The sequence below is a fragment of the Marinomonas sp. genome (genome assembly GCF_965225885.1).
GTDB lineage: Bacteria > Pseudomonadota > Gammaproteobacteria > Pseudomonadales > Marinomonadaceae > Marinomonas.
On sequence record NZ_OZ245329.1, the window covers coordinates 3049060 to 3279745 of the forward strand.

General features: G+C 42.3%; 214 protein-coding genes, 1 tRNA gene, 1 other RNA gene, 4 pseudogenes and 1 riboswitch (2 of these 221 running past the window's edge). Of the genes and pseudogenes, 94 read left to right on the plus strand and 126 right to left on the minus strand.

Annotation, left to right across the window (positions count from 1 at the left end):
* Positions 1-601, minus strand: the 5' portion of a protein-coding gene (proV, locus tag ACO05V_RS14525; protein WP_421852857.1) for a glycine betaine/L-proline ABC transporter ATP-binding protein ProV. It extends 596 nt beyond the left edge of the window; only the first 601 of its 1197 coding nucleotides appear in the window; it begins with the start codon at positions 599-601; its stop codon lies beyond the left edge, outside the window.
* 437 nt (positions 602-1038) lie between these two features.
* On the opposite strand from proV, the gene ACO05V_RS14530 reads away from it, so the two are divergent.
* Positions 1039-1863, plus strand: coding sequence for a hypothetical protein (locus ACO05V_RS14530; RefSeq protein ID WP_421852859.1), 825 nt, complete (start codon positions 1039-1041; stop codon positions 1861-1863).
* Positions 1864-1917: 54 nt separating this feature from the next.
* Positions 1918-2307, plus strand: coding sequence for a GFA family protein (locus ACO05V_RS14535; protein ID WP_421856975.1), 390 nt, complete (start codon positions 1918-1920; stop codon positions 2305-2307).
* Between the two features lie 86 nt (positions 2308-2393).
* On the opposite strand, the gene ACO05V_RS14540 is transcribed toward ACO05V_RS14535, so the two are convergent.
* On the minus strand, positions 2394-11201 hold the full coding sequence (locus tag ACO05V_RS14540) for a GH36-type glycosyl hydrolase domain-containing protein (RefSeq protein WP_421852862.1): 8808 nt from the start codon (positions 11199-11201) through the stop codon (positions 2394-2396).
* Positions 11202-11364: 163 nt separating this feature from the next.
* On the opposite strand from ACO05V_RS14540, the gene ACO05V_RS14545 reads away from it, so the two are divergent.
* Both ACO05V_RS14545 and ACO05V_RS14550 read left to right on the plus strand, forming a co-directional pair.
* Positions 11365-12192: a PRC-barrel domain-containing protein gene (locus ACO05V_RS14545; protein WP_421852865.1), complete on the plus strand. Its 828-nt coding sequence runs from the start codon at positions 11365-11367 to the stop codon at positions 12190-12192.
* Between the two features lie 271 nt (positions 12193-12463).
* The gene (locus ACO05V_RS14550) at positions 12464-12874 is read left to right on the plus strand and encodes an MAPEG family protein (RefSeq protein WP_421852868.1); all 411 of its coding nucleotides are present in this window, start codon (positions 12464-12466) and stop codon (positions 12872-12874) included.
* A 71-nt stretch (positions 12875-12945) separates the two neighbouring features.
* Here the strand turns inward: ACO05V_RS14550 and ACO05V_RS14555 are convergent, their stop codons facing one another.
* The 4 genes from ACO05V_RS14555 to ACO05V_RS14570 all read right to left on the minus strand — a co-directional run bounded on the left by ACO05V_RS14555 (position 12946) and on the right by ACO05V_RS14570 (position 17928).
* Positions 12946-13692, minus strand: coding sequence for a VIT1/CCC1 transporter family protein (locus ACO05V_RS14555; protein ID WP_421852871.1), 747 nt, complete (start codon positions 13690-13692; stop codon positions 12946-12948).
* A 52-nt stretch (positions 13693-13744) separates the two neighbouring features.
* Entirely contained in the window at positions 13745-14935 is a 1191-nt protein-coding gene (corA, locus tag ACO05V_RS14560; RefSeq protein ID WP_421852874.1) for a magnesium/cobalt transporter CorA, read from the minus strand.
* 556 nt (positions 14936-15491) lie between these two features.
* Positions 15492-15749 (minus strand): hypothetical protein, encoded by a 258-nt coding sequence (locus ACO05V_RS14565; protein ID WP_421852877.1) that lies wholly within the window; start codon positions 15747-15749, stop codon positions 15492-15494.
* Positions 15750-16455: 706 nt separating this feature from the next.
* A complete protein-coding gene (locus ACO05V_RS14570; RefSeq protein ID WP_421852880.1) occupies positions 16456-17928 on the minus strand; it encodes an aminoacyl-histidine dipeptidase in 1473 nt (490 codons plus the stop codon).
* A gap of 215 nt (positions 17929-18143) precedes the next feature.
* Between ACO05V_RS14570 and ACO05V_RS14575 the strand changes: the two genes are divergently transcribed.
* Positions 18144-19796 (plus strand): pectate lyase, encoded by a 1653-nt coding sequence (locus ACO05V_RS14575; protein WP_421852883.1) that lies wholly within the window; start codon positions 18144-18146, stop codon positions 19794-19796.
* Positions 19797-19871: 75 nt separating this feature from the next.
* On the opposite strand, the gene ACO05V_RS14580 is transcribed toward ACO05V_RS14575, so the two are convergent.
* From ACO05V_RS14580 to ACO05V_RS14590, 3 genes are all read right to left on the minus strand, one after another.
* On the minus strand, positions 19872-20330 hold the full coding sequence (locus tag ACO05V_RS14580; protein WP_421852886.1) for a GAF domain-containing protein: 459 nt from the start codon (positions 20328-20330) through the stop codon (positions 19872-19874).
* A 327-nt stretch (positions 20331-20657) separates the two neighbouring features.
* A complete protein-coding gene (gene gorA, locus ACO05V_RS14585; protein ID WP_421852889.1) occupies positions 20658-22031 on the minus strand; it encodes a glutathione-disulfide reductase in 1374 nt (457 codons plus the stop codon).
* A 204-nt stretch (positions 22032-22235) separates the two neighbouring features.
* Entirely contained in the window at positions 22236-22823 is a 588-nt protein-coding gene (locus ACO05V_RS14590) for a hypothetical protein (RefSeq protein ID WP_421852892.1), read from the minus strand.
* A gap of 238 nt (positions 22824-23061) precedes the next feature.
* On the opposite strand from ACO05V_RS14590, the gene xthA reads away from it, so the two are divergent.
* On the plus strand, positions 23062-23877 hold the full coding sequence (gene xthA / locus ACO05V_RS14595; RefSeq protein WP_421852895.1) for an exodeoxyribonuclease III: 816 nt from the start codon (positions 23062-23064) through the stop codon (positions 23875-23877).
* A gap of 178 nt (positions 23878-24055) precedes the next feature.
* Positions 24056-24370, plus strand: a complete 315-nt coding sequence (locus tag ACO05V_RS14600; RefSeq protein WP_421852898.1) for an ArsR/SmtB family transcription factor — start codon at positions 24056-24058, stop codon at positions 24368-24370.
* 237 nt (positions 24371-24607) lie between these two features.
* Here the strand turns inward: ACO05V_RS14600 and ACO05V_RS14605 are convergent, their stop codons facing one another.
* The 4 genes from ACO05V_RS14605 to ACO05V_RS14620 all read right to left on the minus strand — a co-directional run bounded on the left by ACO05V_RS14605 (position 24608) and on the right by ACO05V_RS14620 (position 29190).
* Positions 24608-25450, minus strand: coding sequence for a DNA ligase (locus tag ACO05V_RS14605; protein WP_421852901.1), 843 nt, complete (start codon positions 25448-25450; stop codon positions 24608-24610).
* A 172-nt stretch (positions 25451-25622) separates the two neighbouring features.
* Positions 25623-27551: a molecular chaperone HtpG gene (htpG, locus tag ACO05V_RS14610; RefSeq protein ID WP_421852904.1), complete on the minus strand. Its 1929-nt coding sequence runs from the start codon at positions 27549-27551 to the stop codon at positions 25623-25625.
* Between the two features lie 213 nt (positions 27552-27764).
* Entirely contained in the window at positions 27765-28469 is a 705-nt protein-coding gene (locus ACO05V_RS14615) for an O-methyltransferase (RefSeq protein WP_421852907.1), read from the minus strand.
* The gene (locus tag ACO05V_RS14620) at positions 28459-29190 is read right to left on the minus strand and encodes a DUF599 domain-containing protein (protein WP_421852910.1); all 732 of its coding nucleotides are present in this window, start codon (positions 29188-29190) and stop codon (positions 28459-28461) included. The genes ACO05V_RS14615 and ACO05V_RS14620 overlap by 11 nt, the downstream gene beginning before the upstream one ends.
* Before the next feature lie 183 nt (positions 29191-29373).
* On the opposite strand from ACO05V_RS14620, the gene ACO05V_RS14625 reads away from it, so the two are divergent.
* Positions 29374-29458, plus strand: a tRNA-Leu gene (locus ACO05V_RS14625).
* A gap of 164 nt (positions 29459-29622) precedes the next feature.
* On the opposite strand, the gene pyrC is transcribed toward ACO05V_RS14625, so the two are convergent.
* The 4 genes from pyrC to sbcB all read right to left on the minus strand — a co-directional run bounded on the left by pyrC (position 29623) and on the right by sbcB (position 35367).
* Positions 29623-30654 (minus strand): dihydroorotase, encoded by a 1032-nt coding sequence (gene pyrC / locus ACO05V_RS14630; protein WP_421852913.1) that lies wholly within the window; start codon positions 30652-30654, stop codon positions 29623-29625.
* Between the two features lie 156 nt (positions 30655-30810).
* Positions 30811-32694 carry a DEAD/DEAH box helicase gene (locus tag ACO05V_RS14635; protein ID WP_421852916.1) on the minus strand — a complete coding sequence of 628 codons (1884 nt, stop codon included), beginning with the start codon at positions 32692-32694 and terminating at the stop codon, positions 30811-30813.
* A 168-nt stretch (positions 32695-32862) separates the two neighbouring features.
* Positions 32863-33903: an AI-2E family transporter gene (locus ACO05V_RS14640; RefSeq protein WP_421852919.1), complete on the minus strand. Its 1041-nt coding sequence runs from the start codon at positions 33901-33903 to the stop codon at positions 32863-32865.
* A gap of 9 nt (positions 33904-33912) precedes the next feature.
* Complete coding sequence (gene sbcB / locus ACO05V_RS14645; RefSeq protein WP_421852922.1) at positions 33913-35367, minus strand: exodeoxyribonuclease I; 1455 nt, start codon at positions 35365-35367, stop codon at positions 33913-33915.
* Between the two features lie 79 nt (positions 35368-35446).
* Between sbcB and ACO05V_RS14650 the strand changes: the two genes are divergently transcribed.
* Positions 35447-35956 (plus strand): YchJ family protein, encoded by a 510-nt coding sequence (locus tag ACO05V_RS14650; protein ID WP_421852925.1) that lies wholly within the window; start codon positions 35447-35449, stop codon positions 35954-35956.
* A 9-nt stretch (positions 35957-35965) separates the two neighbouring features.
* Here the strand turns inward: ACO05V_RS14650 and ACO05V_RS14655 are convergent, their stop codons facing one another.
* Both ACO05V_RS14655 and ACO05V_RS14660 read right to left on the minus strand, forming a co-directional pair.
* On the minus strand, positions 35966-37045 hold the full coding sequence (locus tag ACO05V_RS14655) for an HD domain-containing phosphohydrolase (protein ID WP_421852928.1): 1080 nt from the start codon (positions 37043-37045) through the stop codon (positions 35966-35968).
* Positions 37045-38256 carry a response regulator gene (locus ACO05V_RS14660; RefSeq protein WP_421852931.1) on the minus strand — a complete coding sequence of 404 codons (1212 nt, stop codon included), beginning with the start codon at positions 38254-38256 and terminating at the stop codon, positions 37045-37047. The genes ACO05V_RS14655 and ACO05V_RS14660 overlap by 1 nt, the downstream gene beginning before the upstream one ends.
* A gap of 47 nt (positions 38257-38303) precedes the next feature.
* On the opposite strand from ACO05V_RS14660, the gene ACO05V_RS14665 reads away from it, so the two are divergent.
* Positions 38304-39416 (plus strand): ISAs1 family transposase, encoded by a 1113-nt coding sequence (locus ACO05V_RS14665; protein ID WP_421852934.1) that lies wholly within the window; start codon positions 38304-38306, stop codon positions 39414-39416.
* Positions 39417-39419: 3 nt separating this feature from the next.
* Here ACO05V_RS14665 and ACO05V_RS14670 read toward each other — a convergent pair whose 3' ends face one another.
* The 3 genes from ACO05V_RS14670 to ACO05V_RS14680 all read right to left on the minus strand — a co-directional run bounded on the left by ACO05V_RS14670 (position 39420) and on the right by ACO05V_RS14680 (position 42277).
* Entirely contained in the window at positions 39420-40679 is a 1260-nt protein-coding gene (locus ACO05V_RS14670; protein ID WP_421852937.1) for a histidine kinase dimerization/phospho-acceptor domain-containing protein, read from the minus strand.
* 7 nt (positions 40680-40686) lie between these two features.
* On the minus strand, positions 40687-41196 hold the full coding sequence (locus tag ACO05V_RS14675) for a hypothetical protein (RefSeq protein ID WP_421852940.1): 510 nt from the start codon (positions 41194-41196) through the stop codon (positions 40687-40689).
* 181 nt (positions 41197-41377) lie between these two features.
* Entirely contained in the window at positions 41378-42277 is a 900-nt protein-coding gene (locus ACO05V_RS14680) for an aldo/keto reductase (RefSeq protein ID WP_421852942.1), read from the minus strand.
* A gap of 291 nt (positions 42278-42568) precedes the next feature.
* Between ACO05V_RS14680 and aroA the strand changes: the two genes are divergently transcribed.
* Positions 42569-43846 (plus strand): 3-phosphoshikimate 1-carboxyvinyltransferase, encoded by a 1278-nt coding sequence (aroA, locus tag ACO05V_RS14685; RefSeq protein ID WP_421852945.1) that lies wholly within the window; start codon positions 42569-42571, stop codon positions 43844-43846.
* 160 nt (positions 43847-44006) lie between these two features.
* On the opposite strand, the gene ACO05V_RS14690 is transcribed toward aroA, so the two are convergent.
* The 7 genes from ACO05V_RS14690 to rsmI form a co-directional block, all read right to left on the minus strand.
* The gene (locus ACO05V_RS14690) at positions 44007-44489 is read right to left on the minus strand and encodes a Spy/CpxP family protein refolding chaperone (protein WP_421852948.1); all 483 of its coding nucleotides are present in this window, start codon (positions 44487-44489) and stop codon (positions 44007-44009) included.
* Positions 44490-44699: 210 nt separating this feature from the next.
* Positions 44700-45872, minus strand: a complete 1173-nt coding sequence (gene thiH / locus ACO05V_RS14695) for a 2-iminoacetate synthase ThiH (RefSeq protein WP_421852951.1) — start codon at positions 45870-45872, stop codon at positions 44700-44702.
* Positions 45869-46645 (minus strand): thiazole synthase, encoded by a 777-nt coding sequence (locus tag ACO05V_RS14700; RefSeq protein ID WP_421852953.1) that lies wholly within the window; start codon positions 46643-46645, stop codon positions 45869-45871. Before ACO05V_RS14700 ends, thiH begins: the two co-directional genes overlap by 4 nt.
* Position 46646: 1 nt before the next feature.
* Complete coding sequence (thiS, locus tag ACO05V_RS14705; protein WP_421852956.1) at positions 46647-46844, minus strand: sulfur carrier protein ThiS; 198 nt, start codon at positions 46842-46844, stop codon at positions 46647-46649.
* Positions 46841-48376, minus strand: a complete 1536-nt coding sequence (gene thiE / locus ACO05V_RS14710) for a thiamine phosphate synthase (protein WP_421852959.1) — start codon at positions 48374-48376, stop codon at positions 46841-46843. Before thiE ends, thiS begins: the two co-directional genes overlap by 4 nt.
* A 15-nt stretch (positions 48377-48391) precedes the next feature.
* A complete protein-coding gene (thiC, locus tag ACO05V_RS14715) occupies positions 48392-50455 on the minus strand; it encodes a phosphomethylpyrimidine synthase ThiC (protein WP_421852962.1) in 2064 nt (687 codons plus the stop codon).
* Between the two features lie 180 nt (positions 50456-50635).
* Positions 50636-50740, minus strand: a riboswitch (TPP riboswitch).
* Between the two features lie 77 nt (positions 50741-50817).
* Positions 50818-51678 (minus strand): 16S rRNA (cytidine(1402)-2'-O)-methyltransferase, encoded by an 861-nt coding sequence (gene rsmI, locus ACO05V_RS14720; protein WP_421852965.1) that lies wholly within the window; start codon positions 51676-51678, stop codon positions 50818-50820.
* 113 nt (positions 51679-51791) lie between these two features.
* Here rsmI and ACO05V_RS14725 point away from each other — a divergent pair, with 113 nt between their 5' ends.
* From ACO05V_RS14725 to ACO05V_RS14735, 3 genes are read left to right on the plus strand one after another with little or no spacing between them, the layout of a single operon-like run.
* On the plus strand, positions 51792-53564 hold the full coding sequence (locus ACO05V_RS14725) for a penicillin-binding protein activator (RefSeq protein WP_421852968.1): 1773 nt from the start codon (positions 51792-51794) through the stop codon (positions 53562-53564).
* The gene (locus ACO05V_RS14730; RefSeq protein ID WP_421852971.1) at positions 53515-53898 is read left to right on the plus strand and encodes a YraN family protein; all 384 of its coding nucleotides are present in this window, start codon (positions 53515-53517) and stop codon (positions 53896-53898) included. Before ACO05V_RS14725 ends, ACO05V_RS14730 begins: the two co-directional genes overlap by 50 nt.
* A 5-nt stretch (positions 53899-53903) precedes the next feature.
* Complete coding sequence (locus ACO05V_RS14735) at positions 53904-54497, plus strand: SIS domain-containing protein (RefSeq protein WP_100188409.1); 594 nt, start codon at positions 53904-53906, stop codon at positions 54495-54497.
* Positions 54498-54604: 107 nt separating this feature from the next.
* On the opposite strand, the gene ACO05V_RS14740 is transcribed toward ACO05V_RS14735, so the two are convergent.
* The 5 genes from ACO05V_RS14740 to zapE all read right to left on the minus strand — a co-directional run bounded on the left by ACO05V_RS14740 (position 54605) and on the right by zapE (position 58186).
* Entirely contained in the window at positions 54605-54985 is a 381-nt protein-coding gene (locus ACO05V_RS14740) for a ClpXP protease specificity-enhancing factor (RefSeq protein WP_421852974.1), read from the minus strand.
* An 89-nt stretch (positions 54986-55074) separates the two neighbouring features.
* Positions 55075-55707: a glutathione S-transferase N-terminal domain-containing protein gene (locus ACO05V_RS14745; RefSeq protein WP_072839867.1), complete on the minus strand. Its 633-nt coding sequence runs from the start codon at positions 55705-55707 to the stop codon at positions 55075-55077.
* A 390-nt stretch (positions 55708-56097) separates the two neighbouring features.
* Positions 56098-56490 carry a 30S ribosomal protein S9 gene (rpsI, locus tag ACO05V_RS14750; protein ID WP_072839866.1) on the minus strand — a complete coding sequence of 131 codons (393 nt, stop codon included), beginning with the start codon at positions 56488-56490 and terminating at the stop codon, positions 56098-56100.
* Positions 56491-56504: 14 nt separating this feature from the next.
* Positions 56505-56933 (minus strand): 50S ribosomal protein L13, encoded by a 429-nt coding sequence (gene rplM / locus ACO05V_RS14755; RefSeq protein ID WP_072839865.1) that lies wholly within the window; start codon positions 56931-56933, stop codon positions 56505-56507.
* 152 nt (positions 56934-57085) lie between these two features.
* Entirely contained in the window at positions 57086-58186 is a 1101-nt protein-coding gene (gene zapE, locus ACO05V_RS14760; protein ID WP_421852980.1) for a cell division protein ZapE, read from the minus strand.
* 127 nt (positions 58187-58313) lie between these two features.
* Between zapE and ACO05V_RS14765 the strand changes: the two genes are divergently transcribed.
* On the plus strand, positions 58314-58769 hold the full coding sequence (locus ACO05V_RS14765; protein WP_421852983.1) for a ZapG family protein: 456 nt from the start codon (positions 58314-58316) through the stop codon (positions 58767-58769).
* Between the two features lie 75 nt (positions 58770-58844).
* On the opposite strand, the gene ACO05V_RS14770 is transcribed toward ACO05V_RS14765, so the two are convergent.
* A complete protein-coding gene (locus tag ACO05V_RS14770) occupies positions 58845-59606 on the minus strand; it encodes a Nif3-like dinuclear metal center hexameric protein (RefSeq protein ID WP_421852986.1) in 762 nt (253 codons plus the stop codon).
* A gap of 18 nt (positions 59607-59624) precedes the next feature.
* Between ACO05V_RS14770 and ACO05V_RS14775 the strand changes: the two genes are divergently transcribed.
* Entirely contained in the window at positions 59625-60677 is a 1053-nt protein-coding gene (locus tag ACO05V_RS14775) for a S1C family serine protease (RefSeq protein WP_421852989.1), read from the plus strand.
* Between the two features lie 10 nt (positions 60678-60687).
* Here ACO05V_RS14775 and ACO05V_RS14780 read toward each other — a convergent pair whose 3' ends face one another.
* The 9 genes from ACO05V_RS14780 to ACO05V_RS14820 form a co-directional block, all read right to left on the minus strand.
* Positions 60688-61239 (minus strand): SRPBCC family protein, encoded by a 552-nt coding sequence (locus ACO05V_RS14780; RefSeq protein ID WP_421852992.1) that lies wholly within the window; start codon positions 61237-61239, stop codon positions 60688-60690.
* Entirely contained in the window at positions 61239-62549 is a 1311-nt protein-coding gene (hisD, locus tag ACO05V_RS14785) for a histidinol dehydrogenase (RefSeq protein ID WP_421852996.1), read from the minus strand. Before hisD ends, ACO05V_RS14780 begins: the two co-directional genes overlap by 1 nt.
* Complete coding sequence (gene hisG, locus ACO05V_RS14790) at positions 62550-63194, minus strand: ATP phosphoribosyltransferase (RefSeq protein WP_421852999.1); 645 nt, start codon at positions 63192-63194, stop codon at positions 62550-62552. It abuts the gene before it with no gap.
* Between the two features lies 1 nt (position 63195).
* Positions 63196-64458: a UDP-N-acetylglucosamine 1-carboxyvinyltransferase gene (gene murA, locus ACO05V_RS14795; protein ID WP_421853002.1), complete on the minus strand. Its 1263-nt coding sequence runs from the start codon at positions 64456-64458 to the stop codon at positions 63196-63198.
* A gap of 24 nt (positions 64459-64482) precedes the next feature.
* A complete protein-coding gene (locus ACO05V_RS14800) occupies positions 64483-64719 on the minus strand; it encodes a BolA family protein (protein ID WP_012070110.1) in 237 nt (78 codons plus the stop codon).
* A gap of 212 nt (positions 64720-64931) precedes the next feature.
* On the minus strand, positions 64932-65549 hold the full coding sequence (locus ACO05V_RS14805; protein ID WP_421853005.1) for an MlaC/ttg2D family ABC transporter substrate-binding protein: 618 nt from the start codon (positions 65547-65549) through the stop codon (positions 64932-64934).
* Between the two features lies 1 nt (position 65550).
* Entirely contained in the window at positions 65551-66015 is a 465-nt protein-coding gene (gene mlaD, locus ACO05V_RS14810) for an outer membrane lipid asymmetry maintenance protein MlaD (RefSeq protein ID WP_421853008.1), read from the minus strand.
* 1 nt (position 66016) lies between these two features.
* The gene (mlaE, locus tag ACO05V_RS14815) at positions 66017-66799 is read right to left on the minus strand and encodes a lipid asymmetry maintenance ABC transporter permease subunit MlaE (protein ID WP_421853011.1); all 783 of its coding nucleotides are present in this window, start codon (positions 66797-66799) and stop codon (positions 66017-66019) included.
* Entirely contained in the window at positions 66796-67596 is an 801-nt protein-coding gene (locus ACO05V_RS14820; RefSeq protein ID WP_421853014.1) for an ABC transporter ATP-binding protein, read from the minus strand. Before ACO05V_RS14820 ends, mlaE begins: the two co-directional genes overlap by 4 nt.
* Positions 67597-67741: 145 nt before the next feature.
* Here ACO05V_RS14820 and ACO05V_RS14825 point away from each other — a divergent pair, with 145 nt between their 5' ends.
* The 9 genes from ACO05V_RS14825 to yjgA all read left to right on the plus strand — a co-directional run bounded on the left by ACO05V_RS14825 (position 67742) and on the right by yjgA (position 74736).
* Positions 67742-68722, plus strand: coding sequence for a calcium/sodium antiporter (locus ACO05V_RS14825; protein ID WP_421853017.1), 981 nt, complete (start codon positions 67742-67744; stop codon positions 68720-68722).
* Positions 68722-69300 (plus strand): LPS export ABC transporter periplasmic protein LptC, encoded by a 579-nt coding sequence (lptC, locus tag ACO05V_RS14830; protein WP_421853020.1) that lies wholly within the window; start codon positions 68722-68724, stop codon positions 69298-69300. The genes ACO05V_RS14825 and lptC overlap by 1 nt, the downstream gene beginning before the upstream one ends.
* The gene (gene lptA / locus ACO05V_RS14835) at positions 69284-69811 is read left to right on the plus strand and encodes a lipopolysaccharide transport periplasmic protein LptA (RefSeq protein WP_421853023.1); all 528 of its coding nucleotides are present in this window, start codon (positions 69284-69286) and stop codon (positions 69809-69811) included. Before lptC ends, lptA begins: the two co-directional genes overlap by 17 nt.
* Positions 69812-70537: an LPS export ABC transporter ATP-binding protein gene (gene lptB, locus ACO05V_RS14840; protein ID WP_421853026.1), complete on the plus strand. Its 726-nt coding sequence runs from the start codon at positions 69812-69814 to the stop codon at positions 70535-70537.
* A gap of 78 nt (positions 70538-70615) precedes the next feature.
* Complete coding sequence (locus tag ACO05V_RS14845; protein ID WP_421853029.1) at positions 70616-72088, plus strand: RNA polymerase factor sigma-54; 1473 nt, start codon at positions 70616-70618, stop codon at positions 72086-72088.
* Positions 72089-72104: 16 nt separating this feature from the next.
* The gene (gene ptsN, locus ACO05V_RS14850) at positions 72105-72554 is read left to right on the plus strand and encodes a PTS IIA-like nitrogen regulatory protein PtsN (protein ID WP_421853032.1); all 450 of its coding nucleotides are present in this window, start codon (positions 72105-72107) and stop codon (positions 72552-72554) included.
* Between the two features lie 9 nt (positions 72555-72563).
* Positions 72564-72833: an HPr family phosphocarrier protein gene (locus ACO05V_RS14855; RefSeq protein ID WP_421853035.1), complete on the plus strand. Its 270-nt coding sequence runs from the start codon at positions 72564-72566 to the stop codon at positions 72831-72833.
* A 7-nt stretch (positions 72834-72840) separates the two neighbouring features.
* The gene (mgtE, locus tag ACO05V_RS14860) at positions 72841-74193 is read left to right on the plus strand and encodes a magnesium transporter (RefSeq protein WP_421853038.1); all 1353 of its coding nucleotides are present in this window, start codon (positions 72841-72843) and stop codon (positions 74191-74193) included.
* Positions 74194-74199: 6 nt separating this feature from the next.
* Entirely contained in the window at positions 74200-74736 is a 537-nt protein-coding gene (gene yjgA / locus ACO05V_RS14865) for a ribosome biogenesis factor YjgA (protein WP_421853041.1), read from the plus strand.
* A 61-nt stretch (positions 74737-74797) separates the two neighbouring features.
* On the opposite strand, the gene ACO05V_RS14870 is transcribed toward yjgA, so the two are convergent.
* From ACO05V_RS14870 to ACO05V_RS14900, 7 genes are all read right to left on the minus strand, one after another.
* Positions 74798-75631: a carbon-nitrogen hydrolase family protein gene (locus ACO05V_RS14870; protein WP_421856978.1), complete on the minus strand. Its 834-nt coding sequence runs from the start codon at positions 75629-75631 to the stop codon at positions 74798-74800.
* Positions 75631-79458, minus strand: a complete 3828-nt coding sequence (locus ACO05V_RS14875; RefSeq protein WP_421853044.1) for a YhdP family protein — start codon at positions 79456-79458, stop codon at positions 75631-75633. The genes ACO05V_RS14870 and ACO05V_RS14875 overlap by 1 nt, the downstream gene beginning before the upstream one ends.
* Before the next feature lie 17 nt (positions 79459-79475).
* Positions 79476-80930, minus strand: a complete 1455-nt coding sequence (gene rng, locus ACO05V_RS14880; RefSeq protein ID WP_421853047.1) for a ribonuclease G — start codon at positions 80928-80930, stop codon at positions 79476-79478.
* Complete coding sequence (locus tag ACO05V_RS14885) at positions 80923-81531, minus strand: Maf family protein (protein WP_421853050.1); 609 nt, start codon at positions 81529-81531, stop codon at positions 80923-80925. The genes rng and ACO05V_RS14885 overlap by 8 nt, the downstream gene beginning before the upstream one ends.
* A 20-nt stretch (positions 81532-81551) precedes the next feature.
* Positions 81552-82025 (minus strand): rod shape-determining protein MreD, encoded by a 474-nt coding sequence (mreD, locus tag ACO05V_RS14890; protein ID WP_421853054.1) that lies wholly within the window; start codon positions 82023-82025, stop codon positions 81552-81554.
* Positions 82022-82807: a rod shape-determining protein MreC gene (gene mreC, locus ACO05V_RS14895; protein ID WP_421853057.1), complete on the minus strand. Its 786-nt coding sequence runs from the start codon at positions 82805-82807 to the stop codon at positions 82022-82024. The genes mreD and mreC overlap by 4 nt, the downstream gene beginning before the upstream one ends.
* A 67-nt stretch (positions 82808-82874) precedes the next feature.
* Positions 82875-83918: a rod shape-determining protein gene (locus ACO05V_RS14900; RefSeq protein ID WP_012069640.1), complete on the minus strand. Its 1044-nt coding sequence runs from the start codon at positions 83916-83918 to the stop codon at positions 82875-82877.
* A gap of 236 nt (positions 83919-84154) precedes the next feature.
* On the opposite strand from ACO05V_RS14900, the gene gatC reads away from it, so the two are divergent.
* The 3 genes from gatC to gatB are packed head-to-tail and all read left to right on the plus strand — an operon-like array spanning position 84155 to position 87362.
* Positions 84155-84442, plus strand: a complete 288-nt coding sequence (gene gatC, locus ACO05V_RS14905; RefSeq protein ID WP_072840935.1) for an Asp-tRNA(Asn)/Glu-tRNA(Gln) amidotransferase subunit GatC — start codon at positions 84155-84157, stop codon at positions 84440-84442.
* A gap of 11 nt (positions 84443-84453) precedes the next feature.
* Positions 84454-85914, plus strand: coding sequence for an Asp-tRNA(Asn)/Glu-tRNA(Gln) amidotransferase subunit GatA (gene gatA, locus ACO05V_RS14910; RefSeq protein ID WP_421853061.1), 1461 nt, complete (start codon positions 84454-84456; stop codon positions 85912-85914).
* A gap of 2 nt (positions 85915-85916) precedes the next feature.
* On the plus strand, positions 85917-87362 hold the full coding sequence (gene gatB, locus ACO05V_RS14915; RefSeq protein ID WP_421853064.1) for an Asp-tRNA(Asn)/Glu-tRNA(Gln) amidotransferase subunit GatB: 1446 nt from the start codon (positions 85917-85919) through the stop codon (positions 87360-87362).
* Positions 87363-87499: 137 nt separating this feature from the next.
* On the opposite strand, the gene ACO05V_RS14920 is transcribed toward gatB, so the two are convergent.
* Both ACO05V_RS14920 and ACO05V_RS14925 read right to left on the minus strand, forming a co-directional pair.
* A complete protein-coding gene (locus ACO05V_RS14920) occupies positions 87500-88333 on the minus strand; it encodes a CvfB family protein (protein ID WP_072839270.1) in 834 nt (277 codons plus the stop codon).
* A 77-nt stretch (positions 88334-88410) separates the two neighbouring features.
* A complete protein-coding gene (locus tag ACO05V_RS14925) occupies positions 88411-88971 on the minus strand; it encodes a DUF1415 domain-containing protein (protein WP_421853067.1) in 561 nt (186 codons plus the stop codon).
* 231 nt (positions 88972-89202) lie between these two features.
* On the opposite strand from ACO05V_RS14925, the gene ACO05V_RS14930 reads away from it, so the two are divergent.
* A complete protein-coding gene (locus ACO05V_RS14930; RefSeq protein ID WP_421853070.1) occupies positions 89203-90408 on the plus strand; it encodes a DEAD/DEAH box helicase in 1206 nt (401 codons plus the stop codon).
* A 99-nt stretch (positions 90409-90507) separates the two neighbouring features.
* On the opposite strand, the gene ribA is transcribed toward ACO05V_RS14930, so the two are convergent.
* A complete protein-coding gene (gene ribA / locus ACO05V_RS14935) occupies positions 90508-91116 on the minus strand; it encodes a GTP cyclohydrolase II (RefSeq protein ID WP_421853073.1) in 609 nt (202 codons plus the stop codon).
* A 100-nt stretch (positions 91117-91216) separates the two neighbouring features.
* Positions 91217-91690, minus strand: a complete 474-nt coding sequence (locus tag ACO05V_RS14940; RefSeq protein WP_421853076.1) for an Lrp/AsnC family transcriptional regulator — start codon at positions 91688-91690, stop codon at positions 91217-91219.
* Between the two features lie 211 nt (positions 91691-91901).
* On the opposite strand from ACO05V_RS14940, the gene leuA reads away from it, so the two are divergent.
* On the plus strand, positions 91902-93575 hold the full coding sequence (gene leuA, locus ACO05V_RS14945; RefSeq protein WP_421853079.1) for a 2-isopropylmalate synthase: 1674 nt from the start codon (positions 91902-91904) through the stop codon (positions 93573-93575).
* 265 nt (positions 93576-93840) lie between these two features.
* Positions 93841-94209: a methionine-R-sulfoxide reductase gene (locus ACO05V_RS14950; protein WP_421853082.1), complete on the plus strand. Its 369-nt coding sequence runs from the start codon at positions 93841-93843 to the stop codon at positions 94207-94209.
* Positions 94210-94280: 71 nt separating this feature from the next.
* Here ACO05V_RS14950 and ACO05V_RS14955 read toward each other — a convergent pair whose 3' ends face one another.
* The gene (locus tag ACO05V_RS14955; RefSeq protein WP_421856981.1) at positions 94281-95120 is read right to left on the minus strand and encodes a LysR substrate-binding domain-containing protein; all 840 of its coding nucleotides are present in this window, start codon (positions 95118-95120) and stop codon (positions 94281-94283) included.
* Between the two features lie 181 nt (positions 95121-95301).
* Between ACO05V_RS14955 and ACO05V_RS14960 the strand changes: the two genes are divergently transcribed.
* The gene (locus ACO05V_RS14960) at positions 95302-96069 is read left to right on the plus strand and encodes a sulfite exporter TauE/SafE family protein (RefSeq protein ID WP_421853084.1); all 768 of its coding nucleotides are present in this window, start codon (positions 95302-95304) and stop codon (positions 96067-96069) included.
* A 405-nt stretch (positions 96070-96474) separates the two neighbouring features.
* On the opposite strand, the gene ACO05V_RS14965 is transcribed toward ACO05V_RS14960, so the two are convergent.
* From ACO05V_RS14965 to ffs, 14 genes are all read right to left on the minus strand, one after another.
* Positions 96475-96912: a hypothetical protein gene (locus ACO05V_RS14965; RefSeq protein ID WP_421853087.1), complete on the minus strand. Its 438-nt coding sequence runs from the start codon at positions 96910-96912 to the stop codon at positions 96475-96477.
* 109 nt (positions 96913-97021) lie between these two features.
* A complete protein-coding gene (locus ACO05V_RS14970) occupies positions 97022-97354 on the minus strand; it encodes a DUF6508 domain-containing protein (RefSeq protein ID WP_421853090.1) in 333 nt (110 codons plus the stop codon).
* A 317-nt stretch (positions 97355-97671) separates the two neighbouring features.
* Positions 97672-98805: an IS91 family transposase gene (locus ACO05V_RS14975; RefSeq protein ID WP_421853093.1), complete on the minus strand. Its 1134-nt coding sequence runs from the start codon at positions 98803-98805 to the stop codon at positions 97672-97674.
* Positions 98802-99653, minus strand: coding sequence for a tyrosine-type recombinase/integrase (locus ACO05V_RS14980; protein ID WP_421853096.1), 852 nt, complete (start codon positions 99651-99653; stop codon positions 98802-98804). Before ACO05V_RS14980 ends, ACO05V_RS14975 begins: the two co-directional genes overlap by 4 nt.
* A 211-nt stretch (positions 99654-99864) precedes the next feature.
* The gene (locus ACO05V_RS14985) at positions 99865-100068 is read right to left on the minus strand and encodes a hypothetical protein (protein ID WP_421853099.1); all 204 of its coding nucleotides are present in this window, start codon (positions 100066-100068) and stop codon (positions 99865-99867) included.
* A gap of 170 nt (positions 100069-100238) precedes the next feature.
* On the minus strand, positions 100239-100613 hold the full coding sequence (locus ACO05V_RS14990; protein ID WP_421853102.1) for a hypothetical protein: 375 nt from the start codon (positions 100611-100613) through the stop codon (positions 100239-100241).
* 314 nt (positions 100614-100927) lie between these two features.
* Positions 100928-101470, minus strand: a complete 543-nt coding sequence (locus tag ACO05V_RS14995) for a hypothetical protein (RefSeq protein WP_421853104.1) — start codon at positions 101468-101470, stop codon at positions 100928-100930.
* 225 nt (positions 101471-101695) lie between these two features.
* The gene (locus tag ACO05V_RS15000; RefSeq protein ID WP_421853107.1) at positions 101696-102502 is read right to left on the minus strand and encodes a hypothetical protein; all 807 of its coding nucleotides are present in this window, start codon (positions 102500-102502) and stop codon (positions 101696-101698) included.
* 1305 nt (positions 102503-103807) lie between these two features.
* Entirely contained in the window at positions 103808-104374 is a 567-nt protein-coding gene (locus ACO05V_RS15005; protein WP_421853111.1) for a hypothetical protein, read from the minus strand.
* 264 nt (positions 104375-104638) lie between these two features.
* Complete coding sequence (locus tag ACO05V_RS15010) at positions 104639-104875, minus strand: hypothetical protein (protein ID WP_421853114.1); 237 nt, start codon at positions 104873-104875, stop codon at positions 104639-104641.
* A gap of 316 nt (positions 104876-105191) precedes the next feature.
* Positions 105192-106403, minus strand: coding sequence for an IS256 family transposase (locus ACO05V_RS15015; RefSeq protein ID WP_338269659.1), 1212 nt, complete (start codon positions 106401-106403; stop codon positions 105192-105194).
* A 132-nt stretch (positions 106404-106535) separates the two neighbouring features.
* Positions 106536-107153, minus strand: coding sequence for a hypothetical protein (locus tag ACO05V_RS15020; RefSeq protein WP_421853117.1), 618 nt, complete (start codon positions 107151-107153; stop codon positions 106536-106538).
* A gap of 492 nt (positions 107154-107645) precedes the next feature.
* Positions 107646-107945: a hypothetical protein gene (locus ACO05V_RS15025; RefSeq protein ID WP_421853120.1), complete on the minus strand. Its 300-nt coding sequence runs from the start codon at positions 107943-107945 to the stop codon at positions 107646-107648.
* 92 nt (positions 107946-108037) lie between these two features.
* Positions 108038-108134, minus strand: an RNA gene (gene ffs, locus ACO05V_RS15030) — signal recognition particle sRNA small type.
* Positions 108135-108355: 221 nt separating this feature from the next.
* Between ffs and ACO05V_RS15035 the strand changes: the two genes are divergently transcribed.
* The 5 genes from ACO05V_RS15035 (at position 108356) to ACO05V_RS15055 (ending at position 113429) form a co-directional block, all read left to right on the plus strand.
* Positions 108356-109249 (plus strand): 6-carboxytetrahydropterin synthase, encoded by an 894-nt coding sequence (locus ACO05V_RS15035; protein WP_421853123.1) that lies wholly within the window; start codon positions 108356-108358, stop codon positions 109247-109249.
* The gene (hisI, locus tag ACO05V_RS15040) at positions 109246-109659 is read left to right on the plus strand and encodes a phosphoribosyl-AMP cyclohydrolase (RefSeq protein WP_421853126.1); all 414 of its coding nucleotides are present in this window, start codon (positions 109246-109248) and stop codon (positions 109657-109659) included. Before ACO05V_RS15035 ends, hisI begins: the two co-directional genes overlap by 4 nt.
* A 316-nt stretch (positions 109660-109975) precedes the next feature.
* The gene (locus tag ACO05V_RS15045; RefSeq protein WP_421853129.1) at positions 109976-111643 is read left to right on the plus strand and encodes a methyl-accepting chemotaxis protein; all 1668 of its coding nucleotides are present in this window, start codon (positions 109976-109978) and stop codon (positions 111641-111643) included.
* A 78-nt stretch (positions 111644-111721) separates the two neighbouring features.
* Positions 111722-112507, plus strand: coding sequence for a class II glutamine amidotransferase (locus tag ACO05V_RS15050; protein ID WP_421853132.1), 786 nt, complete (start codon positions 111722-111724; stop codon positions 112505-112507).
* 163 nt (positions 112508-112670) lie between these two features.
* On the plus strand, positions 112671-113429 hold the full coding sequence (locus tag ACO05V_RS15055; RefSeq protein ID WP_421853135.1) for an SDR family NAD(P)-dependent oxidoreductase: 759 nt from the start codon (positions 112671-112673) through the stop codon (positions 113427-113429).
* A gap of 99 nt (positions 113430-113528) precedes the next feature.
* Here ACO05V_RS15055 and ACO05V_RS15060 read toward each other — a convergent pair whose 3' ends face one another.
* The 3 genes from ACO05V_RS15060 to ACO05V_RS15070 all read right to left on the minus strand — a co-directional run bounded on the left by ACO05V_RS15060 (position 113529) and on the right by ACO05V_RS15070 (position 118017).
* Positions 113529-114485 (minus strand): isopenicillin N synthase family dioxygenase, encoded by a 957-nt coding sequence (locus tag ACO05V_RS15060; protein WP_421853138.1) that lies wholly within the window; start codon positions 114483-114485, stop codon positions 113529-113531.
* Positions 114486-114495: 10 nt separating this feature from the next.
* Complete coding sequence (locus tag ACO05V_RS15065; protein ID WP_421853141.1) at positions 114496-116802, minus strand: ATP-dependent helicase; 2307 nt, start codon at positions 116800-116802, stop codon at positions 114496-114498.
* 72 nt (positions 116803-116874) lie between these two features.
* Positions 116875-118017 carry a succinylglutamate desuccinylase/aspartoacylase family protein gene (locus ACO05V_RS15070; RefSeq protein WP_421853144.1) on the minus strand — a complete coding sequence of 381 codons (1143 nt, stop codon included), beginning with the start codon at positions 118015-118017 and terminating at the stop codon, positions 116875-116877.
* 176 nt (positions 118018-118193) lie between these two features.
* Between ACO05V_RS15070 and ACO05V_RS15075 the strand changes: the two genes are divergently transcribed.
* The 3 genes from ACO05V_RS15075 to ACO05V_RS15085 are packed head-to-tail and all read left to right on the plus strand — an operon-like array spanning position 118194 to position 121776.
* Positions 118194-119408 (plus strand): ABC transporter substrate-binding protein, encoded by a 1215-nt coding sequence (locus ACO05V_RS15075; RefSeq protein WP_421853147.1) that lies wholly within the window; start codon positions 118194-118196, stop codon positions 119406-119408.
* A gap of 20 nt (positions 119409-119428) precedes the next feature.
* Positions 119429-121159, plus strand: coding sequence for an ABC transporter permease (locus tag ACO05V_RS15080; protein WP_421853150.1), 1731 nt, complete (start codon positions 119429-119431; stop codon positions 121157-121159).
* Positions 121147-121776 (plus strand): ATP-binding cassette domain-containing protein, encoded by a 630-nt coding sequence (locus tag ACO05V_RS15085; RefSeq protein ID WP_421853153.1) that lies wholly within the window; start codon positions 121147-121149, stop codon positions 121774-121776. Before ACO05V_RS15080 ends, ACO05V_RS15085 begins: the two co-directional genes overlap by 13 nt.
* Positions 121777-121802: 26 nt before the next feature.
* On the opposite strand, the gene ACO05V_RS15090 is transcribed toward ACO05V_RS15085, so the two are convergent.
* The gene (locus ACO05V_RS15090; RefSeq protein ID WP_421853156.1) at positions 121803-122579 is read right to left on the minus strand and encodes an AraC family transcriptional regulator; all 777 of its coding nucleotides are present in this window, start codon (positions 122577-122579) and stop codon (positions 121803-121805) included.
* A 104-nt stretch (positions 122580-122683) separates the two neighbouring features.
* On the opposite strand from ACO05V_RS15090, the gene ACO05V_RS15095 reads away from it, so the two are divergent.
* From ACO05V_RS15095 to ACO05V_RS15145, 11 genes are all read left to right on the plus strand, one after another.
* Positions 122684-123295 (plus strand): LysE family translocator, encoded by a 612-nt coding sequence (locus ACO05V_RS15095; protein ID WP_421853160.1) that lies wholly within the window; start codon positions 122684-122686, stop codon positions 123293-123295.
* Positions 123296-123489: 194 nt separating this feature from the next.
* The gene (locus ACO05V_RS15100) at positions 123490-123960 is read left to right on the plus strand and encodes a DUF2867 domain-containing protein (protein WP_421853163.1); all 471 of its coding nucleotides are present in this window, start codon (positions 123490-123492) and stop codon (positions 123958-123960) included.
* Between the two features lie 46 nt (positions 123961-124006).
* Complete coding sequence (locus ACO05V_RS15105; RefSeq protein WP_421853166.1) at positions 124007-124645, plus strand: glutathione S-transferase family protein; 639 nt, start codon at positions 124007-124009, stop codon at positions 124643-124645.
* A 14-nt stretch (positions 124646-124659) separates the two neighbouring features.
* Entirely contained in the window at positions 124660-124839 is a 180-nt protein-coding gene (locus tag ACO05V_RS15110; protein ID WP_421853169.1) for a hypothetical protein, read from the plus strand.
* A 75-nt stretch (positions 124840-124914) separates the two neighbouring features.
* Entirely contained in the window at positions 124915-125451 is a 537-nt protein-coding gene (locus tag ACO05V_RS15115; RefSeq protein WP_421853172.1) for a nucleotidyltransferase family protein, read from the plus strand.
* A gap of 549 nt (positions 125452-126000) precedes the next feature.
* A complete protein-coding gene (doeB2, locus tag ACO05V_RS15120) occupies positions 126001-127188 on the plus strand; it encodes a N(2)-acetyl-L-2,4-diaminobutanoate deacetylase DoeB2 (protein ID WP_421853175.1) in 1188 nt (395 codons plus the stop codon).
* 54 nt (positions 127189-127242) lie between these two features.
* The gene (locus ACO05V_RS15125) at positions 127243-128502 is read left to right on the plus strand and encodes an aspartate aminotransferase family protein (protein ID WP_421853178.1); all 1260 of its coding nucleotides are present in this window, start codon (positions 127243-127245) and stop codon (positions 128500-128502) included.
* Entirely contained in the window at positions 128499-129800 is a 1302-nt protein-coding gene (gene doeA / locus ACO05V_RS15130; protein WP_421853181.1) for an ectoine hydrolase, read from the plus strand. Before ACO05V_RS15125 ends, doeA begins: the two co-directional genes overlap by 4 nt.
* 12 nt (positions 129801-129812) lie before the next feature.
* On the plus strand, positions 129813-131204 hold the full coding sequence (locus tag ACO05V_RS15135; RefSeq protein ID WP_421853184.1) for an NAD-dependent succinate-semialdehyde dehydrogenase: 1392 nt from the start codon (positions 129813-129815) through the stop codon (positions 131202-131204).
* Between the two features lie 336 nt (positions 131205-131540).
* Positions 131541-133268, plus strand: a complete 1728-nt coding sequence (locus ACO05V_RS15140; RefSeq protein ID WP_421853187.1) for an ArnT family glycosyltransferase — start codon at positions 131541-131543, stop codon at positions 133266-133268.
* Between the two features lie 141 nt (positions 133269-133409).
* A complete protein-coding gene (locus ACO05V_RS15145; protein ID WP_421853190.1) occupies positions 133410-134165 on the plus strand; it encodes an AAA family ATPase in 756 nt (251 codons plus the stop codon).
* A 157-nt stretch (positions 134166-134322) separates the two neighbouring features.
* Here the strand turns inward: ACO05V_RS15145 and ACO05V_RS15150 are convergent, their stop codons facing one another.
* Positions 134323-134880, minus strand: coding sequence for a CBS domain-containing protein (locus ACO05V_RS15150; RefSeq protein WP_421853193.1), 558 nt, complete (start codon positions 134878-134880; stop codon positions 134323-134325).
* 276 nt (positions 134881-135156) lie between these two features.
* Between ACO05V_RS15150 and ACO05V_RS15155 the strand changes: the two genes are divergently transcribed.
* Together ACO05V_RS15155 and ACO05V_RS15160 are read left to right on the plus strand one after the other, a co-directional pair.
* Positions 135157-136506 (plus strand): alpha/beta fold hydrolase, encoded by a 1350-nt coding sequence (locus ACO05V_RS15155; RefSeq protein ID WP_421853196.1) that lies wholly within the window; start codon positions 135157-135159, stop codon positions 136504-136506.
* Positions 136507-136597: 91 nt separating this feature from the next.
* The gene (locus ACO05V_RS15160; protein ID WP_421853199.1) at positions 136598-137131 is read left to right on the plus strand and encodes a glutathione peroxidase; all 534 of its coding nucleotides are present in this window, start codon (positions 136598-136600) and stop codon (positions 137129-137131) included.
* An 84-nt stretch (positions 137132-137215) separates the two neighbouring features.
* Here ACO05V_RS15160 and ACO05V_RS15165 read toward each other — a convergent pair whose 3' ends face one another.
* The 3 genes from ACO05V_RS15165 to ACO05V_RS15175 all read right to left on the minus strand — a co-directional run bounded on the left by ACO05V_RS15165 (position 137216) and on the right by ACO05V_RS15175 (position 140799).
* On the minus strand, positions 137216-137950 hold the full coding sequence (locus ACO05V_RS15165; protein ID WP_421853202.1) for a hypothetical protein: 735 nt from the start codon (positions 137948-137950) through the stop codon (positions 137216-137218).
* 112 nt (positions 137951-138062) lie between these two features.
* Positions 138063-139382: a YjiH family protein gene (locus ACO05V_RS15170; RefSeq protein WP_421853205.1), complete on the minus strand. Its 1320-nt coding sequence runs from the start codon at positions 139380-139382 to the stop codon at positions 138063-138065.
* 289 nt (positions 139383-139671) lie between these two features.
* Entirely contained in the window at positions 139672-140799 is a 1128-nt protein-coding gene (locus ACO05V_RS15175) for a tRNA-queuosine alpha-mannosyltransferase domain-containing protein (RefSeq protein WP_421853208.1), read from the minus strand.
* 141 nt (positions 140800-140940) lie between these two features.
* Between ACO05V_RS15175 and ACO05V_RS15180 the strand changes: the two genes are divergently transcribed.
* Complete coding sequence (locus tag ACO05V_RS15180; protein WP_421853211.1) at positions 140941-141684, plus strand: dienelactone hydrolase family protein; 744 nt, start codon at positions 140941-140943, stop codon at positions 141682-141684.
* 40 nt (positions 141685-141724) lie between these two features.
* Here the strand turns inward: ACO05V_RS15180 and ACO05V_RS15185 are convergent, their stop codons facing one another.
* A complete protein-coding gene (locus ACO05V_RS15185; protein ID WP_421853214.1) occupies positions 141725-142279 on the minus strand; it encodes a YaeQ family protein in 555 nt (184 codons plus the stop codon).
* 463 nt (positions 142280-142742) lie between these two features.
* Between ACO05V_RS15185 and ACO05V_RS15190 the strand changes: the two genes are divergently transcribed.
* On the plus strand, positions 142743-142958 hold the full coding sequence (locus tag ACO05V_RS15190) for a hypothetical protein (protein ID WP_421853217.1): 216 nt from the start codon (positions 142743-142745) through the stop codon (positions 142956-142958).
* A gap of 129 nt (positions 142959-143087) precedes the next feature.
* Here ACO05V_RS15190 and ACO05V_RS15195 read toward each other — a convergent pair whose 3' ends face one another.
* From ACO05V_RS15195 to ACO05V_RS15225, 7 genes are all read right to left on the minus strand, one after another.
* Positions 143088-143540, minus strand: a complete 453-nt coding sequence (locus ACO05V_RS15195; RefSeq protein ID WP_421853220.1) for a S24 family peptidase — start codon at positions 143538-143540, stop codon at positions 143088-143090.
* A gap of 86 nt (positions 143541-143626) precedes the next feature.
* Positions 143627-144451, minus strand: a complete 825-nt coding sequence (locus tag ACO05V_RS15200) for a (2Fe-2S)-binding protein (protein WP_421853223.1) — start codon at positions 144449-144451, stop codon at positions 143627-143629.
* Between the two features lie 25 nt (positions 144452-144476).
* On the minus strand, positions 144477-145466 hold the full coding sequence (locus tag ACO05V_RS15205) for an iron-siderophore ABC transporter substrate-binding protein (protein WP_421853226.1): 990 nt from the start codon (positions 145464-145466) through the stop codon (positions 144477-144479).
* A gap of 27 nt (positions 145467-145493) precedes the next feature.
* Complete coding sequence (locus tag ACO05V_RS15210) at positions 145494-146567, minus strand: FecCD family ABC transporter permease (protein ID WP_421853229.1); 1074 nt, start codon at positions 146565-146567, stop codon at positions 145494-145496.
* Between the two features lies 1 nt (position 146568).
* Positions 146569-147609, minus strand: a complete 1041-nt coding sequence (locus ACO05V_RS15215; RefSeq protein WP_421853232.1) for a FecCD family ABC transporter permease — start codon at positions 147607-147609, stop codon at positions 146569-146571.
* Positions 147606-148454, minus strand: coding sequence for an ABC transporter ATP-binding protein (locus tag ACO05V_RS15220; RefSeq protein WP_421853235.1), 849 nt, complete (start codon positions 148452-148454; stop codon positions 147606-147608). The genes ACO05V_RS15215 and ACO05V_RS15220 overlap by 4 nt, the downstream gene beginning before the upstream one ends.
* A 171-nt stretch (positions 148455-148625) precedes the next feature.
* On the minus strand, positions 148626-150731 hold the full coding sequence (locus ACO05V_RS15225) for a TonB-dependent siderophore receptor (protein ID WP_421853238.1): 2106 nt from the start codon (positions 150729-150731) through the stop codon (positions 148626-148628).
* Positions 150732-150952: 221 nt separating this feature from the next.
* Here ACO05V_RS15225 and ACO05V_RS15230 point away from each other — a divergent pair, with 221 nt between their 5' ends.
* From ACO05V_RS15230 to ACO05V_RS15245, 4 genes are all read left to right on the plus strand, one after another.
* Positions 150953-152395, plus strand: coding sequence for a lysine N(6)-hydroxylase/L-ornithine N(5)-oxygenase family protein (locus ACO05V_RS15230; protein ID WP_421853241.1), 1443 nt, complete (start codon positions 150953-150955; stop codon positions 152393-152395).
* Between the two features lie 23 nt (positions 152396-152418).
* Positions 152419-153657, plus strand: coding sequence for an MFS transporter (locus tag ACO05V_RS15235; RefSeq protein ID WP_421853244.1), 1239 nt, complete (start codon positions 152419-152421; stop codon positions 153655-153657).
* Positions 153647-156163, plus strand: coding sequence for a GNAT family N-acetyltransferase (locus tag ACO05V_RS15240; RefSeq protein WP_421853247.1), 2517 nt, complete (start codon positions 153647-153649; stop codon positions 156161-156163). Before ACO05V_RS15235 ends, ACO05V_RS15240 begins: the two co-directional genes overlap by 11 nt.
* A gap of 85 nt (positions 156164-156248) precedes the next feature.
* Positions 156249-158498 carry an Orn/Lys/Arg decarboxylase N-terminal domain-containing protein gene (locus ACO05V_RS15245; protein ID WP_421853250.1) on the plus strand — a complete coding sequence of 750 codons (2250 nt, stop codon included), beginning with the start codon at positions 156249-156251 and terminating at the stop codon, positions 158496-158498.
* Positions 158499-158606: 108 nt separating this feature from the next.
* On the opposite strand, the gene ACO05V_RS15250 is transcribed toward ACO05V_RS15245, so the two are convergent.
* Entirely contained in the window at positions 158607-158804 is a 198-nt protein-coding gene (locus ACO05V_RS15250; RefSeq protein ID WP_421853253.1) for a helix-turn-helix domain-containing protein, read from the minus strand.
* An 83-nt stretch (positions 158805-158887) separates the two neighbouring features.
* Here ACO05V_RS15250 and ACO05V_RS15255 point away from each other — a divergent pair, with 83 nt between their 5' ends.
* Positions 158888-159538, plus strand: coding sequence for a LexA family protein (locus tag ACO05V_RS15255; protein WP_421853256.1), 651 nt, complete (start codon positions 158888-158890; stop codon positions 159536-159538).
* 135 nt (positions 159539-159673) lie between these two features.
* Positions 159674-159886: a carbon storage regulator CsrA gene (csrA, locus tag ACO05V_RS15260; protein ID WP_421853259.1), complete on the plus strand. Its 213-nt coding sequence runs from the start codon at positions 159674-159676 to the stop codon at positions 159884-159886.
* A 325-nt stretch (positions 159887-160211) separates the two neighbouring features.
* On the opposite strand, the gene ACO05V_RS15265 is transcribed toward csrA, so the two are convergent.
* Positions 160212-161450, minus strand: a complete 1239-nt coding sequence (locus tag ACO05V_RS15265; protein WP_421853262.1) for a response regulator — start codon at positions 161448-161450, stop codon at positions 160212-160214.
* Between the two features lie 186 nt (positions 161451-161636).
* Here ACO05V_RS15265 and ACO05V_RS15270 point away from each other — a divergent pair, with 186 nt between their 5' ends.
* Together ACO05V_RS15270 and ACO05V_RS15275 are read left to right on the plus strand one after the other, a co-directional pair.
* On the plus strand, positions 161637-161924 hold the full coding sequence (locus tag ACO05V_RS15270; protein WP_421853265.1) for a YkgJ family cysteine cluster protein: 288 nt from the start codon (positions 161637-161639) through the stop codon (positions 161922-161924).
* Positions 161921-163591: a L,D-transpeptidase family protein gene (locus ACO05V_RS15275; RefSeq protein ID WP_421853268.1), complete on the plus strand. Its 1671-nt coding sequence runs from the start codon at positions 161921-161923 to the stop codon at positions 163589-163591. Before ACO05V_RS15270 ends, ACO05V_RS15275 begins: the two co-directional genes overlap by 4 nt.
* A 108-nt stretch (positions 163592-163699) precedes the next feature.
* Here the strand turns inward: ACO05V_RS15275 and rlmM are convergent, their stop codons facing one another.
* The 3 genes from rlmM to ACO05V_RS15290 form a co-directional block, all read right to left on the minus strand.
* Positions 163700-164752: a 23S rRNA (cytidine(2498)-2'-O)-methyltransferase RlmM gene (gene rlmM, locus ACO05V_RS15280; RefSeq protein WP_421853271.1), complete on the minus strand. Its 1053-nt coding sequence runs from the start codon at positions 164750-164752 to the stop codon at positions 163700-163702.
* Between the two features lie 46 nt (positions 164753-164798).
* Complete coding sequence (locus ACO05V_RS15285; RefSeq protein ID WP_421853274.1) at positions 164799-165470, minus strand: TIGR01621 family pseudouridine synthase; 672 nt, start codon at positions 165468-165470, stop codon at positions 164799-164801.
* A gap of 102 nt (positions 165471-165572) precedes the next feature.
* A complete protein-coding gene (locus ACO05V_RS15290; protein WP_421853277.1) occupies positions 165573-166670 on the minus strand; it encodes a GGDEF domain-containing protein in 1098 nt (365 codons plus the stop codon).
* Positions 166671-167168: 498 nt separating this feature from the next.
* Between ACO05V_RS15290 and ACO05V_RS15295 the strand changes: the two genes are divergently transcribed.
* From ACO05V_RS15295 to ACO05V_RS15345, 11 genes are all read left to right on the plus strand, one after another.
* The gene (locus ACO05V_RS15295; protein WP_421853280.1) at positions 167169-168728 is read left to right on the plus strand and encodes an ABC transporter ATP-binding protein; all 1560 of its coding nucleotides are present in this window, start codon (positions 167169-167171) and stop codon (positions 168726-168728) included.
* Positions 168725-169792, plus strand: coding sequence for an ABC transporter permease (locus ACO05V_RS15300; RefSeq protein ID WP_421853283.1), 1068 nt, complete (start codon positions 168725-168727; stop codon positions 169790-169792). The genes ACO05V_RS15295 and ACO05V_RS15300 overlap by 4 nt, the downstream gene beginning before the upstream one ends.
* Before the next feature lie 9 nt (positions 169793-169801).
* Complete coding sequence (locus ACO05V_RS15305; protein ID WP_421853286.1) at positions 169802-170734, plus strand: ABC transporter permease; 933 nt, start codon at positions 169802-169804, stop codon at positions 170732-170734.
* A gap of 62 nt (positions 170735-170796) precedes the next feature.
* Positions 170797-171864, plus strand: coding sequence for a BMP family ABC transporter substrate-binding protein (locus ACO05V_RS15310; RefSeq protein WP_421853289.1), 1068 nt, complete (start codon positions 170797-170799; stop codon positions 171862-171864).
* A gap of 168 nt (positions 171865-172032) precedes the next feature.
* Entirely contained in the window at positions 172033-173040 is a 1008-nt protein-coding gene (locus ACO05V_RS15315) for an adenosine deaminase (RefSeq protein WP_421853292.1), read from the plus strand.
* A gap of 109 nt (positions 173041-173149) precedes the next feature.
* Entirely contained in the window at positions 173150-173518 is a 369-nt protein-coding gene (locus ACO05V_RS15320) for a DUF2750 domain-containing protein (protein ID WP_421853296.1), read from the plus strand.
* Positions 173519-173552: 34 nt separating this feature from the next.
* Positions 173553-174050 (plus strand): DUF2946 domain-containing protein, encoded by a 498-nt coding sequence (locus ACO05V_RS15325; protein WP_421853299.1) that lies wholly within the window; start codon positions 173553-173555, stop codon positions 174048-174050.
* Between the two features lie 141 nt (positions 174051-174191).
* Positions 174192-175586, plus strand: coding sequence for a PepSY-associated TM helix domain-containing protein (locus ACO05V_RS15330; protein ID WP_421853302.1), 1395 nt, complete (start codon positions 174192-174194; stop codon positions 175584-175586).
* A gap of 172 nt (positions 175587-175758) precedes the next feature.
* Positions 175759-176700 carry a class I SAM-dependent methyltransferase gene (locus tag ACO05V_RS15335; protein ID WP_421853305.1) on the plus strand — a complete coding sequence of 314 codons (942 nt, stop codon included), beginning with the start codon at positions 175759-175761 and terminating at the stop codon, positions 176698-176700.
* A gap of 30 nt (positions 176701-176730) precedes the next feature.
* The gene (locus tag ACO05V_RS15340; RefSeq protein ID WP_421853308.1) at positions 176731-176901 is read left to right on the plus strand and encodes a hypothetical protein; all 171 of its coding nucleotides are present in this window, start codon (positions 176731-176733) and stop codon (positions 176899-176901) included.
* 307 nt (positions 176902-177208) lie between these two features.
* On the plus strand, positions 177209-179068 hold the full coding sequence (locus ACO05V_RS15345) for an LTA synthase family protein (protein WP_421853311.1): 1860 nt from the start codon (positions 177209-177211) through the stop codon (positions 179066-179068).
* 74 nt (positions 179069-179142) lie between these two features.
* On the opposite strand, the gene ACO05V_RS15350 is transcribed toward ACO05V_RS15345, so the two are convergent.
* On the minus strand, positions 179143-179808 hold the full coding sequence (locus ACO05V_RS15350) for a class I SAM-dependent methyltransferase (protein WP_421853314.1): 666 nt from the start codon (positions 179806-179808) through the stop codon (positions 179143-179145).
* A 282-nt stretch (positions 179809-180090) separates the two neighbouring features.
* Between ACO05V_RS15350 and ACO05V_RS15355 the strand changes: the two genes are divergently transcribed.
* Positions 180091-181605 (plus strand): alanine/glycine:cation symporter family protein, encoded by a 1515-nt coding sequence (locus ACO05V_RS15355; protein ID WP_421853317.1) that lies wholly within the window; start codon positions 180091-180093, stop codon positions 181603-181605.
* Between the two features lie 97 nt (positions 181606-181702).
* Here ACO05V_RS15355 and ACO05V_RS15360 read toward each other — a convergent pair whose 3' ends face one another.
* The 3 genes from ACO05V_RS15360 to ACO05V_RS15370 all read right to left on the minus strand — a co-directional run bounded on the left by ACO05V_RS15360 (position 181703) and on the right by ACO05V_RS15370 (position 184815).
* Positions 181703-182080 carry a DsrE family protein gene (locus ACO05V_RS15360; RefSeq protein WP_421853320.1) on the minus strand — a complete coding sequence of 126 codons (378 nt, stop codon included), beginning with the start codon at positions 182078-182080 and terminating at the stop codon, positions 181703-181705.
* A gap of 103 nt (positions 182081-182183) precedes the next feature.
* A complete protein-coding gene (locus ACO05V_RS15365) occupies positions 182184-183767 on the minus strand; it encodes an L-lactate permease (RefSeq protein WP_421853323.1) in 1584 nt (527 codons plus the stop codon).
* Positions 183768-184014: 247 nt separating this feature from the next.
* The gene (locus tag ACO05V_RS15370; protein WP_421853326.1) at positions 184015-184815 is read right to left on the minus strand and encodes a glycosyltransferase family 32 protein; all 801 of its coding nucleotides are present in this window, start codon (positions 184813-184815) and stop codon (positions 184015-184017) included.
* Between the two features lie 480 nt (positions 184816-185295).
* Here ACO05V_RS15370 and ACO05V_RS15375 point away from each other — a divergent pair, with 480 nt between their 5' ends.
* A complete protein-coding gene (locus ACO05V_RS15375; protein WP_421853329.1) occupies positions 185296-186057 on the plus strand; it encodes an EAL domain-containing protein in 762 nt (253 codons plus the stop codon).
* A 92-nt stretch (positions 186058-186149) separates the two neighbouring features.
* On the opposite strand, the gene ACO05V_RS15380 is transcribed toward ACO05V_RS15375, so the two are convergent.
* From ACO05V_RS15380 to ACO05V_RS15390, 3 genes are all read right to left on the minus strand, one after another.
* Entirely contained in the window at positions 186150-186695 is a 546-nt protein-coding gene (locus ACO05V_RS15380) for a DUF6630 family protein (RefSeq protein ID WP_421853332.1), read from the minus strand.
* A gap of 76 nt (positions 186696-186771) precedes the next feature.
* Complete coding sequence (locus tag ACO05V_RS15385; protein WP_421853335.1) at positions 186772-187260, minus strand: ASCH domain-containing protein; 489 nt, start codon at positions 187258-187260, stop codon at positions 186772-186774.
* Positions 187261-187286: 26 nt separating this feature from the next.
* Entirely contained in the window at positions 187287-187478 is a 192-nt protein-coding gene (locus ACO05V_RS15390; RefSeq protein WP_212918593.1) for a DUF3185 family protein, read from the minus strand.
* Positions 187479-187652: 174 nt separating this feature from the next.
* On the opposite strand from ACO05V_RS15390, the gene ACO05V_RS15395 reads away from it, so the two are divergent.
* Positions 187653-188024 carry a glutathione S-transferase N-terminal domain-containing protein gene (locus ACO05V_RS15395; RefSeq protein WP_421853338.1) on the plus strand — a complete coding sequence of 124 codons (372 nt, stop codon included), beginning with the start codon at positions 187653-187655 and terminating at the stop codon, positions 188022-188024.
* A 106-nt stretch (positions 188025-188130) separates the two neighbouring features.
* Here the strand turns inward: ACO05V_RS15395 and ACO05V_RS15400 are convergent, their stop codons facing one another.
* On the minus strand, positions 188131-188961 hold the full coding sequence (locus tag ACO05V_RS15400; RefSeq protein WP_421853341.1) for a helix-turn-helix transcriptional regulator: 831 nt from the start codon (positions 188959-188961) through the stop codon (positions 188131-188133).
* A gap of 101 nt (positions 188962-189062) precedes the next feature.
* Here ACO05V_RS15400 and ACO05V_RS15405 point away from each other — a divergent pair, with 101 nt between their 5' ends.
* Positions 189063-189917 (plus strand): SDR family oxidoreductase, encoded by an 855-nt coding sequence (locus tag ACO05V_RS15405; protein WP_421853344.1) that lies wholly within the window; start codon positions 189063-189065, stop codon positions 189915-189917.
* A 199-nt stretch (positions 189918-190116) separates the two neighbouring features.
* On the opposite strand, the gene ACO05V_RS15410 is transcribed toward ACO05V_RS15405, so the two are convergent.
* Entirely contained in the window at positions 190117-190869 is a 753-nt protein-coding gene (locus ACO05V_RS15410) for a TSUP family transporter (RefSeq protein ID WP_421853347.1), read from the minus strand.
* 268 nt (positions 190870-191137) lie between these two features.
* Here ACO05V_RS15410 and ACO05V_RS15415 point away from each other — a divergent pair.
* Together ACO05V_RS15415 and ACO05V_RS15420 are read left to right on the plus strand one after the other, a co-directional pair.
* Positions 191138-191332: pseudogene (locus tag ACO05V_RS15415) on the plus strand (GntR family transcriptional regulator); the annotation flags it as partial.
* A 77-nt stretch (positions 191333-191409) separates the two neighbouring features.
* A complete protein-coding gene (locus tag ACO05V_RS15420; RefSeq protein ID WP_421853350.1) occupies positions 191410-192501 on the plus strand; it encodes a PLP-dependent aminotransferase family protein in 1092 nt (363 codons plus the stop codon).
* A 10-nt stretch (positions 192502-192511) separates the two neighbouring features.
* Here the strand turns inward: ACO05V_RS15420 and ACO05V_RS15425 are convergent, their stop codons facing one another.
* Entirely contained in the window at positions 192512-193420 is a 909-nt protein-coding gene (locus ACO05V_RS15425) for an NAD-dependent epimerase/dehydratase family protein (protein ID WP_421853353.1), read from the minus strand.
* A 19-nt stretch (positions 193421-193439) separates the two neighbouring features.
* A complete protein-coding gene (locus tag ACO05V_RS15430; protein ID WP_421853356.1) occupies positions 193440-194144 on the minus strand; it encodes a pseudouridine synthase in 705 nt (234 codons plus the stop codon).
* Positions 194145-194349: 205 nt separating this feature from the next.
* Here ACO05V_RS15430 and ACO05V_RS15435 point away from each other — a divergent pair.
* Both ACO05V_RS15435 and rarD read left to right on the plus strand, forming a co-directional pair.
* Positions 194350-195243, plus strand: a pseudogene (locus ACO05V_RS15435) (LysR substrate-binding domain-containing protein).
* A 59-nt stretch (positions 195244-195302) separates the two neighbouring features.
* On the plus strand, positions 195303-196268 hold the full coding sequence (gene rarD, locus ACO05V_RS15440; RefSeq protein WP_421853359.1) for an EamA family transporter RarD: 966 nt from the start codon (positions 195303-195305) through the stop codon (positions 196266-196268).
* Here the strand turns inward: rarD and ACO05V_RS15445 are convergent.
* From ACO05V_RS15445 to ACO05V_RS15490, 10 genes and pseudogenes are all read right to left on the minus strand, one after another.
* Positions 196265-196906, minus strand: a complete 642-nt coding sequence (locus tag ACO05V_RS15445) for a glutathione S-transferase family protein (protein WP_421853362.1) — start codon at positions 196904-196906, stop codon at positions 196265-196267. The genes rarD and ACO05V_RS15445 overlap by 4 nt on opposite strands.
* An 84-nt stretch (positions 196907-196990) precedes the next feature.
* The gene (locus ACO05V_RS15450) at positions 196991-197473 is read right to left on the minus strand and encodes a tetratricopeptide repeat protein (protein ID WP_421853365.1); all 483 of its coding nucleotides are present in this window, start codon (positions 197471-197473) and stop codon (positions 196991-196993) included.
* 215 nt (positions 197474-197688) lie between these two features.
* On the minus strand, positions 197689-197820 hold the full coding sequence (locus ACO05V_RS15455; protein ID WP_421853368.1) for a hypothetical protein: 132 nt from the start codon (positions 197818-197820) through the stop codon (positions 197689-197691).
* Positions 197821-197914: 94 nt separating this feature from the next.
* Complete coding sequence (locus ACO05V_RS15460) at positions 197915-198328, minus strand: hypothetical protein (RefSeq protein ID WP_421853371.1); 414 nt, start codon at positions 198326-198328, stop codon at positions 197915-197917.
* Between the two features lie 288 nt (positions 198329-198616).
* The gene (locus ACO05V_RS15465; RefSeq protein ID WP_421853374.1) at positions 198617-199804 is read right to left on the minus strand and encodes a restriction endonuclease; all 1188 of its coding nucleotides are present in this window, start codon (positions 199802-199804) and stop codon (positions 198617-198619) included.
* 117 nt (positions 199805-199921) lie between these two features.
* Positions 199922-200563: a hypothetical protein gene (locus tag ACO05V_RS15470; protein WP_421853377.1), complete on the minus strand. Its 642-nt coding sequence runs from the start codon at positions 200561-200563 to the stop codon at positions 199922-199924.
* Positions 200564-200694: 131 nt separating this feature from the next.
* The gene (locus ACO05V_RS15475) at positions 200695-201126 is read right to left on the minus strand and encodes a hypothetical protein (protein WP_421853380.1); all 432 of its coding nucleotides are present in this window, start codon (positions 201124-201126) and stop codon (positions 200695-200697) included.
* A gap of 255 nt (positions 201127-201381) precedes the next feature.
* A pseudogene (locus ACO05V_RS15480) lies at positions 201382-202266 on the minus strand (transposase).
* Positions 202267-202561: 295 nt separating this feature from the next.
* Entirely contained in the window at positions 202562-203443 is an 882-nt protein-coding gene (locus tag ACO05V_RS15485; protein WP_421853383.1) for an SMEK domain-containing protein, read from the minus strand.
* A 332-nt stretch (positions 203444-203775) separates the two neighbouring features.
* Positions 203776-204117 carry an allophanate hydrolase-related protein gene (locus ACO05V_RS15490; protein WP_421853386.1) on the minus strand — a complete coding sequence of 114 codons (342 nt, stop codon included), beginning with the start codon at positions 204115-204117 and terminating at the stop codon, positions 203776-203778.
* A 175-nt stretch (positions 204118-204292) separates the two neighbouring features.
* On the opposite strand from ACO05V_RS15490, the gene ACO05V_RS15495 reads away from it, so the two are divergent.
* The 3 genes from ACO05V_RS15495 (at position 204293) to ACO05V_RS15505 (ending at position 207020) form a co-directional block, all read left to right on the plus strand.
* The gene (locus ACO05V_RS15495) at positions 204293-205489 is read left to right on the plus strand and encodes a DEAD/DEAH box helicase (protein ID WP_421853389.1); all 1197 of its coding nucleotides are present in this window, start codon (positions 204293-204295) and stop codon (positions 205487-205489) included.
* A 212-nt stretch (positions 205490-205701) separates the two neighbouring features.
* Positions 205702-206646 carry a M23 family metallopeptidase gene (locus tag ACO05V_RS15500; RefSeq protein ID WP_421853392.1) on the plus strand — a complete coding sequence of 315 codons (945 nt, stop codon included), beginning with the start codon at positions 205702-205704 and terminating at the stop codon, positions 206644-206646.
* Positions 206556-207020 (plus strand): bactofilin family protein, encoded by a 465-nt coding sequence (locus ACO05V_RS15505; protein WP_421853395.1) that lies wholly within the window; start codon positions 206556-206558, stop codon positions 207018-207020. The genes ACO05V_RS15500 and ACO05V_RS15505 overlap by 91 nt, the downstream gene beginning before the upstream one ends.
* 26 nt (positions 207021-207046) lie before the next feature.
* Here the strand turns inward: ACO05V_RS15505 and rho are convergent, their stop codons facing one another.
* Both rho and ACO05V_RS15515 read right to left on the minus strand, forming a co-directional pair.
* Positions 207047-208003: a transcription termination factor Rho gene (rho, locus tag ACO05V_RS15510; protein WP_421853398.1), complete on the minus strand. Its 957-nt coding sequence runs from the start codon at positions 208001-208003 to the stop codon at positions 207047-207049.
* A gap of 64 nt (positions 208004-208067) precedes the next feature.
* Positions 208068-209513 (minus strand): FAD-dependent oxidoreductase, encoded by a 1446-nt coding sequence (locus ACO05V_RS15515; RefSeq protein ID WP_421853401.1) that lies wholly within the window; start codon positions 209511-209513, stop codon positions 208068-208070.
* A gap of 322 nt (positions 209514-209835) precedes the next feature.
* Between ACO05V_RS15515 and acnA the strand changes: the two genes are divergently transcribed.
* The 4 genes and pseudogenes from acnA (at position 209836) to ACO05V_RS15535 (ending at position 217428) form a co-directional block, all read left to right on the plus strand.
* Positions 209836-212595 carry an aconitate hydratase AcnA gene (gene acnA, locus ACO05V_RS15520; RefSeq protein ID WP_421853404.1) on the plus strand — a complete coding sequence of 920 codons (2760 nt, stop codon included), beginning with the start codon at positions 209836-209838 and terminating at the stop codon, positions 212593-212595.
* Between the two features lie 287 nt (positions 212596-212882).
* Positions 212883-214243, plus strand: a pseudogene (locus ACO05V_RS15525) (IS5 family transposase).
* Positions 214244-214633: 390 nt separating this feature from the next.
* Positions 214634-216385: a hypothetical protein gene (locus tag ACO05V_RS15530; RefSeq protein ID WP_421853407.1), complete on the plus strand. Its 1752-nt coding sequence runs from the start codon at positions 214634-214636 to the stop codon at positions 216383-216385.
* Positions 216385-217428 carry a glycosyltransferase family 2 protein gene (locus ACO05V_RS15535; protein WP_421853410.1) on the plus strand — a complete coding sequence of 348 codons (1044 nt, stop codon included), beginning with the start codon at positions 216385-216387 and terminating at the stop codon, positions 217426-217428. The genes ACO05V_RS15530 and ACO05V_RS15535 overlap by 1 nt, the downstream gene beginning before the upstream one ends.
* A gap of 179 nt (positions 217429-217607) precedes the next feature.
* Here ACO05V_RS15535 and ACO05V_RS15540 read toward each other — a convergent pair whose 3' ends face one another.
* A complete protein-coding gene (locus ACO05V_RS15540) occupies positions 217608-217895 on the minus strand; it encodes a YrhK family protein (protein ID WP_421853413.1) in 288 nt (95 codons plus the stop codon).
* 97 nt (positions 217896-217992) lie between these two features.
* Between ACO05V_RS15540 and ACO05V_RS15545 the strand changes: the two genes are divergently transcribed.
* Positions 217993-219348: an IS5 family transposase gene (locus ACO05V_RS15545; RefSeq protein WP_421851889.1), complete on the plus strand. Its 1356-nt coding sequence runs from the start codon at positions 217993-217995 to the stop codon at positions 219346-219348.
* 266 nt (positions 219349-219614) lie between these two features.
* On the opposite strand, the gene ACO05V_RS15550 is transcribed toward ACO05V_RS15545, so the two are convergent.
* The 6 genes from ACO05V_RS15550 to ACO05V_RS15575 all read right to left on the minus strand — a co-directional run bounded on the left by ACO05V_RS15550 (position 219615) and on the right by ACO05V_RS15575 (position 223669).
* Positions 219615-219776 (minus strand): anthrone oxygenase family protein, encoded by a 162-nt coding sequence (locus tag ACO05V_RS15550; protein ID WP_421856984.1) that lies wholly within the window; start codon positions 219774-219776, stop codon positions 219615-219617.
* Between the two features lie 321 nt (positions 219777-220097).
* Positions 220098-221699, minus strand: coding sequence for an IS66 family transposase (gene tnpC, locus ACO05V_RS15555; protein WP_421856987.1), 1602 nt, complete (start codon positions 221697-221699; stop codon positions 220098-220100).
* Between the two features lie 35 nt (positions 221700-221734).
* On the minus strand, positions 221735-222100 hold the full coding sequence (gene tnpB, locus ACO05V_RS15560; RefSeq protein ID WP_421853416.1) for an IS66 family insertion sequence element accessory protein TnpB: 366 nt from the start codon (positions 222098-222100) through the stop codon (positions 221735-221737).
* A complete protein-coding gene (gene tnpA, locus ACO05V_RS15565; RefSeq protein WP_421850371.1) occupies positions 222097-222420 on the minus strand; it encodes an IS66 family insertion sequence element accessory protein TnpA in 324 nt (107 codons plus the stop codon). Before tnpA ends, tnpB begins: the two co-directional genes overlap by 4 nt.
* A gap of 85 nt (positions 222421-222505) precedes the next feature.
* The gene (locus ACO05V_RS15570; RefSeq protein ID WP_421853419.1) at positions 222506-222814 is read right to left on the minus strand and encodes a hypothetical protein; all 309 of its coding nucleotides are present in this window, start codon (positions 222812-222814) and stop codon (positions 222506-222508) included.
* A gap of 24 nt (positions 222815-222838) precedes the next feature.
* Positions 222839-223669: an NmrA family transcriptional regulator gene (locus tag ACO05V_RS15575; protein WP_421853422.1), complete on the minus strand. Its 831-nt coding sequence runs from the start codon at positions 223667-223669 to the stop codon at positions 222839-222841.
* Positions 223670-223831: 162 nt separating this feature from the next.
* Between ACO05V_RS15575 and ACO05V_RS15580 the strand changes: the two genes are divergently transcribed.
* Positions 223832-224776, plus strand: a complete 945-nt coding sequence (locus ACO05V_RS15580) for an AraC family transcriptional regulator (RefSeq protein WP_421853425.1) — start codon at positions 223832-223834, stop codon at positions 224774-224776.
* Between the two features lie 32 nt (positions 224777-224808).
* Here ACO05V_RS15580 and ACO05V_RS15585 read toward each other — a convergent pair whose 3' ends face one another.
* Positions 224809-225288 (minus strand): GNAT family N-acetyltransferase, encoded by a 480-nt coding sequence (locus ACO05V_RS15585; protein WP_421853428.1) that lies wholly within the window; start codon positions 225286-225288, stop codon positions 224809-224811.
* 141 nt (positions 225289-225429) lie between these two features.
* Positions 225430-225858 (minus strand): Rrf2 family transcriptional regulator, encoded by a 429-nt coding sequence (locus ACO05V_RS15590; protein WP_421853431.1) that lies wholly within the window; start codon positions 225856-225858, stop codon positions 225430-225432.
* A 150-nt stretch (positions 225859-226008) separates the two neighbouring features.
* Here ACO05V_RS15590 and ACO05V_RS15595 point away from each other — a divergent pair, with 150 nt between their 5' ends.
* Positions 226009-226374: a hypothetical protein gene (locus ACO05V_RS15595; protein WP_421853434.1), complete on the plus strand. Its 366-nt coding sequence runs from the start codon at positions 226009-226011 to the stop codon at positions 226372-226374.
* A 70-nt stretch (positions 226375-226444) separates the two neighbouring features.
* Positions 226445-227551, plus strand: coding sequence for an NADH:flavin oxidoreductase (locus ACO05V_RS15600; protein ID WP_421853437.1), 1107 nt, complete (start codon positions 226445-226447; stop codon positions 227549-227551).
* A 314-nt stretch (positions 227552-227865) separates the two neighbouring features.
* Here ACO05V_RS15600 and ACO05V_RS15605 read toward each other — a convergent pair whose 3' ends face one another.
* The 3 genes from ACO05V_RS15605 to ACO05V_RS15615 form a co-directional block, all read right to left on the minus strand.
* Positions 227866-228459 carry a hypothetical protein gene (locus ACO05V_RS15605; protein WP_421853440.1) on the minus strand — a complete coding sequence of 198 codons (594 nt, stop codon included), beginning with the start codon at positions 228457-228459 and terminating at the stop codon, positions 227866-227868.
* A 225-nt stretch (positions 228460-228684) separates the two neighbouring features.
* Positions 228685-228930, minus strand: a complete 246-nt coding sequence (locus tag ACO05V_RS15610) for a DUF2442 domain-containing protein (RefSeq protein ID WP_421853442.1) — start codon at positions 228928-228930, stop codon at positions 228685-228687.
* Between the two features lie 3 nt (positions 228931-228933).
* Complete coding sequence (locus ACO05V_RS15615) at positions 228934-229191, minus strand: DUF4160 domain-containing protein (RefSeq protein WP_421853445.1); 258 nt, start codon at positions 229189-229191, stop codon at positions 228934-228936.
* 197 nt (positions 229192-229388) lie between these two features.
* Between ACO05V_RS15615 and xylA the strand changes: the two genes are divergently transcribed.
* A protein-coding gene (gene xylA, locus ACO05V_RS15620; protein WP_421853448.1) for a xylose isomerase crosses the window boundary here: on the plus strand, positions 229389-230686 show its 5' portion. Its footprint extends 22 nt past the window's final position; the window shows 1298 of its 1320 coding nt (coding positions 1-1298); the start codon lies at positions 229389-229391; the stop codon falls past the right edge of the window.

Here is a 230686-nt window from a genome sequence, read left to right on the forward strand (position 1 = left end):
TGCGGATAAGAGGATCAAGGGCAGAAAACGCCTCATCCATCAGAAGAATATCGGGATTATTGGTTAATGCCCTAGCAAGACCAACACGCTGCTGCATACCACCAGACAATTCGTCGGGATAACTGTTTACGTGTGATTCTAAACCGACTTGAGCCAGCGCATGTCGCGCTTTTTCATGCCGTTCTTTCACATCAACACCAGACAGCTCTAAACCAAACGCCGTATTATCCAGCACATTCATATGTGGCATTAGTGCAAAGGACTGAAAGACCATACTAATTTTAGTACGACGAATCTCGCGTAATTCTTTCTCATCGACTTTGGTAATATCGTGGCCATCAATTAGCACTTGGCCTTGGGTGGGTTCAATAAGGCGATTTAACAAACGAACAAGAGTAGATTTGCCTGACCCAGAGAGCCCCATCACAACAAAAATCTCGCCCTCTTCAATGGACAAACTGGCATTTTTCACACCAACAGTCTGGCCCGTTTTTTTAAAAATCTCGTCTTTGTCTATGCCATTGTCTAGCATCTTCAATGCTTTCTTCGGATGCTCTCCAAAAATTTTGTATAGGTTTTTAACTTCGAGTTTTGTAACCATAGTGGCTCTCTGTTGTTAAACACGATGCGTAAATCGTTGCCTAAGAACGACTTAACGCTTATTTAGCATAGAGAGAAAAAAAATTACTTACAAGTCTAAATGTTTACGTTTTGCTTAATATTCAAAAAAGTGATCAATGCCAGCACCAACGGCACTTGCTATTTTGTTAGACTCTGAGGGCATTTAGAATCGTCCGATTAATGTTTCATATACTTTTACTGCGCCCCCTAAATTTCTTTTTAAACGACCTCATTTCAAAGCTAAAAACGGAAGCAAACGTCACAAAAGCCAAGCTTAGCTATTAACAGCCCATTCTATTCAAGTTTTCGTATTTATAAGACTCTTTATTTATGAATGATTAGTGTATTTTCTGATACACTTTTTAGACTCATTATTCACAATTAAATGCACATATTGATAGGCATTAAGGAAAGTACATGACGAACGTGGCTTTAAGTGATCTCATCGGCAAACAAGTACTCGGCGTAGCCGGCACTTATAGCTCCCAAGATACAGAAATGGACGTTTATGTTTGTGGTGTAAACATTCTGAACGACACATCATTACAGCTCATTTTCCCAAATGGACATCAACTAAAACCTAACCAAAAAGTCACCATACATTTAGACAATCGTACTGGCGTATCTGAATATGACGCTGAGCTCAAAGTATACCGTTCATCGTTTAAAGGCATGGTCGGTTCCACAACTCAAAATCAAGCCATAGTGAACGCTGTAGAATATGAAGTATATTATGGTCTTAGTGTTGTAAAATCGTTCCGAGCTGACGGTTACGAACATCCGATAGACAATCGCCCTGCCACCGATTTACCGCATAGCCCACTGACCATTGCACCACAAATAGACGACAGCGAAAACGACAACAAGATTGGCGTATTAATGACCTATGCCAAGCAACAACCACACTCAACCGTAATGGCATTTTTATCTTCGGTCGATGATGACATTTTCTTTATCACCTTCCCCAGCACCTTTAAAGCAAAGATGTTAAGCCGAAGTAACCAGTGTTACTTTGCCATCGACAGTCGCGCTAGTTTTACGTTTGAAGAAGCCATTGAGTGGAATTACAGCATCATCAAAAGTGATGTCTACGAAATCCCCAAGAGCAGCCCTGTTTTTGTTCAAATACAAGAACTCTTCATTCAGAAAAACCCTTGGGAAATGGGCTTTTTTAGCCACCCAGAAGTCATCATGTACCACCTAAAAGCCACAAAAGTTGTTTGTCCAAAACAAAAGGGTTAACTTGACAAAATCGCCAACTCACAGACGACTTAAAGTAAACATTTGGAGAAGAACATATTATCAGGAAGCTGTTTATGTAACGGAATTCAATACGAAATAAAGGGTGAACTGGGTGACATCATGCAGTGTCATTGTCAAAAATGTCGTAAAGCCAACGGATCTACTTTTGCCGCCAACGCAGCCATCCCGACAACCGCATTTACTCTTTTAACAGGCAAAGAGCTACTGGCTGAATACGATGTTTTCCGAGTATTCTGCAAGCAATGCGCCTCGCCTTTTTATAGACGACGCCCAAACATGCCAGAACTGCTTCGCCTTCGTATCGGCACACTTGATACAAAAATAGAAGGCAAACCGTCTTCACATATCTTTGTTGGTTCAAAAGCCGAATGGTATGAAATTTGCGATGATATCCCGCAATACGAAGAACGCCCTGTTGTTTAAGTACTCAGTGTGACATCAAAAAAAGGCAAGTCGATACAGACTTGCCTTTTTTATTAGTCAGAAAATTTAACTACCGACTCTATTTATTATAAATATGAAATATTCAACCTATGCGTCCCACCATCCAGAGATACTCGCACTATGTTGTTGGTGATTTGAATATCCATGCCATCCACCTCGGCGCTCATGCCTTTATCTAATAATAAAGAGTCTTCAGTTTCCAAGGAATCAGCGCGATCAGCCGATTGCTCGACGGTTATAAAGTACTCGGTTTGGTCAACTTTTACGGTGGCTTCAAATCCAGGCCAATCTGACGGAATACAGGGCTGAATCGTCAGTTCTTTACCTTCTCGATGAATACCAAGTATGCCTTCCATGCCAGCTCGATACATCCAACCTGCAGAGCCTGTGTACCAAGTCCAACCGCCCCGTCCTGTGTGAGGCGCAACCGAATATACATCCGCCGCGACCACATAAGGTTCGACTTTGTAACGCTCAACCTCTTCGGCATTCTGTGCGTGATTGATCGGGTTGAGCAAATTAAACAAGTCGCTGGCTTTATTGCCATCCCCCAATTTGGCATAGGCCAAAATCGCCCACATGGCAGCATGGCTGTATTGACCGCCGTTTTCCCGTAAGCCCGGTGGATAGCCTTTGATATAACCCGGATCATGGCTGGTTTTATCAAATGGCGGCGTAAACAATAACGCCAGTTTTGACTCGGGTTGAATCAGGTATTGCTCGACCGATTCCATGGCTTTCGCGGCGCGTTCTGGTTCGCCCGCTTCAGACAATACCGCCCAAGATTGCACGATAGAATCAATTTGGCATTCGTCGTTATCTTTAGACCCTAACCAACTGCCGTCGTCGAAGTTTGCCCGACGATACCAGTCGCCATCCCAGGCTTTTTCTTCAATGACTTCTCGTACTTTACTGGCATGCGTCACCCAGTTTTGTACTCGCTCGTCTTCATTACGAATTTGCGCCATAGGCGAGAATAAATTAATAGTACGAATCAGCAACCAACCTAACCAAACACTTTCCCCTTGGCCACCTTCCCCGACACGGTTCATGCCATCGTTCCAATCGCCTGTGCCCATTAATGGCAGGCCATTTTCGCCCGTCAGTTCAAGACATTGATCCAAACCGCGAGCACAATGCTCAAACAAGGTTGCAGACTCGTCCGATTCCGTAGGATGAAAATACGCGTCATGCTGATCCGCCGCCAATAATGGTCCTTCGATAAAGGCGATTTTTTCGTCCAAAATAGACACATCACCCGAGGTTTCAATGTAGGTCGCCGTGGCATACGCCAGCCAGACTCTATCGTCGGAAATATGCGTACGCACACCCTGCCCGGTATGAGGCAACCACCAATGCTGTACATCGCCCTCGACAAACTGACGACTCGCCGCACGCAAAATATGCGCTCTGGTCATATCGGGTCGGCGGAATGTCATCGACATACCATCTTGTAATTGATCTCGAAAACCATACGCGCCGCTGGCTTGATAAAACGCTGAGCGCGCCCACATGCGACACGCCACCGTCTGATAAAGCAGCCAACCATTGAGCATGATATCCATCGCTCGATCTGGCGTTTTCACCTGAACTGCGCCTAACAAGGTATCCCAATGCTGTGTCACGTCAGCCAGCACTTGATCCAAATCCGCATGGCGATATTTCTCGATCAAATCGCGGGCTTTGCCGACCGAAGCACATTGCCCCAGCAAGATCACCACTTCCACCGATTCATCCGGTTCAAGCTCAACGATAGATTGTTGTGCAGTACAAGGATCCTGACCCGCGCCAATGCTGCCAGACAAAGACGAATCCCTGAGCAAAGCCGCTGGTGCATTCATGCGACCATTGCGTCCCAGAAACTCGGTGCGATCTGTCGTCCAGGTCGATTGCATCCCGCCCATATCGGCAAAAGCCACACGCCCCGGAAATGCCACATTCCAACGATTACAAACGAATAAGGCGTTTGAGCCAGCCGAATCCAAATCCGTGGTAATAAATGGCGCAGACGTTCCACGAGCCGTGCCTAACACCCATTCAGCGTAAGACGTAACAGAAAATCGACGACGTCGTCCCGTTTGGTTATGCAGGGTTAAGCGTGAAACTTTAATCGGATCTGCCAAAGGCACGTATTGCAATAATGTCAGCGCCAAACCATCCGCTTGATGTTCAAAACAGCTATAACCACGACCATGATGAGCAACAAACGCGCTTGGATTAGCTTTGTTGTTCGCTTGATTCGCAGAACGAAGCGGCTGAGCCGTGGCGCCAAACAATTCCAAAGTGTCTTCATCGCGCACGTAAATTGCTTCACCAGACGGATTAGAAACCGGATCATTACACCAAGGCGTTAACTGGTTCTCGCGGCTGTTTTCAGCCCACGTATAACCACTGCCTTCGGCCGATACATGAAAGCCAAAACTCGCGTTGGCAATGACATTGATCCAAGGCGCAGGCGTCGAGGCGCCGTTTTCAAGAATCACTGTATATTCTCGGCCATCCAAGCCAAAACCGCCCAAGCCATTGAAGAACTCTAGCCCTTGTTTCAGGGCTGCTAACTTATCGCTGGCGGTTGAATTCTTCGCTTTGAATAGAATGACATTGTCACCTGTCGATTCATTCTTAGAGCGAATCTTCGGCGGCCAAGTCGACGCTGACTGCAAACGATGAATATGTTTACTAATAGATCCTCGACGAGCAATAAGCACCACCCGAGCAACCGATTTCAGCAAATCACGAACCGGCTCATCCACCAAGTCTGCACGCAAAACATACACAGCGCCTTGCACATGATCACCGTTAGACTTATCGATCAGTCGAGGCCGTGATTGGCTACTTCGTACTGCGGTTTCAATGGCAATTTGCAAGTCTTGTAAATAAGAACACGCGTGTTCGTTGATGATCACCAGATCCACGGCCAGACGCTTCATGCGCCAGTATTCATGGGCGCGCAATAATTGCTTCACTTGATCAATGTCTTCGACGTCATCAATGCGCAACAGCACAATGGGCAAATCACCACTAATCGAATGCGGCCAAAGCACAGACTGACCCGCCATGCCGCGATGAATGGAGTCGGCTGAAACACGAAAACGCGGATCGGCGTAAATAATCGGCGCAGCAAGTCGTTGGAAATCGTCCGCCTCAGTTGGGCTAATATCCAAATGACGCAATTGCACTTGCGCCTGCGTCCACGCCAAGGTTTTCGCTCGATCATAGGCACTGCGGTCATGATGTCGATCAATAAGATCCATTAATTCTTCACGAGAAGACGCCACGACTGTCCAAAACGCCACTTTCGATACACTGCCTGCTGGCACATGAACGGCATAGCGCAACGAGAAAATAGGATCTAACACGGTACCGACTGAATTGTTCAGATCGACACTTTCAACCGCCGAATCGTCAAAATCAAACGCCGCCGCGGTGGCAATGGAATTACCTCGTCCAATAAACAAGGCGCGGTTGGTTTCATATTGAGGATCGGCCGTCACTTCCCCTTCTACAATGGCAAAATGCGCCGCCCAAATTGAAGGTTCCTGCGCAGCACGTTTACGGCGAGTCGCGATTAGCGCATTGTATTCAGGGACATATTCCGTTTGCACAAACATCTTGGCAAAGGCCGGATGAGCATTGTCTGTGGCTGGCGTCGTTAATACCAATTCAAGATAGGACGTCAGTTCAATGTCATGCGCCGTGCGACCATTGTTACTCAAGGAGATACGACGCACTTCACCATCGTCTTCACCGGATACCAACACATCCATCGTCGTGGTTAAATCGCCAGCATGACGCACAAACTCCGCATGGTCTTCTTCAAACACACCGGCTGGATAATGACCTTCGTCTTGTAAAGGCTGAGCGGAACTCGACCAAAGCTGACCGGTGTTTTTATCACGTAAGAAAATAAAACTACCGTAATGATCGCATGTGGTATCTTCCTGCCAACGGGTCACCGCTATGTCGCGCCAACGACTGTAGCCTGCGCCAGTGGCGGTCAACATCACCACATAGCGTCCGTTTGATAATAAATGCGTAATGGGCGAACCTGCGGCTGTTGGGCTTAGTCGTCGCACTATTGGCGCAATCACCGTCAAAGAAGACGCGTAGGTTTTCACCTCTTCTGCCCGGGGATGACTAATACAAACATCTCTTGGCATACGTTCTTGCAATAAGAGTTCGCAGGCCTGAATCATAGGTTCTTGATGAAAACGTTGTCTAAACACGCCGTCCAGCAAGGTATTGGCAATAGCCACAATGGTCATGCCCTGATGATGCGCCATGAAACTGCGCACAATGGCGACATGGCTTTCAACAGGTAAACGCGTCGGCGTAAAGTCCAGCGCCTCATAAAAGCCATAACGTCCACAAGCGCCCATATTGTTTAAGCGATCATAATTATCAACCGCTGCCTGAGGATCAATCATAGTGGCAAGCCCCGTGGCATAAGGCGCGATGACTCTATTTTCCGCCAAGCCACGTTTTAGACCGAGTCCCGGTACACCAAAGTTGGAATATTGATAAGTAAACTCGATGTCACGGGCATTATAAGAAGATTCCGACACGCCCCAAGGAATGCCAAGCTGTTTGCCGTATTCCTGCTGACACCCAACAATCAGCCGATTGGTCTGTTCAAGTAAACTGCCTGTTGGCGCTCGCATGATCAGCGACGGCATCAAATATTCGAACATAGAACCTGACCAAGAAATCAGCGCCGAGCCATTGCCCATGGGCGTTGCTGCACGACCAAGACGGAACCAGTGTTTCGTCGCCACATCGCCTTTGGCAATAGCAAACAAACTTGCCAATCTGGCTTCCGAAGCCAATAAATCGTAACAACTTGGATCGAGGCTGTTTTCGGCAAGAGAATAACCAATCGACAAAAGTTTGCGCTCAGGATCAATGAGAAATGCAAAGTCCATATCTAGTGCCATATTTCGTGCTGTGCTCGCCAGAGCATTTAATCTAGCCAGCAAAGAATCGGGAGAATTGCGCTGCTCAAGCGTATCGCGCTGCTGTTCAACCATCACTTTATTGGCGGCTTCAATCCAATAAATGAAATCAGCATGGCGCCCTTGTGCAATCTCTTCGCCCGAACCCAATGGTCGCTCACGAGCCAATTTCGCGGCTTTATCGGTCAATCGAATTAAAATCGGCGTTAACGCCTCGATAGTCTGTCGGCTGTTTAATCGACTATCCATATCATCCAAGGTTGCCAACAATGGATGTTCGCTGTCCGTTGCAGTAACACTCAAATCTGGACTAACAGAATGAATTGCTTGTTTTGATTCAGCCACTAAGGATTGTCTAGCCAACGCAATGTTGTCCATAAAACCCGAGCGCACCGTGGAGTTTAGCTTAGCGGTTAAAGTGTCTTGAGATAGCTCTTGAGATTGTCCATGAGAAACTCCAACTGCAGATTCTTCGCGCCATTGCTCGCAACTGTTTGCCAGCGCAATCAAATGCCCCGCAAGATTGCCGCTGTCCACCGAAGAAATGTATTCCGGCAACAAGGTATGCAAGCTTTGCGTGCCGTACCAATTGAAAAAATGGCCGTTGTGCTTTGGCAGTTTTTCCAGCGTAACAAAGGTCGTTTCGAGTCGCTCAATTGTTTCAATTAACCCCGCCCAACCAAAATCTCGCGCCGCCACTGAAGACAACAAATACAAACCAATGTTAGTCGGCGAAGTTCGATGCGCTACCACAGGCTCTGGGTCTTCTTGGAAATTATCCGGTGGTAAAAAGTTATCTTCTTCTGTCACAAAGGTTTCAAAATAACGCCAGGTTTTGCGTGCAGTAAGGCGTAAAGTGACCGCGCCGACATCAAGTGCATCAGGTCGCAAAACTTCCGGTGATCGACTAACAAACACGGCGACCAAAGGCGCAAGACACCAAAGCAAAGCAAACGGCAACACCAGCAGCCACACTGCCGGATTCACCACGATGACAAACAAGCAAACCGCTAAGGCAAGCAAGGTGCCACAGGCCATGTTTTGATAAAAACCCACCACCTTGAGTCGTGGGCTCGCGTTACTCTGCGCCGCGGTTGCCCATTCCAAACAACGTCGATGGGTCACACCCAAACGCAACAAGGTGCGTGTGATCGCATCCAATGAGCGCCAGCTTTGGTCAGGCAGAAAGGCGATAGACAAAAAAGTCTGACTTAAAGCAAGACGTAAATCCCCTAGCCAAAGTCGAAAATGGTTGCTGGTATCCACGCCAGAACGGCGAGGAATCATCGAAAAAACACAGGGCAACAAAGGCGGAATCGCCATGACGGCCAATAATACAGCGGTAAAAAATAACGCCGACGACGGAAACAACAACCAACTTAACGCCAAGGCTAACAAGGTTGTTGGCGCCACCAGCGAACGCCTTAAATTATCGAGTAGCTTCCAACGTCCCAAGCTAGAAATACCTTGTTCCGATGGCTTACTAACAATCCAAGGCAACAGTTGCCAATCGCCCCGCATCCAACGATGCTGACGTTTCGCAGCGGCATCGTATCGAGCAGGAAATTCTTCCACCACTTCCACATCTGATACCAAACCGGCGCGCGCAAAAATGCCTTCGAATAAATCGTGGCTCAGCATGGTGTTATTCGGCACACGATCCGCCAGCGCGGCTTCGAACATATCGACATCGTAAATTCCTTTGCCAGTAAAAGAGCCTTCACCGAAAAGATCTTGATACACATCGGAAATCGCCGCGGCATAAGGGTCCATACCGCCGGGAGCTGAAAATATACGCTGGAACAAAGAGCCTTCCGTGCCCACCGACAAAGACGGCGTGACGCGAGGTTGAAGAATGGCGTAGCCCGCGACAACTCGCTGTTTGACTTTGTCCAAGCGTGGACGATTCAACGGATGCGCCATTTTACCGATTAATCGCAGCGCCGCTTCTCGTGGCAAACGCGTGTCGGCATCAAGCGTAATTACGTAGCGAACATCACTCGGCACACTGGGCGCTTTGCCCTGAATGGCCATAAACGTGGTGTCCGTCGCGCCGCGTAATAATCGGTTCAGCTCATGCAACTTGCCGCGTTTACGCTCCCAACCCATCCACACATTTTCGCTCGGGTTAAACAGTCGACGACGATGCAACAAGATAAAACGCGGACCGGATGGACCTTCTTCGTAACGCTGGTTTAACCGCTCAATTTCCAACGCCGCCCGTTCTAACAATAAGGCGTCGCTTTCTAATTCTTCCAAATCGGCATCTTTGTCGTCAGTTAACAAAGCAAAACTCACATCACCGTCGATACCGCTCAGATAATGCACTTCCAAGCGTTCAATTTGCTCTAGTAAATCCGCTTCTGAGGTGAGCAAAGTCGGCACGGCGATTAAGGTTCGTAACGAGGTCGGCACGCCCGCTTTTAGTTCAAGTCCCGGCAACATCACCGCGCCAAAGCGCCAGGTCACTAAACGATTAACGATGGCAAACGCCACTTCTGTGGCGGGAATAAAAGCCACTACTGCCCATAGCAACCAAGATTGCGCAGGAAACGCCATGAATCCCGCGAAAAAAATACTCATGGCAAGAAAAGCCAAGGCAACAATGGCAATGGTGCCGCTGTAACCCGTGACGCCTAGGCGCACATGAAAACGCCGGACTCTTAATCGCATGGTGGGTTTATAGGCGATGGATTTTTCGAAAGCCAATCGGCCCTGTTCAATCAAATAATAACCTGGGTCACCAAGACGACTTTTTTCTACCTTGGCTTCTTCAGAAAGCGCTTGTGTCGACTCATCATTCTTTGATTCCGCATTCTTAGATTCAAAAGACTTTACGCTGTCTTTCGCCATTTCTACGGCGCGCTGGGCAATATCTATCTCCGAATAATCACAACCTCGCGCCAGTTCTTCAACGGCGCTGCGGTACAAATTGCGTGTTGGGAAATCCATTTGGGCAAACAAGTTGTATCGATAGAACTCTTGATCGACGAGACTGACTTTCTCAAACAATTCCGACCAATCAATGTCGGAAATCAACCGCATGCTAGTGATCACATTTCGAATAGTGACGTTCGATGCGCCTTGGCGTTGCTGGGCATGTTGCACCACTTCTTCAACCGACAGACCTTGCTGTTGTAGGCGCTGTTCTAGCCAGTCCAGCGCGGGTGTGGTTTTCGGATCTTGGTCTCGTAATCGCTTCGCCAATTGCGCAGCAAACACTTCTGATAGCGGTTCCGGTGAACGGGAGGCAATGTCTTCTTGTAACGCCGAATGGGCACAGCCTGCCACCAAAAGCCGTTCGGTAAAATGATCGGCGTCGTGGCGAGCTTCACGTCCGACAGTAATTTGATCGGCTAAACGTCGCAGGTTTTCAATTAATACAATGCGCAGCGTAATCGCCACCGCCCACAATTCGCCAATGGTGAGCGGCTGAACTGTTTGATAAGCATGAATAAAACGTACGAGGATATCAGGATCTATATGGCTATCGGTGTGCGCTACAAACGCCCAGGTTAAGCCAAATACCCGCGGATAACCGGCAAAAGGACCATCAGCTAGCTTAGGTAATTGTCGATAATAACTGTCCGGCAAATCATCTCGAATCTCGCGAATTTGTTCTTCTACTAAATGATAATTATCGAGCAGCCATTCCGCGGCGGGAACCACATTTCTGCCACGTTCTAACTCAGCAGCACTTTCACAATAGGATGCCAAAAGCGCCGTAGCGTTTTCATCCAAACGTGTTTGCAAAGGCAGCACAGAAGGCTCGGAACCAAATACTTGCTGAGCCAAAGCCAAACTTTCTGCGTGTTCTTCAAGCCGTTCTAAACCAAACAATTCCTCTCGAACAGGAATCGTGCTGTCCCAAAGCGAGTGAGAAAATCGTCGTCCAAGTAGAGAAGAAAAAGTGTTTAACATAATCGCCTTAAAATCATCTGATGAATGGCGCAATCAAGCGTCTTTTCATCTTAATAAAACAAGCGATCTAGCGTCTGTACGCCAGCGAACTGACACCATAAGGCAGGAAGGTTAGTTTAATAGGAAGACAAATCCGTCATACAAGACAAAAGGACAATCAATTATGTTACGCAGCATGCACGATTTAGAGAGATACACCATTGCAGCCACCGATGGCAATATAGGCGAAGTGACGGATTTCTTGTTTGATGACGAGGAATGGGTTGTGCGTTATTTCGTCGTTGAAACCGGCTCTTGGCTATCAAGCCGTAAGGTCTTGATCTCTCCTATCGGGATAGAAAAAGCCAACTGGCGAGAAAAGGTTTTCCCCGTATCTATCACTAAAGAACAAGTGAAGAACAGCCCTAAAGTCGATACAGACCAACCGGTTTCCCGCCAACACGAGATCGATCATTTAGGCTACTACGGCTATCCGTATTATTGGGGCGGCACCGGCTTCTGGGGCGGCGGCATGTATCCGTATTCCTTATATCCGGGCTTTGGCCATTACCCAGATACCAAACAAGAATCAGACAGTGCAACGCTTGCTCATGAAAAAGCCAAACGCGAACTACATCAAAACGATGATCCAAACTTACGCAGTTGCAAAGCCATCATCGGCTATCATATTCATGCCATCGACGGTGATATTGGTCATGTTTCTGGGCTATTAATTGAAGACAATACCATGGCGGTTCGCTACTTCATGGTCGACACTACCAATTGGTTTGGTGGTCACAAGGTGCTTATCTCGCCAGAGTGGATAGAAGACATGGATTGGACCGATAATTCAGTCACCATCAACTTAACTCGTCATCAGATAAAAGAAGCGCCCGAGTACCACACCAGCAAAGATCTAAACCGAGAGCACGAGCTAGCGGTTTTCGATCACTATGGATTGACTGGCTACTGGGCGAGAGGCGAAAAAGCCAATTTAGTTAAGAAGGATTAATAGCTAATAACTAAGCTTTTAAGAACAACTAAAAATGGACTGCACCTCGCAGTCCATTTCATCACGACAATTATTCCAAGCAATACTAAAGCAATAGCACATATATAAAGTCTGCGTTTTTATCTCGCTCAACCCTTTAACGAAAACACACAAAATTGTTACATTGAGTAGCCATTATTTGCTCGTAGACAGACTTTAACTATGGTTAATTAGTACGCGCAGAAAAACAAGAAAACACGCACAAATGATAAAAAAGAGAGGTTTCAACGAAATGTCAATGGAATTACTAAGTGTCGTAATCTACGCTCTGCTCATCTTTATAATGGTGCTTTTACAGTCAACTTATATGGCCAAAACAGCTGGTTTAGTGTTTAGCTTTGGCAACAGAGAAAAAGCGCAACCCAGCAAAAAACCTTTGGGAAATCGTATCGATAGAACGCTAGAAAATTTGAAGGAAGGCGGCATCATGTATTTGCCACTGGCAGTTTTAGCTGTCACTACTGATACATCTAACCCGTGGACGTATTATGCAGCGCTGGCCACAATCATCTCACGAGTTCTGTATGTACCAATCTATATTTTCGGTGTGCGGATTGTCCGGTCTCTCGTCTTTGCTCCTAGTTTAATTGCCATCCCAGTTATGGCTTACGGTATTATTTCCGACCTTGCTGGTGCCATCTAACTATCTAAATTGTTAACAATATTGATACTTTAAAAACAATTAAAAATGGACTGCACCTCGCAGTCCATTTTTTAAACCGCAACGTCAAAAGCAATCCCAACCAGTGCTGTCGTCGCCATGGCTAACGCGCCCCAAAAGCCGACCCGCACTATGCCAGTAAGCATTTTTGCACCACTCAAATACGATGAAATCGCCCCTAAAATAGCGAGAAACACCAAAGACAACACAGCGGTAACGACGGATAAATTGGCATCATCATGATAAAAATACGCCGTCATCAAGGGCAATGCCGCACCCAAGGTAAAACTCAATGCTGAAGAAAAAGCTGCCGTTATAGGTTGCGCAGCTGATAGGTCAGAAATCCCGATTTCATCTCGAGAATGCGCCGCAAGTGCATCGTGCGCCATCAGTTGTCGTGCCACAGTGACGGACAGTTCTGGCTCCACACCTCGCTGCTGATAGATATCCGCCAACTCGATCACCTCTTCCTCGTAATTCTGCTCAAGTGACTTTTTTTCATCCTGCAAATCAGACTTTTCCGTATCGGCCTGAGAACTCACCGACACATATTCCCCCGCCGCCATAGAAATAGCGCCAGCGACTAAACCTGCCGTACCGGCGACCATAATCGCCGTGTGTCCAGAATTGGCCGACGCCACACCAATAATCAAACTTGCCGTAGAAACAATACCGTCATTCGCCCCTAAAACAGCGGCTCTTAACCAACCGACTCGATGTTGGCGATGATGTTCCAGATGAGACCCTGTGGCTTGATTAGACCCAGTAACTTGATTAGACCCAGTAACTTGATTAGACATTGAAACGTTATTCCTCTGTGAAGAGATTGAAGTAAAAAACAAAATGAAACGCTTAACGATTACTTCCCAACCACCCCTTACGTTTGAAGAAAAACAACATACTGAGGGTCAACAAGATAAAAAATACCCAAAGCGCTGGATACGCCCAGTGTTTACTCAGCTCAGGCATATACTCAAAGTTCATCCCGTAAATACTAGAAATAAAGGTCAATGGAATAAATACCGAAGACATAATGGTCAGTACCTTCATAATCTCATTCATACGATTGGACACCGCCGACATATAAAGATCTGTCAAACTGCTGACCATCTCGCGATAAGATTCAATAATCTCAACAATCTGAATAGTGTGTTCGTACACATCTCGTAAATAAGGCTTAGTAGCCTCCCCCATGCGACCGTCTTCTTCGCGATAAAGATGATCTATCACTTCACGCATTGGCCATACAATTCTTCGCAATAATGACAATTCACGTTTTACCGCATGGATACGATGTAAAATGGCCGGAGTGGGTTTTTCTAACGTCATTATTTCAAGTTCTTCGAGGATATCGCCATATTCTTCCAACACCGGAAAACAATGATCGACCATGGCATCCAACAAAGCATAAAGCAGATAGCCTGTGCCATTTTTGCGGATACGCGCATTTTCTTTCAGCAATCGCTCACGAATCGGCTGCCATACGTCGCCTGGCTTTTCTTGAAAAGTAATGAGCACCTTGTCATACAGAAACAAACTCACCTGCTCGACGTCCAACACACTACTTGCGTTAGGATTAACCGATGATTCTTGTTTATTAAGTTGCAACATTCGCAAAACAACAAACAAATGATCATCAAAAAACTCAACCCGAGGGCGTTGCGGAATATGCATAACATCTTCCGCCGTTAGCGTATGAAATCCAAAATGCTGGCGAAACTGATTGATTACATAAGGATGCGGGCGACTGACATTTAGCCAACGTGTTGTCACCCAATCTGGAATTGGATTAGCAAAATACTCGGCAAGATCAGTTACATAGCCAGTTTCATACTGAGTCGCCGAATAATCGATGTAACTGATGATAACCGTGCCAGCTTCCGGTGGTTCGGACACATCCGCCAGATGTTCAATTCCGGGCATTTCACCTGGAGTTACTTGCCGATAAGGCATATTTTGCCAAGCATCAGAACACAATGAAGGTGCATTATCATTATTTTCATTAATGGTTTTATCTACTGAGACATCGGTTTCTTGCGTCATTCTTTACCCTTATCATTGAATAAGTAGAATAGGACGAATGACAAAATCCATCGGTGCGCTGACGAACAAAACACAAAGAGAGATTTTCATTCTAGAGAAGGTGCGAATAAGTCTAATAAGCCTCAGTCTTTCAGAGAAATCGCCAAATAAGGCGCGGCTCTGAAGGAATGTAGGTACCTTTCAAAGAGTCGCAACGACATGTGGCCTGTTACTTCTAATAGTAAGCCCTGAAAGACCCGTATGCCTACATGGATGTAGGTAAGCAGGAGCAATTGCCGAGGGCATGGTCTAAAAACATGTATTCTTTGTTGAACACCTCGAAAATAGAACCACTATTCACATTCGGTACTCGCCTCGAATAATAGGCTTTTATCCACATGCTGAGGCAAGAGGACTTGTTCGTAACTTCCCTAGCCACCGCACGCAAGACAAGTGATCGCCCCTTTTGACTAGCCTTACTAAACGAATCAATTCAAGCCAGAACTCAGGAGTAACTAGCAACAACTATTTAGAATCAATTTTATACGCCACAAAACACAATAAATTAATTTTTTTGTTAAGATTTTTTAGATAATTTATAAAATAACTGCCACAGAAAAATAGGCACATATAAAAATAACGTAAACCATAAAAATACAGGAAAAAATAAATTCATTATTAGTAAATCGTAGTCTATAGGACAGTTATCAGGGTCCAGATTAACTAAGCCAATACAATAATCTCCTGCATGATTGTTTATACCAAACACAATCACAACAAAAACAGCAAAAAGCAAAGATACAATTAGAGGTATAAAATAGCGTTTATGGATCATCTCTCACCTTTCCGAAATATAATCATCATGCACTTTGTACGCAAAGCACAGACTTTTTTGAAATATGCAGGAAACTGCGAACAAGCCTGTCAGTTTACCAATAAACTCTTTAGTTTTAGATTAGCGACTTAAAATCACAGATTTTGGGCATATTTGGTGTTCCTTAGTTTTCAACAGCCGATTACGCTAAGCTGATTGCGCCCTACAAAAAACTACTGCTCTAATTAATGTCAGTACGTCACGACGAAGTCGGGGCGAATAAAGGTCGAAAATATAAAGTACTTGAATAAAACTTAAGCTCCGCGTCGGCCTAAAGGCGCGACCCACCATAGAAAATGAAAGCTAAATCCCGCATCAACCTAAACGTTCGACCTACAAAAGTCGATATATACAGGCCTAACGCTATCTATTCATCTTGGTTTGGATTCGCGCTGACGCGTTGAGCCTGCGAAACAGGCGCAAGCGAAGAAAATACCAAGGTGATATATAATATGCTGACAAAAAAACTGTCTGGCAATAGGTTCGGCCTACATGGCGGATTACGGTCGTTCGTTCCTCCCTCATCGCGCCCTACGATTAGCCACGGTGAAGTCAGTTCGACGCGACGAGTCTTATTAACGAGAACAAGAGTGACATTCACCTGACGTAGGCGGTAGTTTCGAAGGGAATGTCACTCGGTTTGAGTTATGTGCGTAAGCCCGCAGAGTTAAGCCTTTGGAACGGATTCCAATAACGCGACAAGTAGTCGCCAAAAATCCCCAACGGAGTCAATCTCCATACGTTCTGTCGGTGAATGGGCGCCGCGGATGTTAGGGCCGAATGACACCATTTCCATGCCTGGGTATTTCGCGCCGATGATGCCGCATTCTAGTCCGGCGTGAATCACTTTCACATTGGCTTCGTGGCCCATGACGTCGGTGTGGACGGTTAGGAAATGTTTGAGCAAACCGGCATTTGGATCTGGGCACCAGCCTGGGTAGCCGTTTTCTAACTTCACGTCCGTTTGGATTAAAGAGAACGCCGATTTTGCCACGTAAGCAAGGTGTTCAACGGCAGAATCGACAAGAGAACGCACTAATAAACAAGCATTAAAGGCTTTCTTGCCATCTGCTGTGTTACGGAGGTTGATCACGCCGAAGTTACAGGAAGTTTCTGTCACGCCTTCCAAGTCCGCACTCATGCGATGAACACCATGAGGCGCGCAGTACATGGCGTTTAACAAGGCGTCTTTGGCGTTTGCTTCTAGTTCTGAATCCAGTTCAGCGGTTTCTAATGTCACTGCCAAATTCGTTTCCGTGGCGCTAAATTCTGCCTTGGTGGCTTTTTCGAATGCTTCAATAAAAGCAAATAGCTTGGCTTGGTCTTTGTCACTTACGTTAATCGTTGCTACCGCGTCTCGAGAAATAGCATTACGCAGTGTTCCACCAGTAAACGAGCTTAAACCAAAGTCACAACGCTCTTTGAGAAGATTTAACAAGCGCACAATAAGCACGTTCGCACTGGCGCGGCCTTTGTGAATATCCAAGCCTGAATGTCCGCCACGTAAACCAGAGACAGTAATTTTGAAGGCCTTTTTATCACTGTCGGCAGCAATAGCGAAATACTGCTTTTCAATGTTGATGTCCATGCCACCAGCACAGCCGATGTAAACATCACCGCGGTCTTCCGAATCCAAATTCAGTAGGATTTTGCCTTTAAGAATGCCCTCTTCAAGCTGCAATGCACCTCGTAAGCTGGTTTCTTCTTCAATAGTAAACAAGGCTTCGATTGGTCCGTGCGCTAAATCAGTCGATTCCAATATCGCCATGGCTGCAGCAACACCAATGCCGTTATCAGCGCCAAGCGTGGTACCTGTTGCATGAACCCAGCCGTCGATTACTTGCGTAATGATAGGATCTTTAGTGAAGTCATGATCAATGTCGGCATTCTTCTGCGCAACCATATCCAAATGACCTTGCAAGACGACGGCTTCTCTGTCTTCCATGCCTTTGCTTGCGGCTTTGCGAATAAGCAGGTTTCCAACTGGATCCACATAGGTTTCATGACCTAACTCGGTCGCCCATTGAATCAATTGTTCTCTTAATGCGGCTTCGTGGTATGACGGGCGCGGTGTATTACATAATGTTTGGAAATGGCGCCAAATTGCGGTTGGTTGTAACGTCGTTAGTACTTCGTTCATCTTGGTCTCGTGTATTTTTTAATGGCATATTGCGAATGCGTGCAACACTAAAGAAGAGCACCAATTGAGGCAATCGAAATTAAGACTACATCGATAGAGAAAACGTATATTCGAATCATAGAAAGGTTTTTATAAAACGCTGTTTTAATTTTTTATGGCAGATATTTAGGATCTCCTTTAAGATGAGAGAAAGAATAAAAACATGGATAAACACGATGCAAAACATGCTGAATTACTTAACTCTCTACGCCGACACGATTCTTAAACACTATCGCGATCCTTATCACGGTACGCCACTTTTTTTTGATGGCTGCAACACTTTTAATCATAAGCCAGTAATATGGAAAAATACCGACGGCACCGAATGGGAACCATCCAATATTGCCAGCCAACAAAATTTGTTCCGCTTTTTTTGTGGCTTAAGTGCGTTAACCAATCAACCAAAATACAAACAAGCCGCGCAAGATGCGATCCAATGGCATTTTGACCATGCCGATTCAAGTGGCCTTATTCGTTGGGGCGGACACTCTTTTCTTGATTTGAAAACACTAAATACCGTTGGGCCAGAAAATAAAAACATGGTGCACGAACTCAAGCACCATTGCCCGTTTTATGAACTCATGTATGAAACTAACCCGATCGCCACCAGCCGAATGATCAAAGCGATTTGGAATTGCCATGTGACAAACTGGGACAATATGGAAATGTCCCGCCACGGCAGCTACGGATTAACATTTGACGAAGCGACTTTTTGGAACAAACCACAAAAAAAACACCTAGAACCGCTTCGCGAAATGAAAGGTTTGTCTTTTGTGAATATTGGCAACGATCTCGTGTTCAGTGCTGGCATGCTCTACAAGTTAAACGGCGATAAAAATGCACTCTCTTGGGCGGAGTTCTTAATGAGCCAATACGTCAACAGTCGTCATCCAGACACTAAGCTTGGCTGCTACCAATACAATCGCCCATTAAAAACAGGCGACGCGCCGAAAGACGAAAACAATCCGCAGTACACTTTCTCCTTTTGGGGTGACAGAGCGCAGCGACAATTTGGCCCAGAATACGGCGATGTGGCGAAAGAAGCTTGGGTATTGTTCAAAATGGATGAAGAAGCCCTCAACGGGCCAGAAGGTATTTATGGAGACTGCGGCCTAGCGCAAACTCTGCTCGCTAGAGAGCTTGGCGAGAATGGCAAACAGTTATTGGATTGGACGACAGAAGGTCTAGAAGCCTGGGCGCATTATGCCTACGATGCTAAGACAAATGAAATCAAACCCATGTTTGCCGATGGCAAAGACTTAACAGGACAGCAGATTCCTCGTTACGGCTACTATGGCAAAAAAGGCGTAGAGATTATTCGCCGCCCTGTTCCTCCTCATGTTTTCCTTGCCTACGTTACTAATTGGACAGAAAATATTTCAGTTGGAAACCAGAGCAATGTCATCTGGACTAGCGTTTGCGCCATGGCAAAGCATTTTGATCTTGGCAACTGGGAAAGCGACGAACCAAACGTCAATTTGGAAACCCAGGCAGACGAGCCTCTTTTCTTGTTCGCCGCCCTAGAAATGTATCAAGCAACTAAAAACGCGGGCTATTTGGCACTTGCTGAAAAGCTGGGGGAAAATATCTTTCGACGCAGTGCCAATCGAGGCATGTTCACCTCAAACAGTGAGCACGTTCATTGCCGCTTCGATGATATCGAGCCGCTCGCCCTACTCAGCCTCATTGCAGCTAAACAAGATCAACGTGAATGGGTGCCGATTTACCGCAGCCGAGGCGGCTATATTCACGGGGATATGATGATGCCTGATGGCAGTATCAAAAATACCATGGATGTAAAATCGATTTATCCAGAACAACGAAAATAGACAAAACCCAGTAAAAAGGTGCCATTCTGGCACCTTTTTTCGTTAACACTCAGATATTCTGTCTTCCAAAACGGATTAAGCCAACATGGCTTCAATATCATGTTTAAGTTGACCAATCAGCTCCTTCACCGAAGGCTGGCCTTCAGTGAAATCAAACGCTTTATCATTCAATGCGCAGACAGTACCAACCGCTTCGCCATGTTCAATAATAGGTACGCCATAATACACGCCAAGGCCAAAACGCACTAAATCTTCGTTATTCATCCACTCCTTGTCGAGTTTAGCATCCGCAACCAACAACGCTTCTTTCGTATCTACAACGCGCTCACAATAAAGCTCATGACAACCTTCTTGATTACTCTTACCGCCTGCATCATCAACCGAATAAATAGGTTGTTCATTGGCCGCGAATACAACCATATGAGTTGGCGTAGATTCCATAACTAATAAAGAATGTAATCCAGAATGTTTAGCGATATCGTCTAAACGTTGGGCGATTTCATTTTGTTTTGTGGCAATTTTTTTTAATGACATTGGGGTTCCTTATTTTTATAAAAAGCAGCTTTAAAGTATTCATTTAAAATTTCTAAACAGCCTTTATCATTTACGGCGGCTTCGTTTTAGCTTCTTTCACGACTTAACAAAAAGGACTTAAACACAATCTACGCTTATCGTTATCTGTTGACATTGATAGTAATCATAAAGTTCGTTTTAAAGCCCATTTATTTCTCAATAAGCGCTTCAAATAAAGAACCTTAAAAAGACTCCTACTTATTCGTAGGAAATAAAAAAGACGCCCCGATAAAACTTAACGAGGCGTCTTTTTTGATTCATTAACCGGGCTAAAACTTATAGCTGAGCTTATTTTTTCTTCAAAGACGCCGCAGAGAAAGTAACAAATTCTTCAGCGCTGGTTGGGTGAACACCCACCGTGTCATCAAAGTCTGCTTTGGTTGCACCGGCTTTAATCGCAATGCCTAAACCTTGGATAATCTGACCAGAGTAATCGCCCACCATGTGTGCACCAATGACTTTGTCGTCGGCATTGTTCACCAATAACTTCATCAAGGAGCGGGATGTGCCGCCGCTTAAGGTGTGTTTCATTGGACGAAAATCCGTTTGATAAACACGGAAATCAAGACCTCGTTTTTCAGCTTCTTGCTCGGTCAAACCGACAGTGCCGATCGCTGGCTGGCTGAAAACGGCGGTTGGAATATTGTCGTAATCAAAATTCACTTCTTTGCCGTCAAACCAATAAGCGATCAGCGCCATGGCTTCTTTAATAGCAACAGGCGTTAGCTGAATACGATCTGTCACATCACCCAGCGCAAAAACACTTTTCGCAGACGTGGTAAAATTCTTATCAATAATCACCGCACCATTTTTGCCTGTTTCAACACGAGCGTTTTCTAATTCTAAAGAAGCAACGTTTGGCACGCGACCCGTTGCATAAAGAATCAAGCCAAATTCTTCTGAATGACCATCTTTAAAATGCACCGTGCGTGCGCCTTTTGGATTCGCAGCATCAGCCAGCTCAATGCTGTCAACATCAGTATTCAAACGTACATCAATGCCAGACTTTTTGTATTCTTCACTGGCGAAATCACGAACATCTTGATCAAAGCCACGAAGTAGTTGATCACCACGATAAGCAAGACTCGTTTCAACACCTAAACCATTTAAAATCCCCGCGAACTCAACGGCAATATAACCGCCGCCAACAACAAGGGCTTTTTTAGGCAGCTCCTCCAAGAAAAACATTTCATTAGAGCTAACAACGAGGTCGCTGCCTTTAAATTCAGGAATAAAAGGCTTCGCACCAACAGCAATCAAAATTCGCTCAGCGGTATAGGTTTTGCCATCCACCATTACGGTGTGCGCATCAACAAAGCTTGCGTAACCCGTGATAAGTTCAACGCCCGCATTACCAAGCATATTCCCATAAATACCATTTAAACGCTGAATCTCATTGGTTTTATTGTCGCGTAAAACAGACCAATTAAATTCAACACCTTGATGAGACCAACCAAAGCCTGCAGCTTCGTCAAAGCCATGACCATATTCAGAGCCATAAACAAATAATTTCTTAGGTACGCAACCAATGTTAACGCAAGTTCCACCTAATGCGCTGCCTTCGGCAACAGCAACTTTATAACCTTTAGATGCCGCAACCCGGCTAGCACGAACGCCACCTGAACCAGCGCCAATAACAAATAAATCGTACTGATAAGACATTCTTAGTCTCCAAATTATGCATGTTTTTATATGACATCAGTTTAACAGCCTGATCTCGATAGCAGAAGTGCCGGAAGCTTAACAGCGCAGCGAAACCTTTATTACTTTAGTAAATGTGAAAATTTCTAAGAAAATAAGAACTTATCGTTAAGTTTTCGGCTCAGTTTTTTCTTCATCACCGGTAAAAGACCAACGAAAACTGGGCTAATAGTAGCTAAAAGCAATCAACAACAGGGTCAGTGGCCATGCACCAAAAAAGACAGCCGAATTGGCATAAGTCGGCATATCTTGCGATAACACCACGACTATCAATCCCTTTATTCCATAAGCGATAATCCATGCCAAAGAGACTTCTTGCCAAACACGGTTATATTTTTTCGTGCCATAAATGGGAGATTGCTTTAAAGAAGGCAGTGCATTTTCAGCTTGTGTGCGAACAACAGGACGGCCGATTAATGAATAAAAACAAAAAACAACGATGACAGTAATTGACCCGCCAACCGACAAAAATACACTTTCCTGGGTAATCCCAAAGAAGGTGTAACCATTGAGATATAAGAAATGAGCGCTTCCTGAGATAAGAATCAACGCAATAATAGACAAGGATTTAGGTTGTTTTGAAAAAATTTCTAAAAGGCCTGAATAGCACGCGGTTGCCAACAAGGCGGGCCCGGCTCCAAAATACCAAAACGCGACATTGTAGAGGAGGATGGGAATAATAATAGTAAGCCTTGCTTCTGGTGACAAAAGGTAACTCATTACTCCGATTGATTTCTTATCCGCTACAGTCATGCCATACCCACTCGTTGTAAGCTAAAAAAATATAATACTTTGCTTCATTGAATGCTTAAAACAAAATTTGCTTCTGACTTGAAAATTGCTTGAAAATGTCACAATTCATGCTTTAGAGACTTTATTAATAACGATTAAGATAAAAGATAAATCTAACTACAGCAATGAATGCGTAAATCCCTTTATGCCGCCAACGCAACTGGGTATCATTAAGAAAATTCGCTATGGAATCCTTCACATGAAATTTGTCTCTTTTAATATCAATGGTTTACGTGCTCGACCACATCAAATCGAAGCATTAGTTGAAAAGCACGCGCCAGATGTCATCGGCTTACAAGAAATTAAGGTTCACGACGACGCTTTCCCGCACGAGATCCCTAAGTCTGTTGGTTATCACGCTTATTATTACGGACAAAAATCACACTACGGCGTTGCTATTTTTAGCAAGCAAGAAGCCACCAAAATTGAATATGGTTTTCCAGGTGATGAAGAAGATTCTCAGCGCCGAATGATTATTGCCACATTTGATACGCCACAAGGCCCAGTAAAAGTGCTGAACGGTTATTTCCCTCAAGGCGAAAGCCGTGACCATGAAACTAAGTTTCCAGCAAAACGAAAGTTTTACGCAGACTTAATGGAATATCTTGCTGCTCATTCTCCTGATGAAAAAATCATTGTAATGGGCGACATTAATATTTCTCCAACCGATTTAGACATCGGCATTGGTGAAATAAATGCAAAACGTTGGTTGAAAACCGGCAAATGCAGCTTCTTGCCTGAAGAGAGAGAATGGTTTGCAACGTTGGCGAATTGGGGATTAACAGACACTTACCGTCAACTAAACCCAACCAAGAATGATCGCTTTAGTTGGTTTGACTATCGCTCGAAAGGTTTTGATGACACGCCAAAGCGCGGCTTAAGAATTGACGTTATTATGGCGTCAAATGGACTAACGCCCTTTCTAGAAGATTCTGATGTGGATTACGATTTACGTGCGCTAGAAAAGCCTTCAGACCATGCTCCAATTTGGACCAGCTTCAATCTAGACAAATAGAAGCGATTAAGGCGGTCATTGTGCAAATATCATACAAAACCATATAATGACCGTCTTACTTGATGAGAACCACTATTCAACACCTCTAGTCCCAGTCTTATCCACAGACAATGTGGATGGTTTTATTTTTAACATAAAGCTCAGCCTGTAATTTGCCGTATAGAAACGAGAAAAGATCATGAGAAACGAAACATTAACAATGGAAGATATGCTGCAACAATCAGCACAAGCGGCTGTATTTTTAAAAGCACTGAGCAACGAAAACCGTTTGATGATTTTATGTCACATATTGGATCAAGAATTGTCTGTGACAGCATTAAACGAAAAGCTTCCGTTAAGCCAATCCGCCCTTTCTCAACATTTAGCTGTGTTACAAAAAGATGGACTGGTTAACACTCGACGTGAATCCCAAACTATTTTTTACAGCATTGGCGACTCTCGTGTAAAAGAATTAATCAAAACGCTTCACGGCCTATTTTGCCCTGCGCTATAAAAACAAAAAATTTACAAATAAAACTCTTTCAGTAAATCCGCTAGTAAGGCTGACTGCTCCAAAGGCAACATATGCCCACACCCATTGACAGTTTGAACATCAAATTGTTCTGAGTTTTCAAAAACGAGCCTAATGCTTGCTGAGTACTTTCCCAAAGACGCTGATCACACATAGTGCCAGGCAAACAATAAAAACCTTTTTGCAAAGCCGTTTTCTCACTAAGTTAATAACAAATAGTTAATAGCCTGGTTCTCGAAGTCTAAGGAAACTAGCAAACCTTGGGACACCACGCTCAGTAAAACCATGATACTTATAAATAACAGACTCACCGATTCTAGGAGGAGAACCACGCTCTTCGTCAGAAAAACCGGTTCCGATTTTAAAACGAATACCGGATGGCATCTCCACGAGAATAGACCCCATCATGCCATCATACTTGCCTGAGCCATTAAGGATGTCGACCACTTTGGCATCCGCTTCCATATGAGGTTTTAGTTTAAGTAAATTGTCTGATCGACCGTTTGCAAAACGTGCGAGCCTACGATGCAGCATCAAGCCTTCAGCGCCGTTTTTCACATAAGAATCCAGCATATCATTAAGTTCTGCATTATTTTTTAAAGAGAACTGTTCAACAGGTCGAACGTGAGGTATATCGAGAATAGTCAGCATGCGAGTATAACGTTTGTATCTTTCTTCAAACGTCATGTTTCTTTCTCTGTCTGGTGCGTCAAAAACCATGTAATAGAGTTTACGCCACTCGCTATCAACAGGCGTTTGTTTGCTAACCGTTGACAGGATAAAAGAGAAGTCATTATGCGTAGACCAGAGCTCACCATCAAGCCAAACACGCGGCAGCTTATCGGTAAACCAAGCTGGTGCATTAATGGGATTTCCCTGACGGGTTAACAGCTCATCTCCGGTCCAAATTGCTCGAATCCCGTCGTATTTTTCACTGACTAGATAATCCTCTACATGAGTAGAGTCAGAAAAGACTGTCGCTTGTTGCACATCTGGTTGGGCAAATAGAAACTGAGGCACAAGCAATAAGGCTAATGCAAAATATACTGATTGAAACATCATTCACTCCTTTGATATAAAAAATGCTATTCCATAGCACACACTAAAGCTAAAGGATTTTATTTAAAGAATCAAATCCCACTTAAGGTTAAGCTTAACCTCTGCTTTAATCCATAAAAAAAAGCCCACATTTGTCACCAAACATGGGCTCAGATTTTATTTCGTTAGAACTGAACTATTTGCTAAGTTGAACGATCAATTTATTCATACGACTAACAAATGTCGCTGGATCTTCAAGTTGACCACCTTCCGACAAGGTCGCTTGTTCAAACAACAACCACGCCATATCTGCAAAGCGCTCTTCATCTGTTTCAGAATCCATCTTAGCAACGATTGGATGATCTGGATTCACTTCCAATGTCGGCTTGGATTCAGGAAGCTTCTGGCCAGCCTGCTCAAGCAAACGGCGCATCTGCAGACCCATATCGTATTCACCAACCACCAAGCACGCAGGAGAGTTGGTCAAACGGTCAGTTGCGTTAACACCCGCAACTTTCTCATTTAACACGGTTTTCATACGATCAAGAAGTGGCTTCATTTGCTCAGCCTTTTCTTCTTTCTCTTTTTTCTCTTCTTCGTTTTCTTGGTCAGCCAAGTCGAGCTTGCCTTTGGTGACGTCTTGGAAAGATTTACCTTCAAACTCTTGTAGAGAAGACATCATCCATTCGTCGATACGATCACTCAACAACAAGACTTCAAAACCTTTCTTACGCAAGATTTCTAAATGCGGGCTGTTTTTCGCTGTATTGTGACTCTCGGCATAGATGTAATAAATCTTATCTTGGCCTTCAGTCATACGCTCAATGTAGTCAGCCAACGAAACGGTTTGTGTCGCCGCATCAGTATGAGTAGAACTAAAGCGCAACAAGCCAGCGATTTTGTCTTTGTTACCCATGTCATCGGCAGGACCTTCTTTGATGACATTACCGAACTCATCCCAGAATTTTTGGTAATCTTCTGGCTCGTTTTTCGCCATCTTGCCTAGCATATCCAACACACGTTTCGTCAATGCTGAACGCATAGAATCAACCGCATGGTCGTTTTGCAAAATTTCACGAGACACGTTCAAAGACAAATCATTAGAATCCACGACACCTTTTACGAAACGCATGTAAGGCGGTAGGAAAGCTTCTGCTTCATCCATAATAAATACGCGTTGAACATATAATTTCAGGCCGCGTTGCATATCACGATTCCAAAGATCGTACGGTGCTTTAGAAGGAATATACAGCAAGCTTGAGTATTCCAGCTTGCCTTCAACCTTGTTGTGAGACCACTTCAAAGGCTCTTGGTAATCATGAGAAATGTGCTTATAGAACTCTTGGTATTCTTCGTCCGTGACTTCATTACGCGGACGAGTCCAAAGTGCTTTTGCGGAGTTAACTGCTTCATATTCTGGCGCTTTGATTTCATCAACAGGTTTAAGGTTACCCTCTTCGTCCATTTCTGGATAAACCGATTTTTCCATTTCCACAGGAATAGAAATATGGTCAGAGTATTTAGTAACCAAGTGACGTAGACGATGATTATCAGCAAAATCTTTTTCGTCTGCTTTAAGATGAAGCGTGATACGCGTACCGCGAGTTTCTTTATCGATGTTCTCGATAGTGAATTCACCAGAACCATCAGATACCCAACGTACCGCTTGATCAGCAGCAACACCTGCACGGCGAGTTTCAACAGTCACTTTATCAGCAACGATGAAAGCCGAATAAAAACCCACACCAAATTGACCAATTAGCTGGCTGTCTTTTTTCTGATCGCCGCTCAGTTGCTCTAGAAAAGAAGAAGTACCGGATTTTGCAATGGTACCAAGGTTGGTAATCGCTTCTTCACGGGACATACCAACGCCGTTATCGTCAATAACAACCGTATTCGTCTCTTTATCAAATTCGATACGGACACGTAGGTTTGGATCTTCTGCGAGAAGGTCTGCGTTAGCGACAGACTCAAAACGAAGCTTATCTACCGCATCGGATGCGTTCGAAATAAGCTCTCGTAGAAAGATCTCTTTGTTGGAGTACAAAGAGTGGATCATCAAATGAAGTAGTTGTTTAACTTCCGTTTGAAACCCTAACGTTTCTTTTTGAGTATCAGTTGCCATGTTATAGCTTTCTCCTATTTGAATGAACCTTCGGACAAAAACCAAAGGCGTATTTCGTTTCACTTGTGCCTCATAGATAAAGCCTCTTGAAGCAATTTCAAGAGGCTGACCAACTAAAAAAAGTAAAAAGTCACAATAAGTTTATGGATATAAACACGTTAGGGGCATTTAGGAAGGGACAAAGAAGATACCTGATCACTTTGCGATCAGGCTTTAGGTGTTTTTTCGAACCAAGGTTAGGCCATCACCAATAGGAATTAATGACAGTTCAACCGCCATATCATCATGAATGGTTTTATTCAACTCACGAACAATCTTAGTGTCTTTATCAGTAAAATCCTCATCTGCAACATTGCCCCACCAAAGCGTGTTATCGATCAACAAACAACCACCAGGACGAAGCAGCTGTTTTGCTAATTGGTAATAAGCCAATAGATTTTGCTTATCCGCATCGATGAAAATAAAGTCAAAGGTTTCTCGCTCAGCCTCTAGAAAAGATTCCATCATTGGCAAGGCTTTATCGCAATAAGTCGTAACACGATCCATCACGCCAGCTTGCTCTAAATAGCGCGTCGCTATATCAAGCCACATCTGTTTTTTCTCGATAGCAACTAATGTTGCTTCTTTTGGCATCGCCATCGCCATCGACAAGGTGCTGTAACCAGTAAACACGCCAATCTCGAGAATTTTTTTCGGCGCCTGTAGCTTAACTAACAAGGCTAACAACTGCCCTACTTCCGGCGACAGCTGCATACGCGCCATATGATACTGAGCAGTTTCACGACGCAAGGCTCTTAATAGATCATCTTCACGAACCGAGACATCAATCAAATACTGATAAAGCCTGTCATCAACATTAACGGTACGATTAACAGGCTTATCATCTTCAGGTAAAGGTTTTGGGAAATTAGGAAGCATGGGATTTCATCACGAGTCCACGGCTCAAAGTTTTGAATGTTTTAGAACGGAATTCACGGCGATAAAGTACCGCCACAACCATCACACTGGCCGCCATACAAAAATATGGACCAAGGAACCAACCACAGAACGCCATCGCAAAATAGAAAGCGCGCAAGCCATAGTTAAATTGGTTCGCCGCTAGACTGCAAATTTGCGCCATATGCATGGCATACAATTCACGTTCACTGTCTTCGATACCACGCTCTGTCGCTAATGGCGCACTGCCAACCAATACAGAGCAAAAATTATATTGCCTAACAGACCAAGTGAAGGTGAAAAATGCATAAGAAAAAATCGCCACTAACACGATAATTTTCAGTTCCCACTCTTGCTGACTCATCGGCGCTAAAAGATAAAAATCCGATAAAATGCCAATCGCTTTTTCTGAGTAATTAAACGCCGTAAAAAGACCCGCAATAATCAACAAACTACTCGAAGCAAAAAATAGACTACTTCTTTCTAGATTTGCCATCACAGAAGCATCCGCGATACGGTTGTCTCGTCTAAGTAATCGTGACATCCATGCCAATCTAAATTGGTGCAATACACTCACCAAACAAGAACGACGTTTAGAATTATACTGAGCATAAAAAGCATATCCCCACCAGCACGCAAAAAAGACTAAAAATGTCGAAATATCAAGGGGGTTTAATAGTAATGACACTGAATGCTTTTCCATAATTTAACTCTGCTGAAGGAACAGTTTAGGGTAACAATATTAGACCACTTTTCACTTTACATGTCCCAACTTCCGCTTAGAAAATCCAGTAAATCATTCTAGAAAAATAAATCTAAATACTTCATCAAAAAACGCTTGCATCAATAGAAAATATCGGTAAGATCACGCCCGTCAACACGACATGCGGATGTGGTGGAATTGGTAGACACGCTGGATTTAGGTTCCAGTGCTTCACGGCGTGAGAGTTCGAGTCTCTCCATCCGCACCATCTTATTTCTTTTCTTTGTATAAAATCCTCAAATCAAATTATAAGCCTGCCTCCTTACCTTTCAAATTATTTATTTAAAAAACACCAAAGCACAACAAAAAGCCAAACCCATTTCTGAATTCGGCTTTGTTGAGTTTCAACTACTTACTATTAAGTAAAATACTTTATTTTAACTTCCAAGATACTTGCTTGCCAGCGAAGAAAGGCACAATTGGCTCTCCGTTCGGCAAAGTAATACTGTTAGGCACTTCCCAAGATTCGCGAACCAAGGTCACTTTTTCTGTGTTGCGCGGCAAACCATAGAAATCGGCACCATAAAAGCTCGCAAAGCCTTCTAGCTTATCAAGCGCGCCTAACTCATCAAACACTTGTGCGTACAGCTCAAGCGCAGACCAAGCACTGTAACAGCCCGCACAACCACAATCTGACTCTTTGCGGTGTTTAGCATGTGGCGCCGAATCCGTTCCCAAGAAAAACTTAGGTGATCCAGATTTAACCACTTCACGCAAAGCTTGCTGATGAGTACTGCGCTTAAGCACTGGCAAACAATAATTATGCGGACGAACACCACCATCTAGCATGTCATTTCTATTCAATAACAAATGTTGAGGAGTAATTGTCGCTGCGACACCACCACGGGCCGCCAAGACAAAATCAACGGCATCTTTCGTGGTGATGTGCTCAAACACAACCTTTAGGTTTGGCACTCGATCAACGATATTTACCATATGCTGATCAATGAATTCTTTTTCTCGATCAAAAATATCAATGTGCTTTTGCGTCACTTCACCATGAATCAGCAACAACATGTCGTTGTCTGCCAAAGCCTCAAATACTGGATACAAAGACTCCAAGGAATTTACACCAGAATCAGAGTTGGTTGTCGCACCAGCAGGATACATTTTGACCGCTAACACACCGGCTTTTTTCGCATCTTGAATATCTTGAACGCTGGTTTTGTCCGTTAGATAAATAGTCATAACAGGCATAAAAGTGCTGCCATCAGGGCGAGCCGCTAAAATTCGCTCTTTATAGCTCAAGGCTAACTCAGCAGTCGTAACGGGTGGCACCAAGTTTGGCATCACCACAGCACGCTCAAAACAACGCGCCGTCGCAGGAACCGTTTCAAGCAACATATCTTGGTCACGAAAGTGTAAGTGCCAATCATCTGGCTTAATAATAGTAATTTCGTTCATTAGCGGCCTTTTTAGATAACGTATGAGATGGTAAGAAGAAATAACACCTAAATTTTAACAGAAGTGGTTAGTCGACAATAGCCAACATTTTGACATAAAAAAAACCGAATCTATAAATAGATTCGGTTTTTTTAAAGCTACAACAAGTAAAACATATTAAGCGTTTTTACGTGGTGCTCTTGGACGACGTTCACCGCTGCGATTTGCATCGCGGTCACGACCGCCACCGCTTGGACGACGACGCTCACCACCATTAGATGGACGACGATCACCGCCACCAGCTGGACGCTTACGAGTAGAAGGTGCTGCTGCACGCTTATTCAACTCATCAGCATTATCTAGCTTAGCAATATCAGTACGCTGTCCACAGATGCGTGTTTTACCTAACTTACCTAGCGCATCAGCACTTAGGTTAGAAGGCAAATCCACTGTAGCGAAATCTTCATAGATTTCGATATGACCAATATAACGGCTTTCAATATCCGCTTCGTTAGCAATTGCGCCAACGATGTTGCCAGGTTTAACGCCATCACTGTAGCCAACTTGGACAACATAACGCGTCATAGACGTATCAGGATCATCCTTTAATGGCATAGCTTCTGCGGTAACTGGACGAACCTTACGTTCACGTGGCGCACGATCTCCGCGATCTCCGCGCTCACCACGAGAGCTGTCACGATCTTCACGACGCTCTCTGCGCTCTTGACGAACTTCCATTTCAGATAACAATAATGGTGTTTTACCTTGAGCCATATGAGCCAAAGCAGCCGCCATTTTCAATGGATCAACTTCGTTTTCTTTCTGGTAGCTTTGAACAAGCTCTAAGAAGAAATCAAGATTTTCATTATCCATCGTATCGGAAATGCTTTGCTTGAAGCGATTAACACGGTGCGCATTAATATCTGAAGCTGTAGGCAATGTCATACTTTCGATTGGCTGACGAGTGGCACGCTCAATCGCTTGCAACATACGACGCTCGCGATGAGCAACAAACAAGATTGCTGTACCAAGACGACCTGCACGGCCAGTACGACCAATACGGTGAACATAAGATTCAGTATCGTATGGAATATCGTAGTTAACAACGTGACTCACGCGCTCTACATCCAAACCACGAGCTACAACGTCAGTCGCAACTAGAATGTCGATTTGACCCTTCTTAATACGATCAACAGTACGCTCACGCAAATTCTGGCTAATGTCACCATTCAAGGCTTCACAAGCGTGGCCACGAGCCGTTAGCTTTTCAGCCAATTCAACAGTTGCCGCTTTTGTACGAACAAAGATAATCATGCCATCATGTTCATTCATTTCAAGAATACGAGTCAAAGCGTCTAGCTTATGCAGACCGCTTACTGGCCAGTATTTTTGAGTAATCGTCATCGCCGTAGACGTTTTGGTAACGATCTTCACTTCTTTAGGATTGTTCAAGTGACGGTTAGCCACCTGACGAATCACAGCAGGCATAGTCGCAGAAAACAAAGCGATTTGACGAGTTGGTGGTGTTTGCTCAAGAATCCACTCGACATCATCGATGAATCCCATGCGTAACATCTCATCCGCTTCATCAAGAACTAAGGCTTTAAGGCCATCTAGTTTCAATGTTTTACGACGAATGTGATCCATAACACGACCAGGTGTACCAACAACAACTTGAACACCACGCTTTAGCTGGCGAAGTTGTGTGTCGTATGACATGCCGCCGTAAATTGGCAAAACATGAAAATCTGGAAGGTTACGAGCGTAACTTTGAAATGCTTCAGAAACCTGAATAGCAAGTTCACGGGTTGGAGCCAAAACAAGTAATTGTGTCGTTTTATCTGTAACATCAATGCGAGACAGTAACGGAAGCGCGAACGCTGCTGTCTTACCAGTACCCGTCTGCGCTTGCCCCAAAAGGTCTCGACCTTCTAATAGATATGGAATACTTTGCGCTTGGATAGCAGATGGTTGCTCGTAACCTAGGTCAGCAACCGCTTTAAGAACAGGGGCGATTAGGCCCAACGAATCAAATGTAGGCTGAGTATCAGCATCAGACATGTAAATTAGTACCTTTTTTTGATGAGGATAAGGCCTGCAATCATTTACATGCCTTAATGAAATTCTCTAGAAATTCTCGGAGGAAAAACTGATGGCGAAGTATATACAATAAAAGAGAAATAAGCTAGGCAATGTTATAAATAAGATTAGCCGTACTACATCACACTTTTATTCGGGCTTCGTATCATCATCTACCTTTGAATCGATCATCACCGCCAGCCAATGCATTCTTGGGTTTGCTTCAAAGGCCAACTTCATGATGATGGTTAATGGAATCGAAAGCAGCATCCCAACTGGACCAAAAACCCATCCCCATAGAAGTAAAGACAGAAAAACCACCAGAGTAGAAAGTCCCAATCCGCGCCCCATGTAACGAGGTTCAATTACATTACCAACGATTAAATTCACCATTAAAAACGCACCAGCAACCAAACCCGCCGATAAACTACCAAGCTGAACAAAAGCGAGCAAAACAGCTGGAACCGCAGCAATAATAGACCCAATATTAGGTACGAAATTTAAAAGAAACGCACACACGCCCCACAAAATTGGAAAATCCACACCTAACACCCACATCAGAAAAGTAATTAGCACGCCAGTTAACATACTCACTAAGGTCTTTATCACTAAGTATCGGTTGACGGATTTGATAAAAGATTCAAATTTATCCATTGATTTAGACGCATCATGAAACGCCAAAGATAGCTTTTTGGGTAATTCAACGGCTTCAAATAGAATAAAAATAACAATCATCACCACCAAGATAAGATTAGTAAGGGCACTGCCAAGCCCTCTCAAAGCATTTGCCACCATCTGCATCAACGCAGAAGGATCTATATAGCCTTTCACTTGATCATAAGACACACGTAAACCGAAGCCATTAATCACCTGAATTAGGCCAGACATTTCTTCCGCAAAACGCTTTTTGTAATTTGGCAGCTGGTTAGAAAAATTATCCAAAGAAGCACCAACAAGTACGGCAATAGAACTAATTCCAACCAATATAACCAGCACAACCAATAAAATAGACAGCCAAGTTGGCACATTACGACGACGCAGGCTAGACATAGCAGGAGCGCAAATAATGGCAATAAAGACTGACAACATAAAAGGCACTATTATTTGAGAAGCCGCCTTTAATGCAGCAATTATGATGACAAAGGCTGCAAAACCGACTAGCCAATAAATGCCTTTATGCTGTTCATTCATATATATTCCTTATAAAGGTATCGGGTAAATACTTTGGGCGTAATCCGCCAAGTCTTGCAACATAACTTGTTTCGCTGCAGGCAAATCGGGTGTTTGAGCTATCTGATTCAATCGCTCAAAATACTGCTCCATATAAATAGAGCCGCCACCGTCTTTTTCAAGCAAGCGAACCTGTCTATATTCTTCCCATTCGAATTGTTGTTGCTCACTCAATTGATCAGGGTAATTTCGACCAATATAACGCATTAACATTTCAGGTAAGCGGCGATCATCAAATGACATCGCCAACTCGGACAACTGATCAGCCGGCGTGGTGCGAATTTTCTCCATCCTTACTTTATCTTCACGAGAGAAAAAACCACCAGAGTAAAGCATGACATCGGGATCTTTATGAATTGGTCGATCCTCTTGCATAAAGACGTCACTAAGCTTGGCAGCCAAACCAGCATGCCCTTTTATGATGGCAAGATTATGACGACACACAGCCCCATCCAGTTCAAGCCGCTTAACCACGTCAGCATCTTTCAAAAAAGTGGCTGGCGCAACAGCCGGAGATTTATTGTAATGAATCACTTTTAGAGGCAATCTATCTAGATCTCCCAGCTCATCTTGGCGAGTAAAAACGCGATGCCGAATTTCGTCCACACTTAAATCAATTAAAAGCTGAGCATCTGCCATCAGATCAAAAACAATTACACCATTTTTGTTCGTTGGATGTGGCGCAATCGGCACGACAAAAGCCGCGTAGTTTTTTGCCTGTCCAAACATGCCAGAGATATGTAAAAAGGGTTTTAGTCGAGCCACATCAATAAACTGCTGCAATTCGTGCTTTTGACGCATTTTGAAATAGTAAGCAAACAATTTTGGTTGCTTACTACGAATTAACTTAGCAATCTCAATGGTTCCATAAACATCAGATAAGGCATCATGCGCTTGCTCATGAGCAATACCATTGGCTTTCGTAAGCGCTTCCAGCTTCATCGACACTTGACCGTCTTCATTCTTCGGCCAGACAATTCCTTCTGGGCGCATTGCATATGTCATACGCACTAAATCAATTATGTCCCAACGAGAACAGTTGTTCTGCCACTCTCTCGCATAAGGGTCAATAAAGTTACGATAAAAGCCGTAACGAACCACTTCGTCATCAAAGCGGATGGTATTGTATCCCAGAGCACAAGTGCCAGGCTGCGAAAGTTCTGCTTCTACTGCTTGCATAAATTCTGCTTCACACAAGCCTTCTCGATTCGCATCTTGAGGACTAATTCCAGTCAGCAGGCAGGCTTCCGGTTGCGGTAGAACGTCTTCCGCTAGACGGCAGTAAAACATGATGGGCTCGCCAATGGGGTTAAAATCAAGATCAGTTCTAATCCCAGCAAACTGCATGGGGCGATCTCGCGCTGGGTCCGTTCCGGTTGTCTCAAAATCAAACCAAAAAAATGATGTAGGGCCCGATGAAGTCACAAATAATTCCTGTAAGCCGTTAAATAAAAAGGTATTATACGCATCTTGGTGTGTATTTGGCGATGAGAGGAGTATATCTATGCCAGTCCCAGTAATTTGTCCATGCGGAACAGGAAGCCCATATGAGATGTGTTGTGGTATGTACCATAACAATCCAGGCACCGCCCCTACAGCTGAAACACTAATGCGTTCACGTTATACCGCTTTTGCTATTGGTGATTTTGAATACATTACCGCCACACAAAAACTAAAAGACGAACCAGATCAAAACACCGCAGATATCCAAGACAGTAACGAACACACTAAGTGGATAAAGCTAGAAATCAACGCCACAGAAGATGGTTTAGAAAAAGATAAAACAGGCGTTGTTGCCTTCTCTGCACACTTCAAAGAAGGTAAACACATAGGCCGCCTAAGCGAACGCTCTATTTTTAAGAAAGTAAAAGGCCAATGGTTTTATATCTCTGGCGAGCACGATGTCCAAAAAAATACACCATTAATTAATTCTGAAGCCATGAATATAGGCAGAAATGATCCATGCCTATGCGGATCAGGAAAAAAATACAAAAAATGCTGCGCTATGGCTTAACTTAATAACTTAGTCAACTGCGTCCCATTTTTCTTTTATGCTTCTTAACTCATCTTCAATAGATAAAAATGTACGCACCAACTCTGGATCGAAGTGCGTATTTGCTGCTTGATGGATATGCTCTAACGACTCTTCGATTGTCCAACTCTTCTTATAAGGACGCACCATAGTGAGTGCATCGAATACGTCAGCCAAGGCGACAATACGAGCCGACTGTGGAATTTCTTCCCCCGCTAATCCTGAAGGATAGCCCGTACCATCCCATCTTTCATGATGACCTAATGCCACTTCGGCCGCTAATTTAAATAATGGCGCTTCGCCTCTTATTAAGATTTCATGCCCAATAACGGTATGCTGGCGCATTATTACCCACTCATCATCCGTTAACTTATTAGGCGATTTCAAAATACTGTGAGGAATACCTACTTTACCGGTATCATGCATAGGCGCAGCAAGCTTTAACAATTCGACCTGTGACTCTTCCCACCCTATCGATCTAGCTAAAGCGGCACAATAATCCGCCATTCGCCACATATGCACGCCAGTATCGGTATCATTAAGCTGACTCACTGCTCCGAGCATACCTATCGCAGACTCCAATGCATCATCGAGCTCTCTCGTTCTATCATCAATGATTCGCTTATTACGCAAATTATCCTCAGCTAATTTTAAATGAGTCGACACTCTAGCCAACGTTGTCAAAGGCGTAATAGGTTTAGTAATAAAATCCACGCAGCCAACATCAAAGCCTTGCTGTTCATGTAGAGGGTCTGTAACTGCAGTTAAAAAAATTACAGGAATATCTGCCGTTTTTGGATTAGATTTCAATCGTTCACACACCTCAAAACCATTCATATCAGGCATCATAATATCCAATAATATGAGATCGGGAAGAGATCGATTTACAATATCTAAGGCTAATTGCCCACACTTCGCAACTTGAACATGGTATTGCTCGGATAAAATATCTTTAAGCAAGTCAATGTTTCTAGGTACATCATCAACGATGAGTACACGCTTGGTTTTTAAAGCCATTTGTTGTGTTATTTTCTTTAATTCTTCCAACTCACTCTCTTTGATCAGGCTCATTAAATAAGACCTCGCTTAAATGCCCTAACTTTCATCATTGCATCCTGATAATCATAAGAAGCAATATCTTCTACTGCTGATTTTAAAATATCTATATCGCAAAAATTATACCTTTTCTCAATTATTTTTTTGATTAATGCTTCGCTATCAGAATCTCCATCCTCCAACAATACCTCTAGCTCCTCAAGCTTAGACTTTAAATAGATGATATTTTTATCACCTAAAGAAGTAGAGCTAACTCTTGTTTTTTTAACTAAAGAGGTGAAACTATATTCAACTATCCAATGCTGAACCTTCTCAATCAAAAGATATGGATCTAATGGTTTAAATAAAACGTCATCAATTCCCAACCTTAAAACACTCTCTTTTTTTAAATTTAAATTATCTGCAGTTAGAAAAATAATTGGTGGTTTATTATAGCGCAAGTCAGCCGTTATTTTCTCACTTGCTTCATAACCATCCATTATGGGCATCCTAATATCCATCAGAATTAAATCATAAGAATGAGATAGTGACATCTCATAGGCCTCTTTGCCATTTTCAACCCAATCAACGGATGCTCCTATTTTTTCAATTATAGCTTTAACGATACTAGCGTTAATTTTATTATCTTCAGCCAACAATATAGATTTACCTTTAAAAAAAGCCTCATTATCTTTAACTTTTTCGTTCGAAACCTTATTGTTAACAACATCACATCTAGAATTTAATATTGCTATTATATTATGTAAACTAGTGGGCGTAACAAGTCCTAACTCTAGGTAATCCGATGCATTTGAGCTTTTTCCATTTAAAATTAGAATCTTATTATCAAAGCCTTTTAGTTGTTTCAAAAAACCACCATTCTCAGTCAAAAAATGATGGCTCGCAATGATCGAACAACTCTTTTTCGGGAGGTCCGCTAGTTTTAGCTTGGAAATATGACTAGCCCCTAGCGCTAAAAATAAAGAAACTATTTCAACATCTTCTTCAAATATCGTTACATTTTCTATATGCGCTGAAGTCAATTTCAAATCTGGGTGATAAGGAAGTTTAATCTTAAAAATACAGCCCTCACCCAACGCACTTTCATAAGAAATATGACCACCAAGTAAATTCACTAGTTTTTGTGTAATACTTAACCCCAAGCCAGTGCCTCCATATAACCTTGTTGTACTACTATCTGCTTCAGGGCAAACGCATGAACGCTTTTTGATCAGTTGATGCAGCATTTGCATTCAATCCGTGTTTGATTAATGATCGTGCCTTTTCGAAGCCGATGACCTTATTAGAACGTATGATGCAGCTAAATGACCCACGCCAACAAGCAAAATGTACCCATGATTTAGGGGAAGTCGTCTTTATGACGACCTGTGCAATACTTTGTGGTGCGGATGATTGGAAGTCTATTCAGCTCTTTGCTGATACTCGAAAGGACTGGTTTAAACAGTATCTTCGATTACCTGGTGGCATTCCATCGCATGATACCTTTAACCGTTTATTTTCTTTGTTGGATCCGGCCTGTTATCGAGAAATGTTTTGTGGCTGGGTTCAAGATATGTTGATGGATACCCCATTATCGGGTGTCGTCGCGATTGATGGAAAGACGGTGCGGGCGTCGCGCTCGAACAAGCACCAAGCAATTCACATGGTGAACGCTTGGGCCTCGCAGGCAGGCGTGTCTCTTGGTCAATACAAAGTTGATAAAAAATCCAATGAAATCACAGCTATTCCTAAGCTACTAGACCAACTAACTATCAAAGGTTGTTTGGTCACAATGGATGCCATGGGGTGCCAGAAAGACATTGTCTCCAAGGTCATTGTAAGAGAGTCCGATTATTTGGTTACCGTAAAAAGTAACCAGAAAACGTTACATAAAGAGTTGGTTACCTACTTCGACCATTACTGGGCAAACCATATACAAGACACGCTAAGTGATCAATTTTTTGAGCAACAAAACGAAACCCATGGTCGCAAGGAGCATCGTCGATGCTGGGTCACGATGGATTTATCTTCCCTGTCTATTGCAGCAGAATGGCAAGCTAAAACCGTCGCCGCGATACAATCAGATCGAGTTTCTAATGAAAAAGGCCGAAGCCATATTCGTTATTTTATTTCCAGTAAAGCGATGACGGCGGAAGAAGTGCTAAAGGCTACTCGTGAGCATTGGGGGGTCGAAAATCAGCTTCATTGGGTGTTGGATGTCTCTTTTGGGGAAGATCAGTGCCGAGCTAGACAGGGTTATGCTGCAGAAAACCTAGCCACCACCCGACAAATCGCTTTAAATTTATTAAAGCAGGAAACAAGTTTGAAACTGGGTATCAAAAACAAGCGCAAAGCCTGCGGCTGGGATGATAAGTATCTGTTTAAAGTGATGGGACTGGTTAAATAATATTCATGCGTTTGCCCTGCTATCTGCTTGTTTAAACACATCAAACACATCTACACCGTCTGGTATACCAACACCTGTGTCCTGTACATCAATTAAAATCTCTTCTGTATTTAATTGATAGACCTTAACTTTGACCGAACCAGAATCCGTAAATTTAATAGCGTTGCCGACAACATTCACTAAAATTTGCTGTAGCCTAGTTCTATCGCCGATCAAACCATCATTTATTGAAAAGTCACGAACAATCATAAATTCTAGATTTTTAGATTTCGCTTGCCCTTCGCTTATCTGATAAACATACTCAAGTGCATCATCTAAGCTAAATAAGCTATTTTCTAAATCGATTTTACCTGATTCAATTTTTGAGTAATCAAGAACGCTATTAATAATTAAAAGCAAACTATCAGAAGATTGCTGAATTTTAACCACTTTTTCACGATGTTCATCATCTAAATCTGCATCTAACAGCAAATAACTAAACCCGACGATGGCATTCATTGGCGTACGAATTTCATGGCTCATGGTTGCTAGAAAATCGGATTTAACTTTTAAAGCTTGCTCTGCGGAAAAGACAGCAACCTCAAGATCGCCAGCTAATTTTTGTGATTTTTCAAAAGATTTTTTAGTAACTTTTAACTGTTTGAACAGCATTATTATAATAAAAAACATGGTGATGGTTAATAAGGCGATTAGTGAACCTAAATAGAGAAACAAGCCTAAAGTATCACTCCTCTGCTTCACCTTGTCTCTAGATCTAGATGCAAGCGTTGCCAATACAACATCTTCTGTTTTTTTCAGCAGGTAATTACTCTTATTTAATAATAGGCTAACATCAATGAATGGTTTATCCGTAAAAAGAAGACGATCAATCTCAACCATTTCATCCTTAAGTACTGTCATCATTTCAGCAGAATTATCCAATCGATCAAACAGAACTCTTAACTGCCCTTTTTCCAAAACATTAACTCGGCTATAAAGAATATCAAACCGTGTTCGCGCCTCATCAAGACGCTCCTTAGTTAAATCATCTTCTAACAATTTTAGAGAGTTTCTAAGCTTTAGCGTTTCTCTATCGAGTTGATAAGCAGCCCACAACGCATCTTCTTCCACTGCTGACATCATCATTTTTTGACGATCAACCAATTCAGCAAAAATCAGCATTGCCGCTCCCATAAAAATAAGAGCAGTTATCACCAATACAATAAAAGGTGATGGCTTCTTCTTAGCAAATAATCTTGCAATGGAAGACAGGCGAAATCGCATAGTAGATTTACTCAACGTCTATCGACTTTATTTGCCATACGGAACGATTGTGAATAACCTCATTATTTAAACTAGGGTCATCACTAAAAGGATAAAGCAGGAAGATGGGACCTTTATCCCTTACACTCATCACCTTACCATTCATCTCCATCGCGAGAATCACATCGTAATCATCACCATCTTTCTTCGGCACTATCGCACTATAATCATTCAACGCCGTCATAGATAAGGTATCTGTTTGAGCACCGACCGCCGACATAATAGAACGCAATAAAGGACCACGATAAAGATCAACCCCTTCACTCCAAGGTGTTACCGTATGTTGATTTATCACCTCTAGGCTCATCAACATATCGCGGTCAAATTCAGCGGTTTTTTCGTGAGTATTGGTATTTGTAATATTTCCAGTAACTGTTAGGATGACAGGCCCTGTTGGTTTAGATAAAGCTTGCGCCTGTAAACCAATACCAGCGAACACGCCAAAAAACATGATTCCCGCGACGAAATACGGCTTCATTCAAAACACCTCAAGATGGATAATATCGCTGCAGTATAGAGAAAAATTCAGCCACATTCGTTAGTCACTTACGAAACGAAACGCTTTCTACACCAAGGAAAACAAAGGCCGAACAATAGATACAAAAAAAGCTGCAAATGCAGCTTTTTTATCTAATAAAAACCTGAAATTTAACAAGTATTTAAGCGACTGGCTGACCTTGCGATGCAATCCAAATACGAAACCAATCATCATCACTAAGCGAAGTAGACATAGCCTCTATCGCAGCAGCTAAACGAGCAATTTTGCCAGACCCCATAACAGGACAAATGCCAGACGGATGACGCAATAGCCATGCAACGACTATTTGATCGGCTGTACAATTTTTTTCCTGTGCTAAATCACTCAATACAGCTTGAACTCGTTTTGCTTTTTCACTCGTTCCGGAAAACAACTCACCACCCGCAAAAGGCGACCAAGCCATTGGTGTAACCGCATGCTGCTGAACATGATCCAATGTACCATCTTCAAAGTGTTGCAACGCCAATGGTGATAATTCCACCTGATTAATAATCAAAGGGGCATCAAGGCGAGACTGTAACAAATCAAATTGGCGAGTGGTAAAATTGGATACGCCAAAATGCTTAACCTTGCCAAGCGTAAACAACAAATCAAACGCCTGAGCGACTTCGTCCGCATCCATCAAAGGACTTGGACGATGTAATAACAAGGTATCGATATATTCACATTGTAGATTCGCCAAAGAGCGATCAACACTCGCCAATATATGCTCAGCACGATAATCGTAACGGTGAACCTGAATCTCTGGACGATTGTCAGACGGCAACACGATGCCACACTTAGTAACAATCTCCATCTTGTCTCGCAACGCTGGCTTAAGTTTTAACGCCTCACCAAACAATGCCTCACACTGATAACCACCATAAATATCCGCATGATCAAACGTCGTCACACCTAAATCTAAACATGACTCAATAAAGCCTAGTGTTTCTGAAGAAGTCATATTCCATTCTTCTAGCCGCCAAAAACCTTGTGCGATACGCGACCCTTCAAAACCAAGGGGATGATACTGATATCTCATGGAGATTTTCCTTACTATCATTATTGTATTACCAATCATTCTAAAGTGAGTTGAAGGCAAAAAACAGCAAACTCAGTGAATCTGCATAACTGACAGGAAACATCATCAAAGGTATACTATGCCGCATTCAAGACTGACCTCTAGCGAAAGAGCGACGCGACCACCTACAACGGACAAACTATAACGAGTAAATTGTGGGCAATATCGAACACTTATAATTTACACGCAGCGATACACGACTAAACACAAGAACCAAACAATAAACACAACACCACTGTGATGGACTTAATAATGAATTCAATTACGCTAGGCCCTCTTTCCAAAGCCAATGGAGAGATCCAAATTCCGGGTTCCAAAAGCCTTTCAAACCGTATTCTACTGTTGGCGACCTTGGCAAAAGGCACCACACGAATTACCAATTTGCTAGACAGTGACGACATTCGTCGCATGCTAGAAAGTCTAACCAAATTAGGTGTGAACTATTCTCTAGAAGATAACGGCACAACCTGCGTACTAGAAGGACTTGCCGGCCCAATCCAGGCAGATTTTGGAGACCTATTCCTTGGCAACGCCGGTACTGCAATGCGTCCTTTGGCTGCAGCACTTTGCCTAGGTAAAGGAGAATTTCATTTACATGGTGAACCGCGCATGCACGAACGCCCCATTGGCGATCTAGTTGATGCTTTGCTGGCATTGGGTGTCGACATCGCGTACGAAGGTGAGAAAAATTACCCACCTTTACGCATTAAGGCGAATGGTTTATCTGGCGGCGAAGTGTCTATTAAAGGCAACATTTCAAGCCAATTCCTAACCGCTATCTTGATGAGCGCCCCATTAGCAAAAGGCGATTTAACCATCAAAGTCGATGGTGAACTGGTTTCCAAGCCATACATCGATATTACCTTGCATGCTATGAAGCAATTTGGTGTCGAAGTGGAAAACCAGAACTATCAAGCATTCGTGGTAAAAGGTCAGCAAACTTACCAAAGCCCCGGTGAAATAATGGTAGAAGGCGACGCCTCTTCTGCGTCTTACTTCCTAGCCGCTGCGGCGATTGCTGGCGGAAAAATCAAAGTCCACGGCGTAGGCACAGACAGCGTACAAGGTGACGTGAAATTCGCTGATGTATTAGCGCAAATGGGTGCGAAAATCACTTATGGCCCGACTTGGATAGAAGCGGAACGCAACGAACTGAATGGCACTGATATGGACATGAATCACATCCCTGATGCAGCCATGACCATAGCAACCACAGCGCTATTCGCGAAAGGCCCAACCACCATTCGCAACATCTACAACTGGCGCGTGAAAGAAACTGATCGTTTATACGCCATGGCAACGGAACTGAAAAAACTCGGTGCCGACGTTATTGAAGGCGAAGACTTTATTACCGTCACACCTGTTGAGAACTTAAAACATGCGGCCATCGATACTTACAATGATCACCGCATTGCCATGTGCTTCTCTCTGGTTGCCTTCTCCGATACACCAGTCACCATCAATGATCCGGGTTGTACATCAAAAACCTTCCCGACGTATTTTGAGCTTTTTAACACCATAGCCAGCTAACAGTCGCTTTAGATAATACGCAAAAGGCCAAATTCCTCTAAAGAATTTGGCCTTTTTTAATTTAGCTATTTTTATAAGTACAAAACGTACATAAAAAAACCCCAGCATGTTACTGCTGGGGCAAGGCTCTCAATATAAAGGGAAATGTATCAATGAAATATTAAGACTTAGGTTGTGCTGGCGTTTCAAGTTTTTCGATCTGTTGCGGAGTTAACAATGCATACAAACCAGCTCGGTTTTTTGCAAAGGCAATCGTTAGGTCTTCCGTTAACTCACCGCTTTCCTCTGCAAGATCATCCACTTTGTTCATATAATCCTTTGAACTAGGTGACAAATTACTTAACTCCACTTGCGTGTTGTGCAATTTGTCTTGAATCTGGCGAATCGCTTTGCCATCTTTTTCAAACAAATCAGAGACTTTTGTTTGTGTTTTTTCATCTAAGCCAAGCTGCTGTGCAATACGGCTTGCAAGTTGCTCATGACTTGGCACTGCATTAATTGGAGCTTCTTGGGTGGCTTGGCCTTTAACAACATCACCTTGAGGTGATTTTGTTTCTGCATAAGCGCTCACCGCTACACCGGTTATAATCGCGGCACTCAAACCGATAACGCCCATCATTCCTGCTTTTTTACGATTAAACATAGTTGGCTCCTTAAGCTCTGTTTCCTGTTTGGATGAAATCTATTATGTCCATTTATTTGTCAAACAGTGTCAAAGAGAGTGAATCGAGATGCACAACTTGTCATGAGAGCGTAAGGGGAAATGCGCATTCACGAGATTTCCCTATTAACCAAGTAAGCCAGAACATATTCTTAGGAGTGGTGTTGAATCCCTTGACGCTTGCTCCTTTTTTTAACTATGTGAAAGCGCAGGATCCCAATCTTTCCAAACCACTTCACGCCCCTGCTCTCGAATCATCGCCATGATGTCAGACACAGGTCGCTCGTCGCTGATCTCAAATTGTTCAAGAGCCTCTTGGGCATCGTTCGCATAGCCTCCCGGTTGGGTTTTGGATTCCGCACTCATCGTAGTAAAGCCCATACGCACAGCATGATGACGAAACTCTGGTGACTCACGAGTAGATAGACTCATCTCTAAGTCCCGATCAAACAAACGCCAAGCAGCAATAAGCTGAACCAACTGTCGATCCGAAATCACCGATTTTGGCACTATGCCTCCTTCACAAGGGCGAATTCGCGGAAATGCCACGCTAAAGCGGCTTCGCCAATAGCGCTTTTGCAAGTGTCGCAGATGATGCGCCATCATCACCGAATCCGTGCGCCAATCTTCTAAACCAAGTAACACGCCCAAACCAACCTTATGAATGCCTGCTTGCCCAATACGGTCCGGTGCGTCGAGGCGATAATTAAAGTTGGATTTGTTGCCTCGTAAATGATGCTCAAGGTAAGTCTTGCGACGATAGGTTTCTTGATAGACCAGAACACCATCCAAGCCGATACCTTGCAGTTTCTCATATTCATCAGCATCTAATGGTTGCACTTCCATAGAAAGCTGACTGAAATGCGGCTTAATCAAGGGAATCATGCGTTCAAAGTACGGCATGGAAACTTTATTGGTTTCACCTGTCACCAAGAGAATATGGTCAAAGCCTTTGCTCTTAATCGCTGCAACTTCTTTTCCCACCTGAGTTTCATTCAAGGTAAGACGCTTAATGGAATTATTCATGGAAAAACCACAATAAGTACATTCGTTCGCGCAAGTGTTAGATAAGTACAAGGGCGCAAATAAACTCAACGTATTGCCAAAACGCTGCAAGGTAAGTCGTTCGCTTTTTGCGACCATTTCCAACAAATAAGGCTCTGCTGCTGGGGAAATCAAAGCGGCGAAATCGTCCACATCAAGTTTGCTTTTATTTAAGGCTCGCTGAACATCTTGCTCGTTTTTCTCTTGATGAATTTGCATAATCTCTTGCCAATCGACATTTTCCACAAAATGGCTAAATTGCCCTTCAATAGCAGGACTTTGTTCTAACAAGCGAATTTTATGACTAGCTCCATCTTTCATGACAAGGCTCCAAGGAAATCCGTCAAAGGACTCGTAGCTTGCGCTTGTACGCGTCTTTCTCCCAAACCGGACTCATACGCCATTCGTCCGGCTTCCACCGCTAGTCGAAAGGCTTTTCCCATGTTTGCAGGCTTTCTCGCCACAGCCATGGCGGTATTCACCAGTACCGCATCTGCGCCGATTTCCATCGCTAATGCAGCATCCGACGGCGCACCAATGCCCGCATCAATAATCACAGGGACAGTGCTTTGCTCAATGATGATTTCTAGAAACGGTCGACTTGCCAACCCCATATTAGAACCAATAGGCGAACCAAGCGGCATCACACACTGACAACCCACTTCTTCTAACCGTTTACAAAGTACAGGATCTGCATGGACATAAGGCATGACCACAAAGCCTTTTTTAATCAGCTCTTCGGCAGCCAATAAAGTTTCCATACCATCTGGCATCAGGTAACGCGGATCGGGGTGGATTTCTAACTTCACCCAATTGGTTTGCAATGCTTCTCTGGCAAGTTCGGCGGCAAAGACCGCTTCTTTCGCGGTACGAGCACCAGAGGTATTGGGCAGCAGTTTTATGGCTTGCTGCTGTAAAGGCTGAAGAATATTGTCCGTCTGGTTTTTTAAATCCATACGACGCAACGATAACGTAACCAGCTCGCTTTCACTGGCCGTTAAAGAATCCATCATGGCGTCGGCACTGGCATACTTTCCCGTACCGGTGAAAAGTCGAGAATGGAATTCGTGTCCTGCGATAAATAAAGACGACATATTAGCCTCCTGCAATAGATTCAAAAATAAACACCTGACTCTGCTCATTCAGCTCGGTACTAGACCACAAACTTTTTGGCACCACCTGCTGATTAATCGCAATAGCAATACCTTGTTCGCTCTTGTCTAATTGAATGAGTAAGTCTTGGAGAGTTTTCCCTGCAAATTCATGAGGCGCATCGTTCAGCATAATTTTCATTGCTCTCCCCCTTTATTTCTTTGAGTGTTCGAGTGCTTTTCAAACAAGCAAATAAGTGATCGTGTCGCGGCTTCTGGATCAGCCGCTTTGGTAATCGCGGTAACCAAAGCAACACTATCAACCCCTGTTTGAGCTACAGCAGGCAAACGCTCGGCATTGATGCCGCCAATCGCTACCGTGGGAAACACGTCTTTTAATAACGTCGCGTAATGGGCAAGTCGAGTTAAGCCTTGCGGCTGGGATGGCATGTCTTTCGTCTGTGTTGGAAAAATATGACCAAAAGCGATATAGCTAGGTTGAATAAATTGAGCCCGAGCAATTTCATAGTAACCATGGGTACTGATGCCGAGTCGCAAACCTGCCGCTTGGATTTTTTCTAAATCCGCCACGTCTAAATCTTCTTGACCGAGATGAACACCATAAGCACCAAAAACGATGGCCTGCTGCCAATAGTCATTGATAAAGACTTGAGCGTCGTATTCTTTTCCTAAGGCAATCGCCTGTTGAATTTTATGTTCTAGATCAGCATCGTCAGGGTCTTTGATGCGCAACTGGGCGATCTTCACTCCTTGTTTGAGCACTAAATCCAGCCAAGCAATAGAATCCACTACGGGATACAAGCCCATTTTATCGAGATTCATCTTGGCAAAAGGTTGGTTAATCGACATGATCGGTTTGTTTGGCGCAACAATCGTCGGCAGGTTTTCAATCTGCAACGGCCAACCGGGGCGACCGAGTGGCCCGGCCCCTTCACCAATTTGTACACCGCTTTTTAATGCGCCAGTTATATAGGCTTTTGCCATGGTCATGGCATCCAAGAGATCGTAACCATGGGCGATAAAGCTAGCCAGCGCTGTCGACAAGGTACAACCCGTGCCGCGGGTATTATGGACAGTGAGTTTTTCGCACGCGAAACCAACAACAGAATTTTGCTCCAGCAACCAATCAATAGATGCCTCTACGTCACTGCAATGACCTCCTTTAAGAAGCCAACAGCTATCAGAAGCCTCAAAGTAAGCTGACATATCCTTTTGCAGACGCTCAATAGCCAGCTCACCAGACAATCCAGTTAGAGCCGTAAATTCCATTAAGTTTGGTGTTATCACATCCACATACGGCAAGATATGATCCAGCAAACTAGCACCCGCATCAGTTTGTTGGAGTTGATTGCCTGACTCACTGCTCGCCGCCATAACAGGATCAAGGACGACCAATACATTCGGAAAATCCGCTTTGATACGCTTTAGCCAAGTCGCGCACGCTTTTACTATCTCGATGGATGGCAACAAGCTAACTTTGATGGCATCTGGCGACACATCATCGAGCAAGGTTTGCCATTGCTGATCAAACATAGCCAAAGAAACAGGTTCAACAGAGCGCACCTCTTTAGAGTTTTGCGCAGTGATGCAAGTAACGATGGTTTGCACGTGACAGTTTAAATCCTGTCCAGTACGCAAATCCGCTTGAAGTCCAGCGTGGGCGGACGAATCCGACCCACCCACGCACCAGACAACAGGAGGTTTTATAGACATAAATCCTCCTTTCACTTACAGCGACTTTTCTTTTGATTTATAGGTGGTTTGCTTGTCTGTGGTCAATTTATCTGTGGTTAACTTATCCGTGGTCAACTTATCTGTAGTTAAGTAGACATCACTGCCTAGCTCACGGAATTGCTCGGACATTTTTTGCATACCCGTTTCCGCTTCACTCACATTCATTGAGTTCGCTTCTAAAGCACTCGTATCGATTTTTTGCGCGTCCTCTAGACCTTTCGCGTAGTCACGGACCTCTTGAGTGATTTTCATTGAACAGAATTTCGGCCCACACATGGAACAGAAATGCGCCACCTTGCCAGAGGCCTGCGGCAATGTTTCATCATGGTAAGAGCGAGCGGTTTCAGGGTCTAACGACAGGTTAAACTGATCCTCCCAACGGAACTCAAAACGCGCTTTAGATAAAGCATTGTCACGAATTTGCGCGCCAGGGTGGCCTTTGGCCAAATCCGCCGCATGGGCTGCAATTTTGTAGGTAATCAAACCTTCTTTAACGTCTTCTTTATTAGGCAAGCCAAGATGCTCTTTTGGTGTCACGTAACACAACATGGCACAGCCATACCAACCTATTTGTGCCGCACCAATGCCAGAAGTAATGTGATCGTAACCTGGCGCGATGTCTTGAGTGAGTGGCCCTAAGGTGTAAAACGGTGCCTCATGACAATGCTTCAGCTGCTCGGTCATGTTCTCTTCAATCAGCTGCATTGGCACGTGTCCAGGGCCTTCAATCATTACCTGTACATCGTATTCCCAAGCAATCTTGGTTAGTTCGCCTAAGGTGCGAAGTTCTGACATTTGCGCTTCGTCATTGGCGTCCATAATGGATCCTGGACGCAAACCATCACCAAGCGACAAAGCCACATCATATTCCGCACATAACTCACAAATATCGCGGAAACGTTCGTACAAGAAGCTTTCTTTGTGATGCGCCAAACACCATTTCGCCATGATAGAACCACCACGAGAAACAATCCCAGTAAGACGTTTCGCCGTCATGGGCACATAACGCAGTAATACGCCCGCATGAATAGTAAAGTAATCCACGCCCTGCTCCGCTTGCTCAATCAAGGTGTCGCGGAACACGTCCCAATTTAGGTTTTCCGCCACACCATCGACTTTTTCTAACGCTTGATAAATCGGTACCGTACCGATTGGCACAGGCGAGTTGCGCAAGATCCATTCGCGTGTTTCGTGAATGTTTTTACCGGTCGATAAATCCATTACCGTGTCTGCACCCCAACGGGTTGACCACACCAATTTTTCTACTTCTTCTTCAATGGAAGATGTGACCGCTGAGTTACCGATATTGGCGTTTACTTTCACTAAGAAGTTACGACCGATGATCATCGGTTCAGATTCAGGGTGATTGATGTTGTTGGGAATGATGGCACGACCTCTTGCCACTTCATCGCGCACGAACTCTGGCGTAATACGTGTTTGTAAGTTAGCGCCAAAGCTTTGCCCTGGATGCTGTTTCAATAACAATTCGCTCTTAATCGCATCAATATTTTGGTTTTCACGCAGTGCGATGTATTCCATTTCTGGTGTGATAATACCTTGGCGAGCGTAATGCATTTGCGTCACACATTTGCCTTGGCGAGCTTTGCGCACTTTAGGTAGCTCTTTAAAGCGCAAGTCATCTAGTGCAGAGTTTTCTAGACGTGACTGAGCAAATTCTGATGACACACTTGGCAATATTTCTGTGTCATCACGCTTTTCAATCCAAGGCGCACGCATTGGCGCTAAACCGCGATACACATCAATGTTTTCTTCTGGGTCTGCATAGGGGCCAGAGCAATCGTAAATATAAATCGCTTCATTGGGTTCGAAAGTCAGGTTGTCAGGATCGGAACCAATAGGCGTATCCGTTAAATTGATTTTACGCATAGGAACGCGAATGGAATCGTCGGTGCCAGTTAAATAAATGCGTTCAGACGCAGGAAAAGGCTTGGCTTGCAATGACTCGATAAAAGACTTCGCTGCTTGGCGAGACTCTTCGCGAGACTGTTTTTTAGATGGGGTTGTTAATTGTGTTGCTAGTTCGTTATTCGTCGACATGAGCACTTCCCTTATTATTAAAATGGAGAATTGCTTGTCTGGGTGCTGTTTTACAGGTAAACACACTACTGGCGTTAATTGCAAAACGTGAACCCTGAATTTTATTAGAAAGGATGCTTTAAAAGAGATGACCGCATCGATTCCATAAAAATCAGGAGTTCATTCGATGCAGAAAAGAAAAATTGAGACTTTCTTGTTTCCTACGCGGGTTTTAACCCGATCAGGTTCTGCGGATCCCGCATTTAATTATGCGATCTCAGCCAAATGGCACTCCGACAAGTAGGGCTGAGTATACTTAGTCTTATCGGAATGTAAACACCCATGTTTTCTATGGGTGTTTACCAAAGACAACAGGCAAAAGTCTATTCGCCTTGCATTTCCAACGCCATTTTATAAAGGTAATTTTTCTTCTCGCCCGTTAACTTAGCTGCCATCGCTGCCGCTTGTTTAACCGGTAAATCTTCTAATAAAATGGTCAAAATACGCTTTGCTTCTAATTCTGCTTCGTTACCGCTTTCTTGCGTAAAACTCAACATAACAACGAATTCACCACGTAACTGGTTGGCATCTGCATCGAACTTGGCAAGGATTTCAGATGCGGTACCCGATAAGAATGTCTCGAATGTTTTCGTTACTTCGCGAGCCAATACAAGCTGAGCATCTTCACCATAAACTTTTTGCACATCCGCAATCGAATCATAAACACGATGCGTGGATTCGTAAAAAACCACAGTACCCGTTTGCTTTTTCCAAGATTCAAATAAGTCACAACGCCCTTTGGATTTAGCAGGTACAAAACCCGCAAAAAAGAACTGATCTGTTGGCAATCCTGATGCGCATAAAGCAGCAATCAAAGCACAAGCACCTGGAATCGGTAGGACTTTATGGCCTTTTTCACGTAATGCATGCACCACATGATAACCTGGATCTGAAATTAACGGCGTGCCCGCATCAGACACTAGAGCGACATTTTTACCTTCGTCTAACAAGCTCGCCACGTAGTCGGCTTTGTCTTTTTCATTGTGGTCATGAATGGAAAATAGCTTCGCTTCAATAGCAAAATGATTAAGTAAACGTCTTGTGTGTCGGGTGTCTTCCGCCGCGATATAGTCTACATCTCGTAAAGTTTGTTCGGCTCTTTTACTGAAATCGTCTAGATTACCAATTGGGGTAGCAACTATGTACAGCGACCCTCTCGCATCATCAGAACTATGTGGTACCATGTTGCCTCTTTTATTTGTCATTTTATAAGCTTATGAGCCTAATTAATTACCGCATCATATCATTAACTCTTTGCACTTTTCTGCTGAGTGCCTGTAATTCCATGAATTTAAATATGGAACAGCCACAAAATAGAGCTCAAGCAATCAATAACGGTTCTCAAGAAAGAACTTTGCCACCAAGCATCTATCATCCAAAGAAAACGACTGATGTTTCCAAAGCGCTGGCCGATTCCTACATATCTGCAAAAAATCTTTATCAACAAGGTGAATACCAACAAACCATTGATATTTTAGAAGATAAGCTTTTAACAACGCCCTCTTCTATTCAGTTCGAAGCCTATTTATTAGCCGCTTTGTCTGCGTCTTACTTAGATAATTCAATTGATTCTATGCATTATCTAGAACAGGCAGATCAACTTATTGCTGCCCGTCATCCAGACAATCAAAACAAACTTAAAGAGACGAAAGCATCTATCCTTGAATACTTTGGCAATTGGCTAGAAGTCGTCGATCTTCGCATGGATTTAACCTACAACCTCCCTCTGAATCAAGGCGAAGAGAATCAAGCAAAACTGTGGATGGCAATCCAAAACCTGACACAGAATGAAGTTGACGAATTATTTCAGCAACAAAAGCCTTTGCTTAACGGCTGGCTGACAATCAGCAGCATCCTAAGAAACCAAACTTTATCCATCGAACAGCAACTTAAAATGTTCAAAAATTGGCAAGCTGAAAACCCAAATCATCCAGCAGCGCTCTCACCACCACAAGATTTTGAGATAATGGCTTCCGTTGAACAGATGGCACCGAAGAAAATCGTTCTGATGTTACCAATGAGCGGAAAACTAGCCCGCGCATCTCAAGCTATTGTTGATGGATTCTTTGCCTCTTTCTATAAACAAAAAGAAGCTAGACCAGAAATTAATGTAGTCAACATAGACGATTACGCGACCATCAATGAAGCCATTGCCGCGGCTAATGAAAAACAACCTGATGTTATTATTGGCCCCTTGCAAAAAAATAACGTTGCCCAAGTAAGCCGCTTAGATTTACCTTATCCGGTTATCGCGCTAAATCAGCTTGATATCAACCAGCACCCTAAAAACCTCTATCATTTTTCCTTAAGCGCTGAAGATGAAATACACGAACTGATCGCTTTTGCTAAACAAGAAGGCGCGACGAAAGCCGCCATTCTTAGCACTCAAGATACATGGGCTTTAAAGCAAAGCGATGAATTCCGTGCCGAAGCGGTCAAAGAAAATGTAACCATCATCTCAAATCAGTCTTACGCGAACACACCGAAAGGCAGACAAGACGCCATTCAGAAATTATTACTGATCAATGAAAGCTATGCTCGCAAAAGATCCATTGAGAAATGGATAGGAACAAGCGTAGACAGCATCGCCAGGTCTCGTGAGGATTTAGATTACGTTTATTACATTGGCAAGCTCAATGATGCTAAACAGATCAGACCGCTTTTAGATTTCTACTTCGCCGACAAGACTCCTATGTTGGCCAGCAGCACTCTAAACGACAGCGCACCAGAAAGATCAACAAAACCAGAAGACATCGAACGCATTCTTTTCACCGAAGTACCTGCTCTTACACCAAACAATAATTCACTTGACGTTTTGCCTAAAAATCAAAATTCAAATATTTTACGCAGACTGCAAGCACTGGGAGCAGATTCGTATTTATTAGCAAATAAATATCAGCTATTCACATTACTTCCTAGCACTAAGATATCTGCAAATACTGGCATTATCACAATGGATGAGAATGGCATATTTCATAAAAGACCTGAGATCATGACTTACCGAAAAGGAAATTTGGTATATGCGACTAACCACCAATTTTTTGAACAGAAGGAAAACGCCGAAAAATAACGGCGAGAAAGCAGAACAAGCTGCCGAAGCTTTTCTACTAAAACAAGGTCTTCGATTTGTAGAAAGAAACTTTTTCTGCCGTATTGGTGAAATCGATTTAATTTTTTTAGATCAAAATACCTATGTCTTTATAGAGGTTCGTTTCCGAGCAAACAGTGCTCATGGCAGTGCCGCTGAAAGCCTCGGGCAATCAAAGCTAAAAAAAGTACGCAACAGCGCGGCTTTATGGCTACAAAAGAATAATAAAGTAAATAATGCAAGTCGCTTCGATGCGATACTATTTGACGAAAAAATAGACTCTCAACATTTAACTTGGCTTAAAGCAGTATTTTAACCACTATGGATTTTCAAGAAGCAATCTACACACAATTTGCCCAGAGTTTTGAAGCACAACAACAAGCTCTGGAAAGTTTACCGCCTTACATTGAACATGCTGCAAAAGTCATTTTTTCAAGCATTGCTTCTGGTGGGAAAGTTATTTGCATAGGCAATAGCACAGGCTCTCATTTGTCCCAGTACTTTAGCACTCTGATGTTGGACAGAATGGACAGAGAGCGTCCCGGCTTACCCGCCATCAATTTGAGCGGTGAAGGCTCTGCGCTACTAGCCATTACCCATAATGATAGTTACCACGACGTCTTTTCCAAGCAAATTACCGCGCTTGGCAATCAAGGCGACATATTGTTTGTCATTGCAAACAGAGGTAACACCTCACCAATAATCCAAGCTATCCAAGCTGCTCATGAGCGCAAAATGAGCATAGTTGCGCTCACCAGCCCAGAAGCTAAGAACGTCTCGTCACTCACCTCACAGGACGATACAGAGATAAAGATCAACCTTCTTGGTACTGCCAGAGTCCATGAATGCCAACTCAGCGTCATTCATATTTTAGTGGATTTACTTGAACGCCAACTGTTTGGCTATGAAGACTAAGCAGATCCAATAAAAACATCGATCATCGAACACAAAAAAGCCGCTTTAGTTTAGAGCGGCTTTTTTTGTTTTTTTCAACAGAGATTTCAAGATTTAATCGCTGCCATTTATTTGACAACTTTTAACTGGAAACCTTTTTTAGGCTCTGGTGTTGTTGGTGGCGTCGGTTCATCTAGAAATTCCTCGGGCGGAAAAACAAAACCATCACCATTTTCTTTCGCGTATAAAGCTAACGTAGCTCGAATCGGCACATAAACCTGCATAGGCTTACCGCTAAAACGCGCCTCAAACGAAACAGCCTCTTTGTCCATGATCAAATGACGTACAGCAGACATACCAATGTTTAGCACTATCTGACCATCTTTAACGAATTCGGTAGGTACCACGACATCTTTCTGCTCAGCATCCACCAATAGATAAGGCGTCATATCATTATCTGCAACCCAAGAATAAGCTGCATTCAATAAATAAGATCTTTTCGGTAACATGTTATCTCCTACCCAATAAATATTTTGTAAAAAAAAGGAGCCATAAGCTCCTCTTTTACTACTTAACCAAACCGAGATAAAGCCTCAGTTTAGTCTAAACGCATTTCTTGCTCTGCTTCAGAAAGGCTTTCTTGGAAAGACTCACGAGCAAAAACCAGATCCATATATTTGTATAATGCTCTTGCCTGATCTTTAGGAATCTCTACACCTAGTATAGGTAAACGCCACAAGATTGGAGCCAAACAACAATCTACGATAGTAAACTCATCACTCATGAAGTAAGGTTTTTCTTCAAAAATCGGAGTAACGTTCAATAACCCTTCACGCAATTCTTTTTGTGCTTTAGCAACAGCTTCTTTGTCTTTACTAGTAAGAATCAAGTCAACCAGCTTCGCCCAATCACGCTGAATACGATACATAAACAAACGACTTTCAGCACGAGCAACAGGATAAACTGGCAGCAACGGTGGATGTGGAAAACGCTCATCCAAATATTCCATCATGACATTTGGCTCATAAAGAACCAAGTCGCGATCGACTAAAGCTGGTAATTCATTGTATGGATTAACATCCGCCAACTCGTCTGGCTTGTTAAACGGGTCTACATCTATGATGTCCACTGTGACGGCTTTCTCAGCCAGTACAATACGAACTCGATGGCTGTAATGATCCTCTCCATCAGAGAAGAACGTCATTGAGGAGCGCTTTGCAATAACACCCATGTCTAACCCCTATATTGAAAACATCTACGTCCCCTTCAAAGGAGGGAACAAACTATATTATGATGACGAAGTAACAAAATTATTACACGATATCGCCAACACAGAAAATCTTTCATGGAATATTTACTTACGTACCTTTTATAAAACAAGGCTTTAACTTAATACTATGCAGAGACACATTTCAAACCTAGACATCAAGCAACACGCAGCAAACTAAAAACAAACTTATGAACCATGAATTTCAAAGCCCAGCTATTCTAACATTATTTTCAAACAATTTTTCTTAGAAAAATCATTTTGTTGCAAGAATACTACAACTGACTTTATTTCAAGCAAAAAAAACGCTTGGCGAAAACACCAAGCGTTTTGATAATAATTCCAAAGCGAAAATTAACGCTTAGAGAACTGAGGACGACGACGTGCTTTGCGTAGACCAACTTTCTTACGTTCAACTTCACGAGAGTCGCGTGTAACGAATCCTGCAGAACGTAGAGTACGACGTAGAGTCTCGTCATATTGCATCAATGCGCGCGTGATACCGTGACGGATCGCACCAGCTTGACCAGAGATACCACCACCTTTAACAGTGATGTAAACGTCAAATTTTTCAGTAGCACCAACAAGTTCAAGAGGTTGACGAACAACCATCTGAGCCGTTTCACGACCGAAGTACTGAGAAAGAGTACGGTTGTTGATAACTAGGTTACCAGAACCCGCTTTAAGGAACACACGAGCGGTAGACGTTTTACGACGACCTGTACCGTAGTATTGAGTAGCTGACATAATGATCTTCCGTATTAAATGTTAAGGGCTTGAGGCTGTTGAGCAGCATGTGGATGCTCAGTACCAGCGTACACTTTCATTTTCTTGTGCATTGCACGGCCCAAAGGACCTTTTGGCAACATACCTTTTACGGCGATTTCAAGAACACGCTCAGGAGCGTGATCAATCAACTTCTCGAAATTCATAGAACGCAAGCCGCCTGGATAACCAGTATGGCGGTAATATTGTTTAGCAGCTGCTTTGTTACCTGTAACGTGAATTTTCTCAGCGTTAACAACAACGATGTAATCGCCAGTATCAACGTGCGGAGTGTATTCAGCTTTATGCTTGCCACGTAGACGACGAGCAATTTCAGTAGCCAAGCGGCCTAGAGTTTTGCCTTCAGCATCAACCACGAACCAGTCGCGGCGAACTTCAGCAGGTTTAGCTGTAAAAGTTTTCATCAAAAAACCCTTTCAATACGCGTGTTCAATGACACGCTATACCTATTATTATTGGTTGGCCAAATACTAGATATTTGATCAACGTACACTTACCTTTAAAAAGGCGAGCGAAGTATACACCAACCCAATGAAATATAAAAGTCGAAATACACTTAAGGACGGTGCTCTAAAGACAAATACTCTTCAGATTGCATTTCTAATAATCGGCTCACTGTACGATCGTATTCAAAGGCCAATCGCGTACCAGTATAAATATCTGGAATAGCCACTTCAGCAGAGAAAATCATCTTAACATGACGATCATAAAACTCATCTACCAAATTAATGAAACGCCTTGCCAAATCATCCCGCGATGCATCCATCTGCGGTAAATTAGAAACAATCACCGTACTATAAAGGCGCGCCAACTCAATGTAGTCAACCTGACTTCTCGGACCATCGCACAACGCCTTAATATCAAACCAAGCAAGATCTTCACAGCTTCGCAACAAAGGAATGTTTCGACCTTCAATTTCTGCAGCACCACCCTCAACGATATGAGAGGCATCAGAAATCAAACTCATGAAACGCTCATTCAAAGCCTCATCGGCTTCCTTACTTAACGGGAAATGATAAAGCTTAGCTTGTTTCAAGGTGCGCAATCGATAATCTATGCCACCATCTACATTCATCACTTTAGTGTGCTTTTTCACTAGATCGATAGCAGGTAAAAAACGCGCACGCTGTAAACCATTTTTATACAATCCGTCTGGCTCTATATTAGAAGTTGCCACCAAGGTTGTTCCATTTTCAAATAGCACCTCAAGTAAACCAGCCAAAATCATAGCATCAGTAATGTCAGTGACAAAAAATTCATCAAAACACAATATCTGCGCTTTTGAGGCAATTTCTTTTCCAACTATCTCCAGTGGATTTTTCACATCATGAAGCTTGCGTAACTCCTGATGAACCATCTGCATAAAGCGATGAAAATGTAGGCGCATTTTCTTTTCTGTAGGTAGGCAATCGAAGAAAGTATCCATTAAATAGGTTTTACCTCGACCAACACCTCCCCAAAAATACACCCCCTGCTCAACAGACAGCGTTTTCTTTTTTAAAAAGCGCCCCAGAAGGCCACCTGAAGGTTTATCGGCTTGATTAGCGACCAATCGGTCAAATAAATCTTGAAGTGCTTCTACCGCTTCCTCTTGAGCTGGATCATAATTAAAGTCTAATCTGGTCAAATCTTGCTTGTAACGTGTAATGGGTGTCATCGCCGCTCTTTCGTTCAATTAGTAAATTATGCGCATTCTAACAAATTGCGACTTAAACAACACCTATCAAGCTGTTATCGTAGAGGTGGTTTCGCTATAATGGATTATCTGTTTTTTGGAGAAAGTCATGAACTTAGAAGAATTCAATATTATTATCTTTATCACCGGCATCATTATTGGCTGTGTCGCTACACTTGCTCTTAAAAGCTACAGCGCGAAAAACAACAGCAAGAAAACTGATTCAAGTTCAAACATCATCACCATGAAGTCTTTACAACAAGAGCTAGACAACAAGCAAGTCATAATCGATAACTTCTTCACCGACAGCAACGAGCACCTAATGTCAGTCGAAAAACGCCTGACCGAACTAAGAAACACTCTTGCCGATAACGCAAGCCAATTAAGTAATGTAAAAATTGAACGAAGTATTACCGAGACAAACAACTCTGACACTGTTGAAGCAGAATCTTTCGAACCGCCAAGAGATTACGCGTTAAAAAAAGACAAAGAGCCAGGTATGCTTAGTGAGAAATTTGGTTTTAATGATAAAAATATCGACATTGAACCCAAGCGCACTATTTAATAAGAAAAACACACCAATAAAAAAACGGGCTTTTAAAAAGCCCGTTTTTTTATCTATTAAGATTAAGCACCTTCACTATGCAGGGTTTTCTATATCAACAAAAACCGCATCCAAACCACACTCATTCGTCAAATACGCGGCCACAGATCTTGCTCCAAAACGCTCAGTCGCATGGTGCCCTGCTGCAACAAAGTGAATCCCCATTTCTCGCGCAATATGAATTGTCTGCTCAGAAACTTCACCCGTGATAAATACATCTGCACCAGCCGCTACAGCTTGCTCTATGTAGCTCTGAGCACCACCAGTACACAGCGCTACACGCTGTATTGTTTGATCATTAACACGCTCAAACAATACATTACGATCAACGGCCGTCTCGATCATTCTTCGAAACACATCAGCCGAAACTGGCTCAATTAACTCACCAACGATACCGATAGACTCTTCAATAGCAACACCAACCTGCAAGCCAGAGCGATTTATAAGTCCTATCGCATTAGCCAACCCGGCATTATTTCCCAGCGCTGGATGCGCATCTAACGGCAAATGGTAGCCATACAAATTGATGTCATTCTTAATCAAAGCAGCTATGCGTCGATATTTCATACCCATAATTCGTGGATCTTCATTTTTCCAAAAATAACCATGATGAACGAAGATTGCGTCTGCTTTATAATCAATAGCAGCATTAATCAGCGCCTGACTTGCAGTTACACCTGTAACCACGCGGTTAATCTCTTTTTTCCCTTCCACCTGCAAACCATTGGGCGCATAATCTTGGAAGCGACTTGGACTGAATGTCTTATTAAGCAATAACTCAAATTCACTGCGTAGCAAAACAACTCCTTAAACTTTATGAATCAAAAAACCTACTGGATACCCATCATTATCGCTATTCTCGCTGGTACTTGTATAGGTCTAGCGGTACTACTTATCCAAGAGAAGCAAAAAATTGCCGACTCCAGCTATTCAACATCTGTAAAAATAGCCACGCCTTCTGTTGTTAACATCTACACGCAAGTCATGCAACAAAAAGGCCTAAACGACTCAAGCACAGCAAAACACAGCATCAACCTAGGCTCTGGTGTCATAGCAACAAAGGATGGTTTCATCCTCACTAACCATCACGTCATTCAAAACGCCCAAAGTATTGTTATCGCCCTTCATGACGATAGACGTGTTGAAGCAAAGCTCATTGGCTCAGACCCATCAACCGACCTAGCCGTTTTAAAAATTGACCTACCCAACCTTCCCAACATAAAAATGGGCAATAGTGACAACATATCCGTGGGCGACAAAATCCTCGCCATAGGCAACCCGTTTGGAATAGGACAAACAGTCACAGCCGGCATTATTAGCGCCAAAGGCCGAAACAGCATTGGACTTAACACCTACGAGAACTTCCTACAAACCGACGCAGCTATAAACCCAGGCAATTCAGGTGGCGCATTAGTCAATCTAAAAGGCGAACTTATCGGCATTAGCTCGGCCATTTATTCAAGCACTGGAGGCTCTCAAGGTATCGGCTTTGCAACTCCAATTGATGACGCTCTTGACGTAATGACTGACATCATAAAACATGGGGAAGTTGTAAGAGGATATCTAGGAATGGACGCTCAAAAGATTACAAAAACTCTGGCCAAAAACCTACTATTACCGTCAGAGCACGGGCTCTTGGTAAGCGACATAACAAAAGAAAGCCCAGCCGATAAAGCCGGTATAGAAGTTGGCGACATAATACTTAAAATTAACAACACGCCGAGCGAAGACCCATTTAAGATAAGACACCTAATAGCCTCACTAAAACCTGGAACTCACATCTCATTGGTAGGTATTCGTGGGCAGCAATCCTATCAGACAAATATCATGCTAGAAAAACAACCCACGATGCAACGTATTACTTATTAACACAAAAAAGCTACTGCTGGAGTTCAACCTGCTCTTTCAGCTTTTGCAAACTACGCTCAAAATTACTACCCGCAATATCATTGGCAAACATAGCAAGATAGGGACTCAACAAGCCAGCACTAAGACTACCTTCTATCGTCCATTTAACCAAAGTTCCATCTTTGCTTTCTTGCAAGACAATTTGATTATGGACTAGATTTACTTTCGGCTTGAGGCGCACATCAAAACGCACAACACCTTCAGTCGATTCAATCACCGATAAAACGCCTTGATCGGCGGTTTTATCGTAAAACAAGGCAACAGAGTTCCCCTCACCCAAAACACCTTCAAATGAAGCCACTTTACCATCTTGGACAAACATCCAATTCGGTAAGCGATCACCCTGAAGCATATCTTGGTAAACCGCATCGCGAGGAGCATGAATAAAAACACTACGCTCCACCCGATAATCTGCTGGCATAAAGAACCCAACAACAACCAGAAGTAGGATAACTAACGCTGAAATGCGCGTTACCTTTCGCAGCTTATAAAGAGCAGCCGGATGCGGTGAATTACTCGCCATTAAGAATCCTTCAGAATACGATATTCCGCCGACATAGCATGCGCTTCTAACGACTCACCACGAGCCAAAGGAGAAGCAATTTTTGCCAATTCACTGGCCCCTTCAGGCGAACAGTAAATCAACGAACTACGCTTTTGGAAGTCATAAACCCCCAAAGGAGATGAAAACCTTGCCGTACCAGACGTTGGCAAAACATGGTTAGGTCCTGCACAATAATCACCCAATGCCTCTGGTGTATGACGCCCCATGAAAATCGCACCAGCATGACGAATTTTTTCCGCCCATTTTTCTGGCTCATCTATCGACAACTCAAGGTGCTCAGCAGCAACGATGTTCGCAATATCCATGGCTTCATCCATATTTTCAACATGGATAAAGGCACCACGACCTTCTAGGGAAGCTTTAATAATATCTTTGCGACTTTGCGTTTCAATCAAACGCTCCATAGAAGCTTTTACATCTTTTATAAAAGCCAAATCAGGAGAGATCAGAATAGATTGAGCATCCTCATCGTGTTCTGCTTGCGAGAATAAATCCATCGCAATCCAATCAGGGTCAGTTTTACCATCACACACAACAAGTATTTCAGAAGGTCCGGCGATCATATCGATACCGACGACACCAAACACCATCTTCTTAGCAGTGGCCACGTAGATGTTACCAGGGCCAACTATCTTATCGACTTTTGGAATAGTTTGAGTGCCATATGCCAACGCAGCAACAGCCTGCGCACCACCAATGGTGAATACACGATCTACACCCGCAATATACGCCGCCGCCAAAACGATATCGTTAACCAAACCATCAGGTGTTGGCACCACCATGATAATTTCGCCAACACCCGCCACTTTTGCAGGCATTACATTCATTAATACCGATGAAGGGTAAGCCGCTTTACCGCCTGGCACATAAACACCAACACGATCTAAAGGCGTCACTTTCTGACCAAGCACGGTACCGTTATCTTCCTGATACTGCCAAGACGGCTGTTTTTGACGCTCGTGGTAATCATGAACACGCTTTGCAGCCGCTTCCAAGCTAGCAACCAGTTCTGCGCTGACTCGACCTTTCGCAAGAGCCAACTCTTCACGCGAAATCTCAAGTTCAGAAGAAGAAGTAACTTGACGGCGATCAAAGCGATTAGTGAACTCAATCACCGCTTCATCACCTTTAACGCGAACTTGCTCAACAATATCGGCAACTGCTTTTTGCACGCCGGCATCAGACACTGAGTCCCACGCAAGTAAAGACTCTAGCTCAGAGCGAAAACCATCAGAGTTAGAAGAGAATTCTCGAATATTAAGGTTCAATTATTTACCCTCGTTATCGTCAACCGCACGTCTTATCATTTCTAAGATAGGCTCAATTTCAGAGTACTTGGTTTTATAAGCCGCTTTATTGACCACCAAACGCGTACTGATCGGCGCAATTAACTCACGAGCCTCAAGACCATTTGCCTTTAGCGTATTGCCAGTGTCCACGATATCTACAATAAGATCTGCTAAGCCCATAATAGGTGCCAATTCCATCGCACCATATAGTTTAATGACATCAGCCTGAATGCCCTGCTCAGCAAAATACGCTTTTGCCGTTTTTATAAACTTAGAAGCAACCTTTAAGCGTCTATTTGGCAAAGGCTGACCCACAACGCCTGCCGTCATCAAACGGCATTTCGCTATTTTAAGGTCTAGCAGCTCGTAAAGGTTTTTTGTCGATGCTTCCATCAACACATCTTTACCAGCCACACCAAAGTCTGCCACACCGTGATCAACATAAGTTGGGACGTCAGTCGCACGCAAAATAACCAACTTAATATGTTCATGATTGGTATCGAATATTAACTTGCGGCTTTTACTAATATCTTCAACTGGAACAATATTCGCTTTTTCTAAAAGCGGTAAAGTTTCACCAAGAATGCGCCCTTTCGACAGCGCAATCGTTAATGTTTTACTCATATTAATTTAAGACCCGTGAAATTTTCGCACCCAATGAACCGAATTTTTCTTCAATACACTCATAACCACGGTCAATATGGTAGATGCGATCAATCTTTGTATCACCGTCTGCGACTAAAGCAGAAAGCACTAAACTAGCAGAAGCACGCAAATCGGTTGCCATTACTGGCGCACCTTTCAAACGCTCACAACCGCGGACGATTGCCGTGTTGCCGTTTACCTCAATATCAGCCCCCATGCGTAACATTTCGTCTACGTGCATGAAGCGATTTTCAAAGATATTTTCGATGACTCGTCCAACGCCGTTTGCAATGGAGTTCAAAGCAACAAACTGAGCCTGCATGTCAGTTGGAAACGCAGGATAAGGCGCAGTACTGATATTGACAGCATTTGGACGGCGACCTTCCATATCCACTTCAATCCAATCATCACCACAAGTCACTTTCGCTCCAGCCTCTTCCAATTTAGAAAGCACAGCCTCAAGTGATTTAACATTAGTATCGATAACACGCACTTTGCCACCTGTAATCGCAGCCGCAACTAAGAAAGTACCTGTTTCAATACGATCTGGCATGACGGGATAGCTTGTGCCATGCAACGCTTCAACGCCATCAATGATAATAGTGTCCGTACCATGACCTGTAATTTTAGCGCCCATTGCAATTAGACACTCAGCTAAATCAACTACTTCGGGTTCACGAGCCGCGTTTTCTAAAATGGTTTGACCATCAGCCAGCGTAGCCGCCATTAGTAAGTTTTCAGTACCAGTAACGGTCACTTTATCAAAGAAGATACGCGCACCCTTGAGGCGACCATCAACACTGGCAACGATATCACCACTTTCTACAGAGATTGTTGCACCCATTGCTTCCAAACCACGCAAATGCAAATCAACAGGCCGGCTACCAATGGCGCAACCACCTGGAAGTGATACAACCGCTTTACCAAAATGACTCACTAAAGGACCAAGTACCAAAATAGAAGCACGCATGGTTTTAACGAGATCATAAGGCGCTTCGCAGTTATTAAGCGTTGAAACATCTAGCTGAACGCTCATTTTTTCGTCAACAACAACACCACAACCCATAGAGCCAAGCAGCTCAAGCATAGTAGTAATATCATGTAAATGAGGAAGGTTTTTAATCGTGATCAATTCTTTTGTTAACAAGGTTGCCGCTAAAATTGGCAACGCGGCATTTTTCGCACCTGAAGCGCGAACAACACCATTAAGCCGAGTACCACCGGTAATCAGAAGCTTATCCATATTTTTAATCTCTTATAATAGCTTTTATAGCTTGCTTATTTGTTCTGGCGTGTAAGTTTTCATTGTAACGGCGTGAATGGCGCCACTGGAAATAGCTTCTTGAAGATGTGAATACACAAGCTGCTGCCTCTTAACTGTCGACAGACCCTCAAATTCGCTTGTCACTACAACTACTTGAAAATTACAACCTTCTCCTTCGGCAACCACTTCACAGTTGCGGATAGAGGATTCTAAAAGTGCTTTAACTTCACCTGCGTTCACAGTCGCTCCAATAGATAAAATATGCTTGATTCCTCCTATTCTACATGAGTACAGCCAACTACTTAACACCTCTAAGCCTAACTCTGAATAAAAAACCACTTGTTTTCTAAGATTTTAATCAAGACTGACAATACTCACAGCCCAAAAAGCAAAAAATCCGAATCCACTTAATGGATTCAGATTCTATGTGGCGCAAACCAGCAGTGCTTAAATTAAGATTTCTTAGCTAAAGACTCTTTCCAAGCCGAGATGGCGAGCTCAATATCATTTCTATTTTGCTCCATCATGACGCCAAACTGCTTACGAAAGGTTAAGCCAAAATTGATATTATTAATCACCACATTACTCAGCATCCAATTACCAGTTTTAGACTCTTCCATGTAAAAGCTGATATTTAACATACCGCCGGACTCCATTTGGAAGTCGACATCGACTTTTGTCTCTTTTCCTCGTCCTTGCGGCCCAAGAGGTAAAACATTAATTCGATCAGCATCAAGCTCAAGCAAAGACGCTCCATACGTTTTTAACAAAGTATCCTTAGTCACACTTGCAAAACGAATACGCTGCTCCGGCGATGCCCTGCGGTAATACTTCCCCATGACCTTCTTAGAAAAATCATCAAAATCAACCACATTCGTTAGAATAGTATTAACACGTTCTTCTAATAAGGCAGGATTTTTAGATAACACCGCTTTATCTGCAACAATATCCGTACGAAAGGCATCTACTACTTTAATAACAGTATCCCTTGCACCATCAACATTTGACCAAGTTAAACTTGAACCAAACAAGGCAAACACAAAAAACACACCAGATAAAATCTTAGACATACTACTTCTCCGTATCACCGGATTTAAACAAAAACTGACTAATCAAAGTTTCCAAAACTAGAGCCGACTGAGTATCAAAAATTTCACTACCATTTTTGAGCATTTCATCATCAGCCCCGATAGAAATACCTAAGTATTTTTCGCCCAGCAACCCACTCGTCAAAATAGCAATAGAGCTATCAGTAGGAATATTATTAACATCCGAATCAATGTTCATCGTCACTAATGCCATATACAATTCTTTATCGAATGTAATGGATTCAACACTACCAACAGTCACGCCAGCGATAGAAACCTTAGCTCGACTTGTCAATCCTGCAATATCGTCAAATCTTGCAACAACTTGATACGTATCTTTCTTAGCAGAAAAGGCAAGACCACTAACCTGAACGGCCAAATAAACCAGAGCAACAACACCCAATACTATAAAACACCCTACCAACAACTCTGAACGTTTACTTCTCATTCTAAAAATCCCCAAACATAGCGGCGGTTAATACAAAATCTAAAGCCAAAATAGCTAACGAACCAAGAACCACTGTACGAGTGGTCGCTTTACCAATTCCCTCAGAGGTAGGAACACATTCATACCCTTGATAAACGGCTATCCAAGTAACAACCACTGAAAAACATAACGCCTTGATAAGACCATTCAAAATATCAGTGTCAAAATACACAGACTGCTGCATTGATGACCAAAACGCACCATCATAAACACCCAACCATTGAACTGAGACAAGATGCCCACCAAGAATACCAGATGCAGAAAAGATCAAACTCAAGATCGGCAAACAAATCACGCCAGCAATAAAGCGAGGCGCAATCACGCGTCTCAAAGGATCAACCCCCATCATTTCAAAACTGGAGAGTTGCTCAGTTGCTTTCATCAAACCAATTTCAGCCGTTAAAGACGAACCTGCACGCCCAGCAAAAAGCAGCGCAGTTACCACAGGAGAAAGCTCCCTCAATAAAGAAAGCGCCAACAACTGACCAACCGCTTCTTCAGAGCCAAACTTCGCCAAAATGCTATAACCTTGAAGTGACAAAACCATGCCAATAAAAGCACCAGAAACAACAATAATAACGAGAGATAAAACCCCAACAGAATAAAGCTGCTTTACCAACAAATTAATAGATTCTTTAAACCGAACCGGCACTCTAAAAATACTTTGCACCAAGAAAATCCCAGCACGACCAACAGCCTCAAGCCAATCCAATAGCGACGCCCCTAATAACCCAATACTTTTCATGAAGTCACCCTATCAGAGATATTTTCTTCTGGATAATGGAAAGGAACTGGACCATCTGGCTCGCCGTTTAAAAACTGCTTCACTTCAGGGTCATCAGAAGCCCGAATTTCATCAGCAGAACCTTCAGCGATAACTCGCCCGCCAGCCAAAATACAGACATGATCGGCAATAGAAAGAGACTCTTCAACATCATGAGAAACAAGAACAGACGTCATATTTGCAGAGTCATTTAGCTGACGTATTAACTTCACCAGAACACCTTTCGAAATAGGATCTTGCCCAGTAAACGGCTCGTCATACATTACAAGCTCAGGATCTAGAGCAATCGCTCGAGCCAATGCAACTCGCCTCGCCATCCCTCCAGATAACTCAGACGGCATCAAATCAGCAGCGCCGCGCAAACCGACGCTATAAAGCTTTTTCGCAACGATATTCGCTATCGTCTTAGCATCTAGTTTAGTGTGCTCTTCCATGGGAAAAGCAATATTCTCAGCAACAGACATATCGCTAAACAAAGCACCACTCTGAAAAAGCATGCCCATTTTCCTACGCACTTTATAAAGCTCAGAACGAGATAACGCGTGAACATTTTGCCCATCAACCAAAATAGTGCCCGAATCAGGAGCGAGTTGCGCAGCGATCAAACGCAGCAACGTTGTTTTACCAGTTCCACTTGGCCCCATTACTGCTGTTATTTTGCCTCGTGGAATAGTGAGAGAAACGTGCTCGTAAATTGCACGGTCTCCCCTAAAAAAACTAACATCTTGGACTGTTATATAAGCATCTACCACTGACACACCTTTTTAATCCCTATAGAATATCGACCGATACTACCATCGCCCCTAGATAAATAAAATCACAGAGCAGCCAAATCTACCTTGTTTATAAGATCAAGCCTTGAATTTCAACGTCAAACCTCATTAAATGGTAGCCCCTGTATCTATGAGTAATATCAATACCATGCTGTTGTTTTCCATCGCCCTGGTCGTAGGGCTTGTTTTACTGGTTATAAGCTCCGACAAATTTATCGAGCACGCCGCTCTTGTAGCAGAAAAACTAAACGTAAACCCAATGATAATAGGGATTACGCTAGTAGCCTTTGGCACATCGGCACCAGAAATGGTCGTTTCTGCAATCGCGGCTCTCGACAATGCGCCCGAAATTGCCGTTGGTAACGTTCTTGGCTCTAATATTGCCAATATCGCTCTTGTTTTTGGTATTACTCTTCTATTCTCCGCTATTCCAATTGCATCTGGACTCTCGACCAAAGAAGTTCCTCTTGTATTAGCCATCACTCTTCTAGCAGGCTTTTTACTAATTGATCAAACACTTAGTGTATGGGATGGAGTCATACTCGTCGCGGCTTTCATTGCTGTCCTGATCATACTATTAAAAGGCAGCAAGGATTTAGAAAGCGACTTAAAAGAAGGCCTTCCTGAAGACGATGGAACCTCTGCCAGTAAATCTTTCATCATTGCAATCATCGGACTTGCTGTATTAATAGGCAGTTCCAAACTTCTTGTGTGGGGTGCAATAGGCATTGCAACGGCACTGGGAGTCAGCGAACTAGTAATAGGCCTTACTATTGTCGCTGTCGGCACCAGCCTACCCGAACTAGCCGCTTCCGTAAGCAGCGTAAGAAAAGGCCATCACGACATCGCAATTGGCAATATTTTAGGATCAAACATCTTCAACTTGGCCACTGTATTGCCCTTACCAGCCCTTATTGCACCGGGATTAGTGGATGAAAGTGTTATAAATCGAGATTTCCCTTGGGTGCTAGGCTTAACGGCCGCACTTGCGCTTGCTATTTTCATCTTCAGAAAAACCAAAGGTAACAGCATACCTAGATGGGTAGGTATCCCTCTCATAGCGTCTTATGGTGTTTATTTGTTTATTATTAGTACAAATGGTTCAGTGTGATGTCTTTATTTGAAAAATTCACAAAACCAAAAAACCTAATAATTACTGGAGTAGCTTTAATATTAGCGGCCTCTCTAGGCTGGTATGGGGTAATGCCAAAACCAAACCTTGTTGAAACAGACTCATTAAGTAGCTCACCAGACTATTTCATCACCAAAGTGAAAGTAAAAGAATTCGACATAGATGGCACCCTTATAGAAACTTTAGATGCCGAAAAGACGCTACATTACATCACAAAATCGAGAACACTATTAGAAAAGCCCTACATTGAACGCCAATCTAAATCAGGACATTGGAGTGCAAAAGCAGATAAAGGGGTTATTGAAGACGGAAGTAATGATATTCTATTAACCGTAGACGCCGAGGCAACTAAAAGATACCTTCAATCAGAAGACATCAAGCTAAGCGCTGACAGCATTCATTATTTAGACAAAGACCAGTCATTAACCAGCTATGGGAATCCAATACTTGTCTCCTCTCAAGGAGAAACTTCCGCTGACAAAATTACAACCTTCATAAATTCAGAAGAAGTCGTGATGACAGGATCTGTACGAGGAAAATATGAAACAATTCATTAACTTCAGTGTATTGGTTACATCAGCTATGTTTGCTCATTATAGCTATGCACTCCCTGATGACATAAATAAGCCACTAGAAGTCCAAGCTGATGAAGCACAGTTCGATCAAAATTCTGGCGAGGCCATCTATAAAGGTAACGTCTTTGTTAAACAAGGATCCATTGAAATCCACGCCGAATATCTAAAAATATCGACTGATGCCAACACTCGAAAATTCAGCAGTTTAGAAGCAACAGGCACACCTGCAAAATTCAGTCAACAAATAGACTGGAGCGGCAACATTGTGATCAGTAAAGGAAACGAAATCCATTACTCAACAAGCGAATCGAAATTGGAAATTTTTGGCAAAGGCTTCTTAAGTCGAATGCAAAATTCCATCACTGCAGATTACATTCTATATATGATCCAAGATGGAACCTTCAGTGCAGAGAAAAAAGATTCAGGGCGGGTAACCATGACATTGCAACCGCAAGCACCAGAATCCAAACCAGCGCCTGAGGCCAAAAAATAAATGGCTATTTTAGAAGCAAAACACTTAGCAAAAAGCTATAAGAAACGCCAAGTCGTAAAAGATGTGTCTATTTCAGTTGAGTCTGGCCAGGCTGTTGGCTTATTAGGCCCAAATGGTGCAGGTAAAACCACTTGTTTTTATATGATAGTGGGAATGGTTGCGAACGATGCTGGCGGTATATTTATTGATGGGCAAGACATCACAAATGATGTCATGCATACCCGAGCCCAAAAAGGCATTGGCTACCTTCCACAAGAAGCCTCTATTTTTCGTAAAATGTCAGTTGAAGATAATATCTTAGCCATTTTAGAAACCCGAAAAAAACTAACAAAAGCAATGCAATTAGAAAGACTTGAAGAACTCTTAGAAGAATTTCATATCACCCATATTCGTACTAACCTTGGCATGGCGTTATCAGGCGGAGAAAGACGTAGAGTAGAAATCGCAAGAGCGGTTGCGATGAACCCTAAATTCATCCTACTTGATGAGCCCTTTGCCGGCGTAGATCCAATTTCGGTCGGAGACATAAAACACATTATTAAACACCTCCAAGAAAGTGGAATAGGTGTTCTAATTACCGATCACAATGTTAGAGAAACATTAGACATCTGTGATAAAGCTTACATTGTTGGCAATGGCTACATCATCGCATCTGGAGATGCAAATACAGTCATCAACAATGAACAAGTAAAAAAGGTCTATTTAGGCGACGACTTCCGCCTGTAACCCCTTATCATTGCAGTAGAAAGGGAGTAGTATGCATAACTCGTTCCAATTCATTCAAATAGAAGAAAGAGTTGCTCCATGAAGCAGTCTTTACAATTAAAGCTCGGCCAACAACTGACCATGACACCACAGCTGCAACAAGCCATTCGCTTGCTTCAGCTTTCTACGTTGGATTTAAAGCAAGAAATACATGAGTTCCTTGAATCTAATCCACTACTTGAGCTTGACGACGACGAACAAACACATAGTGACATCCCCGCTAGCATAGAATCAAAAAGTGCGACAGACACAAACATCGATAATAGCGAAGAAGCACGTGTAGAATCAGAGTGGACAGAAAGCATTCCTGAAGAGCTATCAATAGACAGTAACTGGGATGACACTTACCAAAGCTCAGCGGCCGCAGTTAGTGACCATAATAGTTATGAAGGTGATGGCGACTTTGAAAGCCGCAACGCACCGGCAGAAAGCATCCAAGATCACCTTATCTGGCAGCTAAACTTAACCCACATGTCGGATCGAGATATTGAAATCGCTTACGCTATCATTGAATGCGTTCAACCTGATGGCTACCTAAGCATTTCTCCCGATGACATTTGGGAATCCCTTGGCACTGAACTAGAAGATTTAGACATAGAAGAAGTCATCGCTGTGCAACACAGATTGCAACACTTTGATCCTGTTGGCGTATGCTCAATTGATCTACGCGACTGCCTTCTTGTGCAACTAGAAGCATTCCAGAGCCACCCGCTATACAAGAGCACCTACAATCTCATTGATCATTATCTGCCTCTATTAGGCAATCGAGACTTTACTCAGTTAAGCCGTAAAACAAAATTAAAGGACGAAGCATTAAAAGAAGTCGTCAATTTGATTCAACAGCTCAATCCACGCCCAGGCTCAGTAATTGATGCCGACGATACAGATTACGTTATTCCTGATGTCACCGTGAAAAAGCGTCATGATGTATGGCAAGTTGAATTAAACAATGACGCTTTACCGCCCATTAAAATAAATGAAACCTACTCTGCAATGGCGAGCACCGCGGCAACAGCCGAAGACGCAACTTACATAAAGACCTCTCTCCAAGAAGCTAAATGGTTTATGAAGAGCTTGCAAAGCCGCAACGAAACGCTATTGAAAGTCGCTAGCTGCATTGTAAGTCGACAAATCGATTTCTTCGAACTAGGTGAAGAAGCTATGAAACCCATGGTTCTTCACGATGTTGCCGAAGAAGTCGGCATGCATGAATCAACCATTTCTAGGGTAACAACACAGAAATACATGCACACACCAAAAGGTATTTTTGAGCTGAAATATTTTTTCTCAAGCCATGTAAATACTGCCTCTGGTGGAGAATGTTCTTCTACAGCAATACGAGCTATGATTAAAAAGCTTGTATCTGATGAGCCAGCAAAAAAACCGTTAAGTGATAACAAACTAGCTGCTATTTTAGCAGACCAAGGCATACAGGTTGCTCGACGTACTGTAGCCAAATATCGAGAGGCGATGAACATCCCTCCTTCCAATGAACGAAAACGACTGATCTAACGGAAAACATTTTATCATGTCATTGAAATCATTATTAAAAGCGGAACTCGTTCTCGCAAAACAAGATATCGTCAGTAAAAAACGTGTGCTCGAAAGCATTGCCGAAGTCGCGTCCAACCGACTTCATTGTGACAACGAAGCGGTATATGACGCATTACTCGGTAGAGAGAAGCTAGGCAGTACAGGCATAGGCAATGGCATCGCCATACCACATTGTCGCCTAGAATCCGCAAATCATACCGCTATTGTTATTATGTCACTACAACACCCTATTGGTTTCGATTCTATCGATAAAAGAGCAGTCGACTTAATATTTGCATTAATTGTTCCGCCTCACGAGTGCGACCAACACCTTGCGACACTAGCTCAAATAGCAGAACTAGCTCAATCCCCCGAATCATTGGATAAATTGCGCGCTGCACAAACGAATGAAGAATTATTCAATATATTTGACTCACTAATATAGGAAAAAAGCATGCAGGAAGAGTCCATCACAATCATAAATAAACTTGGCTTGCATGCTCGCGCTGCAGGCAAACTAGTTGAAACCACCTCTCGCTTCTCTTGCGATATTACCATTGAAAAAGATGGGCGTAATGTTGACGGAAAAAGCATTATGGCCATGATGATGCTTGCAGCAGGAAAAGGCACAGAAATTCGCGTTAAAACCAATGGTGAAGACGAGAGCGATGCGATTAAGGCGGTTATAGAATTAATCAATAACCGTTTTGGTGAAGACGAGTAAGGGCCTTATGTCAGAGCAAAACACCCTTAATCATCTACAAACGGTCACCGAATCGCTCGAATCTGGTACCACAATGCAAATCCGTTATCTACTTAACGGCGCTTTGCCTGCTCAAGATGTTGCTCGACTATTAGAATCGTCCCCTCCCAAAGAACGTAAACTTCTTTGGGAATTAATTGAAGCCAAAAATGAAGGTGAAGTACTTCAATACCTAAGCGAAGATATTGGCGTACAATTCATGAAAAACATGGATACAGAGCGACTTATCGCCGTATCCGAACATTTTGAAAGCGATGACCTTGCTGATTTACTTCAACACCTACCAGAAAAGATCGTAAAAGAAGTTCTTGCGTCAATGTCCACGCAAGATAGAGCAAGAGTTGAAGCACTACTAAGCTACTCGGAAGATTCTGCCGGCGGCTTGATGAACACGGACACCATCACCATACGTCCGAATATTACTATTGATCTGGTTTTTCGCTATTTACGCAGACACTCAACACTACCAGATATGACAGACAGCCTACTCGTTGTCAGCCGCTCAGATCGCCTTTTAGGCACACTGCCACTCACCAAATTACTAGTATCCGATATTAGCGCCACCGTACGCGATATTATGGAAACAGAATTCACTGTCATTGATGCAGACACTCCAGCTAACGAAGTAGCCCAACTTTTTGAAAAGATGGATTTGGTGTCTGCTCCTGTTATCGACAGCAAAACAAAAAAACTACTTGGCCGAATCACCATCGATGACGTTGTCGATGTTATCCGTGATGAAGCCGAACACTCCATGCTAAGCATGGCCGGCCTTGATGATGACGAAGATACCTTTTCACCCATCATGAAAACCACCAAACGACGCGCTGTGTGGCTTGGCATAAACCTAATAACGGCCTTTACCGCATCTTATGTCATAGGCTTATTCCAAGATACATTAGACCAAGTTGTCGCGTTAGCCATACTCATGCCAATCGTAGCAAGCATGGGTGGCATCGCTGGCTCACAAGTACTCACACTGGTCATTCGCGGTATTGCACTAAATCAAATAGGCTCGACAAATACTCGCTGGCTGCTAAACAGAGAACTCATTGTTGGGTTAATCAATGGCCTTCTTTGGGCAACCGTTATAGCCATCCTTACCGCACTTTGGTTTGACAACATCAAGATTGCCTATATCATTGCGGGCGCTATTATAATAAACCTGCTATTTGCAGCAGCCACTGGTACACTTCTGCCGATTTTACTGAAAAAAATTGGCATCGACCCTGCCCTAGCAGGCAGTGTAATTTTGACTACCGTGACTGATGTGGTTGGATTTCTATCCTTCCTAGGTCTCGCTACTATTTTTCTAATATAGGTTCCCATGACAGACTTTGATCAATTTGAAAACGACGACGAAATCCCTAAGAGCAAAACCCAGATCAAGCGTGAAATGGAAGCCCTGCAAGATCTTGGAAAAAAACTATTAGGCCTAAGCAAAAATCAGCTTAAAAAAGTGGAAATGTCTGACACACTACGCGAGGCATTCGTTGAAGCTGGCCGCATCAAACAACATGAAGCCATGAGAAGACACTTGCAATACATCGGCAAGGTGATGCGTACAGAGGACCATGAAGCTATAGCACATCGTGTTGCGCTTTTCGATTCAACCTCTGCCGCTTACAACAAGCTATTTCATCAGCTTGAAGTAAAACGCGACATGCTAATTGGTGAAAACAGCAAAGAAGTATTATCTGAATATATAGAGGAAAACCCTCAGGTTGAAGACATTCAGTTACTTAGACAGCTGATTCGTCAATCCCAGAAAGAAGTATCTCAAGAAGGAAACACCACAAACCGCAAAAAGCTTTTCCGCTTCTTACGCGAGGCAGAAGAAAAGCGTCTCGGCTTAAAAGAATAACGTTAAACAAGACGACATTTATCCATCTAAAAAACCTAGCTAAACATGTAAGCTAGGTTTTTTATGTAATTCTACGATGTGAAAAACAAGGCATTTTTTGTCGACAATCATTTAAAGCAGACTTTGTGATAGTAAGAACAAAATACCCGGGATCTTCTTGCAAATTAGCCAAATGCTCTCCAGTGGGAGCATACAAAACACTGTGGCCATAGGTTTGTCTAGTTTCGTTATGCCAACCACACTGACCAATTCCCAGCACATAACATTGATTTTCAATAGCACGCGCAGACAAAAGAACGTCCCAATGAGCTTTTCCTGTAACATAAGTAAACGCTGCCGGCACCAGCAACACTTCAGCACCCAATCTAGTTAGCTCACGGTAGAGCTCTGGAAAACGTAAGTCATAACAAATACTTAAACCAACTTTAAAACCATCCACATCAATAACTTTTAAAGCCAACTCACCCGGCTCAATAACGTCAGACTCTTTATAGGATGCCGCCTTATCATTAACAGTTACATCAAACAGATGAATTTTGTCATAACGTTCAATAAAAGTACCATCCGGCCCAACCGCCCAACATGTTTGCCTAACACGACCATTAGCAACCACATCACCACTTGGTCTCAACAATGACGGATGAGAACCAACAACAAGATAAATAGAGTACTTCATAGCCAAATTAGATATTTCATTTAACAAAAACACTTGATCATTTGATTCAGCCAACCTTCTCATGCCTTTGCCATTAAACAAAAACACATTCTCAGGCAACACCACTAACTTGGCGCCGTCACTTACAGCCAACCCAACAAGCTCTTTAACTTGAGCTAGATTTTCACGCCAATTCTTAGTACTCGTTAACTGAATCGCAGCAACACACAAAGAATTCATCAATCTTTTTTCTCTAATGGCTTATAACGAATCGGGGTCATAACAGGGTCATTAAAAGAACCTTGCACTTTATATTGAACACTGGTGACTTTTGAAAGTTGATCACCAATTAATTTATCGGTGATGTATAGCAAGCCAGCCAATTGAGGAGTCCCCCAAAGCAAACCGGCCAAAGGAAGCGTTCCGGACAACTGAAAAGTAGCCGTTAGCTTTTCATTCAAAGTTTCATTTACAATGTCGGCTTCTCCAGCCACGACAAGCTCTGCAGAAGGGGCATTGATAGTAATTGGCGAAGTGGTAGTTAAAATCCCTTGGCTCAATGAAAGCCGCCCATTAAATTCATCGTATGTCAATCCAGGCTCATACACATCAGAAAAATCTAGTAACAAACGTCGATTCAACGCACCAATATTAAAGATTCCCAATGCTTTTAAGAATGCAGGTAATTCATCTACTTTATTAAAATTGCCATCTTCAGCAGAGAAATCAATATGTCCAGACACTGACTGCCTATCAAAATAAAAGGGATGTCCTTTCCAACCCAATCCAACATCAATATTGTATTTTTTTGAGGAGACGATCGCTTCATTGGAAAATTTATGTGTTAGTTCTGCTAAGTTTTCGCCACTTGCAGCGAGGGATAGATCCACTCTGGAGTTATTGCCTTGATCCAACCAAGATAAACTTCCTTTAAAATTTCCTGTTTTTAGTTTTGTCGATATAGGATCAATTTTAACAAGATTCCCTTGTCGAGAAATAGCTAATCCCCAATCACCATAGGGACTACCATTGAGATAAAGCTGATCAACAGACAATGTCATATTCGGGATCTGCTTGGCTGAAATAGGCGACTCCTTTGCACCCGAATCAGTTTTCGCTGAGTCATCTTCTTTTGATGTATTCCAGCTAAGAAAGCCAAAGTGCAAATCCGGCTTACCGGATGTATTCAGCAATGAAAAATTCATCTCATCGGAGCTGACATAAAGTGATTTATCAGCTGCAACATTGTAAGAAACCTTAAAATTATGCCAAACGTTATCTGGATTAACAGTCACTTCATCTACTATCAAGTCAACGCGACTCAGCCATTCTGGTAACTTAGGCACTTCCAAGGTATAAGAAGTGCCCTCTGAAGAGTCAGACAATTTAGAAAATGCAGATTGCCAGTCCGGAACATTTATACGATCAAAATCACCAGCCAACACCAAACATTTGGGAATTTGACCACTAAATGGCGAGGATTTATTGCCATTCAAAATCAACTCCCCTCCCATAAATTGATTATTTTGAAGCAACAATCTCGCTTGTGAAAAAGAGGCATAATCAGCATCAATGACAATGTCTTTTTCATGCTGCATCATCTTAATGCGTAACAATTTCGTTTCATCGGCAGCTTTACCAACAGGACTCGGTAAATCGATACCGACCCCCTGCAAGTCACTTTCTATAACCACATTCACCTGGCCTTCCTGCGACTTATTAACCGACAAGGTTCCTGTGTAAGCCGTACTGCCAGATAATGTTTTGACCATTACCGCAGGCAATTTATTCCATTGCGCGACTTGCTTAACACCAACATTACCAGAAAGCTCACCCATAACTGCAAGTCCACCATCTGGCGTTGCAGCAGAAGACAGAACTAAGTGAGAAGCCCCCCCTAAAGTCTGAGCATTAAACTCAGAATCAGTAATGCCATTATCTGAACTGTAATTCAAGCGCCCATCTTTAACATCAAGCGCGAGCTCAATATCATTCATAATAAGGTTGTTATCTTTAAACTCTATCCCTAATTTAAGCCTTGGCTCAGCCCCTTTTGCAAAAGGGATAGACACAGCAAAGTCGGATTTTATGTCACCGTCCAGTTGCCAATTCGCAAAGGGTTTAAGTACAGAGTCCGCTAAAGGCGTTGATCTCAGCGTTGCTAAAATGAGTGGAGCACGATTACTAACATCGCCTTTTAGATTTAACCAATCAGCAGAACCATTTGAAATAGGAACCGTTAGTAATAAATTACCGACAGGCAAATCGAGTAAGCTACCCGATTTAACCTGAACAGAAACACCCGCCTCGTCAAACTCAAAAAAACCATTAACCTTAGTTGCTGTCGGCCAGTTTTCATCAAACGTCACATCCGCATCACTTACTGCAAGCTGCACACGAACATGCGGTTCAGCGCCATCAGATAATTCACTTTGCACCAACACATCGACACTGTCTACTTTACCAGTGTCCGCAAAAGCACCCTTTAGCCAAGACATAAGATCAGCACTAAGCGCTTTTGGAGGAAGATAAGTTAAACGATCAGCTACTGATAAATTACGTCCGTGCAGATCCAATGCAATCCAATCTGGCTCGGTACCTCGAACTTCTAACCGAAATCCGCCATTTACGTCAGCACCGTTACGCTGCACAGCGAGATCTCGACCCTCAACTAAAAAAACATCTTGCTGCTGTTGCCAACTAACATACCCTGACAACAACTCTGTACGCCAAGAATCATCATAAATAGTGTCAAAAGCTATCTCGCTGTCTGTTCCACGAAAATCGACATAACCGCTTTCGTTAGACAGACTAAACACAGCATTAATGTTGCTTGCCTGAGGAACACCTTTATAACCGTTGATAGAAGCGGCTTGTAAATTACTTAAAAACTGAAAGGACAACTCATCGTTTTCACGCCATAAACTAACGAAACCGTTCTTAGCCATTCCGTTGGGCTCAAGGCCATTCAAGATTGCTGAGGCATTCGTTTCTGCAGGTAAAAAATGAGAAGCAATTTGATGAGCCAAACCTAGGTCTGCACGATTAAAACGTACGTTAGAGCGACCGGTTACCGACGACCAATCAAATGATAAATCGGTTGTCGGGTAGTTTAAGCCACCTTTATCTTTGATAAGCATATTGTGAACATCCATTCGTACATTTGGATGCTTTTGAGAATATCGAAGCTTGATAGAGGAAGAGACTTCATACTGCTGGCCGTCGTCAAATGAGACATTTAAGCGTGTTGATTCCGTTCTTACCTCTAACTCCTTGCCAACTAATGCATCCAACCAGATATCTCCACCCAGTTCGACAGAAGACAGAGAATACGGATTTTCAGGCAACATTTCGTTTAAAGGAATAGAAAATAGTGGCGCTTTAATTGATGCCTTAACTCGATAATTACCCAGCAAACCGCGAGTTTCATCGATGCGAGCATTTATTTCAAATGGTGATTGATAATCATCCAAATAAAGCTCTGATGTTAATAACGATTCAAATGACTTTTGAAAGATGTAAACGTGAGGGATACGTACAGAATGCTGACCAAATTGAGCGCTATCAATCTTTAATTCAGCACCAAAAATAGAAAAATTTCTTTGTGCTGACAGGTAATCCAAAACACGTTCAACCCCTACTTCATTGCCGACATCGCGCGAAGGTGTCGCGCCTTTTAACCGCCACTGACCATCATTTTCTTGTAACGCAACCGTAGGACGCACAAATCGAATATAGGTAAACTTCGGACTCAAAGTAAGAAGTGACTTAACCGCATCCAAGCGCACTCGCATTTCACTAACAGTGATCGCTGTCTGCCCATTTGCCAACAAATGAAAACCACTAATAGAAACTGTTGGATCAACACCTTCAAGGCGACCACCAATTTCCTCTAATGTAACAGGGTATCCCATGATTTGCTGAAGATTGTGCTCTATTTGAGGACGATAATGATCCAGATAAGGAAGCAGCTGGCCAACACTGACGGCAAAAATAGCAAGCAATGCCGAGAAAGCAATCGCCCCCCAGAAAGAGAAAAGGATCAGTTTACGCAACAACCAACGCATCTTAAGACCTTTTTTTGTTAACGCAAAACAACATCATATTGATCTTGTGTATACACAGAGTCCACTTGAAAACGAATCGTTTTACCGATAAAAGCCTCTAACTCAGCAACAGCGGCACTTTCCTCATCAAGAAATCTTTCCACTACAGTACTTGCAGCCAATACAGTATAAGTTTGTGAGTTATAAGCACGATCTGCTCTTAAAATTTCACGGAACACTTCATAGCAAACTGTTTCAGGTGTTTTGACCAAACCACTGCCACGACAAGATCGACAAGGCTCACACAACGTTTGACCAAGACTTTCGCGAGTTCTTTTCCTCGTCATTTCAACCAAACCAAGCTCTGAAACACCAGTAATTTTAGTCTTTGCATGATCCGCGTCTAATATTTTCTCGAGCATCCGTAACACTTGACGCTTATGCTCTTCATCTTCCATATCGATAAAGTCGATGATAATAATGCCACCAAGGTTTCTTAATCTAAGTTGTCGACCTATAGCCGTCGCAGCTTCAAGATTAGTTTTATAGATAGTCTCTTCAAGATTGCGACTTCCCACAAAAGCACCAGTATTCACATCTATAGTAGTCATCGACTCAGTTTGCTCTACCAACAAGTAACCACCAGACTTTAACTGCACCTTACGATCTAACGCCTTGTGAATTTCATCTTCAACACTATATAAATCAAAGATTGGACGCTCACCTGGATAATACTCAATGCGATCTCTCAATTCAGGTATAAAATCTTCGGCAAATGCACGAAGCTTTGCGTAGTTTTCTTTCGAATCTATGCGGATTTTTTCTGTAGTTAACCCAACTAAGTCGCGCATAGTACGCAAATGCAAAGGAAGATCTTCGTAAATAATAGAAGGCGCTTTAGCATTTTGCATGCGGCGTTTAACAGACTGCCATAATCGTGTCAGAAATTTAATGTCAGCAAGAATCTTTTCTTCACCAGCGCGCTCCGCAGCAGTTCGTAATATATAACCGCTGTTTTCATCAGCGTCTGTTAATGCTTCCGACACCAATGACTTTAGACGTTCACGCTCCGATTCATCTTCTATTCTTTGGCTCACACCGACATGGGCTTGATCTGGCATATAAACCAAATAGCGCGAAGGAATAGAAAGATGGGTTGTTAAACGCGCGCCCTTAGAACTAATAGGATCCTTAGTTACCTGAACGACTAACGATTGCCCTTCACGCAAATAATCACCAATTTGATCACTTGGGTTAACAGCATCACGACTTACAACTTCCGATACATGAATAAATGCCGCTCTTTCAAGACCAATATCAACAAAAGCCGCTTGCATACCAGGAAGAACACGAACCACCTTACCTTGATAAATATTGCCGACAATCCCTTTACGACTTGAGCGCTCAATGTAGACTTCTTGTAATACACCGTTTTCAACTAGAGCAACACGAATCTCCATAGGAGTAACATTAATGAGTACATCTTCACTCATGAGACATTTCCTCTAGCGAATGAATTCCAAACTGGGCCAATAATTGCGCTGTTTCATAAAGCGGCAGCCCAACGACTGCAGAGTAAGATCCTGAAATAGAGCGAACAAACACAGACCCCAGCCCTTGAATAGCATAAGAACCCGCTTTATCCTGGGGCTCATTGGTTTTCCAATATTGATCTATTTCAACATCTGAAATTTCACGAAAAAGCACATCACTGATAACACATTGAGTTGCGACATGCTCATGTTTTAGATTGCAAAGGCATAATGAGGTAATAACTTGATGGGAACGGCCAGAAAGCAGCCTTAACATAGATCTGGAATCTTCAAGAGAAGCGGGTTTACCTAGGATATAGCCATCAACCACGACACTTGTGTCTGAGGACAAAAAAATGGTGGAGGCATTAAAACCAAATTGTTGTTGATATTTCAATGAAGCCGCTTTCGCTTTTTCAACTGCCATACGAACAACATAGTCTTCAGCCTTTTCCTGATGATTTGGAGTTTCATCTATATCGGCAGGCAGTATCTCAAATTCTTTCACCAAGAGACTAAGTAGCTCTTTTCTTCTTGGCGAAGCTGAAGCCAAAACAAGCATAAACTTTCCCTAAAAACGGCCTAACGGATAGCATAAATGCGCCGCACGCTACGCAAAATAATAAATGACCAAGGCCACAACAGCCCAGTAATAACCGCAGGCATAAAGATCATTAAGGTTGGTTCTGCATGACCAAGATAGTGATCGATCCAAAAATCAACCAACTGATTAATACTTACCAGCAAACAGATAAAAAAACCTTGCTGCCAACGATGGTACATTCGCAAACGCTTATAAAACACAGCGCATGTATACGCAATAATGACATACGTTAACGAGTGTTGACCTATTATGCCACCCTGTAACAAATCCACCATCAAGCCCAAAAACCAAGCTAAGCCGACTCCGACACGGAATGGCAAAGCAATAACCCAATACAAAATAACCAACAAAGCCCATTCTGGGCGAAACCAAACAAGCTCTTCAGGAAAAGGAACCGCCTCAAGCATTAAAGCAGTTAACAGAGTGATACAAAAAACAAAAATCGGTTTCATTCTCGCCCAGCCTTCGGCTTTTCAATGAGCATGACATGACGACTACGCCCCAACTGAGCTAAAGGAACGACGTCAACATCTGCATAAGCCTTACCTTGCGTATACTTAACGCTTCTGACTACACCCACAGGATAACCACTAGGAAAACGCTTATCCAACCCAGAAGTCGTTAGAATATCGCCTTTTTTAATATCGACAGATCGAGGAACACTCATTAGCTCTAAACTTTTTAAGCTTCCTGTCCCTCTCAAAATCCCTCGAAACCCTGTTCTAGTTAGTTGCACCGGAATAAAATGGCTCGCATCGGCAATTAGTAATACTCGACTACTGTAGGCTGCAGTTTCTACTACCTGCCCCAAAACACCAGTCGCATCCAATACGGGTTGACCAACATAAGCACCAGATGAAAAGCCTTTGTCTATCATTAGCTTATGACTGTAGGCATTCTGATCGAAACCTATAACTTCCGCCATGACAATCTTTTCGTCGACGCGTTGGGAAGCATCCAACAACTCGCGCAAACGAACGTTTTCTGCTTGGAGGGAATCGAGACGTTGCTGACGGCTACGCAGTAACAATATTTCTGACTGTAGAGATTGATTCTCTCTTACCAACCCTTCCCTACTTGCAAGATGCTCACCGGCCCAATTTAACATTTTCTGAGGGGTATTCACCACCACCTGAATAGGCGCCACAAGCAAGGTCAAATAAGGCCTTACTTGTGAGAACACAGAGTAACGAACATCTGCAATGATCATCGCCATAGACAAAATAACCAACACAATAAAACGAGTGCTGGAAACTTTACCGCTATACTGAAGCGAGTTTTTAATGGTGCGCTCCTAACTTTTACTCATTGTCCGCAGTAAAAAGCTCTGATGCGTGCTTATCCATTAACTCTAAGGCCATACCGCCGCCACGAGCAACACAAGTTAGTGGGTCATCAGCAATAATAACGGGCAAGCCAGTCTCTTCACTGATTAAACGGTCGATTTCACGCAATAAAGCGCCACCGCCAGTTAAGACCAAACCAGTTTCACCAATATCTGCCGCCAATTCTGGTGGAGACTGCTCAAGAACACCTTTAATAGCCTGAACAATTTGCGCCAAAGGTTCTTGTAGTGCTTCTAGGATTTCAGTACTGCTCAAAACGAACGAGCGTGGAATACCTTCTGCTAAGTTACGACCACGAACATCGATCTGTAACTCTTCACCAGTGTGGTAAGCCATACCGATTTCAGTCTTGATTCGTTCTGCAGTTGCATCACCAATCAAACTGCCATATTGACGACGAACATAAGTTGTAATGGCTTCATCAAAGCGATCACCACCAACTCGAATGGATTCAGATGTCACGATACCGTTCAAGGAAATGATAGCGATTTCAGTCGTGCCGCCACCGATATCAATCACCATAGAACCAGATGCTTCCGCAACAGGAAGACCCGCACCAATCGCAGCAGCCATTGGTTCTTCAATAATATAAACTTCACGAGCACCAGCCCCTAAAGCAGACTCTTTAATAGCTCGACGCTCAACCTGAGTTGACTTGCAAGGTACACAAACCAAAACACGTGGGCTCGGCTTCAAAAAACTATTTTCGTGAACTTTGGAAATAAAGTACTGCAACATTTTTTCTGTGACATGAAAATCAGCGATAACGCCATCTTTCATTGGGCGAATAGCCGTAATATTACCTGGAGTACGGCCTAACATACGCTTCGCATCGGTACCAACTGATGCTACTGTTTTTTGATTTCCATTGTGACGAATGGCGACAACTGATGGCTCATCAAGCACAATCCCACGGCCACGAACGTAAATAAGGGTATTTGCCGTTCCTAAGTCAATGGACAAATCGCTTGAAAACATTCCCCTGATTTTCTTAAACATGAATTCCTACACCCTGATAATACGATACGAACAGCGTCAAAATGTAACAATCACGAGGCCATTGGGCAAGTTGATTCCGCGTAAAACTGAAAAAAGTTCCCATGTATTTCATTGTTTACTAAAATTTTTTTAATAAATAATAAATAAGCCCTCTTTTTAGCCCTCTTCGCTTTATAGCAATACAACTAAGGGATACAATGGCGGGCATTTACGATAATCAAAATATCAGGTGGAACATGTCCATAGACAAACAAGACGTGCAAAAAATTGCGCACTTGGCGCGCCTCGCTCTCACTGAGGCTGATGCCGATCAATACCAACAATCACTTTCTAGCGTTTTATCACTTGTTGAACAAATGCAATCTGTCAATACCGATGGCGTTGAACCATTATCCAACCCGCTTGAAATGACTCAAAGATTGAGAGAAGACATAGTCACCGAAGAAAATCGCCGTGACGCCTTCCTAGCGAACGCACCGCAGACCGAAGCCGGCCTTTTCCTAGTACCGAAAGTGATCGATTAAGAGAGACAAGCATGTTCGAACAAAGCATCTCGACATTAGCACAGAAATTGCGCAACAAAGACATCTCCAGTGTTGAGCTAACCCGACTTTTTTTAGCGCGTATAGCCAAACTTGACCCACAACTAAACAGCTTCATTACCGTTAGCGAACAACGCGCTTTAGAACAAGCAGCGGCAGCTGACGCACTCCTTCAAAGCGGAAAAGGCACTAGCTTGACAGGCATCCCCGTTGCCCATAAAGATCTATTCTGCACAGAAGGCACATTAACCACTTGTGGCTCTAAGATGCTAAATAACTTTATTCCACCTTATGAATCCACTGTCACCAGCCGCATTCAACAAGCTGGCGCAGTCATGTTGGGTAAAACCAACATGGACGAATTCGCCATGGGCTCTTCTAACGAAAACAGTTTTTACGGCGCCGTGAAAAACCCTTGGAACTTAGACATGGTTCCTGGCGGATCCTCCGGCGGCTCTGCTGCTGCCGTTGCCGCTGGACTAGCCGTTGCCGCAACAGGCACAGATACAGGCGGCTCCATTCGCCAGCCAGCGTCTTTCTGCGGTATCACAGGCCTTAAACCAACTTATGGTCGTGTATCTCGTTTCGGCATGATTGCCTACGCATCCAGCCTTGATCAAGGTGGCCCAATGGCGAAAAGCGCAGAAGATTGTGCGCACTTGATGCAAGCCATGGCTGGCTTCGACGAAAAAGATTCTACGTCAGCAGAAACACCAACTGAAGACTATTTAGCAAACCTAAACGCACCATTAACGGGTTTAAAAATTGGCCTACCAAAAGAATACTTCGGCGACGGTCTAAACTCACAAGTCGCAGACGTTATTATGGCTGCCGTGAAAGAGTTTGAAAAACTAGGTGCTACAGTAAAAGAGATTTCACTGCCAAACCTACAACTTAGCATTCCATCTTATTATGTCATCGCTCCATCTGAAGCCTCTTCAAATCTATCACGCTTTGACGGCGTTCGTTTCGGCCACCGCTGTAACGATCCAAAAGACTTACTTGATATGTATACGCGCTCTCGTGCTGAAGGTTTTGGCACTGAAGTACAGAAACGCATCATGGTTGGTACTTATGCCCTCTCTGAAGGCTACTACGATGCTTACTATTTGAAAGCGCAAAAGATTCGTCGCCTTATTAAAGAAGACTTCGTTAAAGCCCTTGAAGACGTTGACGTCATCATGGGTCCTGTTGCACCAACCACGGCATTTGGTCTTGGCAGCAAAACCAGCGATCCAGTCGCCATGTATCTAGAAGACATTTATACGCTATCCGTTAACCTTGCAGGCATCCCGGCCATGTCTATCCCAGCAGGCTTTGCGGACGGCATGCCTGTCGGACTTCAAGTGATGGGCAACTATTTTGCCGAAGCCAAGCTATTAAACGTAGCGCATCAGTACCAACAACACACTGATTGGCACTTACAAACACCAACTATGGCAAAAGGAGCATAAGCATGAATTGGGAAGTGGTTATTGGCCTTGAGATTCATACTCAGCTCTCTACCAAATCAAAGTTATTTTCTGGCGCGGCGGTTGGCTTTGGTGCAGAACCAAACACACAAACCACGCTTGTCGATTTAGGCATGCCTGGCGCATTACCTGTTTTCAACAAAGAAGCTTTGCGCATGGCCGTTATGTTTGGCCACGCAATAAACGCTGAAATTGGTATGACATCGGTTTTTGCCCGCAAAAACTACTTTTACCCAGATCTTCCAAAAGGCTACCAAACCAGCCAAATGGATCATCCTATTGTTGGTAAAGGTTACCTTGACGTCATGTTAGAAGACGGCACGACTTCTCGCGTTGGCATCACTCGCGCCCACCTTGAAGAAGACGCCGGTAAATCTTTGCATGAAGATTTCCAAGGCATGACAGGTATAGATTTAAACCGCTCTAGCACACCTTTGTTAGAAATCGTATCTGAGCCAGATATTCGCTCTGCAAAAGAAGCCGTAGCTTACGTTAAGATGATTCACTCTATTGTGACTTACCTTGGCATTTGCGATGGCAACATGGCTGAAGGCTCGATGCGTTGTGATATTAACTTGTCACTGCGCCCTAAAGGCCAAAAAGAATACGGTACACGCACCGAAATCAAAAACGTCAACTCGTTCCGCTTCATAGAAAAAGCCATTTACACCGAGATTGAACGCCAAGCAGACATCTTGGAAGACGGTGGTCGCATCATTCAGGAAACTCGCCTGTATGACCCAGAGAAGAACGAAACGCGCAGCATGCGCTCTAAAGAAGATGCCAACGATTATCGCTACTTCCCATGTCCTGACCTGCTTCCTATCGTGTTAACACAAGAATACGTTGACGGCATCAAGGCAACTTTGCCAGAACTGCCAAGCCAAAAAGCAGCACGTTTCCAAAGCGAGCACGCCCTAAGTGAATACGACGCAAACGTTCTTTCATCCTCTCGCGCTACGGCTGATTTCTTTGAAAATGCCAACAATGTTGTGAAGGATCCAAAGCTAACCGCAAACTGGGTCATGGGTGAACTAAGCAAGCTTCTTAACCAAGAACAGCTAGACATCGCAAACTCTCCCGTTAGCGCTCAGGCATTTGGCGAACTACTGGTTCGAATCAAAGACAACACCATCAATGGCAAAACAGCGAAAGATGTTTTCCAAGCGATGTGGGATGGCGAAGGTTCAGCAGACGCAATCATCGAGGCAAAAGGCCTAAAACAAGTGACGGATACAGGCGCTATTGAAGCCATGATCCAAACTATTTTAGACGCCAATGCCGCTCAAGTTGAGCAATACCGCGCTGCCGACGAAGATAAGCAGAAGAAAATGATCGGCTTCTTTGTTGGTCAGGTGATGAAAGCGTCGCAAGGCAAAGCCAACCCAGGCTTGGTTAACCCGATTCTTGCCAAAATGCTGAAGGGTTAAAATTTGCTAACAGCAAATTTCAAACCCAAATAACCCAGTGAGTTGCAATGTGTTTATGGTTTTGCTGAACTTGCATGAAGAGATCAAAAAAAGCCGCTAAGTCTTCCTTAGCGGCTTTTTTTATCAATCAACTAAAACTAGATTTTAGAGATTTTTTCTTTGGTAAGAAGAATTTTCTTCTCTTTATAAAGCGCACCCAAAGCCTTTTTATAGGTTGCTTTACTTACCTTAAATACAGCATAAATGGCTTCTGGTGATGCCTTGTCCGTCAATGGCGATTCACCACCATGAGCATCTAAGTAATCCAGAATATCATCCAATATATTGCGTACTTTCTTGTAACCAACTTCTTGCAAGCTCAAATCGATCTTGCCGTCTTCACGCATCTGCTTGATAAAACCAACCGTTTTTTCGCCTTTACGAAGCTGCCTAAACGCGTCTTCAAAAAACAAAACACCCCAAAAACGATTATCGATAACACACTTAAAGCCAATATTGGTTTTATCACCAATAATGATAGAGACTTTATCGCCAACACGATAAGGCGCTTCTTCGCGATTCAGCAAAGCATCTACTTTAGTGGTCGCAACAATTCGATTCGTCGCTTGATCTAAGTAGATGAAAAGCAAATGCGTCTCACCTTCCTCGACACGGTTTTTTTGCTGACTAAAAGGCACCAGTAAATCTTTAGGTAACCCCCAATCAAAAAACGCCCCAACTTGGTTTACCGCTATTGCCGTTAACGCGGCGAATTCGCCAACTTGAGCCTTAGGAAATTCAGTCGTTGAAATCAATTTATCATCTGAATCCAAATAAACGAACACCTCTACTTCATCGTCTACCGTTACGCCTTTTGGTACGTAACGCTTAGGAAGCAAAATTTCGCCTAATTGGTCGGCGTCTAAATACACACCAAAATCTTTTTCTTTAACGACTCTTAATGTATTTAAGCGCCCAATTTGTGTAGCCATGAGTTCTCCGGCAAGCAATTTTTTCGCACTATACGCACTTCATATGTCTGCGCATATAGATATTTTAAAATTTTAATTTAGTCGTTATTCGCTTCCATACAACCAGCAAATATAGTATCTAGCTTAGACTTCCCAAGCTCTTCCATTTTTTCAATATTTTGATTCGGTATCTCAGTCGTATCGCCATAGAACTCAATCGCCTTATCGACACTGGCTTCTCTTAAAAGGTGCAACATTGGATAAGGCGAACGATTGGTATAATTGGATACATCATCTGGTTCTGTGCCCGAAAAACAATAATCAGGATGAAAGGTAGCTAATTGATAAACACCTTCACAACCTTGATCAAACATTAGATTTTCAGCCGTTTCTACAAAATCTAAATAACGATGAAAATCTTTAAATAAGGTTGGAAAAATCAGTAACGTTGTTTCTGTTTCTGGATGCTCATCCAGCCACTGAACTTCCGCTATTAACTCTTCTAGTGCCACATCCACTTTCTTTGATCGCAACACCACGCAACGTACGCTGTCTCGCTCCACTTCTCGCTTAGCAAAAGGGCAAACATTTAACGCCACAATAAACTCTTTTACCCATGCCATTGATTGGGTGGTGACTAATTCATCTGATAGGAGCATAACGTGTCTTCTTATAAATATTTGTCGGTATTTTAGAACAAAGCGTACAAAGGGTCTAACTTATCAAGCCATCACCTGAGGTTTAGATTTCGAATCCTCAGAAAACAAGGTATCATGATTATTAATACAGTCCATTATAGTGGTCATACGCCCAAATTCATTATGATTTTCATAGTTAATTTATGACATTAATAGTTGGTCGTACCACTTATCCCGCTACAGAGAGTTTACATGTCATTTGCTGAATTAGATTTGGATTTCACCATAGAACAAGCCATTAGTGATCTTGGCTTTGAAACCCCGACAGAAATCCAAGAACAAGCGATACCAATAGCCTTAGAAGGCTCTGATCTACTTGCAACCGCCCCAACTGGTACAGGCAAAACCATCGCCTTTTGTGCGCCAGCCATTCAGCATATTCTTGACCGTGACGAGCAATCCACCACAGCACCGAAAGTATTGATTTTGGCACCAAGCCGCGAGTTAGCACGCCAAATTTTCAATGTGGTAGAACAACTAACACAACACACACGAATTCAGTCTCATCTCATTATAGGTGGCACACCTTATGGCATGCAGCAGCAACAACTTAGCGAGCCATGCGACATTCTGGTTGCGACGCCAGGTCGTTTGGTTGAGTTAGACGAGAAGCAATGGCTTGATCTAACGGATGTGTCTTATTTCGTTATCGACGAAGCAGACCGCATGCTAGACATGGGCTTTGTAGGCGCCATCAACCACATTGCCAAAGAACTACCAAAAGAACACCAAACCTTGATGTTCTCTGCCACGCTAGAAGGCGAAAAAATGGGGCGCTTTGCCAGCGCCCTACTCAATAGCGAGACACAACAAATTCGCCTTGGCGAATCATCGCGTACAGTACCAAACCAAATTCGCCAAATCGCCTACCGTGTAGACAGCGAAGAACATAAAGAAGCGGTACTGAAACATCTATTAACACAAGAACGCGTCCAACAAGCGGTATTGTTTGTTTCCAACCGCGAGCACGTTGACGTATGGGTTCAACGCATCCGTAAAATGGGCTTGATGTGTGATGGTTTGCACGGCGAAATGAAACAAGGCGACCGCAGCGAACACATGAAGCAGATGAAACGTGGCCGTTTGCAAGTATTGGTTGCAACCGATGTCGCATCACGCGGCATCGATCTTCCAGAAATCAACACTGTAATCAACCTTCGTCTTCCGCGTAAAGCTGACTCTTACATCCACCGCGCTGGACGTGCTTCACGTGAAGGTGAGCCGGGCGATTGCATTTCATTGATCGATATTAACGATTTGCCGATGATTGAAAAGATTCAACGCTTCATGCAAGCCAACATTAAATTTGGCCGCATTGAAGGACTTGAAGCAAAAACAAAAGCTCGCTCACCAAGCAGCAAGAAGAAAAAGAAAAAACCAGCGCCTAGTAAAAAATAAGGCTGGCTTCTAAAGTCTATTAAAACAACAAAGGCGCTGATTAAGCGCCTTTGTTGTTTCTATCTTTATATATCTAAAATACAAAACGACCGCATTATCTCAGTCAAACTTCAAAGTATGCTGTTTACGCTTAGCCTTGGTTTCTAAATACGAACGATTATGCTGATTAACATGCACTTTGGTCGGAACCAATTCCGCAACATCAATGCCATGCTCTATTAGCTGCTGCGCTTTATCAGGATTATTGGTTAACAAACGAACTTTGGAAACCCCAAGCGCCTGTAGCATTTCTGCTGCAATACCGAAATCGCGACCATCGTCTGGTAAATGCAACATTTCATTGGCTTGATAAGTATCATAACCTTGATCTTGCAAAGCGTAGGCTTCTAGTTTTGCGTACAAACCAATACCACGACCTTCTTGACGCAAATAAAGGATGTAACCACCTTCTTCATTAATGCGATCAATCGCTTCATCAAGCTGTTCGCCACAATCACAACGACCGGAACCAAACACATCACCGGTCAAACATTCAGAATGTAGACGGACCAATGGAATGCCATTGCCATCTTTTGCTTTTGTACCTTCGAAAAATATCCCTATATGTTCTTTGCCAGAATCATCACCGTTGAAGGAAATAAATTCGGCCATCACGTCGCCCGCCCTCACGGGAATCATCACTCGACGCTTAATTGTCAAATCACTCATACTACTTCTCTACTAGGGACTTTTTTTTACTGTAACAAGTATAACGCCCATTAATTTGGTCAAAAGCTAAAATATCAATGCTAAATAAGGAAATCCCCCTCTAAATCAAATGATCTAGGGGCAAAGAAGTGCTTTCTTTAACACTGCGTAACAAAAAGCTTGATTGAACACCAGTCACGCCAGGTATGCGTGTTAGCTTCCCTAATAAAAAATCATGGTATTTTTCCATGTCTTCCACCACGACTTCTAATAGATAATCACAGTTTTGCCCTGTCACTAAATTGCAATTTCTTACTTCTGGGAAAACATCCACCTGATCCTCAAAAACACTGAATCGGTCTGGGGTATGTCGATCCATACTAATCTGTAAAAACGCCGTCAGCTTCAACCCGAGACTCGATTTCTTTAAGATAGTCACTTTACGGTCTATTACCCCAATCTCCTCCAGCACCTTCACCCGACGTAAACAAGGCGACGCCGAAAGCCCAACTCGATCCGCCAACTCTTGATTTGTTAAGCTAGAATCTTGCTGTAACTCTCGCAATATATTCAAATCGATTTTATCAAACCCCATATACGCAACCTCAAATTGCTAAATTTATCAATTATTACGCAATATAATGCCATACAAATTGAATTTTTCATAAAAAACGCAATCTTTTACTCATATTTTTTGGGTACACTATACAAATTGAAAAACAAAGAAACACCAAGAAAAAAGCGCCTACTCAAGACGCACTAATAACAACGAGGTTTACCGACCTCCTATTAATAAGGACAAGATCATGTCGTCTTTTGACCATAAAAAGTACACGCCATTCAAGCCAGTCGCTATTGCCAACCGTACGTGGCCTGACAAAGAAATCACTAAAGCCCCAATCTGGTCTAGTGTTGACCTGCGTGATGGCAACCAAGCTTTGGTTGAACCTATGACTGTGGAACAAAAGAAGCAATTTTTTGCCCTGTTAGTAGACGTTGGATTCAAAGAAATCGAAGTCGGCTTCCCTGCTGCTTCGCAATTAGATTTTGACTTCGTTCGTTGGTTGATCGAAGAAGATCAAGTGCCAGACGATGTATACATTCAAGTATTGACTCAAGCACGTCCAGAATTGATAGAGCGCACTTATGAATCACTAAAAGGTGCCAAAAAAGCCATCGTTCACGTTTACAACTCAACGTCTACAACACAACGTGAGCAAGTATTCCGTATGGACATGGAAGGCATCAAACAAATCGCGGTCAATGGCGCTAAATGCGTAAAAGAACACGCTGCGAAGCACCCAGAAACAGAGTGGGTATTCCAATACTCTCCAGAAAGCTTTACTGGCACAGAAATCGACTACGCCATTGAAGTTGTCGATGCTGTTACTGATGTTTGGCAACCGACCCCAGACAACAAAATTATTATCAACTTGCCTGCAACCGTCGAAGTGTCGACTCCTAACCGTTATGCAGACCAAATTGAATACTTCTGCCGCAATGTTAAGCAGCGCGACAGCATGATTGTAAGCTTACACACGCACAACGACCGTGGTTGTGGTGTAGCAGCAGCAGAATTAGGCGTTATGGCTGGCGCAGACCGTATCGAAGGCACATTGCTAGGCAACGGCGAGCGTACAGGCAACATGGACGTCGTCACTATGGCGATGAATATATACAGCCAAGGTATTGATCCAGAGTTGGCGTTGGGCGATATGGACCGCATCATAAGTGTGGTTCAAGCTTGCACCTTATTACAAGTTCACCCGCGTCACCCATACGCAGGCGAATTGGTGTTCACCGCCTTCTCTGGCTCTCATCAAGATGCCATTAAAAAATGCCTAGCTAACCAAACCGACGACAAACCTTGGGATGTGGCTTATTTGCCAATCGACCCTCGCGATGTAGGACGCAGCTATCAAGAAGTGATTCGTGTAAACAGCCAATCCGGTAAAGGCGGCGTCGCTTATACTCTTGAGCAAGAATACGGTTTGGCTTTGCCACGCTGGTTACAAGTAGAATTCAGCCCAATCGTTCAACAGTTTGCCGAAAAAGATGGCGGTGTTGTAGACGCTGAATCGATGAAAAACTTGTTCGAAAGCAGCTTCATGACAGGCACGACACCATACAAATTGGGCAAATACGACCTTGCAAAAGACGATGTTGATACCGTTCATGCCGAACTTATTAGCAACAACTCTGGAATCAAGATTAGCGGTGACGGCAATGGCGCGTTGTCTGCTTTTAGCGAAGCGTTAGGCAAACACTTCAATATGCGTGTCGATATCATCCAGTATCAAGAACACGCCTTGACAGTAGGCAGCGATTCACAAGCCATCGCCTATGTGCAAGCGAATATCGACGGTGATCGTTTCAATGGTGTCGCTATTGATAACGACATAGTGTCTGCATCAATCCAGGCTCTATTGGCAACAGTGAACCAAAAAATCACTGAAAACAAAAACTCTGCAGTTGCGTAATTAACAACCTGTAGCAAGCCAGTAAAAAACAAAAAAGCCGAAAATCGATGAGATTTTCGGCTTTTTAATTAGCCAACTACTGTTTCCCTCAAAATGAAAAATACAAAACTCATTTAAATCTAACACCAGCTCAAAAATATTGGTTTTATCACGCTTGTTTTTTACACCGAACTCGTTGTGCAATTTATTGTCTTAGTCTACAGCGATAAGGCATGACATAATTTATGCTAATAACGTCCATCATAGTGACAGGAGAACAAGTCTTATGAGTAAACCATATAACAAGCTGACACCTGTAGAAGCCAGTATAATCCTTGATAAAGGCACAGAACGCCCATTTACTGGCGAATACACCGATACAATGGAAGGTGGTCTTTATGTTTGTCGCCAATGCGAAGCGCCGCTTTACACTTCAGAACACAAATTCATCTCTCATTGCGGCTGGCCAAGCTTTGATGACGAAATCCCCAATGCCGTCAAGCGCGTACCAGATGCCGATGGCCGTCGTGTAGAAATAGTCTGCGCAAACTGCGAAGGCCATCTAGGCCATGTGTTTGAAGGGGAAAGACTGACTGAAAACAACATCCGCCACTGCGTTAACTCCATCTCAATGAAGTTCGTAAGCCAAGGCTGATTGATTTTTTAAAAGGGTTAACATGCAAATCGAAAGTATTGCCTGTTAACCCTTTTCTATTTTTATACCTTTTAAAACGTCACTTTAAGCAAATCTACAAACGCATCTTTGGCACGATGCCGTCCGACACTTTTATTCCAGACAAAATAGTTCTGAATGGAAGTTAACTGACTAAACGAGTAACCATGAACACCGCCAATATTTTTAAATTGCTCATAAACGCCCTTCGGCACAAGTGACACACCCGCGCCAGCACTGACACAACCAAGAATCGTTCCGTAACTCGCGATACTAACAATAGGAACAGACACATCGTGTTCACCCAGCCAATTCTGCAATGCCTTTCTATATGGACACCCTTCTGGCCACATAAAAACATCCTTCCCAATTAAATCCCTTGGATGCTTTATTTCTCCGTAGGTCGAGGAAGCAATCAAAACCAGATCTTCTTTATATACTTCAACACTATTCAATAACGGATGGTCACTTTGAACGGCGATAATTGCCCCATCAAGTTTATGGTTGATGACGTCATTGAGTAATTGCGTCCATGTTCCTGTACTAAATTGCATTTGCACGGCGGGATACAGTTGATGATATTTAGATAATAACTTAGGAAGCCGCCCCGTCGCCGATGACTCAATAGCGCCAATTTTCAACTCCCCCGATGGCAAAGCGTCCGGCTCAATGGCTCTTTTAGCCTCTTGGCATAAAGACAAAATTCTATTCGTATAGTCCAGAAAGACAACACCCGCAGGACTAATGATCAGCCCTCGGCCTTTTCTTATAAACAGCTTCTCACCAAGCTCCTCTTCTAAGAGCTTAATTCTGGTGGTCACGTTGGAAGGGACACAATGTAACTGCTCAGCCGCACGAGCAATACTGCCCATGTCAGCGACCATTTTAAACATTTTCAATTGAGAAAATTCCATCCATTACTCACTTTAAAAGAACAATAACATCAATATAAGTTACTTTTTTAAAGCTATCTACTGAATTAATGTCATTACCAACTCCTGCATAACAACCGAGAAAAGGTAAGCCATTGTCATATAGCAACCACCAAACACTAATCATTTTAGATAAAAATGTATGAGCACCGACATAATTGCCCTTGGTTTTTTCGCCTTTTGTGGCGGATTAATAGATTCAGCTGTCGGCGGTGGCGGACTCGTTCTACTTCCCGCACTTTTACACACACTACCCGAATTCAGCCTAGCCACAGTCTTTGGAACCAATAAAGTTGCCGTGTGGGCAGGCACCTTGTCTTCTATTTTCACTTACCTAAAGCGCATTAAAATCGTCTGGAAACTGATGATTCCAACCACAATATCTGCCTTTTCATTTGCCTTCCTTGGCGCCATGTCGGTCTCTTATATTCCAAAAGACGTAATGACCTATCTAGTCTTTTTTCTCTTAATAATCATGGCCATATACACTTTCACAAAAAAAAGCCTAGGACAAACCCACGCCAATATTCAATGCAGCAACAAAGAAATTTTAAGAGGTATTATATTCGGCGGATTAATTGGTTTTTACGATGGCGTATTTGGCCCAGGAAGTGGAAGCTTCTTGCTGTTTCTCTTTGTTAGAGGATTTGGATTCGATTTCCTCAACGCCTCAGCCTCCGCAAAACTAGTCAACATAGGCACATTCAGCGCAGCATTACTGTTTTTCATTCCCTCAGGTAACGTCTTATGGGAAATTGGCGGCATGGTCGCCGTCTGCAATATCGCAGGCGCCATTACAGGTTCATTCTTGGCTTTACGCTACGGAAGTGGCTTTATACGAATCTTCTTCTTAATCCTTCTCGTCTTTCTAATAGGAAGAATGGGATCGACTATATTTGGGCAGCTGTAATGCCACAAGCAATATCATTGATGAACCAGCGCCCTTAACTTGATCGTCCATTGACCTAAATTGTTGCCGCAGCACCACCGCGACCCAACCGCCGTCGCTAGTGCGCTGCAAACCCTCGTATGGCGTGCCTTCGCTCAGCGAAAACACAAAACCACCGAGCGACATCATCTAAAGCATGATTACTCTTTAGATAAAAATGGAAAGACAGAAACGAAAAAGCCCATCAGAAGGATGGGCTTGGGGTATTTGGTTTTTTGGGAATTAAGGGCTAATTTTCATCTGCAGCCCAAACTCCAAACTTAACGCCCAGCACAGTGGTGAGTTAAACTGGCGGTTTTTGTGCGGCCTTTTGCACAAAAAGTGACAATTTGACGAGTCCGTTGCTGCTGCTTGTTATGTGTGTTTTTAAAGGTTCTCATGACGCCATTTAACTATATCAACAAGGTCATTTAGCTTGTCTGCAATGAATTTCCGAAAATCGCCTAATGTAGATTCTGAAAGCTCACCATCGGCAGCAATTTCCACTACTTCAAAATTCGACTTAGAATCGAATGCATAGCAATACTCACCTTGATCTGTCGCAAAAATACACATGCCCATTAGATGGTTTCTTTCTTTTGGGAAGACCTCATTCCATTCAAGAGGTTGCTCTTCAATGTAGAAAGAACTGTCTAGCTCCCCATAGCCAAAAGCTCTTAGGAACTGCAGATAGCTTTCTAGAAAGTTTGCCTCCCTATACTTTTTCGGAAAGCTATTTACATCAACGGCATGACCAAATTCACCATCGTGATATTCGGACGATGTAATGAACTCAATCTGTTTCTTAAGGTCTTCGATATTCATGTCGAAATACTATCTAAGTTTCCTAAGCTATACGAACACATAACGCTCACATAAACCGCGCGAGCTTGCGAGAGTCGGGTGACTATAAGGAGCAAATTTAATGTGCTTGTTATACATTTTTGAATGAGACAATTGAAGCCTGTACTAGTAGTTTTTCGAGCCTCCCATCTTCTAAATATTTTTTCCAAGAGCCTGTTACCCACCTTTCGCTACGCACAATGAATGTAACTGCACATTGAATCTGCTCAAAGTTTGCATTGTCTAATTCTGCTATCACATCTGGAAGTTTATATTTCCTATAGTCAGAAAATATTAGACTTGATTCCCCCAGTGCTTTCATTAACTGATAAATAGAGTCAGGATAAAAGGGATGATGTTCTGTCCATTCAATTTTAGAAACTTCTGATTTCGCATTTTTATATAATTTTAATAATTCATCCATGCTTAAAACAGACTCCACTTTAGTATCAATAACAATTAAGGGTTATACGGCAGCGTAGCTGCGGCTATAACCCACTGTTGAACGGCTGCGTTGTCTATATAGGGGATTTGCTTTTTTCATGATGGGACATCCCTGTTAAATAACTCGCTTAATACCAACGTCTGTTTGGACTATGCCGCTTCAGATCGTCTTTGATCGCCGTTATATTGGTTCTTCATTTGCTCTTTTGTAGCGCGATTTGACCAAAGAGGCAAGCGATTCCCTCAGGCCTTATGACCTGATCTGTTTTTATACTCTGATCTCTCCGTGTGCTAACGCTAACTGCCATTGTCCCATGGCAGTATGATGCGAAGCCGCTCTGTCACTTTACTCCCAGAGACATCGCCAAGATATATCACAGCACGCCCGCCACAAGCAGGGCATGAGCAACTTGATTTAGCTGCCTTTTCACTGCCGTCCTTGGTTCGCGGTTCGTACATGTCTAACTGCTTATCTACCCGCCTCTTCACCTTGGCTCTTATTGCATTAGACAAATAGCCATAATGCCTGATTCTCATAAATCCTTTGGGTAATACATGGAGTAAGAAACGCCTTACCAGTTCTTGTGGCGTGAGTGTTAAAACCGACGGTTTATCAGAGCGATAGTCTCGATATTGAAGGCTGATTTTGTCGTTGTCCCACTCTTGGAAACGATTGTTAGATAAGGCAATACGGTGGCTATAGCGTGCTAAATACGTCACCAAGGTCGAGCGATATTCAAGCGCTGATTTGCAATAGACCACCCAAGGCTTTTGCATCAAAACATTCAGCAGCTGACTCACCTCCGTCTTGGATAACGCAGGCAATAACCCTTCGCTAAAAGCGGCTCTTAGTTGACTGACCATGGCACCTCTAAAACGATTTGATAACAGCTTTACTGGAAGAAAATAGTGTTTCCTCAGACTATGCCAGCCTTGATCTCTATACACGCCAGAAGGAACCAAGGCATGAAGGTGAACATGTCGCACCAATGTTTGGCCCCATGTATGCAAGACTGCTGTCATACCTGCCCGTCCTTTGTGTTTTCGTTGACTTAACTCATTCAGCGCTCGCCAGGCAGCATGAAACAAGGCGTCATAAATGACTCGATCGTGTTTGGCTATCCAAGCGTTTAGCTCATGAGGCAGCGTAAAAACCAAGTGAAAATATGGTACTGGCAAACATCGTTCTTCCTGTCTCAATAGCCATTGTTCGCTTGCCTTCTTTTGGCACTGGGGGCAATGCCTATCTCGACAACTATGATGCCAAAACCAATGGTGACCACAGCCATGACATTGATATTTACCTGTGCCCATGCGCTCGGTTCGACAGTCTTCTATATGATGTAGAACCTGCCATTGTCTCGCATTGGCCTGTATCTGTTGTTGCTCGTGACAATAATGAATCACGCTCGCTAGGCTTATCCCATTCATGACGGCCACCAGTCGGATGGCAATAGATCTTCACTCTCCCGTCTCTTTAAATCCATCATCGCGACCCATTGCAGATAACGAAACGTGGTTTGTATCTGCTTATGGCCTAATAAGGCTTGCAGCCGTGGTAACGGCATTCCAGCTAACAGTTGATGACAAGCAAACGCATGGCGCAGGCTATGAAAACGAATGCATTTTTGAATCCCTGCTCGTTTCGCGGCTTCTTTCGTTTCTAATCGAAGGTATTTACTATGCAGAGGGCGGTGCTTATCCAATCCATAAATCACCACATCGCAAGGTTCATATCGTTGCCAATAGGCACCTAACACTTGTTGTAAGCTTTGTGGAAACAGAACATAGCGATCTTGCTGCCCCTTACCTTGCCTTACTTTGATGCAGTGATGGGTAAGATCTAAATCATTGACTCGCAGCTCATTAACCTCACTGATTCTCATCCCTGTCGTATAAGCCAACACCATGGCGACATACACTTTTGGATGCTGACAGCATCTGATCATCGCTTGCACTTCATCTGGATAGAGCAAGTCTGGAATTTTCTGAGATTTATTAGGGTGAGGAAGTGATACCGATGGCATCATTTTGTTCGCGACTTTTCGGTATAGAAAGTTCAGAGCATGTAACGCTTGACGGCAACTTGACCAGCTCCATCCTCGTTCTCTAATTAGATACAACAAATATTGCTGGATATCGTTTTGATTGAGTTGATCTGGAGGTACTCGAAAATACCTCGCCACTTCCGTTAATTGATATAAATAAGCTCTTTGCGTAGACACAGAAAAACCTTCTAGGGTCATCCTGTCTATAACTTGCTGGCGTAATAGGGTCATAACTAATCCTCCATTGTTGATTGGAAGATTAAGTTTGGTTCTAAATGAGGGAATTGGGGAAACTGAGAAAAGACCCGCGAAGCGGCTTAGTTCAACAGTTTAATAATACGCATGCACGTTTAAGTTTCATTGATACTAAAAGACTTTCTCGTTTCCTACCAGTCCAAACAACAACTAAAGCCCACTTTCGCAGGCTTTAGTTGCTTGTCGCTTAGAAGTCGACAAAGTTGCGTTGGGCGAAGTCTTTGACGCGGGTGATGTTGTCGTTTACCCAGTCTGACTTACCTGAATTAGAAAGCTGAATTAAAAAGCCAGTTGTCCGATTTGCTGTTGCTTTTTTGCTAGGAAAGTACGGCCGGCTTGGATTAGGTCGATGAGTTCTTTTGATGGAACGACGACGGGGGGCATTTCCCATGTTACAAAACTAATGAAATCAACAACTCTGACACATTGAAATCCAGAAACGAAAAAGCCCATCGGAAGGATAGGCCTGAATTCGATATATGCTTATAAAAGGAGATTTTTCTATTAAATATTGCTAACCAGTATAGAAATATCGCCCTTCATTTAAAAACGATATAGCTATTATTTTGGATAAACTTTCTTAATAAACTGATTAGTCGCTGAAGAATAATGATTATTTTGATGTTTCAAAATACATTCATTCTCTAGCGATTCATTCTCATTTTCACAATCAGAAATCAATTTATCTTCATTGTATAAAAGATAATACGATTCCATATTATCAACGGCTCGCTCAGCATGACCATTACATATAGTAGCAAGGTCTTTGTCACTGTATTTTTGAATCATTTTTGGTGATTCACTACAAGCTACTTCAATTTCACCTTGATATACAGACATATCAACCTTTTGTTGCTTAGTCAGACTATGCCCTGCGCAACCAACTAAAAATGCGACACCAACAACTAAAGCAAAAGATCTAGCTATCCTTTTCATTTTCATTTCCTATTATTTAATAAAAAATCATTATATCAATTAAATAGAAGCCACAATATACTAACCTCGTATTTCATTAGGCTTTCTCCATTAAAATGTAAACAAAGTTGTGTTAGAGAAGTCTTTGACGCGGGTGATGTTGTCGTTTACCCAGTCTGATTACCTGAATTAAAGAGCTAGTTGGACGATTTTGTATAGTATATGACACGGCTTGGATTAGGTCGATGAGTTCTTTTGATGAAAAATGAGCAGAGCAACCACCAAAACCCTTGATTTGACTAGGTTTGAAAGGTAGCCACCCTGTTAAAATTTGTTTACTTATCCATTCTCTCTTTCAAGTTATTGATAATCGTTTTACTAATTAAATCTATTTCTTTTGGTTCATCTTCTTGATCCCATTCATACGCTAACCGCTGAGTAACTACGGCGAATTGAGTGAAATAGTCATATTTAGTCGTATAATTAGACACTCCGAATGATAATAATTCACTATCTCCAGAATACACTTTCACATTATGAGATACATAAGGCTGAATCAATGCTTTCCCGTTATGGGTATAATTTCGAGTGTAATCAAGTGTGATATAAAGCTCAGCGACATCTTCACGTGAAGATGCGGAGTAAATATTTTGTTCTTTTAGGTATTTAACAAAATCGTCTTCAAAGTTTTTTGCAAACTCTTCTTGAGACGCGAATGTCGTATCACCTGGAATTTCATTACCATTAAATGTCAGATTTACGGTCACTTCTTTCAGATGGAATGCTGAAATCTCAGCAGATGCAGGAATTTTTTTCATTTGACCTGCACATCCGGCAAGTAGAACAAAAAAACTTAAAAACAAAATTTTCAAATACATATGTCAATCCTTAATTTTAATATTGAAGGTCTAAAAAACTAGCTATTTATAGCTGTAAAAGCCTATTAAATCAATTAATTAAGACCTTAATTTTGAAATACACTACATTTTCTGACAGCAACCAATACACTATCGTATTTTTTAATAATTCATTTTTAATCAGAGTCAAATTAAGACCAAATATGCCCTTAACAACCCAGTACTTTATTTATACTTTTTTGAAATTTATATTTTTTCTACGTACTTACTGCTTATCCAAGCATTTAGTTTTTGATTGCTAAAATCATATGAAATAGGTGAAGGGCACACATCACTAATTTTTATTGCTTGATCAGGTATTTCTACATATAGCCACGTTCTTTCTTTATAATCATCGCCTTTGGACTCGCCTATTACTTTGACTACTTTCCCTTTAATTAATTGGGCTATTACATTTGTATTTTCAAAACAAGTAAAATCAGCACTGTGATAATCTAAGTCTGCTGAAAATCTAGCATTGTAATTCTCAGCATTGATTTTTACTTCATAGGGATCTTTAAATAGTTCACTTGGGGTTAAGGTTAAATATTTAACCTCATCACTGTAAGATTTATAATCATAAGAGACATAGTTATTTTCTATTATTACATTATCTTTGCTAAAGCTAAAAGATCGATATGAAGGAAAAGGACTTTCACCACAACAATGACGAGTTAAAGAGTTAACAATTAATTTCGAAGTTTCACCTTTTATTGAATCTGAATATTCAAATTCTATATACCCAAACTCATCTATTACTTTTTTATATAACCCATTGTCATTTAAATAAATTTTTAAACACATAGGTTCACCACATATATAGCTAAACAAATAATCTTCGTCATTATCATTGTCTAAATCCACTACCTTAATAGTCAGATCAGACAACCTATTACCATCTTCATTTATCGTTTTAATAACTTTTTCAATAGGATTCGTAATCACCTCTTGAGCAAAACAATAAGATATAAATACCCCTAAAACAATACTGACGACTGAATGTCTAATTTTCATAGTTTACCCTTTTTATGTTTAGTAATATCTTCTATCAAGTTAGTTGAGTTAAAAAGAAAGCAGCCTCCTTATTAGGGATACATTCTATTCAATTGATTACTCTTTTCTGAAATAGCATGTTTCTTGTCATTGTCCTAACACCCGCTTTTATATGAGATAATTAACCCAAATAAATTACATTAGATTAAGACCAGACTTACAGAAAGACCAAAAAATTAACCTTTTAAAAATCGAGCTCGCTCCCACCTCCACATAAACCAATCTATTTAAACTTATTTAATAAAAAATAAAAACACAACAACAGCTCAATCTGAGAACACTCCTTCGATAAATCGTCGTTTTTCTGTGTTCCCCATGATGAATTGGCTTAACTATAAAAAAACACTTTAATTTTCAATAGAATACACACCTCATATTTTCGATCTAGCATTTTTTAGCATTCGCAAAGAAATTCTCTCTGCTTTGTAGCATTTTGGTACAAAACGCCCTTCTGCAATGTAATGATTAATCACGTTAAAGGAATGGAAAAATCCAACACCTAGAAGACAATATGGAGCAATTACAGCAACTTCTTGCCAATCTAAAATACATTGCAGAAATACCAGAAGCCAATCTGGCACATTATTGCTGTGTGTTTATATGAACTTCAAGATGAATTAAAAGCCTTCTTAGACAAAAATGCAGTTAGCCACACTTAACAGCGTTTTTTCCTATTAAACGTAGAAAAAGCGATTTAAAAATTCGATAAAATTAATGTCTGACGATAATGGCAGACATTAATTGGGAGTCGAATAGATGATTTTTCTAATAACGGGTTAGCTATCATTCTACTGGTTGCTCTATGGGTAATATTCCATTCAGGAGTTCTACCAGCGTACAGCTAGAATCGGTAAACTAACTAAAGCCCACTTAGTGGGCTTTAGTTGCTTGTCACTTAGAAGTCTACAAAGCTGCGTTGGGCGAAATTTTTGACGCGGGTGATGTTGTCGTTTACCAGTCTGACTTACCTGAATTAGAGAGTTGAATTAGAAAGTTGAATTAAAAAACTAGCTGGGCGATTTGGATTTGTTTATTTTTTTAGGAAAAGTGCGGACGGCTTGGATTAGGTCGATGAGTTCTTTTGATGGAACGACGACGGGGTCGCTTTGTATCTGCATGGATTTAACAATGTTGTTGAGCAGTTGCTTTCCTTGGAGGGAATAGCTGTCTTTTTCCGCTAGTGCAAGGTTGTCTGTGGTTGTTTTTGCTCATGGAGCTTTTTGAGGTCAGATGAAAGCTAGGTGCTATTTTTCATCTACTCCAAATTCACGTGATTTCATTGTTTTTATTAGATATTTCACCATTTTCAATATTTATGAAAAATATATCATTGTTGAAGTCCGTTACTTTTATATAGTCACCTTTCACTTCAAAGGCTTCAGTAAAAACATCAGGCCCAGACGTGCTCCATATTTCCTTACCATGTTCGCTAAAGCAACTAACATTAAGCTCGCCCCATGTTATTAAGTACGATTTTTCTTGTATCCAATAAACACCAAAGCAAATTGCAAAATCAACTTTTTTACACCACTTAAGCTCAAGCGACGGAAGAGTTAAAGAGAATACGGCATCTCCCGCCGCAACGTACAAAGTATCACTAGTATGTGCCACAGAATCTTTGTTTATACCTGTAGCACCTCCGACTCCTAATATAATGGCCGATGAATGCTGAGAGTCGATATCACCAACTGTTATCCCATGGGCTGAAATATGCTGATACTTTTCACTACGGCAATACTCATTATTATAAGAGCGTGCGTTATCTGTGGAATTACGAGTATAAGTAGGTTCATCCCTTACTGATATTTCGTAATTTTGAAATACTACTTTCATACATTCCTTACACGTAACAGTTTAATAGTGCGCATGCACGTACCCTCTTCTCTTTATTAGAAAAGGCAGTGCACTCATACTAAAACGCTTACCCCAATAAAAACAACAACTAAAGCCCACTTAAGCAGGCTTTAGTTACTTGCGGCTTAGAAGTCTACACAATTGCGTTGAGCGAAGTCTTTGACGCGGGTGATGTTGTCGTTTACCAAGTCTGACTTAACTTAATTAGAACGCTGAATTAGAGAGTTGAATTAGAAAGCTGAATTAAAAAGCCAATTGGGCGATTTGGGTTTGCTTTTTTGATAGGAAAGTGCGGACGGCTTGGATTAGGTCGATGAGTTCTTTTGATGGAACGACGAAGGGGTCGCTTTGTATCTGCATGATTTTGACGATGTTGTTGAGCTGCTGCTTTCCTTGGAGGGAATAGCGATCCGCTAGCGCTAGGTTATCTGTGGTTGATTTTGCTCGTGGAGCTGCTTGGAGTAAATGAAGGTTTTTCATCTGACTGCCAACTTAGGATACGACCCAGCCGAAGCTGGCCCAACAAAGACCCACCATAACTGGCGGACTCCGGCCACAAAAAAACACGCGGTGCGTGTTTTAGGCCGCTACGGTAACAAACGGGGTGAGATTCCCGACACTTGATTTTGCCGATGCAAGGAGAATGTTAGATCAAGATTGGGCGGGGGTCAATGGAGAAAAAATAGTGAACTGTTTGAGAGGATGGGAAGAGTAACGCCCATAGCAGGCGCATTTATGTATGTGATTGTTTTTATGCCAGCGTAGGACCCTGTAACAGATTCTGTGTAACTACCATTTAGTTAAGGTGCTTTTCGAGTCGCTCCTCGAACTCAATAATAAATCGACTCATCGCTTGGCGCCAGTTTTGAATGGGCATTGTCCATTTTTTACTGGCCTCTCTAATGGCAAGATAAACCATTTTCCTCGCAGAATCGTCGCTTGGGAAGACTTTACGTTTTTTAATGGCTCTACGGATGACACTGTTCAGTGATTCAATAGCGTTCGTTGTGTAGATCGCTTTGCGGATATCGTCAGGGTAACTAAACAGTGTATTAAGATTATGCCAGTGATTGCGCCACGATTTGGTGATTTGCGGGTATTGATCGTCCCAGACGCCTGCGAAACGATCTAACTCCAACAAGGCTTCTTCTTCCGTTGCAGAGCGGTAAACTTGCTTTAAGTCCGCCGTCACCGCTTTGTAGTCTTTCCATGATACATACTTCAATGAGTTGCGTACCATATGCACGATACACAGTTGAATGCTGGTTTGTGGGAAAACGGCATTGATGGCTTCTGGGAAGCCTTTTAGACCATCAACACAAGCGATGAGAATATCTTCTACACCACGCTGCTGAAGCTCAGTGAGGACGTTTAGCCAGAACTTAGCCCCTTCGTTCTCAGCAATCCACATGCCCATGAGTTCTTTATGACCGTCGGTGTTGATACCGAGTGCCAAGAAAATCGATTTATTGATAACACGCTTATCTTGGCGGATTTTCAACACAATACAATCAAGATACACAATGGGATAGATGGCATCCAAGGGGCGTGCTTGCCATTCAGTTACTTGCTCGATCACCGCGTTGGTAACACGTGATACCAGTGTCGGAGATATCTCAGCACCGTACCATTCATCGAAGGCATTGACGATGTCTCGGGTGCTCATACCTTGCGCGTAGAGCCATAGGATTTTATCGTCCATGGAAGTAAAGCGGGATTGGTGCTTTTTGACCAGCTTTGGTTCAAAAGAACCTTCGCGGTCACGAGGCGTATCCAGTTCAAACTCACCATCTTCCGTCTTAATACGCTTACTGTTCTTACCATTACGACTGTTGGTTGACGAGGATTTTTGATGTCTCTCGTAACCCAGATGCTCATCCATCTCTGCATTCAAGGCCGCCTCAACGGTAATCTTCTTCAGCATTTGGCTAAATTCGTTAAGATCCTCAGGCGTTTTAATGCCTTTGGCGGCTTCTTTTGCGAAGGCTTCCAGTTCTTTTTGGTTCATTTGCATCTACCTATCCTTAATTCTCTATAGAATATGTTGTGATAGGTAGTTACACAAAATTAGTTACAGTCTCCAGCGTAGCGACCGGCATAAAAACGAGCGCCGGAATAAATGTCGACCTGACTATGTTTGTTATGGCTTGTGCTCATTTAACGTTCTCAGAATTAATACGCTAAGCTCTGCATAATTTGTTGCTACACGTGAACCTATTTCGTGATTTTCAGAGGAAATTCCTGCTCCATGTAATGCCTTGCTTTTTAATTCGCACAGCTCGCTGAATTGCTTTGCTTCCTCAGTATCTAATATTTGAAACTTTCGTAAGTATTTGAGAATATTTTGATCTGACCTTATCAGCTTTTCATCAAGTTTTGGGCTATGCCTTAGAACTGCCAATTTCCCTGCCTTCCTTATATGGAAAAAGGCATTCCAAATTGATCTGCTTGGGTCGCTCTCAGCAAAATACAGTAATTCCCTATAAACATCCCTTAAGTATGACTCAGTTTCACTTACCGGCCTGATACTATCATCGTTGCCAACTTGCTGGAGTTTTTCAATTTCGTCTCGCTTCTCGAAAGCGAGTTCCATTATCCTCTCTTCTGAAAGTTCAACCACACTATCTTTATGCGATAACTTTGTAATCCTCCCAAGTAGTTTTGCGAACTCACTTCGCAATGAGAAGAAAACAATCAATATGACGATTGGCCACACTAAATTATCAATTAGTTTTACTACGGCATCCAACCAGTTCATTGATTACTCTCTCTTGAGCCATAACATTTTAATAGTGCGCATCCGCGTTTAAACAATCCCAAGACCTTCCCAAAAACCTTACAAATCATTGAATAATAAAAATTATATAAAGCTATTCACAGAAATTGAAACTGGAAAAACGAGCATGCGCGTTTACACATTTATCCACAGCGCGTTATTTCTGGTGCGGATATTCTTATCCATTGATACTAAAAGACTTTGTCGTTTCCTACCAGCACAAAGCGCGCACAATCGGATTATTTAAAATGTCTAACGCGCAAAAATGAGATCACTTCAAAAATTAACTGTATATGCATACATTAATCCCCACAAAATCAAACAACTTCACTAACCACAACACTACACCGATACCCTGCTTTGCTGTCGCCTCGGGCGGTGACTTTGTCGATGGACAAGTTGCCTTTCATTTCGGGTGGGAAGGTGCCGTTTAGGGTGAGGATACCTTCTGCGACGAGTTTTGGTTGCCCTTACCTAGTAAATAAGTGCGTCTAGTGTGACGCTGGAGCCTTGGCGTTGGCTTTTGATGAGGTCGTCTTGGCAGGCTTGTTGGGCGGTGGTTGGGTTGTCGTAGCTTTGGCGTAGTTTCTTATACGGTGCGGTGCCGACTTGTACGGTGTGTTCTTCCCCTGTGTTGTTGTTTGTCCAGTTGGCTTTGGGCTGAAATATTGGCAGGTGCGGGTTGGTCGGTTTTACCGTGGTGAAATTAAATATCAGTCGCAAAGACGGACAAGTTCGAGTCGGTGTGACAGCACCAAAAAAACGTAATGGCAAATCGTGAGGAGATTTATAAAGGCATTAAAGAATGAAATAAAAATGATTTAAAAAAGGGAGAGTTTAGAACTTTGGGGAGATTAAGGTGGCATCTCTACCAGCCGCACCTCGGCACACAAGTCCACCGCTGTGGCTGCTTCCTTCCGGACCTGACCAGATTAACGGTTTATCGTTGCGAGGGGACCAGCAGAGACACCATAAAGGAGGCTTGTTGACCTTGGGGCGCAATTATACGCAGCAAAATCGAAATATCAACCGCCTTTCTTATGTATTTTCAAATACTTATGAATTGGCGCTTATCACTGCCCTTTTCAACTTCTTCTCTGCTCTTTTGCTTCTTAGTATCAAGCTATAACGCCGCTTCTATTTACGGTAAGATACGCGCCATTCAGAATCATAGGAGTAGCGAGTTGAAGCTATTTGTAAAGAACCTAACCCACGTGGATTTTTCCTATTTTGATGCCAAGCGTGGTTTGTTGGGTGAAAGCTGGAAAACAGACATTGTTCTGACCGGCAAGTTAAACGATGAAAGCATGATTTGTGATTTCAGTATCGTCAAAAAGCAAATCAAGAAATGGCTCGATGACAACATTGATCACATGCTGGCGATTCCTGCCAAACACAGCGGATCAACACTTACGCCATTGGCTGATGATCGCGTTTCTTTTCACTTCGATCATAGTCATGTAAACAATAAAGAAGCCACTGACGACAAACGCGTATTTCAGTGCGATGCGCCGACTCAAGCGATTTGCGTATTGCCAATGACAGAAGTCACACCAGAAGCCGTCGCTAAATGGGTTGAGTCGCAAATCCTGAATCTGCTGCCTGCGGAATTAGAGGCCGTTAGCGTGCGTTTTTCACCAGAGCAAATTACTGGCGCGCAATACCAATACAGCCATGGCTTGAAAAAACACGCAGGCAATTGCCAGCGGATTGCTCATGGCCATCGTTCTACAGTTGAAATATATGCTGATGGCGCACGTAATGCCGCCATGGAACACGATTGGGCAAAGCGTTGGGAAGATATCTATTTAGGCACTCAAGAAGATTTGATTAACCAAGTCACAGAAAACGGTGTGGACTATCACTACTTTAGCTATATCAGCCAACAAGGTTTGTTTGAGCTAAAAATAGACAGCAATCAAGTTTACATGTTGGATTGCGATACAACGGTTGAATCGCTTTCCGCCCATATTGCTGACGTATTGGCAGAAGAGAATCCAGGTACGCATATTGAAGCCCACGGCTTTGAAGGCATCGGCAAAGGCGCAATTTCAGAAAAAATAAAGGCAAGAACATGAGCTTAAAAGAATACGAAAATCTCGCCAAAGGCGAAAAGCTATCCCTAGACACAGTATTAGCGAATTTGAAAACAGACGAGCATGGCTTGGTCGCAGCAATCGCACAGCAACATGATACTGGCGAAGTTTTGATGCTGGCATACATGAACGAGAAATCCATTCGTGAAACCCTAGAAACAGGTCACGTATGTTATTGGTCTCGTTCACGCCAAACCTACTGGCGCAAAGGCGAAAGCTCTGGGCATCGCCAAACCTTGGTCTCTATGTCATTTGATTGTGATGGCGACGCCATTCTTGTCAAAGTGGATCAACAAGGCCCTGCTTGTCATACAAATCGACGCGATTGCTTCTTTTTTACCGTTGAAGGTAATGACGTGGTTATTAGCTCCGCACCATTGAAGAGCAAATAAGATAAAAATAACGCACAATAATGAAGCATTTTGGTAAAAACCACTATGCTTCTCCCTCCTTTTCGAGTTACCTTAGGTCTTGTTAGCTTTTCTTGCACACTTCATGAAAATTGTGCAGTTCAAGCTGAGCAATTAAAAAACAATAAAATTTAGACATCTCAAAAAAGTAACCTTTTCGCCATAATTCAATCTTAAAAAACGCTAAATCAAACGCAATAACCACTTAAAGCGCTTCACTCGAACCAAGGGAACGCAATTGGCATAGGTATTGCTGAAATGAGATATCGACCAACATTCTTAACTCATAAGGTTTACTATGTTAAACATGTCCGTACGCACCAAAATACTCTCTCTTATTGCACTCTTTTCGTTAGTCATTGTTGGCATGAGCGTTAGCTCCGCACTCACTAGTAAATCCGTGTCTTCAGAATTACAAAGTCTTTCCTCCCAAAGTCTTCAACTGGTTAAAAATTTAGAAAAAAGCCGTCAGCTTTTATTACAGCAATCCGTTGAGTTTGAGCGTGGTTACTTCCAAGTCTCTATTGCCAAAACCATTGTTGGTTACGGTACAGAACAAATTGAAGAGTCGGCTGATAAATTCAAAACCTACACGGGAGAGCTGGTTACTAGCATAGAAAATGTCAAAAGCATTCTAGCCAACATGCCAAAACATGACGGGTTAGAAAGCCTACTAGAACAGATCAAAGCCCTAGAAAAGCAACAAGCCATCTTCTTAGAAGCCAGTACAGAGACTTACAGCTGGTGGGTAAAACTCAACACCATGAAGGCGAATAAATTTCGACGCACTGCTGATGAAAGCTTAACCACAGTAAACCAGCAAATGGAGGCGATTATTGTCTCTATCAATGAATACAGTAGCGCCGTTGCCGAAAACCAAAATCAAAAGTTAGATCAAACCATTTACACCAGTGGCGTTTTAGCGGTGGTATTAATTGCGATAGGTCTGGTTTTCAGTATTTTTATTGTAAACGGCATTTGTCGACCGTTAATTAAAGCAGTACGCCGTGCCGAAGACATTGCCTCAGGAAATTTGAATCAGAGCACAATCTCCGGCACACGCAAAGACGAAATCGGCATGCTGGAAACCGCAATGGATAAGCTGGTAACACAACTGAGCAGTATTTTGCACGATGTGGCAGAATCCAGTTCGATGCTGACCAATGCCGCCAATGATCTAAACCGCATTACCGATGAATCTTCCGAGATGGTTGACCGTCAGCAAGAAGAGACCAACTTCATTTCTCAGGCAATACAAGAAATACAAGGGACTGCCGTTCATGTGTCTGAATCCACCACAGATGCAAGCCAAGCAGCCCACGATGCCGAGAACGCAGCAAACGAAGGCACAGCCATCGTTACGAAAACAATCCTCAGCATTCAGGAGCTAGCATCTGAGATTTCCAGTTCTGCGGATACCATTAATGAACTGCAATCTAACACCAAAGAAATCAGCAATATCCTTAACGTTATCCTAGGGATTGCCGAACAAACCAACCTACTCGCCCTAAACGCCGCGATTGAAGCCGCGCGAGCCGGTGAACAAGGTCGCGGCTTTGCCGTGGTGGCCGATGAAGTGCGTCATCTTGCACTGAACACACAAAACGCCACACAAGAAATCGAGAAAATGATCGCTCTCTTACAAAGCGGCACCAGCTCGGCCGTGAAAGCCATGACGTCTAGCCATCAGCGCTCTACCGATGCGGTGAATCAAGTGAAACACGAAGAAGAATCGCTGCGCCACATCAACCAATCTGTGTCTAAGATTCGCGATATGAACGATAGAATTTCAGCAACCGCCGAAGAACAAGCCTCAGTAACCGCTGAAGTAAGCCGCAACGTTGAAAACATTACCGAGATTGCTTCACGTACCACGAAATCGATTCATTCGATCAGCAACTCAGCTGGACAGCTAGCTTCATTAGCCACACAATTGTCGACAAAAATCAGCTATTTCAAAGTATAGAGCTACAGCAGTATACTGTTTAGATTAAGATTTCAGGGGAAGTCACTCACTTCCCCTTTTCATTCCTAGGAGAAAATCATGTGTCGTTGGATGGCGTATCAAGGTGATGCGGTTTACCTTGAGTCATTACTCTTTAAACAAGAGCATTCTTTAATTCATCAAAGCTTAAGCGCCAGAAAATCGGAAGTCACAGTGAACGCTGATGGCTTTGGTCTTGGTTGGTACGATGAACGTGAAGAGCCAGGCCTTTACCATGAAGTGTTGCCTGCATGGAGTGATAGCAATTTAAAAAGCTTAGCGCGACACATCAAAAGTGGCTTGTTTTTCGCACACGTTCGCTCTTCTACTGGCACAGAAACCAACCGCTCAAATTGCCACCCATTCAGTTACAAGAACTGGTTATTCATGCACAACGGGCAAATTGGCGGCTATGAGTCTTTGCGCTGGCAGTTGGATCGCTTGATTCCAGAGCATCTTTATAGCCATCGTCATGGCGCGACAGACTCTGAAGTTATTTTCTTATTGATGATCGCCAACGGTTTAGAAACTAATCCAGAAAAAGCCATTGAAGAAACTCTGGCGCAAATTATGGATATGATGAAACAGAAGAATATAAAAGACCCGCTGCGCTTCACGGCGGTTTTTTCAGACGGGGAAGAAATCACCGCGATACGCTTTTCCAGTGATGAACTGGCGCCAAGTTTGTATTGCAAGCAATTTGAAAAGCACATCGTGATTGGCTCGGAACCACTCGATCACTGCAGCGACAGCTGGACTCAAGTGCCTGCGGGACATATTGCCAAAATAAAAGGCCAAAACTACCAAATCCAACCTTTGTCTGAACTGTTAAAAATGACCGCCTAGCGGTCATTTTAATAATTAATTTATCTTCGAGACCTTTGCATTCATATTATTGCCTCTTTGTATTCCTACTTCCTTTGACCAACATCATGCTGCTTAAACATTTGACTGTTACCCTTATGAGGTAATTTATTCAATTGTATTGATTCAATTTAAAGGAGCTAACATGATCAACTACCAGCTAAGCAATAAAAAAGCCATGGTAACAGGCGGCGCATCAGGGATTGGTTTAGCCTGTGTCGAGTTATTAGCATATTCATGTGCCGATGTCGCTATTTGGGATCTACACGAAGAAACATTAGAAAAAGCCAAGCAATCTATCAGCAAATACGATGTGAAATGCATCACCATCAAAGTCGATGTCAGCGATCCAGAATCTGTCAAAGCTGCTATGGATGAAACGGTTAAGCAACTTGGCAGTCTAGACATCGCGGTCAACAACGCAGGCATTGGTGGCCCAGCTTGCAAATCTGGCGATTACACCACAGAAGATTGGTTAAAAGTGATTGATGTGAACTTCAACGGTGTTTTTTATTGCCAGCGCGAAGCCATTGTTGCCATGCGTAAAAATGGTTCTGGCAGCATTATCAACATGGCATCCATCCTTGGCCAAGTAGCTTTCCCAGGCTCACCGGCTTACGTCAGCGCAAAACATGGCGTGGTTGGCATGTCCAAAGCCGCTGCGGTTGAGCACGCAGAGGACAACATTCGTGTAAACGCTGTCGGACCTGGCTTTATTCATACGCCTTTGGTCGATGAACATTTAGATGCAGAGACACTAGACATGCTCGCTGAAAAACACGCAATGAAACGCCTTGGTAAACCAGAAGAAGTTGCTCACCTTGTGGCTTGGTTAGCCAGCGATGCGGCGTCTTTTGTTACTGCATCCTATTATCCTGTAGACGGTGGTTACCTCGCACAGTAAATCTACCTAGATAGCTTGTTACTAAGCGATAAAACAAAAAAACCTCATCTTGGATCAAGGTGAGGTTTTTTATTGCGATACTATTTATGCGTCCTTCTTTTATGCGCTCTCTTTTTCTCGATAAGCGTAAGTCGCATCAAAACGTGACTGAATCCAGTCACCGCTTAAAATAGCGTCGTATTTCGCAGGGCTTTCTGTGGTCGCGCAGCTGGGAACGCACTCAACATTGGTTTCGTAGTCTGGCTCCACAAAGAATGGGAACGAGTACCGATGCACATCTGGCAAAGATGCACGCACACGGTGTGCAGTTGAGACGTATTCGTCGTTGGTCCAACGCTGCATTAAGTCACCGATATTCACCACTAAGGCATTGTCGATTGGCGTCGCATCGACCCATTCGCCTTTGCGGTTCTTCACTTGTAAGCCACCTATTTGATCTTGCAGTAGCAAGGTGACACAACCGTAATCCGTATGCGCACCGGCACCATTGTCATGATCGTTGGCTGGACGCGGCGGATAATGAATCATGCGCAACACGGTCACGTGATCTTTAAAGCCACGCACAAAGAAATCGTCTTCCAAAGACAGCGCTTGCGCCATAGCAGTCAGTAGTTTTTGTGCTACTTGAAAAGCCTCTACATAGTATTCTTGCAGTACTTCAACTGTTGCTGGATCACTTGGATTTTGATTAGGGCCGTAAGCCGTCGGATATTTAATCGCCAAAGGGTGGTCTGTAGGAAAGTCCAACGCCATATCAAAGGTTTCTTTCCAATCCGCATGACCAATTTCGTCGAGCTGCTCTTCGCCAATATTGCCGTAACCGCGATGATTAATGCTGTTTTTAATGTCGATGGCGTTTTTCACATCTTGCGGCTGATTAAAAAATCGCTTGGCTTCGCGCATTAGCGCTGCCATCAATTCTTTCGGAATGCCTGTATTGGTAAGGTAGAAGAAACCAATCTCACGGCACGCCTTATCTAAGGCTTTAATTTCAGTCTGACGGACAGACTCGCTCTCGTGAATCAGTTTAGAGAAATCAATCAATGGAATGGACATTACGCGTTCCTTAGGCTCTGGAAGACAGTTTAATAAGTTGTGTGTGCTTGGGATTAAAGCGTTTTAGACCCACTTCGCCAAAATCCACAAAAATCATTTGTTTGGCGTCTTGCTCTTGTCGTACGACAACACCTTGACCGAACTGATCGTGGCGAACTTTGTCGCCGGGCTGCAAAAGGCTCTTTCCTTCAACGCGATGACGAAAGGTCAGCGACGGAGAAGGATCAACCGCATTTAAATAGCGCTGAAACACCGAACCTTTCTCCGTATCAATTGGCGTGCCAACATTTTCGACATACCAAGCTTCGCAAATACGACTCACCGCATACGGTTGTGCTTCAAACACAAAACGCGATAAGGACAAGCTCTTTAGTGCCGCTCGGGGAATATCACCCTGCTTCATACGTTTGTGCTCATCAGCACTTGGGGATTCGAGCAGAACTAATTTCTGTTTTGCCCGCGTTATGGCCACATAAAACAAACGTCGCTCCGACGCCATATCACTGGCGGCTTGTTTATCAATGACGCTTAAGTCTTCATCGTAATAAGGGAAGCGCCCTTCTTGTAAGCCTGACAATAATACCTGGTCGAACTCCAAGCCTTTCGACTTGTGAATCGTCATCAAATGCACGCCATGCACATCGTCCGTTTGTTTTTCATTCAAGGTGGCGAGTTGTTCTAAAATCGATTTGGCATCGCCGCCAACACCATGCACATACGCCATAAAGGCATCACAGGTAGCGATTTTCTCTTGAGTCTGGATATCTTTGCTGCTGGTGCTTTCGAAGTAGCGATAAATGCCTAACTTCTCCAATGTATGCGCCAAGCCTTGCGCCGGATCGGTGCGATAAATACCAAGGCTGCGCAACCAGTCAGCACGCTCGTAGAGTTTTTTGGCGCGCCAACCATCTGTCGCGTCAGCAACGGATTCGATAATCTGTGGCAGCAAATGCGGTGATTGTTTGGCTTGTTGGATCAAGGTTTTACGTTGTGCCAGCGAACCGCCAAGGCTCGGAATCATTAGCAAGTATTCGATATCCTCGGGATGAAAAAACGTGCTGGTATTTTCCAAGCCACCAGCAATCACCGCAAGATACGCCATTAGCATGCGAATCTGACGATTTTCTAATAGCGGCGAATCACCATGCAATTGATACGGCACGCCTTTGTGCATCAAGGCTAATTGCACTGGAACCATGTCACTGTACAAGCGCACCAGCACCGCGGTATCGCTCAATGCACGACCTTCTTCCACCCAAGATTTCAGCTCGCCCAACAAGGCTTTGCCTGTCTTCGGTGCGCGGGCAAAAGACACTCGCGTGCGTTCACCGGCACCAATTACCAAGGCATCAGGATCGTTTTCACTGATCAAGCTCGACGCCATTAAACCGACGGCATGGCCAAAACGAAAACTGGTACTTAACGGATACGTGACCACATTGGCAAAGTCTTGATCAAACTGACTCGCCATAATCTCTGGACTAGCACCGCGCCATTCATAAATACACTGTTGCACATCGCCCACAATCATCCATTGGCAAGGCGCAGGATAAAGCAATTTTAATAGCTCGTATTGGCAAGGATTGATGTCTTGAAATTCGTCGATTAATAAGTAGCGGAAATCTGGCACTAGGCCACGTACTCTCACGCGTTCCTCATTCTCTAATTGACTGAGCAATTCATAAGGGTCGCTGAGCAAATCGGCAAAAAAGCGGATGTTATTACGTTTGCGTAGCTTCTCTAACTCATCGTATAACGCTGGGAAAAACTTACGCTCGCTGGACCAGCCCAAAGCTTCAAAAACGATCTGCGCGGGTTGGTCAGAAGCTTTCACTTGATCGACAAATAACAGCACGTCTTCCAGCCAATCTTTCTCGTCCAAAATAGCGATTTTCTCACCATTGCGAACCAGACGCTGCAAGGCCTCGCGTAACATCTTTACCAAGCTAAAATCGTCGGTAATGAGCTTGGCAGCAGACAACCAACCTTGCTGTTCCAAACGACGACAGAACTTCATCCCAAAGGCATGAAAGGTCATCACACTGGGGGAACGCAAATGCCCAGCAGTCATGAGTCGCTTGCTCAAACGCTCGGAGAATTCTTCCTGCGCGCTTTTGTTAAACATAAACACGCCAATGTGAGACGGATCCACACCCTGAGCCAATAAATGCTCGATACGAGAAATTAACGTGGTGGTTTTACCCGCGCCAGCCACGGCAATGACTTTCGCTGGCGACGTGAGATCATGATTTACAACAAGCTTTTGCTCATCGGTTAACGAGGTGGTCACCTCAGTATTGGGCTGTACTTGTGTCAAAATAATCTTGCCTAGTCTTTATACGATTGGATCTTCAATTGCTAATTTTCGACTTTTTACTCTTTAAGCTTTCTAATCTTCAAACAGCTTGCCAATTTCACGAAACGCCAGATGTTCTCTGCCAGCGATCTTGGCGATGGATTCACCACACACCACCAAACGACGCTGCACTCGGGCGAAAAATACGCCATTGGTTCGCGCCACCAAAGGATAACTAGAGGTTTCTACATCATCGTCCATCAGGTTTACCACTTCGCCAATCACCTCGCCCACTTCCACTTCTTCGCCAATGGCTTTGTGGTAACAGACAATACCAGCACACGGCGCTTTTACTAAATCCATGGCATCCAGTGGATAATATTCAACGTCGCTGTCATCAATCGCGGGTGACTTACCAGCAATCACTTCTCGCAACACAAGATAATCGAACAAGGCTTGTGCATCTTGCTCGGCAAACTCGTTGGATATGTCGTTTTCGCCACGCAATTCTACCGTTAAAGAGCGGCTTCCCCAAGGAATCAAATGGGCATAATGGGCTTTTAAATCACGCCACACGCTGACATTGGTTTCATCAAACGAGGCCGCACCCGTTTCTAATTCAGACAAACCCACTTTTGCACCCAATAGCGCCAATAATGGCTTAAAGTGACTTTCAAATTCTTGTGCCACATAGGCGTGCATACTGGCTTCCCCGGAACAATGCAGATCGATAATTTCATCTGCATCCATAGACAAAGCCAACAAGGTTTTCTTCATGCCTTGCAGTTCGGTGGTTTCTGGCAACAACACCAATTCGTCGTGAATCGCTTGACGAACAATGTCTATATTGCTTTCTATATCACCCGTTATATCGCCCTTGATGCGCTTTTCAACTTTCGCGCCCAGCTGCGGCCAATTACGATTAAAATTACCGCCACCGTCCGAAAAAGCAAAACGCCCAGGAATATAACCGTGGAAGTTCTGCGCCAAACCAATCGGGTTCGCCACAGGCACGATGACAATCTCACCTTGAATCAATCCGGCTTCGTCCGCTTTCTTCAGCTTTCTCAGCAAGGTGTTAAGCACCAAAAACCCCGGCCATTCATCCGCATGTAATCCCGCCTGAAAATACACTTTAGGACGCGCACCCGCCTCACCAAAGTGATGGGCTTTTAACACACGCTGAGTGCCCGGTGTCGCGCTCGGTAATACATGAGAGTAGATTTGATAAGACATAACACCTCGAAAAAAGCTGTAAAACATTCGCCCAATTTGAGCCTGCAACATGGTACGCTAAAACCAATTTTTAATAAAAAACAATTCCTTAAATAAAGGACTGTAAGAAACAAGGATCTATTTACGTCTAAGCTTTCGTAAAGATTAAAACAACTAAAAAACATCAGGAGAAAGGAATGAAAAAATCGTTTGTTGCTGCTTCCATCGCGGCCACCCTAGCCTTATCAAGTTTTTCAGCGGTCGCCAATGCAGCGCCACAAAACTGGCAAGACACCTTACAACAAGCCAAGGGCCAAACCGTGTATTTCAATGCTTGGGGTGGTGCCGACAACATTAACGATTACATTCAGTGGGCCGCCGATCGTATAAAAGACGAGTACGATGTCACCTTAAAACAAGTGAAACTGACCGATACTTCTGATGCGGTCAATCGCGTATTAGCTGAAAAAGCAGCAGGCAAAAACAGCAATGGTTCAATCGATCTAATCTGGCTAAATGGCGAAAACTTTCGCGCCATGAAAGACAACAATCTGCTGTTCGGCCCGTTCAGCCAATCACTACCAAACTACATAACTTACGTGGACGAAAACGCTCGTCAAAGTTTAACCCAAGATTTCGGCACGCCTGTTGATGGCATGGAATCGCCTTGGGGCATGGCGCAAGTCATCTTTATGTATGACACCGCAACCTTGAGTAATCCACCCAAATCCATTGCCGACTTACTCACTTACGCCAAAGCGCATCCAGGACGAATCACTTACCCTGAGCCACCGCAGTTCCTTGGTTCGACCTTTTTGAAACAAGCCTTGTATGAATTAACACCTTACCGCAAAGCCCTTTCGCAGCCAGCTGACAGTGTGGATTTCGAAAAAATCACTGCGCCTTTGTGGGCGTATCTCGATCAACTGCACCAAGTCGCATGGCGCAACGGCCAAACGTTCCCATCCAGTTCTGAAGAAATGGTGCGTCTGCTTGATGACCAAGAGATCGACATTGCTTTGAGCTTTGATATTTCCTCTGCATCAGTACAAATCGATAAAGGCAACCTGCCCGATACGGTTCGTTCTTATGTCTTCACTGGCGGCACCATTGGTAACACCCACTTTCTAGCCATTCCTTATAACAGTGGCGCGAAAGCTGGAGCGCAAGTCGTGGCAAACTTTATGTTGTCGCCAGAAGCACAAATCAAAAAACAAACGCCGACTATTTGGGGCGACTTAAGTGTTTTATCTTACGCAAAATTGCCTGCGTCTGAACAAGCCAAATTTGACGCTCTGCCTCGTGGTATCGCAACATTAAGCATTGAAGAGTTAGGCCAAACGTTACCCGAGCCACACAGTAGTTGGGTGGGAGCGCTGGAAGCGGAGTGGCGTAAGCGTTACGCACAATAATTAGCTAAATAAGAAGCAAGATGCCGATAAAACACGCTAAATGGATCACGGGGATTATCACCCTGTTGCTGATCTTTCCTATTGTCATTGGCTTGGTCGGCACCTTGCTTCCTGCGTTTGCGTATTTTCCGCCTCTTGGTGAATACAATCTTTCTTTCACCCCTTGGTATAATCTATTTGCTCAAGGGGAATTTTACGCCAGCTTAAAACTCACGCTAATTACCGGTATCGCTGCACCTCTGCTCGCTCTTTGGTTCGCCCTGTCGCTGTTGGCTTGGGGTTATCAGCGTCCGTTTTTCCAAAAAATCGAAGCACTTTTATCACCGATTTTGGCGATTCCCCATGCAGCCATTGCCATTGGCCTGTTGTTTCTATTGAGCCCATCCGGTTGGTTAGTTCGCTTGTTCAGCCCATGGCTAACAGGATTTGATCGACCGCCTAACTGGATTACCGTACAAGATCCTTATGGCGTTTCGTTGATTCTCGCCCTTGTGGTCAAAGAAATGCCCTACCTGTTGTTTGTTATGCTCGCCACCATGAAGAGCATCAAGGCACGAGAAAGCCTACAAGTCGGTCAAGCCCTCGGTTACAGCCGTTTTACCTTGTGGCGAAAAGTGTTAATTCCTCAGTTATATCCAATCATTCGTTTGCCTATTTTCATCGTCATTGCTTTTAGTTTGACGGTGGTGGATTTAGCCTTGGTGATTGGCCCCAACACACCGTCAACACTGGCGGTAACTTTATTACGCTGGTTTAATGACCCCGATTTATCCATGCGTTTAATGGCAAGCGCTGGCGCAATTTCCCTTATGTTGGTAATTGTTGTTGTCTTAGCAGGCTGGGAAGTGGCGCATTTGTTGTTTAGCAAGCTAACCCGAGCAGAGCGCAGCAATGGCAAGCGTTTTGGATTAACCGACAGCTTACTCCGATTGGGTGTTGTTTTGGGCCTACTCGCCTTATTGAATGCCTTTGTGGCTCTGGCTTTGCTGCCGATTTGGTCACTTACTCGACGCTGGCGGTTTCCCGATGCGTTACCAAGCCAATGGACTTGGGACAATATCGACCGCGCCACACCGCTGTTGATTGAGCTCACTTCGAACACACTGACCATTGCATTAATTGCCACACTGTTAGCCTGCGTCATCAGTCTTGTTATGTTGGAAACCAAACGTCGTTCTCACTCCACCGACTATGGTAAACAGCACGTATTCGATTGGCTGATTTACGTGCCGATTCTTTTGCCGCAAATCGGCTTTTTATTTGGTTTGCATGTGTTGCTGATTTATCTGAACCTCAATGGCGACTTGTGCGCCATTATTGCCCTGCATTTGATGTATGTTTTGCCTTATGTTTACTTAACGCTGAAAGGCCCCTATTTGGCATACGAAGAGGAATACTTACTACAAGCCAATCGACTCAATCATCGCCCTTGGCGCAATTATGTCTTAGTTAAAATAGCCATGCTAAAACCAGCGATATTCACCGCTTTTGCCATTGGTTTTTCCGTCAGTATCGCCCAATATTTACCAACTCTTATCGCGGGTGAAGGCCGTTACAGCACTTTAACAACCGAAGCCGTTGCCCAAGCTGCATCGGGCGACAGAAAACAAGTGGGCAGCATGGCGATGTTGCAAGCCTTCTTTCCCATCATGGTATTTTGGCTCGCACAATTTATCCCACAACGCTGGACTCGGTGGCGATTGGTGTTAAAAAATTTGTTTAGCAGAAGGAATAAATCGTGCTCAGTGTAAATGCGTTTTCTTTGTCTTTGGGCGATAAGACACTTATTAAAGATTTGAGCTTCGAAATCGCCGATGGTCAGGTTTTGTCCATCATGGGGCCAAGCGGCATTGGCAAATCCAGCCTACTGCATTTTTTAAGCGGATCTTTATCACCGAATTTAACTACCACTGGCGAAGCCTTTTTAAACGACGAAGCTTTGCACACAAAATCCATGCAAGATCGAAAAGTCGGCTTATTACAACAAATGCCCTTGCTGTTCCCACACATGAGCATCATAGAAAATCTGCTCTTTGCTATCCCTGCCGACATCAACAAAGCAGAACGCATCACCATGGCACAACACGCCTTGGAAAAACTCGGCATTCCCGACAAAGCCAACGCCCTACCGAAAGAACTTTCCGGCGGCCAACAAGCCCGTGTTGCCCTGCTCCGCACCTTGCTTTCCAAACCAGATTACCTACTACTCGACGAACCCTTCAGCAAACTCGACCCAGCTCTAAGACGCGACGTAAGAGCCTTTGTACTAAACGAGATACGCCAAGCGAACATACCCGCGCTGCTTGTCACACACGATCCTGAGGATGCAAAAGCCATGGAAGGAGAATGTTTGGAATTGGGGAACTAGCAATCCTCTAAAAGAATAAAAAGAATCTAACCCAACAGACACTTTTTGCGATATTGACTGGGCGTTTGGGCAAACAATCCTTTAAAAGCATGGATGTAGGCGGAGTCAGATTGATAACCTAACTCCAAGGCGATGTTCTGAATAGATAGGTTCTTTTCAAGTAACTGTAGTGATAAAACCAATCTGATGTTTTGTCGCCACATGGCGAACGATTGATTAAATTCTTTTGCACAAAGCCTCGACAAGGTTCGTGGTGATGCGCCGACTTTTACCGCCCATTCGCTAAGGGTTAAGGCCAAGTCTGGCTGTTGATTCAATTCTACGAAGATCGCCATCAACCTTCTGTCATTTGGAATGAGCAAAGGAACTTCATAACTCTCTGCTATGGCAATTTGATCTCGCAATACGTTCAGCAAGTTCGTCGTCATTTGCTCTGAATAATCCTCTACTCCTTGTTCAACCAACAATACAATCAGCTCTTTTAAAAATGCTGTTACCAAACAGGACTTTGCATTATTTCCATAATTGACAGTGCTTTTTGGGTTTAAATACACCGCTAAAAATTGCGTTTTCGTTACCGATACTGACTTATGAATGGTATTGGCAGGAATAAAGAGCAGCCCGTTATGGGGAACGATAATACTCTTACCCTCAATAGTAGATTGCAGCAGACCAGAAATAGGAAATAACACTTGGTGCCATGAATGCGTGTGTAATTCCTCTACGCCATTCGCGGGCAGATTAATTATTTTCGAAACGACTTGATGATGAGAAAAATGTTGAATGAGTTCGTTTGCATTCATGGTTGGCAACTTATCAATGTTTTATGTCATATAGGATAAATTAAGCCATCGAAATTTGAAATAGCATATGCCTTCACCCAGTAAGTTATCAGCAGGTAAGGTTTATGAGTATTGAAGTATGGTTAGTGTATTTTGGGACAGTGTTGGCGTTCATGTTTCCACCGGGGGCAAGCCATATTCTTATGCTGTCTAACAGTATTGGTAGTGGTTTCAGAAAATCCATCGCGACCGCTTGCGGGGATCTTACGGCTAATTTCTTGCAAATGACGGCAGCCTCTATTGGTTTAGCCGCGAGCCTTCAGTCCTCTCAGCAGGTTTTCGAAGTGATTAAATGGACAGGCGTTGCCTATCTTGTTTATTCAGGTTTGAAGTTATTTTTCTCGAATCAATCAAGTCTCAAGGCATCCCAACCTAGGACCATTCGATCTTTATATTGGCAGGGTTTTATCACCTCGGCATCCAACCCTAAAGCCATTATTTTTTTTGCGGCGCTCTTCCCTCAGTTTATCTCTTTGTCAGAGCCTTTGCTGCCGCAGTTTATCGTCTTGAGCATCACCTATCTTATTGTTGATGGTTTATTCTTGTGTTTCTATGGCAGATCCGCGGCCTTTTTTGCAAAGAAATTTCAATCTAGTATCGGGCAATATTTTAATAAAATCTCTGGCTCCCTTCTGATTGCAGCCGCCGTCATTCTTGGCTTTAAGAATGTTGATTAGCAAACGATCTATTCAGTGACCGTTAAAACCTTGTTTAGAGCCCTTTTTGATAAGGATTATCACGACACATATGCTATATTTTCCAAAGCACTTATGATTGATGAATTAGCACCAGAGTGGAAATATATCCTCTCGAAAAAGGTAAAAAACAGATAGACTGTTAGCTAATACTAAAATCAACCGGATGATTGATAATGAGCAAAGTGATAGAAACGGAACTGCCTCTAAATAGTCTTCTTGCTGATCGTATCCAGCAATCCGATTTCGTCGATTGCTATTCTGTTCAATCAAACCTATCACCTCGCCAAGCAGCAAACGTCGTTACTGACTTCCCCGGTTGGGCGCGTTTATTAGTAAGCATTCGAAATTCTGTTGTTTCTAAATTTGGCTTATCAAGCGATGGGCCAGAAGCCTCAGATAAGGTTGGCTTTTTCCCTGTTGAATCAGAGAATGATCAGGAGTTGATCGCTGGATTTGACGATAAACACTTGGACTTTAGGGTGTCTGTTATATCTCAAGATGGGCAAGTATTTTTATCGACTTGGGTACATCCGCACAATATCGGCGGAAAGATCTACCTTAAAACGATTCTTCCCTTTCATGTTTTAATTGTTCGGAATGCGTTGGCTCGCGTTCGGACGGTAAGTTTGTTTACTAATGACTAAAATCTCTTATACAAAAGAATAAACAATTTCAGAAGGATCGACGCACTTGTACCAGTTATATTATTACCCGTTAAACGCCAGTATGGCTCCTCATTTCATACTTGAAGCCTTACAAGTTGATTTCGAGTTGACCCTTGTCGATAGAAATAGCAAAGCCCAAAAGTCTCCTAGTTATTTAGCACTAAACCCCGCTGGGCGCATTCCTACCTTAATAGATGATGGCTTCGCCATTTTTGAAAGTGCAGCAATCTGCATACACTTAGCTGAATCACACCCAACATCTAATTTGATGCCGCCAATAGGCGATAAAAACAGGGCATTATTTTTTCAATGGCTGATGTATTTAACCAACACCTTACAAGCAGAGCTGATGATCTATTGCTACCCAGAGAAATACACAACAGAGATTAATAGCGTCAGCGGCATTCTCGCCGCTCAAGACACAAGAATCACTGAAATACTAACGCTGCTTGACCATGAATTGGAAAGCAAAAGCTTCCTGGTAGGAGAAACAATCAGTGTCTGTGATTACTTTCTTTTTATGCTGGCCGTGTGGGCAGACGAACTAAAAAAACCACCTCTATCCTTCAAGAATCTTTCTCGATATCTACGCCAATTGGCTCAACATAAAGCGATCATTACAGTCTGTCAAAAAGAAGGCCTAAACCTTGCTGACTATTACTAAAGAAGGAAGCCAACATGCCTGAACTCAAAGCAGAAAGAGCCATCGCAGAAACATTCCTCAAGGAAATGCTGAGAGCCGATGACACAGGTAACTATGCGTTATTTGTGAAGCATTACGAAGAGGAGGATCTGATCAACTTTTCTCCTGAGCGTTTTGAGCAAAACATCAGCAAGCCAAAAATGGCAAGAACATGAGTTACGAATATTTTGGGGCATTAAAAGGCTATCACGACGGTAAACGTGACGCCTGCTATCTCATGCAGCAGCAAAATGAATAGAATCATTAGATTAATTGAAAAAGACAATATTCGTGTGAAAGCGCTTGAATGCGTTGCTTATCTTGACTTACCTGAGTGTTATATTGCAGCAGGATTTATCAGAAACTTAGTGTGGGATTCGTTACATAACAAACAAATACCAACGTCGTTAAATGATGTTGACGTGATTTATTATGAAGTCAACGAAAGCAACGAGACCGCGCATCTAGAATATGAATCTCGCTTGTCAGCCTTGATGCCCGAGCTAAATTGGCAAGTTCGCAACCAAGCCAAAATGCATTTAAGAAATGGCGATAAACCCTATCTAAACTTGATCGATGCAATGAGCTATTGGCCTGAAAAAGAAACGGCTGTCGCGATTCGCCAACTCGAAAATAAAGACTATGAATGCGTATCAGCCTTCGGCTTTGATTCACTATTTGACTTAAAGCTAAGTCACAACCCAAAACGCACAAAAGCCATATTTGAACATCGTCTTTCATCAAAAAAGTGGCTATATCATTGGCCTAAGATAATTATTACTTATTAGCCTCTTAATCTCCGAAAAGGAGGCCGAATCTGAATATTTGAAATAATATTTCCATATTTATTCAGACTTAGCCTCATTAATTTTAAACTACTAATTTAATCGTTCCCTCTACTTATTTACCAAAATAACTCACCCTTTCCTTTTATAAAGCTGCAAAACAATAAAGAAATAAACTACAGCACTAATAGTTAGATATGTAATATTTTAAAATTAAAACACTTACATAACTAATCATTAGAGATGACATTTATTTTAAAACTTAAAATTAGATCTAAACGCTTATTTTTAGGGCGTTGACGCGCATTTTTGGAGCAAATATACACGTCTATTTTATTGATTGAAATGTGAATTTTCAGCTTTTTATGAATTTTTTACATATTTCTCTATGTGTTTGTTTTGAGCGCTTTTTTTGATGGTTTGATGTTTTATTAACTGCCATTTATGCTTTTTCTTGACGTACTTTTAATTTAGCCTACTTGCAACCCCACAAATATTTAATTACTACTGTATGAAGTTTTTCAAATTACACAGAGTTTTAAGGGAGGCGTTATGCAGAATTTATGGCAAGAAAATATTCTCTTCGCTGAAAACTTGCGCAAGCAGTTGCACGCTCATCCCGAGCTCAGCTGGCAAGAAAAAAACACCGCGTCGTTGGTCAGAAGCCAACTCGATGCCTTGGATATTCCATGGCGTGCTTGTGCCGATACAGGAACGGTCGCGTGGTTGAACAAAGACGCCAAAGGGCCAGCGATTGCTTTACGTGGTGATATGGATGCCTTGCCAATTGACGAGCAAACAGGCAAGGAATGGCAATCGGTGAACCAAGGCTGCATGCACGCTTGCGGTCACGATGGTCACACGGCAACTTTGTTAGCAACGGCACGCTGGTTAAAACAGTTTGAAGCAGAACTCCCTCAGCCTGTGGTGTTGATATTCCAACCTGCAGAAGAAGGTTTTCATGGCGCCCGTGAAATGATCAAAGATGGCGCATTGGAAAACGTCAGTGCAATTTATGGTTGGCACAACTGGCCAGCTCTGCCTTACGGCACGATTGCTTGTCCTGACAATATTGTCATGTGTGGCAATGGAACTTTCAGTATCGAGTTCAAAGGTCGTGGCGGTCACGCCAGTCAACCAGAATTATGTGCCGATCCTTTGTTAGCGGCCAGTGCGGTGAATGTGGCTTTGCAGCAAATCGTCAGTCGACGCATTGCACCGCAAGCCACAGCCGTAATCAGCGTAACGCAAATGAACGGCGGAACCGCGCCAACGGTGATTCCAGAAACAGCGACGCTAAGCGGCAGCATTCGTGTTCCTGACGAAGCGACTCGGCAGCTAATCAACCAACATATTACCGATGTCGCCACGCAAACTGCGGCGGCTTATGGCGTGGAATGCGTTGTACAACACGACATGCGCTATCAAGCGACCATCAATCATAAAGACCAAGCCACAAACGCTCGCGAGGTTTGGCAATCGCTTTATGGCGAACAAACACTAAATCACGGACAAGCCCTGCCAATCATGGCGTCGGAAGATTTTAGCTACTATTTGCAAGCGATTCCCGGTGCGTTTGCCTTGATAGGCAGTGACGATGGCGAAGGTCACAACGTGGCTTGTCACAGTCCGCATTACGATTTCAATGATCGATTGATTGCCGATGTCTGTCGTTGGTTTTGCCAACTCGCAGGCCTTACCGATCAATCACTACCAAAGCACTCAATACCAAAGCAATAAAACCCAAAAACACAAGCCAAAGGTCATAGAAATAAGACCTTTTGAGGAGACGTTATGACTATTTTCGAACAACGAGAATCCAACATTCGAGCGTACGCTCGCACGTACCCAACGGTTTTTGTTACGGCAAAAAACTCACGTCAGATCGATGAAAACGGTAAGGAATACATTGATTTCTTTGCTGGCGCTGGGGTGCTTAACTTTGGTCATAACAACCCACACATGAAAGAAGCGATGATCGATTACATGCAAAAAGATGGTGTCCTTCACAGTTTGGATATGCAAACTCAAGCCAAAGCCAAGTTTATGCAGAAATTTACCGATGTCATTCTTGTTCCTAGAAACATGCCTCATCGCATGCAATTCATGGGGCCAACTGGCACCAACGCGGTAGAAGCAGCGATGAAGCTAGCGCGTAACGCTACTGGACGACACAACATTGTCGCCTTTAGCCAAGGCTTTCACGGCATGACATTGGGCGCTTTGGCAGCAACGGCCAACGAATATTTTCGTCAAGCTTCCGGCGTGCCTTTATTACATGTTAGCCATGAATTATTCGATCAAGAGCACGATAAAGAATCCTCCCTTGCGGCTTTAGATGCGTTGGCGAGCCAATATCGTGATGCTTCTAGCGGCATTAAGCCACCAGCAGCTTTCATGGTGGAAACGATACAAGCAGAAGGCGGTGTTAACGTGGCCAGCAAAGCGTGGATGCAGAAGCTGGAAAAACTCGCCAAAGAGTTTGGCTCCGTGTTGATCGTCGATGATATCCAAGTGGGCTGCGGACGTACTGGATCCTATTTCAGCTTTGATGACATGGGCATCAATCCAGACATTATCACCCTAGCTAAAGGCATTGGTGGCGCAGGCACACCAATGGCGATGAATCTGGTTCACCCTGATTTGGATAAACACTGGTCGCCAGGCGAACACACTGGCACCTTCCGTGGACAAAACTTATCTTTCGTCGCTGGCGAAGTCGCCTTGAGCTACTTTGAAGACGATAAATTGATGTCGGAAGTCATGGAGAAAGTAAAAACAGTTCGCAATGCGTTAGAACCCCTAGTAAGCGAAAACAGCGCAAAAGAATTGCGTGGCAAAGGTCTGATTCTTGGTTTGGACATGGGCAGCGGCGAAATAGCAGCGAAAGTCGTGCAACGTTGCTTCCATAACGGCCTGATGCTGGGCGCTTGCGGTAGCGGTGGTCGTGTATTGAAGGTCATTCCACCATTAACCATTCCTGACGCAGATCTAATCGAAGGTTTGGATATTTTAAAAGATGCCGTACGTTTTGTAATGGAGGAAGCCGCATGATTGAACGCGATGATATGACATTTACTTTCGCTGAGTATCAGCGTCGATTGGGTGAATTGCGCGCTCGTATTGCCGAGCGCCGCTTGGATGCGATTGTCATCACCGATCCAGAAAACATTACCTATTTAACCGATTACCAAACGACGGGTTATTCCTTCTTTCAGGCGCTGGTCATTCCGCTCGAAAAAGAGCCCTTCATGATCACTCGAGCACTGGAAGAATCCAACATATTTGCGCGCACTTGGGTGGAGTTAACCAGACCTTACCCTGATACGGGCGACGCCATCCAGATGCTGGTGGATGCCTTACGAGAGTTTGGTTTATCAGACAAGCGTATTGGTTATGAACGCAATAGCTACTTCTTCCCTGCTTATCAGCAGGATTGCATTCATACCACGTTGAAAAATGCCAAATTGATGGATTGCTTCGGTATCGTCGAAGAAGGCAGGATCTGCAAATCTCAAGAAGAAATCATGGTAATGCGCCGTGCGGCACTCGCTACAGAAGCGGGTATGAAAGCCGGTATTGAAATCTGTCGCCCAGGCATTACGGAAAATGAAATTGGTGCTGAAATCGCCGCTGCTATGTTTCGTGAAGGTGGAGAAACACCAGCCGTGATGCCGTACGTTACATCTGGGCCACGAACCATGATTGGTCACGCCAGCTTTGAAGGCCGTACTGTTCTGCCCGGTGAGCATGTCTTTCTTGAAGTAGGCGGTTGTTATCGCCGTTATCACACCGCCATGATGCGCACCGTAGTGCTTGGCGAATTATCCGATGCCATGTATCAATCCCAGGAAATTATGAAGCGCGCGCTCAATGAAATCCATCGAGTGGTTCAGCCTGGAATGACAGTGTCGGACGTGGACAACATGGTGCGCAATATCATTATGGACAACCAAGTGGGCGCCAGTTTGATCACTCGCTCTGGTTATTCCATTGGTATCGCCTTCCCGCCAAGCTGGGATGAAGGTTATATCATCAGCTTGAAACAAGGTAATTCTGCGGTGTTAAAACCGGGCATGACCTTCCACATGATTCCATGGATGTGGGGCATTGAAGGCGATAAAACCTGCGGTATTTCAGACACTATCGAGATCACCGAAGACGGTTGTCGCTCTTTCTTTAGCATGGATCGAGACTTCACAGTGAAATCCGGCGTAGCAGTGCCTCAGGAAAGAAGAGCCATCGACCTGTCCAGCAGCGCACCTATTAAAGAGTCCAGCACCTTGCCTGTTAAAGAGGAAGCTAAGAAAACCAAATCGAACACCAAGCAAGCCGAAAAAGCGGCCAGCTAATTGGAGGTGACCATGTTAACAGCAGCCAAAATAGAAACCGCAACGCTTGATAGCATTAACCCGACGACTGGGCAAGCTTTACCTTCTTGTGAAGCCTTGACGCTAGACGAAGCTCGCTCTGCCATCGATAAGGTGGCAGGCGGTTTTGCCGAATGGAAAGCCACAAGTTACCCAAAACGAGCAGCTATCCTCAAAGCCGTTGCCGCTTCGATGCGAGAAAACAAGCACGAACTGGCCGATTCAATGGCGCTGGAAATGGGCAAGCCGATTAAAGAAGGTGTTGCCGAAGTCGAGAAAAGCGCTTGGTGCGCAGAATATTACGCTGACAATGGCGAAGCGTTTCTCACACCTGAAACCTTAGAATCAGACGCGAGCCACAGTTATGTACAATTCCCTCCTCTCGGCACAGTTCTGGGCATCTTGCCTTGGAACGCGCCAGTTTGGTTGGCATTGCGTTTTCTGGCTCCAGCCTTAATGGCCGGCAATACTTGCGTGTTAAAAGCCGACCCAAATGTGCCTGCCACGGCAAATAAATTGATTGAATGCTTTTATCAAGCTGGCGTACCAGAAAACGTGGTCGCTAACTTAGCAGTAACAAACGCGGTGGCGAGTAAAATGATCGATCATCCAAAGGTAAAAGCCGTGTCTTTTACAGGTTCTAGCAAGGCGGGACAATTCGTTGCCTCGCAAGCCGCAGCGGGATTAAAACCTGCCGTATTAGAACTGGGTGGTTCCGATCCTTGCATTCTAATGGCCGATGCGGATTTGGAAAAAGCCCTCGATATTATTACCCTCTCGCGTATGGTCAACGCAGGGCAATCATGCATCTCAGTGAAGCGTTTGTTTGTTGAAAAATCGATTTACAACGAAGTCTGTGACGCGCTGCGAGAACGCTTTAGCAAACTCAAATGTGGCGACCCAAGAGACGAAAGTAATAATCTAGGGCCATTGGCGAGAGAAGACTTACGAGATCAACTGCATCGCCAAGTATCAGAAAGCATCGACGCCGGCGCTCGCTGTTTAACAGGCGGAGACTTACCCTCTCGTTCGGGGTTCTTTTACCCACCGACTTTATTGGTCGACGTAAAACCCGGCATGACCGTATTTGAAGAAGAAACCTTTGGCCCTGTGCTCAGCGTGACGCCGATTGATACTATTGATCAAGCGCTGGAGTTGGCAAACGACACTGAATACGGCTTAGGCGCCAGCATTTGGACCAGTAACCAAGTGGCCATAGATCGAGCCATTGAGACACTGGAGTCAGGACAAATTGCCGTCAATGGCATCGTAAAAAGTGACCCAAGATTGCCATCAGGCGGGATTGGTAAATCCGGTTATGGTCGTGAACTTGGCCCGCAAGGCATACGCGAATTTGTTAACGTACAACAGATTTGGATTGCTTAAACGTTTACTTCGTAATTCCTCCAAGAGCCTCAACCGAGGCTCTTTTTACACCCCAAACAAAATCACGCCTTATCTTTACTGAAAAACTTAAAATTGATTCACTCACCTCTTTATGATTTCTGTTGCATCTGCTCTAATTAAGGAAACAATATGCAAACAAATAAAAGAAGCATCCCGGTAAATTCACTTTTTTTATACAAAAAAAGTAATAATATCGAGAAGTTAATACCATAGACTCTATTTTAAAAAATTGGCATATAGTTTAATAAAGTGTCTTTAAAGGTTCATAAAGAATTCATATTCTAGCTAGCTATTTATTTATTTTTGGAGTTCAAATTGCGTGATGTCGATTTAGTAAAATGGTACGCCTCTGCTCCTTGGAAAATATTCTTACTCATTGCCATTTCCGTCGTTGCCTTTAGTGGATTGTTTAATCACGACGTTTGGACGCCCGATGAGCCCCGCGTGGCAGCCATTATTAAAAACATGTACCTCTCTGGTAATTTCATCATACCTAAATTTGCAGACATTCCGTTTGTCGAAAAACCACCGTTATTTTTTATCTATGCCGTATCATTAATGCATCTTACCGGCTTGGATGCTGTGATGGCAGGACGCTTAGGGCTTGCATTACTGTGCTTGGCATCTTTGGCGGTTACCTTTCGTCTCGCTTACCTACTCAAGAATCAAGAGTACGCTTGGATAAGTCTTGGGATTTTGGCAACAATGGAAGGCTTTATCGTTAATTTCCATTGGCTGCGTGTTGATGCCGCACTGATATTCACCTCTATTGCTGCTATTTGGGCATTTGCAGAAGCGTATCTTGGCTTAAAAATGCGCTATTTGTTGTTGGCTGGCGCGTTAACGGGTTTAGCTTTTTTGAGCAAGGGACCTATTGCAATTGCAATATGTATTGCGCCAGCTTGGTTAGCACTTTTTTTGCGTTATGTTTATTTAAGAAAGCATGACGAAACCTACCGACTCTACACTTGGAAGCCCTTGATAGGGTTTCATTTTGTTGCGTTCGTCGCGATGTGTTTGGTCATTGCGGCTTGGGTTTATCCATTTTATAAGCAGGCTTCACCTGAACTTTGGCATGCTTGGTTCTGGGAAAACCAAGTTGGACGCATGACTGGCGCGTCAACAAATACTTTGGGACATAATCATAAAGGCGAACCGTTTTTTTATATCAATGGCATTTTAGAATACGGTTTTCCTTGGATGCTATTTTTGGTTATCGGCTTAGTTGTATCGGCGAAAAAGCTAGTAACACAATCAAGTGTAACTTGGGTCGAGGCTTTTCTGTTTTTCTGGCTTGTGTTCGCCGTTGTTATTTTGTCTTATTCGATCACAAAGCGTTCTATGTACCTTGCTCCGTTGACGCCTTTGTTTGCGTTATTAGCCGCGGATATCGTGATGAAAGCACGTGGACGCTGGGTAAATTGGTATCGACGCCTTTGCCTAGTTGTAATGATTTTACTCTTGGCGGCTTTTGCTGCGACGCCTTTGTGGGTGAAGTATTTATCAAGCGACAAAATCCCTACAGCGCTAATGGACTGGCTTAGCACATGGCAGATGACCGCACTTGGGGTCGTATTGGCCATTGCTTTGATGATAAAAGTGGAAATGACCCGCTGGCCTAATTGGACAAAATTGACTCTCATCTCCAGTTTGTTTTTTAGTGCTAACTTTTACCATCTCTTTGTCGGCATAGACATTGCCAAAGATATGAAACAAGACCTAGGTGCGCTAGTTGAGAAAATCCCTCAGGAAAAACAAGCACGTACAGCCGGCATTCGTTTCACAGAAACCATGTCTTCGATCTTTTATCTATATGAAGATTGGCCTGTTCCATTGGTTGATAAAGATCGTGCACAACGAATTTTAGAAGGGAAAGACAGCGATTATGATTACCTGCTTATTGACCGAAATAACACAACGCAAGAACCGCTCAGCTATATTGGTTTGTCTTCAGACATACCTTATGAAGTTTTAGCCATCGGCCATCCTCGTAGCGATAAGGTTAAAGATGCTGTGTTATGGCTAAAGGGAAGTTCTAATTAATACAGTCCTCTTTCAGTATGAGAAAGGGACATTGATATCTTTCTTTTGCTATTATGTTTAAAACTCATCAAAGAGCCTCACTTCAACTTGAGGCTCTTTTTGTATGTGAACAACCCATAAAAAGTAGCAAGAGTAATGGACATGGAACCGCTGCCATATTTGAAAACCATCGAACTTAAAAGAGATTTAATCGACTCTTTTGAGGTTTACCCTTTCTCTATCCCTGCGGTCAAGGAACTCGATTTTATTGAATTCGATAAAGCTGTGACTATTTTTGTTGGGGAAAACGGCAGTGGCAAATCCACCTTACTCGAAGCTATTGCAGTCAGTCTGGGCTTCAACGCAGAAGGCGGCACCAAAAACTTTAACTTCGGTACACGCAGTACTCATTCGGATCTACATAGCTACCTTCGCCTTTCGAAATCCTTTAAACGCTACCGAGACGGCTTTTTTCTTCGAGCGGAAAGCTTCTATAACGTTGCTACCAATATTGACGAACTGGATGAAGCCACTTTTGAATTTGTCTCGCCACCTCCTATAAAAGATGGCTATGGTGGAAAATCGCTACATCAGCAATCTCATGGTGAATCTTTTCTCGCTCTTATGTTGAAACGTTTCGGCGGAAATGGGCTTTATCTCCTTGACGAGCCAGAAGCCGCACTCTCTCCAACAAGACAACTCGCCGTATTGAGTCGAAAGCATCAACTGATAAACAATCAATCTCAATTCATTATCGCGACGCATTCACCCATTCTTATGGCGTATCCAGGAGCGAAAATTTACCAGATCGATACAACAGGCATTTACCCAATAAAATACGAAGACACCGAACATTACGAAGTGACCAAAGCCTTCTTAAATAACCCTGAGCCAATGTTGAGAGAACTGTTTTCATAGGAAGGAGACAGCATGGCTTTGCATGTAAATATATTTGACCATGTTATCGAAAAGTTGATTAAGTGAACGGCATTAAACCAAATAGCCCCTTATTGCCTATGAACAACGAGCAATAAGGGGCTATGGAAGTGCCAGACAAAAAAGTCTTTTTGGAATGTTACAGTGTTGCGGTAAATACTTTAGAGAAACTGGTTTTTTCTTGAATATCGATATTAAGACGAAGTCTGCGAGAAATATCACTGGCAGAGAAAATACCGCGGATTTTGTGATTTTCGCGATCAAGAACAAGACAGTGACGTTCACCATTATTTTTAAGCGCGCGAATCACATCAGAAATAGTAGCTGTGGAAATATCCTGCCAATCCAATGCTTTTAGATTCTTTTTAGCCGTCATGAGTTCAGCAACAATGATTTCAGCTCGCTCTAAACCTTCAGATACTTTTTGAACGATTTTTCGCTCAATAATATCGTCAGAGCTAACAACACCAATAAAATGCTTATTTTCGTCAATGACAAATTTTAAGCGTACATGCTCTTTTTGCATAAGTTCTTTGACATTTAAGACTGATGATGTGGATTCAACGACCAGAGGTTTGTTGTTTTGAAAATCAGTAAAAAAAAGTAATGCAGGAGAGTCTATTGTAAGGTCGTAGTTTTCTTCAGGCCAAGCCAATTCATCTATTTCTGTAGTAGGGTAAAAATCAAGTGTTTTCATAAAGGCACTCCGTAGCGCTGTCTTGTCGTAAATCTAATATGGAAGGTGTCTATCCATAAGCATATCTAATCATTTTGCATAGAGTAATAGATTGCTACTAAAAATAACAATTTCAAGTCTGGGAAACAACGCCATAAAAGGTTCTGTGTCATTTTTTAGCTGGCGCAAAAACACTTTAATAATCAATCCTGATAGATAAAAGCATTCGAACTCCGATGTCAGCCAGTGCTAAAGTATCCACCAATGTAAATCACTACTCCAAGATGACGAGGAAATATGAACACAGTCAGTCAACAGTACAAAATGAAAGGAATGCTCATCACTGATCAAGAACTTGAGGTTCCGTTGGATTGGCGTTCATTTAACAAGATCGCTAACAAGAGCCTTAATAAGACCCCTGACAACAACCCAACTATTACGCTGTTTGCTCGTGAAGTAGTGGATATTAATCGCGTTGATGAAGAGTTGCCTTTGTTGTTATTTTTGCAAGGTGGCCCTGGCGGCAAATCCCCTCGCCCAATGGCAGGTTCGCCGTCTTGGATGCAAGAAGCGTTAAAAACGCACCGCGTTATTTTAATCGATCAGCGTGGCACTGGCCGTAGCAGCCGGATCGATACTAACTTAATCAGTAAGTTGTCTGCCGAAGAAGGCCGAGATTACCTACTTAAATTCCGTGCCGACAGCATAGTGGCCGACTGCGAACACTTACGCAAAACCGTGTATGGCGGCCGTTTATTCGAAACATTGGGACAAAGCTACGGCGGCTTTATTACGCTGGCGTACTTATCCCAAGCACCAGAAGGTCTGGCGGCTTGTTATGTAACCGGTGGATTGGCTGGGCTTGAAGAATCAGCTCAAGAGGTTTATCAGTTAACTTATCAGCGCGTAATCGAGAAAAACCAAGACTATTATGCTCGCTACCCAGAAGACGCCAAGACCATGGCGAAGATTGCACAATGCCTAACAAACGAGAAAGTGCTTTTGCCTGATGGCGACCAACTTACTTTAGAACGATTCCAAAGCATCGGCATTCTGTTGGGAATGGGTCCGGGGATTGATCAGGTACATTGGTTAGTGGATGAAGCCTTTGCTGGCAGTGACAAAACTCGGCTTAGCGATGTGTTTTTAGAGCAAGTCATGAACATATCCAGCTATCACGAAGGTCCACTTTTTGCAGCGATTCATGAAAGCATTTATGGCCGACCTAATGAAAGCACTAGCTGGGCCGCACAACAGCTGCGAGATCAGTTTAGTGAATTTGACGCGTCACACTCGCCTTTGATGTTAACGGGCGAAATGATCTATCCATGGATGTTTGAACAAATTACTTCGTTACGTCCTTTTGCTGATGCTGCAAATTCCCTAGCGGATTACCAAGACTATAAGCTGCTTTACGATCTGGAGAAGCTCGCACAAAACAAAGTGCCTGTGGTCGCGGCGGTGTATCACAACGACATGTACGTACCCCGTGAGCTGTCTCTAAAAACGGCGAGCCAAGTTGCCAACACGCAAGTTTGGATCACCAATAGCTACGAACACGACGGTGTTCGTCAGTCGCCAGAAGTGTTCTGCAAATTACATGAATTATTGTTAGACCAAGGCGGTCCTTTAAAAAACTCAAAATAAGACAATCACAATGTTATGCAATTTTTCCGCATTGTTTGGGCGACAAACCGCTAAGATCGTTACATCTAACATAAATTGATAAGGAATTTTTATGAGTCATCCATTGAACCTAACCGTTAAAAATATCCAAGGCGAAAACGTAGATCTATCTACCTACCAAGGCAAAACCGTTTTGGTGGTTAACGTTGCGTCTAAATGTGGGCTAACACCACAATACGAAGGCCTTGAAGCCTTGTACAAAAAATACCACGAGCAAGGTTTAGAAATACTTGGTTTCCCTGCGAATGATTTTGCAGGTCAAGAGCCAGGCAGCGATGAAGAAATTCAACAGTTTTGCAGCCTTACCTACGACGTTACTTTCCCAATGTTCAGCAAGATTGTTGTTACTGGTGAAGACAAGCATCCTTTATACAAAGCTTTGATTGAAGCTGCTCCGGTTACACCAAATCGCGACGCCATGGTAACTATGTTGGCTGGTCATAAAATCGAAGCGACAAAAGCACCAGAAGTGGTTTGGAACTTTGAGAAGTTTTTGATCACCAAAGATGGCAAGGTTGAGCGTTTCTCACCAGATGTGACGCCTAAAGATGACGCGCTTGTTGCGGTTATTGAAGCCGATCTATAAGTATTTCAGACTAAACAGATCTATAAACAAAACGAGTCACTATTTTCATAGTGACTCGTTTTTTTGTTTTTTATAAGCTTTTATCTATGAGTTTCTAAGCAACCTAAGCGATTTCATCCGGCTCCACTTTTGGCTATTCAGCTTTTTATAAATCCACAAACAACCAATATCAAACCCAAAATAAAACACACTGATACCACTTGGTGGATTACTACTGGTAATGAAAGGAATCGTCGAGAACCATGTGTCCGGCCAAACCCAACATTGGTAATAAGTCCCCAGCAACTCTAAATACACCACCATGAAAAACATAATGAGAAAGAACAGCTCATTGCCCGGCTTCTTTCTTAAAAAATACACCACGCCCAGCATACAAAGAAAGCCAAATCTATCTTGGTCAAACAGCAGCCAAAGGCTTGAATAAGCAATCATTCCCCAATACAAAATCGAAATGACACGCGTCTTATTACGCTGGATAATTTTTTCTTTTTGGATATAAAACACAGCGGCATAAATAAGACTGTGACCAAGAGGCACATAAATAGGGACATTCTCAAGCCGATATTCGTACATTCCCAACAAGATAGAAAAAACCACTTCCCCGAGAAGCGCCAGTGCAACACCATACAACATCAATTTTTTGATTTTCGTCGTAACGCGAGAATACACCCACGCAAAACTAAACAGCACCAAGCCGTTGGTTATCCATTGATTGTATTGAACTTGCTCCGCCAATGACTGGCTATCAAGCAACAAGCCGAGCCATAGCACGAGGAAAACGGGAAGGTAGATGGATTTATATTGGAGTTTTGAAATCATTTTCGAATGATAAGGAAACTTGACGAATGACACCATAAAAAAATAATAAAAGCAAAGTAAAACACGCCACGTGAACGTGTTTTACTTTGTTTGTATATGGTAGTTTATTTTTTTACTTAACGAACTGCTCCGCCCAAAACGCCACTGGCGAAGCAATTAGAATCGTCAAGGCCACTCGTTGATACCAAACAATCAGCATTTGCTTAATGTTCAACGGAATCTCGGTCGACAAAATACAAGGGATCGATGCTGAGAAAAAAAGTATCGATGAGATAGACACTACACCAACCACAAACTTAACGACAAATACGCTTTTCGCTGCAATCAAAGCAGGCAAAAACATCTCCGCCAAACCTGTCGCCGACGCGGTAGCAACCATCATTGGATCAGGCAATTGTGCGATCCATGCGAATGGGTAAAACAGGTAACCGATCCATTCAAACACTGGTGTGTATTTCGCCAATAACAAACCACACAAACCCACCGACATAATAGAAGGCAAAATACTCATTGCCATTAACATACCTTCTTTGATGTTTTGCAGAATATTACGAGCAAGTGAGTTTGCGTTATTCGCAACTTCAAGCCCTTCCAATGCGGCTTGTTTGAAACGAGAATGCTGGAATTTTTCTACCTCACGACTTTCTGCCGTATCGTCCATTTTACTAAGCGGAAAAATGCGTACCGTGATGGCCGTAACTACAAAAGTGATCAACAAGGTTGCCCAGAAAAAAACATTCCAAACCTCCATCAAACCCAATGTTTTCGCCACGATCACCATAAAAGTAGCCGATATAGTAGAAAAGCCGGTGGCAATAATGGCCGCTTCTTTCGCGGAATATTGACCAGACTTATAAACTCGGTTGGTAATCAACAAACCAATAGAATAACTGCCCACAAACGAGGCAACCGCATCAATCGCAGACTTACCCGGCGTCTTAAACAACGGCTTCATAATGGGTTGTAAAAGCACACCTGCAAACTCAAGCAAACCGTAACCGATCAGAAAAGCTAAAAACACCGCACCAATCGGTACAATCAAACCGACAGGCACAACCAACTTACTGAACAAGAAAGGCAACATGTCTTTTTCAAACAAGAAAGCAGGCCCAACGGAGAAAAATGCCATCATGGCAGTAATGACACCCAACACTTTAAAAATAGACAACACGGTTTGAGTTTTACTTGTACGCCAGTTACCAGAAATGAATGGATACGCGCCACCAGCCAAGACAACCAAGATAGCGTAAACCTCAGCCATTTGACCGAAATCGTTTCTAAGCCACGACACAATATGATCGAGCGGAATGGTTTCTTTTCCGCCGACACTGATCGGAACGAAAAAAACAAAAATACCAATGCAGCTGTAAGCAATGAGTTTAAGAAGAGACAGCGGAGACACGGCTCCTGACTTGGAATCTGTAGCATTCATATGAGAACTTCCTATGAGAAGGTTATTAATCATAAGACGAAAAGCAACATACATACCAACATGTATATACATATAAAAAATGACGTTATTTAGCTCTTTTTCTTAGGATTAAAGTGACTTTATTTTTATTTTTTAACGCTAACATAGCGAATATTGCACAAAAAAAGCGCAACATAAAGAATTTTGCGCCATTTTGAATCAGGGCAATCTAAAATAGACAGACTTGTTTACAGAGTAAGGATGTTTGAATAAGGGAGAGAAAAGAAAGGTTGTCTATACATAATAAAGACTAACGGCCGTATTGCTCAATCAGTTCATCATACTTTGCCAGTAAGTTTTCGACTTGATACTGACTCACATTTGGTGCTTTAACGCCATTCATAACAGCAAACTGAATTAAGTCTGCTGCGTTTTTTGCTTCTTGCTGAATGTTGTTTAGATCACTTTGGTAAAGGTATTGTTTTCCGTTCTGGTGTTGGCCGAACAGCTCTGGGTAAACCTGTCGATCTGGCAACACTGGCACGCAGCCAAGCGCTACAGCTTCTAGTACCGAAAGGCCTTGAAATTCGTGTAAAGCAGTAGACAGTACTATGTCTGACGAAGCGAGAAAGCGTAGGTAATCCACTCGACTCGGGGCAAAACCAAACTGTCTAATTCGATGAGCGAACTGAATTTGAATTTGCTCAAATTCTTTTGGAGTGGAACGGAATTGCTCACCAAGAATGGCGATTTCGTAGTCCAGTTGACGACGCTCTAACTCTTCTAAAATAGCCAATAGCCGATCTGGACCTTTGTCGAATTCCCAACGAGCCGACCAAACTAATTTGATCTGTTCTGGTTTTTTTATGTTCCTGCCCTCTTCTTTTGGTATCAACTCCTCCTTAGAAGCAGGCATATCCAAAGGTACTGGAAGAACTTGAGCTTTTGCTTCGGTGTCATTTAACCAATCTGGTGAGACATAATCAGGCAGTTTTTTTAATAAGGCTCGAGCGCCAGCAAAGAAAGAGGCTTTGTTAAATTCACTGTTAAAAATACACTGGTTCGCGGCCAAGGCGCTGTACAAAGTCACCATCTGCATTTCAATCAAGCCTTGTTGTTTATCGCTGGCAGGATAGGCAAATTGGTTTTCATGAAAATACAGCAACCAAGGCAGGTTTTGCAGATCTGGGCAAAAGGCTTTCAGACCCACACAGTCCGTCATCGAGGTGGCAATGACCAAGTCATAAGGCTTTTCCAGTATTGGTTTGAATTTTGGGTCAAAGGCAAAGCTCATGGCGTTTCCGCGAATACGCCATGCGAAATGTCGAGCAGGTAAAGACAAATATTCCCAATCGTGCTGACCTAAACCATTCATCAAGGTGTTTGCCCAGGCTTTATGGCTGCTGGCTTCGTAAGCACTGATCAATAAAATTCGCACGGATTCTTTCTACTCATTGGTTAAATTTGGCTTTTGTCGCTATTTGCGAGCTTTTGTGTCTATTTGGTAGCTTTGCGGCTGGCTCATCGCGGTTGGGTCGAATATCATGTAAGAAAATTACGAATCGCTTTAAGGAAAACCATGATCATTCAACGTCACGATCAAGATATTAACACGCCAACTGGCACTATGCGCTGCACCGTTTATCGCCCTCAGGCTGCGGGTCGCTTTCCTTGTATCTTCTTCTATTCTGAAATTTTTCAACAAACCGCACCAATTGCTCGTTCTGCTGCCATTATGGCGGGTCATGGTTTTGTGGTTATTGTGCCAGAAGTATTTCATGAACTTAACCCAATCGGCACAGTGTTAGGCTATGACGATGAAGGAAAAGACAAAGGCAATGCTGACAAATTCACCAAAACGCTAGAAGCCCACGACAGTGACACGGTTGCTATGTTGGAGTACTTCGAGCAACAAGATTATTGTACAGGTCAATTTGGCACTATGGGCGTGTGTTTGGGCGGCCATTTGGCTTACCGTGCGGCGCTAAATCCTCGAATCCAAGCGTCTTTCTGCTTATACGCGACAGACATTCATTCGAATACCATTCCTTGCGACGAAGGCAATGATTCTTTTACTCGCACAAAAGACATTCAAGGGGAATTGACGATGGTGTGGGGCAAACAAGATCCGCACGTATCAACGGAAGGACGGCAGAAGATTTATCAGCAATTAATCGATACTGACCGCCTATTCACTTGGCATGAATTCAACGGCCAGCATGCTTTCATGCGCGACGAAGGCGATCGTTACGATCCAGCACTTGCTCTTGAATGCTACAACAAAGCCGTTGCCTTGTTTCAGCGCACCTTACATAAAGCTTAATAATCCAACATTTATAATCACATCAAGAAACGAGGTGAGCTTATTGCTCGCCTCGCCACATTGGTGTCATGGCGCATTCACCTAGCTCACCAGAGATCCACATTTCGCTATCTTGAATAGTAACGTTTAGCTGCATAGAACGAGTACAAATCTTCGCTAATGCTTCAACCTGAGCTTCTGGAAAGCGCAATACTCGCATGTTATCAAAACGGCTGTTCTTGCCTTTGTTTTGTTCCCACCAAATATCAGACTTGTCGTTGTAATTCACGACGATCACTTGTTGAGCGCGACCACAGGCTTTGCGTAAACGCTTCTCGTCCGGCTGCCCTAGCTCTACCCAAAGCAAAATTTCGTCTGAATAACTCTTCTGCCAAAGATCGGGCTCATCTTCAGTACTAATGCCTTTACTGAAACTTAATTGCTCGCCGCCTTCTTTTTCATCAGCCAATAGAGCGAACGCCGCCAAACGCACCATCATGCGCTCTTCGGTTTCAGAAGGATGTAATGCCAATGTCAATTCATAACTTTGGTAATGGTTTCGATCCATATCAGATACTTGAACCGATGCTTTATAAATTGTTGCTTTCGTTGCCATGAGGTCACTTACTACATTTGTTAACTACAAGAAGAACAAGAAAATCGCGACGAATTGTACAGCAAAAAACATTCACAATACTGAGGTAAACGAATTGTTTTTTACTTTGGGACATGTATTTGTAGGCTTTAAAAAAATAAAAGTTATTTCAATATAAGTGATTGACATAAGTCACGAAAAAAGGCTCAATTGAGGAGCTCAAACGAGCAAATTTTACACAATGCATAACGCAATCAATAAAACCCAAAGTAAAGGAGAAGCAAAATGACTACCTATACGCTAAATCATTCTACTTCTTCCAAAGCGACTCGCTGCAATAATCGAGTACGCAAAACTTTGTCCACGCGTTCAATGCCTGTGTAATACACCATTGACCGCGGAATTTACGCGGTCGCCTCTGTAAGAAATTACCCCGTAAGTTCCGCCAAAACACACTATTAAATGTTAATTTTGGAGAAAACTTATGAGCATCATCGCCCTATTCAACGCTGCTAAAGAATATTTCGAAGCTCGTCGCACCAATCAAGCTTTTCGTCAGCTTGATGACCATTACTTAAAAGATATTGGCTTCTACCGCGACAACGGTCACATTCGTCCACTAGCTGGTAACAAAGATTTAGAAAGTGATCTAAAAGAGAAAGCCCAAATACCACCGGGAGAACAACCGAGTGACGGGTGACCAGATCGTCACCTTAGATGGCTCTGAGGTGACGGTAAAACTCTAGGCCGGATGGCCACGACGCCTTTCATTATTAGGTAATGAAAGGCGTTTTTTATTGGCTCAGATAAAAAAGTAAAATTGAGACGATTAACCACGCTCTAACTGGCGAACCACGCTGGTAACGACACCAAATACTTCTAAGCTTGATGTATCTTTTCCAATAACAGGCGTTACTGTCGCGGCATAGGCTTTATTCTTGGGACGAAGCAAAACATCAGGCTTTAATTCCAGCGTCATCACTGCCATTTTCCCATGCTCAAAAGCAATCACAATATCTCCATGACGTGCCGTTAATGATCGATCCACCACCAGCACATCACCAGTCTGAATATCTTCCTTTATCATTGGCTCGCCTTGAGCGCGAACAAAAAAAGTCGCTGTAGGATTAGGAATACACATGGCATTCAAATCCACAGATTTGCCTTCAGGCTGCTTTCGGAGATCAGAAAGCTTTGCAGACTCAGTATAAAGTGGAATTCGAACACTGTTTGCTGCGATGAAGACAGCAGACTCGGAAGTACCAAGATAAGAAACGCGCATAAAAAAACATCCAAACTGTATATTCATACAGTATGTTTTAAAGGACGTTAATAACCTAGCAAAATATAATAACTTTACAAAACAACCTATGCAGTCGAATGAGATATGTGTTTTTTAAGACGCTCCTCTCGCTCTCCCTCCGCTAAATGAATGCAAGTACTACAATATTCTCCACCAGACAAAGTGTAGTAACGACAGCAACCTCCTCTTACACGAAACCAATCATTTAAATACAGGCCAGTAGGACTGGATGCTGCATCCACCGAATACTCTTTAAAATGCCATTTTGGATTAGCGAGCACTCCTCCTGTTTCATTAATAATGGCGAATGCTCTATCCATCGCGTTGCGAACCAAGCCCAACTTCTTACCTGAATTTAGGTAAGAAGCAGCTAAAGCATCGGTGACCAAACGCCACAGAGCCCCTTTTGCCATCCCCGTCTGCTGTCGGATTTCATTAACAAAGGGCGTTAAACAAATGATAAAATTCTGACCAACGCTATTAGCATCTTGCTGATTCAATACGAAAGTCAGCTCTGGCAGCTGCCAACCATAACTTGCATATTGATACGTCCGCCCTTTATCAACAACGCTCATTAGGTTCTCTTTTATCGTTAGGATGCCCCAAATATTTTCCAAATTCAGTAAATTAAGATCTAACCAACTAACGATTTCAGCCAAAGACCAACTTAAAGAAGAAATTAAATATGTACCTTGAGTACGCACATCCATATTTGGTTGAACGTTTGTTTGATGAGAGAGCTGACGAAATATTTCATTCGGACTAGAAAACTCTTTCAATGGTCGAAATTGTTGTTCCTGACCAATAGACAAACCAATCAGCTTAAAAGCCTCAGTGGACTCTAAAAGATCTAATGATTTTATACGCGCCATTGTCGAGGTTGAGCTCATCTTACTTACTCACTCTTAATTAATATTATTTGGCTAAAGAAACGGTGGTGGCAATGTCGCCATCAATGGCCAATTCAATCAAGGGGACGATTTGCTCAATCGCAATAGGAAGACTGATCAAAGAACTATAAGAAAGAGCACCATTTCCTAAGGACCCTGATGGCAGCATAATTTCACGCCCCTCTTTAAAGGCTCGCATATAGGGACGCAAAGCTAATGCCTCTATTTGTTTCTTACCTTCGCCAGTGACATACCAAAAGAGAACATCAGCATCAATCAAGCCCAACTGCTCTTCTGATAAGGTTACATGAAATTCACCTTTTTTAGTCAATTCGGTCACTGCAGGAGAAAGCGTTAACCCCATCTTAGAAATCAGGTTTACCGTCATGTCATCACCAGAATAAACGCCTACACTACCATTCCAGTAGGTTGCCATTGCAAAGGTTTTACCAGACCAATCAGGATGATTTTTTTTAACCGCCGCCATTTGAGTTTCTATTTTTACAATAAGGGCTTCCGCTTGTATTTCTTTATTTAATACTTCGGCAAGTAAACGTGCGCGCCTATCCCAGGGCATCGTAAAATCACCTTCACCTTTTAGGGTCGCTATTACTGGAGCTATCTTACTAAGTTGTTGATAATCCTGACGACTAATACCTGATCGTGATGCCATAATGACATCAGGATTGGTTGCTGCAATCTGCTCATAGTTTATTTCCCCCTGGATCACTTCTGGCACCGATGTTAATAATGCTCGAGCCCAAGGCCAAATCCCGTCTTGATAATCACCAAACCAATATCGTGTGGTTAATGGTTGATAACCCAAAGCCAATATATTGTCTGCTCCAGCCCAATCTAAACTCGCCACTCGTTTAGGCTGATCCAGAATAGTTGAGGATCCATATTTGTGCTCAATAACCAAGGGATATTTCGTTTCTTCAGCATAGGCTGTAGCCGACAGCGAACCGACATACAATACAGTGCAAAACGCTAAGATCATGTTACTAGTTATCATTTATCACCCTTAAAACAACATCAAAAATCAGTACGAACCTTTTATCCTAGTGCGCAATAGCAGCATCACAAAAAAAGGAACGCCAATAATCGCGGTAACTAAACCAATTGGAATTTGCGTAGGCGCAAACAAATTTCTTCCCAACATATCTGCCAATGTCACAATAAATGCCCCAACGACAGCGCTGATTAACAAATTCATTCCCACACCGCCACGCGCTACACGACGAGCGACATGAGGCGCAATTAACCCAACAAAACCAAGCGGGCCAACCGCTGCGGTTGCTAGTGCGGCAAAACCAACGGCAAGACTAATAAAAAAAACACGTAAAAAACGAGTTGATACACCCAACCCAACCGCAGTGGATTCCCCCATTTGTAATGTAGCCAAAGAACGACTAAGCATTAAAGTGAGAGGAAGTAAGATAACAAAAGCCAATGACAACATTCGCACCTGTTCCCAATTAGCCAAATTCATACTTCCGCTAAGCCAAGTCATTGCCGACATAGCACGATCAATCTGACCATAAGTCATAAAGGCTGATGTAACAGAACTGATAAAAGCGGCAATACCAACACCAATCAAAATAAATCGAATTGAGCTACCACCTCTTTGCCCCCAACTCAGAGACTGAATTAAACTGGCCACTAATATCGCCCCAAAAAATGCCGCCCAAGGGCGCCAAATAGAAGCCTCTTCAGGTAACAGAATACTAATCACAACAACGGCCAGCCCTGCACCCTGAGAAATACCAATTAATGACGGATCAGCCAAACTATTACGAGTCACGCATTGCAGTAAGGCGCCAGATAACGCCAACATAGAACCAATAAAAACAGCCACTAATATACGAGGGATACGAAACTCCCATACCACCATCGCCATTTGGTCGGACATCGATGGCGACATAACTATCTTCCACACATTTGAAAGCGCCATGTCATATGAGCCTATAGAGAGACTAAAAGCCATTAGAACAGACGTCGCGAACAACAATGCGACAAAGACAAACAAAGCATTTAGCGAGAGCTGCAAAGACAGCCGCTCATTTAATAACCTAATCGATAAGTTATTAGGTTTAGAAACATTTCCCTTCGTCATATCAACGAGCTCTCTCTCTCACCAAATAAACAAACAATGGCGCCCCAAAAATGGCCGTCACAATACCAGTGGAAATTTCTTCAGGACTCAATACCAGTCGAGCGATAATGTCTACCAGTAACAAATAACAAGCTCCCACCAATGCTGAATAAGGAACAACCCAGCGATAATCAACGCCAACAAACAGCCTAACCACATGAGGAACAACCAAACCAACAAAGCCAAGTGGTCCAACCAACGCAACAGAGCAAGCAGTTAAAACAACGACACAAATCAACACCTGAACTTTAAGCCAACCAGTAGCCAAACCTAGACCACGGGCAACATCCTCCCCCATGGCTAATAGCGTTACCCGACTAGACAAATAAAGCGCAAACATAAGCGCTACGAGTAGCAAAGGCGCAGTCACTTTGAGTTCGTTAATGCGATGACCTGACAAAGAGCCAGATAACCAAACACGCAACTGTTCAAAGGTTTCTTGATTTAAAATAAGAACCACTGCCACAATGGCTGTAAGAAAAGCGGTTACAGCAGAACCCGCCAGAATTAAATTCAACGAATTTAGCCCACCAGGTGCCAACTGAGCGATAAGCCAAACAATCAAAGCCGCCACTAAAGCACCAACTGCTGCCACCCAAGGCAACCAAAAAATATCTGTAACATGAAGTGTATCAATAGCGATAACCACGGCAAAAGAGGCGCCAGCCATCAAACCTAAAAGACTTGGTTCAGCTAAAGGGTTACGACTTACCCCCTGCATCAAAGCCCCAGCCACGCCTAAACTTGCGCCTACTAAAGTGGCAATCAATGCTCGCGGCATTCGCAAATCTCGCACGATGACATGATTCATCGTCGAACCTTGGTAATTGAATAAAGCATCGAAAACACTTTCTAGCGGCAAAGACTTTGCCCCAACAGAAATATGCCAAGCAAAAATAAAAATAAGCGCTGTAAATACCGAAGCCAAAATAATCAAATGACGAACTATTAAATTTGCTGAGCGACTACTCTGAGAAAAAATAGATTGAGCCTGATGTGTCATATTGCAGCCAATTTAGAAAGTCGGGATACTGTTTGGGCAGGTAATGCAGGGACACAAATCAAACGATGGGAATGTGGATCGCGAATAACATGAGCATCTAAATCAAAAACAGCTTTTAAGTTCTCGCTATTAAATACGGCTTCCGGCGTCCCCCTTTGCAAAATTACACCATCACGCATCATGACCAAATAGTCAGCATAGGCGGCAGCCAAGTTCAATTCATGCAACACTATAATTAAGGTTCGATTATTATCGTGAGCCAAGCGAGCCAATAAATTCATTAAATCGACCTGAATTTTCAGGTCTAAAAACGTGGTGGGTTCATCCAGCAAAATCAAATCTGTTTCTTGCGCGAGCACCATAGCCACCCAACATCGCTGCCGTTGCCCACCTGATAATTCATCAACAGGACGGTCAGAAAATTCATTTACTTGTGCAATGTTCATTGCATCTGTGACAGCTCGCTCATCGGCAGAAGACCATTGTCGTAACAAACTCTGATGAGGAAAACGCCCCTGAGCAACCACTTCTCGAACAGTCATGCCTTCTGGTGCAATAGGCCCCTGAGGCAACAATCCTAGTTTTTGCGCCACATCGCGAGTTCGACTTTTATGGATGTCTTTACCGTCAAGCAACACAAAGCCTTCATTAGGATTAAGAATACGAGCAAACGTTTTAAGCAATGTCGATTTACCACAGCCATTTGGCCCAACCAGAATGGTTAATTGACCATCTGGCACATAAAAATCGATATTTCTAAGAACAGTGGTGTCGTCGTAGCCAACCTTTAGCTGCTTGGCTATCAACCTATTTGCTTTTGGCTGAATATTAACCGCGTCATTCATTAACTTAACCCTAGATCGTTTAAATCAATTATGATTTTAATAGTAGCAATGAAAACCATTAACAACAATTCGATAAAATACTTACTATTGTCTGCAGGAAAAAAACCGTAGAGCAAGCTATGTGATCTGCCGGCTATACGGTTTATTTTGATTAATTGAACGATTGATTCCTCAGTATTTCCAAGTAACCGTTCCCATTACATTACGACCTGGACCATAGTACGACTGTCCGTTTTGGACACTTTCACGATATTTCACGTCACCGACATTATTCAAATTAAGCGCAAGGGTAAGATTATCTGTCGGTTTATAACTCGCAAATAAGTCTACTAAGGTGTAATCGTCTTGAACCTCTTTGCCGCTGTAGTAGATCTCATTCTGCCAATTAACTCCTCCACCAACTCGAAGCGTTTCAAATGTAGGTACTTTATAAGCTGCGGCTAATTTGAATTGTTTTGTCGGAATATAGGTACGTGTATCCTTACCGTCCTTATCTTTGATACTTAGGTCGGTGTATCCCATACTTAAATTTAGGCCATCAAATACTTCGCCAGACAGTTCAGCCTCAAACCCTTCACTTTTTATATCAATACCACGGTATAAATTAGTATTTGATGCTGTATCATAAGATGCGTACTCCCCTAGATTATTGAGTTCCGCCTCAAATCTAGCCAGCGCCAATACAGCTGCTCCATCGTATAATTCTTGCTTGATACCAACTTCTCGACTATTACCTTTTGCAGACCCTAGAGGTTGTAGATCAGAATTCACCCAGACTTGAGGATTGAATACCTTACTGTAACTGGCATAAAGCATTGTCCCTAAAGTAACTTCATAGGTCGCACCAATATAAGGAACAGTTTCTGTTTCCGATGTGTCTTGTCGGACACCATAATTAACACCATCTTGATCAAGATTTATTGCTCTTGCTCCCAGAAGTACTGAGAAATCATCGGTCGCGTTTAATCGCGTAGAAATGTAATAGGAATCTTGTTTTTTATTGATATTGGTTGAGTCTGTTGCTGAATTATAAGTATCAAATACTGGACGAGATGTACCATTCATCCAATCCCCTCCAATCGGAGTATTTCGCATAGCAGAGGCGTAAACAGAATGCCCTGTTAGCTTAATATCAGATAAGTTAATACCAGCAACTAACTCATTATCCTGTCCCCAAGCAGAAAAAGTACCGTTGACATAAAGATCTAAAATATCCTCTCTTGCCTTGGCTTCATAATATGCGGCTGTTGCTTTTAAGCCACTTTCTGTGGACGGATCCGGATTGCCACTCAGATAAAGTAGCTCCCATTCGGTATTTTCAACATTATGGCTATAGTTAAACTTCGCCTGCCAGTTATCGGACAAATCATGCTCGAACTCAAAAAATGTACGCGTTTTTTTGACATCCATATAAGCCCAATCTGGTGCAGTACTGGTAGATCTATCGTAATTGGTTAACGTATTATCTGAGTAAAAAAGAGGCAACGCACCGTATAGCACGCCATCATTTTTACTATTATTTATACTAACACCAACACTCATGCGAGAGCGGTCAGTGAGTTCAGCACTTAAAATGCCATATATAGAAGATAAATCTTTAGAGTAACGATCAAGGTAAGAGTCACCTTCTTGCTTTGTCACAACAAGACGTCCTTTCACCTTATCGCCAGCAATCGGTCCAGACACGTCCGCTTCAACTCTTTTTTGATTCCAACTGCCTAATCCAGCAGAAACAGAAGCTTGTTTGTCATCTGTAGGACGTTTGAGTACATAGTTTATTGTTGCTGAAGGATTTGCTAAGCCGGTTATTAAACCGTTGGCCCCTTTAACAACCTCAACCTTTTCATACATGGCTGTATTGTCATTGCCACGATTAAGGCCAAAAGCAAATGGCACACCAATACCATCTTGTTGAAAATTAACAATATCAAAACCACGAGCCGTATAGTAAACACGATCCGTTTCAGTTTTCTCAACCGTTACTCCAGGTACATATTTCAGCACCGAATTCACCTCATTTAAATCGAAGTCCTGCATCTGGTCTTGAGAAATAACAGACACTGTTTGAGGCGTTTCATAAACAGATAAATTAAGTTTGGTTGCGGATTTTGTTTCTTCTGGTTCACCATATACCGAAATAATTTGAAGCAAATTTACACTATTTTGTTCAACTGACACAGGATCCGTTACCTGCTCACTGGATTCAGCTTTTGCCATCATACTGACGGATGCAGCAATGGCAGTTAACACAAAAATTCTGCTTGTATGGACTTTCACTCACCTTCTCCTTGAAACACTTTTCAACATCTAATTAATAGAAATCAATAACGAAGGTAGCTTTTTACATTATTTACAAATGATAATCAATATCATTTTTATTTGTAAATTAACCTTTTCCCTCTAGACATTCGCTGAAAGACTGTTTTAGCATAATAAAAATTGATAATGATTATCATTTATATTATGGTTAAAAGCTTACATTAGGGAGATTCAGCACTATGAAAATGCATCTAGAAAACTCACGTAAAAGCGACATTTATGACTACATTGCAATTGGGCTGGGGCCGTTTAATTTAGGTTTTGCCTGCATGGCAGCACCTCTAGAAAATTTGAAAGGACGTATATTTGAGCAATCGTCTGGGTTCAATTGGCACCCAGGAATGCTAATTGAAGGTGCGACTCTGCAGAACCCATTCCTTGGTGACTTGGTCTCCATGGCTGATCCAACAAACCCTTTAAGCTATTTAAACTACTGTAAGCAACAGGGCAGACTCTACCAACTTTATATTAGAGAAAACTTCTACTTAGGACGTGCAGAGTTCAATCAATACTGCCGTTGGGCCATTCAACAACTAGATAATATCGATTTTAAACACAAGGTAATGGATATTAGCTATGATAAAAACCAAAGCTGCTACCTAGTTTCAGGCATTAAAACACTACCGGATGGAAGCACTCACCTATTTAGCGCTCGAGCTAAAAAAATCATTATCGGTGTAGGCAGCCGTCCACAATTCCCTAAGACGATCGCAGATAAAGCCCAAACCCTAGCTCATCAGCCAAACTCAACACTAATACATTCTGGGCAGTACTTACAAAATAAATCTCGGCTACAAAGCTGCAAAGAAATAACCGTTATTGGTAGTGGGCAAAGCGGGGCTGAAATTTTCTACGACTTGCTAACCTCTAGTGAAGAGCACAACTACAAATTAAACTGGGTCACAAGACCTGCACGTTACTTCCAAATGGAAACCGCAAAACTCACTTTAGAAATTCTGACACCTGATTACGCTGAATACTTCTTTGGTTTAGATAATGAGATTAAAGAACAAATTCTCGAAGACCATAAAAGTCTATACAAAGGCATTAACCAAAAATTAATCAATGAAATTTACGATGCTCTAGATGAAAACCATCGCTACCAGCATTGCCAAGCTCAACTACTGCCCTGCCTTGAGATACTAAATATCCATTTTGATCAGGACACAAAAAAGTACCACTTACACTTCAAACACACTCAAACGCATGTCGAATATCTTCATAAAACAGATGCCGTCATCTTCGCCACAGGCTATCAACCAGTTTTACCTCAATTTATTGAAAGTATTCGAAATCGTTTGCAGTGGCATGAAGACGGCAGCTATCTACCAAACAATAACTGGTCTGTTGATAAGAATGGTAATGAGGTATTCATACAAAATGCTGGTTTAAAAGGACACGGCATTACCAACCCTGATTTAGGCATGGCTTGTTATAGAAATAGCCGTATCATTCACGCGATGACAGGGATAGATCACTACCCAACCGAACCAACCACCAGCTTCCAACAATATAAGCCAAATGATGACAGTGGTTTCGAAAAAATTGAGATATCAAAAGCAGAGCAGTTCACAACGAGCCCGCAACAAAACAGTACCGCAAAGCACGAAGAGCTGGTATGAGCTTACGAACCTCAATACTGATCATGACGGCTTTCGGTGTGATAAGTGACGCTATTCTAATCGCTTTCTATCCTCAGTTTTTTCAACTCAGATACAACATAGAAAGCCCCATTCATGCAGGCAACTACATCGCAGCTATTTCTATTGCTGTGATGTGTGCCCTGCCTGTTTGGGCAAAAGTAGCAACGATAATTGAAACAATGCCGATGCTACTTTTCACTCAACTCACAGCGGGGGTACTGGGAATAGCCAGTGCCTTTGCACCGTCACTGTTAAGTTTTTGGATCATAAGCTTGCTGATGTACATGACAAAAGCCAGTTACTTGCTCATGTTTCCCTATTTAATGCGGTTAGAAAAACAGGAGTATCATGCGCATCTTGTAGGGCTACTTTCATTCATTGTGCACATCACTGCAATTTTTGCAGCCACCATTGGTGGCTTCAGCCTGCAGCGCTTTGGTCCTCAATTTTGCGTGATATTGATGGCCATCGGTGATTTTATACAAATGGCCATTTGCTTCTATTTAATAAAAGCAAACAAGATTGCTCAGACCATTCATGCCTCGACAGAACATGATTCAAATGAGCCAACCAACAAGGAGATTCATAACAAGGATCAAAAAATCATAGCGTCAAATACCTCACAACTACCGAGCAAAAAGCGCCCACGATCCTTATGGATCTCACTACTAAAACTCAGCCTTGTCATGCTGACATTTGATTTTAGCGCCTATTTAATCAGACCTTTTTTCTCAACCTATTGGGAAGAGACAACAGGCATTTTAAATCGTGGGTTAACAGGGGCTATCTTTGCGATTCCAGCTCTCGCCGCTCTCGTAGGTGTGTTTGTAAATCGACTAGCCAGTCAAGGAAAGTTACCAGCATTAGATAACACTCTACTTAATATCGCATTGGGTGCAGTAGGTCTTGGTTTGCAATCTTTACCCAGCATTGAAGCCATTATCTTTGGACGTTTTCTCTTTGGCTGGGGAATGTTTCAAATGATCGTCAAACTGGAAGTCAAACTATTCAAAATCAGTTCGCCGGAATATTACGCCCGAGACTTTAGTGTGGCCAATTTCTTCCAGAATTTAGGGGTTTTATTATCTTCATTTAGTGCGGGTTATATCGTCAATTTTATTGGCATCCAGCAGACCTTCGTCATTGCCGCTCTCGGTTTTTTATTAACTGCCATCATCGACAGAATATTCTTTAGCACCGTCCAAGCCCAAGAAAAAGGAGATTCAACAAATGCCGTATGAAGAAAAGAAAAAAACAATACATTCAAACGATCTCTATTTTGTTCCCTTAGACCTAGATAAACATATAGCGCTTATTCAACCTTGGTTCCAGATGGATTACGCCAAGTTTTGGGGTATGCAAAATATGACCATCGCCCAAACGAGACAGTACTATCTCGATCATATTGAAAATAAAGGCCTACAAGTTTTCATTGGTTTTTATGGCAATCAAGCAAGTATCGTCTTAGAAGTCTATGACCCAAATCTTGACGAAATTAAAGACCTCTACCCAGTTCAAGCTGGCGATATTGGTATGCATTTCTTTGCGGCACCATGCCGCACCCAAATTAGTGGTTTTACACTGACATGGATGCAAAAAGTGATGAACTTCTTATTCGAGGAGCTTAAAGCCACACGAATAGTCGTAGAGCCAGATATACACAACGATAAGATTCATACACTAAACCTAGAAGTTGGCTTCACATATTCAAATGCCATAAATATGACAACCAAAACGGCCATGTTAGCATTTTGCTACCCTGAAAACTTTTATGCCAGCTTAGCCAATACCCAGTCCAACCGCATAGGCCTCACCCTCCATTTTAAACAAGCAAAATCACTCATCAATCACTGCAAGGAGCAGATAAGTATGACAAATCAACCTCAGATAAAAGCACAGGAAAACACCAAAGAAGCCGTCATCAATGTGGCTGAGCACCTCAAGCCTCATGTTTGGCAGAAAGTAAATCGACACCTTGTTTGCAAGGCGATAGCAGAATTCAGCCATGAACAACTTTTTTCCCCCATTGCCGAGACAGAGGAGGACACTCTGGGTTGGGCGAATTATCGATTAACAACAGACAATGCCAACAAATATTATACTTTTAGAGCAAAGCGCATGGCACTGCGCCACTGGAGAATAGACAAAGCGAGCCTGAACTGCGTTGAAAACCAGCAAAACACACCATTAGATGCACTAGAATGTATTATTGATTTCAAACAAACACTGGCCATACCAGAAGACAAACTGCCGATTTACCTAGATGAAATAAGCAGCACACTTTACGGTGCCGCGTATAAAGAAACCAATGCCATTTTTGATAGTTCTGCACTGGCTGATGCGGACTACCAACAAATTGAAGCAGCCATGACGGAAGGTCATCCAGGCTTTGTTGCAAACAATGGACGCCTAGGGTTTAACGCCTTTGATTATCAGAAATACGCCCCAGAAACGGGACAAGCATTCAAAATTGTCTGGATTGCCGTCAGAAAAGAAAAAGCCGTCTATGGCTGCATTCCTGATCTGGAATATAACGAGCTTGTTGAAAAGGACCTAGGTGACAGCAAAGTTGATGAATTCAAAAAGCGCCTTGCCGAATTAAACCTAGCGCATTCAGATTATATTTTCATGCCAGTCCACCCTTGGCAGTGGTACAACAAAATCAATATCGTGTTTGCGTCAGACATTGCCAATCAGAATATCGTAGTACTTGGAGAAAGCGACGACCTTTATAAACCTCAACAATCCATTAGAACCTACTTCAATGTCACTGATACCAATAAACATTATGTCAAAACTTCCCTATCCATTTTAAACATGGGATTCATGCGTGGGCTTTCCCCTTATTACATGGAAGGCACACCAAAAATAAATGCTTACCTCAATGACATCATCAGCAATGACCCTGTATTAAAAAGCTATGGCTTTAGCATACTCCAAGAAATAGCCGCGGTTGGTTATCGCAATAGTTATTTTGAAACCGCTTGTTCAAAAGACAGTCCCTCTAAAAAGATGCTGTCTGCTTTATGGCGAGAAAGTCCAATGCAGCGACTACAAGCAGACGAGCGACTTATGAGCATGACGGCACTGTTACATGTCGACACAAACAACCAATCGCTGCTGGTTGAGCTAATTAAAAAATCTAATATGAGTGCATCCGATTGGATCGATCAATACTTAACTGCATTTTTACAGCCCTTATTACATTGTTTTTATGCCTACGACCTTGTGTTCATGCCTCATGGCGAAAATCTAATATTGATACTAGAAAACTATGTGCCTACCAAAGTCATCATGAAAGACATCGCTGAAGAAAGTGCCATCCTAAACAAAGACGCAAAGGTACCAGAGAACATTGCTCGACTGGCAGTAGAAATGCCCGAAGAGTACAAAATCTTGGGTATTTTTATTGACGTATTTGATGGTTACTTCCGTCATATGAGCCACATCCTCGAAGAAAGCAACGCCATGATAGAAGATGAGTTCTGGCGATTAGTTGCTAACGCCGCGATTCAATATCAAAAAAATCACCCTCAATTTAAGGCTAAATTTGAATCACGCGACATATTCGCGAAAGACTTTTTACACTCATGTCTAAACAGATTACAGCTAAAAAACAATCTGCAAATGGTCAATATGGCAGATCCTGCCTCTAGCCTAATTATGGTTGAGCCATTGCCTAACCCGATTGCCCCTTTCGCACCACACAAAACAGTGCAGTCTGTAGCGATGGAAACAATCGACTAAACAATCACCAAACAAACCTTAGCCATACTCCCTATTAGGTGTATGGCTAATTTTTTCAGAATACTAACAGCTCGGATGTACTAGTATGCGCATGCCATTTCCTATCATTATTTTTGATTTTCAATCAGTATCACAACCCTCTTACACGACAAGCATTGAGCCATTAATTGAATCCTTAAAAAATGCAGGAGCGGAAGTTCAAATAATAAGCAGCGACACAAATTTACCTTTCTTTTTCAAACAATGTACCCGAGCTGCCGCGATTCTTTTGCTGTTAGGGGATAAAGAAATAAAGTCAACTGAGAGCGAGCAAACATCAAACGCTTTAAAACAACTCATACAAGGCATAAGAAATAACCACTGCTTAGCACCCATCTTTTTAAAGAGTGACAATCAAACCAGTCGACATGTCCCAAAAGAAATACTGAATGACGTACATGGCTTTATCCATCATTTAGAAGACACCTTAAACTTTGCCACTCGTAACATTATTCGAGAAGCTCAAGCGTATCTAGATCAACTGTCACCGCCATTCTTTAGAGTACTCACAAAATACACAAAAGCGAGCTCAGCCTCTTGGCACTGCCCTGGACATTCAGGTGGTGCGGCGTTCTTGAAAAGCCCATCAGGACAGGTTTTCCATGATTTCTTTGGCGAGAACATGCTACGAGCCGATGTCTGCAATGCTGTTGATGAGCTTGGACAGTTACTCGAACACACAGGCCCCATCGCTGAAAGCGAACGCCTTGCTGCCAAAACCTATCAATCCGATCATCTATACTTCGTAACAAATGGCACATCTTCCTCGAACAAAATAGTCTGGCATTCTCTTATCGCACCTAATGATATTGTTGTCGTAGATCGCAACAGCCATAAGTCCATCATTCATGCCATCATAATGACAGGCGCCATCCCCATATTCCTAACCCCTACTCGCAATCATTTAGGCATCATAGGCCCGATTCCTAAAAAAGAGTTTTCATGGAAAAGTATTCAAAGCAAAATCCGTCACCATCCTTTGATAAACAACCCAGATAAAGTACCGCGTTTATTTAGCTTAACCCAATCTACATACGATGGAGTTCTATACAATACCAACGAAATCAAAGCCAACTTAGATGGCTATTTCGATGCAATGCATTTTGACGAAGCATGGGCTGCTCATACCAGCTTCCACGAATTTTATGAAGGGTTCGTCGCTATTTCAGATAGAACCCGATGTGAGAAATCACTGCTTTTTTCAACCCAATCTACCCATAAAATGTTGACAGGACTTTCTCAGGCGTCTCAGATTTTGGTACAAGATTCAGAACAATACACTCTTGATAACCACCGCTTTAATGAGGCTTATTTGATGCACACATCAACAAGCCCTAACTACCCTATTATTGCCTCATGCGATGTCACCGCTGCAATGATGGCACAACCTAATGGCAAATTATTAATTGAAGAAGCCATAGCAGAAGCAATAGATTTTCGCAGTACTATGCGTCACATTGGGGAAAAGCATCATGACAATTGGTGGTTTAAAGTATGGGAGCCAAACAATAGCGACGACTTAGAGATTCCCTGTGCCAACACATGGAAATTGCATCCAACCGATGATTGGCACGGTTTTGAGGGGATACAGCCAGATTTCAACCTACTCGACCCACTAAAAATCACCATCATTACGCCGGGGTTAAATTTAAATGGCGAATTTTCTGAGCAAGGTATGCCTGCCAGTATTGCTGCAAAATACCTAGCTGAACACGGCGTGATTGTCGAGAAAGTCAGCTTATATTCATTCTTACTTCTATTCACGATCGGCGTTACAAAGGGCAGATGGAATACGCTCATCACAGTACTTCAACGCTTAAAACAATCCTTTGATGGCAACATAGCATTAACGAAAGTTATGCCTCAATTTGTTGAACAATACCCACAATACAAATCCTTGGGACTAAAAGATCTAAGTCAAAAAATACATAGCGAATACAAAGAACATGATTACGCACGCATGACGACTGAAATCTACAACACCCCCGTCGTCACAGCGATAAAACCAACCGATGCTTATAATCAACTCATAAGTAAAAATGTTGAACGCATAACGGTAGATCAACTAGAAGACAAAATAACTACTATGCTCATTACTCCGTATCCACCAGGTATTCCGGTACTGATACCTGGTGAGCGCTTCAACAAAACGATGGTCGATTACCTGAAATTTGTTCGGCATTTTAATAAGCACCTGCCTGGTTTCGAAACACATATTCATGGATTGGTCGAACAAAAGACAGACGGAAAATATGAGTGTTATGTAGACTGCAGCGTAGAACAAGATAATGTGTAGCAATGAATCAACATCGCTTTAAAAAAGATAGAGCCATCCATCCCTGGGCGGCTCTATCCAATTCAAAGTGAACCACCTTCAATGTGCATCTATCCTAAATAATTTTTCTCATTCCTCATGATCTTTAAGTAAATCACTTTCGCTGACCTGCCCTTCCGTCGCCAACGAGATACGCCGTATGTATTTTGCAGGTGAGCGCTTATGGATGTGCAACCAATTCCAGACATGAGCCTGTTTAACGCCTAAAATTTGCGCGAGTGCAGTTTGACTCCCTACAATTTCGACTGCTTTTGCAATGGCTGACATATAACCTCCTTAACAACCTTTACTGTATTTGTTGACAGTTTTTATTGTTTGTCAAATACAGATAAAGTTGTAATTATTCGCTTATGACTATTGCAGAACGCGTTAAACAAAAAAGAACCGACCTAAAACTGACTCAAGCGGAGTTAGCGAAACGTGTTGGCATTTCACAACAGTCGCTGCAAAAAATCGAAGATGGCAGAACACAGAATCCACGCAAACTACTCAATTTAGCCAAAGCATTACATTGCGATGCGGAATGGCTACTACTGGGAACAGCGAGTGAAGTAAGAGAAAATATTTCTAACTACAGCAATGACAACAGCCCTTCACAATCCTTAGAAACAAATCTAAGGCCTATAATTACAATACCGCAAGCTGCTCAATGGCCGAATATTACTGAATTAGATAAAGGCAAATTTGACTGGCTAGAAACACCAAATTCTACTTCGAAATCAGCATTTTGGCTCAATGTTGTGGGAGACTGCATGATGTCGCCTTCTGGTATAAGCGTTCCTGAAGGTTATCTCATTCTTGTGGAGCCAAGCTTGACAGCAAAAAGCGGCGATTTGATTATTGCTAAAATTACAGACAGCAAAGAAGTGACATTTAAAAAATTGGTCATAGACACAGGGAGAACTTATCTAACACCACTTAATCCGAACTATAGGCCGATTGAAGTTCCAAATGATCTAACCATCATAGGCATTGTCACCCAAGCCCGGATATTATTTTAGGCTATTAACAACGTTCCTTCTTCATACTAACGTAACACTTGGCTTATTAAATAATAAAAAAACCTTAAGCTGTTGACATTTTAACAATATAAACTGTATTTTAAGACTGTCGAAAACAACCAAAGGATAGGAATCATGCTAGTCATTACTCGACGCTCAGGCGAAACCATTAATATCGGCGACGATACGGAAGTCACGGTATTAGGAATACAAGGTACTCAAGTTCGCATCGGCATTACAGCCCCGAAAAAAATAAGCGTTCATCGAGAAGAGATCTATAAGCGTATCCAAGCTGAAAAATTGCAGGAAGCCAATGACAAGCAAATCCAAAAAGTCCAACCCGCTTAATCATTTTTGATATGTGTTTTGAGCACTAAAACCTACATTCTAAATGTGGAATTAAAGCGCCTTACAAGAATACTCTTAAAAGAGCCCCAATTACTGAAAATCATTATTGGGGCTTTCGGCTCTACTAATTACACCAGCAAAGTTTTTATGTGTTCTATTATCTTTTCAAGTTAGCCAATTCGATTAGATACAAGGGAAGGTGCGACTTTCAGAGCTTACTATTAAAACAAGATTCTTTGAAAAGTACCTACATTCCTTCTGAGTCGCGCCTTATTTGGCGTTTCCCCTTAAAGACTGAGGCTTAGTAGACTTATTCGCACCTTCCCTAGCTATCCGACAGCACTCTGTTCTTACCACTACGCTTTGCTTGTTGAACCAGCTGATCCGCCCTTCGAATTAACATTTCAAATTGATCCGTCAGTTGAGACGTTACTCCTACACTGCATGTGATAGAAATCTTTGCTTCCGTGAATTCCTTCGACTTTAAATCTGCTAGAAAGTGATGCAATTTAACAAGCAAATCTTGACCATTTGTTTCCGACAGGATACAGAACTGCTTCCCACTGAAACGGCAAACCAATTCATAAGGAAACGCCATTTGAAGTTCGTGACCAATCAACTCTAATAAATGATCGCCAATAATATGGCCGTAGATGTCATTAATGTATTTAAAACCATCTAAATCCAACATCACCAAACTCATAGTATTCGAATGGCGAATAAAGGTCTTTTCACCTTCTTCGAATAAATAACGTCTATTTTTAAGTTTGGTAAGAGGATCAACACACGACAATTCTCGAATGGCTTCCAACATTTCTTGGGCTTCTAAACTATGAATGACTCGGCAATGGAATTCTTCATGATAAAAAGGTTTCTTAAGAAAGTCGTTCGCTCCCGCCTTGATGAATTTGGCAGAAAGTGCATTATCACCTTCCGCAGATAAGCCAATGATAACTAAGTTTTGGAATCGCGAATTATGCCTTAGCATGCGAACCAAATCATAACCATTTACTAAAGGCATATTATGATCGGTAATCAACATCCTAATGCTGGCATCTTCTTCCAACTTAGCAAGTGCAGCTTGTCCGTTTTCTGCTTCAATAACATTAAAGCAGTATTGCTCAAGCAAAATACGGATGAATAGTCGGCTGGTTGAAGAATCTTCTGCTACTAAGACTTTCACTCCCTGATTTTTACTTAACCGTTCAATCACTTTAATCACGTGATTAAAAGAATATCGGCTGTCTTTAGTGATGTAATCTAATACACCTTTATTCAACAGCTTCAACCGTAAATTATCATCAAAGTTAGCAGTCAAAACCACGCAAGGAATTTTATGGGACAATATCAGATCAACAATTTCACCATTTTCTGCATCTGGTAAATTAAGGTCAACAATGGCAGCAAAGAAGGTTTCCTTACCTCCTTTCAACCGATCTTCAGCTTCTCTATAACAAGCACATAAAACCGGTGTGAAAGTTGAATTTTGAGAGATTAAATGGTCAAGCACCTTAAGTACAACAGGGCTATCTTCAACCACTAAAATTTTTCTCACTACATTCATTAACAAAATCCTATCTTTAAAAGTAGTTCATTACTTTTTCGAACATATTTTTTTGATTATCCCCTATGACCCACGATTACGATACTCTAAAATAGCGGCTCAAAGTGTTGTTTTGTAAATTTAAGAGCAAGGCTAGCAGCACTTAAGGCAGGCTCTCTTCTCTCATTCCATGCAAGGTTATTTATTATGCAATGTCGGTCAGGTTGTGGCGCATGCTGCACATCGCCTTCCATAACGTCTCCAATCCCAGGAATGCCGAACGGAAAAGCGGCTGGTGAGCCTTGCATTCAGCTTTTGGATGACTATAGATGCGCCATATTTAATGACCCATCACGACCAAAAGTATGTGCTGATTTTAAAGCCGCAGAATATGCTTGTGGCAGCAACAGAGCAGAAGCCATTAGCATTTTGTCACTATTAGAAAACAACACTAGCCCCACGCACACCGATTCATTAAAAAGGAAATACCAATGACATCAGCGAAACAACTCCTTCCACTGATTTGTATCAGCTTGTTATTAGGCGCCTGTGCAACATCTAGCTCAAATAAGCAATTTGTTGTCGTGCCACCAAGCGAATCACAAATGGAAGGCAGTGTAAAAGACCAGGTGTCGTTAACATTAAACGCCTTTACCCCAGTCGCAGGTCAGGCGCTACCTAACAATAGCGTGTTAGAAGCCTATAAAGCCCGCGGCTACGACCCTATGTGGATAAAAGGCAAAAAAATAAATCTGTCTATCTACAAACTCGTCGATATTCTTGAGCAATCTTATACTCATGGCCTCAATCCTATCCATTATCACACTAATATCATAAAAGAGTACTTGGCGCTAAAAAGCCCAACGCCCCAACAATTAGCAGAAATGGATGTAATCACCACCATCGCTTTGACCAGTTATGCTCATGATTTAAGTAATGGTCGCTATGAACCCTTATTAATTGATCCCAATTGGCAACTAGACGCTCCCAATAACAACTGGAAAGACTTGCTGTATCTAGACTCAGCAACTGACATGGTAAACTCTTTACCTTTACTTGCTCCTCGCAGCCCACAATACCAAGTATTACAAAAATGGTTGGTGTACTACCAAGATCTAGCGGCGAAAGAAAAAGATATTTTTGTTAACGCTGGCGTTCCTTTATCTGCAGGCGATGAAGGCCCACGAGTCGCTCAGTTAAGAGCAAGACTAGTTCAACTTGGCGACATTCGCTTTTCAACTCGCAAAGTAAACGAAGAACAGTTTGACCTGCCATTAAAAGAAGCCCTTATTCGCTTCCAACAACGCCACCACATCACCGCTGATGGCGCTGCAGGCTCTAAAACCATTGAAATGCTCAATGTGCCACTAAAGACACGCGCAAAACAAATTGCCTATAATCTAGAAAGATGGCGCTGGCTACCAAGTGAATTAGAAGCCAATCGTATTTGGGTTGATCTAACAAATTACACGGTAGACATGTATCTAAACGGCGAGCACACCTCAATGAAAGCCGTCATTGGCAAACCAGACAGAAAAACGCCTGTATTCAAAGGCTTGATGACGTATATGGTAACAAATCCGACATGGCGCGTTCCACACCGCATTTCTAGAGAAAACCTACTACCGAAACTGCAAGCTGACCCCAACTATCTGGTTAAACATGGCTACAAAGTGTATTCGAGCTGGAGCATTGGCGCGAAAGAGCTGGATTCCACTAAAATTAATTGGAAAGCCATTAGCGAAGACAAGCTAGCTTTTCGTTTCGAGCAAGAACCAGATGAAGGCAACGCACTTGGCCAATACAAGTTCATGTTCCCAAATAAAAACGAAATCTATTTGCACGACACTCCGGCAAAACATCTATTTCGCGAAGAAGACAGAGCATTTAGTTCCGGCTGCGTTCGCCTAGAAAACCCTGTTGAATTTGCAAGAGAGATCACTAAAGGCAGCAAACAATTTATTGAGATGAGCGATTCTCTCAAGAAAGGCAGTAATACCGTTATCACTCTACCAACATACATTCCAGTTTACTTGGTCTATTTCACAGTAGTACCGAATGCTAATGGTATGCTGGAATTCCGCAACGACATTTATGAACGAGATGCTCTTATGGAAGAAGCGATGGGATACTCCCCCATCAGAGCTAGAGACTCTATCTAATTATTTTAGGCTCTTATATTGAAAGCCTAAAATAATTCAAAAACAAAAAGCCCGATAATCGATGTTTATCGGGCTTTTTAGTAAATCAAGAATTGGCAAGTCTAAAAATTATTTAACCATGACACAAACTGTCACTTCTTCTCGATCATGATAAAGATGCTTTACTTGATACTGATAACTTACGCCCGCTTTTCTCAGCAAGTCTTCTATGGTTTGCAGACATAAAGTCACTTCTTGATAACGTTTTTTCATGGGTAATTTAAGGTTGAAAATAGCCCTTCTTGTCCAACCACTCGCCAGCCATTTAGCCATCAATTCTGCGACCTTGATTGGACGCTCAACCATATCGCAAACCAACCAATCTACCGTGTAAGGCGGCTCATACTTGAAGCCATCCGCCTTCTCATGCTCGACCAAGCCTGTAGACATCAATTCTTTTTGCATTGGACCATTATCAATAGCAATAACATGGATGCCTTTTTTAACAAATTGATACGTCCAACCACCTGGTGCGGCACCAAGATCAACAGCCGTCATACCTTCGGTTAAATCTTCTTCACGCCTACGCTCTGGAACAAATTGCAGAAAAGCCTCTTCCAATTTAAGCGTTGAACGACTTGGACCTGCGGCTGGAAAACGCAAACGACGAATTCCCATAGGAAATTCACTACGACAGGCCGCATAAGACACGCCCAAATACGCTGCTTCACCATCCAACATAAAAACATGATGTCGAACACCTACTGCCTTATTACGCAATACGCCGGATTTTTTCCAACCTTCTCGCAAAGGTTTTTCCAGTTTTTTTATTAAACCAGATAACGCTTTGGCGTCATTAGTGTCAGCCGTTTCAATCCAAATTTCTTCTGCTAATGGCAACTCACGAGCCGCCTCAAGTAAGGATTCAACCCGGCCACCTTGCTCTAATTCAATCACGTCATTCACCGCGATAATCTGGCGAGCAAAAATCAAACGATTAAAATTCAACTGCTGGATCAATGCTTCACCAGCATCGGCCTGATCAAAGTTATACACAATGTAACCCGCATCAGGAACGACCTTGGCGTAGCCATAAAAACCTTTGCTACTAGCCACTTCTGACAGTTCCGCCGCACAATCTTTTTCAAAGCCTTGACGACAGTAAACCAAAACATTTTTCATTCAAATTCCTTCTCAGTCAGATATAGCAACTGCTGAGTCATATTAATTACTTTTTAGAGGGCCATTTTAATACAGATTCATCAAATTGAGTCGCCACAAAATCAGACAACTCGGACGAAAAATGTTCCCCATATGCAGGAAAGCTGAGATAACTCTTCACCTCACCTTGCCAATTAAACCGCAAAGAGTAAGCATGCAAATACCCTCTATCAGCTTCTTCTCCACTGTACCTAATGTCTCCTAAAATAGGCGACCCTAAACTCTTTAATGTAACTCGAATTTGGTGAGTTTTACCGGTTAAAGGCCTCACAATAAACACTCTAAACCTTTGAAAAGAAATAGAAAAAAACTGCGTAATGGCTAAATTTTCTTTATCTTGGGTAAGTTTCCACTGACCTCTTCGACTTGGCACCATCCCGCCAACAATGGTTCCTTGCTTCTTTTTAGGCTTTTTAGCCGACAAAGCCAAATAGCGCTTTTCCATCTCATGGTTTTCAAACATTTTTCCAAATTCTGCAGCGGCTGATGCATGACAAGCCACTATCAGCAAACCCGATGTCATTTTATCCAAACGATGAACAGGATAAAAAGTTTGCTCTGGATAAGAAGCAGTTAAGGATTGCATTACCCCTAATTCTTCAGACTCAGCATGAAAGCTCATACCAGCAGGCTTTTCAACAATCCAATAGTCAACTGAACGAAATAGTATCTGGAGCAAATGAGCCTCACCACGAAAAATAAAGGAAAATTGGATTAGCCAACAAGTTTATCCACAGAGAAAGTGGACAACTCATATGTCAATACGGAGAAGTAAATATATTTAATTTTGATAGTCAGATTGCACAGAAACGCGGTTTCGGCCATTTCGTTTAGCGACATACAAACCTTTGTCTGCTTGAGCTAAAATTTCCTCATAACGCGTAACACTTGAAGCAATACAGGCAACACCAATACTAACGGTAACTGGAATAACAATACCATGCTCCGTCTCTATCAGCATATTTTCTACTGCCTGCCTCATACTTTCCATTATCATTTCTGCTTGCTTTAATGAAGTACTAGGCATAATGACAATAAATTCCTCACCACCATAACGACCTATTTCATCTTGGGGGCGTATTACAGATGCCATCATGGCGGACACCTTAGCCAAAACCAAATCTCCAGCCTCGTGTCCAAATGTATCGTTAATTTTTTTAAAGTGATCTAAATCGACAATCGCAAACACACAAGAGTCGCGATTAATGACGGAATCAGCAAAAATATTCACGGCATCTGCCAGTACTTTTCTCCGGTTTGAAAGCCCCGTTAATTCATCCATTTCAGCCAAAGTTCTCAAATGACGGTTCACCGATTTTAATCGATTCATCACAAGATTAATGACCATGGCAAAATTAAACGAAAGCGCGAGGAATACAAAAATAACGACCACACCTTGATCAAACGAAGTTAAATAAAGTCCTCTCGTGTCTAAAAGTTCACATAGCAGAAATAATGCAATAGAAGCGCACACCATCCAAAATTTAACAAAACGCTGATCCGCCCGAAACACTACAAATGAGTAAGCGATGACATTAACAAAAAGCCAATGAAAACCACTGTTAGTGCCAAAGTAAAACAAACTAAGAATGGAAACCTGTGAAATTTTTAGAACAGGCATTAGAAGTTGAGCACGAGAGAAATGGCCAATAAAGTTGCAACGCAAACCAACTAAACCTATTAGCAAGCCAATCAAGGAAAAAATAGCGACCGAGGATATCTCACGTAAAGAAAACACTACAACCATGAGTAAAGAACTCAAACAGAACATCATGTAAGAAAAATTCACTACATGTTTCTGATTTAAGTCATTTTCAAACTCTTCCTCAAAACCAATATTCAACCACTTATCAATGATTCTTTTTATCGATGAAAACACAATATCCCGCACTTATTTGTCTGCATTAAAAATAATCAAGCTTGAATCGCTACATCTTCCATAAAACATGGCTTCTAAAATGCTGAGGCTAAACGAAATATTCTACAGAATATCAACTTCATTTCCTAGAAATTCGAGCATCGAACACAAAGTTCATACTATGAATGTCCGATGAATGTCCGATGGAAAGATTATCCTTAGAAAACAATCATCGATTAAAGACAAAAAGCTTAAATTTTCGTATTCTACGCTCCGTCTTCGAGGTACTCCTTTGGCACGAATATTGATAAGTATAATGTAATAATTTAGCAGTTAACTAAAAAAATTAACTAATCGGTCAGATAAATCCAAGATGGATTGATTTTTGCACCAAAAAAGAACACAACAAGGTCGATATTAGTGCACGAATGCCTTGTGATAAAAACAGTAAGCATGAACACGTAATTGATAAATAACGTGCGTTCTTTCGTCCATTTTTATAAATAAGGTGCCGGAACATTGAAAAAACACAATTTGGTATCACGCCTTGAGCTTGCCAACATTACCAAACAATACCCAGGCTGCCTTGCCAACGACAACATAAGCATTACTTTGATGCCAGGTGAAATTCACGCTTTGTTAGGAGAAAACGGCGCTGGAAAAAGCACCTTGGTAAAAACCATTTATGGTGTCGTAGCTCCTGATAAAGGCGATATCATCTGGGACGGCAAAGAAGTCAGTATCAAATCCCCATCGATTGCTCGTGATTTAGGCATTGGCATGGTCTTTCAGCACTTCTCTCTATTTGAAACGCTGACCGTTAGCCAGAATATTGAACTGTGTTTAAGTAAAATCCAATTACATAAAATTGGGGATTTAGCCGCAAGAATTACTCAGCTTTCCGAAGAATATGGTTTAAACGTTAACCCAAGCCGATATGTCCACTCACTTTCCATTGGTGAAAGACAGCGCGTTGAAATTATGCGCTGTCTTGTTCAGTCGGTGAAACTACTTATATTGGACGAACCCACTTCGGTACTCACCCCGCAAGAAGTTTCTGGATTATTTGGCGTCTTGCGTACACTCTCCGAAGAAGGCTGCAGCATTTTATTTATCAGTCATAAACTCCATGAAGTGACGGAGATCTGCCACAAAGCAACCATTTTGCGCGGCGGGAAAGTGGTCGACACTTGTGTTCCAAACGAGGAAACGCCAGCTTCTATAGCCAAAATGATGGTTGGAGATCTTGCTGAGCAAGATGCAGGCTACGCAAAAAAAGAAGGCACAGAACGCGCGTTTAATATTGCAGATTTATCTCTTCCAGCTAAGCAACCTTTTGGAACATCACTTAAGAACATTAATTTCGAATTAAAGTCTGGTGAAATTCTAGGCATTGCTGGTGTTGCAGGTAATGGTCAAGACGAATTGATGGCGATTATCAGTGGTGAAGATGAGCGTAATGTAAAAAACAGTCTGTCACTCGACAATTTAGACATTGGTCATTTACATGCAGGAGAACGTCGTAAGTTGGGCATGGCCTATGTGCCTGAAGAGCGCCTAGGCCGCGGCGCGGTACCCGACATGAGTTTGACCGAAAATACGCTGCTAACTCACAGCGATGGATTTGTTAAAAATGGCCTTGTCGAATGGCAAAATATCAAAGAATACACCGCTGCCCTCATCGCTAAATATAAAGTCAAATGCCATGGTGAATTTTCAGAAGCCAAAAGCTTAAGTGGTGGCAACTTACAAAAATTTATTATGGGACGAGAGATAGGACAAAATCCCAAAGTGCTTATCTGTGCTCACCCAACCTGGGGCGTAGACGTTGGCGCTGCTCTTGCCATTCATCAGGCACTATTGGAGCTTCGTGATCAAGGTGCCGCTATTCTGCTTGTCTCTGAAGACATAGACGAACTGTTTTTGCTAGCAGACCGCATGGCCGCAGTTTGCAATGGCCACTTATCGCCTGTGGTCAGAACAGAAACGACTAATATAGACCAAATAGGACAATGGATGGCGGGGACTTTCATCAATAACACGTCGGCTCACACTCAAGAACAAGAGGCTAAGGCATGATCCGTATTCAAGCTCGTACCGAGCCAAGTTCATTAATGAAAGTAGCCTCTCCGTTACTTGCTATCACCTTAACGTTAATTTTCGGCTGCATTCTTTTTTCAGCCATAGGGAAGTCACCCTCTCAAGCCTTGCATGTGTTACTGATTGCGCCATTGGCAGACAGTTACAACATTGGTGAAATGTTCGTCAAAATGGGGCCGCTTCTGCTTTGTGCCGTTGGTTTATCTTTATGTTATCGGGCCAACATGTGGAATATCGGTGCAGAAGGACAGCTACTTGCCGGCGCATTAGGCGGTTCTGCGATGGCGCTTTATTTTATCGACTCAGAATCCGCGTTCGCCCTTCCCATCACTTTATTAGCAGGCATAGTTTCTGGCATGATCTGGTCGGCTATTCCGACCTTTTTAAAGTTACGTTTTAACTCGAACTTAATTTTAACCACTATTATGTTTAACTACATCGCGCTGTATCTGCTTATTTGGGCCGTGCACGGACCTTTGCGAGATCCTGAAGGCTTTGGCTTCCCCGAGTCTGCGATGTTTGCAGACTCGACGTTATTACCAACTTTATTTGAGAGCAGCCGAATTCATCTTGGAATTGTTTTCGCAATTATCTCTGCTTTTATTGCTTGGTTTATTTTGAGCAAATCCCATCTCGGCTTTCAAATTCGCGTTTTCGGTGCCGACGAACCAGCAGCAAGATACGCCGGTTTCAGCAGTAAAAAACTCAGCTGGTTTGTCATGCTATTTGCTGGCGCTTTAGCTGGGCTAGCAGGAGTCAGTGAAACCACAGGACCGATAGGACAATTAGTTCCCAATGTGTCACCAGGCTATGGTTACTCGGCCATTATCGTGGCTTATCTGGGCAGATTACACCCTCTTGGCGCTATCCTAGCGGCAGTTTTTATGGCGGTACTTTATATGGGCGGAGACTTAGCTCAAATTGAAATGGGCATTCCTGTTGCTGTGGTCAGTATGTTCCAAGGCGTTCTATTGTTCTTTCTTTTGGCCTGCGATTTTTTCATTAACAACCGTCTCGCCTTTTCTAACCAAGCGACAAACTAGGAGATTATTTTGGACTCAGATCTAATCGTACAAATATTGTTTGCCGCTGTTAAAACCGGCACCCCTCTGCTTTTCATAGCCTTAGGCGAAGTGATTTGCGAAAAATCAGGCGTGTTAAACCTAGGCCAAGAAGGCATGATGCTGATGGGAGCTGTGGTTGGTTTTTTAGCTGCTTACGGCACAGGCAGTGCGGGTTTAGGCGTTCTGGCCGCTATGATAATGGGTGGCTTAATGAGCTTGATTTTCGCGGTTCTCGTCCTTCACCTTGGCGCAAACCAAGTGGCAACGGGGCTTGCCTTAACCATTTTTGGCACTGGTTTGAGCGCCTTTATTGGTTCAGGTGTGGTTGGACAGACAATTCAAGGCTTCCAACCTATCACTCTTCCTTTGTTGTCTGATATTCCTTTTATTGGCAAAATTTTGTTTAGTCATGACATCTTAGTGTATTCGTCTTTTGTAATGACATTTGCACTCATGTTTGTGGTCAATAAAACCCGCATCGGTCTCACCCTTAAAGCCGTTGGAGAAAACCCACATGCCGCCAACGCCATTGGCATAAAAGTACTCAGAGTGCGCTATCTAGCCGTTATGTTTGGTGGTGTAATGGCTGGCATTTCTGGCGCTTACATGTCCTTGGTTTACACGCCAATGTGGGTAGAAAATATGACAGCTGGACGAGGCTGGATCGCCCTTGCCTTGGTTGTTTTTGCTTCATGGCGCGTTGGACGAATCATGCTTGGCGCTTATTTATTCGGATTGGCCAGTATTATGCATTTGGTTCTTCAAGGTTTGGGCTGGTCTATTTCACCAAACTTACTCGCCATGTTGCCTTACGTGGCAACGGTTGTCGTGATGGTGATTATCAGCGCAGACAAGTTTAAAGAGAAATTATTGGCCCCTAGATCATTAGGAAAACCATTCGACCCAAGGCAAATGGCCTGATCTAAAGCATTTTTTATAACATTAAATAAAACGCCCTTTATCGGGCACAAAAGGAGCAAGCAATGAAACTGAAAAGTTTATTAGTAAGTCTAGGGCTTTTAGCCGGAGCAAGTTTTGCTCAAGCAGAAGAACCATTGAAAGTGGGTTTTGTCTATGTTGGACCAGTGGGCGATTTAGGCTGGAGCTACGAGCATGACATGGGCCGTAAAGGTCTAGAAGAGTATTTCGGCGATAAAGTCAAAACAACTTACGTTGAGAACGTACCTGAGGGCGCGGATGCTGAGCGAGTTATTACACAATTGGCAAAAGCAGGAAATGACCTAATATTCACAACGTCTTTTGGCTTTATGAACCCAACAGTGAAAGTGGCGAAGCGTTTCCCTAACGTGACATTTGAACATGCAACAGGCTACAAACTGTCTAAAAACTTAGGCACTTATGTTCTTCGTACTTATGAAGGTCGTTACATTTCTGGCGTTACTGCTGGCATGATGACAAAAACCAACACCATTGGTTACATCGGCTCTTTCCCAATCCCTGAAGTTATCCGTGACATCAACGCCGCTTACATGGGCGCCAAAAGCGTTAACCCTGACGTAAAAATGAAGATTGTTTGGGCCAATACTTGGTACGATCCAGGTAAAGAAACCGATGCTGAAAACGCGCTAATGGACCAAGGCGTAGACGTCATGCTACAGCACACAGACAGCCCTGCTCCACTTATTGCTGCTGAAAAACGTGGCTTGCGCGCAATTGGTCAAGCGTCCGACCAAAGCAAGTTTGCTCCTAACGCACACATCTTTTCTGTTCGTGATAATTGGACACCTTACTACATCAAAGAAGTACAGGCGGTTATGGATGGCACTTGGAAATCTCAAGATTTCTGGGGTGGATTTCACGATGACATGCTAACGCTAGCTTCAATTAACCCAAACCTTCCTAAAGATGTTCGCTCTAAAATTGATGCCACCTTAGCATCAATCAAGTCCGGCGAATTCAAACCCTTCACCGGCCCGATCAAAGATAACAAAGGCAATATCGCGGTTCCTGCTAACCATTCGTTAACAGACCAAGAGCTTGCTCAAGTTAATTGGTATGTTGAAGGTATTACTGACGAAATTCCTCGCTAAATCAGCGTTTACTATAGTTTGAACTTTTTATATACGGCCAGCCCTGCTGGCTGTATATTCTCCTGTTTTTTTAGCAACCATCCTAAAACACTGCCAGCCATTCTTTTTCATCTTCGCTATTATCGCTATATTTAAGAATCCAAGGCATAGCAACAAAAAGGTAAATCTATGGAAACATTAATCGAACTATCAAAGAAAATGCCCAAGACGGAACTTCACTTACATATTGAAGGCACCTTTGAGCCAGAGCAGATGTTTGCCATAGCGCAACGTAATCAGGTTGAGTTGAAATACAGTACGGTAGACGCTTTGAAAGCGGCCTATCAATTCACCAATCTACAAGATTTTCTAGACCTTTATTATCAAGGCATGTCAGTACTTCTTCATGAAGCCGATTTTTATGACCTCACCATGGCGTATTTAGAAAAAGTTCACAGTGAAAACGTCGTTCATGTAGAGATTTTCTTTGATCCTCAAGGTCACTTATCGCGCGGCGTTAGCTTCGACGTTCAAATCAAAGGTATCTATGACGCCCTTCAAGACGCAGAGAAAAAATGGGGCATGACCTCCAAACTCATTATGTCTTTCCTAAGGCACCTAAGCGAAGAAAGCGCGTTTGAAACTCTTGAATTGGCCAAGCCTCATCTAAAATGGATTGACGGTATTGGACTAGACAGCTCAGAAGTGGGACATCCACCAGAAAAATTCTTACGTGTCTTTGAAGAATGCAAAAATCTAGGGCTAAAAATAACCGCTCACGCAGGCGAAGAAGGACCACCAGATTACGTTTGGCAAGCCATAGACCAAATCGGTGTCGACAGAATTGATCACGGCAATAGAGCGCTTGAAGACGACAAGCTTATTGAAGCAATCAAGCAACGCGGTCTGACACTAACGGTTTGCCCGCTTTCTAATTTAAAACTTTGTGTCGTTAATGACATGAAAGATCATCCAATAAAAAACATGTTGGCGCTCGGCCTAAATGCGACGGTTAATTCTGATGACCCTGCCTATTTTGGTGGTTACATGAATGACAACTACCTATCGTTAATAGCGAATACTGGCATCAGCAAAGAAGAGCTATTTCAACTCGCTAAAAACGGCATCATCGGTAGTTGGATGGAAGATCATCACAAAGAACAGCATTTAAAAGAGCTTAATGCTCTTTTCGCATAAGGCTTTTTATTAGACTTCTATAACACATGGATAAATTGAGTGATTGAGTTGATCACTCTTTTTAGTCAATGTGTTAAGATGCGCTTTTTTACCAACCCGAGTCAAATTCATGTCAAATACAATCCTTCTTGATGATACTTTCTACCGCTTACCTAGCAGCGAGCGTTATGACCATGTCTTGAACCTTGTAAAAAAAGGCGCCTCTATTTGGACACTTGCTGACGCTGAAGGCTGTTTGATCATAGATCTTGGTAGCGACAAAGTATTACCCATTTGGCCAGCTGAAACCTTAGCAGCAGCTTGGGGCGAAAAAGATTATCAAGGATTCAATAGCCTAGAAATTAACGCAGCAGATTGGGCCGAAAAGTGGCTACCAGGCATGCAAGGCGATGGTTTCTCTGTTGGTGTTGCACCTAATCTTGCTGGTGAATGCATTGTTTCTTCAGCAGAAGAACATGCTGCAGATCTTAAAAGCTAATCGTCATTGCTGATCGCAAAATAAGACAAACGCAGTGCACTTTCAATTAAAAAGCCCTCAATTAAAAAGTCATCAAAATAAACGCACACTGTTCGCCGTGTGCGTTTGTCTTTTTGCCGTTTTTCTTATTTATTTTGGCCCACTGTTCTCTCAAGTAAGCAATGCGCTTTCAGCCCAGCCGACCACGATGCAAATGTCGATGGGAAGCATGGATATGGAAGCTATGGCGATGACAGGGCACGACCATGCAAAAATGCTTTCCGAGCAAGCGAACCGTAAGCAAAAAAAGGCAAGCTCAGCTCATATTAGCCACCACGGACATCACGCCCACGGCGAAAGCGCCAATCTATTAGAAGCCTGCGGTTATTGCTCCCTGCTCTTCCATTTAAATTGGATTGACACCAAAAGCTTTGAACTTATTCCACTAACACAAAGTCGTTACCCAAACATAGTCACGACAACGATTTCGCACAAATATCTTGTGCTCTTCACCTCCGTTCTGCCCAGAGCGCCACCCGTCATTTTCGTTTAACTTAAACAAATACATACGACACAACCTATTCTGACTCTCCATTGATCAGATATTTTTGTGCGCGTCTTTCATGATGATAGAAAAGTGAGATTGTCACTCAGAGGCGTTGTTTTGCCCTTTTCTATAAGACGAGAAATTACTATGTCGACAAAATCTAATTACAAGGCATCTGAATCTTCTTCAAATGCCTTGCTACTGTTAATAACACGACTGCATTTTTACATTGGTCTTTTCATTGGCCCTTTTATCTTTGTGGCGGCTCTCACAGGAACACTCTATGTGATCACGCCACAAATTGAAAACACCATCTACAAAGATGTTCTAACAACGCAAAGCATGGGCGAGAATCAGCCTCTCTCTCAACAAATTGCAGCAGCAAAATCACAGTTAACAAGTGATTTAACCTTATTCGCTGTTCGCCCAGCGCCAGAGCAAGGCGATACCACACGCGTTATGTTCTTAGATTCAAGCGCAGGACACTCTGGCGCTAGAGCAATATTCGTTGACCCAGTCACACTTGAGGTTAAAGGCAACTTACCTGTTTACGGGACAAGCGGTGTATTGCCACTTAGAACGACAATAGACTTTATGCACCGCCAATTGCTCTTGGGAGAATTCGGACGCTATTACAGTGAGCTTGCAGCTTCATGGCTTTGGATCGCCGCACTGGGTGGGCTTTTCCTCTGGTATAAAGGCGGCAAGAAAAACAAAGCCGAATTTGCCAGCCGAACAGACCATCTTCGAAAGCGCCGCCGCCATTATCAGGTTGGCCTTTGCCTTTTTGTGGGTCTGGTCTTTGTTTCTATTACAGGGTTAACTTGGTCAAAATGGGCTGGCAACAACATCAGCACCGTCCGTAATGGCATTGGCTGGGTAACACCATCGGTAAACCAAGATCTTAATCCCAGCTCCCATGACGCTATGATGTCTGACGAGCATGCAGATCATCTTAATCATTCAAGTCACCATAATATGGCCGCGAAAAAGCCACCTGCAGAAAAATTTGAAAATATCGACCTATTGTTTGATGGTGTCCTTAAAGTGGCAAGGGACGCAGGCATTGATGCAAATAAACTGGAAATTAGACCATCAAGAACCACAAACAAAGCATGGCGAGTGAGTGAAATTGATCGTTCTTGGCCCACTCAGGTAGACAGCGTTGCCGTTGATGCAAGCACCATGACCGTCACTAGCCGTGCAGACTTTGCGACGTTTCCAATTGTAGCTAAGCTAATCCGTTGGGGAATTGATGCACATATGGGGGTTTTGTTCGGTGTTGTAAACCAAATAATACTAACCGCATTTGGCTTATCTCTATGCTTCATGATTATTTGGGGTTACAGAATGTGGTGGATTCGTCGACCACAAGCAGGATCGACGTCCAAGCCTTTACTTCAGGCATGGACTAAACTGTCTACTCTTCAAAAAATTATCACGACACTAATCACCATTGCATTGGCTTTCAGCTTGCCGGTTATGGGTGTTAGCTTATTCGTCTTTTTGTTAATTGATATCTATCGATGGAAGCGTCAATAACGCTATTACTGACAACCCAATATTCATCGAGCCAGCCATAGGTTCGATGAATATTTTCAACCACAGCCTAACCCTTCTTTTCCTAAGTACCTAATTTTGGCTTTTTCTGGCCTCTTGGCTTGTTATCAGTAAAATACATGCTCTATTTCATCACCATCAGAATATGTATTTTATGGACACAAAGTCACTCGCAACACTTACAAAACAGTTTTTACTCAAGCTAGGCCAACTTCCGCAAGGCGCCCAGCGACTTTTTCATGGGCGAGGACGCTGCTTTGAGGGTTTAGAACAAATCACTGTCGACTGGCTAGATGGACAAGTTCTTGTATCACTTTTCAAAGAACCAACATCAGACGAATTAGATAAATTAAATAAAGAAATTATTAATTGGACGAATAAACCTGAATGGAGCGCTAGCAAAGCACAATCTGTATTACTTCAGCATAGAAGCCGAGAGCGCAGCCCAACAGAATGCCTCTGGGGAGATTATCAAGAACAACAAATCGTTAACGAAGAAGGTCTACTTTTTCAACTCGATCTAGGCAAAAATCAAAATTCAGGCCTTTTCCTAGATATGAGATACGGGCGACGCTGGGTGAAAGAAAATAGCCAGAACAAACGAGTGCTCAACCTATTCGCTTATACCTGTGGTTTTTCGGTAGCCGCCATAACGGGCGGTGCAGATTTTGTGGTTAACTTAGACATGGCAAAAGCTGTTCTGAACCGAGGCAGAGAAAATCACCGCCTTAACCAACATGATTTAAACTGTGTTAAATTTTTTGCTCATGATATTTTCAAATCTTGGGGAAAAATCAAAAAGTATGGTGAATATGATCTTATCATCATCGACCCGCCGACATTCCAGCGTGGCAGTTTTGCCTTAACAAAAGACTATCAAAAAATATTACGCCGCTTACCTGAGCTATTAACCGAAAACGGCCAAGTTCTCGCCTGCGTCAATGACCCAAGCATTCCTGCGCAATTTTTAATTGATGGTATGCGTGAAGAAGCACCCAATCTAGAATTTCAATATCGACTTGATAATCCACCAGAATTTTTGGATATCGACATAGAAAGCGGTTTAAAAGCGCTTATTTTTCAAAAAAACACCTGACGAAGACGCTAACTAATTAAGGAAGTCAAAATGTCTAAAACAACCGTTACATTCGAATACGAGAAAGAAACCAAAAACAGCGTACGTTATCAAGAAGTGCCAGAGGAAGGAAAAGCCCCAATTATGGGAACGCTGTATGTGCAGAAATGGTACGCTGGAAGTAGCAAGACTCTTGAAATCACCATAGAGAAAAAAGACTAAAAGTCTCAAAAAGTTTTCCTCATCTAACGTTTCCAGCTTATCACTTCAATAATAAGCTGGAAACGCGCATCTCTTACTGAATTTACGCAACCTAAAACCCTCAATATAAGAACCTCACCGCCCTCAGACCCAGTTTTATTTTGTTTTTCACCACTCATACTATATATTTGCCAACTTAAATTTATCCATGAGATCTAAGATGCCGCAAAACAATAATGTGTGGAGACGTATTCGTTCACCACTCAAACCTTACCTATATTTCTTTGCTCTTACCCTATTCTGTTTAACGCTAAGTCGACTCTTTCTAATGACTTGGCAAGCAGCGCGAATAGATAGCACCGATGATTGGATGACCTTATTAGGCTTTGGCTTGCGTATTGATATCGCATCCATTTGTTTTATTGTTGGCATACCTGCCGTGATCAGCTTATTCATCTCTGGGATACCTTATATTAACCGTGTCTGGGACGCCCTTACGCGTATCTGGTTAACTGGTGCATTTGTGATGGTCATTTTCATGGAAGCGTCCACTCCCGCTTTTATTGACGAATACAGCTTAAGGCCCAATCGACTGTTTGTAGAGTATTTACTCTACCCTAAAGAAGTTTTTTCTATGCTGATCGAGGGCCACAAACTCACTTTGCTTTTGACCTTCTTGATAACCATAAGCACTGTGATTTTGGCCTATAAATTTTTCCGCAAACAAAGCATAGCAAATAAACCGCAGCCAAAATGGTTCGAACGACCAGTATTGATGGCTATTGTTTTAGTCCTTGCCTTCCTTGGTGCTCGCTCAAGCCTACAACATAGAGCGATCAACCCGAGCTACACAGCTTTCACCAACGATCCTTTAGTGAACGGCTTAACGCTCAACTCAACCTACTCGTTATTATATGCTGTTAGTGAAATGGCAGATGAAGTTAGCTCATTAGAGCTCTATCCAAACATGGAGCAAGGCAAGGTCATTACTGAAATCCATAAGGCAATGAGATTAGATAAAGATCAATTCACGTCAACTGACTATCCAACCTTACATAAACAAATAGCAACACAGCATTTTGATCGCCCTAAAAACCTTGTCATTATTTTAGAAGAAAGTTTAGGAGCACAGTTTGTAGGCAGTTTAGGAGGGCTTCCTCTTACACCTGAGTACGATAAACTAGTACCTGAGGGTTGGTCCTTTAATAAACTGTATGCAACGGGAACGCGCTCTGTACGAGGTATCGAAGCTGTCGTTACCGGGTTTGTTCCTACGCCAGCACGCAGCACGGTAAAATTACCTAATTCACAAACCGATTTTTTCACCCTAGCAAAGCTACTGGGACAATACGGTTATAATAGTAACTTTATTTATGGTGGCGGTGCTCATTTTGACAACATGAAATCCTTTTTCTTAGGCAATGGATTTGATTCCATTATTGAAGAAAAAGACTTTGTTAATCCAGAATTTGTAGGTTCTTGGGGCGTTAGTGATGAAGACCTTTTCAGTAAAGCAAACCAAGATTTTGTCGAAAGATCTAAAACTGACCAACCTTTTTTCAGTCTAGTATTTAGCTCATCTAACCACGATCCCTACGAGTTTCCTGATAATAAAATTGAGCTCTATAACACGCCCAAAAACACGCGTGAAAATGCGGTTAAATATGCAGATCACGCTGTCGGTCATTTTTTCGAACTGGCAAAAAAAGAAGATTATTGGAAAAATACAGTATTCTTAGTCGTTGCCGATCACGATGCTCGAACTAGACGTTCTGAATTAGTCCCTATTCCAAACTTTCACATTCCTGCTCTTATCTTAGGTGAAGGGATTAAATCAAAACAAGATAACAGAATCGTCAGCCAAATTGATTTAGCACCAACTCTTTTGTCACTAATTGGCGTTGATTCAAGCCACCCAATGATTGGACAGGATATGACCAAAGCGCCTGATAATTATATCGGACGAGCAATTATGCAGTTTAATCAAAACCAAGCTTATATGACGGGAAATCAGGTGGTGATATTACAACCAAACAAACCGGCAAAAACTTTTCTTTATGAAAACACCTCATTACTACCAAGCAATAAAGTCGGAATCGAGATAATAAATCAAGCAATCGCACATCCTTTACTAGGAACATGGCTTTATAGCAAGAAAAAATACGACATACCCAAAGTCGAGTATTAAAATACTCCCAAAGACATCAAAATGCCGAGCCTATTGCTCGGCATTTTTGTTACCACACAGGTTCATTTACAACATTAAATACCTGTAGCGCCCTTTTGGTACGTCAATATCTGACCTTTAAAAGGCAGCGTCAAATAGCTAGTACGATCAGGTTTTCGTTGATGATGGGTGTAACCTAGCAAAACCATTTTTTTACTGAAAGGAGCATGATGACCTCGTCCTGGGTCCACCAGCACAACCAAGCAGTTTTCCGCCGCATGCTTTTCAATAAAAGCGGATAATAAATCGACATGAAAGCGTTCATACAAAACATCACTGCCGATAATGCAGTCGTATTTACCCAGATCAGTATCCACATCCTGCCAGCTCGCTCTAATAAAGGGGATTGGCGGATCACCATTCAATAGAGCATTTACTTTCAGGAAATTTCCAACCTCTGGGTGATAGTCCGTTGCGGTAATATTGGCAAGCCTATGATTTAGCACCAAGCTAGCCAGCCCTATCCCACAACCCACTTCCAGTATTCTTAAACCTTCAATTTTATGTTCAAACATAAGATGCGCAAGCACTTCACCAGAGGGCCAAATCACACCAAATAAAGGCCATACCGCGGACGAAATACCTAAATTCAAGGCAACATCGTTATCGTCTGAAAACTCTTGATTATCACGCAGTGTACGCACATGAATATCGGTCTTATCAAACTCAAGAGTTTGATAACGAACACGAAAACGAGACATAACCGTCCTAGAGGTACACGAAAATAGCAAACGCTATTAAACTGAAGCACCATACTAGCGCCATTAAGCGCTAAAAATACATCATTACTTAATATTACAAATGGATCTCATTGTTTTTTCATGGTAAATTCGCCCCACTACGGTGCACTTTTCATGCGCAATTTACCTTTCTTCACAGTAACATTCCGCAGATTAATGGCGACTATCCCCAAAACCGCCGCACTCTAGTATCAATACAACAACTAAAAAAGCTCATAGAGCTAATCTTATCGAGGACTATCTATGCAAGAATTCATTGATTTCTTAAACGGAGTCATTTGGAGCCCTGCCCTAATTTATCTATGCCTAGGCGCTGGCTTGTTCTATTCAATATTGACGCGTTTTGCTCAAGTTCGTCATTTCAAAGAAATGTGTTCACTTTTGTTCAACTCTAATGATTCAGACAAAGGCATTTCTTCTTTCCAAGCACTTGCTGTGTCTCTATCAGGTCGCGTTGGTACAGGTAACATTGCAGGTGTTGCTGCTGCCATTGGTTTTGGTGGCCCTGGTGCCATTTTTTGGATGTGGGTCGTTGCTTTCTTAGGCGCAAGCACGGCTTATGCAGAATCGACTTTAGGCCAGCTTTATAAAGTAAGCGAAGGCGGTCAATACCGCGGTGGCCCAGCGTATTATTTCGAGCGCTGCCTTGGCTGGCGTTGGTTAGGTGTATTGTTTGCTTTGTCTTCTATTCTTGCTTGTGGTGTTTTCTTACCAGGCATTCAAGCAAACTCTGTTGGTAATGCTGTAACGCAAATCTTCGGTGAAGGTGTCGTTGTATCAAGTTCATTCGGCGACGTAGGCTCAACTAAATTAGTCGCTTTGGCTGTTATCTTGGTTGTCTTGGCATTCATAATCTTTGGTGGCATCAAACGCATCGCCAACTTCACTCAGATTATCGTGCCATTTATGGCGCTTGGTTACATTGTGATGGCGTTGATCGTTGTTTTCCTCAACCTTGATAAAGTGCCAGGTATTTTTGGCATGATCTTCTCTGATGCCTTCACTGCACAAGCAGGTTTTGGTGCGGCAATTGGTTGGGGTGTAAAACGCGGTGTTTACTCTAACGAAGCCGGTCAAGGTACTGGACCTCATGCAGCTGCGGCAGCAGAAGTTCAACACCCAGCACAACAAGGTCTTGTTCAAGCCTTCTCTGTTTACGTTGATACACTATTCATCTGTACCGCTACTGCTCTGATGATTTTGATCACCCAGCAATACAATGTACAAGGCACTCTGCCTGACGGTCAATTCATCGTACAAAACGTTGACCCTTCTACAATTATTGCGTCTCCTGCCTTCACTCAAATGGCATTAGCAAGCGTATTTGGTAGCTCAGGTCCTGTCTTTGTAGGCATTGCATTGTTCTTCTTCGCATTCACCACTATTTTGGCGTATTACTACATCGCTGAAACGAACGTTGCTTACCTACGTCGTGCGCTGAACATCAACGTATCATTAACCTTCGTAAAACTGCTTATCATGTTCATGGTGGCTTACGGTACGGTTAACACGGCAGGTTACATCTGGAACCTAGGTGATGTTGGTGTAGGCTTAATGGCTTGGTTAAACATTATTGGTATTCTGACTATTTTCTTTATGGCAAGACCTACAATGAAAGCCCTAAAAGATTATGAAGACCAAAAGGCGTCTGGTGTAACTGAATACACCTTTAACCCGAAAGCCCTTGGCATCAAAGGTGCTGAGTTCTGGGAAAAACGTTACGACAAGCAACAATCTGAAAAAGCAGCTGACAAATAGTTAAACGCTATACAGTAAAAACATTAATATAAAAAGGGTCACTTTTAGGTGACCCTTTTTCGTTCTACACTGCTGTACACTTCATAGACGACAATCACTAAGGTTTGATATAAGCAAACCCTTCTGATTGCTTCTGAATCAATTCTAATACACCAACAGGAACAACCTTTAAATATTCAGGTATAGATTCGACAGAGATATTCGATCCACTTAATGAATTCTGGCACACAGTAAATTCAACACCCTGCAAGGTTAATTGCTTAATAATATCCACATGACTCGGCTGTACTTTTCTATCAAAAAGATGATTATTAAAAGTATGTTGATCAAAGATGATCACAGCCTTTGCGTTAACCAACACCGTAATTCTACAAGCAGTCACATCCACCACCTTTACAAGATTTCGAACATTCGCGAGAAGCAACGGCCACTTTTCGACTTCATCGATATGAAAAACCACTTTCACTGATTGCATGACATCCTCATTAAACGACACTATTGTGATTAGGTATTAGCTAACGTAAAGCAACCCCAGCAAACCCAAAAGCCAGATAAAATCAACATCATCTGGCTATCTCTTATAAATTCAAACTTACGACAGAAAACAATCCCGCCACCAACGCATAAGCTCCCAGCGGAATAATAGTACGTTTAATAATAAACCCTTCTTTATTACTCACCCCCAGAATCGTCGATACTGCAATAATATTATTAATGCACACCATATTGCCCATCGCCGCACCAGCAGATTGCAACGCCAATATTAAGCTAACGGGTAACCCGACTTTCTCCGCGATGCTTAATTGAATACCACCAAAGGTTAAGTTGGACACTGTTGCCGACCCAGAAAAGAAAGACCCAAGCGCTCCAAGAAGCGCCGCCGCATAGCCCCAACTATCACCGAGTACCCCAGCAAACGCCTGAGCCAATAACAACATCGGAGCTTGGTTTCCGCCTTGCATCATCAAGTTGACCATAATCAACGCACCAATCAGAGACAACATTGGCAGACGTAATCGCTCCGCCGTGCTCCGAAATGACCTTGCCACTTGCTCACCAGACATTCGAAACAAAGGAATACAAAGCAAAGCGACAATTAAAAAAGGAACCAATGCGGGAACGTATAAACTTTTGTATTGCCAACTCACCCCCGTGCCAAGAATATTACTCAAACTCAGCACCAGCGACTGGCTGACAGCAAATTCCGACGACCCTATCGACCAAGTAAAGAAAGCAGACACATCATTTAGCAAGGCTTTGATACCCAATTGAGGGATGCGCGTTACAATCAGAATCACAATCAACAAGATGAAAGGCAAAAAAACCTTTATCACTTCGCTTGCTTTCATCGTTTTATTTGGTACAACTTCGTTTTTGTCGTGACAAAGCCCAACACCTTTCTTAGCCAGAAAAACACTGATTGCCAAACCAACGGCACCGCCAATTAACGAAGGGAATTCATAATTCCACTGAGCAAACAAAACATAAGGCAACGTACAAGAAAGGATACTGAATAAAACAAACAAAGCATTTTGCCGAATATCACGCCACTCAACCACAAAAGACAAAGCAATAAAAGGAACAAGCAAGGCAGCAAAACTATTTAATAACGCCGTTGACTTAGCAACCTCCATAAGCTGAATCTCTGACAACCCAAGTCCGGATAAACCAAACCAGATAGGAGAACCCACCGCCCCAAAAGACACCGGAACAGTATTCATTGCTAAAGTAAAAATCGCCACCGGAATAGCCGGAAAACCCAAACCAACCAATATTGGCGCAGCAATTGCTGCTGGCGTACCAAACCCAGACGCTCCTTCAATCATAAATGCAAAAGCCCAACCAATAATCATCAATTGAGCCACTTTGTTAGAACTGATGCTTTTTAGCCAGCGACTTAACACCGCTTCAGCATCCGAAAAGAACATCACACGATTTAATAAAATGGCACCAGCAACAATAGAGATAGGAGTCAGAACCGACAAAGCGCCAGCAATAACATTAGCAATTAACAAAACGAAATCGGCTTGAAAAAACACCAATTGAATAAACGCAACCAAGGCAGCCACAACAGGTAAAGCAATATGAGAAGGCACAGCATTACGCTTTATCATCGCCCAAATTAATAATAAAATCGGTAATGCTGACAAAACGGTATTCATGCTTATCCCTGCTTAATAGTTGTTATCATGCTTGCCTATAAAAATATAGTAAAAAAATGAGATTTTTCTTCTTTATTTTAGATCATCACAAAGATTTTTTTATTGATACAAATCAGTTTTAAGAAAAACATCAATTAAAAACCGCCCTCCTCTTTAAGTAAAAAATGGCGCCTTAATAATTTAAGTCGCCATGAGAATCATTCAAAAGTTTTTTAAATAGATAGTCAAAAATCTTAATAAAAATTAATTAACATTTAACAACATCATCTTCATGTTTATGAGTCCATTTACCTCTTGGCTTATCTAAGTACTGAAAATACTCATTTGTAAATGCTCCTTGAATGCAAACATAGCCTCTACGTAGGCTATGAACTTCTTGCCCATCCAATATTTCGTTCAACACTGCTGGCCCTGTGGTATTATAGACCCCTTTCTTTTTCAATCCCTTGTATCCATTAATATTAAAGACTATTTTATTTATAACACTTTTATAGTGAGTATTTTTAGCAGTTGTTGCTAAGAAAAAATTTGTAAATTCAGCATCATTCTTTTTGTACTTAATATAAAGAGCATCGTATTTCTCTTTTAAAATCAGGCTAATCGGCCATACCAGTGTGGCATCTATATCCATATAAACACCGCCATTATTATACAAGTTTACCATCCGCCATAGGTCTGCTTGAGCAGCGCCATCGTTCAGCTTTAGATAAGCATAATAAGCATAATAAGCATCAGATGAAGCATACTCTTTCATATATAACTCACGACTTTCTGTACTCACATAACGATAGTCATAATCTAAAGACATTAAGCGATTAAAAAGATAGTTCACATAAATAGGCAAAGTACATCGACTTGAATAATTTGTCTGCCAGATCACTTTAGGAATAGCTGAAGCATTTTTGCTTTTCAGTTTGGCTTTAGAAAACTCAGGTATTGTGAAGCGAAGATCATGCATTAAAAAATGAAAAGGATATGATACTACTTTGACTAGATTACCCACTAACCGGATAAATCGGTTCGAAACCATTCTCAAAAGAGTGTTCATCAGATAGACCTCTAGAATGCAAAACAAGTGGCTCGCATTGAATACCACTGTGAAATCACACACTATCGCAGTGAGGTTACAAATAAATGTCAACGTATTAGCATTTCTAAACACAGGAAGTAAAAAGCTCCCCAACACCATCACCACCTGCAGTTGATCAACGTAACGCTTTTACCAAAAAACTAAGGAGTATCTCTTTGAGTGGGGGCTTGAGTGATATTTAAAGGATCAACCTGCAACTTATGATCCAATGCCGCCTAAGTCCACCAAATGCTTCAACAACATCCACCGAAGAAAGTTGTAACGAAATCCACACGATAGCAAATCTTTGAAAGAAATGGCGTGGTACTGGTAAATCACCAACTAAAGCTCTATTGTTTATATACACTATGGAAATCATTGTAATAGGGGATTATATGTCCAAGAAGCACCTATCTTTTCCCCATATACCCAAGTATTAAACAAAAGAGAACTAACGACATGCAACAGAAGGACTTTCGAAAACTAGGCTGCGCAGAATGTTCAACTGGGTGTGACTTAGGATTCGACTTCACTATGGCGTTTCAGCCTATTATTAATAGCCAAACCAAAACCGTCTTCGCACAAGAAGCCCTTGTTCGTGGTTTGAATAAAGAAAGTGCCTTTCAGGTTTTTCAAAACGTCAATAACACCAATCTCTACCGTTTTGACCAAAGTTGTCGAGTAAAGGCCATCAAACTTGCCGCCGAACTGGAAGTACACAAACACAGTTTTCTCAGCATTAATTTTTTACCCAATGCTGTTTACAAACCAGAACTTTGCATTCGCACTACATTAAACGCAGCTGAAGAGTATCAATTTCCAAAAGAAAAGATCATTTTCGAATTCACAGAAAACGAACAAATCGTTGATAGCAAACATTTAGAATCCATCATTCAACACTACCAAGAACAAGGTTTTCTAACCGCCACAGACGACTTTGGCTCAGGATTCAATGGTTTGAACCAACTTGCTGATCTCAATACAGACCTCACCAAAATAGACATGGCACTTATCAAGAACATCGACCAAGATAAAAAACGCCAAATTATCGTACAGAACTTGGTGAACTTATTTAATGAACTTAACATGCTAATTATAGCGGAAGGTGTCGAAACCAAAGCCGAATACCATGCCCTACAAGACATAGGAATTCATCTGTTTCAAGGTTACTATTTCGCCCGCCCAAGCTTTGAATCTCTTCCTGATATCAACTGGGATTAAATTACTAAAAAAACAAATACGATGTACTTTGCCATTAGCTTCACGCCGTATTCGATTTAACATTTAGACTCTAAACGCCAAGGCTCTATAAACTATTGCTCGTTTTCATGATCTAACCGAACTAAGTTTAAGCCAACCTTATTCCCAAGCTTCAAAAATTTAGAATGAGTACGAGAATCACAGATAAAGCCCGTATATTCATCAGAACCTTGATCCCACAACACAAACTCATAACCTCTGGTCTTTAACCACACATCATAGGTAACCAACGCTTGCCAAACGCTCTCATACTCATGGGATGAATTAAGCACGAAAGTATCCTTTATGCCATAGTGTTTTATTTGCGAATTCGCCTGTGGCTCAACTTCATCAACATCATGCCAATCAATACTCACGTTCACCCAATAATTTTTTTCTTTTAGATCGTGTAGAGAGTCCTCAAGTGCTTCACTGATCTCATTCTTCTCCCCCCACATAATCTTATGGATTTCATGGGAGCGAATATCCTTTGGCAATCCAGAAAGAAGCAAAGAAAGAAAACGCTTTCTTACATATATTTGGTAGACCATGTAGCCCAGAATATAAGGACTACAGATTATAATGATAATCCAAACAACTGTATTTTTAATAAATTTCACATACACTCCATGTAACATTAACGATTTAATCCATTTTATACAGTTTTCTGCTGGCACAAAACAGCAATCTAAACACTTATTGATAAACAACTTTAAATCGCTCTAGCACCAGCAGCATATCTTCTGCTGCTTCAATATCTAACTCCTCGCATTCGGCAGAGAAAAACGCCCAATGCGCTTCTCGCCACCAAGCCAAGGTTTTATCGCCCTCGCCTTCTGCAGTAGCAAACTCTTCGCTAACATCACAATATCGGCATTCTGTGACGGAAGTTATTTCTATGATACACACAGGCTTGCCGTCCCAGTCAGTCACAACTTGCAAGTGACCAACCTCAGGTATGACTTCACCTTCATGTCTATACCAATATTTCATACTGCACGAGGCTTGCTTTTCACCTCGCACAATTAAATCAGCGCAAACATTGGCATTGAACTCGTCGGAACAATAATAATCTGCACTAAAAGACGTGTATTTTTCGGCAACCTCTAGAGGTAAAGAATGGAGAAAGCTATCCAAATACGCTTTGCTTCTTTTTTCCATGAAGTCTTCAACCTCCCTTTTCATCCCACCACACCCTACAAAATGAGCATTTACTTCAGTCTTGTTAGGCCAACTAACACACACACAATACCACCAACCATGCCAACCCAAGCTTCTACTGGTGTCTCACCACTTAGTGCACGAGTTACTTGAGAAGTAGCTGCATCATATATGTTGTAGCCCCATACCGCTAAAGCAGCACCAGCGATAACTAAAATGATACCAATAATTTTATTATTCATACTTACTCCAAAGAATTCTACATTCAGCTAATAAAGCTTGATAGTGACACATATCCGAGCACAAACTGAAAACATTTATCTTTAGCTCTTAAATGATAAGCACTTTACCGATAGAATGACGCTCAATGACATTTCTCCTATTCATTTAGTTATCAGAACAAGCGAGCGTCCTACATGAAAATACTGATAAACCTCATCCGTAACCTACTTGGCTACATCATCATAGCTGTTGACCTTATTACTCGCGGATCTAAGAAAAAACGCGCACCAGAACAGCAAAAAGAGGTTAACCAAGAACTCAAAAGCCTATCTCTTTATCAATTCGCCGCCTGCCCGTTTTGTACTAAAACACGAAGAGCTATGTATAAATTAAATCTACCAATTGAAAAGCGTAATGCACCAGAAGGTTCAAAACATCGCGCTGAATTGCTAGAAGGTGGCGGCCAAGTGAAAGTGCCTTGTTTACGTATTGAAAAAGATGGCAAAGTTGAGTGGATGTACGAATCCTCAGAGATCATCAACTATCTAGAAAAACGCTTTGCATAAACCTATTTTATAAAGCAAATCGAAAACGACTCGAAGTCCAAAAAAATGGCTTCTGTTTCCAGAAGCCATTTTTATAAGCGGAGTATCATTCAAAAGCCCAACCTCATCATTTTTTACAATTCTGTATCAGTTTTTTTACTTTATTGGAACTGTCTTCAGTTTCTGGTGTATAAACGATTAAACTTAACTCAGGTCTACTGGAAACATTAAACGAAGAGTACGCGAGAGAGATTTTGCCAACATCTGGTTTATTTAGACACTTCACACCTTCATTAGAACTACTAATTTCTTGTGCTATCCAAAGCTTTTTAAACACCTCACTATGTTCAGACAATTCGGTCACTAATTGCTCTGTATGCTCTGTTCCACCTAACCTAGCAATGTCCGCGCGAAAAGCACTAACGATTAAATTAGCGGTATCAATCCAATCAGGATTGTGTGCTCTCACTTCATTCTTTAAAAAGAATAAGCGCATAATATTACGATTTTCTGGGGCCAATAATGCGTAATCGGTGAGAACTACAGCCGCAGCGTCGTTCCAAGCAAGTACATCCCACGATAAGTTACGAATAATCGCAGGATTTGGACTCAAAGCATCAAGGATAGATTGTAATCGTGGCGTTATAACATCAGATAATTGATAATCCGTCTTAGGCAAATGCCCTAACGTCGTGAGATAAAGATATTCTTTTTCCGCATTAGTCAGCAATAACGCTTTTGCGATACGTGATAGCACTTCTTCTGACGGAGCTCCACCACGCCCCTGCTCTAACCAAGTATACCAAGTCACGCTAATGTGGGCACGCTGAGCCACTTCTTCACGTCGTAACCCTGGGGTACGCCGGCGCACACTATCGAAGCCCAATGAAATAGGATCAATGCTTTGACGTTTTTTCTTTAGAAATATAGCAAGGTGCTGCTCTGTCGTATTTTTCACAATTATCCTATTAGTTGCTATACCACGATAAGGTCACTACTTTAATAAAGCTCAGCACTTCATACAATGACTTTTTTGACCAACATAAAGTAGAGCAAACTATGAAACGTATATTTGTTACTGGCGCAACAGGATTTCTTGGGCAAGCGATCGTAAAAAATCTTCTAGACAATCATTACGATATTGTGGGACTAGCACGCAATGAAAGCAGTGCTGCAATATTAGAGAGTCTTGGCGCGACCGCACACATAGGATCATTGCAAGGTATCGATTCGATTTTAGCAGGTATAAAAGATGTCGATGCGGTGATCCATACCGCCTTCAATCATGATTTCGCTACCTACAAACAAAACTGCGAAGATGATCGACACATTATCCTAGCCATGGGGAAAGCACTGAATAACACATCACGGCCACTCATTGTCACATCAGGGGCTTGGGCTATAGAGTCTCATTCTGAGCAGTTCCCACGCGCAGCGTCAGACGAAGCCGCTTTAGCCTGTCATAAAAACGGGACAAATTGCATGATTGTTGGTTTATCTCAAGTTCACGACACTCATAAATTTGGCTTAATTAGTCCAATGCTAGAGATTGCGCAAAGTAAACAAGTCTCTGCCTACATTGAAAACACAAATAATAAATGGGCCGCTGTTCACTTATCAGATGCCGCTAACTTATATCGTCTAGTGTTAGAAAACGGACAAAGCGGTCATAAATACATTGCGGCGGGCGAAGAAAACATACCATTTAAGAGCATTATGCAAACCATTGGTGATCGACTTAATATTCCTACTCACGCCATAACCAAAGAAGAAGCTCGAGACCATTTCGGACACTATGCGCATTTTGCAGAGCTATCGCTTAATGCATCCGGCGAAGAAAGTAAAAAGAAACTAGGTTGGGAGCCTAAAGGTGCCTCTCTTCTGAACGACATTTCCAACGCGGTTTTGTCTTAACCTTGATTAGGATTAAAGGTGTAGAACCCAAAAGGTCAGGGTTTTACACCTTTACATTTTACTCGTCAGAAGCGCTCACGTACTTTCGCCAATTATGTTGTTCTTTAAAGCCCAGCACATCGCGAATTTTACGGTTAGAGAACAAGGCGTCATACGCCCAAATATTTCGGATAAATGTCACATAAGGAAAAAGTATTCATCAACTGAAAACCAGCATCTTAACCGAAATTCCGACACTTACGACGATCATGGTGAACTTTATAAGCTGCTTGCCTTTGGATAAAACTAACCTCGCTCCAATTTGCCCACCAACGACCTGCCCAATAAACATGAGTAAACCAACATCCCAGATGATGGCTCCGTCATAAACAAAGTACAATAAAGCTGCCAAATTACTGCAAAAATTCAGCAGCTTAGTTTGTGCTGTTGCCTTCACCAAATTAAATCCCAAGAAAAAAACTAAGGATATTGCAAAAAAAGAGCCTGTACCTGGGCCGAAAAAACCATCATAAAATCCGATAGCGGTTGCAATAACAAAGGTATAAGCATGAGGTGATATTTTATTATCTTGATTTACTTCGCCTAAATTGGGGGCAAAAAGAAAATATAACGCAAAACAAATCAATAAAAATGGCACTACAGAGGATAGGAAATCACTTTTAATCATTGTTAGAACCATTCCTCCGAGAAATGATCCTATGAATGTTGTCAGCATCATCCATTTCATCTCTTTGATTTTAATGTCTCCTGTTTTAATAAAGTGCAAAGACGCTGACAGCGTTCCTCCTACACCACCTAACTTATTGGTTGCAATGGCGGATACAGCAGGGATCCCACACATTAACATTGCAGGAATCGTAATAAGTCCACCACCACCGGCTAATGCATCGATGCACCCAGCTACGATAGCTGCCATAAACAGAAATAACAGTATCTCATTAGTAAGCTCCATGATTCATTTCCTTATGTATAATCGGATGTACTTTGAAAGCTTACCAGCGTCTGCTGGTATCAAAGCAAAAGTGGATTTGAGGGATACTAAATCTCGACATAAAATCAGTTTCTGCAAGATTGTTTCTAGTTCATGAGCCATTGTTACCTTTCTCCTTCTGTTTATATACCAACAAAAATTAAGGTAACGAGTAATTCAACTCCAAAATATATACAGTTATGCACATTCTGTTGTATAACAGAACTAAATCGCTGAAATATATGAAGTTATGAATAGAAAACCAATTTACAGGATCATTGCGGATAATATCATCGACTCAATACAGAAGGGGGAGATTTCCCCAGATACAAAGCTTCCTTCCGTACGAAAATTAGCCAAAGAATATGGAATCAGCAACCTTACAGCACTAAATGCAATGCGCTTTCTCGAAAATGAAAGCGTTGTTTATGCTGTACCCAAAAAGGGATACTTTGTTAAACCTACTTCTCAGAAAAAAAATCGAGTTTCAAGCTTGAAGATAAAGAAAGCGAAAAAGAACAATTGTACTCGCTGCTTTCCTCTGGAAACGACTCAGGACTGGCGTTATCAAATGGGCATATTGATCTTTATCCTACTCAGAAAATTAGTAAGATCATGCGCAAACAAATATATCGTAACCCAGACTTACTCGGCGGAAATATCTCGGGACATGGCTATGAATTACTAATAGATGAGATCATAAGGCGATCAATTGAATATGGTTGTTCATTCTCAAGAAACGAGATATGCATCACCAATGGTGGACTTGAATCCTTGTCACTGGCTTTAAGAGCAACCACTTCACCGGGAGACACCGTTTTAGTCCAATCACCAACATACTTCTACACCCTAAAGTTTGTTTCTGAACTGGGCCTGAACTGTGTCAGCGTAAAAACATTTGATGACATCGAATATGAACTAGAAAACCATTCCATTAAAGTTATTGTATACAACGCAAATTTTAACAATCCAGATGGCGTGTTACTTGATGAGAATCAAAAAATTCAACTAGTCAAACTGTCCAAGAAGCATCGTTTTACTATCATTGAAGATGACGTATATGGCGATATTTATTTTACCAATAGCCGACCCAGACCCCTACGTGCGTATTCATCTGATGTCATCCTCTGTAATAGCTTTACAAAATCGATCGCCCCAGGACTCAGAATTGGCTGGATAGCTGGCTCCAAGAGCTCAGTGCTCATCAAGGAACTCAAACAAACCACATCTAAATATACCGCTGAATACCCACAAGCAACTATCGCAGAATTCTTGCGCTCTGGTGGATATGACCTCCACATGCGTAAACTAAGAGCCACATTAGCGTCATTTCGAGATAAAGTGCGTCACGCAATACTGGACAGCTTCCCAGAAGGAACTATCGTTTCTAACCCCCAAGGCGGATTTGTTTTATGGGTTAGCCTACCTGAGCACTTACCCAATAAAGAGAACAAACTACAGGCAGCACTCAGACTTGGAAATTACTTCATTCCCGGCTATTTCTTTTCTTCTAATGAAGAATACGACAATTACCTAAGATTCAATTTTGGCTTCGGATTAAACGAAAATTCGTCAAGGGTGATAAGAACCTTAGGTGAAATTTTTTGTCGGTAAACAGCAAACACTAGTCACGAGGTAATTCAACATAATTCCGCCAATTATGTTGTTCTTTAAAGCCCAGCACATCGCGGATTTTACGGTTAGAGAACAAGGCTTCATGCTCGCCCATTTCTCGGGTAAATGGCACACCTGGAAAAAATCGTTCGGCTAATGCTTTTGTCGGAATAATCGCGCCATTATCATCGTTGCCAGCATTGAACACTTGGAAACCTAAGCCATCTTTTTGCAAACATAAATCCACAATCTGCCCTAGGTCTCGGGCATCGATATAACAAAAAGCGTTTCTGCGGCGCACTTCAGGGTGTTTAAAATAATTTGGAAACAGCTCAGCATATTCATGAGGTTCGATAACATTACCAATGCGTAGCGCGTAAATATCAATTCCTGAACGACGCTGAAAACTGCGTGCTGTTTTTTCATTCACCACTTTAGATAATCCGTAGCTGTCCATCGGATCAACGTCATAATCTTCTTCTAATGGCAGCGAATGTGGATTGGTTTGACCATCAGAAAAACAAATACCATAAGTGGTCTCTGACGATGCAATAATCACTTTCTTAATACCAAGCTTCACAGCCGCTTCAATAACGTTGTAAGTGCCCATGGTATTAACACGAAAGGTTTCATTATCTGGATTGATCAGGATTCTTGGCACAGCGGCAAAATGCACCACTGCATCAAACTTAGGCACTCCAGTGCCGGGTTCTAAATCATCAAAACCAGCATACGAACTCATAGCGTTGAACATCTGACCAGAATCGGTAATGTCAGCAATAAGATTATCGACCTTAGGATGATCCAGTGGTTTCAAGTCTATATTAAGCACTCGATATCCCTGATCCAGAAGATAAGCAACCGCATACTTTCCTGCTTTTCCCGAGCCACCTGTAAATAATATTCGCTTTGCTGTCATAACCTAACCTCAATGAGTTTTAATTATTATTGAAAGACTCTACTTCATTCTTAGATAAATAACGCCATTGCCCGACATCAAGATCAAGGCAAACCTCGCCTATTTGCTCTCGATGCAAACCAACCACACGATTACCAACCGCTGCGAACATGCGTTTAACCTGATGAAACTTGCCTTCGGTGATGGTTAACAGTACTTCTTTTGGAGTGATGATGTCTAATTTGGCAGGGCGCGTTAAACCCATCTCGCCTTGTAGCTGTAGGCCTTTCTTGAACTGATCGATAAGATCTTGGCGGTGCTCGGCTGGAATGGCTTGAGACAATTGAACTCGATAGATTTTGCGGCAATCATTACTTGGTAGAGTAATATTAAATGACCAACGCCCATCATCGGTAATCAGTACTAGGCCTGTTGTATCCGCATCCAAACGCCCTGCAATATGCAGCTCAGAGACTTTATCAACCTCTAGATAATTAAACAGAGACGGATACACTTCATCGATATTTGAACACACCGTGCCCGCAGGCTTATTCATCAAAATGTAGCGAAAATCACGAGCTTTTAACTTATCACCATTCAGTAATACCCTATTGTTTTCATGCACCTGAGTCGCTTCGCTTGTCGCAACCTCACCATTTACGAAAACTTCACCAGAATGGATACATTGGATTGCTTCCTTTCTGGTTAGCTCAGTGCTTTTGCAAACAAATTTATCAAGGCGCATAACAGGCAACATTAGATGGTGAAAGAGCCAGACATTATCCTTTCTGATTGACTTTTATCAACCACGCTTTCATAAAAACACAAAACATAATCTGCATTAAACGCACAAATTAAATGCATTAAACCTAGTTGTCTTGCATTAAGTGCACTGCGATACTTTGTCTGTCGGAGCGATTCGCTTCATTCTGTCTTAAATAGGTACGCCAATGAATGCAAACTATGCAGATGAAATTTTAGCGCTGTTAGCCATTGCGAAGCATCGATCTTTCACTTTGGCTGGCCAGTCGCTAGAACGCCACCCATCGATTATCTCTAAGCGCATTGCGGCAATGGAAGCACGATTAGGTATTCGTTTGGTAGAGCGATCTACACGACAACTAAAATTAACAGCCACGGGCCAAGAATTGGCGGAAGAGCTTAGCAAGGCTTTTGAGCATATCAATCAAGCAGAAACAAAAGCGTCGTCAAATTCTGGTTTAGTACAAGGTCGACTTAAAGTCGCCGTGCCAGCCGAAATGGGAAGACGGTGTATCGCACCGTTCATTCCAGAATTTTTATTACTGTATCCAGATATTATTTTGACGATCAATTACAGTAATCGCTTTATTGACCTGATTGAAGAAGGATATGATGCAGCAATACGCATTGGCAGCCTAAATGATAGTCAGCTCGTCGCTAAAAAATTAGCGCCAAACAGACGAATCCTATGTGCAAGCCCTGCGTATCTAAAGTCAAAAGGACAACCTGAACACCCTACTCAACTCGCCAAACATAACTGCTTACAATTCACGGGTTTCAAGAGCTTTCCCGAGTGAAAACTAGTGAAAGACAAGCAAGTGGAATCCATCGTAGTCAAAGGCAACCTTACGTCTAACGACACAGAATCCCTTCTCGCTGCTACAAAAGCCGGCGTCGGTATTTTAGCCGCTGGGGAATGGTTATTTAAAGAAGACCTTGCCAATGGTGCTTTGCAACATATCTTACCCGACTGGACTTTAAATACAGAAGAAGGCATCTATTTTGTTCGCCCTTCCATTCAATACGCCTCGGCGGCTTCCGAAGCCTTCAAACACTGGATAAGCCAAAAGTTAAGCCCTTAACAGTCAATTTTTGGCTCTAACCTCTCTATTATCTCCCTCTTATTAAACAGGAGTTCACCATGTTTAAAGGCATTGTGCTGTCTGTCTTATCATCTAGCTTATTTGCAAGCTTGTACTTTTATTCAATACTTCTTAAGCCATTAACAGGCACTGAGGTATTTGGCTGGCGTATGCTGATGATCTTTCCTTTTGTTGGATTATTCATGTGGTTAAGCCGAGACATAGGATTAATAAACAAGATCATTCATCAAGTACGTCATCGCCCCTTGCTGCTATTAGGATTATTACTAAGCGCTTTTTTAATCGGTTTGCAACAATGGCTATTCTTATGGGCACCATTAAACGGTCGTGGGCTACCAGTTGCAACTGGCTACTTTTTACTGCCATTAACCATGTTATTAGTAGGCCGTTTTTTATACAAAGAACCACTGTGTTTGTTGCAAAAGTGCGCCGCATTTTTTGCAGGGTTGGGCGTCGCTCATGAGATCTACATAGGAAGTGGTTTTTCTTGGGAAACGGCTACAGTCGCACTCGGCTTCCCATGCTATTTTGTCTTACGTCGAACACTTAACACCAACCATCTTGGTGGTTTCTTTATTGACTTACTCTTTATCTTTCCCGTTGCGGGAGCCATTGCTCTTATTCACATTACACAGCAAAATGCATCATTATCAGTCAACATGTTCGCACTTTTAGCTGGCCTAGCGGCCATCAGTGCCATCTCGTTTATCTTTTATATCCTCGCCAGCAAGATACTGCCACTGACGTTATTCGGTCTACTTGGAAATGTAGAACCCGTCTTGCTGTTTATCGTCGCAATACTGCTCGGTGAAAGTATTGCAAATGACAAATGGCTTACCTACGGACCAATATGGGTTTCTGTCATCTTGCTCACGTTACACGGTCTCTTGACACTTATTCGCAAAAGAACACGTATTTATGATGTCGAAACGAATGTGATGTTTGGCAATACATTGAAGAAAGAGCCAACAAACCTAAGCACAGGCCGCGATGACTGCTCTTAAAAATCTTCGCGACCTTTCAGCTCAGCAAAATCACTCATAATCCATTTTTGATAGCCAGCTTGTGACTTTAAACCTTCGTACCAATCTGCAACATGTCGAGGAAGCGGCACATCTAATCCTTGAGAAATGAGTCGATAAATAATGGAACCCGCACAAATGTCTGCCAGTGTCATCAATGCACCCGCGACGTATTTGGAATCAGCGAGCGCGGTATCTAATGTTGCTAGGCACGTCATGCATTTTTGTAGGGCCTCATTCACTTCAGGCATGTTTCGTTTACTAGCTGGCATTCGATAATAGCCCCAGAACATCGCCATAAAAGCAGGCTGAAAAAGCACATGAGACCAATCCATCCAACGTTCATATAACGAACGCTGATAGGCATCATCTGAATACCATTTGCCAGTACCGTAACTTGCCGCGAGGTAACGTAAAATCGTGTGCGATTCCCAAATAACTTTGTCGCCATCGATTAGCACAGGTACTTTTTTCATCGGGTTCAATCTAGCAAAATCATCAGATTCAAGTCCGCCAAAACGCCCGCCTAACTCAATATGCTCGTAGGGAACACCGAGTTCTTCCAGAAACCAAAGTACTTTTTGAACATTAAATGACGTCGTTCTGCCGTAGATTTTCACTAAAGGATCCTTTCACGTAATAAGTCGGTGACAACTAGCTTGAAAAACACCGTAATCATGCTTGAAAAATTTATAAGATCAACTTTACCAGCATTTATCCAAATCCCTTGCGTACAACATGATGGCTTGTTGGTAGGCTTTAATTGACTCATCATTTGTCGTCGATACCAACAATTCAAGCAATAATGCGATTGCTTCTTTATGACGACCAAGATTATACAAACACATGGCATAAAAAGGTTTGGCTTCAATCGCATTGGGGTATTCAAAAAGCGTTACGTCAAAGTAGTGAAGAGCCTCCTGGTAAGAACCAATGCATCTATACGAACTCGCTAGACCAAACAGCGCATCGAAACGCTCTTCTTTTGATAACAAACCTGACAAGGCTGATTCATAGTGAACAATGGCCTCTTGCTCCTTGCCTTCGTTGTCATAAGACCAAGCAATATGTAGATGAGCCTTTGCGCTCCAATCATCGCCCGATAACAAGGTATTAAGCAGCCTTCTAGATTTCTCATATTGACCAGACTGACGCAGCGCTATCGCTTCTTTTAAAACGGATTCCATGAACTATCCTACCTTGTCAATATTCATTTATCGTTTATGACTCAAGCAAACATAACCCCCAAAGAGGCTAAATAGGCAACGCTAGGATACAGCCAGTTACGTGGACGGCGACGAAGATAACCTCAGCGACTTGGTTGTCGTCAGCGAGTTTTATTTTGCCAATACCGAGCGTTGGGAATATATCTTAACCACTTTGTATAGATAATCCCGTATTCTTAATCTTGCTCTAACTCGAAAGGCGAACAAGGTGTACCTTGATGGTACTTAAGTTGCCAACAAGTATCGGTAAAAGTCCAAATGGAGAAACGCTTAGCGTAGTCACTCACTGCACCAGAATCGCTTACCAATGCTGACTCGTATTTTAGTAGTTGAACAGATGGCTCTAGTTAGATGTATTCGTAACCTTGCGCGTGAATGAATGAAATTTGAAATTAGTCTTTACTATAAGTCCACTTTAATAGATTCAAAAATCTTTATATACATGGACTTGTTTTCGTTATAGTCCTTACGATTAGTGACCACGGCAATGCTAACAAAAGCGTTTCTCACCTGAGTTGCTGCTGCGACATAATAGGTATGCCCTGCCTCACTCTGGCATGTACTTTCATATTCGCGCAAGACGCCGCATTTAATTGGAGAGACGTCACTTTGAGGGATATATAAGTCTTGTAATGAACTGAAACGATACTCGGCAGACTCTTCGAAATGTCCGTCGTTTTTGCTGAACGCATTGGCAGTAATAGAAACGCTACCATCTAAGCTAGAGATCGAAAGCAAGTCAGAGTCAGTTTTTTGCTGCCAGCCGACAGGTGCCATCACACCAAACGCACCACTTGGCGACGGATAATACTTCATATCTCCCCCAATACTTGCCATTGACGACCTGCCAATTAGCCTCAAAATCATGGCTTTGATTTTATCCATTCTGATTCACTCATAAGATCTATTGAAATCCCACTGTTTGCAAAAATAACAACAGGACCCCAAGTTAAAAACACTGTTTTCTTAAGATGGATATCTCATTAATGACAGGAACACTTTTCGGATGAATCGGGCCGGTTTCATTGATTCATGAAGAGACCATCTTTTAAATTAGACAAATATCAATGAGTCCGACCCTATTCATTCTATTATACCTTTTTCTCACCGAAGCCCATACTCAGCAATTATCGATGGGCGACTAGATAATAATCGCTCCAAATGGCTTTCCGCCCACATTTCTATTCTTAAACCACTATCAGATTGATTATGTTTTTCGATTGAAGCTACCGCATCAGAAGTAAATCTTCCTGAAGTAGCGATTACGTGAATATCAACTTTAGGTGGCTCCCAAAGCTTCATTTGCTCTTTAAGTTCTGCTATGTCGGATACAGAAACGCTCTTTGATAACCAGTGCTTGCACTGAATAATTGTTCGATGCCGAAAAACACCACCAAGAGGGTCATGATGAACTCTTAGTACAGATAAATCTCTTCCTCTATCAGGGGCGTTGGTTTTCATCAGCCATTCAGGATTTTCATAACCTTTTTCAGAAGAAATAAGAGCAAATATTATTCGCTCAAAATCATCTGGAGAGAGATTTTCCCAATTAAGCCTTGTAACAATGGGGCCTGAAGGCTTGCTGGACACTAAGCTACCAAGATCATCTACTTCTACGGGGATCGGCTCTTTTTCGCCATACAGGGATTTTCTAATACCACTTTTTACACTCGGCCAGTCATGCTTAATAATATCTTGAAGATCGCCAAGTAATCCGAAATGTAAGTGTCTTTGTAGATCTGTCCATCTACTTGGACGAGGTTCACTACCTAATAAGGTATCAATTTCAGCTATATGAGACTTTAAATCATCAAAACTGGGGCGTGTAACGGCCTCATTTATTTCAGATTCACTTTCTAGTTCAATTGCAAGATCTCTCAAATCTTGATCTATGCTATCAATAACCGATTGCAGTGTATCTCGCACAAGCTCACGTCTCTTGCGATCAAACCTATACCTATATTGGCGAATTAACTTGACTGGTTCGTAAATCTGACTTTCAACTGAAACGTGACATTCGATCTCGCCAACTTCCATTGCATCAAGCCTGTTCTGTCCTATCTCGTTCAAGTCCATCAAGTAGATTTCTGGTTTCCACCCATCTATTTTTGGAAGAGAGGCCAAAATATTTTCGAAATTTCTACAATTATTTTCATAACTGGTATCTTCTAAAAACGCTACTCCATTGGGAATTACTGATTCCATTTCCAACCAAAGCTTTTCTAGCTTTACCAAGTTTGCTTCTGCTGCTTCAAAAACTCTTAGCGCAGCATTTAGTGGGCTCTCTGTCATAAACTTACTCTGCTCTCAAATGAGATATAACGCCTCATTAAGAGGCAAAAATCAGTTGGTTAAAATTAGCGACGCAGGAGCAAAACCAACTGATTTTCACCCTGTTTTAATGACTTGTTAGCTGTCATTAGTAATACGTGCAATTCCGTTATTTATAGTAGGTATTGCATGGACAATTGAGTCTAAAAACTGTGGGATAGAAGTTGCGATATTTGAAGCCATTTCCATTGCCACATCTGGGGCGTAAAATGCTCCTGATGCAAAATTACCAAGTAACCCTATTGTCAATATTAGCCAATCTTTTCTTCCCAAATGATCCAAGGACTCTTTAACATAAGTTACGTGTTCGGCTAGGTCGTTCTTTATTTCTTGAGTTAAATTAGAATTATTATTTAAACGTTCTTCAAATATATCAAGCTTTTTCCTTATCATTTCCTTCTCTCTTTCTGGAAAAGGAGTGTTATCCATTCCTTTTACATAATTAAGATTTGGAGATATAGGGATATTTTTAACTTTCACTTCTACTGATAAATCATCAACACGTGTTAGCTTGATTTCCTTTACACCGTAACTTGGCACATTTATCAAAAATGGCTGATTGATTTTTAATTCTTCTTCAATATGAATATTAGGACTAGCACTGATAGATAGCATTGTTAATTTAGAAGAGCTACTAGAATATATTCTCGCTATATCTAGGCCATGCACTTCAAATTCAACAACTTCGTCTTTTAATGTTTCTTTTATAATCTGGTTCATATGTTCTCTATTTACTCATAATTGCTAACACTGTATTAAGCGTTAGCATTAATTGGTAGCTATTTTTGCGTTTTTTTTGCAAAAATGGTGAACGGTTTATTGTCCATTTTGAATACTTTTTATATGTAACCCTATAGCACTAACGTTGATAACATTTTAGCAATCTGCGAATACCGAGCATCAACAAAATCTTTATTTGAAAAGGCATCCTTTTTATGATTATACATTGTCAAGTTTTGGATCCACGTCAATTTATCACCAAAGCGCTCAACAACGTGAGCGCACGTTATTCCTCGAGTCCGAGTAGCGCAGAAAATAATATTACAATGTTTTTCAATTACATCGAGGTGTTCTTGGACTTGAGTTCCGCAATCTCCTTGAGTAGAGACACCAACATATTTTCCATTAGCAAAACATACAAAGCGATGGTCATTATTATCGATATTATCGTCTAATATGATTTCGTCAGAACTTACTCGCAGAATTTCGATCAACTCATTTAAAGTTGATGTTTTTCCTGAGTTTGATGTTCCATAAAGAACAAACACTCTTTCCAGTTCCATTTTCCCTCCTTGTACATAACGCCATTGTTAGGAATTACTGATACACCCACTTTAATGTATTCAAAAAAACTAGTACATCAATAAGTTCGATTGCTTTTCAAACACAAAAAATAAATTCAACGCCACTTTTCACGAGTTGCCATCAAAAAAAACAGAAAAGACAGTAAGTAAATCCGCTCTTAGCCAGTTTAAAACGAAAAGAAACGACTAGCATGTCGTTGCTAGCTTGGTAGAGGAATGTATTAAATAAAAGTATTATGCAAGCAGTTTAGCACTTTGCTGACGGGGCTTTCGTCGATGATTTGTTTCACAGTAATAAGCAATAGATTGTTCAACACCCACGATATTACCTGTTCTTGCTCCAAACTCTGTGGCGATACACAGCCAATTTTCTGAGGATATATTGAGTCGTTGAAGAATCGGCAATAGTGAAGCATCTATTGAACCTCGTTTGCCTTCTCGGATAATTCGCCCTGTCATATCAAGGAGTTCAAGGTAGTCTGATAAGTAAAAGGGTAACCATCAGGCATGCCTTTTCTCGGATTGCCTACAAAAAGGATAGAGTAATTTCGGTTGTTTTTGATATCTTGCAGCGGCTACTCGCTTTTTTACACTGCTGAATTCGGAGGTTTCTGGGGCTTTACTCATTTCTGCTCTCAGTGGATTAAGATCAACATAAGCCATACAAGCAGCCAGTGCGGACTCATCAAGTAACGCTTGAGACTTGAATCTACCTTCCCACTAATTTTGTAAAAATTTGAACCGCTTTAGCGTGCCCGAAGGGTGAGCGAGTGAAACGAGGCGATAGTATCAGCCTGTGCACTTGTCTTCAACATTTGCCTGTAGAGCAATTGGCTCATTAAGCTCCTTCATGAACCAACTAATGTCCATAAGGCGGTTTCTATAAGCTTCAGCAGACGCTTCTACCAAAGCCATTGCATAGCCAGGCAATGATTCCCCTCTTACATATTGTTGAGTAAACAAGGTACCTTTATGTAGCTTGTGCCATCTTTTTAGAACGTCTAATGTAGACCATGTTGCCACTTTCTTTGCATTAATGTGCAAAACCACATGAAGATGATTACTCATTACCGCATAAGCACAAATATCAATAGCAAAGACATTGGCTAGGAACAGCATGCGGTTTTCGATCCAACCACGACGGTGCTCGAAACTTTCGCCAGAGATTGGATCTTCACCACATAAAAACGCCCTACGGACACAACGAGAAATGCAATGATAGTAAAGCGTATCTTGTAGACTAATTTGCTGACTTATGGCTCTTGGTACGACAAAACCTCTCTTCCATGAGAAACAAAATATACAGCGTATTTATTAGCCGTCAATTTTGTGTGGGTGTCCTATTTAAATCACTCGTGATCTCAATGAAAATAAAAATAATTTCAAGCCCTACATTAAATTATTTTTATAAATTTCAATAGGCCTCAATAACTATATCAGCTCTTTTTTTCTTAGATATAGCATTAGATTTTTCTATGATATCTTTTTTTATAAAATCTATTTTCTCAAAATTCTCACCATCAATATAAAAAATATCACTTCCTTCCATACGACTAAAATTAAATATAGATACAATCTCGCTCACCAAATTCCTGACTTTTCCTAAAAAAAGCACTATATCGCGATCGTAAAAGTCGTCTATAGATTTACATTTACTCTGCTTACCAAGCTTACCTTTACTAATAATCTCAGTTATTTCTTTCAAACCTTTAACCATTTCACTATAGCTACCTTCACAATACATTCTGTGTTTTATAGCAGAACGATCTATAACTCTAAGAATTATTTTTAAACAATTTAAATCATCGTAAGGGTGAACTCTTGAAAAATCTGTATGCTGCTTCACTGAATCAATAACATTTTGTACAGAATCTTCATCATTTTTATCCATTAATTTAGATACTATGGTCGAGGATTTTACAAGTACACAGTAACTAGGAATATTTTTCAATATTGAGTTTTTTAAAAAACCATAGATGTACAACTTCTTATATTTTTTATCTAACCCTTGACTTTCAAAGACTTTAATTGTGTTCCTAACTTTGGCTGCATCAGCATTCGTGGTTACTTGCACTGCAATTTCTAAATTATCATCAGCCAGATCGATTGCAGGGTAATTACACTTTATCTGATTTTTATTTTGTAGATCATATCCATACGTTTCTTTGAAAATAGAAATAGATAAAGATTCCAACAACCTAGTCATATCGCTGAACCCAGATTCTTGGCTATTTTTTACATATAACTCTAGTAATGAAATGTCATGATTAAGATTGTTTATAGCTTCTTTTAACATATGTTCATCCTGAAAAATAAATCTTTTATAGTGTACATTTAGACAAATTAAAAAACCTTTAAACATTATTAAAAACGCACCTAAATAATAAAAGCCTTTTGAAGATTCCAAAAAATTTAAAGCTAAAAAAATCTGCGCATTTTAATTTTCATCCAAAGCAAGTTATTTTTTAACTGTAAACTCCTATTCATTAATACTAAAACGATTTTTCACTTTCCACCAGTAAAAAAGAACATTTATAAAGTATTACGAGTAGATCAACTCAAAACTAAAAAACCACATCTCTATCCCTAATAAAGTGGTTTTCGTTTGTCTTTGCTTTTACTGACTTGCTATTTCAATGACGCTAAATACGCTCGCCATCCTTTTAGGTGCGTAATGTCTTGTGCGCCTTCGATGCCGTATGACTCGTAGATAAAGCCTGCCACTTGGCTGCCGTCGGCGAGTTTTATTTTGCCAATACCAAGTGGCGCGGGGATGCCTGCGACGAAGCTGCCGAAGTGTGCGGTCGGTACAGACCAGACTTCCACTTCGATTGCAGCGCCCTTGTCTTGATCTAGGATCAATCCTGGACGAAGCGGTGACCCACCAGCCAGTGCGTAAATACGATAACTCGGTGCTTTGGTAATTTTGGCTTTTAGGGTGGCGCGCCACTCATAGAAAGCGAAGCGCACTATAAAAAAGCACTTCCAAAGCGTTTTTAATGGATGCGTTTTAATTCATCACATAAGTCGCCCTCTAAAACAATAAAGCTAATTGCAACTTTCAAACAACGAATGGCTGCTTTTACGCTATACTGCACCATCTTTTCTTTTCGATACACCTTACGACAATCTGTCAGAGCACCTTATGCCATTTGCAAAACTAGGATTATCCAGTCCTCTTGTTCAAGCTATTACTGAATTGGGTTACAAAACCCCTACGCCAGTCCAGAAACAAGCGATTCCCATCATCCTTTCGGGTAAAGACTTAATCGCCACAGCGCAAACAGGAACAGGCAAAACGGCGGCCTTTGTTCTGCCTTTACTAGAACGCTTCACGAAAGCAGGAACATTACGCGGCAAACGCATTCGCGTGCTTATTCTTGTGCCGACACGTGAGTTAGCCGTTCAGGTTGAAGCCAGTGTTGCTCAATACGCGAAACACACCAAATTAACCTCTATGGCAGTGTATGGCGGCGTGGATACTGAAGCTCAAAAAGAACGTTTAATTGAAGGCGTTGATATTTTAGTTGCCACTCCAGGCAGATTGCTCGATTTAGCTCATCAGCGTGCGCTGCATTTTGATGAACTGAAAGTCATGGTATTGGACGAGGCCGATAGAATGGTCGACATGGGTTTTGTTGGTGATATCAACAAAATCATGGAACGTCTACCAGAAAACCGTCAGAACCTATTATTCTCAGCAACCATGACCGACGATGTTCGCGCTCTGGCGTTTGATTTTTCAGACAGCAAGATGACCGATCTAGCGGCTGAAATTTCTATTTCTCCAAACGTTCGTGCTGCTGCCAATATCAAACAATGGTTAATCACGGTTGATAAAGACACCAAGTCTGCCTTGTTGAGCCATTTGATTAACGAGCAAAAATGGGACCAAGCCCTTATCTTTATCGAGAAAAAACACGGTGCTGCTAAGCTAGTCGATCAACTAGCAAAGCGTGGCATAATCGCCGATTGTATTCATGGTGATAGAAGCCAAGCCATGCGTGAAAAGATTTTGGCGCAATTTAAATCTGGCGAACTAAAATACCTTGTCGCTACAGGCGTTGCTGCACGTGGTTTGGATATCGGCGAATTAAGCCGCGTGGTCAATTATGACTTGCCGTTCAAACCAGAAGAATACATCCACCGCATTGGCCGAACTGGTCGTGCTGGTGCTTCTGGTGAAGCGATTTCGTTTGTTGCCATGGGCGACTTTAAAAATCTTTGCGCTATTGAGAGTCGACTAAAACACATCATCGATCGCAAAGAAATTGCCGGCTTTCCGGTCAGAAAAGTTGTGCCAGTCTCTATCTTGAATTACGTTCGCAAAGCGAACCGTTAAAAATCGCGCCCTGCTATAGTTTTTAGAAAGTACTTTTTAAAATGGATGTTCTAGGTAGAAAAACCTTCTGCCTAGAACAACAGTCTGTTCTTTATGCTAACCTCAACTATTTAAGTATAAAATGAGCACTAGCACATACAAAAGTTTACAAAGATAGAGGCTATGCTGTATATCTAAGCAATGAATTATGATGTTGGTAAAAAACTAAAACGATGAAAGATAATATAACGGTATCCATTTCTTCAGTTGATGGAACAAAGCACTTTAGTTTTGGAAAACGATCACGTCATACATTTAAATTTTTTAGCTACATAATTTTTCTTGCGATTTTACTCACCGCTGCCACCATTTACTATTTAGTTAATGATGCAGAATATTCAAAGCTAAAATTGCTCGAGTTAGAGAATAAATCCTCTTCTTTGACCAAAGAAATTACCTCGCTTACCGCACTAAAACTAAGCTTGGAACAAGATTTATCAGAACGAGAAGAACGAACGCAAGCGGTTTCTGACCGGTTAAACGATTTAGAAAAAGTTCTCGGCATGGATGATCAAAACAGTGTCAAACTTGAATCACGTTTAGACACAGCAGCGATGAACTCATCATTACGAGTGGCTATGCTGACGCAGATCCCAAGTGGACCGCCAGTAAAGAATGCAAGAACCTCTTCTGGTTATGGTGAAAGGGTACACCCTGTTCTTGGTATAACGAAATTTCATCGCGGCCAAGACTTTGCAGTCAATACAGGAACGCCAATTTATGCACCAGCGGATGGCACAGTAGAAGTAACGAGACCCAGTAAAAAAGGCTCTGGTAACTTTTTACGATTATTACATGGATACGGATTTTCAAGTTCTTATTCACATTTAAGTAAGTTTGCAGTTAATAAAGGTGATTTCATTAAAAAAGGCGATTTGATCGGTTATTCAGGTAACAGCGGATTAACCTCAGGACCGCATCTGCATTATGAAATACGATTCATTGGACGAGCACTCGATCCCAAGCCCTTCATAGTTTGGGATGTTGATAACTTTGATACAATTTTTGAAAGTGTAAGAGGTATAAGATGGGAATCTTTGGTGGACAAAATAGAACTAAGAGTCAGTCAGCAGCTACAACTCTCATCGCAGAAGGCTGCACAATTAACGGGCACATAAAAGTTGCTAACCATCTACAAATAGATGGTCATGTCGAAGGCCAGATCGAAGCAAAAAATCAAATTAAAATTAGTACATCAGGCAATGTGATGGGAGAAATCACCACAGAGCGTCTGATCGTTAATGGCAATTTTGAAGGCATTTGTCACGCTACTTATCTTGAAATTTTAAGTTGTGGTCGAGTCAGTGGTACCGTTTACAGTGACAATCTAAGCATTGAACCTGGCGGAAAATTCATGGGGATAACAAATCCATCCGACAAGGTTGATGAAAAACAAGACATTCACGAACGCCTTAGCAGTCTTGATGACCTAGATAAACTTGACCATAAAGAAGATAAAGTTGTTTTAATTAATAATGACAAAAACGCTTAGTCTCAAATCACTTTTTTAGCTAAGTGTTAACTAGGCGAAAAAGCCTTTAATAACTCGGCATTGGTCGGGAATTCTTGTAACAGCTCAACTAACTTCTGAGCACAGTCAACCGGCTTAAGATGTGTAAGCGAGCGACGCAAAGCACGTACTTTCTCAAGATCTTTTCCATCAATAAGCAATTCTTCACGGCGCGTACTGCTTTTTGCAATATCAATAGCAGGAAAAATTCGATGGCTCGCCGCTTCTCGTGACAATACAATTTCCATATTGCCTGTACCTTTGAACTCTTCAAAGATCACCTGATCCATCTTACTACCAGTATCCACAAGAATAGTCGCGAGAATCGTCAATGATCCTCCGTTCTCTATCTTTCTCGCTGCACCAAATAGCTTACGAGGGATTTCTAACGCTCTTGTATCAAGTCCGCCAGACATGGTTCGACCGCTACTCTTTATATCCGCATTATGGACACGTGAGAGCCTTGTCAGAGAGTCAATCAATATCATTACATCATGACCTTCTCCTGCTTGCGTACGTGCGATATCAAGCAAGTCGTCAGCCACCTTAACATGCTGGGCATAGCTTGAATCAGAAGACGACGCATGTACCTCTGCCGATACGTTACGCTTAAAGTCCGTCACTTCTTCTGGACGCTCATCAATCAGCAACGCATACAGCTTTATCTCAGGGTAAGCCGCGCCGACTGCCTGGCAAATATGTTTTAACGTTGTCGTTTTACCCGATCCCGGTGGCGCAACAATCAAACCACGCTGCCCCATACCGATTGGCGTAATCAAATCCATGGCTCGCATCGAAAGATGCTTAGAACCAGACTCAAGACGAATACAGGGTGAAGGATGAACCGCAACGCCATTTAAAAAACGTTTTTGTGGATCATTCGGATATAAATCCTCGGCCACTTCATCGACAGGGTTCACGTCTGCAGATCGTTTACCTTTCAAACTTAATATTTTTCTCGTCATAATGTGGTCTTATAGTCTTGGATAATTAAAAAAAACAAAGCTTAATTTTTGAACAACTCAGTTATTACTCAATATCTTTTCTTTTTAAAGCTCGGCCTCTCGGCTCATCGCCTTCATAAAGCACAATATCAGAATGCAAGAATTCGGCCGCCTCCGCGGAACCTTCCACTTTAATCGCACTGCGTTCTAACATTTCCGCTTCAAACTTGGTCAGCACACTTGATCGAATACCCGCTTCGCGCCACTGGGATTTTGACCAACAGCCTTTGGATATTTCCCGAGCCAATGCCAGCGCATCCAACAAAGCCTGATTCGCGCCCTGTCCTTTGAATGGACTCATCGGATGAGCCGCATCGCCAATCAGCGTCACTTTATCGCCTCTTTCAAGCAATTCTGAGGTAAGCAGCTCTCGATCATAAACAGGATAACCAGACACTTGTGCTGCTTGAGTTGTCGCTAAAATCTGTGGAATAGGATCGTGCCATTGCGTTCTGCGACACGCTTCTTCTTTTAGAGCCTGAGCACCTTGAGCACTCAATGCTTTTGCATCGTCTTCAGCCATAGGGAAACTCAGTTGCCACATCACAGAATCGACATCATAAGGCATAATATAAATACGTTCATTACCATTGGCTGTTTGAAATACCGTCGCTGAATCTAACAAATGGTTCTCAAAACCATCTAGATCAGCCAAGGGACAGATACCCAAAATGACAATGCAACCAAGGTAGCGCAGCGGCGTCGTTTCCTCACCAATCAACAAACGGCGCACCACACTACGAATACCATCTGCACCGACCACCAAATCCGCCTTGGTATGTTTTAACTCACCATCAACCAAAAAGCTGAGATCAACGTCATCGCCCTCTTTGAAATCGACCAGTTGATGTCCCCATTTTATAGCGTCATGGCCACCTAACTGCTCAAGCAAGGCAGAACGCAAAGACTGACGAGCAATGTGAATGTTGGTTCGCTTAGGGGAAGTTATTGCATCGGACTGCAGCCATTTTCTCATGCCCCATTCACCGACGACTTTGCCTTCCGTGGTATGAACCACGTGTCGCGTTGAAACCACGCCTTTTTCTAAGGAGAAAATGCCAAGGCCTTCAATTGCCTTGCTCGCTTGCTGCAGAGTCAAACCATAACCTTGCGAGCGAGCATCAAAGCCATGATCGCGTTCATACAAGGTAAAAGGAATACCTCGATGCAGGCAAGCAACTGCCAAAGCAACGCCACCAATACCGCCACCTATAATCGCAACATGAGGATATTTTTCAGTATCTGGATCAGGGAAACTAGCAGAGGCAACCAAGCCCGAGCCGGCACAATTCGAACAGGACTCAAGATGCCCTTTAGGCCGAACCGGAGCAGGCCCTTCGCCTTTCAATCTTTCAAATTCGCTCAACTCTTTTAAATAGAGCAAACGCACTTTTTTGCGTAACCTACGGCTTCTTTTACCGCGCCCCTGACATTCTGGACAAACGGCCCAGCAAGCCTTCTCATCTTCCAATTTATTTACTTCTTCTTAATGTGTGATTACTCCTTGAAAAAGAGCATAGTAACCAATTCAAGGAATGCTGGGACGAATAGTACAGTTGTAATGATGGTTTTTACTATTATCGTCACAATTTAATGCGAAAAAATTAAGATTCTTTTCTAATGCGCCCGGCTCACACACCGATTTTCAGACTTGAAGCAGCCGAGTATCAGAGCCATGTGGTCGTTTAAGTAAAAAAGTGCTGCTACACTCTTAACCAACATAACACTTATCTGCTCATCTAATTTTAGAGGTTTTTTTCAAAATATCTGTCAAACAATCAAAGGGGAAAAAAATGAACAACAGTTTCGACACCCAACAACAGATCACCGTTAATGGCGAGCAATTTCATATTCATTCCTTAGAAGGGCTTGGCGACCAAGCCAAACAACTGCCGTTTTCATTAAAAATATTACTCGAAAATCTACTTCGTAATGAAGATGGCGTAAATATCAAAGAGCAAGACATACAAGCCCTGTTAGATTGGGATCCTCAAGCCAAACCCGCCTCGGAAGTGGCTTTTACCCCTGCTCGTGTTGTCATGCAGGATTTTACCGGTGTCCCTGCCATTGTCGATTTAGCCGCCATGCGCGATGCCATGGAGAAGCTAGGTGGCGATCCCGCAAAAATAAACCCTCTGTCACCTGCCGAACTGGTTATTGACCACTCTGTACAAGTCGATGGTTATGGTAATGCGGCTGCGTTTAATTTAAATAGCAAACTGGAATACGAACGAAACCAAGAACGCTACGAATTTTTGCGCTGGGGCCAAACAGCATTTGATAACCTAAAAGTTGTGCCACCAGCGACCGGTATTGTGCACCAAGTAAACTTAGAATATTTAGCTCGCGTGGTGTTTAACGAAGATCGTAATGGTCAAAAGTTTGCCTACCCAGACACGCTAGTGGGAACAGACTCACACACTACGATGATTAACGGTTTAGGCGTACTAGGTTGGGGCGTCGGCGGCATTGAAGCCGAAGCCGCCATGCTCGGCCAACCGATTAGCTTACTGATCCCACAGGTTGTCGGAGTGAAACTAAGTGGTCGACTACCAGAAGGTACCACAGCGACCGATCTCGTTCTTACTGTTACCGAAATGCTGCGTAACTACGGCGTCGTTGGTAAATTTGTCGAATTTTACGGAGATGGCCTTGCCGACTTACCACTTGCCGACTTACCACTTGCCGACAGAGCCACCATTGCCAATATGGCACCAGAATACGGTGCAACATGCGGCATCTTCCCCATTGATGATGAAACGGTTAACTATCTTCGTTTAACCAATCGCGACGAAACCCAGCTTAACCTCATTGAAGACTATGCAAAGCATCAAGGCCTATGGCGCAACGATGGTGATGAAGCCAACTATACAGATAAACTTGAACTTAAATTAAATGATGTTGTACCCAGTCTTGCGGGTCCTAAACGTCCACAAGACAGAATCGCCCTTGATAAAGCGGGTGATATTATTCGAGATCATCTAAAAGGCTTTCAAGACGAACGAATGGCTCGTGAAAATAAGAGCAATGAAGAACAAGCTCGCATAGAAAGTGAAGGCCCAATCATTCATCCAAATGAGTCAGTTGATGAGGCGCCAGTGAAAGGCGTTGCCCTCGTTAAATTTAAAGGCCAAGAATTTGAATTAAACGATGGAGCCTGTGTTATCGCCGCCATTACTAGCTGCACAAACACCTCAAACCCAAGTGTTATTTTAGCGGCAGGTTTAGTCGCTCAAAAAGCCAAACAAATGGGTATTAATGTAAAACCTTGGGTGAAAACCTCGTTAGCACCGGGTTCTAAAGTCGTGACCGACTACTTAGAAAAAGCAGGATTAATGGATGACCTAGAAAGCCTCGGCTTTAACCTCGTCGGCTATGGTTGCACCACTTGCATTGGCAACTCTGGCCCATTAGCGAGTGAAATATCCGACGCCATACAAAATCACAAACTCATCGTTAGCTCTATTTTATCCGGCAACCGAAACTTTGAAGGACGTATTCACCAAGAGGTAAAAATGAACTTTTTGGCCTCGCCTCCGCTTGTTGTCGCCTACGCCATTGCAGGTCGTACCGATATCGATGTGTACAAAGAACCGCTAACGCAAGACGCAAATGGCAAAGATATTTACCTGAAAGACATATGGCCAAGCGTTAAAGAAGTCAGCGATCTAGTTAAAAATACCGTTACCAAAGACATGTTCGCCAAAAGCTACGCCAACGTATACGAAGGCGACAGCCATTGGCAGCAAATTCAAATACCGGATGGCAAACTGTACGACCGGAACGACGCGTCAACCTACATTAAAAAAGCCACTTTTTTTGACGGCATGAGCATCGATCCTCCGGGCATTCCAACCATCAAAGGCGCGCGTTGTTTAGCCAAACTGGGAGATTCAGTCACCACCGACCATATTTCTCCAGCTGGTGCGATTAAAGCGGATTCGCCCGCTGGTTTATACCTGCAAGAACATGGCGTAGAAAAAGCGCAGTTTAATTCTTATGGTTCTCGCCGAGGTAATCACGAAGTGATGGTGCGCGGAACCTTTGCCAACGTAAGACTTAAAAACTTGCTTGCACCGGGTACCGAAGGCGGCATTACCCGCACTCAACCTGACAATAACTTAGCCAGTATTTACGATGCGGCAGTGGCGTATCAAAAACACAATACGCCACTTATTGTCTTAGCGGGTAAAGAATACGGCACGGGGTCATCGCGGGATTGGGCGGCTAAAGGCTCATTGTTACTCGGGGTAAAAGCTGTAATCGCAGAAAGTTATGAGCGCATCCACCGCTCTAACCTGATTGGCATGGGGGTTTTACCACTGCAATTTAAACAAGGTGAAAGCTATGAATCGCTCGGACTAACAGGACAAGAGCAATTTGATATTTCAGGTTTGGTAGACAAAGCGGATGATGTCACCGTTGTAGCAACCAATAGCGAAGGTAATCAAATTACATTCAGTGCAGATATTCGAATTGATACACCAAAAGAATGGGATTACTACAAGCATGGCGGTATTTTGCAGTACGTACTGCGAGATATGCTTGGCTAATCATCAAGCTTCTACGCAGTGATAAATACATCAACCTAGCTCACCAATGAGCTAGGCTGTCTTACTCATTTCCCCTATCAAAGCCTGTATAATCATACTTTTCCACGAACCTTAATAACTCTTTAAACAAACAATATTTTGTATTATTGGTATAAAATGCCTTGATTAGTTAGTCTCCCCTAAAAAAACTCTCAACCTATTTAATTTGTTTTTATAAAATAGTTAATACTCAAATCTTGCTATAAATACGCCATAAGACCCAAAAAGTTGCAGAACAGGTGAATTTTATGAAGCCTCGCCAGACAGAGTCCATACCGCAAAAGAATTTTTTTCAGCCTAAGCTCGTAGACATCATTAACCCCAATAATCCTTTAGTTCGACTGGCTAAGATCATTGATTGGAATCGGTTGGATAACGAGTTGGGCACGCATTTCGCAACGGTCGGTGCCGCTGCGTTCCCCACTCGCTTAATGGTAGGGTTGCTGTATTTGCAGCGCTTGCATAATTTGTCTGACGAAATGGTCTTAGAGCAATGGCTTGAATCGCCTTATTACCAATACTTTTGCGGTGAAACCTTTTTCCAGCACGACTTTCCGTGCCATCCAACCAGTCTGGTTAAATGGCGAAAACGGTTAGGAGAAGAAGGCTGCGAATGGCTCCTTACCCAGACGATACAGGCAGGACTAAAACTAAAAGTCATCAAATCAGCGAGCTTAAAGCGCGTCGTGGTAGACACCACGGTACAATAAAAAACATCGCCTTCCCTACAGATGCCAAGCTCTACAACAAGACTCGACAGCAGCTCACTCAGGTAGCCAAAGAACAAAACATCACGTTAAGACAAACCTATGACAAAGCCTGCCGTAAGTTAATGGCAAAAATTGGACGCTATGGTCACGCCAAACAATATAAACGGATGAAAAAAGCGATTAAGCAAGTGAAGGCTTTTAAGGCGAGTCCTGCGAGATCTTGATCGGAAACTAAGACGACAAGGATTAATGCTCACTGAAAAGCAAGAAGACACACTCAACCAAGCCTATCAATTACTAAAACAAACTCGCCAGAGCAAAAACAAACTGTATAGCTTGCATGAACCCAATGTGGACTGCACCTCCAAAGGCAAAGCGCATAAACGCATAAACGCATAAACGCATAAACGCTACGAATTTGGCGTGAAAGCCAGTGTCGCTGTTACCGCGAAAGAATCCGTTATCGTGGTAGCAAGAAGCTATCCAGGTAATCCTTATGATGGCCATACGTTACAAGATCAACTTCAACAAGTAGAAACCTTGACAGGAAAAAAATCGGAAACCTGTTTTGTTGACCGAGGGTATAAAGGGTCAGGCGTAGAAGATATTAAGGTGTTGATTGCAGGTCAAAAACGCGGTGTCCCAAAGAAAGAGAGGAAGTGGATGGGGAGGCAAAACAGTGTAGAACCCATCATCGGGCATCTCAAATACAATGGGAAACTCAAACGATGCTCCTTAAAAGACGTACTAGGTGATGCGATTAACGTGATTTTAAGCGCCTGTGGCCAGAATCTACGCAAGCTGTGTCCCATATTTAGGGCCATTTTTTAAGGAGATTATGGCTGAAGATAATTTTTCTACTGGAAAGCCCTAAAAATAACATGGCGTCTCTTGTCTAAAACGCCATTATTCAGGGACAACTAAATAAGCGTATGTCACTTATTGTTGATATCTAGGAACGAATTACAGAGTCCACCCTAATGTTGACAATTTAAGCTACAATGTTTAACATTGATTGCATTACCTTCAACAGTTAGGTATTATAAATTTACACCATTTTTCAATACATGAAGAATACTTAAAATCTTACGCACTGGGATACTGACATATGTTTCAACTTCAGTAAAGGTTATGATTCTATATTCTCTTATATTAATAATTTACATTATCTAATTCTGCATTACATGTAAAAACTTAATAATTTTATCTCTATAAAAATTATTTTTATGAATCTAAAATAGATTACGTCTTGTCTTTTAGTTAAAAAATCAAAAGAGGTTGTGTGAGAAATGGTATTTTTAAATTTTTTTATTGGTTTTTTTGCCTTGTTTTTATCTCCACAAATCTATCTTCGATACAAATTCCCTTTAATAAAAAATTCAATAGTTTCTTCATTTTCCCTTATATTTTCATTTACCGCTATATGGTTTCTAACTTTATTAAGCACTGCCTTTAAAATTAGTGATTTGTTTTTTCAGATATTATCTTATTTTATTTTTATATGCTCAATATATTTTTCATTAAAGAGTTACAATAAAATTGAAACGATACATTTTACTCCATGGGTCTGGCTTCTGGCTTTGACTTTATCAAGCCCTCTTTGGTTTTACATTGGTGATGTCTTTACTTCATGGGATGCTGTAGCTTCATGGAATAGATGGGGAATAGAGCTTGCAAATAACAATTATCACCCAGAAGGAACGGCATACCCAATCTTAGTTTCTTCCATGTTTAGTATGCTGTACAAGTTACAGGGAACAACTGACATTTGGTGGACGGTAAAACTCTCATTGTATGTTCTTCCAGTAGTATCTTTTCTAATTCCGATATTTTTATATATAGAAACAAGAAATAAAACCTTTTTGATTAGCGTTTTTTGTTTGTATTCTTACGCAATAAATGCTCACTCTATTAGTGGGTATACTGATATCCCTGTTATGCTGTTTGGATTCTTAAGCCTAATTTTATTATACGCAGCCGACTTGTATAAAGAAAAAACTGAATTTTATTTTTATATATCTTCTGCGCTACTGTTCGCAGGATTATGTAGCATAGTAAAGCAAGCAGGACTAGCTTTTCTTTTATTTAATTTTGTTTTTTTATTTTTCAACAGAAAATGCTTGAAAAGAAGTTCCATATTCATAATATTCTTGCTCTCCATGTCGTATTTTACATCATTCCTGATATGGTATTTTATCTATAATAATAACCCTATCTCCAACCTCTCGCACTTGAGAGAGTTAAGTTCCTCGACTAGTGATAGGGGGGCAGGCTTTTGGGATTACCCAAATTATTTTAGTGGAATAATCACCTTATTAATGATTATAATTTCTTTTTATTTATATCGTTATGATAGCTTAAGACGCTTTGCATCAATTAGTTTTTTAAGTGGTTTATTTTTTATAATTGGGCTTCTCATATGGTGGAGCTTTTTCTCTTATGACGGAAGAAATTCTGCATGGGTTAAAAGTTTTTTGATTCTTTCATTCTCCATCAATTTAGCTTTTTTTTTAGATAACCACTCCACCCTCTCTGTTTTACGTATGAAGCTTATCTTTTTTAATTTTAAAGAGAGGCAACACTTATACCACCTTCTTCAAAAAATAAATTTTTTACCGCTACTTTATTTTTTTACTTTTTTTATTATATCTGCTTCTTTTTTTCTTCTAGACAATGAGTTTTTAGAGAAAGTACAGAGAGATGGTCAATCTAAAATTGGTAACATGGATGTAGGAAAAAAAATTCGTGATTTAGTTGTAGGGAAGGCTAATTGTGTTAAAATCATATCAATAGATATCCCTTTAACCTATAATTATTACACTAGATCTTTTAGAGAACGCTTTATATATGGGCAGTACAGTAAAGACACACTAATACATAGCTGTAAAGATGGTAGATATTTTGTATTTGGACAATGGGAAGTCGACGGTAAAGACTGGGCTAATATTTTAGAAGCCGAACGACTTGGCTTTATTAAAGAAATTGGAAAAAGAACAGATTTAATCTACTTTGCCCCCCTTTCTTCAGAGGAAAAGAATTAATGAAAAATAGTTACGCCTTTATAATACCAGCTTATAATCCAGATGAAAATCTCTTAAAAGTAGTAAAAAATCTTCAGCTCAGCTCAAGTTGTGAAATTATTATAATTAATGATGGCAGTCATAAAAACTCAGATCCTATTTTTGATTCTTTATTAAATTCATTTGAAAATATAAAAATAGTAAATCATGAAGTTAATCTAGGGAAAGGCGCAGCTATCAAGACAGCATTTAGTTATATATTAAAAATTTTTCAACACATAAAAGGTGTGGTTACATTAGATAGTGATGGGCAACATAGTAGCCATGATTGCATGCGTGTTCTGAAGGAGTTAGAAAGTAACCCTTTTTCTTTTGTATTGGGGTGTAGAAAATTTGACAGTAATATACCGATCAAAAGCTATATAGGTAACAATATATCAAATTTAGTTTACACGTTGGTCTTAGGCAGAAAATTTAAAGATACTCAGACAGGACTTAGAGGCTTGTCAAAGGAGCTTATGGCTTTGTCTCTAGATATAGAATCAAATGGATTTGAGTTTGAAACCGAGCAATTAGTAAAATTTTCTAATTCTAAACATGAAATAGAAATAATTGAAATTGATATAGAAACTATTTACATAGAAAATAATAAATCAACATCTTTTAGACCTTTGCTAGATTCCCTTCGAATTTATTTTGTTCTACTTCGTTATGGAGCGTCTTCACTTATAACTGCATTAGTAGATTTTATAATATTCTCTATTTCGTTATCGATGGGGAGTACCATTTTAAATGCTAATTTAATATCTAGAACAGCATCGATTTTTGTCCAGTTTTGCCTCTTGAATAAAATGGTTTTTTTAACCAAAGCAAAAGTTTTTACTTTTCTATTATTCGTTCTATATGTATATTCTATGGGGATTCTTTCATCTTGGCTGCAAGTCGAACTCTCAAACTATGTCGATAGTTCACAACTTATTTCAAAGTTGGTTGTGGAGTTTTTTTTATTCTTTATAAATTTTACCTTCCTAAAATATTTCTTATTTTATCGAAAAGATATTTGATTAGAGAAGCAGCGTTTTTCAAGGTAGTTGTCGCCTAAAATAATTAGTTGTCCCTGAATAATGGCGCTTCAGGCAAGAGACGCCATTATTTAGGGACGACTAGCTAGAACTAGATATCTTAGGTCTATTATTCTAACTACCTTCTAGGGGATATTTGTGAGTAAATGCCCACAGTATTACTACACAGGAATTTTATGAATAAAGCCCACATGCACCAGACTCATTAGCTTGATAAGTGGTTTAATGATGAGTTGGGCACTCCCCACAACAAACAACCAAGTTCCACTTTCAACCAGCGAATCATTTAAAAAAAAGAAACTGCCTATTAAAAACCAAACAGCAATCAAAAGATCATTAAGTGCACCAAGCGCTTCATATCGACGCTGAATAACGATGTGCCTACTACCAATATCTATGTCTAATTCTCGGCCATTTACCTTAATCAGTCGACCCTGAAAAACTCTCAACCTATTGAATCTAATGTATTTTTATAAGATAGTTAATACCTAAATCTTATGATAAATACGCTTTTAGACCTAAAAAGTTGCAGAATGGGTGAGTTTTATGAAACCTCGTCAGACAAAGACCATACCGCAAAAGGATTTATTCCAACCTCAGCTCGTTGACATCATTAACCCCAATCATCCTTTAGTACGACTGGCTAAGATCATTGATTGGAAGCAATTGGACTCAACGCTTAGTACCCATTTTTCAAGCGTTGGTGCGGCCGCGTTGCCAACGCGTCTTATGGCGGGATTGCTGTATTTGCAGCACTTGCATAATTTGTCTGATGAGATGGTGTTAGAGCAATGGCTTGAATCGCCTTATTACCAATACTTTTGCGGCGAAACCTTTTTCCAGCACGACTTCCCGTGCCATCCAACCAGTCTTGTTAAATGGCGAAAACGGTTAGGAGAAGAAGGTTGTGAATGGCTGCTTACCCAGACGATACAGGCAGGACTAAAGCTAAAAGTCATCAAACCAGCGAGCCTAAAACGAGTCGTGATAGACACCACGGTACAAGAAAAAAACATCACCTTCCCAACCGATGCCAAGCTCTACAACAAGGCTCGACAGCAGCTGACTCAGGTCGCCAAAGAACAAAACATCACGTTAAGACAAACCTACGACAAAGCCTGTCATGAGCTAATGCCAAAAATTGGACGCTATGGTCACGCCAAACAATACAAACGAATGAGAAAAGCGATTAAGCAAGTGAAAGGCTTTTTAGGGCGAGTCATGCGAGATATTGATCGGCAAGTAAAACAACAAGGGTTAACGCTCACCCAAAAACAGGAAGACACACTTAACCAAGCCTATCGATTACTAAAACAAACTCGCCAGAGCAAAAACAAACTGTATAGCTTGCATGAACCTAATGTGGACTGCATATCCAAAGGCAAAGCGCATAAACGCTATGAGTTTGGCGTAAAAGCGAGCATAGCCGTAACAGCAAAAGAGTCCTTCATTGTGGGAGCCAGAAGCTATCCTGGTAATCCGTATGATGGACATACGTTGAAAGATCAACTTCAGCAAGTTGAAACCCTGACAGGAAAAAAACCGGAAACCTGTTTTGTTGACCGAGGATATAAAGGGTCGGGCGTGGAAGATATTAAAGTCTTGGTTGCAGGTCAAAAACGAGGTGTACCCAAGAAAGAGAAGCCATGGATGGGAAGAAGAAATAGCGTAGAGCCCATCATAGGGCATCTCAAATCGGATGGAAAACTCAGACGATGCTTCTTAAAAGGTGTACTAGGCGATGCGATCAACGTGATTTTAAGTGCCTGTGGCCAGAACTTACGTAAGCTACTGAAGTGGCTTTATTGCGCCCCATATTTTGGGCCATTTTTAAGACGATTATGGTTGAAAATAATTTTTCAACAGGAAGGATCTAAAAATAGCATGGCGCTTCTAGCCTGAAACGCCATTATTCAGGGACGACTAATCACTCTTACTCCCATTAATATTTAAAGACTGTTCTAGTAAAACCGTAACCAACCCATTTGTATTTGACAAGCATCCTACCAGACTAAGCACCTAAATACGCTTTTAAACCTTATTCCAAGGCTTTTTTAGGTTTTCTCAGTAAAGCGCATTGTTATTTCATATCCATTGACACAAGAGCCATCCCATTTTAAAAAAAGGCTTACGGCAAAATAGCAGCAAGCCTATTTCATTACTCCCCACTATTTTAAAGCTAAAATATAAAACAAGCAGGCCATTATAGAACTTACAAATCGAATATGATTCCATCTAGTCCAATGGGTTAAGTAATACTGCCATATTTCAGGCTGTTGCTTTAATGCACAGATTTTTAACCTATTATTTAGTGGGACATTAAAAACAATTGTAGTAACGTAAGCGCCCTTAAATCAGCATTATTATCGTTTGTTTTGTGTCGTCGTAAATGATCCCTTAATGACCATTCATCGGTGTAAATGGATACTTGAGGTTGCATCAAGTATCAAAAAAGTTTAAGTTAAATAACAGACAGAGGGCGAACGGATTTGCCTACACCTCCAGGATGGAGGCTCTGTCTGTTTTCAGGAGGATTCAGGCTGCAAGGATGCAGCGGTAAGACCTTTCTTTTTTCTCTTCTTTATTTTGGTTGTTTCTGGTTTTCCATTTCGTTTTTTTACTGCATCCGTTTGCCGGATGGTTCTGCGTCTTTACAGCGCCGTTTTAACCTGCCAAGGCAGTAATGCTTCCAGTTTCTCAACCGTGTCGGCGCTAGCGATGTGTTGCAGAATATGCAAAATATACGCGTAAGGTTCTAGCCCGTTGGCTTTGGCCGTTTCAACGAGACTATACCAAGTCGCACTGGCATGAGCACCTTGTGAAGTGTCGGCGAATAACCAGTTCTTGCGTCCAATCGCGAAGGGGCGGATGGCGTTCTCAGCGAGAACATTACTAATGTGCAATTGCCCATCCTCACAGTACCCTGTCAGGTAGTCCGATTGGTTCAGGGTGTATTGGATGGCTTTATAAGTCAGTCCGTCTTTTAGAACGGTACCGACATTCTTGTTTAGCCATTCTTTAAAGGCGTTGAGAATAGGACGACTCTGTTCTTGACGTGCAGTTGTTTTTTCTTCGACACTCAGCCCTTTGATTTTCGTTTCAATAGCATAGAGCTTGCTGATACATCCTAAGGCCACGTCAGCTTTGGCTGGGACCGCGTTTTTACTTTTTGTCTTCGTTTTACCCGCCTTACTGGCTTCGACGAACTTTCTCCTAGCATGATCCCAACAGCCAATGCGCGTTAGGTTGTTTTCCCTACACACGGCGTTGTAACCCCCATAGCCGTCGGCTTGCAGCACGCCATTGAACCCATCGAGCAGGCGCACGGGCACTTTACCGCCACGAGACGGATCGTATTCAAAATGAATCACTGGTTTGTCCGGTGGGCCACCGCGAATGACCCACATCCATTTATCAGATTGGGCGGTTTTACCGTCTTCTTTAAGGACTTGGATGCGTGTTTCGTCACCTTGCAGGTAATTTGCCTCCAATTGCACTTCCCACAGTAAGTTCAGCAGCGGTTTAATAGGCTCATTGAGTCGGATCAGGTAATTCGCCATGTTGGTGCGATCCAGATGCGCCCCGTAGCGTTCGATCTGTTTTTCCAGGCGATACAAGGGCAAGCCATCGGCATACTTCCCCGCGATAATATAGGCTAATGAAGAAACGCTGACAGCACACTTGCCTAATGGATGAAGGGGACGTTCGGCTGAGCGGATCCGTTCCTGTTCATTCTCCTCTTGTTTGAAGACCGCCTTTTCCTGCCAGTATTCGAGGACCCTGACCTTGGCGGGAACGATATCCAACTCTTCTTTGACCTTACTGAAAAAAGTGGACGTGGCACCGACTTTTTCGTCTTCAGACAATCGCAGTTCTACCCGTACTCTAGGAAGCTTATCGGAGAAACCACGTTGGCGCTTGCGAGGTCGAAGCGTTTCTGGAAGCACCCCTTCAGGCAGTTGTTCAATGAGCGCGTCCATCGCCGCTTCGAGCTCTGCTTCATCAAACAGATCGATCTGATAAACAGATTTCTCGCTGCTGGCGGCAAACTTTTGTGCTTTGGCTAAGCGCAGTAATTCTTCTAACAGCTCGATTCGTTGCTTTCTTTCATCCAACAATTTTTCCTGATGGCGAATGACTTGATGATGGTCATCAAGAAGCTGGTCTTTCTGCGTTAGCAATTCGACCAGCTGAGTGTGGCTCAGGCCTTCATAGGAGATGGGGGTTTGGGATGGAAACGGCACTTTTTTCATGTCCAGCATTATAGCAAAACATAATTGAAAAGTGCTTATAAAACAGACTCATAATACAACTTTTTATGTCCTTTCATCCGCGATAAATCATAGCCATCCAGCAACCAATTGATCTGTTGTCCCGTCAATGACATGATCGCCTCGTCACCCTTCGGCCAGCGGAACTTTTCCTCCGCTAAGGCTTTGTAATAGAGAACAAAACCGTTGTCTTCCCAGAATACGCATTTGATCTTGTTATAGCGTCGGTTGGTGAACGCGTACAATGCGCCATCGAAGGGATTGCGTCCCAGCTCTTGTTCGACAATCGCCGCCAACCCTAAAGCCGCTTTACGAAAATCCACCGGCTGGCGATAAAGATAGATCTCAGGCATCTCAACCGATGGGCGAAAATAGCGTGTCATGACGCCCATTCCAGCAACTGACGAACCAAGGCCAAATTGCCAGAATCAATGCCACGGATTTGTATCCCGCTAGGTAAAGATACCGATAAGCTGGATGGAGACTCTAGGATCGAGGGGGCTACTTTAACAAAACCAGACGCCTTGCCTTGTGACGTTGGGTTGGATTGTTTCTGGCACTTCTGCCGCCAATACATAAACTGCGAATAATTGAGATCCTGTTGTTTGCAAAACTGAGCGCCAGACAAGCCGGACTCGCCAGCGACTTTTACCTGTTCAAGCCAAAACTCAGAACGGGATTGAGAATCGGAAGGTTGATTCATAATAAACTCCTGCTAGTAAAAAAATAAACAGGCGTTAGGTTCTGAGATTATTCAATGGTCGGCAAGAATGCTGATTTAAGGGCGCTTACGTAGTAACCAGCATTCCCAGTAAATAAATGGCACTGGCCATGTTTACCCATTTTGATTCGACCACGGATTCATTAACAAAAAAGATCAATAGCAAAGCCAATAAACAAGACCCAAAAAATAACGGCATAAAAGCAGATTTCAATATCACTTTATTGATACCGTTCATACTAGCTATGCCTGAACTATCCGGCAGTGTTTTTAGAGCGGACATTACAAATGCAGAAAAGGCAAAATAAACACCAGCCATCAATCCAGTACTCATAACAGCGGCCAACAGAGCCAGTTCAACTATTAAATTAACCATTAGACACCCTACACTATCGCTTCATTAATCCATTGAGTTCCAAGCTCCAGTATTTTTAGCTTTAACAGCGTACTCTTGAAAAGAAGTTGGCAGACGTCCTAATACCGCTTCAACACCATTAGTAACATGACTGTTGCGGCCATCCAATACGACCGTGAATAACTCCTTCATCAACCATAAAACCTCTTGTGGCATATTTTTCTGCCTTAATACTTGCAAAAATTGGTCTACAGAAATAGAAGTGAAATTAATCACTTTTCCAGTCACCTGAGATAGGATTTCGACACAATCACGAAAGGTTAATAATTCCGGACCTGTTACTTCAAAAATTTGATTTTTTAAATGTGGCTTTGTCAAACAAGCAACAGCAACCTCGGCTATATCATCTACATCTACAAATGGCTCTAGAACATCGCCAGCCGGTAAAGCGACATGACCATTCAGAATACCCTCAATCAGAAATCCCTCACTAAAGTTCTGAGCAAACCAACTGGCACGCACCACATTCCAGCTAAGCCCACTATTAATCAATAACTGCTCTGCACTCTGCGCCCCTTCTTCACCACGGCCAGATAAAAGCACAATATGACTTATACGAGCCAGCTTAGCTTGGCGTATAAATTCTGCGATAGCCTGCTGAGCATCGGGAACAGCTAAATCAGGCTGAAAGCAAACATAAGCGGATTGACAACCTTGCATGACTTCTAACCAGCCAGCAGGATTTTGCCAATCAAAACTTGGCACTGAAGAAAGTGAAACAGCACGGGTCACGTACCCCGCTTCTGTTATTAATGTATTAACTCTACGACCAGTTTTACCGTTCTTACCAACAATTAAGCATGTATGTAAATTCATCGGGACACTCCTATATCAAATTGAATTTTCACTTGTACTCCCATTTACACAGCCAGTATGATGGTAAATTAATAGACACTTAATGATGATTTATCTTTATTTTTTGATTATTCATCTATTTTTTATAAAGTCATATTTTCTAACGAGACATAAAAAATGGACATGACACGGCAATTTCCAGTAACCAATGACCCGCTTGGGGAAACTTTGCACCAACTTCGACTCCACGGCAGCCTTTACTGCCGCTCAGAGTTAAGCGGTGACTGGTCAATTGAAATGCCTAAACTGCCGGGAAAAATGATGTTTCATATCATCACTGCAGGCCAATGTTGGCTTCAATTAGAAAATCAATCACCAAAACTATTAAAACAAGGGGCGCTCGTATTAGTTACGCAAGGACAGGGCCATATCATTAGTAGTGATCTAGAGCAAACTCCAATCCCGCTTTTTAACACTGGAATTCAGCAAATAAGTGAGCGATATGAAGTACTTAAAATTATTGGGGAAGGAGAAAAAACGGAACTTACTTGCGGCGTTATGGGCTTTGATCAAATTGTCGGACAACAACTCATTCAACAACTGCCATCCATACTCTTACTCGACCAACTTGAGAAAACGAGCCAAACCTGGCTAAACAGTACGCTAGAATTTATCTCAGCTGAAGCTAGACAATTGAAACCAGGTGGAGAAACAATCATCACCAATTTAGCTGATATTTTGATCATTCAGCTAATTAGACACTGGATGGAACAGTCTCCAAAAGCCAGTCAGGGCTGGTTGGGCGCACTAAAAGACAAGCGTGTTGGTATTGCTTTACATGCCATTCACCAACAACCAGGAAAAAATTGGACCGTCGATTCTCTAGCACGAGAATGCAACATGTCACGCTCCGGTTTTTCAGCTCGCTTCTCTCTCTTAGTGGGTTGCAGTGTCAAAAGTTACTTAACCAAATGGCGTATGAACCTCGCCTATCAGCGACTAAAACACAACAACGTACCATTAATAGAACTAGCAGAAGAGTTAGGTTATAACTCAGAGGCCGCCTTCTCTCGTGCATTTAAACGAGTAAAAGGCTTTTCACCAACACAACACAACACAACACCATAACCACTCACTAGCAAAATTGTACTAACGGCTACCTAAATTTGGTCAATTTTTTTTACCATGTTAACACTCACCGTTTCATAGCCCATTTCGGCGTAAAGGTTCTGCGCAGCATTATTTTGAGCAAATACATGTAGGCCGATATTAACGATATTATTCGCCGCTGCAAAATCCTCAATTTCCTTTAAAGCAAGTTTTGCATAGCCCTGTCGACGATGTTCTGCCTTAATTTCTAAATCGTAAATAAATACCGTACTGGTGGTATCACTATTCTCTAATGACAGCCATATCATCCCAACGGTCTCGTTCACCTCAGGCACTTTCATTTCGAAAAAATAATTGTTATCTGTGTCTATTCCACGGGGTAGTAATCTCTCTGTATCACGCCTAGCCCGAGTTAATGATCCTTTTTTCTGCCAGCGGCCAGATGCCACATTCTCTCGTGCATACAGCACGATCAGCTCTTCAATATAAGAGGCAAAAAAGGGGTTTGACATAGACACCAAGAACGACATAACGACTCCATTTTATGTAAGGCAGAGAAAATCCTGCTCTGATGGCTTTAGTATTCATAAATTCTTTAATAAAAAAACGTTTGTACGTCATGAATAGCGCATTATTAAAAAATATCGGCTATTACCATCATACGTGTATCACTACGCAGTATTGCAATGCTGTTCAAAATCCACATACAAGTCTTGCAAACTAATACTGGCAAAATCATTCAATAAAATAGATTCAATTTTGGTCAACGACTGACCAAGTGCATTATTGACCGAAGCCTCTACCGCACAGGTTGGCGATGTATGGTCGAAACCAATAGCAAACAACTGCGGGGCTCCTAACGACAGGTAAATATCCAACAATGTTATCTCTTTGCCATTACGTGTCAGCCGCCAACCTCCGCCATGTCCCTTCTCGGATGTAACCAAACCCGCCTTTCTCAACCCTGCCAGAGTTCGCCTGACAACCACAGAATTAGTGTCAAGCATGACTCCTATTTGCTCTGAAGTTAGTACTCCTTCATGTTTAATCATATGAAGCAATACATGCAGCACCCTAGATAATCGACTATCCGTTCTCATAGAAACCTGTTATTTCAACTGTATTAAAGCATTGTAACTTTTAAAATTACGTTTTGACAATAACAAGGAAACACACTAATATTTTACCGTAACTATTAAAGTTACTTGATATATCCAATTATCTTTATTGATCAACAAGAGGACATTTATATGACGAATCTTATGCCTTATTTGGCACCTTTTTGGACTTGCCTAGTCATTGCAATTGCCAGTAGCTGTGTATCGATTACGATTACACAAACAGAGCTATTTGCCTCCATGCGTACATGGATAACACAAAAAAACATCCTCTTAGAACATTTATTCCATTGCTTTTATTGCTTGTCGCATTGGATCGTCTTTGTACTTATTGCCCTATATCAGCCGATTTTAATTAATGGCTCCCATGTTTTGATAAATTTAACGGTGACCGCCTTCGTTACCATCGGCTTGGCAACATTGATTAGTGGGTTAGTTTTTAATGTATTTTTAAAAGCCATGACAAAAGCAAAGCTAGAACGTGAGTTGAATGCTTAATTCGTTTTCGCGGTGACCTTATTTTTAACCACTGCTTTGCATCATTATTTTTTAGATTAAGAGACTTTATATGACAACGAATGACAACCATACCAATGTAGATCGACTATTTGATCCACTAACGTTTACAAGAGGCCCTGTACTCAAAAATAGATTTTCCCTTGCGCCACTTACCAACACACAAAGTCATGAAGATGGAAGTGCTTCCGAACAAGATAGGATATTCCTAGAAAAAAGAGCGGCCGGCGGGTTTGCTTTAGTGACAAGTTGTGCCGCGCATGTCGATATAAATGGCATCGGATTCTCTGGGCAGCTAGGGTGTTTCGATGATCAGCATATTGCAGGCCTAACCGATATTGCACAAGATATCAAAAAATCAGGCGCTCTTTCGAGCTTGCAAATACACCATGCAGGGAACAGAGCCTTAGATACCGTCACAGATAAAGTTGGCCCATCATTGGATTCCGAATCCAATACCCGAGCCATGAGTGAAGATGACATCCTAGTTGTAATTAACCAATTTGCCGCCGCTGCGTTTCGAGCTGAAAAAGCGGGTTTTGATGGTGTTCAAATTCATGCTGGACACGGTTACCTGATTGCACAATTCATGTCTCCAACCATCAATAAAAGACAAGATAAATGGGGTGGATCTTTTGAAAATAGAATGAGAATGCTCGTGCTTATTATTGAGAAAATTCGCACCACCTGCCGTAAAGACTTTCAAATAGGCGTAAGAATATCACCAGAACGCTTTGGTTTAGAGTTAAGTGAGATGATCTCTTTGGTTAAGCTTCTTGAGCAAGGTACCAAAGTCGATTACATCGACTTATCGCTGTGGGATGTCAACAAAGAACCTGAGCAAGCTGAATTTAAAGGGAAAAAACTCATCTCTTATTTTACGAGCATTAACCGAGAATTTTTAAAAATTGGCGTCGCTGGCGCAATCATGTCAGCTCAAACTGCAGCTCAATGTTTAGAACAAGGCGCAGACTTTGTCAGCATTGGCAAAGCAGGCATTCTAGCTCATGATTTTCCATTAAAAGTGAAGGCCAATGCCGACTATATATCACCAAGCTTACCCGTATCGAAAGCGGATTTAGAAGCGCAATGGATAGGTCGAAACTTTATAAACTACTTGACTGGCTTTAAAGGCCTTATGAAACAAGATGCTAAATAAATAACGCCTTTTATTATGCGCACTTTTTATGTAGTACAAATTTGTCTATTACAAAAAGTGCGTGACTTCAATAAGCTAAAAACGCGTATTCGCCATGTGGTCGCACTCTCCACCTCAAAATAAGCACCAGAAGACAACTTTATCGAATTGCTTAAAACCGTATTCGCAAGCGTCAACTCCCACCTAGTGACCTTTGACAACCCGTTTCAAGGCGGCCAATCGACCAACTCGGTTTATATTTGTGTGAAGGAGTAATTACCGCATTTGTAGTTGATTTGGAACGCACCTGATATTATTACGACAAATAAATCATGTTAAGTTTTGTCGGCATTTGCAACAAAGTCATCGTAATATTTACGTGCTTCTTTTTCTGGCCCTAAAGCAACATCGATGAGCATTCGAAGACTCCAAACTGGGCCAGGTATAACTTCCTCTAAATCTAGATCTTCGGGATATGCTTCTGGATCTATTGCCATTTCTAAGTTTTCAAACCACCAAATCTCGATTTTCCTTAAAAGACTTACCATATCATCGAAGACTTCAGTGACATCGAAATCTACACCTGATGAAGCAAATTCAAGCATCTCGTGTGTTAAGGTATTACGGCACTTTTTTATCTTCTCAAATGTTTTTAAGTCTTTATCATCAATGGCTTCCATATTTTCTAACCATTTCAGTGATGCGTAAAGAGGACTTCTACTTAATGAAAGAACTTTCTCTTTATATTCAGGACTGATAGTCATACCATTTTCATCAAATCCATCAGTAAAAAATCCTTTTATTTTTTCGGTAATACTGTTTTTTAGCATTTCAAAAGCCATAGAAAATATTGAAGCGGTAATAATATTTGTTTTAAGCGTCTCGGGATGAAGAGCTCGCTCCCATGATGCTTTAACTTTTTCGTCCATTCTCTCGACCTCAATAAGTAACTATGGATATTTCTCTTTCTTCAAGTAATACTAAAAGAAAGTCAGGATTGCATGTCGATTTTATTTCCAAAATCTCAAAGTCACGATCTTGGCTATCTTTCACATCGAGTTTTAAAAATTAAAACTTGTCACCTAATTTTTAAAATTTAAATCGCCTGAAAAATACACGACTTTGGTAAAGCTACATTGAAGTCAAAAGTCCTATCAAACACTCTGCTTACTCTGCAAAGCCTTCAAAAACTCTGGAGCCAAATCTGCACCATTCGGCCAAACAATGGTTTCTAACTCTGGATCGACAGTGACGTTCTGGAATTCAGCTAAATCTTTAAGTGGTTCGAACATTGAGCCTTTGAGCTCATTGGCCAAATCCACTTCTCCGGAGGTTCCATCATCAAAAGCAATCCACAACTTATAACCTGATAAATATTTCGCGGACTTTATATGCAACATCGTTTACTCCAATGGGGCAATGTCATTTAGAGGTTCACCCGCTTTCGCGCGAGACCAATTCTCTTCTAGTTCTGCTTGATGTATTGCAATCCACTCTTGAACAAAAGCAGATGCACGTTTCGGCAGGTTTCCTTCAAGTATTCTTCCATCAAGTGCGAATAACGCTTCATACCCTGAATACTTCGCATGGAAGTGTGGTGGATTATGATCATTAAAATACATAGCAATCAATATACCGTAAAAACGACTAATAATTGGCATTCCTTTGCCCTCCGTAATAATTGTTTTCTAATCTTATTACACCTTTCCGAGACAGACCAAACTATTGACCCAGAAGCCTTCACAAAAAACTCCCAACAAATTCAATAACGCGCTCAGAAAATTTCGTAATTGAAGCAATCGCCTAAACAAACAATGATTCGTAGGGATAAAAAATAACAATAGTATGGAGTTCCGATATGAGCGAATTTTTCAAAACTGTGCCCGTTGTCAAATACGAAGGCGCGGATTCAAGCAACCCTTTTGCTTTCAAACATTACGATGCAAACAAGATGCTGATGGGCAAAACCATGGCAGAGCATTTACGCGTGGCGGTGTGTTATTGGCACTCGTTCTGTTGGCAAGGTAGCGATGTCTTTGGCGCGAATACCTTTGAACGCCCTTGGTCTAAAGCCACATCTGAAATGGAAGCAGCAAAGCTAAAAACCAACGCGGCATTTGAGTTCTTCACTAAATTGGGTGTTCCCTTTTACAGTTTTCACGATGTAGATGTCAGCCCAGAAGGCCGTTCAATCAAAGAATACATTAATAACTTTGCGCAAATGGTCGACGTTCTACAAGCCAAGCAAGAAGCCACTGGCATCAAGCTATTGTGGGGAACGGCGAATGCCTTTTCCAACCCAAGATATATGTCTGGCGCAGCGTCCAACCCGAACCCTGAAATCTTCGCTTATGCTGCGACTCAGGTGTTTCATGCGATGAACGCTACCAAAACCCTTAAAGGCGAGAACTATGTTCTATGGGGCGGCCGTGAAGGCTACGAAACTCTCTTGAATACCGATCTAAAACGCGAACGCGCTCAGCTTGGTCGTTTCATGCAAATGGTGGTTGAGCACAAACACAAAATCGGTTTTGAAGGCACTTTGTTGATCGAGCCAAAACCAGCGGAACCTACTAAGCATCAGTACGATTACGATACTGCGACGGTATATGGCTTCTTAAAAGAGTTTGGCCTTGAAAAAGAGATCAAGGTCAACATCGAAGCCAACCACGCGACCTTGGCGGGTCACAGCTTCCATCATGAAATCGCCACGGCTTGTTCCTTGGGCATTCTTGGTTCCGTCGACGCCAACCAAGGCGACGCGCAACTCGGCTGGGATACAGACCAATTCCCAACCAGTGTAGAAGAGTACACGCTTGTTACTTATGAGATTCTAAAGTCTGGCGGTTTCAAAACGGGCGGTTACATGTTCGACACCAAGTTACGTCGTCAGTCGATGGATCTGGAGGATTTATTCCACGGTCACATTGGCGCAATGGATACCTTGGCGTTGTCATTAGAACGTGCGGTTAAAATGATCGAAGATGAAAAATTGGCGAACATTGTTGATCAACGTTATGCGAAATGGAACGACTCTTTGGGTGCAGACATTTTAGCTGGCAAGCATACTTTGCAAGACCTTGCGGCATATGCTGAGAAAAATAACATCGATCCTAAACCAGTTTCTGGTCGCCAAGAAATGCTAGAAAACATGGT

Excerpts from the sequence above, each read along its gene's own strand:
- ACO05V_RS14530 (WP_421852859.1), top strand. The coding sequence starts at position 1,039 with ATGACGAACGTGGCTTTAAGTGATCTCATCGGCAAACAAGTACTCGGC.
- ACO05V_RS14540 (WP_421852862.1), bottom strand. The coding sequence starts at position 11,201 with ATGTTAAACACTTTTTCTTCTCTACTTGGACGACGATTTTCTCACTCG.
- ACO05V_RS14545 (WP_421852865.1), top strand. The coding sequence starts at position 11,365 with ATGTTACGCAGCATGCACGATTTAGAGAGATACACCATTGCAGCCACC.
- ACO05V_RS14550 (WP_421852868.1), top strand. The coding sequence starts at position 12,464 with ATGTCAATGGAATTACTAAGTGTCGTAATCTACGCTCTGCTCATCTTT.
- ACO05V_RS14555 (WP_421852871.1), bottom strand. The coding sequence starts at position 13,692 with ATGTCTAATCAAGTTACTGGGTCTAATCAAGTTACTGGGTCTAATCAA.
- corA (WP_421852874.1), bottom strand. The coding sequence starts at position 14,935 with ATGACGCAAGAAACCGATGTCTCAGTAGATAAAACCATTAATGAAAAT.
- ACO05V_RS14565 (WP_421852877.1), bottom strand. The coding sequence starts at position 15,749 with ATGATCCATAAACGCTATTTTATACCTCTAATTGTATCTTTGCTTTTT.
- ACO05V_RS14570 (WP_421852880.1), bottom strand. The coding sequence starts at position 17,928 with ATGAACGAAGTACTAACGACGTTACAACCAACCGCAATTTGGCGCCAT.
- ACO05V_RS14575 (WP_421852883.1), top strand. The coding sequence starts at position 18,144 with ATGCAAAACATGCTGAATTACTTAACTCTCTACGCCGACACGATTCTT.
- ACO05V_RS14580 (WP_421852886.1), bottom strand. The coding sequence starts at position 20,330 with ATGTCATTAAAAAAAATTGCCACAAAACAAAATGAAATCGCCCAACGT.
- gorA (WP_421852889.1), bottom strand. The coding sequence starts at position 22,031 with ATGTCTTATCAGTACGATTTATTTGTTATTGGCGCTGGTTCAGGTGGC.
- ACO05V_RS14590 (WP_421852892.1), bottom strand. The coding sequence starts at position 22,823 with ATGACTGTAGCGGATAAGAAATCAATCGGAGTAATGAGTTACCTTTTG.
- xthA (WP_421852895.1), top strand. The coding sequence starts at position 23,062 with ATGAAATTTGTCTCTTTTAATATCAATGGTTTACGTGCTCGACCACAT.
- ACO05V_RS14600 (WP_421852898.1), top strand. The coding sequence starts at position 24,056 with ATGAGAAACGAAACATTAACAATGGAAGATATGCTGCAACAATCAGCA.
- ACO05V_RS14605 (WP_421852901.1), bottom strand. The coding sequence starts at position 25,450 with ATGATGTTTCAATCAGTATATTTTGCATTAGCCTTATTGCTTGTGCCT.
- htpG (WP_421852904.1), bottom strand. The coding sequence starts at position 27,551 with ATGGCAACTGATACTCAAAAAGAAACGTTAGGGTTTCAAACGGAAGTT.
- ACO05V_RS14615 (WP_421852907.1), bottom strand. The coding sequence starts at position 28,469 with ATGCTTCCTAATTTCCCAAAACCTTTACCTGAAGATGATAAGCCTGTT.
- ACO05V_RS14620 (WP_421852910.1), bottom strand. The coding sequence starts at position 29,190 with ATGGAAAAGCATTCAGTGTCATTACTATTAAACCCCCTTGATATTTCG.
- pyrC (WP_421852913.1), bottom strand. The coding sequence starts at position 30,654 with ATGAACGAAATTACTATTATTAAGCCAGATGATTGGCACTTACACTTT.
- ACO05V_RS14635 (WP_421852916.1), bottom strand. The coding sequence starts at position 32,694 with ATGTCTGATGCTGATACTCAGCCTACATTTGATTCGTTGGGCCTAATC.
- ACO05V_RS14640 (WP_421852919.1), bottom strand. The coding sequence starts at position 33,903 with ATGAATGAACAGCATAAAGGCATTTATTGGCTAGTCGGTTTTGCAGCC.
- ACO05V_RS14650 (WP_421852925.1), top strand. The coding sequence starts at position 35,447 with ATGCCAGTCCCAGTAATTTGTCCATGCGGAACAGGAAGCCCATATGAG.
- ACO05V_RS14655 (WP_421852928.1), bottom strand. The coding sequence starts at position 37,045 with ATGAGCCTGATCAAAGAGAGTGAGTTGGAAGAATTAAAGAAAATAACA.
- ACO05V_RS14660 (WP_421852931.1), bottom strand. The coding sequence starts at position 38,256 with ATGCTGCATCAACTGATCAAAAAGCGTTCATGCGTTTGCCCTGAAGCA.
- ACO05V_RS14665 (WP_421852934.1), top strand. The coding sequence starts at position 38,304 with ATGACCTTATTAGAACGTATGATGCAGCTAAATGACCCACGCCAACAA.
- ACO05V_RS14670 (WP_421852937.1), bottom strand. The coding sequence starts at position 40,679 with ATGCGATTTCGCCTGTCTTCCATTGCAAGATTATTTGCTAAGAAGAAG.
- ACO05V_RS14675 (WP_421852940.1), bottom strand. The coding sequence starts at position 41,196 with ATGAAGCCGTATTTCGTCGCGGGAATCATGTTTTTTGGCGTGTTCGCT.
- ACO05V_RS14680 (WP_421852942.1), bottom strand. The coding sequence starts at position 42,277 with ATGAGATATCAGTATCATCCCCTTGGTTTTGAAGGGTCGCGTATCGCA.
- aroA (WP_421852945.1), top strand. The coding sequence starts at position 42,569 with ATGAATTCAATTACGCTAGGCCCTCTTTCCAAAGCCAATGGAGAGATC.
- ACO05V_RS14690 (WP_421852948.1), bottom strand. The coding sequence starts at position 44,489 with ATGTTTAATCGTAAAAAAGCAGGAATGATGGGCGTTATCGGTTTGAGT.
- thiH (WP_421852951.1), bottom strand. The coding sequence starts at position 45,872 with ATGAAAGATGGAGCTAGTCATAAAATTCGCTTGTTAGAACAAAGTCCT.
- ACO05V_RS14700 (WP_421852953.1), bottom strand. The coding sequence starts at position 46,645 with ATGTCGTCTTTATTTATCGCAGGACACGAATTCCATTCTCGACTTTTC.
- thiS (WP_421852956.1), bottom strand. The coding sequence starts at position 46,844 with ATGAAAATTATGCTGAACGATGCGCCTCATGAATTTGCAGGGAAAACT.
- thiE (WP_421852959.1), bottom strand. The coding sequence starts at position 48,376 with ATGTCTATAAAACCTCCTGTTGTCTGGTGCGTGGGTGGGTCGGATTCG.
- thiC (WP_421852962.1), bottom strand. The coding sequence starts at position 50,455 with ATGTCGACGAATAACGAACTAGCAACACAATTAACAACCCCATCTAAA.
- rsmI (WP_421852965.1), bottom strand. The coding sequence starts at position 51,678 with ATGGTACCACATAGTTCTGATGATGCGAGAGGGTCGCTGTACATAGTT.
- ACO05V_RS14725 (WP_421852968.1), top strand. The coding sequence starts at position 51,792 with ATGGAACAGCCACAAAATAGAGCTCAAGCAATCAATAACGGTTCTCAA.
- ACO05V_RS14730 (WP_421852971.1), top strand. The coding sequence starts at position 53,515 with ATGCGACTAACCACCAATTTTTTGAACAGAAGGAAAACGCCGAAAAAT.
- ACO05V_RS14735 (WP_100188409.1), top strand. The coding sequence starts at position 53,904 with ATGGATTTTCAAGAAGCAATCTACACACAATTTGCCCAGAGTTTTGAA.
- ACO05V_RS14740 (WP_421852974.1), bottom strand. The coding sequence starts at position 54,985 with ATGTTACCGAAAAGATCTTATTTATTGAATGCAGCTTATTCTTGGGTT.
- ACO05V_RS14745 (WP_072839867.1), bottom strand. The coding sequence starts at position 55,707 with ATGGGTGTTATTGCAAAGCGCTCCTCAATGACGTTCTTCTCTGATGGA.
- rpsI (WP_072839866.1), bottom strand. The coding sequence starts at position 56,490 with ATGTCAGCTACTCAATACTACGGTACAGGTCGTCGTAAAACGTCTACC.
- rplM (WP_072839865.1), bottom strand. The coding sequence starts at position 56,933 with ATGAAAACTTTTACAGCTAAACCTGCTGAAGTTCGCCGCGACTGGTTC.
- zapE (WP_421852980.1), bottom strand. The coding sequence starts at position 58,186 with ATGACACCCATTACACGTTACAAGCAAGATTTGACCAGATTAGACTTT.
- ACO05V_RS14765 (WP_421852983.1), top strand. The coding sequence starts at position 58,314 with ATGAACTTAGAAGAATTCAATATTATTATCTTTATCACCGGCATCATT.
- ACO05V_RS14775 (WP_421852989.1), top strand. The coding sequence starts at position 59,625 with ATGAATCAAAAAACCTACTGGATACCCATCATTATCGCTATTCTCGCT.
- ACO05V_RS14780 (WP_421852992.1), bottom strand. The coding sequence starts at position 61,239 with ATGGCGAGTAATTCACCGCATCCGGCTGCTCTTTATAAGCTGCGAAAG.
- hisG (WP_421852999.1), bottom strand. The coding sequence starts at position 63,194 with ATGAGTAAAACATTAACGATTGCGCTGTCGAAAGGGCGCATTCTTGGT.
- murA (WP_421853002.1), bottom strand. The coding sequence starts at position 64,458 with ATGGATAAGCTTCTGATTACCGGTGGTACTCGGCTTAATGGTGTTGTT.
- ACO05V_RS14805 (WP_421853005.1), bottom strand. The coding sequence starts at position 65,549 with ATGTCTAAGATTTTATCTGGTGTGTTTTTTGTGTTTGCCTTGTTTGGT.
- mlaD (WP_421853008.1), bottom strand. The coding sequence starts at position 66,015 with ATGAGAAGTAAACGTTCAGAGTTGTTGGTAGGGTGTTTTATAGTATTG.
- mlaE (WP_421853011.1), bottom strand. The coding sequence starts at position 66,799 with ATGAAAAGTATTGGGTTATTAGGGGCGTCGCTATTGGATTGGCTTGAG.
- ACO05V_RS14825 (WP_421853017.1), top strand. The coding sequence starts at position 67,742 with ATGAGTAATATCAATACCATGCTGTTGTTTTCCATCGCCCTGGTCGTA.
- lptC (WP_421853020.1), top strand. The coding sequence starts at position 68,722 with ATGTCTTTATTTGAAAAATTCACAAAACCAAAAAACCTAATAATTACT.
- lptA (WP_421853023.1), top strand. The coding sequence starts at position 69,284 with ATGAAACAATTCATTAACTTCAGTGTATTGGTTACATCAGCTATGTTT.
- lptB (WP_421853026.1), top strand. The coding sequence starts at position 69,812 with ATGGCTATTTTAGAAGCAAAACACTTAGCAAAAAGCTATAAGAAACGC.
- ACO05V_RS14845 (WP_421853029.1), top strand. The coding sequence starts at position 70,616 with ATGAAGCAGTCTTTACAATTAAAGCTCGGCCAACAACTGACCATGACA.
- ptsN (WP_421853032.1), top strand. The coding sequence starts at position 72,105 with ATGTCATTGAAATCATTATTAAAAGCGGAACTCGTTCTCGCAAAACAA.
- ACO05V_RS14855 (WP_421853035.1), top strand. The coding sequence starts at position 72,564 with ATGCAGGAAGAGTCCATCACAATCATAAATAAACTTGGCTTGCATGCT.
- mgtE (WP_421853038.1), top strand. The coding sequence starts at position 72,841 with ATGTCAGAGCAAAACACCCTTAATCATCTACAAACGGTCACCGAATCG.
- yjgA (WP_421853041.1), top strand. The coding sequence starts at position 74,200 with ATGACAGACTTTGATCAATTTGAAAACGACGACGAAATCCCTAAGAGC.
- ACO05V_RS14870 (WP_421856978.1), bottom strand. The coding sequence starts at position 75,631 with ATGAATTCTTTGTGTGTTGCTGCGATTCAGTTAACGAGTACTAAGAAT.
- ACO05V_RS14875 (WP_421853044.1), bottom strand. The coding sequence starts at position 79,458 with ATGCGTTGGTTGTTGCGTAAACTGATCCTTTTCTCTTTCTGGGGGGCG.
- rng (WP_421853047.1), bottom strand. The coding sequence starts at position 80,930 with ATGAGTGAAGATGTACTCATTAATGTTACTCCTATGGAGATTCGTGTT.
- ACO05V_RS14885 (WP_421853050.1), bottom strand. The coding sequence starts at position 81,531 with ATGCTTGTTTTGGCTTCAGCTTCGCCAAGAAGAAAAGAGCTACTTAGT.
- mreD (WP_421853054.1), bottom strand. The coding sequence starts at position 82,025 with ATGAAACCGATTTTTGTTTTTTGTATCACTCTGTTAACTGCTTTAATG.
- ACO05V_RS14900 (WP_012069640.1), bottom strand. The coding sequence starts at position 83,918 with ATGTTTAAGAAAATCAGGGGAATGTTTTCAAGCGATTTGTCCATTGAC.
- gatC (WP_072840935.1), top strand. The coding sequence starts at position 84,155 with ATGTCCATAGACAAACAAGACGTGCAAAAAATTGCGCACTTGGCGCGC.
- gatA (WP_421853061.1), top strand. The coding sequence starts at position 84,454 with ATGTTCGAACAAAGCATCTCGACATTAGCACAGAAATTGCGCAACAAA.
- gatB (WP_421853064.1), top strand. The coding sequence starts at position 85,917 with ATGAATTGGGAAGTGGTTATTGGCCTTGAGATTCATACTCAGCTCTCT.
- ACO05V_RS14920 (WP_072839270.1), bottom strand. The coding sequence starts at position 88,333 with ATGGCTACACAAATTGGGCGCTTAAATACATTAAGAGTCGTTAAAGAA.
- ACO05V_RS14925 (WP_421853067.1), bottom strand. The coding sequence starts at position 88,971 with ATGCTCCTATCAGATGAATTAGTCACCACCCAATCAATGGCATGGGTA.
- ACO05V_RS14930 (WP_421853070.1), top strand. The coding sequence starts at position 89,203 with ATGTCATTTGCTGAATTAGATTTGGATTTCACCATAGAACAAGCCATT.
- ribA (WP_421853073.1), bottom strand. The coding sequence starts at position 91,116 with ATGAGTGATTTGACAATTAAGCGTCGAGTGATGATTCCCGTGAGGGCG.
- ACO05V_RS14940 (WP_421853076.1), bottom strand. The coding sequence starts at position 91,690 with ATGGGGTTTGATAAAATCGATTTGAATATATTGCGAGAGTTACAGCAA.
- leuA (WP_421853079.1), top strand. The coding sequence starts at position 91,902 with ATGTCGTCTTTTGACCATAAAAAGTACACGCCATTCAAGCCAGTCGCT.
- ACO05V_RS14950 (WP_421853082.1), top strand. The coding sequence starts at position 93,841 with ATGAGTAAACCATATAACAAGCTGACACCTGTAGAAGCCAGTATAATC.
- ACO05V_RS14955 (WP_421856981.1), bottom strand. The coding sequence starts at position 95,120 with ATGTTTAAAATGGTCGCTGACATGGGCAGTATTGCTCGTGCGGCTGAG.
- ACO05V_RS14960 (WP_421853084.1), top strand. The coding sequence starts at position 95,302 with ATGAGCACCGACATAATTGCCCTTGGTTTTTTCGCCTTTTGTGGCGGA.
- ACO05V_RS14965 (WP_421853087.1), bottom strand. The coding sequence starts at position 96,912 with ATGAATATCGAAGACCTTAAGAAACAGATTGAGTTCATTACATCGTCC.
- ACO05V_RS14970 (WP_421853090.1), bottom strand. The coding sequence starts at position 97,354 with ATGGATGAATTATTAAAATTATATAAAAATGCGAAATCAGAAGTTTCT.
- ACO05V_RS14975 (WP_421853093.1), bottom strand. The coding sequence starts at position 98,805 with ATGAATGGGATAAGCCTAGCGAGCGTGATTCATTATTGTCACGAGCAA.
- ACO05V_RS14980 (WP_421853096.1), bottom strand. The coding sequence starts at position 99,653 with ATGACCCTATTACGCCAGCAAGTTATAGACAGGATGACCCTAGAAGGT.
- ACO05V_RS14985 (WP_421853099.1), bottom strand. The coding sequence starts at position 100,068 with ATGGGAAATGCCCCCCGTCGTCGTTCCATCAAAAGAACTCATCGACCT.
- ACO05V_RS14990 (WP_421853102.1), bottom strand. The coding sequence starts at position 100,613 with ATGAAAAGGATAGCTAGATCTTTTGCTTTAGTTGTTGGTGTCGCATTT.
- ACO05V_RS14995 (WP_421853104.1), bottom strand. The coding sequence starts at position 101,470 with ATGTATTTGAAAATTTTGTTTTTAAGTTTTTTTGTTCTACTTGCCGGA.
- ACO05V_RS15000 (WP_421853107.1), bottom strand. The coding sequence starts at position 102,502 with ATGAAAATTAGACATTCAGTCGTCAGTATTGTTTTAGGGGTATTTATA.
- ACO05V_RS15005 (WP_421853111.1), bottom strand. The coding sequence starts at position 104,374 with ATGAAAGTAGTATTTCAAAATTACGAAATATCAGTAAGGGATGAACCT.
- ACO05V_RS15010 (WP_421853114.1), bottom strand. The coding sequence starts at position 104,875 with ATGAAAAACCTTCATTTACTCCAAGCAGCTCCACGAGCAAAATCAACC.
- ACO05V_RS15015 (WP_338269659.1), bottom strand. The coding sequence starts at position 106,403 with ATGAACCAAAAAGAACTGGAAGCCTTCGCAAAAGAAGCCGCCAAAGGC.
- ACO05V_RS15020 (WP_421853117.1), bottom strand. The coding sequence starts at position 107,153 with ATGAACTGGTTGGATGCCGTAGTAAAACTAATTGATAATTTAGTGTGG.
- hisI (WP_421853126.1), top strand. The coding sequence starts at position 109,246 with ATGAGCTTAAAAGAATACGAAAATCTCGCCAAAGGCGAAAAGCTATCC.
- ACO05V_RS15045 (WP_421853129.1), top strand. The coding sequence starts at position 109,976 with ATGTTAAACATGTCCGTACGCACCAAAATACTCTCTCTTATTGCACTC.
- ACO05V_RS15050 (WP_421853132.1), top strand. The coding sequence starts at position 111,722 with ATGTGTCGTTGGATGGCGTATCAAGGTGATGCGGTTTACCTTGAGTCA.
- ACO05V_RS15055 (WP_421853135.1), top strand. The coding sequence starts at position 112,671 with ATGATCAACTACCAGCTAAGCAATAAAAAAGCCATGGTAACAGGCGGC.
- ACO05V_RS15060 (WP_421853138.1), bottom strand. The coding sequence starts at position 114,485 with ATGTCCATTCCATTGATTGATTTCTCTAAACTGATTCACGAGAGCGAG.
- ACO05V_RS15070 (WP_421853144.1), bottom strand. The coding sequence starts at position 118,017 with ATGTCTTATCAAATCTACTCTCATGTATTACCGAGCGCGACACCGGGC.
- ACO05V_RS15075 (WP_421853147.1), top strand. The coding sequence starts at position 118,194 with ATGAAAAAATCGTTTGTTGCTGCTTCCATCGCGGCCACCCTAGCCTTA.
- ACO05V_RS15080 (WP_421853150.1), top strand. The coding sequence starts at position 119,429 with ATGCCGATAAAACACGCTAAATGGATCACGGGGATTATCACCCTGTTG.
- ACO05V_RS15090 (WP_421853156.1), bottom strand. The coding sequence starts at position 122,579 with ATGAATGCAAACGAACTCATTCAACATTTTTCTCATCATCAAGTCGTT.
- ACO05V_RS15095 (WP_421853160.1), top strand. The coding sequence starts at position 122,684 with ATGAGTATTGAAGTATGGTTAGTGTATTTTGGGACAGTGTTGGCGTTC.
- ACO05V_RS15100 (WP_421853163.1), top strand. The coding sequence starts at position 123,490 with ATGAGCAAAGTGATAGAAACGGAACTGCCTCTAAATAGTCTTCTTGCT.
- ACO05V_RS15110 (WP_421853169.1), top strand. The coding sequence starts at position 124,660 with ATGCCTGAACTCAAAGCAGAAAGAGCCATCGCAGAAACATTCCTCAAG.
- ACO05V_RS15115 (WP_421853172.1), top strand. The coding sequence starts at position 124,915 with ATGAATAGAATCATTAGATTAATTGAAAAAGACAATATTCGTGTGAAA.
- doeB2 (WP_421853175.1), top strand. The coding sequence starts at position 126,001 with ATGCAGAATTTATGGCAAGAAAATATTCTCTTCGCTGAAAACTTGCGC.
- ACO05V_RS15125 (WP_421853178.1), top strand. The coding sequence starts at position 127,243 with ATGACTATTTTCGAACAACGAGAATCCAACATTCGAGCGTACGCTCGC.
- doeA (WP_421853181.1), top strand. The coding sequence starts at position 128,499 with ATGATTGAACGCGATGATATGACATTTACTTTCGCTGAGTATCAGCGT.
- ACO05V_RS15135 (WP_421853184.1), top strand. The coding sequence starts at position 129,813 with ATGTTAACAGCAGCCAAAATAGAAACCGCAACGCTTGATAGCATTAAC.
- ACO05V_RS15145 (WP_421853190.1), top strand. The coding sequence starts at position 133,410 with ATGGAACCGCTGCCATATTTGAAAACCATCGAACTTAAAAGAGATTTA.
- ACO05V_RS15150 (WP_421853193.1), bottom strand. The coding sequence starts at position 134,880 with ATGAAAACACTTGATTTTTACCCTACTACAGAAATAGATGAATTGGCT.
- ACO05V_RS15155 (WP_421853196.1), top strand. The coding sequence starts at position 135,157 with ATGAACACAGTCAGTCAACAGTACAAAATGAAAGGAATGCTCATCACT.
- ACO05V_RS15160 (WP_421853199.1), top strand. The coding sequence starts at position 136,598 with ATGAGTCATCCATTGAACCTAACCGTTAAAAATATCCAAGGCGAAAAC.
- ACO05V_RS15165 (WP_421853202.1), bottom strand. The coding sequence starts at position 137,950 with ATGATTTCAAAACTCCAATATAAATCCATCTACCTTCCCGTTTTCCTC.
- ACO05V_RS15170 (WP_421853205.1), bottom strand. The coding sequence starts at position 139,382 with ATGAATGCTACAGATTCCAAGTCAGGAGCCGTGTCTCCGCTGTCTCTT.
- ACO05V_RS15180 (WP_421853211.1), top strand. The coding sequence starts at position 140,941 with ATGATCATTCAACGTCACGATCAAGATATTAACACGCCAACTGGCACT.
- ACO05V_RS15185 (WP_421853214.1), bottom strand. The coding sequence starts at position 142,279 with ATGGCAACGAAAGCAACAATTTATAAAGCATCGGTTCAAGTATCTGAT.
- ACO05V_RS15190 (WP_421853217.1), top strand. The coding sequence starts at position 142,743 with ATGAGCATCATCGCCCTATTCAACGCTGCTAAAGAATATTTCGAAGCT.
- ACO05V_RS15195 (WP_421853220.1), bottom strand. The coding sequence starts at position 143,540 with ATGCGCGTTTCTTATCTTGGTACTTCCGAGTCTGCTGTCTTCATCGCA.
- ACO05V_RS15200 (WP_421853223.1), bottom strand. The coding sequence starts at position 144,451 with ATGAGCTCAACCTCGACAATGGCGCGTATAAAATCATTAGATCTTTTA.
- ACO05V_RS15205 (WP_421853226.1), bottom strand. The coding sequence starts at position 145,466 with ATGATAACTAGTAACATGATCTTAGCGTTTTGCACTGTATTGTATGTC.
- ACO05V_RS15210 (WP_421853229.1), bottom strand. The coding sequence starts at position 146,567 with ATGACGAAGGGAAATGTTTCTAAACCTAATAACTTATCGATTAGGTTA.
- ACO05V_RS15215 (WP_421853232.1), bottom strand. The coding sequence starts at position 147,609 with ATGACACATCAGGCTCAATCTATTTTTTCTCAGAGTAGTCGCTCAGCA.
- ACO05V_RS15220 (WP_421853235.1), bottom strand. The coding sequence starts at position 148,454 with ATGAATGACGCGGTTAATATTCAGCCAAAAGCAAATAGGTTGATAGCC.
- ACO05V_RS15230 (WP_421853241.1), top strand. The coding sequence starts at position 150,953 with ATGAAAATGCATCTAGAAAACTCACGTAAAAGCGACATTTATGACTAC.
- ACO05V_RS15235 (WP_421853244.1), top strand. The coding sequence starts at position 152,419 with ATGACGGCTTTCGGTGTGATAAGTGACGCTATTCTAATCGCTTTCTAT.
- ACO05V_RS15240 (WP_421853247.1), top strand. The coding sequence starts at position 153,647 with ATGCCGTATGAAGAAAAGAAAAAAACAATACATTCAAACGATCTCTAT.
- ACO05V_RS15245 (WP_421853250.1), top strand. The coding sequence starts at position 156,249 with ATGCGCATGCCATTTCCTATCATTATTTTTGATTTTCAATCAGTATCA.
- ACO05V_RS15250 (WP_421853253.1), bottom strand. The coding sequence starts at position 158,804 with ATGTCAGCCATTGCAAAAGCAGTCGAAATTGTAGGGAGTCAAACTGCA.
- ACO05V_RS15255 (WP_421853256.1), top strand. The coding sequence starts at position 158,888 with ATGACTATTGCAGAACGCGTTAAACAAAAAAGAACCGACCTAAAACTG.
- csrA (WP_421853259.1), top strand. The coding sequence starts at position 159,674 with ATGCTAGTCATTACTCGACGCTCAGGCGAAACCATTAATATCGGCGAC.
- ACO05V_RS15265 (WP_421853262.1), bottom strand. The coding sequence starts at position 161,450 with ATGAATGTAGTGAGAAAAATTTTAGTGGTTGAAGATAGCCCTGTTGTA.
- ACO05V_RS15270 (WP_421853265.1), top strand. The coding sequence starts at position 161,637 with ATGCAATGTCGGTCAGGTTGTGGCGCATGCTGCACATCGCCTTCCATA.
- ACO05V_RS15275 (WP_421853268.1), top strand. The coding sequence starts at position 161,921 with ATGACATCAGCGAAACAACTCCTTCCACTGATTTGTATCAGCTTGTTA.
- rlmM (WP_421853271.1), bottom strand. The coding sequence starts at position 164,752 with ATGAAAAATGTTTTGGTTTACTGTCGTCAAGGCTTTGAAAAAGATTGT.
- ACO05V_RS15300 (WP_421853283.1), top strand. The coding sequence starts at position 168,725 with ATGATCCGTATTCAAGCTCGTACCGAGCCAAGTTCATTAATGAAAGTA.
- ACO05V_RS15310 (WP_421853289.1), top strand. The coding sequence starts at position 170,797 with ATGAAACTGAAAAGTTTATTAGTAAGTCTAGGGCTTTTAGCCGGAGCA.
- ACO05V_RS15315 (WP_421853292.1), top strand. The coding sequence starts at position 172,033 with ATGGAAACATTAATCGAACTATCAAAGAAAATGCCCAAGACGGAACTT.
- ACO05V_RS15320 (WP_421853296.1), top strand. The coding sequence starts at position 173,150 with ATGTCAAATACAATCCTTCTTGATGATACTTTCTACCGCTTACCTAGC.
- ACO05V_RS15330 (WP_421853302.1), top strand. The coding sequence starts at position 174,192 with ATGTCGACAAAATCTAATTACAAGGCATCTGAATCTTCTTCAAATGCC.
- ACO05V_RS15335 (WP_421853305.1), top strand. The coding sequence starts at position 175,759 with ATGGACACAAAGTCACTCGCAACACTTACAAAACAGTTTTTACTCAAG.
- ACO05V_RS15340 (WP_421853308.1), top strand. The coding sequence starts at position 176,731 with ATGTCTAAAACAACCGTTACATTCGAATACGAGAAAGAAACCAAAAAC.
- ACO05V_RS15345 (WP_421853311.1), top strand. The coding sequence starts at position 177,209 with ATGACTTGGCAAGCAGCGCGAATAGATAGCACCGATGATTGGATGACC.
- ACO05V_RS15350 (WP_421853314.1), bottom strand. The coding sequence starts at position 179,808 with ATGTCTCGTTTTCGTGTTCGTTATCAAACTCTTGAGTTTGATAAGACC.
- ACO05V_RS15355 (WP_421853317.1), top strand. The coding sequence starts at position 180,091 with ATGCAAGAATTCATTGATTTCTTAAACGGAGTCATTTGGAGCCCTGCC.
- ACO05V_RS15360 (WP_421853320.1), bottom strand. The coding sequence starts at position 182,080 with ATGCAATCAGTGAAAGTGGTTTTTCATATCGATGAAGTCGAAAAGTGG.
- ACO05V_RS15365 (WP_421853323.1), bottom strand. The coding sequence starts at position 183,767 with ATGAATACCGTTTTGTCAGCATTACCGATTTTATTATTAATTTGGGCG.
- ACO05V_RS15370 (WP_421853326.1), bottom strand. The coding sequence starts at position 184,815 with ATGAACACTCTTTTGAGAATGGTTTCGAACCGATTTATCCGGTTAGTG.
- ACO05V_RS15375 (WP_421853329.1), top strand. The coding sequence starts at position 185,296 with ATGCAACAGAAGGACTTTCGAAAACTAGGCTGCGCAGAATGTTCAACT.
- ACO05V_RS15385 (WP_421853335.1), bottom strand. The coding sequence starts at position 187,260 with ATGAAAAGGGAGGTTGAAGACTTCATGGAAAAAAGAAGCAAAGCGTAT.
- ACO05V_RS15390 (WP_212918593.1), bottom strand. The coding sequence starts at position 187,478 with ATGAATAATAAAATTATTGGTATCATTTTAGTTATCGCTGGTGCTGCT.
- ACO05V_RS15395 (WP_421853338.1), top strand. The coding sequence starts at position 187,653 with ATGAAAATACTGATAAACCTCATCCGTAACCTACTTGGCTACATCATC.
- ACO05V_RS15405 (WP_421853344.1), top strand. The coding sequence starts at position 189,063 with ATGAAACGTATATTTGTTACTGGCGCAACAGGATTTCTTGGGCAAGCG.
- ACO05V_RS15410 (WP_421853347.1), bottom strand. The coding sequence starts at position 190,869 with ATGGAGCTTACTAATGAGATACTGTTATTTCTGTTTATGGCAGCTATC.
- ACO05V_RS15425 (WP_421853353.1), bottom strand. The coding sequence starts at position 193,420 with ATGACAGCAAAGCGAATATTATTTACAGGTGGCTCGGGAAAAGCAGGA.
- ACO05V_RS15430 (WP_421853356.1), bottom strand. The coding sequence starts at position 194,144 with ATGCGCCTTGATAAATTTGTTTGCAAAAGCACTGAGCTAACCAGAAAG.
- rarD (WP_421853359.1), top strand. The coding sequence starts at position 195,303 with ATGTTTAAAGGCATTGTGCTGTCTGTCTTATCATCTAGCTTATTTGCA.
- ACO05V_RS15450 (WP_421853365.1), bottom strand. The coding sequence starts at position 197,473 with ATGGAATCCGTTTTAAAAGAAGCGATAGCGCTGCGTCAGTCTGGTCAA.
- ACO05V_RS15460 (WP_421853371.1), bottom strand. The coding sequence starts at position 198,328 with ATGAAGTATTATCCGTCGCCAAGTGGTGCGTTTGGTGTGATGGCACCT.
- ACO05V_RS15465 (WP_421853374.1), bottom strand. The coding sequence starts at position 199,804 with ATGACAGAGAGCCCACTAAATGCTGCGCTAAGAGTTTTTGAAGCAGCA.
- ACO05V_RS15470 (WP_421853377.1), bottom strand. The coding sequence starts at position 200,563 with ATGAACCAGATTATAAAAGAAACATTAAAAGACGAAGTTGTTGAATTT.
- ACO05V_RS15475 (WP_421853380.1), bottom strand. The coding sequence starts at position 201,126 with ATGGAACTGGAAAGAGTGTTTGTTCTTTATGGAACATCAAACTCAGGA.
- ACO05V_RS15485 (WP_421853383.1), bottom strand. The coding sequence starts at position 203,443 with ATGTTAAAAGAAGCTATAAACAATCTTAATCATGACATTTCATTACTA.
- ACO05V_RS15495 (WP_421853389.1), top strand. The coding sequence starts at position 204,293 with ATGCCATTTGCAAAACTAGGATTATCCAGTCCTCTTGTTCAAGCTATT.
- ACO05V_RS15500 (WP_421853392.1), top strand. The coding sequence starts at position 205,702 with ATGAAAGATAATATAACGGTATCCATTTCTTCAGTTGATGGAACAAAG.
- ACO05V_RS15505 (WP_421853395.1), top strand. The coding sequence starts at position 206,556 with ATGGGAATCTTTGGTGGACAAAATAGAACTAAGAGTCAGTCAGCAGCT.
- rho (WP_421853398.1), bottom strand. The coding sequence starts at position 208,003 with ATGACGAGAAAAATATTAAGTTTGAAAGGTAAACGATCTGCAGACGTG.
- acnA (WP_421853404.1), top strand. The coding sequence starts at position 209,836 with ATGAACAACAGTTTCGACACCCAACAACAGATCACCGTTAATGGCGAG.
- ACO05V_RS15530 (WP_421853407.1), top strand. The coding sequence starts at position 214,634 with ATGGTATTTTTAAATTTTTTTATTGGTTTTTTTGCCTTGTTTTTATCT.
- ACO05V_RS15535 (WP_421853410.1), top strand. The coding sequence starts at position 216,385 with ATGAAAAATAGTTACGCCTTTATAATACCAGCTTATAATCCAGATGAA.
- ACO05V_RS15545 (WP_421851889.1), top strand. The coding sequence starts at position 217,993 with ATGAAACCTCGTCAGACAAAGACCATACCGCAAAAGGATTTATTCCAA.
- tnpC (WP_421856987.1), bottom strand. The coding sequence starts at position 221,699 with ATGAAAAAAGTGCCGTTTCCATCCCAAACCCCCATCTCCTATGAAGGC.
- tnpB (WP_421853416.1), bottom strand. The coding sequence starts at position 222,100 with ATGACACGCTATTTTCGCCCATCGGTTGAGATGCCTGAGATCTATCTT.
- tnpA (WP_421850371.1), bottom strand. The coding sequence starts at position 222,420 with ATGAATCAACCTTCCGATTCTCAATCCCGTTCTGAGTTTTGGCTTGAA.
- ACO05V_RS15570 (WP_421853419.1), bottom strand. The coding sequence starts at position 222,814 with ATGGTTAATTTAATAGTTGAACTGGCTCTGTTGGCCGCTGTTATGAGT.
- ACO05V_RS15575 (WP_421853422.1), bottom strand. The coding sequence starts at position 223,669 with ATGAATTTACATACATGCTTAATTGTTGGTAAGAACGGTAAAACTGGT.
- ACO05V_RS15580 (WP_421853425.1), top strand. The coding sequence starts at position 223,832 with ATGACACGGCAATTTCCAGTAACCAATGACCCGCTTGGGGAAACTTTG.
- ACO05V_RS15585 (WP_421853428.1), bottom strand. The coding sequence starts at position 225,288 with ATGTCGTTCTTGGTGTCTATGTCAAACCCCTTTTTTGCCTCTTATATT.
- ACO05V_RS15590 (WP_421853431.1), bottom strand. The coding sequence starts at position 225,858 with ATGAGAACGGATAGTCGATTATCTAGGGTGCTGCATGTATTGCTTCAT.
- ACO05V_RS15595 (WP_421853434.1), top strand. The coding sequence starts at position 226,009 with ATGACGAATCTTATGCCTTATTTGGCACCTTTTTGGACTTGCCTAGTC.
- ACO05V_RS15600 (WP_421853437.1), top strand. The coding sequence starts at position 226,445 with ATGACAACGAATGACAACCATACCAATGTAGATCGACTATTTGATCCA.
- ACO05V_RS15605 (WP_421853440.1), bottom strand. The coding sequence starts at position 228,459 with ATGGACGAAAAAGTTAAAGCATCATGGGAGCGAGCTCTTCATCCCGAG.
- ACO05V_RS15610 (WP_421853442.1), bottom strand. The coding sequence starts at position 228,930 with ATGTTGCATATAAAGTCCGCGAAATATTTATCAGGTTATAAGTTGTGG.
- ACO05V_RS15615 (WP_421853445.1), bottom strand. The coding sequence starts at position 229,191 with ATGCCAATTATTAGTCGTTTTTACGGTATATTGATTGCTATGTATTTT.